Below are 230,686 nucleotides of genomic sequence, written 5' to 3' on the forward strand. Positions count from 1 at the left end.
ACCCAGCGCGGCGAGTTCGCGCACGGCGTTCGGCAGGAGGTTCACGCCCGCCCCCACCGGCCGCAGGACCGGTGTCACCTCCAGTGCCTCGACCCGGTCGAAGCCGCCGTCGTGCAGGCTGAGCGCCGCGGTCAGTCCCCCGACACCGGCGCCCGCGATCACAACGTGCATGGTCCGAGGTCGGTCCCCCACTGGAACACCGACCGCCCCCTTCCGCGCAGCACAGGACAACTGCGACAAGCATGCGGTGAGGGCCCGAAACAGGCAATTAACAATCAGCTCGGGTGGCTTAACGATCGTCCGGGGATTCGCCCGTCTGGCGGCTGTAGCGCTGTCGATATTCACCGGGAGTGACGCCGTGGTGCTTCCGGAAAGCCAGGTGGAAGCCGACGGTACTCTGGTAACCCACCTTTTCGGGTACTCCGTTCAAGGAGGTGTTCGTCTCCCTGAGGAGGCGCGCGGCTTCGGCCATTCGGCAGGTGGTGAGGTACATCGCCGGGCTCTCCCCCGCCAGCTCGCGGAAACAGGACGTGAACGCGGAGCGTGACATCCCGACCTCGCGGGCGAGCGAATCGACCTTCCACGCCTCGGCGAACCGGGTGTGCATGATCAGCAGGGCCTTGCTGATCTCCGGGTGGCGGTAGGCGGACAGCAGCTTGGGGCGGTTGAGCACCTCGTGCAGCAGCGGCCGGAGCATCAGCACGAACGCCATCTCGAACGTGCGCAGGGTGATCAGCTGCGAACCGGGTCCCTCGCCCTCGCGGTAGCCCAGCAGCAGGTCGATGACCTCGCGCAGCATCGGCTCGCGCTCGATCGTGGCCGCGTCCAGCACCAGCATCCAGGGCAGCGTCTCGTAGAGCGCGGAGGCCGCGCTCGGGTCGTAGTGCAGCCCGGCGCACAGGATGCGGCTCACGTCACCGCCGCCGCCGATGCTCAGGTCGTCCGACGTGCCCGGCCGGCGCGAGGCCAGCAGGGTGCGCAGCGGGACGCCGGGGCGGCCCGGTCGGTCCGACAGCCGGTGCGCCACCCCGGTGGGGAAGATCGCGAGGTCGCCCTGGAGCAGGTGGGCGGGCGGGCCAGCGGGGCCCTCGATCCAGCAGTCGCCCTCGGCCACGTAGTGCAGGACCGCGCACTTGCTCTCCGTGTCGCCCTCGATCGACCACGGGGAGCCCAACCGCCACCAGCTGTGGAACACCCCGGTGAGCCTGATCGGCCGCAGCAGCTCGCTCAGCAGGTCGTCGCCCGTCTCCACCTGTTCCGACAATTCGCACTTCCTCGTGTCCACACCCACACGCAATCATACCGACCGGGTGGGGTGCGGGCATTTGACCGGACCGCGCTTCGGTGCGGAGGAATTCGTGAACGATGAACATCGTACGCGGTTCCCGGATGGTGTAACGTAATAAGTTTTAGCCTTCGTCGGCGGGTTCCGCGTGCCGGACGAGGGTGTTCACCCGGCGGTCGCCGCTCGTTCACCCCCTGGACCGGCGGTGGTGGCGCGCGGCACCCCCTGCTGAACCGGTCGGCGGCGGCGCGCGACCGGCGGGCCGGCGGGGTCCCCGGTGCGGCCGCGCGAATGAGCGGCGGTCGATTTTCCCGGTGGGTGGATATCACCCCGGCCGCGCCGTTCCCTTTCCGGGGAAACGCCGCGCGCCACCTCCCCGGCCGCACACGCACGGTTACCGGGAACCCGCTCCGGGGTCCGCGAACGCGCGGAGGGCCGCCGGGAACGTCCCCGCGGCCCTCCGCCCCGCTCGCCCGGCTCAGCGGGCGGCGTGCTGCTCCGCCACCTCCGCGTCGGTCAGGGCGCGGTCCACGGCGCGGACCTCGTCGACCGAGCCGTGCCAGAAGTCGCCGCGCACGCCGGCGTACCGGGCGCGGCCGATGGCCAGCGGGCCGGTGCCGACCTCGTCCGGGCCGAGCGGGACGGCGGCGGCGCGCACGCCGTCGACGTACAGGCGCGTCTCGCCCGCCGCCTCGTCGCGCACGCCGACCAGGTGGTACCAGCGGCCGGGTTCCGGGGTCGCGGCGAGCGTGGCCCGCCTGCCGCCGGGCACGCTGAACGCCCACCTGCCCTGCCCGTACTGGAGGTAGAACGGGTTCTCCACGCGCCGGCCGTCCTGGCTGACGGCGGTGGCGTAGTTGCCGGGCAGCGAGTCCACCGTCACCCAGGCCGACACCGAGTACGAGCCGGTGGTGTCGAGGACCGGTCCGGCGGTCTGGGCGTAGTCGCCGTCCCCGTCGAACGCCAGCGCCCGACCGCGCACGCCCGTCGTCCACGCCGCGTCGCCGGTGGTGGTCACCGGGTCCGGCGCGCCGGCGGTGTCGGCGCCGTCGCCGTCCAGCGACCACGAGCCCTCACCGTCGTAGGTGCGCTCGGCCGCCGCGGCGCCGGCCGCGACGACCCTCCGGTTGATCTCGCGCACCGGCCCGGGGTCGACCTTGATCTCGCGCCGGTCGTAGGTCCACAGGCCGTTCAGCTCGGTCTCCACGTCGGTGATCTGCGTGTAGACCGAGCCGGACAGCTCCGCGCCGGCCGCGTCGAGGTAGTGGGTCTCCGTGTTCGACACGTACTTCGCGGTCAGCGCGGCCTTGTCGGCGACGCCGCTGTAGATCACGGCGGGCGCGCCGGGCCACTGGTGGCCGGGCGTGCGCAGGGTGAACCCGCCGTGCTCGCCGTCCATCGCGACGCGGGTGGCGTCGGGCCAGGCCGGGTCGGTGTTGTTGTAGTCGTGGTGGTCGATCACGTCACCCTTGCCGGAGTCGCCCTTCGACGCGCAGCAGTTGACGCCGCTGTGCGCGTTGACGACCCGCGACGGGTCCGCGGCCTTGACCGACTCGGCGATCCGGCCGGTCTCCTCGCGGTCCCACTCGCCCCAGCCCTCGTTGAACACCACCCAGCCGATGATCGACGGCGAGTCGTGCAGCTGCTCCACCGCGCGCCGCCCCTCGGTGAGGAACGCCTGTCGGCCGGTCTCGTTCGTGACGTTGACGTTCACGAAGTCCTGCCACACCAGCATCCCGAGCCTGTCGGCGTGGTGGTACCAGCGGGCGGGCTCGACCTTGATGTGCTTGCGCAGTGCGTTGAAGCCGAGGTCCTTCTGCGCCTTGATGTCCCACGCGAGCGCCTCGTCGCTGGGCGCGGTGTTCAGGCCGTCGGGCCAGAAGCCCTGGTCCAGCATGGCCAGCGAGAACACCGGCTCGCCGTTGAGGACGAGCTTCGGGAAGCCCGCGACCTGCCGCACGCCGATGGACCGCATGCCGAAGTAGCTCCGGACCTCGTCCCTGCTGCGGCCGTCTTCGAGGGTCACGTCGAGGTCGTAGAGGTACGGGTCGTCGGGGCTCCACAGGTGCGGGTTCGGCACGGGCAGGGTCAGGTCGGTGCCGGGCCGGCCGGTGACCGTGCCGACCTCCCGGCCCCGCTCGTCCCGGGCGGTGGCGGTGACCCGGGCGGTCGCGGAGGCCGTCGTGGAGGTCACCCGCACGGCGAGCGTGCCCCCGGTGATGTCCGGCGTGGTCTTCACGTCGTCGATCGACCGGTCCGGGACGGGTTCCAGCCACACGGTCTGCCAGATGCCCGAGGACGGGGTGTAGACGATGCCGCCGGGGTTGCGGGACTGCTTGCCGATCGGCTGGTCGTCGCCGGTGGTGTCGGTGACCGCCACGATCAGCTCGTGCCGGCCGCCGCCGCGCAGGGCGTCGGTGACGTCCGCGGTGAACGCGGTGTAGCCGCCGGTGTGCTCGGCGACGAGCGTGCCGTCGACCCAGGCGCGGGCGTGGTGGTCGACCGCGCCGAAGTTGAGCTTGAGCCGCTGGCCGCGCCCGATCCGCCAGTCGCGCGGGACCTCGAAGTGCCTGCGGTAGAACATGTGGTCCTCGTGGCGCTCCAGCCCGGACAGCTGGGACTCCACCGGGAACGGCACGGTGATCCTCTCGGGCAGCCTGCGGCCGAACGGGGGCTGCTGCCCCTCGGTGGCGGCGGAGAACTCCCACTGGCCGTTGAGGTTGAGCCAGTCGTCGCGCTCCTGCTGGGGGCGCGGGTACTCGGGCAGCGGGTTGTTCCTGTCCAGCTCCTCGCCCCACTCGGTCTTCAGCCGCCGGGTGGAGGTGTTGGTCGCGGTGCGGATGACCCGCGGCACGGTCTCCGCGCCGACGACCAGGCCGCCGCCGCCGTCGTAGGTGACGCGGACGCGCTGCGGCTCCTGGACGGTCGCGCCGAGCGCCACGACGACCTTGGTGCGGTCGCGGCGGTCGACGGCGGCGGACTCGACCGGGAACGGCACGGTGTCGACCTCGACCCTCAGGTGCGACTTCAGGTCGCCCAGGGCGGTCACCCGCTGGTCGAAGGCGGCTTCCAGCCGGCGGCCGTCCGGTGAGACGGTCAGGCCGACCGGGTAGACGGGGAAGTCGGCCGGCGGCAGGAACGCCGTCTCCGGGACCGGCTGCTTGGCCAGCGTCGGCGTGGACCAGCGCAGGCGCAGGTTCGCGCCGCCGACGTCCTGGAACAGCTCCATCCGGAAGTCGTGCCGCTCGCCCGCGACGAGGTGGACCGGCGCGCTGTGCTGCTCGACGTCCCAGTCGCCGACCCAGTGGTCGATGACCGGCGCGCCGTCGAGGAACAGCCGGAAGCCGTTGTCGCCGATGGCGTGGAACGCGTAGTCGCCGGTGGCGGGCGCGGTGAGGCTGCCGGTCCAGCGGGCCGTGGTGTGCTCGGTGCGGCCGGTGAGCTGCTGGAACGTGCCGGTCAGGTCGGCGAAGTCGACGTTCGGTTCCAGCGTGGTGCCGCCGGTGTCGGCGAAGTCGCGCGCGCCGGGCGCGGACATCCGGAAGTACTCGCCCTTGAGGCCGTGCGCGGGCGGCGCGGCGGTCACGGGCGCGGGCGGCGCGGCGGCGGTCGCGGGCAGGGGGAGGAACGGGAGGAGCAGCAGTGCCAGGAACAGGGCGACCGGCCGGCGGGCGGCAGGGGGCATGGAGTTCTCCTCGGGGCTCGGCTATGAGGCCCATCACATCGTCGCCCATCTATCCACAGACCTACGCAGAAGACAACAAGAAACTTCACAGATGGGAGCGCTCTCGCAGCTGAACCGCTCAACCTCCGACAGAGGTCTGGACCGTGCACCACGTCGTTACCTTCCAGGGAACTTGATTCCTGGTAATATTCTTCCCGGGCAACGAGTGGAGGCGACATGGGGTTCGACCGGGTCGACTGGGGCATCGGCCTCGTCCGGCTGGAGATCGCGCTGTGGGACCGCGTGGACGCGCTCCTGCGCGCGGAGCACGACCTGGCGCTGTCGGCGTTCGAGGCGCTGCACGTCGTGGCGAGGACGCCCGGCGGCGTGCGGGTGGGCGACCTGGCCGTCGCGCTGCGGGTCACCGTGGGCGGGACGAGCAAGCTCGTCGACCGGGCGGAGCGGGCCGGCCTGCTGGAGCGGCTGCCCGACCCGGACGACCGCCGCGCCGCCCGCGTCGCCCTCACCGACGCCGGGGCGACCGCCCTGGCCGCCGCCACCACCACCTACGACGCCGCCGTGGCCGACCTGCTCGACGGCGTCCTCACCGACGACGAGCAGCGGCGGTTCGGCGAGTTCGTCGCACGGCTGCTGGACCACCTGGGAGGAACCCGATGAGCGGGACCATGCGCGCCGTCGTGCTCGACGGCCCCGGCGACCCGGGCGCGCTGCGCGTCCGCACGCTCCCCGTGCCGACCCCGCGCCCCGGCTGGGTGCTGATCCGGGTGCGGGCGTTCGGGCTCAACCGCTCGGAGCTGCACACCCGGCTTGGCCTGGCGGAGGGCGTCGTGTTCCCGCGCGTCCCCGGCATCGAGGCCACCGGCGTCGTGGTCGAGGGCGACGGCTTCACGCCCGGTCAGCAGGTCGCGGCGATGATGGGCGGCATGGGCCGGGTGTTCGACGGCGGCTACGCCGAGTACACCCTCGTGCCCGCGGCGCAGGTGGTGCCGTTCGAGTCCGCCCTGGACTGGTCGGTGCTCGGCGCCGTCCCGGAGATGCTCCAGACCGCGCACGGCGCGCTGACCACCGGCCTGGACGCCCGCGCGGGCCAGACCCTGCTGATCCGCGGCGGCACGTCGTCGGTGGGCCTCGCGACCGCCGTGCTGGCCAAGGACCGCGGCCTGACCGTGCTGTCCACGACCCGCCGCCCGGAGCGCCTCGCCGACCTCGCGAGGACCGGTGTCGACCACCCCCTCCTGGACGACGGCGACGTGGCCGCGCGGGTCCGCGCGATCGTGCCGGACGGGGTGGACGCGGCGCTCGAACTCGTCGGCACGACGACGCTGCCCGACACGCTGCGCGCGGTGGCCGTGCACGGCGTCGCCTGCTTCGCCGGGATGCTCGCCGAGGAGTGGACGGTCCGCGACTTCTACCCGATCGGCTACCTGCCCCGGGGCGTGCGGCTGTCCGCGTACGGCGGCGACGCCTCCGACCTGCCGCCCGCCGTGCTCCAGGGCTTCCTCGACGCGGTCGCCGAGGGCCGGCTGACCGTGCCGGTGCACCGGGTGTACGCGCTGGACGAGATCGCCGCGGCGCACGCCGACATGGAGGCGGGCAACGCGGTGGGCAAGCTGGTGGTCGTGCCCTGAGCCGGCCGGCGGGCAGCGGCAGGCGGCAGCGGTCGGCGGCGGTCGGCGGCAGCAGCAGCGGCGGTCGGCGGCGGCAGCAGGCAGCGGGCGGCGGCGGCAGACGGCAGGCAGCAGGCGGCGGGCAGCAGGCGGCAGCGGCGATATCCGGGCGCTACGGGCGGCTCCTAGCGTGGGAGGTCGGTCGAGGTGCCGCCCGGACGACCGCTCCGCCCCCTGCCCGCCCGGAGGAGAACGATGCGCGTCGTCCTGCTGACCATCGGCTCGCGCGGCGACGTGCAGCCCTTCGCGGTGCTCGGGGCCGAGCTGCGCCGGCGCGGGCACGAGGCGGTGCTGGTCAGCGGCGTGGACTTCAAGGGCATGGCGGAGCAGGCGGGGATCGGGTTCCGGGCGCTGGACACCGTTCCCCCCGGCTACGCCACCACCCTGCTGACCGACCCGGGGGTGCGGGCCGCGCTGCGGCGGGGGCCGTCGCTGTACCGGATGGCGCTGGCCGCGCCGCGGCCGGACGCGGCGGGGCGGCGGGCCGTGACCGAGGAGCTGGTGGCCGCCGCCGAGGGCGCGGACCTGGTCGTGAACACCACCCTGACCCGGATCGGGGCGCTCGTGCGGCCGTCGGCGCCGTGGTGCTCGGTCGCCTCGTGGCCGACCACCGCGACCGCCGCCTGGCCCGCGCTCGGCGCGCCCGCCCTGCCGCTGGGCGGGTGGTACAACAGGGCGACCCACCGCGCGACCGGCGCGCTGGAGTGGCTGCTGTACCGGCACGAGGTCAACGCCGGCCGGACCTCCGCCGGGCTGCCGGGGCTGGGCCTCCGCTCGCCGTTCCGCGACGACGGGGTGGTCCGGCCGATCCTGTACCAGTTCAGCCCGCACGTGGTGCCGCGCCCCGCCGACTGGCCCGCGCACTGCCACGTCACCGGCTACTGGTCGGACGACGTCCGCTGGGAGCAGCCGGACGCACTGACCGGGTTCGTCGAGGGCGGCGACCCGCCGCTGGTGGCCGCGTTCGGCAGCTCGTGGCTGGTGGGCGGCTCGGCGCTGCTGGCGGCGAGCGTGACCGCCGCGGTCGAGACCGGGCGACGGCTGGTGGTCGTCGGCGGTCCGGACGAGGAGCTGCCCGGCCACGTCGACGCGATCCGCACCGACACCGCGGACTTCGCGTGGCTGCTCCCCCGGGCCGCCGCCGTGCTGCACCACGGTGGCGGGGGCACCACCGCGGCCGTGGTGGCGGCGGGCGTGCCGCAGGTCGTCGTGCCCTGCTACGCGGACCAGCCGGTGTGGGCGGGCCGGATGGCCGCGCTCGGGGTCGCCGCGCCACCGGTGCCCTACTCCCGGCTGACCGGGCGGGCGCTGGCCGCCGCCGTGCGCGCGGCGGTGGACGACCCGGCGGTCGCCCGGCGGGCCGCGGCCCTGGCACGCGCCGTGCGCGGTGACCGGGGCGTCCGCCACGCCGCGGACGTCGTCGAGGCGTACGCCGCCGGGCGGTGACGCCGCTCGGACGTCACCACCCGACCCCTGGAGGCACCGTGACCGCGTCACCGATCACGCCGGGCAGCCCGCTGCGGACCCCGGGACCGGGCCCGGCGCTGCGCATCGCGCGCTCGAACCTGTCCCGGCGGGGCGCGGTCGTGTCCACGCCCGGGTTCCGCGCCTGGTTCGCCGACCGGCTGGACCGCGCGCGGTCCACCGTCGTCACCGGCATCGACTTCGCCGACCTGGTCGGCTGGGGCTTCGCCCCGGGCACCGGCAACCTGGTGCACGACAGCGGCAGGTTCTTCTCCGTCGAGGGCCTGGCCGTGACCACCGCGCACGGCCCGGTGGCGAGCTGGTCGCAGCCGATCATCAACCAGCCGGAGACCGGCGTGCTCGGCATCCTGGTCAAGGAGTTCGACGGGGTGCTGCACTGCCTGATGCAGGCCAAGGCGGAGCCGGGCAACCGCGATGTGCTGGAGCTGTCCCCCACCGTGCAGGCCACCAGGAGCAACTACACGGCGGTGCACCGGGGCCGTGCCGTGCCGTACCTGGACCTGTTCCTGTCCGCGTCGCCGGACACCGTGCTCGCCGACGTGCTCCAGTCCGAGCAGGGCTCCTGGTTCTACCGCAAGCGCAACCGCAACATCGTGGTGGAGGCGCGCGGCGACGTCGAGGTGCGCGACGGGTTTTGCTGGCTGTCCCTGGGGCAGGTGCACGAGCTGCTGGCCGTGGACGTGCTGGTGAACATGAACACCCGCACGGTGCTGTCCTGCCTGCCGTTCACCGGGCCGGACCTGGTGGACGAGCTGGGCTGCGGCGGCGACGGGTTCCGGGCGGCGCTGGCCCGCTCGACCGGGTCGTCCTGGGGTGCGCTGCACACCGACGGCGCGATCCTGAGCTGGCTGACCGACCTGCGGTCGCGCCGGGAGGTCGAGGCGACGCCCGTGCCGCTGCTCGACGTGCGCGGCTGGCACCGGGGCGCGGACCGGATCGCGCACGAGACGGGCGCGTTCTTCGACATCCGGGCGGTCGCGGTGCACGGCGGCGACCGCGAGGTCGCCGACTGGACCCAGCCGATCATCGCCCCGCACGGGCTCGGCGTCGTGGCGTTCCTCGTGGCGCGGTTCAGCGGCGTGCTGCACCTGCTGGTCAACGCCCGGGTGGAACCCGGCTACCTGGACTTCGTCGAGCTGGCGCCGACCGTGCAGTGCACGCCGGAGTCCTACGTGCACCTGCCCGGCGACGCCCGGCCGCCGTTCCTGGACCTGGTGCTCGATGCGCCGCCCGACCGGGTGCGGTTCGACACCGTGCTGTCCGAGGAGGGCGGCCGGTTCTACCGGGCGCTCACCCGGTACCTGATCGTCGAGGTGGACCCGTCCGGGGTGTCCGAGGCCGCCGGGCGCGGCGACGGGCCGTCGCGCTACCGGTGGATGACCGCGGAGCAGGTCGTCGGGCTGCTGCGGCACAGCCACTACGTGAACGTGCAGGCGCGCAGCCTGGTCGCGTGCCTGCACGGCCTGCTGGGCGGGTCGCAGGACGACCCGGTCGCGTCGCGGGGAGGGAACCCCTGATGGCCGGGCGAACGGTGGGCGGGCAGCCGGTGGGCGGGCTGGTGCGGGTCGGGGTGGTGGGCGCGGCGTCCACCGCGTGGCGGCGGATGCTCCCGGCGTTCACCGCCGCGCCGGGGGTGGTGGTGACCGCGATCGCCAGCCGCGACCGCTCCCGGGCGGAGTCCTTCGCGCGCCGGTTCGGCGGCGAGGCGGTCGAGGGGTACGCGGCGCTGGTCGAGCGGGACGACGTGGACGCGGTGTACGTGCCGCTGCCCAACGCGCTGCACCGCGAGTGGGCCGGGGCCGCGCTGGCCGCCGGGAAGCACGTGCTGGCGGAGAAGCCGCTGACGACGAGCGCGGCGGACACCGCGGACCTGCTGCGCCTGGCCGGGGAGCGCGGCCTGGTGCTGCGGGAGAACTTCACCTTCCTGCACCACCCGGTGCACGAGGCGGTGCGGGGGCTGCGCGACGCGGGCCGGCTCGGCGAGCTGCGCGGTTTCACCGGCTCGTTCGGCTTCCCGCCGCCGCCCGACGACGACGTGCGCAACCGGCCGGAGCTGGGCGGCGGCGCGCTGCTGGACGCCGGGGTCTACCCCCTCCGGATGGCGCAGGTGCTGCTCGGCGACGACATCGAGCCGGTGGGCGCGGTGCTGCGGGTGGACCCGGGCACCGGCGTGGACGTGTCCGGCAGCGCGCTGCTGACCTCCGCCGAGGGCGTCGTCGTCACCGCCGAGTTCGGTTTCCGGCACAGCTACACGTGCCGCTACCAGCTGTGGGGTTCGACCGGCCGGTTGTCGCTCGACCGGGCGTTCACGCCGCCGGCGACGCACCGGCCGGTGCTGCGGATCGAGGAGCAGGACCACGTGGAGGAGGTCTCGCTGCCCGCGGCCGACCAGTTCGCGCGGGCGGCGGTGGCGTTCGCGGACGCGGTGCGGGCCGCCCGGGGCGGCGCGGTCCCGGAGCCCCGCGCCGCCTCGGCCGGCACCCGGCGGACCGCCGAGCTGGTCGACGCCGTCCGCGCCGTCGCGCGCACCGTCACCGCGCCCAGGGGTCGTTGATGCGCGTCGTCGGGCGCGGGTTCATCGCGGGCAACCTCGCCGGGATCGCCGACCGGCACCCGGACGCGTGCGTGCTGGCCGCCGGCGTGTCGAGCACGCACGTGACGGACCCGGCCGAGCTGGCGCGGGAACGCGAGCTGGCGGCCGAGGTGGCCCGCCGGTGCGCCCGGGAGGGCCTGACCCTGGTGGTGCTGTCCACCGCGTCGCACGCGATGTACGGCTCCACCGACCGGCCGGCGACCGAGGACGACCCGGTCGACCCGGCCTCGCCCTACGGGCGGCACAAGCTGGCGCTGGAGCGGCAGGTGGCCGACTCGGGCGTGCGGTGGCTGGCGCTGCGGCTGTCGCACGTGGTGGGCGCGGGCCAGCGACCGCACCAGCTGCTGCCCGCGTTCGTCGAGCAGGTCCGCTCGGGGGTGGTCCGGCTGCACCGGGGCGCCCACCGCGACCTGGTGGACGTGCGGGACGTGGTGTCCGCCGTGGACGGCCTGCTGGCGGCGGGTGTGCGCGACGAGGTGCTGAACGTCGCCTCGGGCACGCCGTACCCGGTGACCGGGATCGCCGCGGGGGTGCAGGCCCGGATGGGGCTGCCGGCCCGGCAGGAGGTCGTCGACGCGGTGCCCGTGCGGACCGTCGTGTCGACCGCCCGGCTGCGCGCGCTGCTGCCCGGGTCGGCCCCGGTCGGCGGCCCGGCCTACCTGGACCGGCTGCTGGACGCGTACGTGGCGCGCCACCCGGGTCGGGCGCCGGCGGGGTGAACCGCCGTTCACGGATTTCACCCGTCCGCCGCGCGGTTCGATTTCCGCATTGGCGCGGTCCACCGGAACCGGAAAGGGCGGTCCGGCCTATCGGCATACCTTCGCCCGGCCGAGCCGGTACCCGGGCTGGCGGCACTCGGCGGCACCGGTCGCACGATACCGAATTGCGCCGGCGCACACCGCATTGGCGGCCATCGGGCGTTCACGGTTGACCGGGGCGCGGATTTCCCTAGGAGTATGCGCAGCGGCGGTGGTGTAAGACGGAAGGACCACGGGTCCGCGAATGGCCATACCGGACGTCCCGGTACCGGGGTGTGCCGGGAACTGCCGGAAATTCCACGTCCCACCGACAGGAGGAGATCCGATTTTTGCGGTCCACCAGCGCATTTGCCCCCGCGCCCGCGCAGGTCCCCGTGTTGCGAACTCGTTACGACGAGCCGGGGAACGAATGACCGACGTCGAATGCCGCGTTCTGCACCGTCAAGCCCATTGATTTCCCGGCTATGGACGCAGCACGATGGGAACGCGTTCGCCGCGCCCGCACGGGGCGCGGCGGGATGGAGAGGCACTCTATGGGACGCGCACGGGACACCCGCTCACCGGAACCTCGTATCCGCTTCGGGGTGTTCGGCCCGACCGAGGCCGTGGTGGACGGCGTGGAACTGTCGATACCGGCCGCCCAACAACGCGTCATCCTCGCCGGACTGCTGCTCTACAGCAATCGGGTGGTGTCCATCGACCGGATCGCCTGGTTCCTGTGGGGCGAAGCGCTCCCGCCGAGCGCGGTGCCCACCATCCGGACGTACGTGATGCGCCTGCGCCGGACCCTCGGGCCGCTCGCGGCGGAGCGGATCACCACCAGGGCGCCGGGCTACATGGTCACCGTGCACGCCGGCGAGAGCGATCTCACGACGTTCTTCGAGCTGCACGGCCACGCGGCGGAGCTGGCCGCGGAGGCCCGGTACGCGGAGGCGTCGGCCGCGCTGTCCTCCGCCCTGGCGCTGTGGCGGGACGCGCCGCTGCTCGACGTGCCCTCCTCGGCGTTGCAGGACGTGGAGGTGCCGCCGCTGCTGGAGCTGCGGATGCAGACCCTGGAGTGGTGGATCGACCTGGAGCTCCAGCTCGGCCGGCACGCCCAGCTGGTGCCGGAGCTGTCGCACCTGGTGCGGGCGCACCCGCTGCGCGAGTCGCTGACCACGCGGCTGATGCTCGCGCTGCACGGCGCGGGCCGCCAGTCCGACGCGCTGGCCGCGTTCCTGCACACCCGGAACCTGCTGATCGAGCAGCTCGGCAGCGAGCCGGGGCAGGAGCTGCGCGACGTGCAGCGGCTGGTCCTGCGGACCGACGGCGGTCCCGAGCAGGCCCGGCCGCGGGTGCCGGCGGGCCGCCGCGCGTCCACGAAGGACGGTCACCTGGGCACCCGGTGGCGGCTCATCGGCTCGGCGGGGTTCGGTTGGTGAGCGCGGTCGCCGGGGATGTCGAGGGTGCCGGGGGTGTCGGGGGTGTCGGGGGTGTCGGGGGTGCCGCCTCCCCCGCCGCGCAGGCGGCGCGGCTGACCGGGCTGGTCGGCGACCGGGCCGCCGGGTGGGACCGGACCGGCGTGCTGCCGGTGGACCTGCTGCGCCGCCTCGGCGCGGACGGCCTGCTGTGCGCCGAGGTGCCCGTCGAGCACGGCGGCCTCGGCTGGACGAGCCTGGAGAACGGCGGGTTCACCGCGCACGCGGGCAGCCTCTGCGGTTCGCTGCGCAGCGTGCAGACCTCGCAGGGCATGGCGGCGTGGACCGTGCAGCGGCTCGGCGACCCGGCCCAGCGCGCGGCGTACCTGGCCAGGCTGACCGGCGGCGAGCTGGCCGCCGTGGGGTTCAGCGAGCCGCACGCCGGGAGCGACCTGGGCGCGATGTCCACGACCGTCCGCCCGGACGGCGACGCGGTCGTGGTCGACGGGCGGAAGGTGTGGGTCACCGCCGCGCACTACGCGGACCTGCTCGTGGTGTTCGGCCTGCACGCCGACGGCGGCGGCGCGGCCGTCGTGGTGCCCGCCGACGCGCCGGGGGTGACCGTCGAACGGGTCGCGGAGCCGCTGGGCTGCCGCGCGGCCGGGCACGCCTCGGTCTCCCTGGACGGCGTGCGCGTGCCGTCGTCCGCGGTGCTCGGGGCCGGTGCGGCACCGGGGTTCCTGGTGTCGCTGTCGCTGGCCTACGGGCGCAAGTCGGTGGCGTGGGGCTGCGTCGGCATCCTCCGCGCGTGCCGGGACGCGGCGGTGCGGCACGCGGCGACCCGCGAGCAGTTCGGCCGGCCGCTGGCCGCGCACCAGCTCGTGGCCCGGCACCTGGCGAACCTGGTCAGCGGCGAACGCGTCGCGACCCTGCTGTGCGAGCACGCCAGCCGCTGCTGGGACGAGGGGTCGCCGGAGTCGGTGATCGCCACCCTGCTGGCCAAGAACGAGAGCGCGCAGCGGGCGGTCGAGGGGGCCGCCGCCGCGGTCCAGGTGCTCGCCTCGGCCGGCGCGCGCGACGGGCACGTGGTGGCCCGCGCCCACCGCGACGCCAAGCTCATGGAGATCATCGAGGGCAGCACGGAGATGTGCCAGCTGCTGCTGGCCGAGCACGCGGTGCGGACAGCGGGCCACCCCGCGCCCTGAGCCCGTCCGGCCCCGCACCCGGCGGCCCCGCGCCGGACGGGGGCGGGGCCGGACGGGCACGGGACCGGACGCGCGGGATCGCACCGGTCAGACCCGGACGACGGTCTCCAGCACGGGCGGCCGGGCCGCGGCCAGCCGGTCCCGCTTGGCCCGGTCCTCCACGCCGAGCCCCGCCTCCGGCGCGAGGCACAGCACGCCGACCTTGCCGGTGTGGCCGTTGGTCTGCACCAAGCGGGCGGCCTCGCCGACCCCGGCCAGCGCGTGCACCTCCGACAGCACCGGCAGCACCAGCCCGAGGTCGAACAGCCGGTTGGACTCCCACTGCTCCTGGAGGTTCGCGCCGTGGCTGCCGATCAGCCGCTTGAGCTTCATCCACAGGTAGCGGTTGTCGTACTGGTGCTGGTAACCGGTGCTGGAACCGCAGGTGACCACCGCGCCGCCGCGCCGGGCGACGAACATCGACACGCCGAACGTGGCCCGGCCGACGTGGTCGAACACGACGTGCGGGTCGTCGCCCGTCTCCCGGCGGATGATCGCGCCGAGCCGCTTGCCCGCCTTGAGCACCGCGCCCGGGTCGTCCGGGTCGCCCAGGCCCAGCTCCGCGCGGTCGACCACCACGTCGCAGCCGAGCCGGCGGACCAGCCGCGCCTTCTCCTCCGAGCCCACGACGCCGACCGCGACGCCGCCCGCCTGCTTGACCAGCTGCACGCCGAACACGCCCAGCCCGCCGGCCGCGCCCCAGACGAGCACCACGTCGCCCAGCTTCATCCGGGCGCCGCGCTCGCCGATGAGCATCCGGTAGGCGGTGGCCGCGCAGACCGGCGTGCTCGCGGCCTCCTCCCAGGTGAGGTGGGCGGGTTTGGGCACCAGCTGGCTGGCCCGCACGACCGCGTAGTCGGCGAGCCCGCCGTAGTTGGTCTCGTAGCCCCACGCCCGCTGCGACGTGCCGACCATGCCGTCGCCGTGCACGGCCGGTTCCTGGTCGTCGACGTGCACCGGGGTGACGACCACGCGGTCGCCCACGGCCCAGCGGCGCACGCCCGCGCCGACGCGCACGACGACGCCGGAGGCGTCCGAGCCGAGCACGTGGAACGGCTGGTCGTGGCGCTCCGCCCAGCCGCCCTCGCGCCCGTAGTGCTTGAGGAACGCGAAGGTCGGCACGGGTTCGAAGGTCGCCGACCACACCGTGTTGTAGTTGACGGAGCTGGCCATCAGCGCGACCAGCACCTCGTCCGGCGCCAGTTCCGGCATCGGCACCTCGCCGACCCGGATGGACCGGCGGACGTCCTTGTCCTCGACGCCGTGGAACACGTCGGCGTCCTCGATCCGGGTGTGCGCGGCCCGGTACCGCTCGGGCACCGGGAGCCCCAGCAGTTCGTCGGCGCCGGCTCCGCGCACGGCGGCCGCCGCGAGAGCATCCATGGCTGTTCGCCTCTCCTCGGTGGGGACGGGTCGGAAGGGGTCGGGACGCGGGTCACGCGGGCAGCCGGCGGGCCACGCTGTGCAGGTAGCTCTCCACCGGCAGCGTCCACGCCGTCGGCACCCGGCCGGCCTTCTGCAACGCCCGCACGACCGCGCTGGGCCGCTGCCCGATGAACGTGCTGCCCATCGTGGTGGCCTGGAGGTGGAAGTGGACGTGCCGGCCGAACCTGCCGGTGCTGCGGCTCGCGACGGTGTGCGCGCGGAAGTGGCTGTCCGGCCGCATCCGCTTGCGGATGCCCGCCCGCACCTGTTCGGAGATGTCGTCCTGCGACAGCCACTCGAACCCGGGCACGTCCCGCTTGAGGGTGGTCAGCAGGTCGTAGCGGTGCTCGGTGTAGCCGTCGAGGTAGGAGAAGTACCCGCCGGGCTTGAGCACCCGGGCGACCTCGGCGAGGAACCGCCCGGGGTGCGGGTAGTTGTGCGAGCTCTCCACGCTGATCACGACGTCGGCCTCGCCGTCGCCCAGCGGCAGCGCCTCGGCGTCGCCCTGGACGTACCGCAGCTCGCCGCCGCGGGAGAGCAGGGCGTTGGCCCGGCGCACGGCCAGCGGGGACAGCTCGACGCCGAGGAACCGGCCGCCGGGGGCGGCGCGGGACAGGAAGTTCAGCCCCTCCCCCGCGCCGCTGCCGATCTCGACCACGGTCTTGCCCGCGTAGTCGCCCAGGGCGTGCGGCAGCACCCGCAGCGACCGGAAGTACAGCTGCTCGGACACGCCGTCGGTGCAGAAGTCGAGGCTGCCGGGGAGCACCTCGTCGATCTCCCGGGCCAGCACCGGGTCGTCCATGCCCCAGTTCCAGATCTCGCCGCGCGCGGCGATCATCGCCGCCACGTCGTAGAGCCAGATGGAGTGGTCCTTGAACTCGTCGCTGGCCTCGGCGTCGAGGACCGCGTCCTCGGCGGGGCCGTTGAACCGGCTGACGGTGTCCATGAAGGCGGTGATCGCCTCCGGACCGCCGGTGGATGCCATGCGATTTCCCCCGTTCGGCGACAACTCGGCTCGCGGATCGCCACGAGTCTCGCGGGGCCCCATAGCGCCCCGATATCCGCGCGATGGCCGCGCGCGGTCACCAGGTGACGGGCACGGAGTTCAACCCGTACGCGGCGGCCTCGTCCTTGAAGGACAGCTCCTCCACGGGCACCGCGAGCCGCAGGTCCGGCACGCGGCGGAAGAGGGTCTCGTAGACGACCTGGAGCTCGACCCGGGCCAGGTGCTGCCCGACGCACACGTGCGCGCCGTGCCCGAAGGCGAGGTGGCGGCCGGAGGTGCGGGTGACGTCGAGCCGGTCGGGGTCGGCGAACACCTCGGGGTCGCGGTTGACCGCGGTGCCCAGGGCGACCACGCCGTCGCCCCGGCGCACGGCCACGCCGGCGATGGTGACGTCGTCGGCGGCGACCCGGTAGGACACCGGGTTGAGGATGGAGCAGTAGCGCAGCAGCTCCTCGACGGCGGCGGGCCAGCGCTCCGGCTCGCGGCGGAGCAGGTCGAGCTGGTCGGGGTGGCGCAGCAGGGCGACCACGCCGAGGGAGATCTGGTTGGCGGTGCTCTCGAAGCCGGCGACGAGCAGCGTGAGCGCCAGTTCCACCAGCGCCTGGTGGTCGGTGCCGTCGTCGTCCTCGCGGGCCCTGCGGATGCGGCGGCCGACGAGGTCGTCGCCGGGGTCGGCCTCCTTGGCGGTGACGAGCTGGTCGATGTAGCCGAGCAGCGCGCCGATGGCGGCCATCCGCTCCTGCGGCGCGGTGAACAGGTCGATCATGGTGGCGGAGCGGACCCGGAACGCCTCACGGTCCTCCTCGGGCACGCCGAGCAGCTCGCAGATCAGGGTGGTCGGCAGCGGCAGCGCCAGGGCGGGCACCAGGTCGGCGGGCTTGGGACCGGCCAGCAGGGCGTCGACCAGGCCGTCCACCACCTCCTGCACGTCCGGGCGCATGGCCTCCACGCGGCGCTGGGTGAACTCGCCGTTGACCGCCCGGCGGGCGGCGCCGTGCTCGGGCGGGTCCATCTCGCCGATGGAGGCGCGGAACCCGACGTCGTGGGTGAACGGCACGAGGCTCGGGTAGTTCGGGTGCCTGCGGTCCACGCTGAACGCGTCGGAGAGCAGCAGCTCGCGGGCCGCCGCGTGCGACGACACCGCCCACGCCTCCCGGCCGGAGCCGAGGCGCACGCGGGTGACCGGGCCGGCCGCGCGCAGTTCGGCGTAGCCGTCGGGTTCGGCGAACGGGCAGCCGCGCCGGATCGCGAGGTCGGGCACGGGCGTCGTGTCGGTCATGCGGGCGCCTCTTCCTTGTCTGCGGCGGGGGTGAGGGTGCGGAGCCACTTCTCCACCGCCGCGGTGCAGTGCTCCAGGTGCTGCTCGGCGAGCGTGAAGTGGTTGCCGGGGACGTCCACGACGGTCTGCGCGGTGTCCCAGTGGGCGCGCCAGTCGTCGGACGCCGGGTCGTCGGTCATGCCGTCCATCGGTTCCGAGGCGCGCACCAGCAGCAGCGGCGCGGCGCACGGGCCGGGCGCCCAGTCCTCGAACAGGCCGCCGTACCAGGCCATCGCGGTGAGCCGGTCGCCGTCCAGGCGCACGTACCGGTCCTCGCGGTCGAGCATCCCGGCCATCAGGTGCTCCTGGACGCGGTCCCGCATGATCGCCGGGTCGCCGATCAGGTAGGTGTCCAGCAGGGCGACGCCGGTCGGGCGCGTGCCGCGGGCCTCCAGCGCGGTGGCGGTGGCGTGCGCGAGGTAGCCGCCGGAGGAGCTGCCCAGCAGCACGAACGGCCCGGCGACCCGCTCGGTGATGGCGTCGGCGTACGCGCCGACGAGGGTGTCGACGTCGGCCGCGAGCAGTTCGCCCGCGCCGAAGCCGGGCACGTCGAACGCCAGGCACGGGCGGGTGCCCCGGAACCGCCCGGCGAAGCGGGCGAACTGGTGGGCGCCGGCGATGGCCACGATGGACGAGAAGCAGACCAGCGCGGGCCGCTCGGGGCCGTCGGCGAGCAGCACCGGTTCCGGCGGGGCGGGCCAGTCGGCCGGTGAGGCGGCCATGGGCCTGAGCCGGGCGGCCTCGCGGGCCAGCCGCTGGGCGGTCTTGCGCTGCCCCAGGCGCAGGGCGTGGCGGAACAGGCCGTCGAGCGCGTCCATGGGGTTGGCGCGGGGTTCCGGGGCGGGGTCGGCGCGCGGTTCCGGGGCGGGTTCGGGGGCGACCCGGGCCAGTGCCCGCGCGAGCCGCCGCACCAGCTCGTCGGGGGTGCCGGCGTCGAAGGCGATCGTGGTGCGCAGGCGCAGTCCGGTGGCGCGGTCGAGGCCGTTGCGCAGCTCGACGGCGGTGAGCGAGTCGAGGCCGAGCTCCAGGAAACCCCGGTCGCCGACGACGGCCCGCGCGTCCGGGTAGCCGAGGACGGCGGCGACCTGGCCGAACACGGCGTCGCGCAGGGCGGCGTCACGGGCGGGTCCGGTGAGGGCGGCGAGCCGGCGGCGCGGGTCCGCGGCGGTGGTCCGGGACGCGCGACCGGGCACCAGCGCGCGCAGCAGCGGCGGCACCTCGGCCCCGACGGGCTCCTCCGGCCGGCCGGGCACTTCCAGCCGGCCGGGCACTTCCAGCCGGGCGGGCACTTCCAGCCGGGTGGGCACGAGCAGGGGCGCGCCGTCCGCCAGGGCGGCGTCGAACAGGGCCAGCGCCTCGGCGGGCGGCAGGGGGCGGCCCAGGCGGCGCAGGCGTTCCCGCTGGGCGGGGCCGAGGTCGCCGACGACACCGGTCCCGACGTCCCAGGTGCCCCAGGCGAGCGACTGGGCGGGCAGGCCGGTGGCGCGGCGGTGGTGGGCGAGCGCGTCGAGGAACGCGTTGGCCGCCGCGTAGGCGCCCTGACCGGGGCTGCCGAACACCCCGGCGGCCGAGGAGAACAGCACGAACGCGGCCAGGTCGGCGTCGCGGGTCGCCTCGTGCAGGTGCAGCGCGGCGTCGACCTTGGGCCGGAGCACGAGGTCGGCGCGGTCGTGGTCGGCGTCCTCGACGAGGCCGTCGGCCACCACGCCGGCGGCGTGCACGACGGCGGTCAGCGGGTGCGCGGCGGGGACGTCGGCGAGCAGCGCGGTGAGCGCGTCGCGGTCGGCCACGTCGCAGGCGGCGACGTCGACGTGCGCGCCCAGCCCGGTCAGCTCGGCGCGCAGCGCGTCCGCCCCGCCGCGCCGGCCGACGAGCAGGAGGCGGGTGACGCCGTGCGCGGTGACCAGGTGCCGGGCGACGTGCGCGCCGAGCGCCCCCGTGCCGCCGGTGACGAGCACGGTGCCGTGCGGGTCGAGGACGGGTGGCGGGCCGGTCGGGGCGGCGGCCCGGGTGAGCCGGGGGGCGCGCAGCACGCCGGCGCGGGCGGCGAGCTGCGGTTCGCCGGTGGCGAGGGCGGCGGCGACCGGCGGCCGGTGCGGGTCGTCCACGTCGAGGAGCACGAACCTGCCGGGGTGCTCGGACTGCGCGGCCCGCACGAGTCCCCACACCGCGGCGGCGGCCAGGTCCGGCACGTCCTCGTCGGGGTCGGCGGCGACGGCGCGGCGGGTGAGGACCACGAGGGTGGCCTGGTCGAGGCGTTCGTCGGCGAGCCAGTCGCGCAGGGCGTCCTGCGCGGCGTGCACGGTGCGGCGGGTGTCGTCCCCGGGCCGGTCGGTGGTTGACCGGTCCGGGGCCGGCCGGTCGACCAGGGACAGCAGCACGACGTCGGGCGCGGGTCCGTCCCGGTCGAGCGCGGCGAGGTCGACGTGCGGCCGGTCGGGGGCGGTGGGCGCGGGGACCGGCGGCCACGACAGGCGGAACAGCGAGTCCGGCGCGGGTGTCGCGGCGGCGCGGACCACCAGGGACTCGACGGTGAGCACCGGGTGGCCGGCGGGGTCGACGGCCTCGACCGCCACCTCGCCGGGCGTGCCGGTGGGGCGGGTGCGCACGCGCAGCGCGGTCGCGCCCGACCGGTGCACGGTGACGCCGCCGAACGCGAAGGGGAGCCCGCCCACCGGCACCGCGCCCGGCGGGAGCAGGCCGACTGTCTGCAGGGCGGCGTCGAGCAGGGCCGGGTGGACGCCGAACCCGGCGGCGTCGCCACCGGGCAGCACGACCTCCGCGAGCACGTCGTCGTCGACGCGCCACGCCGCGCGCAGGCCGCGGAAGGCGGTGCCGTAGTGCACGCCGAGGGCGGCGAAGTCCTCGTAGCGCCCGGTCAGGTCGATCGGCTCGGCCCCGGCGGGCGGCCACTCGCCCGTGCCGTCCGGGACGGGTCGGGGGTCGGCGGAGAGGGTGCCTGCGGAGAGGGTGCCTGCGGAGAGGGTGCCTGCGGAGAGGGTGCCGGCGGAGAGGGTGCCGGCGGAGAGGGTGCCGGCGGAGAGGGTGCCGGCGGAGAGGGTGCCGGCGGAGAGGGTGCCGGCGGAGAGGGTGCCGGCGGAGAGGGTGCCGGTGGCGTGCCGGGTCCACTCGGCCGCGGCGTGGCGGGAGTGGACCGAGACCTCGCGCAGGCCGTCGCCGTCCGGCGCGCCCACCCTGACCTGGACGGTCACCGCCGCGGACGGCGGGAGCACCAGCGGCGCGTGGACGGTCAGCTCCTCCAGGCCGCCGCCCGCGTGGAGGGCCAGGTCGACGAACGCCGCCCCGGGCAGCACGGCGGTGGTGCCCAGGACGTGCTCCGCCAGCCACGGCCGGGTGGCCGGGGACAGGACGCCGGTGAGCACGGTGCCGCCGCCGGCCAGCTCGACCAGCGCGCCGAGCAGCGGGTGCGGGGCGGGGCGCAGCCCGGCGGAGGCGAGGTCGGCGGGTCCGGTCGCGGCCGGTCCGAGCCAGTACCGCTCCCGCTGGAAGGCGTAGGTGGGCAGCGGGACGGGGCGGGCGCCCGCGAACACCGGCGCCCAGTCCACTGGCACGCCCCGCACGTGGGCCTCGGTCAGGGAGCGGGTCATGCGGTCCGCGCCGCCGTCGCCGCGGCGCAGCGAGCCGACCACCACGACGTCCTCGGCGGTGTGCTCGCCGGCGTTTCCGGCGGTGTCCTCAGTTGCGTTCTCGGCTGCGTCCTCGGCGGTGTCGAGCACGGCGGGCACCAGCAGCGGGTGCGGGCTGCACTCGACGAACACGCGGTGCCCGGAGCCGAGCAGGTCGCGCACCGCGCCCAGGAAGTCCACCGGGCGGCGGGCGTTGGCGAACCAGTAGGCGGGGGTCAGGTCGGCGTCGCGCACCCACCGCCCGGTCGCGGTGGAGCGCAACGGGACGCGCGGCGGGCGCGGCCGGATGCCGGCCAGGGCGTCCAGCAGCCGGTCCCGGGCCTGGTCCACCTGCGGCGAGTGCGAGGCGTAGCCGATCGGGACGCGGCGGGTGCGGACGCCGTCGGCGGTGAGCGCGGCGGCCAGCTCCTCCAGGTCGCCCAGCGGCCCGGAGACGGCGACGGCCCGGGGGCCGTTGAGGGCGGCGAGGGACAGCGCGGGCCGGTCGACCAGGCGGCGGCCCACCTCGTCCGGCGACGCGGACACCGAGAGCATCCCCTCCAACCCGGTCAGCGCGGCCAGCACGCGCCCGCGTCGGGCGACGACGAGCGCCGCGTCCTCCAGGGTCAGCGCCCCGGCGACGCAGGCGGCGGCGATCTCGCCCTGCGAGTGCCCGACCACGGCGGCCGGCCGCAGCCCGTGCGCGCGCCACACCTCGGCCAGCGACACCATGACGGCGAACAGGACGGGCTGGACGACGGCGTCGGTGTCGAGGGGGCGGGCGTCGCGCAGGGCCTCGGTCGGCGACCAGTCCAGGTGGGGTGCGAACGCGGCCTCGCACTCGGCCAGGCGGCGGGCGAACACGGGTGACGAGGCGAGCAGGTCGGCCCCCATGCCGGCCCACTGCGAGCCCTGGCCGGGGAAGACGAACACGGTGCGGCCGGCCCGACGCGCGCGGCCGGTGACGAGGCCGGCGGCACGGGTGCCGCGCGCCAGGGCGTCGAGCGCGCCGACCCGGTCGTCCCCGAACACGGCGGCACGGTGCTCGAAGTGGGTCCGGCGGAGGGCGAGGGTGTGCCCGACATCGGCGGGGTCGATGGCAGCAGGGTCGATGGCGGCGGGGTCGATGGCGGCGGCCGGATCGGCGGTGGTGGCGGCGGGGGCAGCCGGGGCAGGGGCAGCGAGGTAGGCGGTAGAGGTGGTGGCGGGATCGGCGGGGGCGGCGGCCGGGCCGGCGGTGGTGGCGAGAGCGGTGGTGGCGAGGGCGGCCGAGTTGGCGGGGGCGAGGTGGGCGGCGAGGTGGGCGGCTTGGGCGGCTAGACCGCGTTCGGTGCGGGAGGACAGCAGCCAGGGCACGGCGGTCGGGCGCGGGCCCGGCTCTGCGGCGGCTTCGGGCGGCGGCTCTTCCAGGACCACGTGGGCGTTGGTGCCGCTCGCCCCGAACGACGAGACCGCTCCCCGGCGCGGGCGGTCGCCCCTCGGCCACGGGCGGCTCGCGGTGAGCAGTTCGACCGCGCCCGCCGTCCAGTCGACCCGCGGCGTGGGCTCGTCCACGTGCAGGGTCGGCGGCACGGTCTCGTGCCGCAGCGCCAGCAGCAGCTTCAGCACGCCCGCCGCGCCCGCGGCGGCCTGGGTGTGGCCGATGTTGGACTTCAGCGAACCGAACCACAGCGGCGCGGCGCGGTCCTGGCCGTAGGCCGCCAGCACGGCCTGAGCCTCGATCGGATCGCCCAGCACGGTCCCCGTACCGTGCGCCTCCACGACGTCCACGTCGGACGGCCGGAGCCGGGCATCGGCCAGCGCGCCCGCGATGACCCGCTGCTGCGACGGGCCGTTGGGCGCGCTCAACCCGTTCGACGCGCCGTCGGAGTTGACCGCCGAACCGCGCACGACCGCCAGCACCGGGTGCCCGTTGCGCACGGCGTCGGCCAGCCGTTCGACCAGCAGCACCACCACACCCTCGCTGAACGCGGTGCCGTCCGCGCCCGCGGCGAACGACTTGCAGCGGCCGTCCGGGGCGAGCGCGCCCGCCGCCGACGCGGCCAGCAGGTACGCGGCCGGGTCGGGCAGCACGGTCGCGCCCGCGGCCAGCGCCAGGTCGCACTCCCCCGCTCGCAGGGCCCGGACGGCGAGGTGCAGCGCGACCAGCGACGACGAGCACGCCGTGTCCACCGTGACGGTCGGCCCCTCCAGGCCGAACACGTAGGCCAGGCGCCCGGACGCCACGTTGACCTGGGTGCCGGCGGTGACGAAGTTCGCCACGCCCTCGGGCAGGTCGTAGGCCGACGGGTGGGCGTAGTGGGTACCCATCACGCCCGCGTAGACGCCGGTGCGGCTGCCCTTGAGCGCGGGCAGGGTCAGGCCGGCCCGCTCGAACGCCTCCCACGACACCTCCAGCAGCAGCCGCTGCTGCGGGTCCATCGCCAGCGCCTCGCGCGGGGAGATGCCGAAGAACCCGGCGTCGAAGTGCCCGGCGTCGCGCAGGAACCCGCCCCGGAGGTGGTCGTGCACCGGGCGTCCGCGGTCGGTGGGCAGCGGCCCGGTGGTCTCGTCGCCCGCCGCCAGCAGCCGCCACAGCGCCTCGGGGCTGTCGATGCCGCCGGGCAGCCGGCACGCGGCGGCGACGACGGCCACCGGGGCGTGCGCGGCCTCGGTCAGCGCCCGGTTCTCCGCGCGGAGGTCCTCGTTGTCCTGCAACGACTTCCGCAGTGCCTCGACGATGACGTCGGTCGAGCCGGCCATGTGTCGCTCCGTCACTTGTCGTCGGTGGGCGAGCCGGGACCGCCCAGGGCCATCCGGACCAGTTCGTCGGCGTCGAGCCCGCTGAGGTCGCGCGGACCGCCGGGCACCGGTACGGACACGGGCACGGGTGCGGACGTGGTGGGCGCGGCGAGCCGCAGCAGGCGGTCCAGCAACCCGGACTCCCGCAGGCGGTCCACCGGCACCGCGCCGAGCAGGTCCCGGACGGCGCGGTCGCTCATCGCGCCGTCGCCGACGTCGGGCACTGGGGTGGGGGTGTCGGCCGGGGCGAGCCGGTCGGCGAGGTGCGCGGCCACCGCGGCGGGCGTCGGGTGGTCGAACACCAGCGTCGGTGGCAGCCGCAGCCCGGTCGCCGCACCGAGCCGGTTGCGCAGCTCCACGGCGGTGATCGAGTCGAACCCGGTCTCGCCGAACGCCCGGTCGGGGTCGACCGAGCCCGGTCCGGCGTGCCCGAGCACGGCCGCCACGTGCGTCCGCACCAGCTCGTCCAGCAGCGCCCCGGCACCCTCGGGGTCGAGCGCGGCGAGCCGGTGGCGGAGGTCGCCGTCCGCGACGGACCCGGCGGTCCGCCGGGTCCGCCGGGCGCGGACGAGCCCGCGCAGCAACGGCGGCTCCTCACCGGGCCGGACGCCGGCCAGGTCGATCCGCACGGGCAGCAGCAGTGCCCGGTCGGGTCGGGCGAGCACGGCGTCGAACAGGGCGAGCCCGTCCGCGTCGGACAGCTCGCCGACGCCGTCACGGCGACCGCGCGCCACCCGCGCCGCGTCGAGGCCGCCGGTCATCGCGCCGCGCCGCGCCCACAGGCCCCAGCCGAACGACTGCGCGGCGAGCCCCAGCGCACGCCGCCGCCGGGCGAGGGCGTCGAGGAACGCGTTGGCCGCCGTGTACCCGGCCTGCCCCGGCGAACCGGTGGTGCCGGACGCCGAGGAGAACAGCGCGAACAGCGGCACGTCGCCGACCAGCTCGTGCAGGTTCAGCGCGCCGTCCACCTTGGGCCGCAGCACCCGGTCGACCTGCGCGTCGGTGAGGGCGGTGACCGGCGCGTCGTCGATCACGCCCGCGCAGTGCACGACGCCCGTCAGGTGGCGGTCGCCGATGGCCTCGGCCAGCGCGCGCCGGTCGGCGACGTCGCACGCGGCGAACACCACCTCGACGCCCAGGGCGACGAGGTCGTCCACCAGCGCCCGGTTCTCCGGGCCGGCCGCGCCCTCCCGGCCGAGGAGCAGCAGGCTGCGCACGCCGTGCGCGGTCACCAGGTGCCGGCAGACCGCGCCGCCCAGCACCCCGCCCGCTCCCGTGACCAACACCGTGCCGTCCGGGGTCCACGGCGTGCCGGTGACCCCGCCCGCGCGGGCCAACCGGGGCACGCGGACCGTGCCGTCGCGCAGCACGACCTGGGGTTCCCCGGTGGCCGCCGCGGCGTCGAGGACGGCGTCCGATGCGGGCCGGTCGTCGGTGTCGACCAGCACGAACCGGCCGGGGTGCTCGGCCTGCGCGGTGCGGACGAGACCCCAGACGGCGGCTCCCGGCAGGTCGAGCACGTCCTCGTCGTCGACGCCGACGGCCCTCCCGGTCACCACGACGAGGGGCCGGTCGTCGGTCCCGTCCCGCTCCAACCGCGCCCGGACGGCCGCCAGCGCGCGCCGCACGGCCACCCGCACGGCGTCACCGCTCCCACCCCCGACCGGTTCGACGCGGAACACCACCGGTTCGACGGCGGACGGCGCGGGCGGCACCTCCGCCCAGTCGAGCACGAACAGGGCGTCGGCGACGCGGGCGGTCGCCTGGTCGGGCAGCGGCCGGGCCACCAGGGAGTCCACCGAGGCGACCGGTGCACCGCCCGGGTCGGCCAGCAGGACCCGCGTGCCGCCCGAGCCCGAGGGCGCGAGCCGCACCCGCACCGACGTCGCGGCGACCGAGTGCAGCCGCAGACCGGTCCAGGAGAACGGCATGGCCACCGCGCCGGTCCCGGCCGACTCCAGCCAGGACGCGTGCAGCGCGGCGTCCAGCAACGCCGGGTGGACGCCGAACGCGGCGGCCCGCGCGTGGTGCTCGGCGGGCAGGGCGACCTCGGCGAACACCTCGTCACCCCGCCGCCAGGCCGCCGTGAGGCCGCGGAACACCGGCCCGTAGTCGTACCCGGCGGCGGCGAAGTCCTCGTACAGCCGCCCGGTGTCCACCGCGACCGCCCCGGCCGGCGGCCACTCCCCCGCCAGCGCGCGGTACTCGTCCGGCAGCGGCGGTTCGTCCCGGGTCAGCACGCAGGTGGCGTGCGGTTGCCACGGCGCGTCGTCGCCGGTCCGCGAGTACAGCCGCGCCTGCCGGACGCCGTCCGGTCCGGGTCCGTCCACCCGGACCTGGAGGGTGAGCGCGCCGGACTCGGGGACGACCACGGGTGCTTCGAGGGTCAACTCCTCGACGTGGGGGCACCCGACCTCGTCGCCGACGCGGACCGCGATCTCCGCCAGCGCCGCACCGGGCACGACGACCCGGCCCAGCAGCCGGTGGTCGGCGAGCCACGGTTGAGCGGCCAGGGACAGCCGCCCGGTGAACAGGTGCGCGTCACCACCGGCCAGGGACACCGCCGCGCCGAGCAGCGGGTGTGCCACGTCGAGCAGCCCGGCACCGGTCACGTCACCCGTTCCGGTCGTCACGGGACCATCGGGCCAGTACCGCTCGTGCTGGAACGGGTAGGTGGGCAGCTCCACGCGGGTGCCGCCGGTCAGGGTCGCCCAGTCCACGGCCACACCGTTCACCCAGGCGCGGGCGAACGCGTCGAGCAGCCGGTCCGGGCCGCCGTCGTCGCGCCGCAACGTCCCGGTGACCACCACCTCCCGCCCCAACCCGAACGCCGTCTCCTCGATACCCGGCACCAACACCGGATGCGGACTCGGCTCGACGAACACCCCGAACCCGTCCTCGACCAACCCCGTGACCACCCGGTCGAGCTGAACCCGCTCCCGCAAATTCCGATACCAGTAATCGGCGTCCGCCACGGCCTCGTCCGCCACCGTCGAACGCCACGGGACCGCGGGCGTCAACGGCGTCACACCCCGCAGGAGTTCCGCCAACTCCTCACGGATCTCCTCCACCACCACCGAATGCGACGCGTAGTCCACCGCGATCCGGCGCACCCGCAACCCGCACCGCGCGACGAAGTCCTCCAACGCGGCGGACTCGCCCGACACGACCACCGATTCCGGCCCGTTCACCGCCGCGACCGACAACCCTTGACCGAGCAGCCCTTCGACCTCGGCCAGCGACGCCGCGACCGACACCATCCCGCCACGACCCGCCAACCGGCCGATCACCTTGCTCCGCAACGCGACAACCCGCGCACCGTCCTCAAGCGACAGGGCACCCGCCACCACCGCCGCCGCGATCTCCCCCTGCGAATGACCCACCACCACCGACGGCTCAACCCCGGCCGAACGCCACACATGCGCCAACGACACCATCACCGCCCACAACACCGGCTGCACCACATCGACCCGAGCCAACAAACCCTCATCGGACAGGGCCTCACCCAACGACCAATCCACGAACGGCGATAGAGCCCGCTCGCACTCGGCCATCCGCTCCGCGAACACCACCGACGAACCCAACAACTCCACACCCATCCCGACCCACTGCGAACCCTGACCCGGGAACACGAACACCACCCGACCGTCCGACTTCGCCACCCCGCTCACCACACCGGGGTCACCGGCGGCCACGGCGGCGAGACCGGCCAGCAGCTCGTCCCGCCCACGCCCGACCACCACCGCCCGGTGCGCGAACGCCGACCGACCCGCCAGCGACAGCCCGACGTCCGCCGGACGCGCGTCCCCGACGTCGGCCAGGCGGACGGCCTGCGCCCGCAGCGCCGGGGCGGTCCTGCCCGACAGCACCCACGGCACCACGCCGGGTTCCGGCACGGCGACGGGCTCCGCGACCGGTGCCCCCTCGACCGGTGCCTCCTCGATGATCAGGTGGGCGTTGGTGCCGCTGATGCCGAACGCGGAGACCCCGGCACGGCGGGGCCGGTCGGACCTCGGCCACGGCACCGGCTCGGTGAGCAGCGACACCGCACCCGACGACCAGTCCACCTCGGACGTCGGCTCGTCCACGTGCAACGTGCGCGGCAGCACCCCGTGCCGCAGCGCCAGCACCACCTTCAGCACACCGGCCACGCCGGCCGCCGTCTGGGCGTGGCCGATGTTCGACTTGACCGATCCCAGCCACAGCGGCCGTTCGCGGTCACGTCCGTAGGCGGCGAGGATCGCGTCCGCCTCGATCGGGTCGCCGAGCCGGGTGCCGGTGCCGTGCGCCTCGACCGCGTCCACGTCGTCGGCGGTGAGCCCGGCGGCGGCCAGCGCCTGACCGATCACCCGGCGCTGCGCGAGACCGTTGGGCGCGGTGAGCCCGTTGGACGCGCCGTCGGAGTTGACCGCCGAACCGCGCACGACGGCCAGCACGGGATGCCCGAGCCGCCGGGCTTCGGAGAGCCGTTCGAGCAGCACCACGCCGGCTCCCTCGGACATGCTCATGCCGTCCGCGGCCTGCGCGAACGGCTTGCACCGGCCGTCCGCGGCCAGGCCGCGCTGCTGGCTGAAGCCCACGAACCCGGCGAGGTTCGCCATGACCGTCACACCGCCGGCGAGCGCCATCGAGCACTCGCCGGACCGCAGCGCCTGCGCCGCCAGGTGCATCGCGACCAGCGACGACGAACACGCCGTGTCCACCGTCACCGCCGGGCCCTCCAACCCCAGCGCGTACGCGATGCGGCCGGACGCGACGCTGCCGGAGCCGCCGGTCACCGAGTGGCCGTCCACGACGCCGGACGTGTCGCCCGGTCGCGGGGTGTAGCCGTTGACCGCGCAGCCGACGAACACGCCGGTCCGCGTGCCCCGGTAGGTCACCGGGTCGATGCCCGCGTTCTCGAACGCCTCCCACGAGGTCTCCAGCAGCAACCGCTGCTGCGGGTCCATCGCCAACGCCTCGCGCGGCGAGATGCCGAAGAAGTCCGCGTCGAAGTCACCCGACCCGGTGAGGAACCCGCCGCGGCGCGCGTAGGACTTGCCGGGCACGGCGGGGTCGGGGTCGTAGAGCCCGTCGAGCGCCCACCCCCGGTCGTCGGGCCAGTCGGTGATGACGTCGCGCCCCTCGGCCAGCACGGTCCACAGGTCGTCGGGGGTGCGGATGCCGCCGGGGAACCGGCCGCTGACGCCGACGATGGCGATCGGTTCGTCCGGGTCGGCCCGGACCACCACCGGCGGGGTGGGCGCGGACGGGTCGCCGCGCAGCAGTTCGCGCAGGTGGCGGGCCAGGTCGGTCACCGTGGGGTGGTCGAACACCACGGCGGCGGGCAGCCGCAGCCCGGTGAGGGCGTTGAGCCGGTTGCGCAGGTCCACGGCGGTCAGCGACTCGAACCCGAGGTCGCGGAACGCGCGGGTGGGGTCGAGGTCGTCGTCGGCGTGGCCGAGCACCTCGGCGGCCTGGGCGCGCACGACGTCCCGCAGCGCCCGCTCGGCCCCGGCGGCGTCCAGCGCGGCCAGGCGGCGGACCAGGTCGGGGGTCTCCGCCGCCGGCTCGTCGGCGCGCCCGGCCGCCACCTCGGGGATCTCGGAGAACAGCGGGAACCAGCGGGCGGAGGTGAACACGTCCACGAACCGCGGCCAGTCCACGTCGGCGACGGCCACGGCGGTCTCGTCGTCGTCCAGGCACCGCCGCAGCGCGTCGACGGCCACGGCGGGGTCGAGGAACGGCAGGCCCCGGCGGCGCAGGCGCGCGAGGTCCAGGCCGCCGGGCAGCACGACGTCGTCGGTGAAGCCGGGCGAGTCCCACACGCCCCACGCGATGGAGGTCGCGACCTGCCCCCGGGCACGGCGGCGGTGCGCGAAGGCGTCCAGGTAGGCGTTGGCGGCGGCGTACGCGCCGTGGTCGCCGCTCCCCCACACGCCCGCGATGGAGGAGAACAGCACGAAGGCGTCCAGGTCGGTGTCGGCGAGGGCGTCCGCGAGGTGCTCGGCACCCCTGGCCTTGGCGTCGAAGACGCGCGCGAGGTCGCCGAGCGAGGTGTCGGCCAGCGACCCGAGTTCCATGGCGGCGGCGGCGTGCACGACGGCGCGGACCGGCGTGCCCGCGTCGGCCAGCCCCCGCACCAGCGCGGCGACCGCCACCGGGTCGGCGACGTCGCAGGCGACGGCGGTGACGCGCACGCCCGGCAGGTCGAGGTCGGGGACCGTGCCGCGCCGGCTGGGCAGCACGACGTGCTCCGCACCGGCCTCGGCGAGCAGGCGCACGACGTGCGGGCCGACCGCGCCCGTGCCGCCGGTGACGAGCACCGTGCCCGTGGGCCGCCACGTCCGCCGCTCCGGCGACGGCGCGGCCGACGCGCGCACCAGGCGGCGGACCAGCACGCCCGAGTCGCGCACGGCCAACTGGTCCTCGCCGCCGCCCGCGGTGAGCGCCTGGCCGAGGAACGCGGCCGTGCGGTCGTCGCACGTCCCGGGCAGCTCGACCAGGCCGCCCCAGTGGCGGGGGTGTTCGAGCGCGGCGACCCGACCGAGCCCCCAGACGGCGGCGGACGCCGGGTCGGTCTCGGCGTCCCCGGTGAGCGACCACACCGGGCCGTCGAGCCCGGCGTCCAGCACCGCTTGGAGCAGGACGGTGGTCAGCGCGAGCCCGGACGGCAGCGCCGGGTGCCCGGGGTGCCGCCCGCCGGCCAGGGCGAGCAGGGAGAGCACGCCGGTCACGGGGGTGTCGGCGGTCAGGAGGGCGGCGAGCCCGGCCCGGTCGACGTCGGCGGGCACCTCCACCGTGGCCGGGGTGGCCCCGATGCCGGTGAGGGCGACGTGCACGCCGTCCACCCACGGCTCCCGGCACCCGGCGGGCACGACGACCAGCCACGTGCCGGTGGCGCGCGCGGCCGGTCGCGCGGTCAGGGGCCGCCACGCCACGCGGTAGCGCCACCGGTCGATCACGGACCCGGTCCGGTCCCGGTGCTGCGGTGCCAGCCAGAAGTGCTCGCGCCGGAACGGGTAGGTCGGCAACTCGACCCGTTCACCGCCGCCGATCACGTTCGCCCAGTCGACGTGGACGCCGTTGACCCAGACCCGCGCGGCGGCCTCCAGCAACCGCTCCCGGCCGCCGTCGTCGCGCCGCAACGTCCCGGTGACCACCACCTCCCGCCCCAACCCGAACGCCGTCTCCTCGATACCCGGCACCAACACCGGATGCGGACTCGGCTCGACGAACACCCCGAACCCGTCCTCGACCAACCCCGTGACCACCCGGTCGAGCTGAACCCGCTCCCGCAGGTTGCGGTACCAGTAGTCAGCGTCCGCCACGACCTCGTCCGCCACCGTCGAACGCCACGGGACCGTGGGCGTCAACGGCGTCACACCGTCCAACAGCTCAGCCAATTCCTCGCGGATCTCCTCCACCACCACCGAGTGCGACGCGTAGTCCACCGCGATCCGCCGAACACTGAACCCACAACGGGCAACGAACTCATCCAAGGCGGCGGACTCACCCGACACCACCACCGACCCCGGCCCGTTCACCGCCGCAACCGACAACCCTTGACCGAGCAGCCCTTCGACCTCGACCAACGACGCCGCGACCGACACCATCCCGCCACGACCCGCCAACCGACCGATCACCCGACTCCGCAACGCGACAACCCGCGCACCGTCCTCAAGCGACAGGGCACCCGCCACCACCGCCGCCGCGATCTCACCCTGCGAATGCCCCACCACAACAGCAGGCTCAACCCCGGCCGAACGCCACACATGCGCCAACGACACCATCACGGCCCACAACACCGGCTGCACCACGTCAACCCGAGCCAACAAACCCTCATCGGACAGAGCCTCACGCAACGACCAATCCACGAACGGCTCCAAAGCCCGCCCGCACTCCGCCATTCGCTCCGCGAACACCACCGAAGACCCCAGCAGACCGAGCCCCATCCCGACCCACTGCGAACCCTGACCCGGGAACACGAACACCACCCGGCCATCGGGTTTCGCCACCCCCGCGCCGAACCCACCGGAGGCGATCGACGCGAGCCCGGCCACCAGTTCCTCCCGGTCGCGCCCGACGACCACCGCCCGGTGGGTGAACGTCGCGCGCCCGACCGCCAGCGAGTAGCCGACGTCCGCCGGGTTCAGGTCGTCGGAGCCCGTCACCCGGGCGGCCAGCAGCCGCGCCTGGTCGCGCAGCCCGTCCGCACTTCGGGCGGACAGCACCCACGGCACCGCCCCGGCCGCCGGCAGGGCGGGCTCGTCGGCGGCAGGCGGTTCCTCGATCACCACGTGCGCGTTGGTGCCGCTGATGCCGAACGACGACACGCCCGCGCGCCGGGGTCGCGCCGACCTCGGCCACGGCACCGGCTCGGCGAGCAGCGACACCGCACCCGACGACCAGTCCACCTCGGACGTCGGCTCGTCCACGTGCAACGTGCGCGGCAGCACCCCGTGCCGCAGCGCCAGCACCACCTTCAGCACGCCCGCGACGCCCGCGGCGGCCTGGGTGTGGCCGATGTTCGACTTGAGCGACCCCAGCCACAGCGGGCGTTCGCGGTCACGGCCGTAGGTGGCCAGCAGCGCGCCGGCCTCGATCGGGTCGCCCAGGCGGGTGCCGGTGCCGTGCGCCTCCACCGCGTCCACATCCGCCGGGTCGAGGCCGGCGACGGCCAGCGCCTGCCGGATCACGCGTTCCTGCGACGGCCCGTTGGGCGCGGTCAGGCCGTTGGACGCGCCGTCCTGGTTCACCGCCGAACCGCGCACGACGGCCAGCACGGGGTGCCCGAGCCGCCGGGCGTCGGAGAGCCGTTCGAGCAGCACCACGCCGACGCCCTCGGCGACGCCGAACCCGTCCGCGCGGTCGCTGAACGCCTTGCTCCGGCCGTCTGCGGCGAGGCCGCCCTGCCGGCCGAACTCCAGCAGCCCGTCGGGCGCGGCCAGCACGGTCGAGCCGCCGGCGATGGCCATCGAGCACTCGCCGGACCGCAGCGCCTGCGCCGCCAGGTGCATCGCGACCAGCGACGACGAGCACGCCGTGTCCACGGTCACCGCCGGGCCCTCCAACCCCAGGGCGTACGCGATGCGGCCGGACGCGACGCTGCCGGAGTTGCCGGTGGCGACGAACCCGGAGGCGGCCTCGTCCGAGCGGGCCACCAGCATCAGGTAGTCGTGGCTGCTCAGGCCGACGAACACGCCGGTGGCCGAGCCGCGCAGGCCGGTCGGGTCGATACCGGCGCGTTCCAGGGCCTCCCACGAGGTCTCCAGCAGCAACCGCTGCTGCGGGTCCATCACCAGCGCCTCGCGCGGCGAGATGCCGAAGAAGTCCGCGTCGAAGTCGCCCGCGCCGTGCAGGAACGCGCCCCCGGCGACCCGGTCCTCCGCCGCCAGGCCGGAGCCGGCGTAGAGGGCGGTGAGGTCCCAGCCCCGGTCGGGGGGCGGCGGGCCGACCGCGTCCGCGCCGGCGTGCAGCAGGTCCCACAGGTCGTCGGGGGTGCGCACGCCGCCGGGGAGGCGGCAGCCGGTGCCGACGATGACGACCGGGTCGTCGTCGGTGGCGGCGCGGACCAGCGGCGGGGCCGTGCGCCCGGACGCTCCCGGGGCGGCGGTGCCCAGGGCGGTGACGCGCAGGTGGGTGGCGAGCCGCTCGGCCGACGGGTGGTCGAACACCAGCGTCGCGGGCAGTCGCAGACCGGTCGCGGCGGCCAGCCGGTTGCGCAGCTCCACCGCCGTCAGCGAGTCGACGCCCAGGTCCCGGAAGGCCGTGTCGGCGGCCACGGCGTCGGCGGAGGCGTGCCCGAGCACGGCGGCGACGTTCGACCGGACCAGGTCGGTGAGCAGCCGGTCGGCCTCCGGCGTGGTCAGCGCGGCGAGCCCGCGCGCGAACGCGGGCAGGTCGGTGTCCGCGCCGCCGTCGCTGCGCCGGCGCTTCACCGCGACCAGCCCGCGCAGCAGGGGCGGCACGTCGGCGTCCGCGCGGGCGGAGGTGTCCAGCGAGGCGGCGACGACGAGCGCCTCGTCCAGGCAGTCGGCGGCGTCGAACAGGGCGAGACCGGCCGCGGTGGGCAGGGCGCGGACGCCGGAGCGGCGCATCCGCTCGATCGCGGTGTCGTCGAGGGCGGACCCCGCGCCGCTGTCCCGCCACGGGCCCCAGGCGATCGAGGACGCGGGCAGGCCGCGGGCCCGGCGGTGCTGGGCGAGGCCGTCGAGGAACGCGTTGGCCGCCGCGTAGCCGGCCTGCCCGGGGCTGCCGAACACCGACGCCCCGGAGGAGAACAGCACGAAAGCCGCCAGGTCCAGGTGCGCGGTGAGGTCGTGCAGGTGCCGCGCGCCGTCGACCTTGGCGCGCAGGACGACGTCCAGCCGCTCGGGGGTGAGGTCGGTGACGAGGGCGTCGTCGAGGACGGCGGCGGTGTGCACCACGGCGGTCAGCGGGTGCTCGGCGGGCACGTCGGCGAGCACGCGGGCCAGCGCGTCCCGGTCGGCCACGTCGCAGTCGGCGAGCACCACGTCCGCGCCGAGCGCGGTCAGCTCGTCGCGCAGGCCGGTGGCGGTGGACGCGGTGCGCGCGAGCAGCAGCAGGCGCCGCGCGCCGCGCCCGGCGACCAGGTGGCGGGCGACGTGCCCGGCGAGCGCGCCGGTCGCGCCGGTGATCAGCACCGTTCCGCCGGCGTCCCAGGGGCGGGGCAGCCGCACGGCGACCTTGCCGACGTGCCGGGCCTGCCCGATGTGCCGCAGCGCGTCGGGCAGGCGGGTGACGTGCCAGGCGCGCCGGGGCAGCGGTCGCAGCGCGCCCGCCGCGAACAGGGCGAGCAGTTCCCGCAGCACCTCCTGGGTCCGCTCGGGGCCCGCCTCGCCCAGCGCGAACCCCCGGTACCGGATGCCGGGGTGGGCGCGCGCCACCTCGGCGGGGTCGCGCACGTCGGTCATGCCCAGCTCGACGAACCGGCCGCCGCGCGGCAGCAGGCGCAGCGAGGCGTCCACGAAGTCGCCGGCCAGGGCGTTGAGCACGACGTCGACGCCGCGCCCGCCGGTGGCGGCCAGGAACCGCGGTGCGAAGTCCAGGGTGCGCGAGGACGCCAGGTGCGCGTCGTCCAGGCCGGTGGCGGGCCACTTCGCCGGGCTCGCCGTGCCGTGCACCTCGGCCCCGAGGTGCCGGGCCAGCTGCACGGCGGCCATGCCGACACCGCCCGCGGCGGCGTGCACGAGCACCGAGTCGCCCGCCCGCAGGCCGGCGACGTCCACCAGGCCGCAGTAGGCGGTGAGGAACACCGCGGGCACGGTCGCGGCCTCCTCGAACGACCAGTCGGCCGGCATCGGCGCGACCAGCCGCCGGTCCACCGAGGCGGTGGTGCCGAAGGCGTGGAAGACGCCGAACACCCGGTCGCCGGGCACGAGGTCGGTGACGCCGGGGCCGGTCGCCACGACCACGCCCGCGCCCTCCACGCCGAGCGGGCCGGCGGCCCCGGCGGGCATCATGCCGAGCGCGTTGAGGGCGTCGCGGAAGTTCACGCCCGCCGCACGCACCGAGATCCGCACCTCGCCGGCGGCCGGGGGCGCGTCGGGCAGGGCGGTCACGGCCAGGCCCTCCAGCGTGCCGCGGCCGGTGTGCCCGACCCGCCAGGGCAGGTGCCGGGCGGGCGGCACCAGGCGTCCGCCGGTCGCGGCGCGGACCAGGCGCGGCGCGAGCGGCACGCCGCCGCGCACCGCGAGCTGCGGTTCCGCCGGGCCCGGGACGGGCGCCTCGCCGCCGTCCACGTCGAGCAGCCCGAACCGGCCGGGGTGCTCGGACTGGGCCGACCTGACCAGGCCCCACACCGGGGTGCCGTCCACGTCCACGTCGTCGTCCACGTCGGTGGCCACGGCCCGGCGGGTCACCACGACCAGGCGGGAGGCGGTGGACCGCTCGTCGGCCAGCCACTCGCGGAGCGCGTCGAGGACGTGCGCCAACCGCGCGCGGACGTCCCCGGTGGTCGGGGCCAGCAGCACGACGTCGGCGTCCACCGCCTCGGCGAGGGAGGCGTGCCGGCGGGCGCCGGGCACGGTGAGGCCGTCGCCGACGACCGCGACGGCGGCCGTGGTCGCGGTGGTCGCGGTGGTCGCGGACCACTCGACGCGGAACAGCGCGTCGCGCAGCACGGCGTCGTGCGGGCTGAGCGGGCTGGTGAACGGCCGGGCCACCAGGGAGTCCACGGACACGACGGGCGCGCCGGAGGCGTCCACGGCGTGCAGCGAGACGGCCTCGGGCCCGGCGGCGCGGACCCGCACCCGCAGACCGGTCGCGCCCGCCGCGTGCAGGGACGCGCCGGACCAGGAGAACGGCAGCCGGAACCGGTCGTCGCCGGCGAAGAAGTCGCCGAACGCGGTGGCCTGCACGGCGGCGTCCAGCAGCGCGGGGTGCAGGCCGAACGCGCCCGCGTCCCCGGCCAGGTCGTCGGGCAGCGCGACCTCGGCGAACACCTCGTCGCCGGACCGCCACGCCGCGCGCAGCCCCCGGAACGCGGGGCCGTAGGCGTGGTCGGTGCCCTCGGCTCGCGCGTAGTGGGCGGCCACGTCCACCGGCTCGGCCCCTGGCGGGGGCCAGTCGCCGAGGTCGGTGGCGGGCGCGGGCGCGTCGGGCAGCAGGACGCCGGAGGCGTACCGGGTCCAGGGGGAGTCGGGCGCGTCGTCCGGGCGGGCGTGCACGTCGACGGTGCGCGCGCCCGTCCCGTCCGGCGCGCCGACGACGACCTGCACCGCCACGGCGCCGCGCTCGGGCAGCAGCAGCGGCGACTCCAGCACCAGCTCCTCCACCCGGCCGCAGCCGACCTGGTCGCCCGCGCGGACGGCCAGCTCCAGGAACGCGGTGCCGGGCAGCAGGGCGGTGCCGCCGAGGGCGTGGTCGGCCAGCCAGCCGTGGGTGGCGGTGGACAGCCGCCCGGTCAGCAGCAGGCCGTCCTGCCCGGCCAGGGCGACGACCGCGCCGAGCAGCGGGTGATCGGCCTCGGCCTGCCCTACCGACCGGACGTCGCCGGCGGCTCGGGCGGACTCCAGCCAGTACCGCCGCCGCTGGAAGGGGTAGGTCGGCAGCTCGACGCGGCGGGCGGCGGCGAGGTCGAGCACGCGCGCCCACTCGACCGGGCCGCGCCGCACGTGCAGCTCGGCCACGGAGGCGAGGAACCGGTCGAGGCCGCCCCGGTCGCGGCGCAGGGAGCCGACGGCGACGGCCTCGGCCCCGGCGTCCTCGGCGATCTCGACCACCGCCGAGACCAGCGCGGGGTGCGGGCTGCACTCGACGAACAGGTCGTGCCCGTCGGCGAGCAGCCGCCGGACCGCGCCGGCGAAGTCGACGGGCCGGCGGGCGTTCTCGAACCAGTACCCGGCGTCCAGGGCGGTGCCCGGGAGCGGTCCGGCGGTCACCGCGGAGCAGAAGGTGACGTCCCCGTCGGTGGGGCGCAGCCCGGACAGGGCGTCGAGCAGCGGTCCCCGCACCGGGTCGACCTGGGGGCTGTGCGTGGCGGCGCTGGCGGGCACGACGCGGGCCCGTTCCCCGGCGGCCCGCCAGGCGGCGACCAGGGCGGTGACGGCGTCGGTCTCCCCGGAGACCGAGGTCGCGCCCGGACCGTTGACCCCGGAGACGACGACCCGGTCGCCCCACGGCGCGAGGTCCTCGCGCACCCGGTCGGCGGGCAGCGCGACGACGGCGATGACGCCCTTGCCGACCAGTTCGCCGGCCAGCAGCTCGCTGCGCAGCACGAGCAGCCGGGCCGCGTCGGCCAGCGGCAGCGCGCCCGCCACGACGGCCGCGGCGACCTCGCCCTGCGAGTGGCCCACGACGGCGGCCGGTTCGACGCCGCAGGAGCGCCACAGCGCGGCCAGCGACACCATCACCGAGAACAGCACCGGCTGCACCACCGTGGTGTGGTCCAGCGCCGGCGCGCCGTCCGCCCCGTGCAGGACGTCGAGCACCGACCAGCCGGTGTGCGGGCGGAACGCCTCGTCGCACTCGCGCAGCCGCGCCGCGAACACCGGGTGCGCGGCGGCCAGCTCGCGGCCCATGCCGGCCCACTCGGAGCCCTGGCCGGGGAAGACGAACACCGGGCGGGTCCCGGAGCGGCCCGCGCGACCGGTCACGACGGCCGGGTCGGGCAGGTCGTCGGCGAGCGCGGCCAGGCCGCGCAGCAGGTCGTCCCGGTCGCCGACGACCACGGCCCGGTGGTCGAACGCGGCGCGCCCGGCGGCGAGCGTGAACGCGATGTCGGCCGGGGCCAGGTCGGGGTGCCCGTCGACGTGCGCGCGCAGGTCGGCCGCCCGTGCGCGCAGGGCGTCGGCGGTGCGGGCGGACAGCGGCCACGCGGCCGGGCCGCCGGCGGGGGTCGCGGGCCGCGCCGGTTCGGGGAACTCCTCGACGATGACGTGCGCGTTGGTGCCGCTCACGCCGAACGACGACACCGCGGCGCGGCGGGGCCGCCCGTCCCGCGCCCACTCGCGCGCCCCGGTCAGCAGTTCCACCGCGCCGGACGACCAGTCCACCTCCGGGGTGGGCGCGTCCACGTGCAGGGTGCGCGGCAGCGTCCCGTGCCGCAGGGCCAGCACCGCCTTGATCAGCCCGGCGACGCCGGCGGCGGCCTGGGCGTGCCCGATGTTGGACTTCACCGACCCCAGCCACAGCGGCCGGTCGCGGTCCTGCCCGTAGGTGGCGAGCAGAGCGTGGGCCTCGATCGGGTCGCCGAGCCGGGTGCCGGTGCCGTGCGCCTCCACGACGTCCACCTCGGACGGCCGCAGGCCCGCGTCGGCCAGCGCCCGCCGGATGACCCGGCGCTGCGCGGCCCCGTTCGGCGCGGCCAGCCCGTTGGACGCGCCGTCCTGGTTGACCGCGCTGCCGCGCAGCACCGCCAGCACCGGGTGGCCGCGCCGCAGCGCGTCGGACAGGCGCTCCAGCACCACCACGCCGGCGCCCTCGGACATGCCGACGCCGTCGGCCGCCGCCGCGAACGCCTTGCTCCGGCCGTCCGGGGACAGGCCGCGCTGGCGGCTGGAGTCCACGAACAGCAGCGGCGTGGACATCACCGTGACGCCGCCCGCCACGGCGAGCGAGCACTCGCCCTGGCGCAGGGACCGCGCCGCGAGGTGGACCGCCACCAGCGACGACGAGCACGCCGTGTCCACGGTGAGCGCGGGTCCCTGGAAGCCGAAGGTGTAGGAGACGCGGCCGGACAGGACGCTGGGCGAGTTGCCGATGCCGACGAAGTCCACCGCCTCCTCCGGGACGCGGTCCAGGCGCAGGGTGTAGTCGTTGGACATCACGCCGGCGAACACGCCGGTGTCGCTGCCGCGCAACTCCCCCGGGTCGATGCCGCCGCGTTCGAACGCCTCCCAGACGACCTCCAGCAGCAGCCGGTGCTGCGGGTCGGTGGCGACGGCCTCGCGCGGGGAGATGCCGAAGAACGCGGGGTCGAAGTCGGCGGGCGCGGTGAGGAACCCGCCCTCGCGCGTGTAGGTGGTGCCGGGGTGGTCGGGGTCGGGGTGGTAGAGCCCGTCGACGTCCCAGCCGCGGTCGCGCGGGAACCCCGACACAGCGTCGACCTCGTCGACCAGCAGCCGCCAGAACTCCTCGGGGCCGTCCGCGCCGCCGGGCAGGCGGCAGCCCATCGCCACCACGACCACCGGGTCGTCGTCCACGGGGCGCGGGGCGGTCGCGGGCGCGACCGGCGCGGCGGCGGGGGCGTCGGACAGCAGGGCGAGCAGGTGCGCGGCCAGCTCCGCCGGGGACGGGTGGTCGAACACCAGGGTCGCGGGCAGCCGCAGGCCGGTGGCGACGCCCAGCCGGTTGCGCAGCGACACCGCCGCCAGCGAGTCGAAGCCCAGGTCGCGGAACGCGCGGCGGGGGTCGACGTCGGCCGCCGAGCCGTGCCCGAGGACGGCGGCGACGTGCCCGCGCAGGGTGTCGGTGAGCAGCCGCACCCGCCGGTCGGGCGGCAGCGCCGCCAGCTCGCGCGCCAACCCCTCCTCGGCCCCGGCCAGGGCGGCGCGGGGACGGCGCACGGGCGCGCGGACCAGGTTCCGCAGCAGCGGCGCGACCGGCTGGTCGCGCAGCGCGGCGAGGTCCACCGGCAGCGCGGCCACGAACGCGGGTCCGGCGTCCGCGGCCGCGTCGAACAGCGCGAGGCCCAGGTCGGTGGGCAGCGGCGGCAGGCCGGACGCGGCGACCCGCCGCAGGTCGGCGTCGTCGAGGTGCGCGGTGAGGCCGGTGCGGGTCTCCCACAGCCCCCAGGCGATCGAGGACGCGGGCAGGCCGCGGGCCCGGCGGTGCTGCGCGAAGGCGTCGAGGAACGCGTTGGCCGCCGCGTAGGCGCCCTGCCCCAGGCCGCCGAGCAGACCGGCCCCCGAGGAGAACAGCACGAACGCGGACAGGTCGAGGTCGCGGGTCAGCTCGTCCAGGTGCACCAGGGCGTCCACCTTGGGCCGCAGCACCGGGCCGAGCCGGTCGGCGGTCAGCGAGGTGACCACGCCGTCGTCCAGCGCGCCGGCCGCGTGCACGACGGCGGTGACCGGGTGCTCGGCGAGCAGGGCGGCGAGCGCGGCCCGGTCGGCGACGTCGCAGGCCACGACGGTGGCGGTCGCGCCGAGGGCCGCCAGTTCGGCGACCAGGTCGGCGGCCCCGCCCCGACGACCGGCCAGCACGAGGCGGCGGACGCCGTGCGCGGTCACCAGGTGCCGGGCCACGAGCCCGCCGAGCACGCCGGTGCCACCGGTGATCAGGACCGCTCCCCCGGGCGTCCAGTCGGGGCGCGGTCCGGCGGGGGTCCGGGCCAGGCGCGGGACGAGGACCGCTCCCCCGCGCACGACGACCTGGTCCTCACCGGAGCCGAACGCGCCCAGCCCCGGCCCGGGGTCCCCGTCGGTGTCGAGCAGGCCGAACCGGTCGGGGTGCTCGGACTGCGCCGACCGGACGAGGCCGCGCGCGGCGGCGGCGGGCAGGTCGAGCACGTCCTCGTCGGGACCGGCCGCGACCGCGCGGTGGGTGACGAGGACGAGCCGGGAACCGCGGAAGCGGTCGTCGGCCAGCCAGCGCTTGAGCAGGTCGAGGGTGGAGCGCACAGCCTCGTGCGTGGCAGCCGCCACGTCGGTCGGGGCCGCCGGATCGGCGGGGTCGGCCAGGTCGGCGGGACCAGCGGGGTCGATCGGGCGCGGGAGCCGGGCGGCCATCGAGCCAGCCGGGGCCGCCGGGGCCGCGGGGGCGAGCGGGTCCGCCGGGGCGGGTAGGTCCACCGGGCCGATCCGGTGCGGGAGCCGGGCGACCACCAGGGGCGGCGGCACCGCGTCGGCCGCCACGTCCGGCAGCTCGGCCCAGTCGCCGGCCGGGGACGGGTCGGGCAGCGGCACCCAGTCCAGGCGGAACAACGCGTCGCGCAGCGGGTCGCGGCCGGTCCGCAGGCCACCGGCCGGGGCCGGTCGCAGCAGCAGCGCGTCGACGGTCAGCACGGGCGCGCCGGCGTCGTCCCGCGCCTCCAGCGCGAAGCCGTGCGGCCCGGCCGGGGTGAGCCGGACCCGCAGGGCGGTCGCCCCCGAGGCGTGCAGCACCGCGCCGGACCACGAGAACGGCAGCCAGCCCGCCGGGGCCGACCCGGCGCCCGAGGCGTGCAGGGCGGCGTCGAGCAGCAGCGGGTGCAGGCCGTAGGCGGCGGCCGTGCCGCGGTGCTCCTCGGGCAGCTCGACCTCGGCGAGCACGTCCCCGCCCAGCCGCCACGCCGCCCGCAGGCCGCGGAAGGCCGGTCCGTAGTGGAAGCCGACAGCCGCGAAATCGTCGTACAGGCCGGTCACGTCGAGCGGCTCGGCCCCGGCGGGCGGCCACGCCTCCTCGACGGGGGGCGGTGCGGCGGGTTCCGGGGCGAGGACGCCGCCGGCGTGGCGGGTCCAGTCGTCGTCGCCGGTGCGGCCGAACACCGACAGGGCGCGTCGTCCCCGCTCGTCGGGCGCGCCCACGGCCACCTGGATCGTCACCGGGCCGTCGTCGGGCAGCAGCAGCGGCGACTCCAGGGTCAGCTCCTCCACCCGGCCGCACCCGACCTGGTCACCGGCGCGGACGGCCAGCTCCAGCAGCGCCGCGCCGGGCAGCGGCACGGTGTCGCCGACGACGTGGTCGGCCAGCCAGGGGTGGGTGCGGCGGGCGAGCTGCCCGGTGAACAGCACGCCGTCGCCGTCGGCGACCGACACGACGGCCCCGAGCAGCGGGTGGTCCGGGCGGGCCAGGCCGGCGGCGCGCAGGTCACCGGTCGCGGGCGCGGTCTCCAGCCAGTAGCGGCGGCGCTGGAAGGCGTAGGTGGGCAGCTCGACCCGGCGGGGCGCGTGCGGGGCGTGCGCCGTCGCCCAGTCCACCGCCACGCCCGCCGCGTGCAGCTCGGCCAGCGTGGTGAGCACGCGGCGCGGGCCGCCGTCGTCGCGGCGCAGCGAGCCCAGGGCCACCACCTCGCCCGCGGTGTCCTGGACGGCCGAGGTGAGCACCGGGTGCGGCCCGACCTCCAGCACCACGCCGTGCCCGTCCGCCACCGCGGCGCGGGTCGCGGCCTCGAACTCCACCGTGCCGCGCAGGTTGCGGTACCAGTAGGCGGCGTCGAGGGCGGCGGTGTCGATCAGGCCGCCGGTCACCGAGGAGTAGAACGCGACGTCGGAGGAGGTCGGGGCCACGCCGTCCAGCGCGTCGAGCAGGTCGCGCTCGATCCGCTCGACGTGCGCGGAGTGCGAGGCGTAGTCCACCGGCAGCACGGTCGCCCGCACGCCCCGGCCGTGCAGCTCGTCGCGCAGCCCCGCCAGCGCCACCGGGTCGCCGGAGACCACGACCGACGAGGGTCCGTTCACCGCGGCCAGGGCGAGGCCGGCGGGCAGCGCGTCGCGCACCTCCGCGGCGGGCAGCGCCACGGACATCATGCCGCCCGCGCCGCTGAGCACGCGCAGCGCGCGGCTGCGCAGCGCGACCACCCGCGCGCCGTCCTCCAGGGACAGCGCGCCGGCGACGACGGCGGCGGCGATCTCGCCCTGCGAGTGCCCGAGGACGGCGGACGGCACGACGCCGAACGACTCCCACAGCGCGGCCAGCGACACCATGACGGCGAACAGGGCGGGCTGCACGACGTCCACCCGCTCCAGCGCGGCCGGGTCGCCCAGCACGTCGGTCAGCGACCAGTCCGCGTGCGGGGCGAGCGCGTCGGCGCAGGCCGTCAGGCGGTCGCGGAACACGGGGTGGGTGTCGAGCAGGTCGAGCGCCATGCCGGGCCACTGGGTGCCCTGCCCGGGGAAGGCGAACACGACGTCCGGCGGGTCACCGGCGACCACGCCGCGCACGGCGTCGGCGGACGGCGAGCCGGCCGCCAGGTCGGCCAGCGCGGTCCGGAGTTCGGCGAGCCCCGTGCCGACGAGCACGGCGCGGTGCTCCAGCGCGGCCCGGGTGGTGGCCAGCGAGTGCGCGACGTCGGCGGGCCGCGCGGGCCGGTCGGCGAGGAAGTCCGCCAGCCGCCCGGCCTGCGCGCGCAGCGCGGCCTCGGTGCGGCCGGACAGCACCCACGCCACCGGGGAGCCGGCCCCGTGGGCACCGGCGAGGTCGGTCTCCTCGGCGACATCTTCGGCGTCGTCCTCGGCGTCGTCCTCGGCGGGCGCCTGTTCGAGCACGACGTGGCTGTTGGTGCCGCTCACGCCGAACGACGACACGGCGGCCCGCCTCGGCCGGCCGGTGTCCGGCCACTCCTCGGCCGCCGTCACCAGCCGCACGTCACCCACCGACCAGTCCACCGCGGGCGTCGGCACGTCGGCGTGCAGGGTCGGCGGCACGACGCCCGCCCGCATCGCCTGCACCAACTTGATCACGCCGCCGACGCCGGCCGCGGCCTGGGTGTGCGCGATGTTCGACTTCAGCGAGCCCAGCAGCAGCGGCCGTTCCCGGTCGCGGCCGTAGGTGGCCAGCAGCGCCTGCGCCTCGATCGGGTCGCCCAGCGGGGTGCCGGTGCCGTGCGCCTCGACCACGTCCACCTCGGACGGCGCGAGGCCGGCGACGGCCAGGGCGGCGCGGATCAGCCGCTGCTGCGCGGGCCCGTTGGGCGCGGTGAGGCGGCTGCTGGCACCGTCCGAGTTCACCGCGGACCCGCGGATCACGGCCAGCACCGGGTGCCCGTTGCGGCGGGCGTCGGAGAGGCGTTCCAGCAGCAGCAGGCCGACGCCCTCACCCCAACCGGTGCCGTCGGCGGACGCGGAGAACGACTTGCAGCGGCCGTCGGCGGCCAGTCCGCCCTGGGTGGCCATCTCGGCGAACGCGGCGTCGGTCGACATCACCATGACGCCGCCGGCCAGGGCCAGGTCGCACTCGCGCGACCGCAGCGACTGCCCGGCCAGGTGGACGGCGACCAGCGACGACGAGCAGGCGGTGTCGATCGAGACGGCCGGCCCCTCCAGGCCGAACGCGTAGGCGACGCGCCCGGACGCGATGTTGTCCGAGTTGCCCTGGCCCAGGTAGGGCCGCACCTCATCGGGCACGGCCAGCGGGCGGGCCGAGTAGTCCTGGTACATCACGCCGGCGAACACGCCGGTCCGGCTGCCCCGCAGCGAGGTCGGGTCGATCCCGGCGCGTTCGAACGCCTCCCACGTGGTCTCCAGCAGCAGCCGCTGCTGCGGGTCCATCGCGAGCGCCTCGTGCGGCGAGATGCCGAACAGGTCCGCGTCGAACCCGGCGACGTCGTCCAGGAACCCGCCGCTGCCGCCGCCCGGCCAGCCGCGTTCGGCGGGGAACGGGGTGATCGCGTCCACCCCGTCGACGACCAGCCGCCACAGGTCCTCGGGGCTGCGCACGCCGCCGGGGTAGCGGCAGGCCATGGCGACGACCGCGAGCGGTTCCCCGGAGCCGGCACCGGCCTCGACCTCCCGCAGCCGCGCCTTCGCGCGCCGGAGGTCGGCCGTCACGCGCTTGAGGTAGTCGCGCAGCTTGTTCTCGTTCACCGGGTCCTCACCGTCGTCACCTCGCGGGCAGGCGTCACGCCGTGCCGAGTTCGTCGTCGATCAGCTCGAACAGCTCGTCGTCGGTGGCGACGTCCAGCACGTTGACGTCCAGCACGTCGACGGCCGGTGCCGACCCGGTCGCCGGCCCGGCGGGTGCCGGGTCGGGGGGCGCCAGCTCCTCGGCGAGGTGCCCGGCGATCGCGCCGGCCGTGGGGTGGTCGAACAGGAGCGTGGCGGGCAGCCGCAGGCCGGTGGCGGCGGCGAGCCGGTTGCGCAGCTCGACCGCGGTCAGCGAGTCGAACCCGAGGTCCAGCAGCCCCTTGGCGGCGGGGAACGCGGTGCCCGGCGTGCCCAGCACCGTGCCGACGTGCGTGCGCACCAGGTCGAGCAGCGCGCGGCGGCGGCGGTCGGGCGGCAGGGTGCGCAGCCGCGCCGGTCCGGCGGGGTCCCGGCCGGGTGCGGTGGCGGTCGGCCGGGTCGCGGCGGGCACGACGTCGCGCAGGAACGCCGGCACCTCCTGCCCGGCCAGGGCTGCGGTGTCCAGCCGCAGCGGCGCCACGACCGGCTGGTCGGCGGCCACCGCCCGGTCGAACAGGGCCAGGCCCTCGGCCGCGGTGAACGGCACGACGCCGCCCCAGGCGATGCGACGCCGGTCGGCGTCGGTGAGCCTGCCGCTCATGCCCCGCTCGGTGGCCCACAGGCCCCACTGGATCGACACGGCGGGCAGCCCGGCGGCGCGGCGGTGGTGGGCCAGGGCGTCGAGGAACGCGTTGCCGGCGGCGTAGTTGCCCTGCGCCGCGCCGCCGAACGCCGCCGCGATCGACGAGAACAGCACGAACCGGGCGGGCCGCAGGGGCGCGGTCAGCTCGTGCAGGTGGACGGCGGCGTCCACCTTGGGCCGCAGCGCGGCGGCGACCTGCTCGTCGGTGAGGGTCTCCAGCAGGCCGTCCGCGACGACGCCCGCGCAGTGCACGACCCCGGCCAGCGGGCGGTCCGCGGGCAGGGAGCCCACCAGGGCGGCCAGCGCGGCGCGGTCGGCGACGTCGCAGGCGACGAGGCGCACGTCGGCGTCCAGCCCGGCGGCCAGCTCGGCCGCGCCCTCGGCGTCGGGGCCGCTCCGGCTGACCAGCACGAGGTGCCGGACGCCGTGCGCGGTCACCAGGTGGCGGGCGACCTCGGCCCCGATGCCGCCGGTGCCGCCGGTGATCAGCACGGTGCCGTCGACGTCCCACGCCGGGTCCCCGGCGGTCGCCGCGGCGCGCGTCCAGCGGGCCGCGCGCACGACGCCCCCGCGCAGCGCGACCTGCGGTTCGCCGCCGGCGACGGCCGCGGCGAGGGCGGCGGCGGACGCGGGGTGGTCGTCGGTGTCGACCAGCGCGAACCGGCCGGGGTGCTCGGTCTGCGCGGTGCGCAGCAGGCCCCACAGGGCGGCGTGCACGAGGTCGGGCACGTCGTCGTCCGCCTCGACCGGGACCGCGCCGTGCGTGACGAGCACCAGCCGCGAGTCGGCCCGGCCCGGGTCGGCCAGCCAGTCCCGCAGCAGCGCCAGCGTCCGGGTGACGGCCTCGTGCACGGCGGCGGGCAGGTCGGCGGGCGCGGCGGTCCGGGGCACGTCCCGGACGACCACGCGGTCCCCGCCGCCACCACCGCCACCACCGCCGGCGACGCCGGCGGCCGGCTCCGGCCACACCATCCGGTACAGCGGGTCGCGCACGGCGGGCCGCACCCGGTCGGGCGACGCGGGCCGCAGCACGATGGAGTCGATGTCGGCGACGGGCAGGCCCGCGGTGTCCACGATCCGCACGGCCGCCGCGTCGGGCCCGGACGGCACGAGCCGCAGCCGCACCTCCCCCGCGCCGGAGGCGTGCACCTGGACGCCGGTCAGCGCGAACGGCAACCAGCCGCCGCCGCGCCCGGCCAGGACGCCGAAGGCGAGGGCGTGCAGCGCGCTGTCCAGCAGCGCCGGGTGCAGGGCGAACGCCGCCGCCTCCGGCAGCCGCTCGTCGGGCAGGCGGGCCTCGGCGAACACCTCGTCCCCGCGCCGCCACACCGCGCGCAGCCCCCGGAACGCGGGCCCGTAGGCGAAGCCGCCCGCGTCGAGCCGGTCGTAGAGGCCGGTGACGTCCACCGGCTCCGCGCCGGGCGGCGGCCACTGGGCCAGGTCGGGATCGGGACCGGGTGCCGGCAGCGGGCCGGTGAGCACGGCGGAGGCGTGCCGCGTCCAGGGGCCGCCGGGCTCGGTGCGGGCGTGCACGCCGAGGGACCGCCGGCCCGCCTCGTCGGGCGCGGACGCGGTCAGCCGCAGGTCCGCGCCGCCGGACGCGGGCAGGGTGAGCGGGGCCTCCAGGGTCAGCTCGGCCACGCGCGGGCAGCCGGTCCCGTCGCCGGCGCGGACGGCCAGCTCCAGGAACGCGGTCGCCGGGAACACGGCGGCGCCGAACACGGCGTGGTCGGCCAGCCACGGCTGCGCGTCGGTGCCGACGCGGGCGGAGAACAGGTGGCCGCCGGTGTCGGGCAGCTCGGTGGCCGCGCCGAGCAGCGGGTGCCCGACCGGGTCGAGCCCGACCGCCGCCGCCCCGCCCGACGCGCCGCGCCCGCCGGGCGGGGCGTCCAGCCAGAAGCGGCGGCGCTGGAAGGCGTAGGTGGGCAGGTCGACGCGGCGGCCGGGCGACGCCGCCGGGTCGACCCGGACGCCGCGGGCGTGGGCGTGGGCCAGCGCGGTCACCACGGAGCGCTCCTCCGGGTGGCGGCGGTCCAGCAGCGGGATGGCGGCGCGGTCCACGCCGTCGTCGGGCAGGCAGTCGGGCACCAGCGCGGACAGCGGGGCGCCGGGCCCGAGTTCGAGGAACGTGGTGACGCCCGCGCGGGCCAGCGCCGCGACGCCGTCGCCGAACCGGACGGCGCGGCGGGCGTGCTCGACCCAGTGGTCGGGGGTGGTGAGGGCGTCGTCGGCGACCTCGCCGGTGACGCCGGAGACGACCGGCAGCCGCGGCGGGCGCATCGCCACGCCCGCGGCGACCTCGCGGAACGCGGCGAGCACCCCGTCGAGGTGCGGCGAGTGGAACGCGTGGCTCGTGCGCAGCCGCTTCACCCGGCGGCCCAGCGCCCCGAAGTGGGCGGCGACGCGCAGCACCTCGTCCTCGTCGCCGGACACGACGGTGGAGGCGGGGCCGTTGACCGCGGCGATGGACGCCCCCGCGCCCAGTTCTGCGGCCACCTCGTCCTCGGTCGCCCGCAGCGACACCATCAGGCCGTCGGCGCGGGCCGACTGCATCAGCCGGCCCCGCGCGGCGACCAGGGTGGCCGCGTCGGCGAGGGAGAACACGCCGGCCACGTGCGCGGCGGACAGCTCGCCGACGGAGTGGCCGAGCAGGAGGTCCGGCGTGACGCCCCGGTGCTCCAGCAGCCGGAACAGGGCGACCTCGACGGCGAACAGCGCGGGCTGGGCGTACTCGGTGCGGTCCAGCGCCGCCGCGTCCGCCCCCAGCACGACGTCGCGCAGCGGCCGGTCCAGCAGCGGGTCGAACGCCGCGCACGCGCGGTCGAACGCCTCCGCGTAGGCCGGGAACGCCGCGTGCAGCCCGGCGCCCGTGCCGGGCCGCTGGCTGCCCTGGCCGGGGAACAGGAACGCGGTGCGGCCGGTGCGCGCGGCGACCGCCCGCACCCCGTCCCAGTCGTCGCCGCGCTCGGCGAGGGCGGTCAGCCCGGCGAGCAGCTCGGCGCGGTCGCCGCCGACGACCGCGGCGCGGTGGTCGAGGGCGGCGCGGGTGGTGGCCAGCGAGAAGCCGACGTCGACGGGGTCGAGGTCCCGGCCGGCCAGGGCGTCGCGCAGCCGGGCGGCCTGGGCGCGCAGCGCGGCCGGGTCGTGCGCGGACAGCGGCCACACCACCGTGCCGGGCGGGCCGGGCGTCGCCGGGACGGTCGCGGGCAGGTCGGGGGCCTGTTCGACGACGACGTGCGCGTTGGTGCCGCTGACGCCGAAGCCGGACACCCCGGCGCGGCGGGGCCGGTCGACGGCGGGCCACGGCGTCCGCTCGGTGACCACCCGCACCGACCCGGCCGTCCAGTCGACGTGCGGGCTGGGCGCGTCGAAGTGCAGCGTCGGGGGCAGCACGCCGTGCCGCAGCGCGAGCACCACCTTGATGATCCCGGCGACGCCGGCGGCGGCCTGGGTGTGGCCGATGTTGGACTTCACCGAACCGACCAGCAGCGGGTGGTCGCGGCGGCGGCCGTAGGCGGCGATCAGCGCCTGCGCCTCGATGGGGTCGCCGAGCCTCGTGCCGGTGCCGTGCGCCTCGACCACGTCCACGTCGCCCGCGTCGAGCCCGGCGTCGGCCAGGGCGGCGCGGATGACGCGCTGCTGCGACGGCCCGTTGGGCGCGGTCAGGCCGTTGGACGCGCCGTCCTGGTTGACGGCGGTGCCGCGCACCAGGGCCAGCACGGGGTGGCCGTTGCGGCGGGCGTCGGACAGCCGTTCCAGCAGCACCAGGCCGATGCCCTCGCCCCACGCGGTGCCGTCGGCGCTCGCCGAGAACGGCTTGCACCGGCTGTCCGCGGCGAGCCCGGCCTGCCTGCTGAACTCGACGAACGTGGTGGGCGTGGCCATCACGGTGGCCCCGCCGACGAGGGCGAGCGCCGATTCGCCGGACCGCAGGGAGCGGACCGCCGTGTGCAGCGCGACCAGCGACGACGAGCAGGCGGTGTCCACCGTGACGGCGGGGCCCTCCAAGCCGAGCACGTAGGAGATGCGGCCGGAGGCGACGCTGCCCGCGCTGCCGATGCCCAGGTAGCCCTCGTACTCCTCGGGCGGGTCGGTCAGGCGCGAGCCGTACTCGTGGTGGCTGGAGCCGATGTAGACGCCGGTGTCGCTGCCGCGCAGGGACGCCGGGTCGATGCCGGCGCGCTCCAGCGCCTCCCACGCGGCCTCCAGCAGCAGCCGCTGCTGCGGGTCCACGGTGAGCGCCTCGCGCGGCGAGATGCCGAAGAAGCCGGGGTCGAAGTCGGCGGCGTCGTGCAGGAACCCGCCCTGCCGCGCGGTCGTCTGGCCGGCGCGGTCGCCGAACAGGCGGGCCAGGTCCCAGCCGCGGTCGGCGGGGAAGTCGGAGATGGCGTCCGTGCCGCTGTCGAGCAGGTCCCAGAACCGCTCCGGGCTGTCCACGCCGCCGGGGAACCGGCAGCTCATCGACACGATCGCGACGGGGTCGTCGGCGACGGCCGCGGCGACGACGGCGGGGGCCGCGGGTCCGTCGTCGCCGGCCAGGCCGTCCCGCAGGTGCGCGACGAGGGCCTCGACGGACGGGTGGTCGAACACCAGGGTCACCGACAGCGCCAGGCCGGTGCGCTCGGCCAGGCGGTTGCGCAGCTCCACCGCGGTGACCGAGTCGAAGCCGAGGTCCTGGAAGGCGCGGTGCACGTCCACCGCGGCGGGGTCGGCGTGGCCGAGGACGTCGGCGACGGCGGTGCGGACCAGGTCCAGCAGCACCCGGCCCCGTTCGGCGGCGGCCACGGCGGTCAGCGCGGTCTCCCCCGCGCCGGCCGGGGCCGCCTCCGGCAGGTCGGCGAACACCCGGCTCGGGCGGGCCGTCGCGCGGACCTTCGCGTAGCGGGGCCAGTCGACGTCGCCGATCACCACGTGGGCGTCGCCGAGGGCGAGGGTGCGGCGCAGCGCGGCCAGCGCCCGCTCCGGGGGCATGGCGGGCAGGCCGTCGCGGGCGATCCGCTCCCCCACCGCGCCGCCGGCCGGGCCGTCGGCGTCCCACAGGCCCCAGCCGGCGGAGGTCGCGGGCAGCCCGGCCGCGCGGCGGTGCCGGGCGAGGCCGTCGAGGTAGGCGTTGGCCGCCGCGTAGACCGCCTGGCCGGGGCCGCCGAGGGTGGCGGCGAGGGAGGAGAACAGCACGAACGCGGACAGGTCGAGGTCGCGGGTCAGCTCGTGCAGGTTCCGGGCGCCGGCCACCTTGGGCCGCAGCACCCCCAGCGCCCGCTCGGGGGTGACCGCGCCGACGACCGAGTCGTCCAGGACGCCGGCGAGGTGGAACACGGCGGTGAGCGGCGCGTCGTCCGGGACGGCGGCCAGCACCTCGGCCAGCCGGTCGCGGTCGGCGGCGTCGCAGGCCACGACGGTGACCCGCGCGCCGAGCGCTTCGAGGTCGCGCGCGAGGTCGGCGGCGCCGGGCGCGTCGGGCCCGCGGCGGCCGGCCAGCAGCAGGTGCCGCGCGCCGAGCCCGGCCAGCCACCGGGCGACCAGGCCGCCGAGCGCCCCCGTGCCGCCGGTGACGAGCACGGTGCCGTCGGCGTGCCACGCCGGGCCGTCGGGGGCGGGCGGGACGCGGCGCAGGCGACGCCCGGACACCCCGGAGGCCCGCACGGCGACCTCGTCCTCGGCGGTCTGGGCGAGGACGTCCACGACCCGGTCGGCGATCGCGCCGTCCACGTCGGACGGCAGGTCGAGCAGGCCCGCCCACCGGCGGGGGTCCTCGACGCCGGCGACGACGCCGAACCCCCAGAGCGCGGTCTGCGCGGGGTCCACCGGGGACCCGACCGGCACCGCGTCGCGGGTGGCCCACCACAGCGGCGCGGTGACGCCGGCGTCGGCGAGCGCCCGCACGACGGCGACGGCGCGCAGGAGTCCGTCCTCGGGTCCGGCGTGGTCGAGCGAGCAGAGGGAGAGGACGCCGGCGGGGGCGTCGGCGGCGGCGCGGACGCGGTCGGCGGTGGTCGCGCGGTCGGGCCCGACCTCGACGGTGACCACGGACGCGCCCCGGTCGCGCAGGGCGCCCGGGATCGGCGTCGTGCCGCCCCCGGCGGGCAGGAGCACCAGCCAGGTGCCGGACAGGCGGCCCGCCGGCAGCTCCAGCGGCTGCCACTCGACCCGGTAGCGCCAGGGGTCGACCACCCGGTCCGCCCCCTCGGTGTCCCGGGCGGCGTGGCGAGGGGGCAGCCAGAAGCTCTGCCGCTGGAAGGGGTAGGTGGGCAGCGGCACCGGCCGGCCGGTCGGCAGGGCCGCCGGCCAGTCCACCGCCGCGCCGCGCACGTGCAGGCCGGCCAGGGAGGTGAGCAGCCGGTCCGCGCCGCCGTCGTCGCGGCGCAGCGACCCCACCGCGGTCACCGCCTCGTCGGACCGCCCGGCGATCTCCTCGACGTTCGTCACCAGCGCCGGGTGGGCGCTGCACTCGACGAACGACCGGTGCCCGTCGGCGAGCAGCGACCGCACCGCGCCGAGGAAGTCGACCGGACGGCGCAGGTTGTCGTACCAGTACCCGGCGTCCAGCACGGCGGTGTCGAGCCGCGCGCCGGTCACCGCGGAGTAGAACGGCACCTCGGCGGGGCGGGGCCGGATGCCGGCCAGCGCGGTCAGCAGCCCGTCGCGCAGGGGCTCGACCTGCGGCGAGTGCGCGGCGAACCCCACCCCGGGCACGACCCACCGCCACACGCCGTCGCGCGCCAGGGCCGCGCTGAACGCGTGCACCGCCGCGGCGTCGCCCGCGACGGTCACCGCGGCCTCCCCGTTGACCGCGGCCACCGACAGGCCCGGCCAGGGCGCGATCCGCTCGCGGACCTCGTCGTGCGGCCGGAGCACGAGGACCATGCCGCCGGTGCCGGTCGTGCTCCGCAGCGCCCGGCTGCGCAGCGCCACGACGGTCGCCGCGTCCTCCAGGGTCAGCGCGCCCGCGACGCAGGCCGCGGCGATCTCGCCCTGCGAGTGCCCCACGACCGCGTCCGGCCGCACGCCCCACGAGCGCCACAGCGCGGCCAGCGACACCATGACCGCGAACAGCGCCGGTTGCACGACGTCCACCCGCTCCAGCGCCACCGGGTCGCGCAGCACGTCGGCCAGCGACCAGTCCACGTGCGGTCGCAGCGCCCGCTCGCACTCGCGCAGCCGGTCCGCGAACACGGGGTGCGCGGCGGCCAGCTCCACCCCCATGGCGGGCCACTCGACGCCCTGCCCGGGGAACACGAACGCGGTCCGGCCGGGCCTGCCGGCGACACCGCGCACCACGCCCGCGGCCGGTTCGCCGGCGGCCACGGCGCGCAGCCCGGCGGTCAGCGTCCCGGGGTCCCCGCCGACCACGGCGGCGCAGTGCTCGAACGCGCTCCGGGTGGTCGCCAGGGACCAGGCGACGTCCACCGGGTCCAGGGAGCCGACCTCGGGCAGCAGCCGCGCGGCCTGCTCGCGCAGGGCCTCGGGGGTGCGCGCGGACAGCAGCCACGCCACCGGGCCGGCCTCCGGCTCGGGAGCGGCGACCGCGTCGGCGGCCTGTTCCAGGATCACGTGCGCGTTGGTGCCGCTCAGCCCGAACGCCGACACCCCGGCGCGGCGCGGCCGGCCGCCGGTCTCCCACGGGCGGGCCTCGGTGGCCAGCTCGACCGGCGCGGACGCCCAGTCCACGAACGGCGACGGCGTGCCCGCGTGCAGGGTGCGCGGCACCACGCCGCGGTCGAGCGCCAGGACCATCTTGATCACGCCGGCCAGGCCGGACGCGGCCTGGGTGTGGCCGATGTTCGACTTCACCGAGCCGAGCAGCAGGGGGCGGGTCCGGTCCCGGCCGTAGACGGCCTGCACGGCCCGCGCCTCGATCGGGTCGCCGAGCCGCGTGCCGGTGCCGTGCGCCTCGACCACGTCCACGTCGTCCGGGGCCAGGCCGGCGGCGGCCAGGGCGGCGCTGAGGACGCGTTGCTGCGCCAGGCCGTTCGGGGCGGTGAGGCCGTTGCTGGCGCCGTCGGAGTTGACCGCGGTGGACCGGAGCACGGCGAGCACGCGCCGGCCGGCCGCGCGGGCCGTCGACAGCCGTTCCAGCAGCACGAACCCGGCGCCCTCGCCGATGCCGAACCCGTCCGCCCCGGCCGCGAACGCCTTGGAGCGGCCGTCGACGGCCAGTGCCCGCTGCCGGCTGTAGGTGCCGAACGCCAGCGGCGCGCCCATCACCGTGACGCCGCCGGCGAGCGCGAGCGAGGACTCGCCGGACCGCACGGACCGCGCCGCCAGGTGCAGCGCCACCAGCCCGGAGGAGCAGGCGGTGTCGACGGTGATCGCCGGGCCCTCCAGCCCGAACGCGTAGGCCACCCGCCCGGACAGCACGCTGGTGGAGATGCCGGCGACGATGTGGGTCTCGACGGACGGGTCGGCCTGGGCCGGGTCGCCGCCGTAGCCCTGGTAGGCCGCGCCGACGAACACGCCGACCGGGGTGCCGCGCACGTCGTCGGCGGGGATGCCGGCGCGTTCGAAGGACTCCCAGGCCAGTTCCACGGCCAGCCGCTGCTGCGGGTCCATGGCCAGCGCCTCGCGCGGCGAGATGCCGAAGAACGCGGGGTCGAAGCGGTCGGCGTCGTGCAGGAAGTAGCCGCCGCGCAGGTAGGTGCGGCCGGGCCGGTCCGGGTCGGGGTCGTACCGGTCGGCGAGGTCCCAGCCGCGGTCCGCCGGCAGGTCGGTGTAGGCGTCGCGGCCGTCCGCGAGCAGCCGCCACAGGTCCTCGGGGCCGCGCACGTCGCCGGGGAAGCGGCACGCCATCGCCACGACCACCACCGGGTCGTCGTCGGCCGCCGACCCGACCGCGGTCGGCACCGGGTCGGGTGCCTCGCCGAACAGCCGCGCGTCGAGGTGCCGGGCGAGGGCGTCGACGCTGGAGTGGTCGAACACGACGGTGACCGGCAGCGGCAGGCCGGTGACGGCGGTGAGGCGGTCGCGCATGGACACCGCGGTCAGCGAGTCGAACCCGAGGTCGCGGAAGGCGCGGCCGTCGACGACCTCGTCGGGCGAGCCGTGCCCCAGCACGCCCGCGGTCTGCTCGCGGACGAGGTCGGTCAGCGCGGCGAGCCGGTCGGCGGCGGGCAGGCCGCGCAGCCGGTCCCGCAGCGGGGACGCGGTGTCGTCGGGCCCGTCGTCCGGTGCGCCCAGCGCGCGGCGCGCCTCGGGCAGGTCGGCGATCAGCGGGCTGGGTCGCGCGGAGGTGAACACCGGCGCAAAGCGGGTCCAGTCGACGGCGGCGCAGACCGTCAGCGGGTCGGCCCCGCCGAGGACGCGGCCGAGGGCGTCGAGCGCGGCGGCGGGGTCCATGAACGGGATGCCCTGGGCCAGCAGCCGGTCCTCGGCGAGGGCGGCGGCCATGCCACCGCCGCCGGCCGGGTCCCAGATGCCCCAGGCGATGGACGTCGCGCGCAGGCCGAGCCCGCGCCGGTGCTCGGCGAGGCCGTCGAGGAACGCGTTCGACGCGGCGTACGCGCCGTGCACGGCGCTGCCCCACACCCCGGAGATGGAGGAGAACAGCACGAGGTCGGTGGCCGCGTCGCCGAACTCGGCGTGCAGGTTGAGCGCCCCGGCCAGCTTGGCGCGGGCGGTGGCGGCGAACTCGTCCAGGTCGGTGTCGGCGAGGGCCACCAGCTCACCGGACGCGGCGGCGTGCAGCACGGTCCGGATGTCGTGGCCGGCGGCGCGCAGGGCGGCGACCGCCCCGTGCAGCGCGGCGGCGTCGGCGACGTCGCAGGCGAGGACCGTGACGTCGGTGCCGAGCGCGGCGGCCCGGTCGAGGAGGTCCGGCGGGGCGACGCCGCGCCGGCTCATCAGCACGACCCGTTGCGCGCCGCGCCCGGCCAGCCAGCCGGTGAGCTGCGTGCCGATGCCGCCGGTGCCGCCGGTGATCAGCGTGGTGCCCTCGGGCCGCCAGGCCAGGTCGGCGGGCGGTCCGGTCCGGACCAGGCGGCGGGCGTGCGTGCCGTCCCCCCGGAGCGCGACCTGGTCCTCGTCCCCGGTCAGGACGCCCGCCAGTGCGGTGAGGTCGAGGTCGGGCGGCAGGTCGACCAGGCCGCCCCAGCGGTCGGGGTGTTCGAGCGCGGCGACCCGGCCGAGCCCCCAGACCAGTTGTTGGGCGGGGCTGGTGACGGGGTCGTCGTCGCCGGTGGTGACCGCGCCCCGGGTGGCGCACCACAGCGGCGCGGTGACGCCGAGGTCGCCCAGGGCCTGGACGAGGTGGAGCGCGCCGGCGGTGCCGCGGGGCAGGAAGGGGTGGTCCGGGTGCGGGCGCTCGTCCAGTGCCAGCAGGGACAGCACGCCGGCCGCGCCGGGGCGCAGGTGGCCGGTGACCAGGTCGGCGAACGCCGCGCGGTCGGTGACGTCGTCGGGCACGGTCGCGGCGGTGCCGCCGGTCGCGCGGACGACGGCGTCGAGCAGGTCCCGGTCGAGGTCCGGCGGGGCGAGGACGAGCCAGGTGCCGTCGAGGCGGGCGGCCCGTGCCGCGAGGCGCGTCCAGGTGACGCCGTAGTGCCGGTCGTCCGGTTCGCCGTCGCGGGTCGTGGGCTTCAGCGGCAGCCAGTAGCGCTTGTGCTGGAACGCGTAGGTCGGCAGGTCGGCGGTCCGGGCGGCGCCGGCGGGCAGCACGGCGTCCCAGTCCACGGCCGCGCCGGCGGTCCACGCGTGGCCGAGGGCGAGCGCCCAGGCGTCGGGCCCGTCGTGGTCGCGGCGCAGGGTGGGGACGACGGCGACGTCCGCGCCGGCCCGTTCGGCGGTGTCGTGGACGGCGGGGACCAGCACGGGGTGGGCGCTGGGTTCGACGAACACCCGGAACCCGTCCTCGACCAGGCCGGCCACGACGTCCTGGAGCCGCACCCGGTCCCGCAGGTTGCGGTACCAGTAGTCGGCGTCCGCGACGGCTTCGTCCGCGACCGTCGAACGCCACGGGACCGTGGGCGTCAACGGCGTCACGCCCTGCAACAGCTCAGCCAGTTCCTCGCGGATCTCCTCCACCACCGCCGAGTGCGAGGCGTAGTCCACCGCGATCCGCCGAACGCCGAGCCCGCACCGCGCGACGAAGTCCTCCAGCGCCTCGGTCCCACCCGACACGACCACCGATCCGGGCCCGTTCACCGCCGCGACCGAGACGCCCTCGCCGAGCACCGCCTCGACCTCGGCCAGCGACGCCGCAACCGACACCATCCCGCCACGACCCGCCAACCGACCGATCACCTTGCTCCGCAACACGACAACCCGAGCACCGTCCTCAAGCGACAGGGCACCCGCCACCACCGCCGCCGCGATCTCCCCCTGTGAATGCCCCACCACCACCGACGGCTCGACCCCGGCCGAACGCCACAACGCGGCCAGCGACACCATCACCGCCCACAGCACCGGCTGCACCACATCGACCCGAGCCAACAAACCCTCATCGGACAGGGCCTCACGCAACGACCAGTCCACGAACGGCGACAAAGCCCGCTCACACTCGGCCATCCGCTCCGCGAACACCACCGACGACCCCAGCAGACCGAGCCCCATCCCGACCCACTGCGAACCCTGACCCGGGAACACGAACACCACCCGACCGTCCGACTTCGCCACCCCGCTCACCACACCGGGGTCGGGAGCGCCCTCGGCGAGGCGGTCCAGCCGGGCCGCGAACTCCGCCGCGTCGTGCCCGACCACGACGGCCCGGTGCTCCCACACCGACCGGTTCCCGGCCAGGGACGCGGCCACGTCGGCGGGGCGCGCGTCGCGTCCGGGCAGCCAGGCGGACAGCCGGGCGGCCTGGTCGCGCAGGGCCGCCGCGGACCGGGCCGACAGGACCCACGGCACGACCCCCGCGCCCACCGGCACGAGCCCGTCCCCCGCGACCGGTGCCCCTGCGACCGGTGTCTCCTCGACCGGCGCCTCCTCGATGATCACGTGCGCGTTGGTGCCGCTGATCCCGAACGCCGACACGCCGGCGCGGCGCGGCCGGTCCGACGCGGGCCAGTCGCGGGCCTCGGACAGCAGCCGGACCGCGCCGGACGACCAGTCCGCGAACGGGGTCGGCTCGTCGGCGTGCAGGGTGCGCGGCAGCACGCCGTGCCGCAGGGCCTGCACGACCTTGATCACGCCGCCGACGCCGGCCGCCGCGGAGGTGTGGCCGATGTTGGACTTGAGCGAGCCGAGCCACAGCGGGCGTCCCGGGTCGCGGTCGCGGCCGTACTCGGCCAGCAGCGCGGCGGCCTCGATGGGGTCGCCGAGCCTCGTGCCGGTGCCGTGCGCCTCGACGGCGTCCACGTCGGCGGGGGCGAGGTCGGCGGCGGCCAGGGCGTCGCGGACGACCTGGCGCTGCGCGGCGGCGTTGGGCGCGGACAGGCCGTTGCTCGCGCCGTCCTGGTTGACCGCGCTGGACCGCAGCACGGCCAGCACGCGGTGGCCGTTGCGCACGGCGCCGGAGAGCCGTTCCAGCAGCAGCACGCCGACGCCCTCGGACCAGCCGGTGCCGTCGGCGCCCGCGCCGAACGCCTTGCAGCGCCCGTCCGGGGCGAGGCCGCCCTGTTGGCTGAACGACACGAACGGGTCGGGCACCGGCATCACGGTGACGCCGCCGGCGAGGGCCAGCGAGCAGTCGCCGGCGCGCAGCGCGCGGGCCGCGAGGTGCAGGGCCACCAGGGAGGAGGAGCAGGCGGTGTTGACGGTGACGGCGGGGCCGCGCAGCCCGAGGGCGTAGGCGACCCGGCCGGACACGACGCTGGTGTGGCGGCCGGTGTCCAGGAACCCCTCCGCGCCGGGCGGCACGTCGAACGCCGCCGAGCCGTAGCCGTTGTCGATGGCGCCGAGGAACACGCCGGTCCGGCTGTCGCGCACCGAGGACGGCGCGACGCCGGCTCGTTCCACCGCCTCCCACGACGTCTCCAGCACCAGCCGCTGCTGGGGGTCCATGGCCAGGGCCTCGTTCGGGGAGACGCCGAAGAACCCGGCGTCGAAGTCGCCCGCGTCGTCGAGGAAACCGCCCTCGCGCGTGCTCGACCTGCCGGGGGTGGCGGGTCCGGGCCGGTACAGGCCGGCGACGTCCCAGCCGCGGTCGCCGGGCCACCGCCCGATCGCGTCGCGGCCGTCGGCCACCAGCCGCCACAGGTCTTCCGGGGTGCGCACGCCGCCGGGGTACCGGCAGGCCATGCCGATGATGGCGACGGGTTCGCCCGGCCTGGCCTCCAGGTCCCGCACGCGGGTGCGGGCGTCGGCCAGTTCGGCCGTGGCGCGGCGCAGGTAGTCGAGCAGCTTCGCGTCGTCGGCCATTCCCGCCATCCCGTCGTGGTCGTCCGCGCAGGACCCGCGGCCCTCCCGGCGCTCGCCAAGCTAAAGAGCGGGCATAGCGCCGGAATAGCGCCTCACCAGCGACGACGCGGTCGGGTCCGGCGCTATCGGGACGCTAGTGGCGATGCCCGACCATGGGGTCGAGGCCACCCGGGCGAGCGGGCCGCGCGGGCGACGCGCGGACGGTCCCGCCGACCGCCCCGGGGCCGACCGTCCCGGGAGGAAGCCCAGATGAGCACGCACGAGACGACGCCGCGGTACCCGGTCGGCGACACCAGCCGGTTGACCGCGGACCCGTGGTACCGCGCGGCCCGCGAGGACGCGCCGGTGGCGAGGGTGCGGATGCCGTTCGGCGGTGACGCGTGGGTGGCGCTGCGGCACGCGTCGGTCCGCACGGCCCAGTCCGACCCCCGGTTCAGCCGGGCCGCCTCGGCGGAGCTGGGCGGGGCCGCGCCGCGCATGGTGCCGGGCGCGCCGCCCGTGGGGTCGGTGCTGACCATGGACGGCGCCGCGCACACGAGGGTGCGGCGGTTCGTGGCGAAGGCGTTCACCGCGCGCCGCATCGAGCGGCTGCGCCCGCGCGTGCAGGAGATCGTGGACGGCCTGCTCGACGCGATGGCCGCGCACGGCTCCCCGGCGGACCTGAAGGCGTTCGTCGCGGAACCGCTGCCGGTGCTGGTGATCTGCGAGGTGCTGGGCGTCCCGCCCGCCGACCGCGCCGACTTCCGCGTGCTCACCGAGACGATCATGTCGGGGGTGTTCACCGAGGACGAGGCGCGGCAGTCGATGTCCCGGTTCCTGGACTACCTGAACGGGCTGGTGGCCGCCAAGCGCGCCCGGCCGGGCGAGGACGTGCTCAGCACGCTGGTCACCGCGGTGGACGGCGAGGACCGGCTCAGCGAGCTGGAGCTGGCGTCGCTGGCGGTGGCGCTGCTGGTCGGCGGGCACGAGACGATCCTCAACACGGTGCTGAACTTCACCTACACGCTGCTGACGACGCCGGACGAGCTGGCCGGGCTCCGGGCGCGCCCGGAGGGCGTGGACCGGGCGGTGGAGGAGCTGCTGCGCTACGTGCCGATCAACTCCGGCGGCGCGTTCGGCGCGGTCGCCGTGGAGGACGTGCGGTTCGGCGACGTGGTGGTGCGGGCGGGTGAGACGGTGGTGGCCGACATCGCCTCGGCCAACCACGACCCGGAGGTGTTCGCGGACCCGGACGTGCTGGACCTGCGGCGGGCGGACAACCCGCACGTGACGTTCGGCTTCGGGCCGCACCACTGCATCGGCGCGCAGCTGGCGCGGCTGGACCTCCAGGTGGCGCTGGGCACGCTGGTGCGCCGCTTCCCCGGCCTGCGGTTGGCGGTGCCGCCGGAGGAGGTCGTGTGGCGGCAGGGCGTGCTGATCCGCGGTGTGGAGGCGCTCCCCGTGGCCTGGTGAACACCCCGCCCCCGGCCCGGCGGGACCGGGCCGGGGGCGGGGTCACCAGGCGACGGGCAGGGCCGCGACGCTGCGCATGAACGTGCCGGCGCGCCACTCCAGCTCCTCCTCGGGCACGGCGATCCGCAGCCCGGGCAGGCGCGTGAGCAGCACCTCCAGCGCCACCTGCATCTCCATCCGCGCCATCGCCGCGCCCAGGCAGTGGTGCGGGCCGTGGCCGAACCCGACGTGCGGGGTCGGCGGCCGGGTCAGGTCCAGCTCGTCGGCGCGGTCGAACGCGTCGCCGTCGCGGTTGGCGGAGCCCAGCGACGCCACCACCGGTTCGCCCGCGCGCACCAGCACGCCGCCGACCTCGACGTCCTCCAGCGCGTAGCGCGCCAGCACGGGGCCGAGGCCCAGCGGCACGTACCGCATGAGCTCCTCGACGGCGCGGGGCACCAGCTCCGGTCGCGCCCGCAGCCCGGCGAGCTGCTCGGAGTTGCGCAGCAGGGTGTAGGTGAAGTTGGGGATCTGGCTGGTGATGTTCTCGTGCCCGGCGCCCAGCAGCACGATGGCGAGGCTGAGCACCTCGTGGTCGGTGAACCGGTCGTCGGCGTCGCGGGCCTGCACGAGCGCGCTGAGCAGGTCGTCGGCCGGTTCCTCCTTGCGCTGCCGCAGCAGGTCGGCCATGTAGGCGCCCAGCTCCCCCACGTACTCGGCCGTCCGCTCGGCGGTGAGCGTGGTGGCCGAGGCGAACACCTCCGACCAGACGAGGAAGTGGTGCCGGTCGGCGGACGGCACGCCGAGCAGGGAGCAGATCATGGTCACCGGCAGCGGGGACGCGAAGTGCTCGACCAGGTCGGCCGGCGCGCCGTGCCCGACCAGCCGGTCCACCAGGGCGTCGGCGACCCGGTGGGCCTCGGGGCGCAGGCGTTCGACGTTGCGCTGGGTGAACGCCTGGGCGGCGAGGCGGCGGATGCGGGTCTGCTCGGGCGGGTCCATCGACAGGATGACGTCGCCGCCGACGGTCTGCGGCGACGTGCGCGGCTCGTCGCGGCCGACCGCGGCGGCGCGGCTGAACCTCGGGTCGCCCAGCACGAGCCGGACGTCCTCGAAGCGGGTGGCGAGCCAGGACTCCTCGCCGTAGGGCATCGTGACGCGGACCAGGGTCCGGCCGGCGCGGGCCCGCGCGTAGCGCTCGTCGAGTTCGAGGTCCTCGGCGCGGTTGAAGGGGTAGTCGATCGGCTCGGCCCGAGTGGTGTCCACGGCGTCCTCTCCCAGTGCTCGCCGGGCCGGGCGGGCGACGCGCGGGTGACCCGGCCTGCCGGTCGGGGAGGTTATGCGGGCGGCATAGCGTCCCCGTAGCACCCGTGGCGGGGGCGGCGCCGCTATCGGGACGATAGCGGCGGTGCCCGACCATGGCGGCCGACCCGTTCCACCCGGCAGGGAGGTCCCGTGACGGCCGCAGCACGCGACACCGGTCCGCCGCTCGTCGTCGTCGGCGCCGGGGTGATGGGCACGGGCATCACCGCGCTCGCCCTGGCGCACGGCCTCGCGGTGGTCCTGGTGGACCCGGACCGCGCCGTGCTGGACCGCGCCGGGGCCGCCGTGGCCCGCCACCTGCGGACCGCGGCGCTGCTGGGCGCGTGCCCGCCGGACACCCCGGTGGGGCCGCTCACCGCGCTCACCTCCGTCGAGGACGCCCTGTCGGGGCCGCCGCCGGCGGCGGTGGTCGAGGCGGTCGTGGAGGACCCGGCGGTGAAGGCGGGCGTGCTGGGGCGGGTGTCGGCGGCCGTGCCGGGCGGCACGCCGCTGGTGTCGAACACCTCGTCGATCCCGGTGGACGAGCTGGCGGGCGCGGTGGCCCGGCCGGAGGACCTGCTGGGCGCGCACTTCATGAACCCGGCGTACCTGATCACCACCGTGGAGGTGGTGCCCGGGCCGCGCACGGCGGCGGCCGCGGTGGCGGCGGTGGCGGAGCTGCTGGGCGCGCTGCGGCGCACGCCCGTCGTGGTGCGCGACTCGCCGGGGTTCGTCACCAGCCGGCTGCTGCACCCGATGATCAACGACGCGGCGCGCCTGGTGCAGGAGGGCGTCGCGTCGGCCGAGGACGTGGACGCGCTGATGCGGGGCTGCCTGGGGCACCCCACCGGTCCGCTGCGCACCGCGGACCTCATCGGGATCGACAACCTCGTCGACTCCCTGGTCGTGCTGCACCGGCGCACGGGCGACGAGCGCAGCCGGCCGTGCGACCTGCTGCTGGCGAAGGTCCGCGACGGGCACCACGGCCGCAAGAGCGGTCGCGGTTTCTACGAGTACGAAGAGGCGCTGACATGACGGTCTCCTCCACGACACCCGACGTCATCGAGCGGGAGCTGATCGAGTTCCTGGAGAACCGGACGAAGGCGGGCTGGACGGCCACCCGCGACCTGTTCGCCGAGGGCGGCCTGTCCTCGTTGTTCGCCATGGAGCTGGTGGTGCACCTGGAGCAGCGCTACGGCGTCGCCATCGGCGGCACGGACCTGAGGCTGCCGAACTTCCGCACCGTGCGCGCCATGGTCGGGCTGGTCGTGCGGCTGCGCGACGCCTGACCTCAGGTCCTGCGCCGCACCAGGGTCATCCCGTCGGCGACGGTCAGCAGGGAGACGTCCACGGACGGGTCGTCGCGCACGAGGGCGTTGACCCGCCGCACGCCCTCGGTGTCCGGGTCGGTCGCCGAGGGGTCGACGACCCGGCCGAAGTACAGCGTGTTGTCCAGCACCACCAGCCCTCCCGGGCGCACCAGCCGCACGCACCGCTCGTAGTAGGCGGGGTAGCCGGCCTTGTCGGCGTCGATGAACGCCAGGTCGAACGCGTCCGCCGCGCCGTCGTCCAGCAGGGAGTCCAGTGTGGACAGCGCCGGGCCGACCCGCAGGTCGATCCGGTCGTCGACGCCCGCCCGCGCCCAGAACGGGCGGCCGACCGCGGCCCAGCGGGGGGTGATGTCGCAGGTGACCAGCCGGCCGCCGGCGGGCAGCGCCCTGGCCATGCACAGGGCGCTGTACCCGGTGTAGGTGCCCAGTTCCAGCACGGTCCGCGCGCCGACCAGGCCCACCAGCAGGCCGAGCAGCTGGCCCTCCTCGGGCATCACCTGCAACGACCGGCCGCCGGGCAGCTGCGCGGTCTCCTCCCGCAGCTCGCGCAGGACGTCGTCCTCGCGCAGGGACGTCGCGCGCGCGTAGTCGGCCAGCGCCGGGGTCAGCTCCAGCCGGTCAGCCACGGTGGCCCCCGGTGGCCGCGAGGTCGACGGCGTCGAGGGTCACGACCCGCGGCGCGGGACGGGGCGCGGGTCGCAGGTGCAGCCGCCGGACGTCGTCGCCGGCGGCGGGGCCGAGGCCGGCGAGGCAGGGGCAGTCCTCGTCGTCGAACCCGGCGAACCGGTAGGCGACGTCCATGATGCGGTTGCGGTCGGTGGGCCGGAAGTCGGCGGCCAGGTGCACGCCGGCGTGCGCGGCCCGGTCGGCGAGCCAGTCGAGCAGGGTGGCGCCCGCGCCGAACGACACCACCCGGCACGAGGTGGCGAGCAGCTTGAGGTGCCACGCGCCCGGTGACCGGCGCAGCAGCACGAGCCCGACCGCGCCGTGCGGGCCGAACCGGTCGGACATGCCGACCACCAGCACCTCGTGCGCCGGGTCGGTCATCAGCCGGCGCAGCGCCGCGTCGTCGTAGGGCACGCCGGTGGCGTTCATCTGGCTGGTGCGCAGGGTGAGCTCGGCCGCGCGGGCGAGTTCCCGCTCGGTGGCGCGGACGACGGTCATGCGCAGGTCCAGGGTGCGCAGGAACTCCTCGTCGGGGCCGGTGAACGCGGCGCGCTCGGCGTCGCGCCGGAACCCGTCCTGGTACATCCGCCTGCGGCGGGCGGAGTCCTCGGTGACCACCGGCGGGCTGAACTCGGCCAGCCCGGTCAGGTGCGCGGCCTGCTCGGCGGGGTAGCAGCGCACCTGCGGCAGGTGGAAGGCGACCTCGGCGCGTTCGGCGGGCTGGTCGTCGACGAACGCCACGGCGGACTCGGCGAAGCCCAGTTCCCGCGCGATGGCGCGCACCGAGGCGGACTTGGGTCCCCAGCCGATGCGCGGCAGCACGAAGTACTCGGCCAGGCCGAGCTGTTCGAGGCGGGCCCACGCGTGGTCGTGGTCGTTCTTGCTGGCGACGGACTGGAGCACGCCGCGCGCGTCCAGCTCGGTGATCACGCGCCGGACCCCGTCCGGCACGACGACGTCGTCGCCCTCGGCCAGGGTGCCCCGCCACAGCGTGCCGTCGAGGTCCCACACCAGGCATTTCACGGTCATGCCGTCCCCGTTCTCATCGGCCGTTGCCGAAGTCGGCGTCGAGCAGCGCGAACAGTTCGTCCGCGCTGGCGGTCCCCAGCCCGGCGGTGCGGGTGGGCGGGCCGTCGCGGCGTTCGTCCCAGCGGCGCAGCAGGGCGCGCAGGCGGGCCCCGACCTGCGCGTCGGCGGGCAGCCCGGCCAGCACGCGGTCGAGCCGGTCGAGGTCGGCGAGCACGGGCGCCACCGGGTCGGGCGGCGCGCACAGCCGCTCGTGCAGGTGGCGGGCCAGGGCGGCGGGGGTGGGCTGGTCGAACACCACCGTGGGCGCGACGGCCAGCCCGGTGGCCGCGGCGAGCCGGTTGCGGAACTGCACGGCCAGCAGCGAGTCGAACCCGGCCGCGGCGAACGGCGCGTCGGGGCGGACCTCCGCCGCCGTGCCGTGCCCGAGGGCGGCGGCGGCCTGGGCGGTGACCAGGCCCAGCAGGACGCGCAGCTGCTCGTCGCGGGGCAGCGCGGCCAGCCGGCCGGCCAGGTCGTCGCCCCCGGTGCTGTGGCGCGCCTCCCGCGCCTTCCGCGCCTCGCGCACGCCGGGCAGGTCGGCGAGGAGGGTGAGCTGGCGGGGCGAGGACACGGCGGAGACGACTGCGGCCCAGTCGACGTCGAGCACCGCGACGTCGGTCTCGCCGTGCTCCAGGGCCTGCCGGGCGGCGGTCATGACGTCGTCCACGCCGACCGGGCGCTGCTCGGGGGCCCACGGCTCCCAGCCGCCGACCGCCACCACCACGCCCCGGGGGAGGGCGCGCACCCGGGCCGCGGCCTCGGCGCACCGCGCGGTGGCGGCCCCCTGCCGCGCCGCGCCCCACAGGCCGCCGAGGGGGTGGAGCAGCACGACGGTGCCGGCGGCGGGCACCTCGGGGGTGTCGCCGGGCCCGGCGGGGTCCGCGTCGATGTCCACGTCGAGGTCCGCGTCCGGCAGCACGGCGGCGGGCGGTTCGGCCGGCAGGACCCGGACCACCGTGTCCGGTGGCCAGGGCGCCTCGCCGACGCGGACGTCCTCGGCCCCGTGCCGGTCGAGCCAGGCGACCAGCTCCGCGGCGAGCCCGGTGTCGGCGCCCAGCACGAGGACCCGGCCGGGGTGCCACGGCCGTCCGGTGCGGGCCGGCGGGTCGAACGGCACCAGCCGCCGGGCGTGGACGCCGTCGGCGCGCACGCGCACCTGGTCCTCGTCGCCGCCGAGCACCCCGGTCAGGCGGGTGAGCACCGCCTCGTCGACGTCGGCGGGCAGGTCGACCAGCCCGCCCCACCGGTCCGGCTGCTCCAGGCCGAGGACCTGGCCCAGCGCCCGGGTCCGGGCCTGGTCCGGGTCGTGCTCGGCGTCGGTGGTGACCAGCCACAGCGGGATCGCCGGGTCCAGCCGCCGGATCAGGTCCAGGGTCGCGGCCGGCGGCAGCGCGGACACCACGGCGGCGGCCCGCCCGACGTCGGCGACGTCGGTGACGACCCGTGCGCCGGGCAGGGCCGCGACGGGGTGGCCCTGCGGCGGGGTGACCACGACCCAGCCGTCGAGGGAACGCGGCGCGGGGTCGGGCAGCCGGCGCCACTCCGCGCGGTGGGTGAGCCGCCGGGTCGGTGCCGCGCCTGCCCGGCCCGGCGCGGGCAGCCAGTACCGCTCGGTCTGGAACGGGTACGGCGGCAGCGCGACGAGCCGGCCGGAGCCGGTGACGGTGCCCCAGTCCACCTCGGCACCCGCGACCCACGCCTCGGCCAGCGCGGTGCGCAGCCGGCGTCGTCCGGCGTCGTCGCGGCGCAGGGTGCCCAGGACGGCGACGGGCCGGTCGGCAATGGGCCGGTCCGTGCCGGGCCGGCTGGTGGCGGGGTGGTCGGCTGCGGGGCGGTCGGCGGCGGTGCTCTCGATCGCGGCGACCAGGACCGGGTGCGGGCCGACCTCCACGAACACGGTGTGGCCGAGGTCCAGGAGCCGGTCGGTGGCCGCCGCGAAGCGGACCGGTTCGCGCAGGTTGCGGTACCAGTAGGCGGCGTCGAGGGCGGTGCCGTCGACGGGTTCGCCGAGCACGCTGGACAGCAGGGGCACGCGCGCGGCGCGCGGCGCGATCCCGGCCAGGGCGGCGAGCAGCCCGTCGCGCAGCGGTCCGACCTGGGCGGAGTGGGCGGCGTAGTCGACGGGGAGGTACCGGGCCCGCACGCCGTCACGCGTGCAGCCGGCGACCAGGTCGGCCAGCGCGGCGGGGTCCCCGGCGACCACGACGGCGTCCGGTCCGTTGACCGCGGCGACCTCGACGCGGTCCGTCAGCCGGTCGCGCACGGCGGCCTCGCCGGCGGCGACGGCGACCATGCCGCCGCGCCCCGCGATGCCCAGGACGGCGCGGCTGCGCAGCGCCACCACCCGCGCACCGTCCTCCAACGACAGCGCGCCCGCCACCACGGCCGCCGCGATCTCGCCCTGCGAGTGGCCCACGACCGCGTCGGGCTCGACGCCGTGGGCACGCCACAGGGCGGCCAGCGACACCATCACCGCCCACAGCGCCGGCTGCACCACGTCCACCCGTTCCAGCGCCGCCGCGTCGCCCAGCACGTCGGTCAGCGACCAGTCCACGTGCGGGGCCAGCGCCCGCGCGCACTCGTCGAGCCGGGCCGCGAACACCGGTTCGACGGACGCCAGCTCCAGCGCCATGCCGGTCCACTGGCCGCCCTGCCCGGGGAAGACGAACACGACCCCGCCGCCGGTGGCGCGCCCGCGCACGACGTGCGGCGCGGTACCGGGGGCGGCGAGGCCGGCGAGGTGGTCGCCGACGACGACGGCCCGGTGCTCGAACCTCGGGCGCGCCACGAGGGTGCGGGCGACGTCGGCGGGCGCGAGCGGGCCGTGGTCGCGCAGGAAGGCGTGCAGGCGGGCGGCCTGGTCGTCGAGCGCGCGGGCTGTCCGCGCGGACAGCGGCAGCGGCAGGTCGTCGTGCGGGAGCAGCGGCAGGTCGTCGTGCGGCGGCACGGGCGGGGTGTCCTCGGCGGGGGCCTGTTCGAGGACGACGTGCGCGTTGGTGCCGCTCATGCCGAACGCGGACACCCCGGCGCGGCGCGGGCCGTCGGCCCACGGGCGGGGTTCGCGCAGCAGCCGGGCGTTCCCGGCGGACCAGTCCACCCGCGGGGACGGTTCGTCCACGTGCAGCGTGCGCGGCTGCACGCCGTGCCGCATGGCCATGACGACCTTGATGATCCCGGCGACGCCGGCCGCCGCCTGGGTGTGGCCGATGTTGGACTTCACCGATCCCAGGCCGAACGGGCGGTCGCGGTCCTGGCCGTAGGCGGCCAGCAGCGCGGTGGCCTCGACGGGGTCGCCGAGCGCGGTGCCGGTGCCGTGCGCCTCCACCAGGTCCACGTCGGACGGCGCGAGGCCCGCGTTGGCCAGGGCCTGCCGGATGACGCGCTGCTGGGCGAGCCCGTTGGGCGCGGTGAGGCCGTTGGACGCGCCGTCCTGGTTGACCGCGCTGCCGCGCACGAGCGCCAGCACGGGGTGGCCGAGCCGGCGGGCCTCCGACAGCCGTTCGACCACCAGGACGCCGACGCCCTCGGACCAGCCGGTGCCGTCCGCCCCGGCGCCGAAGGGCCGGCACCGGCCGTCGGCGGACAGCCCGCGCTGCCGGCTGAACCCCACGAACACGTCCGGGCTCGCCATCACGGCCGCGCCGCCGACGAGCGCGAACGAGCACTCCCCCGCGCGCAGCGACTGCCCGGCCAGGTGCAGGGCGACCAGCGACGACGAGCACGCCGTCTCCACGGTGACCGCCGGGCCCTCCAGGCCGAGGACGTAGGACAGCCGGCCGGACGCCACGCTGGTGACCGTCCCGGCGAGCAGGTGGCCCTCGACGTCCCCGGCCGGGCCGCTGCCGTAGCCCTGGGCGGCGACGCCGACGAACACGCCGCCCGCGCTGCCGCGCAGCGCCGACGGGTCGATGCCGGCGCGTTCCAGCGCCTCCCAGCCGGTGGTGAGCAGCAGCCGCTGCTGCGGGTCGGTGGCCAGCGCCTCGCGCGGCGAGATGCCGAAGAACGCGGCGTCGAAGTCCCCGGCGTCGGGCAGGAACCCGCCGCCGCGGGCGTAGAAGGTGCCCGCCCGGTCGGGGTCCTCGTGGTAGAGGCGCGCGAGGTCCCAGCCCCGGTCGTCGGGCAGGTCGCCGATGGCGTCGCGGCCCTCGTCGACCAGTCGCCACAGGTCCTCGGGGCCGGTCACGCCGCCGGGGAAGCGGCAGGCCATGGACACGATGGCGAGCGGTTCGGCGACCGGGGCCGTCGTCGCGGCCGGTGCCCGGTCCTCCCGTGCCCGCCCGGCCAGGGCGTCGGCGAGGGCGGCGATGGACGGGTGGTCGAACACGGCGGTGACCGGCAGCGCGCGTCCGGTGCGCGCCACGAGCCGGTTGCGCAGCTCCACGGCCATCAGCGAGTCGAACCCGAGGTCGCGGAACGAGCGGTCGGCGTCCAGGCCGGCCGGGTCGTGGTGGCCGAGCACGTCGGCGACCAGCTCCGCCAGCTCCCGCCGGGGGATCGCGGCGGTGACCGCACCGGCTGCGTCGGTCGCGCCGACCGCGTCGGTAGGGGTCGCGGCGCGGGCTTCGGGCAGGTCGCGGAACAGCGCGCTCGGGCGGGTCGCGGTGAACGCGGGCAGGAAGCGGGCCCAGTCGACGTCGGCGACCACGACGGTGGTCTCGTCGCCGTCCAGGGCGTGCCGCAGGGCGGCCAGCGCGACGTCCGGCGGCATCGCGGTCAGGCCGAGCCGGTGGAGGTGCCGCCCGCGTCCGCCGGCGGCCATGCCCTCCCCCGCCCACGGCCCCCAGGCCACGGAGGTGGCCTTCAGGCCGCGTCGCCTGCGGTCGGCGGCGAGGGCGTCGAGGGAGGCGTTGGCGGCGGCGTACCCGGCCTGCCCGCCGCTGCCCCAGGTCGCGGCGACCGAGGAGAACAGCACGAACGCGTCCACGTCGCCGACCAGCTCGTCGAGGTGCCGCGCGCCCAGCGCCTTGCCCGCGGCCTGCTCGGCGAGGTGCCCGGGACCGCAGTCGGCGAGGGGCCGGTCGGCGGCGACGCCGGCGGCGTGGAACACGGCGGTGAACGGGCCCAGCTCGGCGACCAGGCGGGCGACCTGGTCGCGGTCGGCGACGTCGCACGCCCGCACGGTGGTGGGCACGCCGAGGTCGGGTGCCTCGCCGCCGGTCCGGCCGACCAGCACCAACTCGTCGACGCCCTGCCCGGCCAGCCAGCGGGCGACGTGCCGGCCGAGGCCGCCGAGGCCGCCGGTGACCAGCACCCGGCCGTGCGGTCGCCTCCGGGTGGCGGGGCGGGTGCGGGCCGCGCGCACGAGCCGCCGCGCCCGCACGCCGTCCGGGCCGAGGGACACCTGGTCCTCGCCGTCGTGCCCGGACAGCACGGCGAGCAGGTCGGCGACGTCCGCCCCGGGGCGCCAGGCGACGAGCCCGCCCCAGCGGTCGGGGTGCTCCAGGGCGGCGACTCGGCCCAGGCCCCAGAGCGCGGCCTGCGCCGGGTCGTCGGGGTCGGCGAGCACCCACACCGGCGCCTCGGCCCCGGCGAGCACGTCGACCAGCGCGTCGGGCGTGCAGCCGGGCAGCACGAGCACCCCGGCGGGGGTGTCGCCGGCGGGGGTGTCGCCGGTGGGGAGGGCCGCGGCGATGTGGTCGGGCGCGTCGCCGACGACCCGCCAGCTCCCGGGCCGCGGGGTCCCGGTGGGGTGGACGGGCACCCACTCGACGCGGTAGCGCAGCCGGTCCACGGCGGCGGCGAACCCGTCCTCGGGCCAGAACCGCTCCCGCTGGAACGGGTAGAGCGGCAGGTCGACGTGCGGCCCGGCGGGCCAGCGCACGGGCACTCCGCGCAGGTGGGCGCGGGCGAGCGCGGTGACCACGGCCTCCGGTTCGGGGCGGTCGTCGCGCAGCAGCGGCAGCGCGCCGTCGACGAGGGCGGACAGCACGCCGGCCGGGCCCAGCTCGAACGAGGTGCGGGCGTCGAGGGCGAGGACGCCGTCGGCGAACCGCACGGTGGCGCGGACGTGGCGCACCCAGTGCTCCGGGGAGCGCAGCTGCTCGGCGGTGGCGGGCGCGCCGGTGAGGGTGGAGATCACCTCCAGGCGCGGCGGCCGGTAGGTCAGCCCCTCGGCGACCTCGCGGAACGCGTCCAGCACGGGCTCGACCCGGGCGGAGTGGAAGGCGTGGCTGACCGGCAGCGCCTTGGTGCGGCGGCCCCGGTCGCGGAGGGCGCGGGCGACGCGGGCGACCGCGTCGGCGTCACCGGAGAGCACGACGGCGTCCGGCCCGTTGACGGCGGCGACGTCCACGGTGCCGTCGGCGGCGGCGCGGGCCTCGTCCTCGGTGGCCTCGACGGCGGTCATCGCGCCGCCGGGCGGCAGCGCGTCCAGCAGCCTGCCCCGGGCGGTGACGAGGGCGACGGCGTCGGCGAGGTCGAGGACCCCGGCGAGGTGGGCGGCGGTCAGCTCGCCGACGGAGTGGCCCAGCAGCACGTCCGGCCGCACGCCGCGGTCGTCGAGCAGGCGGGCCAGCGCGACCCCGACGGCGAACAGGGCGGGCTGGGCGTAGCGGGTGCGGTCGAGCAGCGCGCCGTCGGCCATCGCCTCGCGCAGGGGCCGGTCGAGGTGCCGGTCGGCCAGGGCGCAGACCTCGTCCAGGGCGTCGGCGAACACGGGGTCGGCGGCGTGCAGGGCGGCTCCCATGCCGGGGCGCTGGCTGCCCTGGCCGGGGAGCAGGAACGCGATCCGGCCGACGTCGCCCGCGGTGCCCACGAGGGGGCGGACGGCGCGCGGGTCGGCGGCGGGGACCACGAGGGCCGCCCGGTGCGGCAGGTGGGCGCGCCGGGTGGCCAGGGCGGCGGCCAGCGCGGGCAGGTCCGCCCCGTCGAGGCGGGCGCGGACCAGCTCGACCTGGGCATCCAGCGCCTCCCGGGTCGCCGCCGACACCAGCAGCGGGGTGGGCAGCCCCGGCGCGTGCCGGGGCGGAGGAGCTTGGTCCGGGTGCTCCCGGTCCGGGGACGCCTGCTCCGGGGCGCTCTCCAGCACGACGTGCGCGTTGGTGCCGCTGATCCCGAACGCCGACACGCCCGCCCGGCGCGGCCCGTCGTGCTCCGGCCACGGTTCGCGCGCCGTCACCAGGCGCAGCACGGCCGGGTCCCAGTCGATCTCCGGGTTCGGCTCGCCGACGTGAGGGCTCGGCGGCAGCTCGCCGTGCCGCAGCGCCAGCACCGCCTTGATCACCCCGGCCACGCCGGCCGCCGCCTGGGTGTGGCCGAGCACCGCCTTGACCGCGCCGAGCAGCAGGGGCCGCCGCCGGTCCGCGCCGTAGGCGGCGCGCAGCGCGTTGCCCTCGACCGGGTCGCCGAGGCGGGTCCCGGTGCCGTGCGCCTCCACCACGTCCACCTCGTGCGGGGCGAGCCCGGCGTCGGCCAGCGCGGCGGCGATCACCCGCTGCTGCGCCAGGCCGTTGGGCGCGGTGAGGCCGTTGGACGCGCCGTCCTGGTTGATCGCGCTGCCGCGGACCACGGCGTGCACCCGGTGCCCGCGGGCGAGGGCGTCGGACAGCCGTTCCAGCACCAGCACGCCCACGCCCTCGCTCCAGCCGGTGCCGTCGGCGTCGGCGGAGAACGCCTTGCAGCGGCCGTCCGGGGCGAGGCCGCGCTGCCTGCTGAACTCGGTGAACAGCCACGGCGTGCTCATCACGGTCGCGCCGCCGGCCAGCGCCAGCGAGCAGTCGCCGCGGCGCAGCGCCTGCACGGCCAGGTGCAGCGCGACCAGCGACGCCGAGCACGCGGTGTCCACGGTCAGCGCCGGCCCGGCCAGGCCCAGCGCGTAGGCGACGCGCCCGGAGAGCACGCTGGCCAGCGCGCCGGTGAGGCGGTGCCCCTCGGGGACGTCGGTGCCGCCGGCGAGCGCGACCGGGTAGTCCTGGCCGTTGGTGCCGACGAACACGCCGACCGGCTCGCCGCGCAACGAGGTCGGCGCGATCCCGGCGTCCTCCACGGCGTGCCAGGTGGTCTCCAGCAGCAGCCGCTGCTGCGGGTCCATGGTCAGCGCCTCGCGCGGGGACACGCCGAAGAACGCGGCGTCGAAGTCGGCCGCGCCGGTGAGGAACCCGCCCTCGCGGCAGTAGCTGGTGCCGGGGTGGTCGGGGTCGGGGTGGTGCAGGGCGTCGAGGTCCCAGCCGCGGTCGGCGGGCCACGGCCCGATGGCGTCGCGCCCGGACAGCAGCAACCGCCACAGGTCGTCGGGGTCGTGCACGTCGCCGGGGAACCGGCAGCCCATGCCGACCACCGCGATCGGCTCGTGCCGCGCGAGGACGGCGGTCGGCGGGGCGGACTCGTGGGCACCGCCGTCGAGGTGCGCGGCGAGCGCCTCCGGCGTCGGGTGGTCGAACAGGGCGCTGGTGGGCAGGCTGCGCCCGAACGCGGCGTTGAGCCGGTTGCGCAGCTCCAGCACGGTCAGCGAGTCCAGGCCCGTCTCGGCGAACGCGGTCCGCGCGCCCACCGCGTCGGCGGAGGCGTGCCCGAGGACGGCGGCCAACTGGGTGCGCACCACCTCCAGCGTCGCCCCGCGCGCCGGGCCGGGCCGCGCCGTACCGGACGGGGTCGCGCCGGACGGGGTCGCGCCGGGCAGTTCGGCGACCAGCGCGGCGCGCACCCCGGCGGCGGTGGTGTAGCGGGCCCAGTCCACGTCGGCGACCACGGTGAGCGGTTCCGCGACCCGGCCGAGCAGCTCGACGGCCCGCGCCGGGTCCATGCCGGGCAGGCCGCGGGCGGCGAGCTTCGCGGCCAGGTCGTCCGGCAGCATCCCCGGCCCGTCCCACGCGCCCCAGGCGATCGACAGGCCGGGCTGCCCGGCGGCGCGGCGGCGGGCGACCAGCGCGTCCAGGGCGGCGTTCGCGGCGGCGTAGTTGGCCTGCCCGGCGTTGCCGACCACGCCCATGACGGAGGAGAACACGACGAACGCGTCGAGGTCGCCGGCCAGCTCGTGCAGGGTCACCGCGCCGGTGACCTTGGCCCGCAGCACCGACGCCAGCCGCGCCGGGGTGAGGTCGTCGAACGCCGCGTCGTCGCGCACGCCGGCCGCGTGCACCACCGCGTCCACGGGGTGCTCGGCCAGCAGCCGCGCGACCGCGTCCCGGTCGGCGACGTCGCAGGCCAGGGCGGTGACCGCCGGGCCGAGGTCGGCCAGGCCGGGCGTGTCCGGCCCGCGGCGGCCGACGAGCAGGACCCGGTCCGCGCCCGAGGCGAGCAGCCAGCGGGCGACGGCCGCGCCCAGCCCTCCCGTGCCGCCGGTCACCAGCACGGTGCCGCGCGGTCGCCAGCCGCCCCCGGAACGCGCCCCGGGCCGCAGCCGGCGACCGTGCAGACCGCCGCGCCGCACCGCGAGCTGCTCCTCCTCGCCGTGCGCGAGCGCGGCCACGACCAGCGCGGCGGCGCGGGCGTCGAGGTCGCGGGGCAGGTCCACCGCGCCGCCCCAGCGGTCGGGGTGCTCCAGGCCGAACGACTTGGCGAGCGCGACCACCGCGGCCTGGCCGGGCTCGACCGGTTCCCCGGCGCCGTCCACCACGGCCGCGCCCCGGGTGAGCACCCACAGCGGCCGGGTCGTCCGGCGCGCCAGCGCGGTGGTCGCCCACAGCGCGCGCGGCAGGTCCGGGTGGTCGGGGTGCGGTTCCCCCCGGTCGAGCGCGAGCAGGGACAGCACCCCGACGACGTCATCGGGCGGCACGTCGTCCGGTCCGCACGCGGTCACGTCCAGCCCGGCGTCCCGCAGGGCCGCGACGACCTCCCCGGCCTCGGGGACGCCCTCCGGCAGCACCGCCAGCCACCGCCCGCCGGGCGCGGGCCGGGGCGTCAGCCGCCGCCAGCCGACCCGGTGGCACCACGCGTCGCCCACCACGCCGCCCACCGCGCCGGCCGGGGGCGCGGGACGGCCGGGCGCCAACCAGAACCGCTCCCCCTCGAACGGGTAGGCCGGCAGGTCGACCCACCCGCGCACACCCCCGAAGAACGACTCCCAGTCCACCGCGACACCGCGCACGTGCAGCCGGCCCGCCGCGAGCAGGACGTGCCGCCACCCGTCCCCGCCGCGCCGCAGCGTCCCGGTGACCAGCGCGCCCGGCACCTCGATCCCCGGTGTCAGCACGGGGTGCGCGCTCACCTCGACGAACGCCCCGAACCCCGCCTCCGCCGCCACCCGCACCGCGTCGTCGAACCGCACCACCCGCCGCAGGTTGCGGTACCAGTACCCGGCGTCCAGCTCCCGCCCGTCGAGCCACCCGGCGGTGACCGACGACAGGAACGGCACCGCGCCGGGACGCGGCACGATCCCGGCCGACGCCGCCAGCACCCCGTCCTCGATCCGCTCCACCTGCGCCGAGTGCGACGCGTAGTCCACCGGCACGCGGCGCGCCCCCGGCACCGACGCCACCACCGCCTCGACCCCGGCGACCTCGCCCGACACCACCACCGACGACGGCCCGTTGACCGCCGCCACCGACACGCCCCCCGGCAGCAGGGCCCGCACCCGCTCCACCGGCAGCGGCACCGAGGCCATCGCGCCGCCGCCCGCGACGGCCAGGATCGCGCGGCTGCGCAGCGCCACCACCCGCGCACCGTCCTCCAACGACAGCGCGCCCGCCACCACCGCCGCCGCGATCTCGCCCTGCGAGTGCCCCAGCACCGCGTCCGGGACGACGCCGTGCGAACGCCACAGCGCGGCCAGCGACACCATCACCGCCCACAACGCCGGCTGCACCACGTCCACCCGCCCCAACGCCGCCGCGTCACCCAGCACGTCGGTCAGCGACCAGTCCACGTGCGGCGCCAACGCCCCCGCGCAGTCCGCCATCGACCGCGCGAACACCGGCGACCGCCCCAGCAGGTCGCGCGCCATCCCCACCCACTGCGCGCCCTGCCCCGGGAAGACGAACACGACCTTCCCGCCCGCGTCCCGCCGCCCCGCGACCACCCCGTCCGCGCCGCCGCCGGACGCGAGCGCGCGCAACCCGGACGCCAGCTCGGCGACGTCACCGCCCACCACCACCGCCCGGTGGTCGAACGACGACCGGGTCCGCACCAGCGCCGCACCCACAGCCGCCGCACCCACAGCCGCCGCACCCACCGGCGCCGACGCGCCGTCCCCGACCAGGGGCAGCAGCCGGGCGGCCTGCTCGCGCAACGCCGACGCCGTGCGCGCCGACAGCACCCACGGCCACGCGCCCCCCGCCGGCTCCGCGACCTCGTCGTCCTCCGGCGCCTCCTCCAGCACCACGTGCGCGTTCGTCCCCGACACCCCGAACGACGACACCCCCGCCAACCGGGCGCGCCCCGCCTCGCGCGGCCACGGCCGCGCCTGCGACACCACCTCCAGGTGCCCGCCCGACCAGTCCACCCGCGACGAGGGCACCTCCGCGTGCAACGTCCGCGGCACCAGGCCGTGCCGCAGCGCCAGCACCACCTTGATCACCCCGCACACCCCCGACGCGGCCTGCGCGTGCCCGGTGTTCGACTTCAGCGACCCCACCCACGCCGGGCGCGCCGCGTCCCGCCCCCGCCCGTAGGTCGCCAGCAGCGCCCCGGCCTCGATCGCGTCGCCCAGGACGGTGCCCGTGCCGTGCGCCTCGACCACGTCCACGTCACCCGCCGACACCCCCGCGTCCGCCAGCGCCGCCCGGATCACCCGCTCCTGCGACGGCCCGTTCGGCGCGGTCAACCCGTTGGACGCGCCGTCCGCGTTCACCGCCGACCCGCGCACCAGCGCCAGCACCCGCCGCCCCCGCGCCCGCGCCGCCGACAACCGCTGCACCACCACCACGCCCGCGCCCTCGGCCAGGCCGAACCCGTCGCCCGCCTCGCCGAACGCCCGGCACCGCCCGTCCGGCGACAACGCGCCCAGCTGCGAGAACTCCACGAACATGGTCAGGTCCGGCAGCACGGTCGCCCCGCCCGCCAGCGCCACGTCCGACTCACCCGACCGCACCGACCGCACCGCCAGGTGCAGCGCCACCAACGACGACGAGCACGCGGTGTCCACCGTCACCGCCGGCCCCTCCAGCCCCAGCGCGTACGCGACCCGACCCGACGCCACGCTGCCGGTGGACCCGGTGAACCCGTAGCCCTGCAACCCCGACGCCGGGTCCAGCGGCGACCCGTACCCCAGCGTGTAGAGGCCGGTGAACACGCCGGTGCGGCTGCCGCGCAACGACCCCGGCGGGATGCCCGCCGACTCCAGCGCCTCCCACGACGTCTCCAGCAGCAACCGCTGCTGCGGGTCCATCGCCAGCGCCTCGCGCGGCGAGATCCCGAAGAACCCGGCGTCGAACCGGTCCACGTCGCGCAGGAGCCCCGCCTCGCGCTGGTAGTGCCGCCCCGGCGTGCGCGGCCTCGGGTCGTACCCCGCCTCGTCCCACCCCCGGTCCGCCGGGAACGGCCCCACCGCGTCCACCCCGTCGACCAGCACCCGCCACAGGTCGTCCACACCGGACACACCACCGGGCAGCCGGCACGCCACGCCCACGATCGCCACCGGGTCGTCCTCGTCCACCACCACCACCGGCCGCGCGACCGCCCCCACGCCGGGACCGGGCCGCGCCACCAGGAAACCCGCCAACCGCACCGGCGTCGGGTGGTCGAACACCACCGTCGCGGGCAGCGGCGACCCCACCGCCGCCGCCAACCGCGCCCGCACCTCCACCGCCGTCGCCGAGTCCACCCCCAGGTCCAGGAACGACCGCTCCCGGTCACCCGCGCCCAACCGGTCCACGCCGAGGACCGACGCCGTCACCGAGCACACCAGCTCCAGCGCCGACCCCGCGTCGCCCATCACCTCGTCGGCCACCACCGCACCCTCGACCGCACCACCGCCGACCGCACCACCGCCGTCGTCGTCCAACGCCACCGGCGGCACCGACGCGTCCGCACCACCCGCGCCCACCGCCCAGTCCACCCGCGCCCCCGCCGCGAACAACTCCCCCCACGCCGCCGACACCGCACGCGGACCCCCCTGCCCGCGCCGCAGGGTCGCGCACACCCCGTCCGCGCGCCCCGCCTCCTCCACCAGGTCCAGCAACGCCCCCGTCAACACCGGGTGCGGCCCCACCTCCAGCAGCACGCGCCGACCACCACCCGCCGGCAACGACCGCACCGCCTCGGCGAACCGCACCCGGTCCCGCAGGTTGCGGCACCAGTACTCGGCGTCCATCGCCACCCCGCCCAGCGGACCACCGGTCACCGACGAGAAGTACGGCACCGACGGCACACCCGGCCGCACCGGCGCCAGGTCCGCCCGCATCCGCGGCACCACCGCGTCGAACTGCGGCGAGTGCGTCGCCAGGTCCACCGCCGCCCGCCGCGCCGACAACCCCGCCGCCCGCATCGCCGCCACCAGCTCCGCCGCCGCGGCCACCCCGCCCGACACCAGCACCGAGGTCGGCCCGTTCACCCCCGCCACCACCAGCTCGCCACCCCACCGGGCGACCCACTCCTCCACCACGCCCACCGGCGCCCGCACCGACACCACGTCACCGCGCCCCGCCAACGGCACCTGCGCGAGACCCCGCAACGCCGCCACCCGCGCCCCGTCGTCCAACGACAACGCGCCCGCCACCACCGCCCCGGCCACCTCGCCCAGGCTCTGCCCCACCACCGCCGCCGGCCGCACACCCAGCGACCCCCACACCGCCGCCAACGACACCTGCACCGCGAACGCCAGCACCTGCACCACGTCGACCCGGTCCAACATCGACCGCGTCGCCGGGTCCGCCACCACCTCCACCACCGGCCAGTCGACGAACGGCTCCAACGCCTGCGCGCACTCGTCCAACCGCGCCCGGAACACCGACGACGCCCCCACCAGGTCGGCCGCCATCCCCGGCCACTGCGCCCCGATCCCCGAGAACACGAACACCGGGTCGGCCCCCGCCGGACCCGACCCCACCGACACCGCACCCCCGCGCAGCCCGCGCGCCAACCCCTCCAGGCCCTCCAGCAACGCCGCCCGGTCCCGCCCCGACACCGAGGCCCGCCACGCGCCCGCCCCCACCGCACGGGCCATCAACCAACGACCCACCTCGTCCGCACCCACGTCCGGCCGCGCCCGCACCCCCGCCGCCACCCGGCGCGCCGCGTCCCGCAGCGCCGACCACCCGTCCGCCGACACCACCCAGGGCAGCGGGCCGAAGTCCCCGACCGGCGACACGTCCATCCGCTCTCCCCTCCGACCGCGCACACCCCGGCACCGCGCACACCCGCACCGCACACCCGGCGCACCGCACACCCGCACCCGGGACGCGCGCCCGGGACGCGCGCCGACAGCGGCCACCCGGTCCGCACCGCCATTGCACCGGTCCCCTCGCCGCGCGCCGATAGCGCCCGCATAGCACCCGTCGCCCACCGTCACCACGCACCACACCACCGGGGAATTGCCGATCACCCGACCCGCCGACGACGATGCGCCCGGCAAGACCACAACAGCCGGAGGCGACGCATGACCACCCAGGACGTGCTCGGCCCCGGCTCCGCCACCTGGGACCGCCTCGGCCAGTGGCGACTCCTGCTCGTCATCCACCGCACCCTGCTGCTCCAGGCGGCCCACCCCGCCATCGGCGCCGCCGTCGGCCGCTTCTCCGTCTACACCGCCCGCCCCTGGCGACGCTTCCTGCGCACCCTCGAAAGCCTCCAGAACTACGTCTACGGCACCGCCTCCGAACGGCAGCGCGAACTCGCCCGCCTCGACCGCCTCCACCGGCGCATGCACGGCACCGACGACCACGGCCGGCCCTTCACCGCCACCGACACCGAAGCCCGCGCCTGGGTGCACCTCACCCTCTTCGAAGCCGTCCTCACGCTGCACGACCTCGGCGGCGACCCCCTCGACCCGGCCGAAGCCCGGCGCTTCTACGACGAGTGGCGCCGGCTCGGCGCCCTCTTCGGCCTCACCGACGCCGACCAACCCGCCGACCTCGACGCCTTCCGCGCCTGGTTCGACCACATGACCACCGACGTCCTGGAGGACAACCCCACCGTCCGCGACCTGCTCTCCGGCAGCATCTTCCGCGTCCCGCCACCCGCCGGCCTGCCCGTGCCCGACCTGCTCTGGGCACCGCTGCGCCACCTGGTCGTCACCGCCGCCGTGCAGGCCACCGCCGCCACGCTGCCCGACGCCTACCGCCGACGCCTCCGGCTCACCACCGCGCCCGGCGCCGGGCTCCTCGTGCTCGGCGCCCACCACGCCGCCAGGGCGCTCACCGACCTGCTGCCCCTGCCCTGGCGCTACCTGCCCCACGCCTCCGCCGCCATCAGGGCCGGCCGCGCCGTCCGCACCCGCCCCGCCACCAGCCCGGACACCCTCTTCACCACCATCCTCGACCAGAGCGGCGACGGCGTCCTGCGCTGGGCCGACCTGCTCGGCATGGCCCGCGAGACCAGCACCCACCTCGACCTCGACGAGGCCGACGAGAACGACGTGCACGACGCCTTCGAGTCCTGGTGGCGACAACTCCTCGCGGCCACCGGCGCACCCGCCGACGGCGGCGTCACCCGCGCCGCCTACCTGACCGCCATCGCCGAGGGCCGCTACCCCGACGACCCCGACCCGCGCGACGGCTACGGCCGCGTCACCGACGTCGTCTGCCGCCTGGTCGACCGCAACGGCGACGGCGAGGTCTCCCAGGCCGAGTACTCCCGCCTGCTCGACCACAGCCCGCGCCGCCACGAGCTGATCGGGGCCCTGCGCTCCCTCGACAGCGACGGCAACGGCACCCTGCGCACCGAGGAGTTCCGCGCGGCCCTGAACGCCTTCCTCACCGGCCGCGAGGACCTGGCCGCCGCCCGCTACCTCCTGGGCCGGGCGTGAGCCGGTCGGGCGCGATCCCCTCGGGCGCGACCGCGTGACCGAGGGCTGACTTCAATCAACACTGAAGTAATAGTGACCAGCGGAGAGCACACGTCCGCCCCGTTGAACGGCAAAAGGGTCCCACCCGACCCCGGACGTACCGGAACCGGGTGGGACCCCGTTGGCGGGCCGTCCGGTCAGGACCGGCCGGTGCCGCCGTCGTACTGCGGTCCCGCCGCGCGGGACGAGGCGGACGTGCCCGCCGCCCCGTACGACCCCAGGTAGGCGTAGATGTCGCCCACCGGGTTGCGCCAGGTGAAGACCCAGCTGCCGTCGGCGCGGAGCACCCCGGACGGGTCGGTGGCCGCCTCGGTGACGTTGCGGATCTCCCACGGGCGGTAGGCCCCGCCGGACACGGCCTCCCCGGTGGTGTGCACCAGGCCCTGCGCGTCGCGCACCGCGAGCTCGATCAGGCCCGACCCGGTGCGCACGACCGCGGGCGACCCGGAGGCGACCAGGTCACCGACGCGCTGGTAGGTGCCGGGGAACCCGCCGCGGTCCTGCTCCAGCTGGGTGTGGACACCGCCGTCCGCGCGCCGGGTGAACACCTGGACCGCCGACCCGAAGCGCGTCTCGGCGGCCACGGCGACCGGCCTGCCCACCGCGTCGTCGCCGCCGAGCGAGCGCCACCCGTTGAGCAGCCGGGACGGGGGCAGCGGGTCGGACGACGCGGCGGCAGCGGTGCTGCTGGTGGTGGGCACCTGCACGGCGGCGTCCGGCATCATCGCGACGCGCACCGAGCCGTCGGTGAACCGCGCGACCACGTGCAGCCCGAAACCGCTGCGCACCACGCTGATGTCGGTCGACAGACCCGTCTCCAGGCTGTCGCGCCACGGCCCGAACGCGCCGTCGGCGGAGAACTGCTGACTGGTCCAGAGCCTGCCCCCGCCGTCGACGGCGAACGCGATCAGCGCGCCGCTGAGCCGCCGGACCAGGACGGGGTCGCCCAGCAGGTGCCCGCCGTGCTCGGTGAGCGCGGACGGCCACGTGCCGCCGACGGCCGACTGGGTCTTGCCGCGCACGTCGGCGTCGGAGTGGCTGTTGGCCAGCACCTCGTAGCGGCCGTCCTTGCGCAGCGCCGCACCCGGCTGACCGGTGAAGGCGCTGTACTCGCCGAAGGACTGGTGGTCGATCAGCAGGAAGTCGTCGTGGCGGCGCTGCTTGGCCACGGTCAGCCTGCCCTGCGCGTTCACGTAGAAGTAGCTCATCAGGCCGTCGCCGCCCTGGACGGGCGTGGTGGGCGCGGTGAAGACCGCCGGCACCGCCGGGCGGGTCGGGCCGGCCGGGCCGCCGACGACCTTGCAGGCGTCCGGGTGGCTCTCGGTCTGGATGCCGGTCACCCAGCCGCCCGGACCGACCACCTTGCCGGAGTCCGCGGCCCAGGCGCCGTCACCGAGGTAGCGGTACCACCGGAGGTTGCCCGTCGCGCCCTCGACCGCCCAGAACACCCCGCCGCCCGCCGCGGCGAAGTCGGTGTACTGGCCCCAGGTCGGCGGGGTGACCGTCCGGGCGTACTCGGTGAAGCGCCGGCTGGTCGCGTGGTACGCGAAGTGGCGCAGCTCGCCGAGCGTCGTGCGGGCGAACAGGCCGCCCTCGCCGGAGGTGAAGATCCGGTCGTAGCTCGTGCCGAAGTTCGGGGCCAGCTGCCGCTCCTCGACCGACCACTGGCCGTTGGGCTTGGTGAACCTGAACCAGCGCAGGGAGTTGTCCGCGGTGATCGCGTAGATGTCCCCGCGCGCGTCGACCACCATCCGGTCGGTCGTGGACCAGCCGGTCCAGCCGGTCCGGAGGGTCTCGGGGACGCCGTTGTTCTCCCAGCTCGACCCCAGCCACCGGTAGCGGTTGAGCAGGCCCTCCGGCGTGAGGTTGTAGACCACGCCGTCCGGGCCGCCCAGCACCAGGCCGTGCCAGCCCGCGCCGATGTTCCGCTGCTCCGTCCAGACCGGGTTCCCGTTCTCGGGCTCCTGGTTGTGCAGCAACCACAGCGACGCGTCCGCGCGCCGGCTGAAGATCGGCACCGCGGTCGTGCACTGCACCGTCGTGTCGGCAGCCTCGGCCACCTCCGCGGTCGGCGCCGCCAGCGCGCCGACCGCGGCCACGGCCGCGAGCACGAGCGCCACACCCCGCCTGTTTTTGAGCAAGCGGACAGAATTCACTCTCACGTGTTGTTCCCCCACGGGTCACGAACTGGGCCCGGTAACCGGTTCGGACGAGCGTCCACCCGTCGCGAACGGTAGCGAGCGATCCTCACCCGCTCAAGATCCGCGCGTCCGCGCACCGTCCGGCGGCCAGTGCGCGAGGAGGTGGTGCAGCGCGTCGAGGGCCCTGGACCAGGAGAGATCGGTGTCGCGCGGGTGGTGGCGGAACCCCCCGGCCGCCTCCAGGGCGGTGAAACCGTGGAGGGTCCCGTGCAGCAGCCGGACGGCGTCGGTCCGGGCCGGCTCGGGCAGGTCGTAGCCGCGCAGCACCGCCCGCGTCATGTCCGAGTGCCTGCGCGCGGCACTGGCGAGCGCCACGTCCGGGGGCAGCTCGAACCGCGTGGCGGCGTACCTGCCGGGGTGCTCCTTCGCGTAGCGCCGGTAGGTGTCGGCGAAGGCGACCAGGGCGTCCTTCCCCGCCCGCCCGGCCAGGGCCTCGGCCACCTCGTCGGCGAGCTCCGCCAGGGCCAGCACCGCCACCCGTTCCTTCAGCTCCCGCACGTTCGCGACGTGCGAGTACAGGCTCGCGTCCTTCACGCCGAACCGGCGGGCCAGCGCCGAGACGGTCACGTTGTCGAAGCCGACCTCGTCGGCCAGCTCCGCCGCCGCCAGGGTCAGGCGCTCGGCGGTCACCCCCGCGCGTGCCATGCCGCCTCCCACAACCTAGAGGGTCTAGGTTATCACCTAATCATTTGCTCCGTTCATCTAGTCGGCGTAGCTTTCGGGTCATGGAACCGCTGACCGAGGGCGCCATCCGCGCGTCGTTCGTCAACTGCACGAAGGGCGAGGCGAAGCGCGCGAACCTGCCCACCGACCTGTCCGAGCGCCCCTGGGAGGACCTGGACTTCCTGGGGTGGCGCGACCCCGCGTCACCCCAGCGGGCCTACCTGGTCGCCGGGTCCGGGGACGGCCCGGTGGGCGTGGCGCTGCGCCTGGCCTCGCCGCACACCGGGCAGCCCCGGCGCACCATGTGCTCGCTGTGCCTGACCACGCACCCCGGCGACGGCGTCACGCTGATGACCGCGCGCAAGGCGGGGCGCAGCGGCCAGCAGGGCAACTCCGTGGGCGGCTACTTCTGCGCCGACCTGGCCTGCTCGCTCTACCTGCGCGGGAAGAAGGACGCCGGGCCGGGCAGCAGGCTGCACGAGTCGCTCGCGCCGGAGGAGCTGGTCGCGCGGACCGCGGCCAAGCTCGCCGGGTTCCTGGGCCGCGTCACCGGGTAACCCGAGGTCGCCGGTCCACTGTGGCCGGCCGGGTAGGCTGGGAGACGATCTTCACCTGAAGGGGGCCGACGTGCCGGGAGTTCGACGGACCGCACCGCTCGGGACGCTGCTGGTCGGCGCGCTGGTGGCGCTCGCGGCGTGCACCTCCGCGCCGAGCGGGGACGCCCCCTTCACCGCCTCCTCCCCTCCGACGTCGTCCGCGGCGTCGTCGGAGGGCAGCGCCCCGCCCACCCCGTCCGGCGAACGCGTGTACGTGTCGCTGGGCGACTCGTACGCGACCGGCTACCGCCCGGCGGCCGACGGCGCCCCGGCGGGTTCCTCGGAGGACGGCTTCGCCCACCTCGTCGCCGACCGGGCGGACCTGCGGCTGGTCAACCTCGCGTGCAGCGGCGCCACGTCCGCGCAGCTGCGGGGCGAACCGGGCTGCTCCCCCGCCAACCGCGCCGCCGGCGCGCCGGACCCGGCGGGCACCCAGCTCGACGCGGCCGTGCGGGAGCTGCGCGAGAACCGGGGGCGGGTGGGCCTGGTGACGGTGGTGATCGGCGGCAACGACCTGGCGCCGTGCGCGCGGGCGTCGGACATCCTGACCTGCGCGTCCAAGGCCGTCGCCGACGTCCGCGCCAACCTGGCCGCCGTCCTGCCCGCGCTGCGCGACGCCGCCGGCGACGCCCCGATCGTGGGGTTGACCTACCCGGACGTGTTCCTCGGGGCGTGGGTGTCCCGCGAGTTCCCGAACGGGCAGGACCTCGCCCGCCTGTCGGTGTCGCTGTTCCGGGACTTCTTCAACAGCGCGCTCAAGGCCGAGTACGAGAAGGTCGGGGCGACGTTCGTCGACGTCACCGCCGAGACCGGCGGCTACGGGCCGTTGACCGAGACGACGCAGGACCCCACCTGGGGCGAGGTCCCGACGCCGGTGGCGAGGGTGTGCGAGCTGACGTACTTCTGCGACCTCACCGACGTGCACCCCACGCCCGAGGGTCACGAGGCCATCGCCGAGGCCGTGCTGGCCGCGACCGGCCGCTGACGGTCGTCCCGGCTGCGGTTGGCGGGAACCGATCGGGTGGCGCGTCCGACCTCTGGGCGACGGCAACCCTGCGGAGGTCAATCGTGGAACGACGTACTTTTCTGCGCGCCCCGGCGCTGCCGGTCGGCGTGACGGCCGGGGAGCGCTTCCTCGGCGCGCGGGTCGCCCAGCGCGCCGAGACGGTGCTGGAGCACGAGCGGCGCGGCACCACGTGGCGGGCCTGACCGTGACCACCCGGCCCGAGGTGGACGTCGCGCGCGGGCGCGCGACACCGGTCCACGAGCACATCACCGACGCGGTCAAGGCGCCCGCGCTCGTCCGGCTCTCCCCCGGCACCGTGCTGGTCCGCTTCGAGACGCTCAAGGTCTACGCCGCGCTCGGCGCGGTCCGCCACCTCCTGGACAGCGGCGTGGTCCGCCCCGGGCAGGCGGTGGTGGACAGCTCCAGCGGCATCTACGCGCTGGCGCTGGCCATGGCGTGCCACCGCTACGGGCTGCGCTGCCACGTCGTCGCCTCCACCACGGTCGACGACGGCCTGCACGCGCAGCTGGAGATCCTGGGCGTCACCGTGCACCGGATGCCGCCGTCGGACGACCTGCGGCTGGACCAGAACCGCCGGGTGGCCCGCGTGCGGGAGCTGCTGGCGGGCGACCCGGACCTGCACTGGATGCGGCAGTACCACGACCCGGTGCACCACCTCGGCTACGGCGAGCTGGCGGGCCTGCTGCGCTCGGCGCTGCCCGGCGAGGCGCTGACGGTGGTCGGCAGCGTCGGCACCGGGGCCTCCACCGGGGGGCTCACCCGCGCGCTGCGCGAGCACGACCCGGAGACCCGGCTGGTCGGCGTGCAGCCGTTCGGCAGCGTCACGTTCGGCAGCGACCGGTTCACCGACCCCGACGCGATCATCGCGGGGATCGGCAGCGCCATCCACTTCGGCAACGTCCACCACGAGCTGTACGACCGCGTGCACTGGCTGGACTTCCGGCACGCCATGGCGGGCACGATCGCCCTGATGCGCGAGCACGCCGTGTTCGCCGGCCTGTCCACGGGGGCGGCGCACCTGGTGGCGCGCCGGGAGGCCGCGAGCTGCCCGTCCCGCACGCACGTGGTCATCGGCGCGGACACCGGCCACCGCTACACCGAGCGGGTGTTCGCCCGGCACCGCGAGGCGCTCGACCCCGCGCTGCTGTCGCCCGTGGAGATCACCTCGCTCGACGAACTGACCCCGCCGTGGGCCGCGATGGAGTGGGCGCGGCGCCCCCGCGGCCCGCTGGTGCCCGCGCAGGAACGCCGGAAGGACCCCGTGCCGTGACCGTCGCCCTGCTGGAAGCCCTCACCTTCGGCCTCGGCCGCCTCGCCGACGCGGCCCGCTCCGCCGGCCACGACCTCGTGCTGCTGACCGGGGACCGGTCGATCTACGCCCACGAGCTGTCGCGGTGCGGCGACCGGGTGCGGGTGGTCGACGTCGACACCACCGACGTGGCGGCGTGCGAACGCGTGCTGCGCGACCTGCCCGACCTGGCCGGGCTGATCAGCTCCACCGACACGTGGGCGCTGCCCGGGGCGGAGCTGGCCGACCGGCTGGGGCTGCCGGGACCGGCGCCGGCCGCGGTGCGCGTGCTGCGCGACAAGGGCGCCGTGCGGGCGCTGCTGCACGAGCACGGCCTGAGCCGCGGCGGCCCGCTCGACCCCGCCGCGGCGGACACCTTCCCGTTGGTGCTCAAGGACTCGGCGGGCACGTCGTCGCGCGGGGTGTGGCTGTGCCGCACGCCCGCCGAGCGCGACGCCGCGCTGCGCGAGGCGGCCGGCACCCCGCTCAAGGGCCGCCTGGTCGCCGAACCGTACTTCGCCGGTCCCCTCTACAGCGCCGAGACGGTCACCTGGCGGGGCCGCACCAGGCTGCTCGGCGTGCTCAGCCGGCAGCTGTCGCCCGAACCCGTGCGGCGGGAGGAGGCCGCCGCGTTCCCGGTCGCCCTCCCGGCCGACGAACTGTCCGGTGTGGACTCGTGGATCGGCCGGGTGCTCGCGGTCGTGGGCCACGACAGGGGGTTCGCGCACACCGAGTTCGTGCTCACCGCGGACGGTCCGGAGGTGGTGGAGGTCAACGCGCGCATCGGCGGCGCGCTCGTCGGCGAGGCGCTGTGCCGGGCGCTGGGCGTGAACGCCTACACCGCGATGGTGTCGATGGCGCTCGGCGAGGAGCCCGTCCTGCCGGACGGGGCGGTGCGGACCGCGACCGGGTTCGTGCTGCTCTACCCGCACCGGGCCGGCGTGCTGGAGGGCTGGTCGGGGCTGGACCGCCTGGCGGAGCTGCCCGGCGCGCCGGAGTGGTACCCGACCGCGAGGCCCGGTGACGTCGTGGAGCACCTGACCGACCAGCGGTCGTGCACCGGCATCGTGCTCGCCGAGGGGCCGACCGCCGAACTGGCCCTGCACCGCGCGCTGGCGGCCGCGGGCGGCATCGCGCCCCTGGTCCGTTCGGCGCACGAGTTCCCGCCGGGACGTGGTTACGATCCGGAGTCGTGACAACACGTGACGACGAGGTTACGCGGTGGGCACTGCGCGCCCGAGCGGGCGACCGGGACGCGCTGGAGCGGTTCGTGCGCGCCACCCAGCGCGACGTGTGGCGCTTCGTCGCCCACCTGGCCGACGTCGGGGTGGCCGACGACCTCGCCCAGGAGACCTACGCCCGCGCGCTCACCACCCTGCGTCGGTTCGCCGGGCGCTCGTCCGCGCGCACCTGGCTGCTGGTGATCGCGCGCCGGGTGGTGGTGGACCAGGTGCGCATGGCGCGGTCGCGGCCCCGGCTGTCGCCCGGCGCGGACTGGGTGCGGGAGGCCGACCGCGCCGCGCCGCACAGCGGGTTCGAGGGTGTGGTGGAGCTGAACGTGCTGCTCGACGCCCTCGCGCCGGACCGGCGCGAGGCCCTGGTCCTCACCCAGGTGCTCGGCCTGCCCTACGCCGAGGCCGCCGACGTCGTGGGGTGCCCGATCGGCACGATCCGCTCGCGCGTCGCCCGCGCGCGCGAGGACCTGCTGCGCGCGGCGGGCCACGACGAGGCCACCGAGGTGGGCTGAGGGGCGCCGCGCGGGGTCTACGGTGGCGGTCGTGGACGAGAACGACTCCCCCTGGGAACCGCCCCTCGCCGGCACCGAGGCGGAACACCTCGTCGGCGCGCTCGACCGGCTGCGCACGACCTTCCGCTGGAAGGCGGACGACCTCGACGACGCCGGGCTCAAGACCCGCGTCGGCGCGTCCTCGCTGACCCTCGCGGGCCTGCTCAAGCACCTGGCGTTCGTGGAGGACCACGCGTCCACGGTCAGGCTGCGGGGCGGGTCGCCCGGCGCGCCGTGGGACGCCGTGGACCCGGACGAGGTGGACGGGTGGGCGTTCGCCTCCGCCGCCGACGACACCCCCGAGCGGCTCTACGCGCTGTGGGACGGCGCGGTGGCGCGGTCGCGGGCGCGGCTGGCCGAGGCGCTGGCCGACGGCGGGCTCGACCAGCCCTCCCACCTGGTCTGGCCCGACGGACGTCGCGCGAGCCTGCGCCGGGTCGTCTTCGACCTGGTCGAGGAGTACGGCAGGCACACCGGGCACGCGGACCTGATCCGGGAGGCCGTCGACGGGCGCGTCGGCGAGGACCCGCCCGCCGGGTGGCGGCCCCGGAGCGGAACGCCCTGACCGCCGGCGGGCGCGGGGTTCAGGAGGCCGCGCCGGACCCCGGTCGGGCGGCCAGGGACCACAGGTAGCCCAGGGTCTCGCCGTCCGGCTCGTCGCGCCCGGCGAACTCGACGAGCAGGGCCTGCACGCGTTCCTTCAGCTCCGCCTGCGACTCCGCGCCCAGCCGCAGCACGCCGCGCGCGGTCTCGCGGACGGCGTCCGGTCCCGCCTCCAGGACCTCGGCGCGGTGGGCGGCGAGCAGGGCGAGGTCGACCTGGTGCCCCAGCCCCTCGCCGGAGTCGTCGGCCAGGCCGAGCCGCCACGTGCGGCCGGTCGCGCGGTAGGGGCGTTCCAGCGCGCCGCGCGCGCCCGTGCGCACCGGTTCGGCGGCCAGGAAGTCGGTGCGCACCAGCGCCCGGACGTGCCGCAGCACGGTCGCCGGGGCCACGCCCAGCAGCTGGGACAACTCCTTGTTGGTCAGCGCCCGGTCCCAGCACAGCCGCAGGATGCGCCAGCGCAGGGAGTGCGCCAGCGCCTTCAACTCGGCGACCGTGGCGTCGCGGGGCGGCTGGTCGGGCACGGCGGGCACACGCAGAGGTTAACGCACCCCGCCTTGCCGCACCCGTGACCGATTTGCTTGACTGCTATCGATTGCAGGAAGTGAAATCACTTGGGGGTGGGCGTGGAGCCGAACGGGAGCCGAACGGCGGGCTGGACGGACTTCGAGTGGCTGTCCGGCGCGGAACCGAGCCCGGACGGCGAGGCCGTCGCCTACGTGAGCGACCGGTCCGGCAGGCCGCAGCCGTGGGTGCTGCCCCTGGCCGGCGGACCGGCGCGGCTCGTCGAGGTGCCCGGCTCGGTCGGCCGCTGCCTGTGGCGGCCGGACGGCGAGCGGCTGCTGGTGGTGACCGACCTCGACGGCGGCGAGGACCACCGGCTGGCCGAGGTCGACCCGGTCACCGGCGAGGTCGGGTGGCTGGCCGCCGAGGAGGGCGTGCGGTACGAGGTCGGCGTCCCGCACGGGCACACCGGGCGGCCCTACAGCGCGGACGGCGCGCTCCTGGCGTACGCGAGCAACGCCCGCGACCGCGAGGTGTTCGACGTGCGGGTGCGGGACCTGCGCACCGGCGAGGACCGGATCGTGCTGCGCGGCGACGACCGGTACGTGCCGATGGGCTTCTCCCCCGACTCCCGGCTGCTGCTCGTGCTGCGGCTGCACCAGAACACCGACCACGCCCTGTTCGTGTGCGACCTGGTGGACGGCACGACCCGGCGGGTCACCCCCGACGACGGCCCGGCGAAGCACGAGCCGGTCGCGTGGCTGCCCGACTCCTCGGGCTTCTACCTGTGCACCACGTGGGGCCGGGACTTCCTCGGGCTCGCGCTGCTGTCGCTGACCGGGGAGCTGACCCGGGTGGACGCGCCGGCGGCCGACGTGGAGGGCGCGGCGCTGTCGCCGGACGGCACGCGCCTGGCGTGGGGCCGCAACGAGGACGGGTTCACGCGGCTGCGGTGGGCCGAGGTCGGCGGCGAGGCGCGGGACGTCGAGGGGCTGCCGCCGGGGGTCGCGGTGACCGAGTTCGGGCTCGACGGGCACGTCCTCCGGTTCACGCCGACCGGGGAGCTGCTGGTGCAGCTCGGGCGGCCGGACGCGGCGACGGACCTGTACCTGGTCGACCTGCCGCGCGGCGCGGCCCGCCGGTTGACCGACGCGGGCGCCGGGCTGCCCGGCACGCCGGTGGTGCCGGAGGTCGTGCGGGTCACGAGCGCGGACGGCCTGACCGTGCCGTCCCTGCTGTACCGGCCGCCGGGGGCGGACGCCGGTCACCCCGTGCCGCTCGTGGTGACCGTGCACGGCGGTCCGGAGTGGCAGTCGCGCCCGGTGTTCGACCCGTACGTGCAGGAGCTGCTGGCGCGCGGCACCGCCGTGGTGGCGCCCAACGTCCGCGGCTCGTCCGGGTACGGGCTGCGCTACCAGCGGTCGGTCTACCGCGACTGGGGCGGCGGGGACCTCGCCGACCTGGAGGCGGTGGCGCGGCACGTCCGGGAGCTCGACTGGGTCGACGGCGACCGGCTCGGCGTGCACGGCGCGTCCTACGGCGGGTTCGCCGCGCTGGCCTGCCTGAGCGCACTGCCCGACCTGTGGCGCGCCGGGGTCAGCGAGTGCGGCTCGTCGGACCTGCTCACCGACATCCGCTCGTTCCCGCCGACGTGGCGCAAGCGGGCTGTCGAGTGGATCGGCGACCCGGACGACCCGGCGGACGTCGCGCTGCTCACCGCCCGCAGCCCGCTCGCGAACGCCCACCGGATCAGCGCGCCGGTGCTGATCATGCACGGCGAGAACGACGCGCGGGTGAGCCCCGAGGAGTCCGAGCAGATGTACCGGCGGTTGGTGGAGCTGGGCAAACCCGCGGAGCTGGTGCTGCACCCCGGCGTGGGGCACGGCATCGACCGGGCCGGGCTGGCGGCGACCGTGGACCTCGTCGCGTCCTGGTTCGCCCGGCACCTCCGGTAGGGCCGGCTAGAGGACCAGCAGCAGGTACAGGCCGACGAGCAGGCCGCACGTCACGGTGTGCGCGACCTTGTTCTGCACCAGCAGCGCGGCGAACTCGCGCAGGAAGGCGCTCGGCAGGAAGTACGCCGCCGTGGGCGCGCCGATGATCTGCATCCGCAGCCTGAGCCGGCGGGCGGTCACGGCGGCGCGGAAGACGTGGAAGTTGTTGGTGACGCCGACCGCGCGGCCGTGCCACCCGTGGTCGGCTAGCACCTTCGCGCTGTAGGCCAGGTTCTGCTCGGTGGTCGTGGAGCGGTCCTCCAGCAGGACGCGGTCGTCGGGGACGCCGCGGCGCAGCAGGTAGTCGCGCATCGCCGCCGCCTCGGACACGTCCTCGCCCGGCCCCTGCCCGCCCGAGACGACGACGAGCGGCGTCCGCCCGGAGCGGGTCTCCCGCTCGTAGACCCGGATCGCGCGGTCGAGCCTGCTCGCCAGCAGCGGCGGCACGCGGTCGCCGATGAGGCCCGCGCCGAGCACCACGACCGCGTCGTAGCCGCTGCGCCGGCCGAGACCGCCGTAGACGACCGAGTACAGCAGGAGGCTGACGAAGAGGAACGCCACGTAGGCCGCCACCACCAGCAGCGACCCGATGACCGCGTCCACCGCGGGGCCGGTGCGCCTGGTGAGGAAGCCGAACGCGGCCACCACGCCGAAGATCGCCAGACCGGCCAGCAGCGACAGCAGGTTGGCCAGGCCGAACCCCTCGCGGCGCAGCACCAGCACCCCGTTGGCGATCAGCGCGACCGGCAGCACGAAACCCAGCCCCAGCATCAGGACCACGAACGCGTACCCGAGCGCGACCTCCGGCCACCCCTCGGTCCGGGCGGCCCGGAACAGCACCCACAGCAGCAGGAGCAGCAGCGTGACGCCGAGCCACACCGCGTTGCTCACCCGCCTCCGGTCGCGCACGACGCCGACGACGAAGAACAGCGCCGGCACGACCGCGGCGATCCCGAAGATCATGCGGCCAATCTAGGCGGCGGCCCCCGCGGTCGCCGCACGGGCACCACCGCGGCGGCGGGCGTTCGCGACCCGGCGGCGCGGGACGGGGGTCTGCGTCCCCGTCCCGCGCCGCCGGGTGTGCGGGCCGTGCCGTCAGATGTGCGGGACGTCGACCTGGACGGTCCGGCCGTTGAGCGGCTGGGGCGCCCGGGAGTTGCCCTCGTAGAACATGTGCTGGAAGCGGGAGACGGTGGCCTGGGTGACCGTCTTCTCCTGCATCAGGAACCACTGCACGCCCTCGGTGAAGGGGGCGGTGGTCAGCGAGCCGGTGTAGCGGGCGGTGGCGCGGTTCGCCGGCAGCAGGGTGTTGAGGTCCACGTCGGCGATGTGCACCTCCTCGCCGCACTCGGGCGCGAGGTGCGCGAGCACCCGGTCCACGGTGGACGGGGCGCCGACGCGCAGCGGGACGCCGATGACGAGCAGCTTGCCCGCGGCGCTGCGGTGCACCAGGTGCATCTCCAGCGGGTCGGCGTGGCCGGCGAACCGGTGCTCCGACGGCGTGTGGAAGTGGAACTGGACGAGGTCGTAGCGGACCCCGGACAGCGTGACGTGACCCGCGCCGGGCTCGACCTCCGCCTCCTCGGTCTCCTCGTGGTCGCGCACCGAGCAGCCGCTGGCGGTGGCCTGGTCCTTCTGCACGTAGTGCAGGCCCAGGTCGGCGTGCCCGTAGGAGACCTGGAGGTGCGGCAGGCCCGGGTTGAACCGGATCGAGGAGGGCGAGATGTCGATGGGGCTCTGCAGCGGCACCTGCGACTCGGCCGGGGCGACCCCGGCGGTCAGGAGCGCGCTGAGGACGACGGGGATGGCGATGGCGACGACGCCTTTTCTAGCCACGATGGGTGCAGCCCTTCAGGACACATAACCCAGACGGGGATCGACCCGCCTGGCGGGACCGCATCATCTTTCACCCGGACGAGTGAAAGCGAAAAGGCAATAAATCACCGGTTTAGGTCAATCTAGACATATCACTTTGTGCTTTGCGTCACGAAGTTCGACTTCGACTGCATATTCGGGAAATTGCTTTAGCACGAATGGAGCAACGACCGGGAAAACCCGGGACGTCGTGCGACCGCACGACCGGATGACGACGTGACGGCCGGACGGTCGAGAGGCTTCACCCGGTCGCGTGTTTGAGACACCCGACCAGGGGATACCTGAGACCGACGCCTCGAAGTCGTCGAGGTGTTGGAGGTGTGCGTGTGATGAAGATGGCGGGGCCGCTGGACCAGGGCCTCGACCTGGTGCTCGACGAGGTGCCGACGCCGCCCGAGGTGGACGTGTGGGTCCGCCACGTGACGCGGGGCGTGGGCATCCGGCCGGTGGACGACTTCGTGCGGATCGCGGCGGAGCTGATCGACAACGCCCACCGCCACGCCGAGGGTCCCTACCGGGTGAGGCTGTGGCGCGTGGACGACTGCGGCGCGCTGCGGGTCCAGGTCGTCGACCGCAGCCCGAGCGACCTGCCCGTGCTGGGCAGACCCGACGTCCCGGCGCTGGGCAGCGGGCTGGTCATGGTCAACCGGTTGTCCTCGCACTGGGGCTTCGAGTGCGACCACGGCGACAAAACCGTCTGGGCCGAAGTCAGACCCTAGCTCCCCACCCTCCCCCACCCGAGAGTCCAACGCCCAGACCTCGAGAGTCCAACGCCCGGGACCCGAGAGTCCAACCTCCAGGAACCCTGAGTTCTTCATTCGGGCATACCGACCGGTCGGCTCGAACGAAGAACTCACCGGGCCTGGGCGTTGGACTCTCGCGGCTTGAGCGTTGGACTCTCGGGGCCTGAGCGTTGGACTCTCGGCACGGTCGGGGGGTTGGTGGTTGCCGGTCGGCGGGCCGGGGTAGCCGTGGGCCTACTCCGGAGGAGGTCGTGCGCATGGCGGTGGACGGGCGGCAGGCGGTCGTGGTCGGGGTGGACGGCTCCGCGCAGTCGCGGGCGGCCGCGTCGTGGGCCGCGCGGGAGGCGGCGAGCAGGAACCTGCGGCTGGTGGTCGTGGCCGCGGTGCACGGGCCGTTCCCCGAACTGGTGTTCACGGTCGGCGCCGCGCCGCTGCCCGAGGTGGTCACCGAGGAGTCGGTCCGCGAGTTCGCCGGGTCCCACCTGCGCGAGGTCGCCGAGGAGTGCCGCGCGATCACGCCCGACGTCGAGGCGCACCTCCTGCCCGGCCGCCCGGCCGAGGTGCTGCGGGAGGTCGGCGCGGACGCGGAACTGGTCGTGGTCGGCTGGTCGGGCCGCACGGGGCTGGCCAAGGCGCTGCTCGGCTCGACGGCCGCCGACCTCGTGCACCACGGCGACCGGCCGACGGTCGTGGTCCGCGACTCCGGCGTGCTGGGGCAGGCGGTCGTGGTCGGCGTGGACGGGTCGCCGTCGAGCGGCCGGGCCGCGGACTTCGCGTTCGACCACGCCGCGCGCCACGGCCACCGCGTGGTCGCCGTGCACGCGTGGGCCGACGCGGTGATGCCGGTGGCCGTGCCCGAGCTGGGCTGGAACCACGACTGGGACCGCGTGCGGGTCGCCGCCGAGGAGGTCGTCGAACGCGACCTGGCCGAGCGGCGGCGACGGTACCCGCAGGTCGAGGCCGAGCTGCTGCTGGCGTTCGACAACCCGGCGCACGTCCTGCTGGAGCAGGCGCACGGCGCGGCGCTGCTGGTCGTCGGCAGCCGCGGTCGCGGCGCGGTGCGGCGGGCGCTGCTGGGCTCGGTGAGCCACGCGGTCGTCTACCACGCGCCGTGCGCGGTGGCCGTCGTCCACGGGGAGTGAGGCCGTGACCGACGACCTGCCCCCGCCGGCGCCGCCGCGCAGCGCCCTCACCCTGCGCCTGTGGCTGGCCGGGTTCGGCATCGTGTTCGACGGCGTGGCGGCCTGGTTGTGCTTCCGCGCCGGCCTCACGTGGGCGGGCGTCGCCCTCGCCGTGCTGGCCGTCGTGCTGGTAATCGACTTCGGCTGGGTGGTCCACCGCAAGCGGCGCGGTGATCAGGGCTAGCCTGTCCGGCCATGCGCCTGATCCTCGTGCGCCACGGCGAGTCGCTGCACCACGTCCGCGGTATCGCGTCCGCCGAACGCGGGTGCCCCGGCCTGTCCGACCTCGGCCGGCTCCAGGTGTCGGCGCTGCGGGACCGGTTCGCCGCCGAGCGCCTGCACGCCGACGTGCTGCTCACCAGCCCCGCCGTCCGCGCCCGCCAGACCGCGGACCTGCTGCGCCACGCGCTCGGCGAGCCGCCGGTCGTGGAGGAGCGCGGCCTGACCGAGCTGCGGCTGGGTGAGGGCGACGGCCTGAGCGGCGACGAGTTCCGCGCCCGGTACGAGCCGTTCGACCTGGTCGCCGAACCGGACCGGCCGATCTGCCCCGGCGGCGAGACGTGGCACGGTTTCAGCTCCCGCGTGCGGGACACGCTCGACGGCCTGGCCGCCGAGCACCGGGGCCGGACCGTGGTGGCCGCCACGCACGCCGGTTTCGTGGTGCTCGCGTTCCTGGTGCTGTTCGGCGTGCCCCGCCCCGGCACGGGTGCCCGGCTGGACCCGGACTTCGCGTCCGCCACCGAGTGGGAGCACGACGGCGCGTCGTGGCGGCTGGTCCGCCTCAACGACACCGCGCACCTCGGTTAGCCGCGCCCCACCGTGCTGCGCCTCGGGACGAGCCGGTGGGCGGCGCGCACCTCCACCCCCGGCAGGGGTTCGGCGCTGCCGATGCGCTCCAGGACGCGGTCCACGGCGGTCGCGGCGATGGCCGCCTTGTCGGGTGAGACGGTGCTGATCGGCGGGTTGGAGTAGCGGCCCTCCTCGATGTCGTCGTACCCGATGAGCGCCAGGTCCTCGGGCACGCGCAGGCCGCGCTCCAGCGCCGCGTGCAGTGCGCCAAGGGCGACCAGGTCGCTGTAGCAGAACACGGCGTCCGGCGGGTCGGGGCGGTCGAGCAGCAGGTGCATCGCGCCGGAGCCGTCGGCGCGGTTGAACCTCGGGGTGGGGACGATGAGCGACTCGTCGACCGGGAGCCCGGCGTCGGCGTGCGCCTGCCGGTAGCCCCGGGTGCGCAGCTGCGCCGCCTCCCCCGTCGGGTACGGCTGGTCGCCGATGGCCGCGACGCGCCGCCTGCCCAGGCCGATCAGGTGCGCGGTCGCCTCGCGGGACGCGGTCACGTCGTCGATGCCGACGTGGTCGAACACGCCGTTCGACACGCGTTCGCCGAGCACCACCAGCGGCAGCGACGGGTCCACCGCGGCCAGGTCCTCCTGGGACAGGCCGAGCGGGCTGAAGATCATCCCGTCGAACAGCAGGGCGCGGCCGGCGCGGCGCACCAGGTCGCGCTCGTGCCCCGGGTCGCCGTCGGTCTGGTCGACCAGCACGGTGTACCCGCGGTCGCGGGCGCGCGGGATGATCGCCTGGAGCAGTTCGGCGAAGTACGGCGTGTCCAGGTAGGGCACGACGACCGCGAGCTGCCCGGACCGGCCGTAGACGAGGTTGCGGGCCAGCACGTTGGGCCGGTAGCCCAGTTCGGCGATGGCGCGCTCGACCTTCTCGCGGGTGCGGTCGGTGACCCGGGCGTACCCGTTGACCACGTTCGACACCGTGCGCGGGGACACGCCCGCGAGCAGGGCCACGTCACGCAGCGTGGCGTCGCGCATGGTCCTCCTCCGCCCGACCGGGACGGGTGCCGGGTGCTGGCGGGAAGTGTGCACGCCACCGACGCGCACGACAAACAGGGCGCGCGGTTGGTTCGAATGGCGCACCGATCGGGTCTTGCAGCGCGGTAACACGGGGTGGATAGTGCTTTGCAGCGCAGCAAAACCCGGTGCCACGGCGGCATCCCGGGTCGGTGCCCACCGAGCCCGGCGGTCGTGGTGCAACGCCTGATCGGTTCCGCGGCCCTCGCGCGGGATCGCCGCCGCACCCCCCACTTCCCGTCGCGGTCACCCACCGCGACGACAGCCGCGCGCCCGTCCGCGGCGGAGAGGCGCTGTCCATGATCAAGCGGTTGGGAAGGCTCGCGCACGTGCTCGCCGCGGGCGCCCTGCTCGCGGTCGCCGGCTGCGGCGGCGCGGCGGACGACGACGGCCCGGTGCGCGTGTCCGTGTGGGCCTGGTACCCGGAGTTCAAGAGCGTGGTGGAGGCGTTCAACGCCTCCCACCCCGGCATCCGGGTGGAGTGGACCAACGCCGGCACCGGGGCGGACCACTACGCCAAGCTGAAGACCGCGTTCACGGCGGGCAGGGGCGCGCCGGACGTGGCGATGGTGGAGTTCCAGCAGATCCCGACGTTCGTCATCCTCGACGCCCTGGTCGACATGGGGCAGCACGGCGCCAACGACGACGAGGCCCTGTACGCCGAGTGGGCGTGGGACCAGGCCACCGACGGGGACCGGGTGTACGCGATCCCGGTGGACGGCGGCCCGATGGCGCTGATGTACCGCCGGGACCTGTTCGAGCAGCACGGCATCCCGGTACCGGCCACCTGGGACGAGTACCGCGCCGCCGCCGAGCGCATCAAGGCCGTCGCCCCGGACTCGTTCGTCGCGAGCTTCGGCAGCGACGGCGGCTGGCTCAACGGCCTGATGTGGCAGGCCGGGTGCCGCCCCTACGGCTACTCGTGGACGGGGGCGCGCGACCGGGTGCGGCTCGCGCTGACCGCGCCGGAGTGCCGCAAGGTGGTCGACTTCCACGGCGACCTGGTCTCCCGGGGGCTCATGGCCGGCGACCCGTTCTTCACCGCCGACGCCACCGCCGCGCTCGACTCCGGCAAGTACTGGACGTGGGCCGCCGCGGGCTGGACGCCCGGCTACGTGGCCGGGTCGCTGAAGAACACGGCGGGCAAGTGGGCGGTCGCGCCGATGCCGCAGTGGACGGCGGGCGCGGACGAGCAGGGCGACTGGGGCGGCTCGACGTTCGCCGTCACCAAGCAGGCGAAGGACCCCGGGGCGGCCACGACGGTGGCGCGCGAGCTGTTCGGGAGGTCCGCCGAGGCGTGGGACGTCGGGCTGAACAAGGCGTTCCTCTACCCGCTGGTCAAGGAGGTGGCGGCCGACCCGGCGTTCACCGGCAAGCCTTACGAGTTCTTCGCGGGCCAGAAGGTGAACGAGATCTTCGTGCCGGTGTCGGAGAAGCTCGACGAGTTCGAGTACACGCCGTTCCAGGACTTCGTGTACGGCGAGCTGGAGGACCGGACCGCCGAGGCGGTGGCGGGCAGCAGGCCGTGGGGCACGGTGCTGGAGGCGGCGCAGGACAACGTCGTCGCCCACGCCGAGCAGCAGGGCTTCAAGGTCGACCGGTGACGGGGACCGGGGGGACGTCGAGGAGGCGCGTCACCGCGCACCCCGTCGCCGGGGCGTTGTTCGTCCTGCCGTTCTTCCTCGTGGTCGTGGCGTTCCTGGTGGTGCCGCTGGGGTACGCGTTCTGGCTGAGCCTGTCCAGCCGCAGCCTCGCGCTGGGCACCCGGTTCACCGGCCTGGAGAACTACGCCCGCGCGTTCACCGACCCCGTGCTGCTCGACGGGCTGCTGCGGGTGGTGCTGTTCGGCGCGGTGCAGATCCCGGTCATGCTGGGCGTCGCCCTGGCGGGCGCGCTCGCGCTGGACGCCGTGACGACGCGGTTCGCGGTGGTGTTCCGGCTGGTGGCGTTCATGCCGTACGCGGTGCCCGCGGTGATCGGCGCGCTCATGTGGGGTTTCCTCTACAGCCGCACGTTCGGGCCGTTCGGCGACGTGCCGACGTGGTTCGGCGGCGAGCCGATCGACTTCTTCGGCACGCCGTGGCTGCTGGTGTCGCTGGGCAACATCGTCACCTGGGCGTGGACCGGCTACAACATGATCGTCCTGTACTCGGCGTTGCGGGGCGTGCCGCGCGAGACGTACGAGGCGGCCGTGGTCGACGGCGCGTCGCAGGTGCAGCTCGCGCTGCGGGTGAAGGTGCCCGCGATCCGGTCGGCGATCGGGCTGGCCGCGATCTTCACCGTCATCGGGACCATGCAGTTCTTCACCGAACCGCAGGTGATGGCCCGGTTCGCGCCGCAGATCTCCAGCGGGTACACGCCGAACCTGTACGCCTACAACCAGGCGTTCGCCTACTCGGACTTCCACTACTCGGCGGCCATCTCGTTCGCGCTCGGGTTCGTGGTGTTCGTGGTGGCCTACGCCGTGGTCTTCGTCCGGCGGAGGGGGACCCGGTCGTGACCGTACGCACGAGGCTGCCGCACCTGCTGATGTTCGCGGGGGTCGTGTACTTCCTGGTCCCGCTGCTGTGGGTGCTGATCGCGGCCACCAAGAGCCAGCAGGGGCTGCTGTCCAGCCCGGCGCTGTGGTTCGCCGACGAGTTCAGCCTGGTGGACAACATCAGGCAACTGTTCCGCGAGGACGACGGCGCGTACGGCCGCTGGGCCGCCAACACCGCCCTGTACTCCGGGGTGAGCGCGGTGGGCGCGACCTCGCTGGCCGCGCTGGCGGGCTACGGGCTGGCGCGGTTCTCGTTCCCGGGCAAGCGCCTGTTCGAGACCGCGCTGCTGGGCATGATCATGGTGCCGGCGACGGCGCTCGTGCTGCCCACCTACCTGATCCTGTCCGAACTGGGTCTCGTGGACACGGTGTGGGCGGTCGTCCTGCCCTCGCTGCTCAGCCCGTTCGGCACCTACCTGATCCGGGTGTACGTCGCGGAGAGCGTGCCGGTGGACCTGCTGGAGGCGGCGCGCATCGACCGCGCGGGCGAGCTGCGGATCTTCTGGCGGATCGCGCTGCCGATGATGCGCCCAGCCCTCGTCACCGTCTTCCTGTTCACCCTGGTGGCGACCTGGAACAACTACTTCCTGCCGCTGGTCATGCTCAGCGACGCCGACCTGTACCCGCTGACCGTGGGGCTGACCACCTGGTTCAACACCGCGCAGCAGGAGGCGGGCACGCGCGTGCTGTTCAACCTGGTCGTCACCGGCTCGCTGCTCGCGATCGTCCCGCTCGTCGTCGCGTTCGTCCTGCTCCAGCGCTTCTGGCGCAGCGGCGCGAGCGCGGGCACCTTCAAGTAGGAGGACCATGCTCACCGCTTCCCTCGCCCTGAGCCCCGACCACGTGGTCGCGCCCGTGCGCCGCCGGCTGTTCGGGTCGTTCGTCGAGCACCTGGGCCGGTGCGTCCGCACGGGCATCCACGAACCCGACCACCCGACCGCCGACGAGGACGGCTTCCGCCGCGACGTGCTGGAGCTGACCCGCGAGCTGGGCGTCACCGTGGTCCGCTACCCGGGCGGCAACTTCGTGTCCGGCTACCGCTGGGAGGACGGCGTCGGCCCGGTCGCCTCCCGGCCGACGCGGCGCGACCTGGCGTGGCGGAGCATCGAGGACAACGCGGTGGGCCTGGACGAGTTCGCGCGCTGGGCCCGCAAGGCGGACGTGGAGGTCATGTACGCGGTGAACCTCGGCACGCGCGGCGTGGCCGAGGCCCTCGACGTGCACGAGTACGCCAACCACGAGGGCGGCACGCACCTGTCGGACCTGCGGCGCGCCAACGGCTCCCCGTCGCCGCACCGGATCGGGCTGTGGTGCCTGGGCAACGAGATGGACGGCCCGTGGCAGACCGGGCACAAGACCGCGCACGAGTACGGCCGGCTGGCGGCGGAGACGGCGCGGGCGCTGCGCCAGGCCGAACCGGGCCTGGAGCTGGTCGCGTGCGGCAGCTCCGGCTCGTCGATGCCGACGTTCGGCGCGTGGGAGGACACCGTCCTGGAGCTGACCTACGACCAGGTCGACCACATCTCCCTGCACGCCTACTACGAGCCGCTGGACGGCGACGTGGCCAGCTTCCTCGCCTCCGCCGCGGACATGGACCGCTTCATCGAGCGGGTGGTGGCGACCGCCGACGCGGTGGGCGCGCGGCTCAAGAGCGACAAGCGGATCACGCTGTCGTTCGACGAGTGGAACGTCTGGTACCTGAGCCGGTTCCAGGCCGACCCGCCCACCGAGTGGCGGGTCGCGCCGCCGCTGCTGGAGGACGTCTACGACGTGACCGACGCGGTGGTCGTGGGCAGCCTGCTGATCTCGCTGCTGCGGCACAGCGACCGGGTGGCGGTCGCCTGCCAGGCCCAGCTGGTCAACGTGATCGCGCCGATCCGCACCGAACCCGGCGGGCCCGCGTGGCGGCAGACGACGTTCCACCCGTTCGCGCTGACGTCGCGGCTGGCGCGCGGCGACGTGCTGCGGGTGGTCGTGGACTCCCCCACCACGCCCACCGCGCGCCACGGCGACGTGCCCGCGGTGGACGCGGTCGCCACGCGGTCCGACGACGGCGGCACGGTGCTGTTCGTGGTCAACCGGCACCTGACCGAGCCGGTCTCGCTGACCGTGCCGCTGGCCGCGCTGGGTCCGCTGGAGGTGGCCGAGGCGTGGAGCCTGCACGACGAGGACCCGTCGGCGAGCAACACGCGCGACGCGCCCGACCGCGTCACCCCGACGGCGCTGTCGGTCGACGTCGGGGACGGCGTGCTGCGGACGACCCTGCCGCCGGTGTCGTGGCACGTCATCCGGTTGGCCCAGCGGGGCTGAGACCGCCGTCGTGCGTTGTGCCCGCGGGTACGGTGGACCGCATGGGCGGACCGCTGTGGACGTTCCTGATGGGGTTCGGCCCGATCCGCCGTGAGGTCGAGCACGCGATCGCCCTCGCCGTGGACGAGCGGTCGCGCGCCGACCGGCAGGTCGTCGAGGAGGTGCGCGAACGGCTGGTCCGCGAGTGCGACGAACGCCTTGAGGGCCTGGTCGTGGCCAACGCCGCGCTGGAGACCGAGACCGCCGACGCGAAGCGCCGCGCGGCCGGGCTCCGGGCCGCGGTCACCGAGTTGGAACGCCGGTTGGCCGAGTGCGAGGCGGCGGGGCCGGAGCGGGGCGGCGGGACCGGGTAGGACGCGGTGCGCGGGTCCCCGGGCGGTCCCGTCCCGTCAGGGCCGCCAGCGCCCGTCGTCCTCGTCCCGGTCGTCGTCCACGAGGTGGGCCAGGGCGGCGCGGGCGGCGATGAGGGCGGCCCTCGTGGCGTCCGGGTCGCCGCCGGCGGCGTGCGTGAAGGCGTTGCCCAGGTAGCCCTGGACCAGGGTGAGCGGGTCGGACGGCGATCTGACCACCAGTCCCGCCTGGACCGGGGCCACCGCCGCGGTGAACGCGGTCAGCATGGATTCGAGCACCGGACCGGCCTCCGCGTCGCGCAGGGCGCGCGGGGACAGGGCGGCGATGGCGGCGTCCACGGCGGTCGCCAGCACGACGACCGGCTCGGGCGCGGGCCCCCGGTCGTGGGCGGTGGCCGACCCGGCGCGCGTCTGCCGCGGCACTGCGAGGGGCGACGGCTCGCTGTTCACGTGACGAGGGTAAGGCCGGCGCGGGGAGCCGATTGCCGTGCATCTGCACGTGCACCCGCACGGAGCAGTCGGGATATTCCACGGCAGCCCGCCCACCTGCGGGAACAGCCCTGCCGGCCGCCCGGTCGGGGGACTGCGGGGATGCCTTCGGGGTCGGGCGCGTCCCCGCCCCCGTCCCCGCCCCCGTTGTCGTGACCGGAGGTCCGGTGGGCCAGAATCGCGTCCTGGTCACCGATGCCCGAGGGGGATGACATGTGGGAGGAAGGGGCACCGGGGGTGCTGCGCCTGCCGTCCGGGCGGCTCGTGCGGGGGCGAGGTTTGCGACGCCCGCTGCCGGAAGGGCCGGAGCCGCGGTTCGGCCTCTACCTGCTGGGCTCGGAACCGCCCGCGACGGCGTGGGAGCGGCGGTGGGTGCGGTGGCCGGACTTCTGGCTGCCGTCCGACCGCGCCGACTTCGGCGAGGCCCTGCGCGACCTGCTGGCGCGTGCCGACGGGGAACGCGTGGAGGTCGCCTGCGGGGGTGGCGTGGGCCGCACGGGCACCGCACTGGCCTGCCTGGCGGTCCTGGACGGCGTGCCCGCCGGCGAGGCCGTCGCCTACGTGCGCACCCACTACTCGCACCGCGCGGTGGAGACGCCCTGGCAGAAGCGCTTCGTCGCCCGCTTCGGCTGAACGCCGTCAACCGGTCCGCGCGCCCGCGAGGGCGGCGGCGGTCCAGTGCGGGGCGCCCGCTCGGCGGGCCACGGCCTCGGCCCGGCGGTAGTGGGCGGCGGCCTGCTCGTGGTCGCCCAGGGCCCTGGCCAGGTCGCCGAGGTGGTGGGCGACCGGGCCGAGGGTGAGCAGGCCGCTGCCCGCGCCCGCCAGTTCGTCGCGGGCCGGCAGCAGGGCGTCGTGCAGGCGGGCCGCGGCGGCGCGGTCGCCGGCGGCGAGGGCGGCCCGGGCGTGCAGGCAGAGCCTGACCTCCAGCAGCAGGTCGTGCGGCGGGTCGGGGATGTCGGCGGCCGGTCGGGTCCACGGCTCGTGCGGTCCGGGGTCCGCGTCCGGCTGCGGGAGGTCGAGGGTGAGCAGGGCCAGGGGCAGCAGGCCCGCGGACAGGCCGGGCATGCCGGTGGACGGCAGGCGCGCGGCGGCGGCGCGGTAGGCGGAGGCGGCCTCGTCGCGGAGGCCGGTGATCGCCAGGCGCAGGGCGGCGTACCAGTCCGTGAAGACGGAGACCAGCGGGAGGTCGTGGCGGTCGGCCAGCGCGTCGGCCTCGGCGGCGTGGTGGTCGGCGGTGGCCAGGTCGGCCAGCGCGGCGTGCGCCTGGAGCTGGATCAGGTGGGCCAGCACCTCGAACGCGACGAGGTGGTGGCGGGCGGCGAGGGCGTGCAGCTCCGCGCCGATCCGGGCGCGTTCCGGCGCCAGGCCCGTGCGGTGGAACTCGTGGAGGAAGCGGCCGTTGAGGGCCAGGGCGAGGAGGAGCGGGTCGTCCAGCCGGCGGGCGAGCGCCTCGGCCTCGCGGGCGGCCCCGGCGCCGCGCGGACCGGTGTCGGCGCGGCGTTCCAGGGCGATGGTGACGAGCAGTCGGGCGCGTTCCCGGTCGTACCCGGCGGGCAGGGCGGCGAGGGTGCGCTCGGCGGCCGTGACCAGGCGGGCGGACAGGGCCTCGTCGTCGTTGGTGGTCCAGATCGCGGGCACGTCGGACGACCCGATGACGGCGGCCGTGCGCACCGGGTCGCCCAGCGCCTCGGCCGCGGTGACGGCGTCGGCGCGGTACCGCCGGGCGGCGGGCAGGTCACCGGTGACGGACAGGGTCCGGACCAGGCCCATGAGGGCGTCGAGGCGGTCCGGGCCGTCGAGGCGGTTCGGGCCGTCGAGGCGGTTCGGGGCGTCGCGGCGGTCCGGGGCATGGCGGCGGTCCGGGGCGTCGGTGCCGGTGAGGTCCAGGACCGCGCGCCACAGGCGGGCGGCCTCGTGTGGCGCGAAGCGGTGCTCGGCGCGTTCGGCGGCGGCGCGGGCGTGGTGGGCGGTGCGGCCCGGGTCGGCCCGACCGCCCGCGCGCAGCAGGTGGTGGGCGACGGCCTCGACCTCGTCCGGCCGGATCGCTTCGAGGACGTCGGCGACCGCGAGGTGCCACCGGGCGCGGCGGGCGCGGGCGGTGTCCTCGTACAGGGCTTCCTGGACGAGGGCGTGGGCGAACCGCAGGTGGTCGGCGTCCCGTTCGACCAGGAAGCCCGCCGCCAGCGCGGACTCCACCGACGTCAGCACGCCCTCCTCGTCGCCCGCGAGCCGCACCAGCACGTCCAGGTCGACGTCCTGGCCGAGGACGGCGGCCTGCCTCAGGTGCGTGCGGGTCCCCTCGGGGAACGCGGCCAGGCGGTGCCGGATCACGTCGCGGACGCCGGTCGGGACCGCGTGCGGCACGGCGTCGCCCCCGGCCCGCCACAGCCGGGTCAGCTCGCGCACGAAGAACGAGTTGCCGCCGCTGCGCCGGTGGATCATGCGGACCTCGGCGGGTGTCGGCCGCCGCCCCGGGGTGGCCCGCACCAGCTCCCCCACCTGCGGTTCGGTCAGCCCGCCCAGGTAGGCGCGGACGGGTTCGGCGCGGGCGGCCCGGGCCAGCGCGCCGGCCAGCGCCGGTGAGATCTCGGTGGACCGGTACGTGCCGACGACCAGCACCCGCTCGGCGGCCGGGTCGGTGACCAGCGAGATCAGCAGGGCCAGGGTCTCCTCGTCGGCCCAGTGCAGGTCGTCGAGCACCAGCAGCACGCGCCCGAGCCCGCCCACGGCGACCGCGACGGCCCGGTGGCGCTCGAACCGCGACCCGGAGGGGACGTCGGGCAGCCCCAGCGCCTCGCGCACCTGCGTCCACGGCCAGTCGGCGGGCGCGCCGGGCGGTTCGGGGCACGCGCCCCACGCGACGCGCCACCCCGCACCGTCGAGGCGACCGGCGAACGCCCTGGCCAACGCGGTCTTCCCGGCACCGGCCGCGCCGGAGAGCAGCACCAACCGCCGCCCCTCCCCCGCCGCCCGGTCCAGCTCGGCCAACTCGTCCGCCCGTCCGACGAACGGGTATCCGGAGCCGGCCGAGGTCGCGCCCGCCCGGTCGGCCGGCGGCACGTCCGATGCAGGGTCCGACACGGCCTGCGGCGGGGTGCCCGGCGCACTGTGCGGCGCAGGGTCCAGCGAGGTGCCCGCCTCGGCGACCGGTGACAGGTCGAGGTGCGGTGCCTGGGCCAGCACGTCGTGCTCCAGCCGCCGCAGCCCGGCTCCCGGGTCGACGCCCAGCTCGGCCCGCAGCACCTCGCGCGCCGACCGCAGCTCGGCCAGCGCCTCGCCCTGCCGCCCGGTCCGGTAGAGGGCCAGGGCCAGCAGCGCGCGCCCGTCCTCGCGCAGCGGGTTCGCCGCGACGTGCGCCCGCAGGTCCGGCACCGACTCGGCCGCCAGGCCCAGCGCCAACGCCGCCTCCGCCCGCCGTTCCAGGGCGAGCAGCCGCAGCTCGTCCAGCCGGTCCGCCTCGCCGCGCGCCCAGCCGTGCCCGGCGAACTCGGCGTACGCCGGTCCCCGCCACAGCGCCAGCACCTCGTCGAGCAGCGCGCGGGCCTCCGCCGGCCGGTCCGCCAGCAGGCGCGTCGCCCCCGCGACCCCCTCCTCGAACCGCCAGGCGTCCACCTCCGACGCCCTCAGCGCGTACCCCGGCGCGGCGGTGACGAGCAGCCGCGCGGGTGTCCTGGGTGGACGGTCCGGCTCCAGCGCCTTGCGCAGCGCGCCGACGAACGTCTGCACCGCCCCGACCGCGCCGTCCGGTGCGCCGTCCTCCCACAGGTCGTCGACCAGGCGCTCGACCGGCACGACCCGCCCCCGCGCGACCAGCAGGCGCGCCAGCACGGCGCGGTGCCGGGGCCCACCCAGGCCGACCGGCCCGCGCGCGTCCTCGGCCACCACCGGCCCCAGCACCCGGAACTCCACCATCGCGGGGACCAACCCTACGCGGCACCCGCGGTGGTGCCGGCCAAGCGCGGACCGGGTGCTGATCGGGCGCTGACCGGGTGCTGACCGGGTGCTGATCGGCGGGCCGCAGCCTGGTGGCACACCACGAAGGAGTCACCATGCCCCCCAGGATCACCGGGTTCACCGAGCAGCGCGTCACCGTCGCCGACGGCGTGTCGCTGCACGTCGCCGTCGGCGGCTCGGGCAGCCCCGTCGTGCTGCTGCACGGCTTCCCGCAGACCCACCTGATGTGGCGGCACGTCGCCGCCGACCTGGCCGCCGACCACACCGTGATCGTCCCCGACCTGCGCGGCTACGGCGCGAGCGACAAGCCCGCCGACACCGACGGCCGCACCTACTCCAAGCGGGTCATGGGCGACGACGTGGTGGCCCTGGCCCGCGCGCTCGGCCACGAGCGGTTCGCCCTGGCCGGGCACGACCGGGGCGCGCTGGTCGCGGTCCGCGCCGGCCTCGACCACCCCGGGGCGGTGACCCACCTGGCGTCGCTGGACGTGCTGCCGACGCTCGACACGTGGGACGTGATGCACGGCACGAGCGCCGCGGTCGGCTTCCACCTCTACCTGATGGCGCAGCCGCCCGGCCTGCCGGAGGCGATGATCGCGGGCGCGGCGGACGAGTTCTTCGGCCACTTCCTGGACGTCTGGGCCACCGACCCGGCCGCGATCCCGGCCGACGTGCGCGCCGAGTACCTGAGGGCGTCGCGCGAGGCGGTGCCGTCGATCGTCGCGGACTACCGGGCCTCCGCCGGCGTCGACGTCGAGGACGACCGCGCGGACCTGGCGAACGGCGTCGTGCTGCGGATGCCGGTCACCGTGCTCCAGCAGGACTGGGGCGCGGCCCTCGGCTTCGACGCCGCCGCGCGGTGGCGGGCGTGGGCCCCGGACCTCGACCACCGGACGGTGACGTGCGGGCACTTCATGGCCGAGGAGGCGCCGGCGGAGGTCGTGAAGGCGCTGCGGGACCTGCTCACCCGCTAGCGCGGTGCACCACCGCGCCCAGGCCGGCGCGGTTGGTCAGGCCCAGCTTCCGGAACACCCGCTCGACGTGCTTGTGGACGGTGCGCACGCTGATGCCGAGGCCCCTGGCGACCTCGGCGTCGGTCGCGCCCTCGGCGATCCAGTGCGCGACCTCGCGCTCCCGCGCGGTCAGGTCGGCCAGCGCGGTGGGCGAGCGGAGGTGCTGGGCGTCGAGCAGCGCGCCGGTGCGGGTCGCGGCGCCCAGGGCCGCCAGCCGGGCCCGCTGCCGCCTGGCCTGGCCGAGGTGCGGGACGAGCAGGTCGAGCACCGCCCGGTCGCGGCCGGTGAAGCCGGGGCGCGACCGGTTGAGCACCGCGGTCAGGCCGATCCTGCCGGTGAGGCGGATGATGCCGAGCAGTTGGTCCGCTGTGCCCTGCGGGCGGTAGAAGTCCGCGTAGAGCGGCAGGCGGCGCAGTTCGCGCGGCGTGACCAGGTCGGTCAGCGCCACCGACTCGCCCACCGCCAGGCGGCCCGAGCGGTAGGCGGCGAAGCCGGGGTGCCCGGACACGGCGTCCGCGAAGCCGGGCCTGCCGGTCAGGTCGCGGTCGGGGTGGGTCAGCGTGACGGCGGCGAGCCTGCGCGACACGTGGTCGCTGTCGATCACGCTGACCTGGTCGCACCCCACCAGGCGACCGAGCAGGACGAGGCCGGTGTCCTCGGCGTCGTCCTCGTGCAGCGCGTGCACGACGTCCAGGGCACCCCGCAGGTCGCGTGCGTGGAGTTCGGCCATGTGGGTTGAGGAGGCGGCACGCCCCGCGCAGATACGGACGCCAGGAGCCCCCAGTGCCCCTGGCGTCCGCGCGCCGGCCCCCGCGGGCGGCTCACGTCCATGAGAGCAGTCGGGGACGCCGGTCCGGCATGGGGAGAACTGCGTACGCCCGGCCGGGCCGCGACGCCGTTCCCGGGCCGCAGCACGTCCCGCCGAACCGACCTCCCGGCGGTGGTCGCGGCGGCACGACCGGGCACCACCCCCGCGTCACGACGTCGGCAGCGTCACGAACCCCTCGCGCACCAGCCAGTCGCGGGCGACGAGGGCCGGGTCGCGGCCGTCCACGTCCACCTCGGCGTTGAGCGCCAGGACCGTCTCGTTGTCGAGCTTCGCCACGATCGGCGCCATCACCCGCTCGACCTGCGGGTGCGCCCGGTGGAACTCCTCGCGCAGCACGATCGCCGCGTTGTACCGGGGGAAGAACCCGCGGTCGTCCTCCAGCGCCAGCAGGTCCAGCGCCAGGATGCGGCCGTCGGTGGTGAACACCTCGCCGACGGTGCACAGGCCGGTCGCCGTGGCGGTGTAGATCGTGCCGATGCCGAACGTCTTGACCTCCACCGCGGCCGGGTCGATGCCGTAGGCCGCCGCCGCGCCCGGGAACCCGTCGCCCCGGCTGAGGAACTCGGTCTCCAGGCAGAACACGCCCTTGTCGGGTTCGCGGGCGACGAGCGCGGCCAGGTCGGAGGTGGTGCGCAGCCCGTGGGCGCGGGCGAACTCCCCGGTGACGGCGAACGCGTAGGTGTTGTTGACCCGCGAGTACTCCAGCCAGCGCAGGCCGTTGCGCTCCAGGTCGGCGTCGCGGACCGCCTCGTACTGCGCCCGTTCGTCGGGGATCGGCTCGGTGTTGCCCAGGTAGCTGATCCAGCCGGTGCCGGTGTAGTCCCACGACAGGTCGACGTCGCCGGTGATCAGCGCCTGGCGGGAGCTGTTGGAGCCCTGGATGTTGGTCATGTCCCGCACCTCGGCCCCGGCGGCGACCAGGGCCACCTCGGCGAGGTAGCCGAGGACCTGGTTCTCGGTGAAGTCCTTGGACCCCACCGCCACCTCGACCCCGGCCAGCTCCGGTACGGGCCGGATCGACCCGGGCGCCACCTCGAACGGCAGCGCGAACGACGACTCCAGGCCGCAGCCCGACGCCAGCAGGGTGGTCGCGACGAGCGCGACGCGGGCGAACCGCGCCTTCACCGCAGCCCCTTCGGTCCCAGGTACGCCTCGGCGACCGCGCCCAGCCAGTCCACCAGCAGCGCGAGCCCCACGGCCAGCACCGCGCCGGTGACCAGGACGGTCACCCGCGAGAGCTTGTAGCCGGTGTCGATCAGCAGGCCCAGGCCGCCGCCGTTGACGAACACCGCGAGCGTGGCCACGCCGACCGCGTGCACCAGCGCGGTGCGCAGGCCGGCCAGGATCAGCGGCACGGCCAGCGGCAGCTCGACCCGGCGCAGCACCGCGCCGGCGGACATGCCGATGCCGCGCCCTGCGTCCACCAGCGCCGGGTCGACGCCCTGGAGGCCGACCACCGTGTTCCGCAGCACGGGCAGCAACGTGTAGAAGGCGATCGGCAGCACCGCCGCCCACAGCCCTTCCAGGCCGGAGACCAGGAAGAACAGCACCAGGATGCCGATGGCGGGCGACGCCTGGCCGATCGTGGCGACGCCCAGGAACACCGGGGCGGCCCGCCGCGCCCACCGCCGGGTGAGCACGACGCCCAGCGGCACGGCCACCACCAGCACCAGCGCGGTCACCACGACGCTGATCACCAGGTGGTCCCAGGTCGCGGACGCCAGCGTGGGCACGTTGATGCTGCCCCGCTCGATCGAGTCGAGGTCGCGGGTGAACGCCCAGGTCAGCACACCGCCGACGAGCACGAGCACGGCCAGCGGCTGGACCAGCAGGCGCAGCCGCTCGGCCCGCTGCCGCGAGGCGGCCACACCCGCCACACCCGCCACGCCCGCCACGCCGGCCACACCGGTCATGCCTGGGCCTCCGCCCGGTCGTCGGCGGCGTGGTCGTCGCGCAGCTTCTGCACGGTGCCGATGACGGCGTCCACCTCCACCAGGCCGACGTACTCGCCGCGCGCGCCCGTGACGACCGCCGCGCCGCCCTCGGTCAGGATCGCCTCCAGCGCGTCCTGCAACGTCGACTGGAGCGTCACGGGGTCGCCGACCGGCCGCGCGGTGCCCGCGTGCACCCAGCTGACCGGCCGGTCGCGCCCGTCGAGCAGCAGCGCGTACCGGTGCGGCGAGCCGGCCAGCCTGCGGCCGACCTCGGCGGGCGAGTCGTGCACCGAGGCCGTCAGCGCCCGGCTCAGCGCGACCTCGCGGACCCGGCGCAGCCGCAGCTGCTTGAGCGACGCGCCGGCGCCGACGAACCCGGCGACCGTGTCGTCGGCGGGGTTGGCCAGGATCGCCTCCGGCGTGTCGTACTGGAGCACCGACGAACGCGGGCCGAGCACCGCGATCCGGTCCCCGAGCTTCACCGCCTCGTCGAAGTCGTGGGTGACGAACACGATCGTCTTGCGCAGCTCCGCCTGGAGCCTCATCAGCTCGTCCTGGAGGTTGCCGCGGGTGATCGGGTCCACCGCGCCGAACGGCTCGTCCATCAGCAGCACCGGCGGGTCGGCGGCCAGCGCGCGGGCCACCCCGACGCGCTGCTGCTGGCCGCCGGAGAGCTGCCGCGGGTAGCGGTCGCGGTACTCGGCCGGGTCGAGCCCGACCAGGTCGAGCATCTCGTCCACCCGGTCGGCCACCCGCGCGCGGCCCCAGCGCAGCAGGCCCGGCACCGTGCCGACGTTCTGGCCGACGGTCAGGTGCGGGAACAGCCCGGCCTGCTGGATGGCGTACCCGATGCCGCGGCGCAGCTCGTCCGGGTCGAGCGACAGCGTGTCCCGCCCGTCGATGGTGATGCGGCCGGACGTCGGCTCGATCAACCGGTTGACCATCCGCATCGTGGTGGTCTTGCCGCACCCCGACGGCCCGACGAGCACCACCGTCTCCCCCGCCGGCACGGTCAGGCTGAACGACTCCACGGCGGGCTCCCGCACGCCGGGGTAGCGCTTGGTCACGTCGACGAGTTCGATCTCACTGGCCACGGATCCCCCTGGAGACGGTGCAGCGGCCGATCAGCGCGAAGATCCCGTCCAGGACCAGCGCGAGGACGACGATGCCGAGCGTCCCGGCGATCGCCTGGTTGGTCGCGTTCGCGCTGCCCGCCCTGGTCAGGCCGGCGAAGATCTCCACGCCCAGCCCCGGGCCGCGCGCGTAGGCGGCGATCGCGGCGATGCCCATCAGCATCTGCGCGGCGACCCGGACGCCGGTCAGGATCGCGGGCCACGCCAACCGCAGCTCGACCCTGGTCAGCACGGTCACCCGGCTCATCCCGACGCCGCGCGCCGCGTCGCGCACCGCGTGGTCCACACCGCCCAGGCCCACGATCGTGTTCCGCACCACCGGCAGCAGGCCGTACAGCACGAGCGCCACCACGGTCGGTTCCACCCCGAGGCCCAGCACCGGGATCAGCAGGCCCAGCAGGGCGAACGACGGGATGGTCAGGACCGCGCTGGTCAACGCCGTCGCCAGGGCCGACCCGACCGGGCTGCGGTACACCGCCACGCCGATCGACACCCCGATCACCGCGGCCAGCAGCGCGCACTGCACCACCGCGCTGACGTGCAGCAGGGCCTCGACCAGCAACCGGTTCCACCGGTCGACCACGAACTCCCAGAAACTCAACGAGGCCCCCCGGTCCGCGCGGGGCGGTCGCCGTGACCGGTGGTCCCCCGACCCGACCATAGCCCGGCGGTGTCCGTTCCGCCCGCCGTTCGGCGGGTCCGCCCGTCGGGCCGGTCGCTCACCCGGCCGGTCTCGGCACGATCAACCCGGTCTCGTAGGCGACCACGACGGCCTGCGCGCGGCTGGACAGGGCGAGCTTGCCCATCATGCGCTTGACGTGCGTCTTCACCGTCGCTTCGCTGAGCACGAGCCGCTGCGCGATCTGGGCGTTGGTCAGGCCGTTGCCGACCAGGCGCAGCACCTCGGTCTCCCGCGCGGTGAGGGTCGCGAGCTGCGGCGCGCCGATCGACGTGGCCCGGTGGTGCTGGGCGTAGGTCTCGATGAGGCGGTGCGTGATGTGCGGGGCGATGAGGATGTCGCCCGCCGCGATGGTGCGGACCGCGGAGATGATCCGCTCCGGCGGGGTGTCCTTGACGAGGAAGCCCGACGCGCCCTCGCCGAGCGCGGTGTAGACGTACTCGGGCAGGTCGAACGTGGTCAGCACCACCACGCGCGGCGGGTCCTCCCCCGCCTCGGCCAGGATCTCGCGGGTGGCGGCGATGCCGTCCAGCACCGGCATCCGGATGTCCATCAGCACCACGTCCGGCGCGGTGGTCGCGGCCAGCGCCACGGCCTGCGCGCCGTCCGCCGCCTCCCCCACGACCTCGAACCCGGGCGCGGCGGTGAACAGCGCGACCAGGCCGGCGCGGATCAGCGCCTGGTCGTCGGCGACGAGCACGCGGACGGTCACCGGTCACCCCCCGTCGACGAGTCCCCCAGCGGCAGGCGCAGGACCACGCCGAACCCTCCCCCGGCACGCGGTCCGGCGGTGAGCACGCCACCGTACAGCTCGGCGCGCTCGCGCATCCCGCGGATGCCGTGCGAGGTCACCGGCAGCCGGAGCGGGACGTGCGCGGCGGACGTGCCGTCGTCGGTCACCGCCAGCGTCAGGGTCTGCGGCCCGTAGTCCACCTCCACCTCGGCACGCGCCGCGGCGGCGTGCTTGAGGACGTTGGTCAGCGACTCCTGCGCGACGCGGTACGCGCACAGGTCCGGTCCCGGCGGCAGGTCCCGGACCTCGCCGGTGACCCGCACCACGACGGTCAGCCCGGCGCCCCGGGCCCGGGCCACCAGGTCGTCCAGGTCGGCCAGCCCCGGCTGGGGCCGGTAGTCCTCGTCGGGGTCGACCCGCAGCACGTCGAGCAGCCTGCGCATCTCGGTGAGCGCCTCGCGGCTGGTCTCGCCGACCGTGCCGATGGCCTGGCGCGCCGTCGCCAGGTCGGTGTCCAGCACGTAGGAGGCGAGACCGGCCTGCAACGAGATCACCGACATGTGGTGGGCGACCACGTCGTGCAGCTCGCGCGCGATCCGCACCCGTTCCGCGGCCACCGCCCGCGTCGCCTCCTCGGCGGCCCGCTCGGCCCGCTCGGACCACCGGCGCGTGCCCTCGCCCAGCACCCACGCGCCGACCACCACCACCGCGGACTGCACGATCTCCGACCACGCGGCCTCGGCGTCGACCCGCAGCACCACGACCGCCAGCACGCACAGCGCCACCGCGACGACCGCCGCCGCCACCGCCCGCGGCCGGAGCACGGCCACGGTGAACACGCCGACCAGCAGACCCACCCCCGCGTTGGGGATCAGGCCGGTGGCCAGCCCGCTGTACGCGGCGACCGCGGCGATGACCACCGCCACGGTCGCCACGGGCGCGCGCTGGCGCAGCGCGATGGGCGCCACCGTGAGGGCCGCCAGCACGCACTCGTGGAACGGCACCGGTCCGTCCGCGCGGCTGATCACCGTGTCCAGGGTGAGCCAGGTCAGCACCAGGGCGAGCAGGACGTCGAGCCGGGCCGGGGTCAGCTGGAAACGCACGGCGCAAACCTAGTCGCGGCCCCGACCACCGTCGCCCACCCGCGGGGTGAGATCGCGCTACCCCCGTGGGGGTAGGGCCCGGTCACGCGCCCAGGTCGGTCAGGCCGGACTCCCAGCGCCGCCTGCGCTCCTCGTCGGACTGCTCCCACCACGGCGTGCCGCGCTCGCCCAGCGCCACCTTGGCCAGCTGGACGCGGTCGCGGGCGCGGCGCTCGGCGTCCGGGTCGCCGGCCCGCAGCGCCCGGCCCACGTCCCGGCGGGACGCCATCAGGGCGCCGCGCAGGCGGGCCGCGGCGTCGTCGGGCACGGTCGGGTCCGTCGCCCGCCACCGCCTGCCGTCGATCACGACGTACCGGCCGTCGGGCGTGCGGGGCGGGGGTTCGTCGCGCGGCACCCGGTCACCGTCGCACGGGAGCGGGCGGCGCGCAGCGCGGCCGGCCGCGGTCCACGGGGCGTGCGCCGGGACCGCGGCCGGCCGCCTCACCCGCGGAACACCCTCGCACCGGCCCTCGCGCCGGACCCGGCGCCGTCCGCCCCCGCGCCGTCCGACCCGGCGCCGTCCGACCCGGCGCCGTCCGCTCCCGTGTCCGCGGGCACCACGTCGTCGAGGAAACCGCCGGACTGGTGGCGCCACAGCCTCGCGTACGCCCCGTCCGCGGCGAGCAGCTCGGCGTGCGTGCCCTGCTCCGCGATCCGGCCCCGGTCGAGCACGACCAGCCGGTGCGCTACGACCAGCGCCGTCCGCCCCTCCATGAGCCGCCACAGCGCCTCCTGGACCAGCACCTCGCTCTCCGAGTCCAGCGCGCTGGTCGCCTCGTCGAGCAGCAGGATCGGCGCGTCGCGCAGGATCGCGCGGGCCAGCGCGACCCGCTGCCGCTGGCCGCCGGACAGCTTGACGCCGCGTTCGCCGACCATCGTGTCGAACCCGAGGGGCAGCGCGTCGGCGAACTCCGTCACGTGCGCGGCCTCCGCGGCGCGGCGGATCTCGGCCTCGGTCGCGCCCGGCCGGGCGAACGCGATGTTCTCGCGCAGCGTCCGGTGGAACATGGCCGGGTCCTGCGGCACGTACGCGATGAGGCCGCGCAGGTCGGCCTGCCGCAGGCGGGCGATGTCCTGGCCGCCGACGAGGATGCGCCCGTCGTCGAGGTCCATCAGCCGCAGCAGCAGCCGGCTCACCGTCGTCTTGCCGCCGCCGGAGCGGCCGACGAGACCGATCCGCGTGCCCGCCGGGATGTCCAGTTCCAGCCCGGTGAACAGCGGCGCGGCACCCTCGTAGCCGAACACGACGCGCTCGAACCTCACCCCGGAGTCCTTGGCCCGCAGCGGTTCCGGGTGCTTCGGGTCGAGCACGGTGGGCGGGTCGAGCAGCAGCTCGGTGAACTGGGCGGCCTCGGTCAGCGCGCTCTCGAACCGCCGGTAGATCTGGTTGAACTCGAACATGATCCGCGTGGCGTTGGTGTAGTAGGCGAACGTCACCACGATCGCCTCCACGCCCAGCCCGCCGCTGACGCCCACCGCGACGGCGAGGCCCAGCGCGTTGGTGAGCACGGACAGCGGCGCGACGACGGTGTCGATGCGCAGGTTGCCGTAGTCCCACGAGCGCAGCGCCAGCGCCCGGTGCTCGGCGGCGCGGTCGCGGTGCTCGGCGCCCTCGCGGTGCTCGGCGGCGAACGCCCGCACCGTCTCCATGTTCATGAGCGTGTCCGCGACGTGGCCGGACACCTGGGCGAACGCGGCCTCGCGCTCGGCGACGAGCCGCTGGCGGCGGCGGATGAGCGGGGTGACCACGAAGCCCGTGAACAGGATCAGCCCGAGCAGCACGACGACCAGCAGCGGGTCGTAGCTCCACAGCACGACGCACGCGAAGGTCAGCGGCACCAGGCTGGCGACGATCTTGAACGCCACCGTGTCCACGAACTCCTCGAAGCGGGACGCGAAGCTCAGCACCCGCTTGGTGAGCGACCCGGCGAAGTTGTCGTGGAAGAACGCCGCGTCCTTGGCGAGCAGCGCGTTCATCGCGTACACCGACAGGTTCTCGATGCCGCGCCCGTCCGTGCGGTTGAGGCAGTGCACGCCGACGCGCCACAGCAGCTCGGCGAACAACATCAGGCCGCCGAACGCCAGCACGTACGGCAGCACGGTGGCGAGGCCGATGTCGCCGCCGCCCGCGAGGCGACCGGCGAGCGCGCCGACCACCAGCGGCGCGAGGTAGAGCAGGCAGGTGTTGCCCAGCGCGGGCAGCACGAGCGCGCCCAGGCCGGTGACGCGGTGGCTGCGCAGCTCCCGGCCGTAGAGGCGCAGGGCGAGCAGGACCGCCTTCTTGCGGTTGTCGTTGGGGGGTTTTCCGGATTTCGGTTCTGGCGGGACCGATCCTCGTAGGGTCGCTCCCGTGGGGCCCGGCGAGACCATCCGACTCCTTCCGGGGGTCACCTCGGCCTCCTCATGCTGCCGCAGTGGACCGGTCGCGGGCGATCGAATATCACCCGCCCGGTGGTCCACCGTGGTAGTCCTGCGGCGTGCACCCAGCTTCACGGGCGATCACCGCCCTGGCCGTCGTGGTCGCCTACGTCACCGCGCACCTGCTGCTCACCGCCGGCCTGGACCTGCGGGAACGGACGCGCTTCGGCGAGGCGCCGGCCCGGGTGGCGGCGTTGGCCGACGACGTGCGCGGGTGCCTCGCGGGCACGCCCGCGTCGTGCGACGGGGTCCGGGCCGCCGCCGCGTGGTTCCGGGACAACGGCCCCCCTTCGGGCAGCCGCACCCTCGTGTCCCTGGCCGCGGGCTTCGCCGAGGACGGCAGCCCGAACGCCGCCGCGCACTACCTCGGCGAGCTGCCCGGGGAGGTCGCGGCGGACCTGGCCGCGCTGGACGCCGAGGCGGACCGGTCGACGGGGCGGGCGCTGTGGTGGGTGGTGGCCTCGGTGCCGCTCGTCGGCGCGGCGCTGTGGCTGCGGCGGCGTCGGCGGGCGGCCGTCGCGGACGTGGTGGAGCTGGTGAGCCGGTACGCGCCGCCCCGCCCGCGGTGGCGGCGGCCGGTGTTCCTGCTGCTCACCGGGGTCGGGTACGTGCTGCTGGTGGGCGGTTTCCTGGGCATCGTCCTGTCGCTGCGCGTCGGCAGGTTGCCGTGGAACGCGTGGGTGTGGGTGTTGCTCGGTGCCGTGGTGGCCACCGCGTCGGCCAGGCTGCTGCTGCGCCACTCGCGCCGGCGCTCGGCGCGCGACGCGGTGCGGGTGCTGGAGGCCGACGGCAGGCGGCCCGTGCTGTACCTGCGCGCGTTCTCCGACGACCCGGCCTCGGCGGCGGTCGACCAGGTGCTCGCCGGTGTGGCCAACCCCCTGCCGATCGTCCACTCACGAGAGGAGCAGCTGGCCTCGGTGCTGCGGGCGTTCGGGCCGGTGATCGCGGTGGGCCGACCGGGCGAGGCGCTGCCGTTCCTGGGCGCGGCCCGCTTCTACCTGCCGCCCGACGACTGGCAGTCGGGGGTGCTGCGGCTGATGGAGCTGAGCGGCCTGATCGTGCTGCGGCTCGGCCCGGGTGACGGCCTGTGGTGGGAGGTGGAGCAGGCGCGCGCCACCCAGCCGCCGGACAAGCTCGTGCTGCTCGTCCCCGGCGACCGCGACGACCTGCACCACCGGCTCGACGGGCACCTGCCGACCCCGGCGCGGCTGGACCTGCTCGTGCCCGCTTCCGCCGACCGCTGGACCGCCGCCGTGATCGCGTTCGACGCCGGTTGGGGCCCGCACGTGGCCCCGGTCCTGCCCGCGGGACCGAAGCCGGGGTCGCCCGCGCACCACGTGGCCCGCGCGCTGGGGTCGGCGCTGGAGTCGGTCGGGGTGCGCCGGCGCGGCCTGGTGGTCCGGGTGAACACCCGGATGCTCGCCGCGATGGGCAAGGTGCTGCTGGTCCTCCCGGCGGCGGCACTGGTGCTGCGCGTGCTCCAACTGGCCGCACCCTGACCGGATCGGTCCACAGTGGACATCCAGAACCGGCCCCGTGCGCCGGCCACCCCGCGCCCACCAGACTTGGGCGGTGATCGCCTTCCGCCCGCCCGAACCGCACCACCGCGAGCACGTGATCCTCGTCGTCGAACGGCTGGTGAGCCGGTGGGCGGCCCGCGACACGGCCGGGGCCAGCCGGCTGTTCGCCGAACGGGTCCGCTGGTGGACCACGCCCCTGCCGGTCGCGCCCTGGCCGCACCGGGTCCGCGACCGGCGCGAGGTCGAGTCGTTCTTCCTCTCCTTCCACTCCGCGCTGGAGCTGAGCGCCATCACCACCCGCGACCTCGTGGTGGACCGGTCGGACGCGGTGCTGACGGGTCGGCTGCACCTGCGCGTGCCGGGCGGCGGCACGGCGGTGTCGCAGGAGTTCGCGCTGGCGGTCACCGTGCGGGACGGCCTGGTCGTCGAGTTCCGGCTGTACCTGGACACGCTCGCGCTGAACACCCTGCTGGCACCGTGACCGGGCGCCTCACCGGGGTGCCTCGTCGGGAGCGCCGGGCGCGCGGTCGGGCACGTCGTCGGGCGTGGCCACCCGCACCCACCCCTTCGCGGCGGCCCGCAGCCCCGCCTGGAAGCGGGTCTGCGCGCCCAGCGCGTGCATCAGGTCGTGCAGGCGCCGCTGGAACGTGCGGTAGCTCAACCCCAGCTGCCTGGCGATGCCGCGGTCCGGCATCCCGGTGGTGAGCAGCGCGAGCAGCCGGGCGTCCTCGGCGGACAGCGGCTCGCGGTCGTGCACGGCCGGCGGCAGCGCCTGCGACCACAGCCCCTCGAACAGCGCGCCCAGCGCGTCGAGCAGCGCGCAGGGGCGCACGACGAGCGCCGTGACCGGCTCGGCCGCCGAGTCCAGGGGGACGAGGCCGAACCGGCGGTCGACCAGCACCATCTTCAGCGGCGCGCCGACCACGACCCGCACCTCCCCGCCCGGCGGCGGACCGGCGTCCGGGTCCCCGTCGAACGCGTCCCGCTCCAAACCGTCCCGCTCCAGGCCGGCCCGCTCCAGGCCGGCGCGGTCGTGGACGCCGCGGACGACCACGCCGCGCTCCAGCAGCTCCCGTGCCGCGGCGTGCGGCACTCGGGGCGGCTGCGCGCGGGGCGGCTTGTCGACGAACCGCACCTCGTGGCGCGCCGCGCGCACCAGCCGGCCCACCCGGCGGGCGATCGCGTCCGCGCCGCGCACCACCTCCAGCAGCTGCTCGGGGTCACCGCCGCGAGCCGCGAGCCGGTGCCGCTCCCGCAACTCCGCGCGCAGCCCGCGCACCTCCTCCAGCTCGCGCTGCTTGCGCACGAGCAGCCCGCCGAACGCGACCTCGGGGGCTACCGCGTCGAACCGCGCGGGACGCCCCGCGTCCCGGGTGGCCAGTTCCAGGTCGACGAGCCTGCGCAGCACCGCGGCGACCCGCCGGCCGCCGACGCCGAGCCGGTGCCCCAGTTCGGCCGCGGTGCCCGGGCCGTCGAGCAGCGCCCGGTAGGCGTCGAGGTCCACCGGCCTCAGGCCGGCGTGCGTCCCGTCGGTGCGGGCCGGGGCGGTGTCGTGCGGAACCATGGCGCTCACCCGTGTTCTCGGAGTGGTCGGTTGTCCCGCGCGGTCGGGCGCGGGACAATGCGTCGACGTGGCTGGGACGAGGGACGAGCTGGTGACCGCGGCGGCGGTCGTGTTCGACCGGGACGGTTACGGTCGCGCGACCGTCGACCGGGTGTGCGACCTCGCGGGCGTCACCAAGGGCGCGCTGTACGGCCACTTCTCGTCCAAGGCGGAGCTGGCCGCCGCGGTGGTCGACCAGGACGCGCTGGAGTTCTCCCGCACCCGGGAACGCCTCCAGCGCCTGCTCCGCGACCCCCTCCAGGTGCTCGTCGACCTCGGTCACCTGGTGCCCGCCGGCCGCGACGTCGCGGGGCGGCTGCTGTTCAGCTCCCCCGTGTGCGACGCGGTCGCGGGGCGGCAGTTCGAGCGGTGGAGGACCGCGGTGCACGACCTGCTGCGCGCCGCGTCGTACCGGGGCGAGCTGCTGCCCGGCGTCGACCTCGACGGCACCGCGCGGGGCGTGGTGACCTCGCTGGTCGGCGCGCGACTGCTGTCCATGGCGCTCGCCGGACCGGCGGACGGGCGGGTCACCGCGCTGTGGCGGGGCCGGCTGCCCTCCGTCGTGCGCGCCGAGGTGCTCGCGCGGCTGCGGCTCGGCCCGCCGCCCGACCCCGCGCCCTGAGCACCCCATGACGTGCGCGCCTCACGCCCTGAGCACGGCCCAGATCAGCGTGCCGTCGGTCCACGTGGTGGACCAGCCGCAGCGCTCGGCCCGACCCGGCGCGGCGGCGACCGCGCGGCGCAGGTCCCACGAGTCGCAGCGCACCGGCGCGTCGTCGCCCACCGCGATCACGAACAGGTCGTGCCACCACTCGAACGCGATGGTCGGCCGCTGCGGCAGCCCCCGGTCCACCAGGTCGACCAGCCTCGACGCGACGCCGGTCACCGGTCCGCCGAGCCGTTCCAGGCTCCACACGCGGCACGCCTCCTCCGCGGCGAGCCGCGCGAACACCGACGCGCCCACGCGGGGCAGCGGCATCCGCACCACCCAGCGCCGCGGCGGCGGGCCGACGGTGGCCACCGCCTCCTCGACGGTGCCGTAGGACGGCAGGTCCCAGGTGGTGCCCGGCTCCGCGCCGGCGAGCAGGATCGGCACGCCCGGCCACTCCGCGACCTGGTCGCGCACCACCCGGAACACGGTGGCCGCGAGCGGCGGCGTGACGCGCAGCTCGGCCAGGTCGACCACGATGGCGGCGGGCTCGGCGAGGGCGGTCATCACCAGCACGTCGCGCAGCGCCGAGTAGTTGCCCGGCACCAGCAAACCGGACAGGTGCAGGATGGACACGCCGTCCTGCCCGAACACCTGCACGTGCAGCAGGTCGTCGTCCACCGCAACCCTCCAGCCGGTTGACCGCGCCCCGGGCGCTCACTACCCTCGGTGACGGAGGTGGGAACCTTGAGTCACCTCGACCACCCGTGCCACACCAGGGACCGCCTCGTCGCGGCCGGTATCGACCTGTTCGACCGGGACGGGTACGAGAACACCTCGCTCGACGCGCTGTGCCACCGCGTGTCGGTGACGAAAGGCGCGCTGTACCGGCACTTCCCGTCCAAGCAGGCACTGGCGGTGGCCGTGGTGGAGGAGCACTTCCGGCGCTGGCACGACGTGCGCGCCGAGGTGGAGGCCACCGGCGTCGGTCCGCTGCGCACCCTGGTCGAGCTGACCTGCCGGATGTGCTCGCTGACCGACCGGCTGCCCGCGGTGCGGGTGGGCGTGCGCCTGCTGCTGACCAGCGAGCTGTTCGACCTGCTGGCGGGCGTGCACTTCGTGAGCCTGCTGGTGGTGGTCCGCGACCTGCTGGGCCAGGCCGTCGCGGCGGGCGAGGTCGTGGCCACCGCGGACGTGCGGGAGGAGGCCGAGGGCATCGCGGGCGCGGTGATCGGCGCCCAGGCGCTGGCCGCGGTCACCACGGGACTGGACGACGCCGGCGAGCGGATGCGCGCGGAGTGGGCGCACCGGTTGGCGAGGTTGAGCACCTCGGGTCACCTGGGCGAGGCGCGCACGTCGACGGGCTGAGGCGGGGCGGGCTAAGGCGGGGCGGGCTAAGGCGGGGCGGTCGCACCCGGTCGGCGGGCACCCGTTCGCGCGGTACCGGCGGTCTGCGCCCCGCGCGGCGGCCGTCGGGGAGGCGCCGCCGCGGCACGACGGGCGGACCGGGCGCCGCACGGTGGTGGGGTGGGACTCCCGCAGCAGGGACAACCGCGCCGTCTCCCTCCAGCCGCACGCCACCGCGCGGCGACGGCCCATTGTGCGCACCGGCCCTCGGCGGCCGGCAAGGGGCCGCTTCCACGGTCACACCGCCGCGGTGAACGCGTCGATCCGGGACGCCAGCTCGCGCGCCGAGGTGTCCTTCGGGTGGCGGTCGGCGAGCGCGCGCAGCTCGGCCAGCCGGTCCGACAGCCGCGCGGAGTGCACGGTCGGCGCGGAGGCCAGCGCCTGCTCGCCCACCCGGGCCGCCTGGTCGGCGTCGCCGTCGAGCAGGTGGTTGGTGCTCAACGCGATCAGGCAGAACACCCGGCTGCGCACCATGCCCTCGGAGTAGCCGAAGACGGCGTTGGTCAGCGCCGGGACGGCGGTCCCGGTGTGCGCGAGGTCGACCGTCCGGGCGAGTTCGGTGTGCACCATCCCGGTCATCGCCGACAGGTCCACGTCGTCGAAGAAGCGCGCCCAGCCGGGCGGCGCGGCCGGACCGCTGCGGGCGAACCGGTCGTGCGCCTGGTGCAGGTCGGCCAGGGCGGCGGGCCGGTCGCCGAGGCCCGCGTGCGCCCACGCCATGTTGACGTGCAGCACGGAGGCCGCGTGCGGCGAGCAGCCGGTGGCGAGGCCGAGGGCGAAGCGGCCCAGCGCCTCCCGGTGCTCCCCCAGGTGCAGGTGCACCCGGCCCAGCCGGTAGTGCACGTTCGCCGCGAGGTCCTGGTGCCCGGCGTCCCGCGCGAACTCCAGCGCCACCCGCCAGTGGAGTCGGGCGGCGCGCGTCAGGCCGGTGTCGAAGCACATCCACGCGGCGAGGTTGTGCAGGTCGCCCAGCGAGGCCAGCAGCTGGGTGCGCACCAGCGCCGTGCAGTGCGCTTCGAGCAGCTGGTCGTTGTTCGCCGCGCGCACGAGGGCCGCGTCGCGGCACACCCCGCCCCCGAACCGGTAGTCCAGGTCGCGCAGCTGGTGGACCTCCGCCTCCAGCCGCGCCACGTCCGCCAGCCCGATCCGCCCCGGAACGCCGCGCTCAGCCATGGCCGCACCTCCCACCGGCAGCATGACGCGCCCGCGGGCGCGCGGCGGCGCGGACGCCCGGTACCACGCCACCGGACGCGTGCCGGGGGTCGGGCATCGCGGTCAGCCCAGGCCCCACCCGCGGCGCCCGGAGCGGGTCTCCGCCTCCGGCGCGAACAGCAGCCGCCAGGCCGCGACGTCCTCCGCGACCTCGCCGAGCCCGCGCTCGCTGCTGTAGGCGTGCGCCCGCAGCCGCACCAGCGCGGTGGCCGTGTCGCACCCCAGCTGCACGGCGATCGCGTCGGCCGCCTGCCGCACCGTCGACCACCTGGTCGACACGGGGTCGGTGCCGGGCTCGTGGGGCGCGCCGTGCAGCATCAGCGCCAGGGCCGCGTCGGCGAGCAGCAGCCCGTCCACCACCTGGTCGTCACCCAGGTCCACCGGCGCGCGGTGGTGCACCTCCAGGCACCCGACCACAGCCGCGCCCATCACCACCGGGAACGCCGCCAGCGCGCGCACGCCCCCGTCCACCGCGTGCGGCAGGAACACCGGCCAGCGCACCTGGCGGTCCACCACGCCCGCGTCCGGCACCAGCACCGGGTACTCCTCGGCCAGGGCGTCCAGCGCGGGCCCCTCGCCGACCGTGATCTGGGCCTCGGCGAGCCGCGCCGCGCCGTCGCCCACCACGGCCACCGGCTCGGTCAGCACCGGGTCCACCGCCTCGTAGAGCACCACGCCGTCGGCGGCCAACGCGCTCATCGCCACCTCGCACACGTGCCGCACGCCGGCCTCCACCTCCTCCCCGTCAGCCCGGCGGAGGATCTCGTCCCACAGCAGCGACCGTCTCGCGTCGTCCGACCGGCTACCCATGACAGCAACGATGCTGCCCGGTCACGGCGTCCGCGCGCTGGGGGCCGATGTTTCCGCGCCACCCGGCATACCGGTGCCCCGGTACCGGTACCGGGAGCCGCCCGTAGGGTGGGCGCCGTGGGATTGTTCACCGTGCCCGAGGCGCGCGAGGAGCTGGCCCGGCTGCGGCCGGTGCTCGACGAGATCGTCGCCGTCCGGGCGGACGCCGCCGAACTGGCCGCCGCCGTCCACGCGGGTGACCGCACCGGGCTCGGCGGGCTGCCGGAGCTGAAGGCCGCCCAGGCCAGGCTCGACGACCTGATGACCGCGGTGCAGCGCACCGGCGCCGAGCTGAAGGGCTTCGCGCCGCTGCTGGTCGACTTCCCGGCCGACCTCGACGGCGTGCCCGTGCTGCTGTGCTGGCTGGAGGGGGACGAGGGCCTGGACTGGTACCACCGGGCCGACCTGGGGTTCGCCGGCCGTCGCCGCCTCCCCTGACCGAACTGCGGAACGGCGGGAACCACGTAGGCTCGCACCGTGAGCGAGATCAACGAGCACCCCGAGCACAGCAAGGGCGGGACGTACTCGGTCAAGGGCAAGGAGTTCACCCGCGACAGCCGGTACATCACGACCCGGATCACCACCGACGGGCGCGACGGGTTCGCGGTCGAACCCGGCCGGTACCGCCTGGTCGCCGCGCGGGCCTGCCCGTGGGCGAACCGGGCGATCATCGTGCGGCGGCTGCTCGGCCTGGAGGACGCGATCTCGCTCGGCCTGCCCGGCCCGACGCACGACGCCCGCTCGTGGACGTTCGACCTCGACCCCGGCGGCCGCGACCCGGTGCTCGGCATCGAACGCCTCCAGGAGGCGTACTTCAAGCGCGACCCCGACTACCCGCGCGGCATCACCGTGCCCGCCCTCGTGGACACCACGACCGGCGCGGTGGTCACCAACGACTTCGCGCAGATCACCCTCGACCTGTCCACCGAGTGGCGCGCGCACCACCGCGAGGGCGCGCCCGACCTGCTGCCCGCCGAGCACCGCGAGGAGCTGGACGCGGTGGTGGAGCGGGTGTTCACCGAGGTGAACAACGGCGTGTACCGGTGCGGTTTCGCGGGCAGCCAGGAAGCCTACGACGAGGCGTACGACCGGCTGTGGACGGCGCTGGACTGGCTGGAGGAGCGGCTGGCGGACCGGCGCTACCTGGTCGGCGACACCATCACCGAGGCCGACGTGCGGCTGTTCACCACGCTCGTCCGCTTCGACCCGGTCTACCACGGGCACTTCAAGTGCAACCGGAACAAGCTCGCCGAGATGCCGAACCTGTGGGGCTACGCGCGAGACCTCTTCCAGACGCCCGGCTTCGGCGACACCGTCGACTTCGTGCAGATCAAGCGGCACTACTACGTCGTGCACACCGACATCAACCCCAGCGGGATCGTGCCGCAGGGCCCGGACCTGTCGGGCTGGACCACGCCGCACGGCCGGGAGGCGCTGGGCGGCAGGCCGTTCGGCGACGGCACCCCGCCGGGCCCGGTCCGCGAGGGCGAGCGCGTCGACCCGGCCCACACGCCGCCGGCCGCCTGATCGGCTACCCGGTCGGGTCGGCGGTGGCGGCGAGGGTGCGCAGGGCCTCGTAGGAGCGCTGGACGAAGGTGGCGCGCGGGGTCGGGCCCGCGTTGGTCAGGGTCACCAGTGCCGTGCGGCGCTGGGGGCTGAACCCGGCGAACGCGGTGAACCCGCGCGTCCCGCCCGAGTGGAACACCAGGTCGTGGCCGGGCCGGTGGCGGAGGTTCCACACCAGGCACAGGTGCTCGGTCGCCGACCGGGCCACCCTGGGCGTGCTGACGTCGACCGCGGCCGGGGTGCGCCGCTCCAGCAGCGCGGTCAGGTAGGCGAGCAGGTCGCGCGCGGACGAGCGCAGGCCACCCGCGGCGGGCATCCCGGGCATCTCCCACGGCGGGCGCGGCCGGCCGCGCAGGTGGCCGGTGGCCTGCGGCGCGGCGGCGAAGCCCGTGTCCGGCAGGCCGAGGGGGCGGCAGATCCGCTCGACGACCAGGTCCTCGTACCGGCGACCCGCGGCGGCGGCCAGCGCCTCGCCGAGCACGGCCCCGCCGAAGTTCGAGTAGCGCACGCGGTGGTCGCGCCGGACGCGGGTGCGCCGCAGCGCCGCCGCCATCGCCGCCGGCCCGAAATCGCGGTACGGGTTGGTCCGCCACGCGGGCAGGGCCGCCCGCAGCAGCCCCGGTGGCAGCCTCGGCAGGCCCGACGTGTGGGTGGCGAGCCGCTCCAGGGTGACGCCCTGCCCCAGCCGGGTCGACAGGTGGCGGTCCACCGGGTCGTCGTGCCGGACCTCGCCGCGGACCACGGCGTCGGCCAGCAGCAGCGCGGTGAACGTCTTGGTCAGCGACCCGATCTCGAACCGGGTGCCCGCCGTCGCCGGGTCGCCCGGCGCCGCGTCGCCCGCGACGAGCAGCACCTCCTGGTCGCCCCGCCGGGCGGCGACGGCCACCGCCGAGGTCGCCGGGGCCAGCAGCGGCGCCAGCACGTCGGCCCCGACGGCCGTCACGGCGTGAGGTCGAGCAGGCGCGACAGGGCGATGGTGCCCGCCACGACGGCGACCACCGCGGTGTGCTGGTGGTCCGCGAACCGCTGGTGCGGGTCGTCGGTCACCGGCTCGCCGTTGCGGGGCACGAGGCCGTCGTCGTGCTGCACGGCGGCGAACGCCTCCCACTCGGCGGCGTCGACGCGCGGCCGGGGCAGGCAGGCGCCGACGATCAGCAGCTCGCCCACCAGGTCCCACTCCCGCGCCTCCACCCACACCTCGACCCAGACCGGCAGCCACGCCTCCAGGTAGCCGACCACGTCGTCGGGCAGGCCGTGCGGCAGCGCGCCCCAGTCGGTGAGGTGGAAGACCGTGTGCGTGGCGCAGTAGGCGGTGAACCAGTCGATCGCCCACGGTTCCGGTGTGCGGCCCAGCCACGTCGCGCGGGTCAGGGCGTCCCAGTCGTCGGCGCGCGGGATGCCAGCCACGCGGTGCGCGTTGGCGACGGCGAGCCGCCGGTTGGGCAGCAGCTCGGTCATCGAGTCGGTCGTCGAGGTGTGCGCCAGCACCCGCTCCAGCCCGGGGTGCCGGTGGCCGCCGCGCTGGAAGTGGGCGTACGCCTCCAGCGGGTCGGTGATCAGCGAGTGCCGGAGCTGGCGCTCGTAGAGCAGGTCGCCGCGGCGGAGCTGGTCCCAGCCGAAGTCGAGCAGCTCCCGCGCGTGCTCCAGTCGGCGCGACCCGGCCACGCCCTCCCGCAGCACGAGGGAGGCGGCCAGCGCCGACTCGCACAGCGGCTTGTAGACGGTGTCGAGGTCGCCGAGGCCCATCAGGTCCCGGTCGGGGAACGCGCCCAGCTCGCGGTTGCGGTGCAGCCAGTCGAACGCCCGGGTGGCGACCTCGTGCGCGGTGCGGGTCGTGGTCACGGGCGCCCCCGGTCGAGGAGGAGGTCGGCGATCGCCAGGTCCAGCAGCAGTCGGGGTTCGCCGGCCGCGTGCAGGCGCAGGTGCTCCAGCAGGGGCGCCGGGTCGAGCGGCACGTCGTCGGCCAGCAGCGCGACCCACCGGGCCAGCCGGGCCGCCGTCGGGTAGTCGCGGCGCAGCACCGCGCGGGTGGCGCCCCGGGACAGCGCCAGCGGCTCGCGGGCCACCGCCTCGACCACCGGGCCGCCCGCGCCGGGCAGCGCCAGGGACGACAGCTGCGCGACCGCGACCGCCCAGCGCGACCAGTCGTCCGCCGGGCCGAGCACGTCGACCGCCTCGCCGGGCGGCGTGGCCGCGTGCACGGCGACGAGCCGGGTGGTGGCCCAGTCGCGCCACGCCTCGGCGGACCCGGGCTCCGGGAGGTTCTCCCCCACGAGGGAGGAGAGCAGCCGCGCCGTGGCCCAGTCCCGCCAGGCCATCACGTGCTGCTCGTGCGTCGCCGGCCGCCGGACGGGCGGGAACGCGCCGAAGGCGTCGGCGACGACACCCGCGTCCCGGGCGTCCAGGGGGCGGTCCGGCAGCAGGTGCGGCGCGAACAGGTCCGCACCCACCAACCGGACCGCCCCCAGGCCGGCCACGACGTCGGCGCACGAGTCCAGGAAGTCGGCGATGCCCGCCGTGCTGCTTCCGTGGAGCGCGCCGAGCACGCGACCGGCCAGTGCGGTGGCCGCGTCCGCGTAGGACGAGCGGCTCACCCTCCCTTCGGCGGTCACTACTCCTCGGGCTCCTTCGGCGTGCTGGGCGAGGCGAGCAGGAGCGCGAGCAGCACTCCGGCCGCCTGCGGCGCGAAGCGCGGCGGGTCGGCGTAGACCGCCTCCGGCTCGGCCATGAGCGCACCCAGCTCGGACAGGTCCTCCGGTGTCCCGACCGGCCGGACCTCTGTTCGTAGAGCCATCACAACCTCCTTGTGGGGCAACAGGTACACCTCCGAGTGGAGCACACGAAAGCTCATCCGTCCGAGGGGGAAAGCACATCGGCGACCAATCCACCCGGGCGAGTGATGCACCACGCTCGGTAACCCCGAAGCCGCGGCGCGCCCGGCCGTAGCGGTGCGGGGACGAGGGACGATCACGTTCGGGGAGGACATCCCCACCAAGCCCGAAGGAGGGCGCATGCCCCGCTCATCCAGGCTGCTCGCGGCGGTCGTCGCGGCAACGCTGGTCGTGTCCGGCACGGCGGTCGCGCAGGTCGCGGACGCCGACGTCGTGTTCTTCAGCCCCACCACCCGGGCCGGGGTGGCGGTCGGCGTGCCCGTCCTCGTCACCGGGGCCTCGGTCACCCCGGACACCGGCGCGGTGGTCGCCACCGAACTGACCTTCGACGGTGGCGCGACCTGGGTCCAGGCCACGCCGGTGCGGGTGCTGAGCGGTTTCCGCGTCGACTGGACGTACCTGTGGACGCCGACCGCCGCCACCGACGCGGTGGTCGCCGGGCGCGCCGTCACCGCGTCCGGTCCCGGCGCGGCCGGCGAGACGCTGGTCCTGCACGTGGGCGGCGGGACGGTGCCGCAGCCGGTGAACTGCGCCGTGCGGTGCGAGATGTACACGCCGTACGCGGAGGAGGTCCAGGACACCGACACCCTGCCGGTCGAGGTGGGCCTGAAGGTCCGCGTGGACCGGCCCGGGCTGATCCTGGGCGCGTCGCTGGGCCGGGGCGCCTACCGGGGGCCGATCCTGCTGCGCCTGTGGTCGGACGGCGTGCTGCTGGCCGAGCAGCCGTGGGACCACCCGGGCCGGATGGCCGAGATCGACTTCGCGACCCCGGTGCCGGTGGAGCCGGGCCGCGACTACGTGGTGTCGTACTACACGCCGCAGGGCGGGTACCTGGTGGCGGAGCACGCCCTCACCGGCACGGTCGTCGACGCGCCGTTCACCGCGCCGCACGACGGCGTGCGCGGCGCGGGCGTCTACCGCTACGGCGTCGGCGGCGGGTTCCCGACCGACGGCTACCGCGACAGCCACTACTTCGTGCAGCCCGAGTTCCGGGGCTGACGGCCCGGGGGGCGGGACCGCGCGCGGTCCCGCCCGCCCGCTCAGCCCTCGAGCACCTCCCGCAGCCGGGCGGCGAAGCGCTCCGGCTCCCCGGCGAACCCGACGTGGTCGCCGGGGAACGCGGTCGGTTCCACGCCGATCGCGGCGGCCAGCGCCCTGGACGTGCGGTCGCACAGCTGGCCCGCCGACTCCTCGCCGATGCCGACCACCACCCGGGACGGCGAGGCGCGCAGCACGTCCAGGTCGGGCGCCCAGAACGCGGTGGGCACGAGCATGGCCGAGTGCTGGTAGTCGGCGTCGGCGACGTCCTGCGGCGACCGCTCGCCGCCGGCCATGTGCTGCACGACCTCCTCGGGCAGGTCGATCGCCGCGAGCGCGAGGAACTTGCGGAACGCGCCCACGTGGTCGCCGCCGAGGTGGGTGGCCGCGATGTCCTCGGTGCGCGCCCGCAGCTCGGCGCGGTCGTCCAGCAGCCCGCTCAGCGGCGGTTCGTGCGCGACGGCGGTGCGCACGAGGTCGGGGCGGGCCTGCACGAGGGCCAGGGCGCTGACCGCGCCGCCGCTGGAGCCCAGCACGGCGGCGGGGCCGGCGTCGACGTGCTCGATCAGCCGGGCGAGGTCGTCGGCGCGCAGTTCCGGCGTCGAGTCGCGCTCCCGGTCGTCCACCGGGCTGCGGTTGATGCCGCGCGGGTCGGTGGTGAGCACGGTGTGGTCGGTGGCCAGCAGGTCGGCCAGCTGTTCGAACGGGCGTGCGTCCATCGGCGCGCCGACGAGCACGACGAGCGGCCCCGTGCCGCGCAGCTCGTAGTGCAGGGACGCGTCCGGGACGCGCAGGGTGCCGGTGGTGGCGGTCATCGGGTTCCTCCTGGTGGCGGGGTCGGTGTTGGGCGTTCGGGGTACTGGACTCCCGCCGTCGGGCAGAATCGTCGGTCGTGAGCGAAGTTTTTCCGGCACCCGTCCCGGAGGACCCCGACGTGGACCGCGCGCGGGCCGGCGACACCGCCGCGTTCACCCGTCTGGTGCAACCGCTGCGGCGGGAGCTGCACGCGCACTGCTACCGGGTGCTCGGCTCCGCCCACGACGCCGACGACGCCCTCCAGGACGCGCTGCTGCGCGCGTGGCGCGGCTTCGCCCGGTTCGAGGGGCGCGGTTCGCTGCGCGGGTGGCTCTACACCGTCGCCACCCACGCCTGCCTGGACGCGGTGGCGAGCCGGGCGCGGCGCGCGCTGCCCGTCGACCTCGGCCCGTCGAGCGAGCGCGCCCGGCCGGACGACGCGCCGCGCACGGACGTGGCGTGGCTCGGCCCCTACCCGGACGTGGTCGGGCCGGACGGCGCGGTCGCCCGGCGCGAGGCCGTGGAGCTGGCGTTCGTGGCGGCGCTCCAGCACCTGCCGGGCAACCAGCGGGCGGCGCTGCTGCTGTTCGACGTGCTGGGGTTCTCGGCGGCCGAGATCGCCGAGACCCTGGGCACGACCACGACGTCGGTGAACTCGGCGCTGGCCCGCGCCCGCCGGGTGGTGGCCGAGAAGGCGCCCTCGGTGGGCGGGCAGCGGTCGCTGCACCGCGTCGGCGACGTGCGGCTGCGCGAGGTCGTGGCCGGGTTCTGCGCGGCGCTGGAGCGCGGTGACGCGGACGCGATGGTCGCGCTGCTCACCGAGGACGTCACCTGGTCGATGCCGCCGCTGCCGCACTGGTACCGGGGCGTGGACGCGGTGATGGACTTCGTGGTGCGGGTCCCGATGACGGGGTGCGGTTCGTGGCGGCACCTGCCGACGAGCGCGAACGGGCAGCCCGCGGTGGGCTGCTACCTGCGGCGGCCGGGATCGGCCGGGCCCCACGAGGCGTGGGCGGTCACCGTGCTCGGGCTGCGCGGCGACCGGGTCGCCGAGGTGGTGTCGTTCATCGGGGCCGAGCACTTCGCGCTGCTCGGCCTGCCCTCGTCACTGCCCTGACCCGGCCGGTCCCGACGTCGCCGCAGCACCCGCGCGGTGCTACTGGTCGGCGGTGGGGTCCCCGCGCAGCAGCGGCGTCAGGGCGAGACCGGCGAGGTTGGCGGCGGCGGCGCTGGACAGGGCGATGGTCCAGCCGACCGGCCCCAGCGGGGTGCAGCCGAAGAAACCGCTCACGCCCGGCGTCTGGACCACCCCGGCCAGCGCGGCGGCCGATCCCAGGCTCGCGGCCAGCACCGCGCGGTCCGCGCCGCCGGTCAGCAGGGTCTGGCCCAGCTGGGTGCCGACGAGCGCCACCAGCGCCACGGTGCTCGCCCGGCGCGCCCGGCCGGTGACCCTCGCCGCCGCCCACGCGGCGGTCGCGCCGAGGGTCGTCGTCACCGCCCGCGCGGTCACGTCCCGGGTCAGCGCCGACCCCAGCGACGACGTCGGCCCCTCGCGCAGCAGCTCCGGCACCGACTCGCCGTCCGGCCTGCTCAGCGCGATGGCCATGGCGGGCGCCAGGTCGGTCAGCAGGTTGACCAGCAGCAGCTGCCGGGCGGTCAGCGGCGAGCGGCCGGTCAGCGCCGACCCGAGCACGCTGAACGCGATCTCGCCGAGGTTGCCGCCCAGCAGGATCGCCAGCGCCTCCCGCACCGACGCCCACATCGCGCGGCCCTCGACCAGGGCGGCCACGATCGTCTCCAACCGGTCGTCGGTGACGACCAGGTCGGCCGCGGCGCGGGCGGCCGGGGTGCCGCGACCGCCCAGGGCGATGCCCACGTCGGCCAGCCGGATCGCGGGGGCGTCGTTCGCGCCGTCACCGGTCATCGCGACCACGCGGCCCAGCCGCTGGTACCCCTCGATGATGCGGACCTTCTGCGCGGGCGTGCAGCGGGCGACGACGTCGGCGGTGTCCAGCAGCGCGTCCAGCGACTCGTCGTCGAGGGCGTCGACCTGCGCGCCGGTGACGACGGTGACCGGGCCGTCGCCGTTGACCTCGGTCGCGATGGCCTCGCCGGTCGCCGGGTGGTCGCCGGTGATCATGACGATCCGCACGCCCGCCGCGCGCAGGGCCGCCGCGGCGGGCGGCGCGCCCTCGCGGACCGGGTCGGCGAGCGCGACGAATCCGACCAGCCGCAGCCCGCGCACGTCGTCGTCGGTGACGCGGTCGCGCCGGAACCCGGTGCGCTCGGCGACGGCGAGCACGCGGTGGCCGCGCGCGGCGAGCCGGTGCACGCGGGCGTCGAGCCGCCTGCGGGTGCGGGCGTCGAGGTCGCAGCGCGGCAGGACGACCTCGGGCGCGCCCTTCGCGCTCAGCACCCCGGACGCGCCGAGCACCGCGTGGTACCCGCGCGACGGTTCGAACGGCAGCGCGTCGACCGGCACCCACCCCTCCCCCGGTCCCACCCGGACCGAGCGCGCGCCCTCCAGCACGGCCCGGTCGGTCTGGTGGGCGAGGTCGGCCGGGTCGTCGGCGCACGGCGTGGCGCGCACGGCGGCGGCCAGCACCTCGCGCAACCCGTCGTCCAGGACGCCGGGGGCGGCGGTGCGGCGGCCGTCGTCGACGAGGCCGACGGCGAGCCTGCCCTCGGTCAGCGTGCCGGTCTTGTCGAAGCACAGCACGTCCACCCGCCCCAGCGCCTCGATGGTGCGCGGGTTGCGGACCAGCGCGCCGTGCTCGGCGAGCCTGCGCGCGGCGGCCAGTTGGGCGGCGTTGACCAGGAACGGCAGGCCCTCGGGCACCGAGGCGACGGCGAGGTTCACCGCCGCGCCCATGCTCTGCCGCAGCGGCACGCCGCGCAGCAGGCCCAGCCCGGTCACCGCGGCGGCCGACCCGAGCGCGACCGGCATGGTGCGGCGGGTCAGCTCGGCCAGCCGCGCCTCGACCCCGGTGGTCGGCCTGGCCCGTCGTGCCGCCGCCATGCCGCGGCCGACCTCGGTGGCGTCGCCGGTGGCCACGACGACGGCCAGGGCCTCGCCGGCGGCGACCGTGGTGCCCTCGTAGAGCATCGACGAGCGGTCGGCGAGGTCGGCCGCCACCACCGGCGCGACGCCCTTGGGCACCGGGAGGGACTCGCCGGTCACGGACGACTCGTCGGCCTCCACGCCGTCGCCCCCCAGCAGCCGGCAGTCGGCGGGCACCACGTCGCCGGCGACCAGCCGCACCACGTCGCCCACCACGAGGTCGTCCGAGGTCAGCTCCTGGTCCCGGCCGTCGCGCACCACCGTCGCCCGCACCGCCGACCGCGCGAGCAGACCGGCCAGCGCGCGGTCCGTCACGACCTGCTGCACGCCGCCGATCAGCGCGGACACCCCGACGACGCCCGCCACGAGCGCCGCGTCGACCGGTGACCCCACGGCCGCGGAGAGCGCCGCGCCACCCGCCAGCACGGGTGTGAGCGGGTTGGCCAGCTCGGCGAGGAACGCGGCGCCGAGGCTCGTGCCGACCGACCCCGTGCCGGAGGACGTGCGCAGCCTGCGCTGCGCCTCCCGCCCGGTGAGCCCGCCGGGCCGCGACCCGACCCGCTCCAGGACCGCGGACACCGGCATCAGGTGCCACGGCTCGGTGCCCGGCATGCACGGGACGTCCCGCCCCTCCAGCGCGCGTGCCCGCCACACGCCGTCCGCGAACGCCAGCGCGGACGCGCCGTCGACGGCCCGCGAGGCGCGCTGGGCGGGCACGCCCTCCCGGCTGCCGAGCGCGCCGACCGCGCCGATGCCGGTGGCCGCCTTCGCCAGCAGGAGCCCGTCGCGGTCGACCCGGCGCGCGGCGGGCACCGCCTCGACCAGCAGGACGGCCACGTCGGGGTCGCGGACCACGACGTGCGCGCCCCACGGCGGCGGCGAACCGTTCCGGTGCACGCCGACGCCGCAGTCCGCCGACCCGAGGGCCCGGCGGTCGTCGGACACGACGAGGACCACGTGCCCGTCGGCCTGGAGCCCGCGCACCGCGCCCACCAGGCCGTGCCCGGACGGCACCACGTCGTCGGCGAACCGGACCGGGCAGCGGTCCCGGTCGGTGGCGACCACGACGCGCAGCCCGGCGTCCCGGGCGGCGGCGGCGAGCGCGTCGACGGCGGGGGTGCACTCGGCGTCGACCCCCAGCAGGGCGCGCAGGGCGGTGCCCTCGACCAGGCCGAGCACGGCGGCGTGCCCGGCGAGCGCGCGCCGCTCGGCGTCGTGGCCGGTCACGCCGAGCCGGTCGAGCGGGCCGAGTGCCCAGTCGCCGTCACGCCGCACCGCCGCGGGGTCGGTCGGGTCGAACAGCGCGAACGCCCGCTCGGCGAGTTCGCCGGTGGTGGGGGTGGATGCCTCGGCGGCGGCAGGGCCGGGTGCCGCGTCGGGGGCGAGGTCGAGTGCCGTGCCAGCGGCAGGGCCGGGTGCCTCGGCGGCGGCAAGGTCGGGCGCCGCATCGGCGGCAAGGGCGGAGGTCTCGTCGTCCGCGTCGGGGGCGGAGTCGGCGGCGCGGCCGGCTGCACCGGCGGCGGTCGCGAGGTCGGCCGGACCGGCGGCGATCGCAGAGCCGGCCGCATCGGCGGCGGTCGCAGGACCGACGGCGGCCCGGCTGACGGCAGCGTCGGCGGCGGTCGCGAAGTAAGCGGCGGCGGGATGGGTGGCGGCGGGGTAAGTGGTGGGGTCGGCGGCGGTGGTGATGTCAGCGGCGGCAGCGGCACCGGCGGGGTCCGCGGTGGGCTGCTCGGGGGTGGAGATGGGGATCAGGTCGGTGAGGGTGGAGCGGCCCGAGCCGAGGGCCGCGTCGTCGAGCAGCAGCACGTCGACCCCGGCCAGCCGGCGCAGCACGGAGCGGTCCATCACCAGGGCTCCCCGGCGGGCCAGCACGCGGCCCAGGCCGGCGGCGAACGCGGCACGCCCCACCGACGGGGCCTTGGGCAGGCTCGCCACCGCCAGGGCCGCCGCCCGGCGCGGGCCCGTGAACGGCACGGCCGCCGCCCCCGCCGCGACGCCGGCGGCGATCGCCCGGCGCGCGTACCGCTCGACCGGCCCCTCCGGGAACGGCGCCGGCCGCTCCGCGACGACCGGTTCGGCCTCGGCGTCCTCGGGCCCCTTGATCAGGTCCGCCTCGGCGGCGCACCACGCCCGTTCGTGCGCGCGGACCTCGCGCCACTGCTGCACGCGCTGCGCCACGTCGAGGAGGGTGCCCTCGCTGCGCGACGCCAGGCCGTGCACGAGCGCGGCGACCACCGACCTCGCCGTGTCCGCGCGCTCACGCCCCTGGAGGCGGTCCGCGACCAGGTCGCGCAGGTCGGGGTGCAGGTCGATCGCCGAGGTCAGGGCGGTCAGCTCGGCGGGCAGCGGTGCCCACGGCGCGACCTTGGCGACGGCGGCGAGGGCGAGTCCCGCGGCGTCGGCGGCCAGCGCGGACAGCAGCCGGGTGCCCTTGAGGCCGTCGGCCGGGTGGTGCAGCTCGTCCTCGACCAGGCGCTCGTCCTCGGTGGCGGGTTCGGCCTCGGCCCGCTGGACGAGCGCGACCAGTTCGGCGGTGGCGGGCGGCGGGTCGGCCACCGCCACGACCACGCGCGCGGACGGCGCGTTGACCCGGGCCCAGCGGACGCCGGGGTGCTCTTCGAGGGCGCGTTCGACCCGGCGCGCCACCCGCTGCCCGCGCGGGCCGCGCACGCCGTGCGCCTCGATGTGCAGCCGCCCGGGGCACGACCACACGTTGCGCCGCTCCCGCCGCGTCACCTGCTCCAACGGGGTCAGCGCCCACCCGAGCAGGCCCTTGGTCACGCGTGCGGGGTCGATGCCCAGGAGTTCCACCGTGCCTGTTTTCCCGCGCTGACCTGCGACTACGCCCCACGATCGGGTGACCCGATGATCATCGGATTGGGCCGTCCGAGCGAACTTTGTGTACCGGTCGTGGAAAAGGGCAACCGGATCGCGTGGTTCTCGACCTCAAGGGGGCGGTCGTGCGCGGACACCTGGTCATCCTCACCGCGGTCCTGGGCCTGGTGGCCGCCGGGTGCGGCGGGGTGGGCGCCTCCCCGGGCGACGCGCCCAACGCCCTGGTCACCATGGGCTTCGGGCTGCCCGACGAGCACGCGACGGCGCGCGTGGCCGTGTTCCGCGAGGCCAACCCCGGGGTGGACCTGAGGATCGTCGAGGGCGCGTTCGACGAGCAGCAGTTCCTGTCCGCGGTGGCCGCCGGCGAGCCGCCCGACCTGGTCTACGCCGAACGCCGCAAGCTCGGCGGGTACGCGGCGCGCGGCGCGGTGCAGAGCCTGGAGGACTGCGTCCGGGAGCAGGGCGTGGACGTGGGCCGGTTCCGCGAGGCGGCGGTCCGCCAGGTCACCTACCGGGGGCAGGTCCACGGGCTGCCCGACTTCGCGGGCGTCCGCCTGCTGATGCTCAACAACACCGTGCTGCGCGAGGCCGGCGTGGACCCCGCCTCGGTGTCCACGACGGACTGGGGCGCGCTGACCGCGCTGACCGACCGGCTCGCGCGCCGCGACGGGAACAGGCTCCAGCGCATCGGTTTCGACCCGAAGGTGCCCGAGTTCCTGCCGATGTGGGCCGCCGCCAACGGTGCGCGGCTCGTCGGCGACGACGGCCTCGACGTGCGGCTGGACGACCCGCGCGTGGTGGAGGCGGTCCGGTTCGCCGCCGACCTGGTCGAGCGGCAGGGCGGCTGGGCGTCGTTCAAGGCGTTCCGCGACACCTTCGACCAGTTCGGCGCGGCGAACCAGTACGCGACCGGTCAGCTCGCCGCGATGCCGATGGACTCCTGGTACCTCAGCACGCTCGCCGCGAACTCGCCCGAGGCGGACGTCGGCGTCGCGCCGTTCACCGACCGGGAGGGCCGCCCGGTGACCGAGCTGGGAGGGCAGGCGTGGGCGATCCCCAAGGGGTCGCGGCACCCGGACGCGGCGTGCCGCTTCATCGCCACGATGACGGCGACCGACACGTGGGTGACCGCGGCGACCGCCCGCCGGGACGCCCTGGCGAAGGCGGGCAAGCCCTACGGCGGCACGTTCACCGCCAACCGCGAGGCCGACGAGCGGATCTTCGGCGAGGTGTTCGACCCGAAGGGCAACCGCATCCTCGAACGGGGCGTGCCCGCCGTCCTGGCGTTGCAGGACGCGGCGTTCGCGATGCCGCCGAGCCCGGCGGCGAGCGAGCTGGTGCGCGCCTGGGAGGGCGCGGTGAACCGGGTGCTCACCGGCGGCCAGGAGCCCGGCGAGGCGATGGCCCAGGCGCAGCGGGAAGCCGAACGCGCCCTCCGGCGCGCGGGCGGGAGGTGACGCGGTGGCCGCGAGGACGGTGACCGCGCGCGAGGCGCGGGCCGGGTGGCTGTTCCTGCTGCCCTGGGTGATCGGGTTCCTGGCGTTCACCGCGGGGCCGATGCTCTACAGCCTCTGGCTGTCGCTGACGCACTACGACATGCTCAAGCCGCCCACCTACGTCGGGTTGGAGAACTACCGCGAGGCGGTCGCCGACGAACGGGTCGGCACGGCGCTGTGGAACACGGTGTTCTTCACCGCCCTGCACGTGCCCGCGCAGGTCGCGCTCGCCCTGGGCCTCGCGTCGCTGCTGCGCCGGGCGGGGCGGTCGGCGGGTTTCTTCCGCACGATCGTGTACCTGCCGGTGATGACGCCCCCGGTGGCGCTGGCCGCGCTGTTCCTGCTGCTGCTCAACGGGCAGAACGGCGCGGTCAACGAGTTCCTGTCCTGGTTCGGGTTCACCGGGCCGAACTGGACGACCGACCCCGCGTGGATCAAGCCCGGCCTGGTGGTGATGAGCCTGTGGACGGTCGGCAGCACGGCGGTGCTCTACCTCGCCGCGCTGACCCGCGTTCCCCTGGAGCGCTACGAGGCGGCCCGCCTGGACGGCGCGTCGCCGTGGCGGCAGTTCTGGCACGTGACGCTGCCCGGCATCAGCGGCACGGTCTACTTCACGGTGGTGGTGAACACGATCGCCTCGCTCCAGGTGTTCACCGAGGCGTACGCGATGTACTTCGGCGCGCGGGCCAAGCAGTCCGCCGAGGGCGACGCGGCGCTGTTCTACGTCATCCACCTGTTCCAGGAGGCGTTCGGGTCGCTGCGGATGGGCTACGCCTCCGCGCTGGCCTGGTTCCTGTTCGTCGTGATCGCGGTGGTGACGTTCGTGCAGGTGCGGGTGTCGAGGCGGTACGTCCACAACGAGGGTGAGCGCCCGTGAAGCGCGCAGGGGTCGTCTCGGGGCTGCTGGTCGTCACGCTGGCGTTCGGCTACCCGTTCTGGTGGCTGGTCAGCGCGTCGCTGAAGGACCGGGCGCACGTGTTCGACAACGCGCTGCTGCCCCGGCCGTTCTCGCCGCGGAACTACGTCGAGGTGTGGCAGGCGGTGCCGCTGACGACGTGGATCGGCAACAGCGTCGCGATCGGACTGGCCGCCGCCGCGTCGGCCACGGTGGCGAGCGCGCTCGTCGCGTTCGGCTTCGCGATGTTCCGCTTCCCCGGCCGCGACGCGCTGTTCGGCGTCGTGCTGGCGACGATGATGCTGCCCGGCGCGGTCACCATGGTGCCGGTGTACCTGGAGTGGCACGCGCTCGGCCTGGCCACCACCCAGGTCCCGCTGTGGGCGCAGAACCTGTTCGGCTCGGCGTTCTACATCTTCCTGCTGCGCCAGTTCTTCCTCGGCCTGCCGCGCGAGGTGTTCGACGCGGCCAAGGTCGACGGCGCGGGCGCGTGGCGGCTGTTCACCGGCATGGCCCTGCCGCTGGCCAGGCCCGGTCTGGTCGTGGTGTTCGTGTTCGAGCTGAAGGCCGCGTGGACCGACCTGGTCAAGCCGCTGATCTACCTGCGCGAGACCGAGCTGTACACGGTGCCGCGCGGCCTGAAGGCCGTGCTGGACCGCTTCGGCGAGGGCGGTGAGGAGCAGTGGGAGCTGGTGCTGGCGGCGAGCACGATCGCGACCGTGCCGATGGTCCTGCTGTTCCTCGTGGCGCAGCGGTACTTCGTGCGCGGAACGGTGACGCAGCACGTCGAGCAGTGAGCCGCCCGTGCCGCGGCGGTCACGATCTGTGCCGGTCAGGCCGTTCGCCGACCTCGTTCCGGTGAAAACGAGATGTTGATTACACCTCGTCAATGCGTTGTCCGGACCACCCGGTCGGAGAGGATGACGGGGTGACCAAGGCACAGAAGATCGCAGCGGCGTGGTCGGGCCTGTCCGCTGCCGACCTGACAGACGAGGTGAGGCACCTCGTGCAGACGCGCGACGCCGGCGCGCGGGCCATCTGGGTCGCGGTGCGCGAGAACGCCGTGCTCGCCGCGCGCGTGCGCGGGTCGCTGGCGGGCCTCAAGGCCGAGTACCGCGGTCACCGCGACGAGGCCATGTGGCTGCTGTGGGTGAACCAGGTGCAGCAGCAGCTGGCCGTGCCCGCCGCCGCGCCCGCGCCGGCGCCCGCCCCCGTCCAGGACGAGGTCGCGGACGACGACGCCGTCGTGGAGATCTCGCTGCCCGCGCCCGCCGCGCCCCGCCGGGCGGGCGCCGCGCCCGCCCTGCTGTTCCAGGAGCCGCTCTCCTCCTGACGGCCTGACGGCCGCACGACGCCCCATCGGCGTCTGTGGCCGGGCCGGGACGCCCCCTAGGCTCGTCGGTGTTCCCGTTCGGGGGGAGGACCCGTGACCCAGGAGGCGGCGCGCAAGGTCGACCGCGGCGAGCCGGTGGTCGGCTGCCCCGTCCGGCTCGACCCCGACGGGGTCTGGCGCATCACCGGCTACGAGGAGGGCCGCGCGTTCCTGCGCGCGGGCGGCACCGTGCAGGCGGGGCTGGGGATCGAGACCGTCGAGAAGATGCCGTCGCACATCCGTCGCCCCGTGCTCTACCGCGACGGCCCGGAGCACCGCGAGGACCGCAGGCAGACCGCGCGGTTCTTCACGCCCCGCCGGGTCGACGAGACCTACCGGCCGATCATGGAGCGGGTCGCGGACGAGCAGGTCGCGCGACTGCGCGCCGAGGGCGTCCTCGACCTCGCCGACCTGGCCTTCCGGGTGGCGATCGACGTCACCTCGGCGGTCCTCGGCCTCACCGAGAGCAGGCCGGGCATCCAGGCCCGGCTGGAGCGGTTCTTCCCGGAGAAGTTCGGCCGGCCCGGGTTCACCAGCCTGGCCGGCCTGCGCACGATCACCCGGCAGACCGTCGGCTGGCTCGCGGTGTACTTCGCCGACGTGCTCCCGGCGGTGCGCGCCCGCCGCGCCGCCCGGCGCGACGACCTGGTGTCCCACCTGCTCGACGAGGGCTGCTCGACCGGCGACGTCCTCGGCGAGTGCCTGACCTTCGCCGCGGCGGGCATGGTCACCACCCGCGAGTTCATCGTCGTGGCGGCCTGGCACCTGTTCACCGACGACGCGCTGCGCGCGGGGTACCTGGCCGCCGACGAACCCGGCCGCCTCGCCGTGCTGCACGAGGTGCTGCGCCTGGAGCCGGTGATCGGCCACGTGCGCCGCCGCACCACGGCCCCGGTCACCGTGGGCGGCACGACCGTGCCCGAGGACGCGCTGGTGCACGTCCACCTCGACACCGCCAACGTCGACCCGGCGGCGGTGGGCGACGCGCCGTTGACCCTGCGCCCGGGCCGGGCCGTGTCCGGCGGCGGCGCGCCGACCGGCCTGACCTTCGGCGACGGTCCGCACCGGTGCCCCGGCTCGCACATCGCGGTGCTGGAGGCGGACGTCTTCCTGCACCGCCTGCTCTCGGTCGACGGCGTCCGCGCGCTCGGCACGCCGACCGTGTCGTTCAAGGAGGACATCGCGGGCTACGAGCTGCGCGGGCTGCGGGTCGCCGTCGGGTGAACGGCTTCAGCGCTGCACGACGGTGGTCAGCTCGGTCAGCCCGCAGATGCGCAGGACCGGCAGCAGCAGGCGGCCGGCGATGAGGCGGATGTCCTCCGCGTGCGCGAACAGGGCGTTGAGGGCCGCGCTGTCGAGGTAGTCGACCCCGGTCAGGTCGACCGTCAGCGGTGTGCCCGCGGTGAGCCCCTCGGTCAGCGCGTCGGCGAACTCGGCGACGTTGGACAGGTCGATCTCGCCGGTCGCGGTCAGCGTCGGCGAGCCGTCGACCCCTCGGGAGTGGGTCACGGTCAGATCGGTCATGTGATCCTCGTGTGCATCTCGACGGTGGTGCCGGCGGCACCGTGGTGGACGGCGACGTCCCGCATCAACGCCCGGATGAGCGGGATACCCCGTCCCCGGTAGGTGTTCACCCGCGGCGCCCTCCACCGGCCGCCGTCCGCCACGGTGAGGCGCAGCTCGTCACCGTCGAGGGACACCCGCAGCCGGACCGTGCCGTCCGCGCCGCCCCGGTAGGCGTGCTCCACGGCGTTCGCGCACGCCTCGCCGGCGGCGAGCAGCACGGTGTGCTCCTGGTCCTCGGTCAGCTCGCAGCTGCGCAGCCAGGCGCGCAGGGCGTGCCGGACGGGGGCGAGCTGCGCGGTGTGGGCGGCGAAGTCCACGGTCAGCGGCGCGGGGTGCCGGTAGACGAGCAGGGCCACGTCGTCCTCGAACCCGCCGGGCGGGGCGAGGTCGGTCATCAGGCGGGTGGCGAGGGCGTCCACCGAGGCGGCCCGGCCGTCCCGCACGACGGCGCCCACGTCGGCGATGCCGTCGTCCAGCGCGCGGCGGCGGCGCTCCACCAGGCCGTCGGTGTAGAGCACGAGGGTCGAGCGCCCGGGGACGGCGGTCCGCGCCTCGGTGCGCGCCCGGTCGGGGCGCACGGCCAGCGGGATGGACCGGCCGCCGTCGAGGAGGCGGGTGGTGCCGTCGTGGTGCACGAGCACGCCGGGCGGGTGGCCGGCCGCCGAGTGCACCAGTTCGCCCGTGGCCGGGTCGAGCACCGCGCAGAACACGGTCGTGGACAGGGCGCCCGGCAGCGTCGCGGCGAACCGGTCCAGCGCGCCGAGCGCCTGGGCCGGCGACGGGTCGCGCAGCAGCAGCGCCCGGCACGCGCTGCGCAGCTGCCCCATCACGGTGGCCGCCTCCAGCCCGTGGCCCACGCAGTCGCCGACGACGATGCCGATCCGCCCGTCGGGCAGCCCGATCGTGTCGTACCAGTCGCCGCCGACCTTCAGCGGGCGCGTCGCGGGCTCGTAGCGCACCGCGAAGCCGTCGGGCAGGTGCGACGGGCCGAGGATCGCCCGCTGGAGGGCCAGCGCCGTCTCGCGCTGCTGGTCCATCTGGTGCACCCGGTGCAGGCCCTGCCCGAGGTGGCCGGCCAGCAGCGCCAGCAGGGTCCGGTCCTCGGCGGAGCACGGCCGGTGCTCGCCCAGGTCGATCCACAGCACGAGCGCGCCGCGCGGGTGGTCCAGCGCGATGCCGGCCGCGCCCGTGCCGTCGACGCGGGTGGTCAGCGCGGGTCCGGCGCCCAGGGCGAGGGTGGCGTCGCGCAGCGCGGCGGGCAGGTCCTCCCAGCGGGCGGGGCCGTCGGAGGCCACCACCTCGGGCGGGTCGGCGGCCACCGCGACGGCCAGGACGCGCCGGGCGTCCCACAGCGACCGCAGCTCGTCCACCGCGCCCCGGACCGCCTCGCCCAGGCTGTCCGCCCGCGACAGGCGCACGCTGAGCGCCGCCAGCGCCAGGTCGCGCTGCACGGCGTAGTGCTGGGCGGTGACGTCGCGGAACGTGCCGACGATCACCTGCCGGCCGGTGTCCGGGTCCTTGACCCGGCTGAACGCGGCGGCCACCCACAGCCGGTGGCCGTCGCGGTGGGTCACCGGGATGGTCGCGGCCCCCCGGCCCTCCTCCAGCATCCGGGAGACGGCCCGGTCGGCGCGGGCCAGCGCCTCGGGCTCCGCGCCGGGCGCCAACCACCACGGGTGGCGCGGCGCGTACGGCAGCCCCTCGGGGCCGTAGCCGAGGATGTCGGTGAACGCGGCGTTGACCTCGACGACCGCGCCGTGCTCGTCGCAGACGAAGAAGCCCTCCTGCAACGAGTCGATCAGCGCCGAGCGCCACGCCGCGTGGCGGTTGCGCAGCCGCGCCAGCCGCACGGTGGTCCGCACGCGGGCCAGCAGCTCGGCCGCCGAGAACGGCTTGACGAGGTAGTCGTCCGCGCCTGCGTCCAGGCCCTCGATGGACGCCTCCTGCCCGGCGCGCGCGGACAGCAGGAGCACCGGCACGCCGGCCGTGCGCGGGTCGGCGCGCAGCGCGGCGACCAGCTCCAGCCCGTCCAGCCGGGGCATCATCACGTCGCTGACCACCAGGTCCGGCGGGGACGCGCGCGCCGCGTCCAGCGCCGCCCGGCCGTCGACGGCGGTGGTGACGCGGTAGCCGGGCGCGAGGAGTCGCCGCAGGTAGTCGCGCATGTCGGCGTTGTCGTCGGCGACCAGGACGCGGGCGGGTCCCTCGTCGCCCGCCGCCGGGACGTGCCGCGGCAGCGGGCCGTCCACCTCGGCCGCGGCGTCGTCGGCGGGCAGCAGGCGCAGGGCCTCCCGCACGAACGGCTCGGCGGCGGCCGACACGGTGACGGGACCGGCGAGGTGCACGACGTCGTCGGCGGGCAGGTGCGCGGAGCCGAACGGCAGGCGGACGGTGAACGCCGTGCCCCGCCCCTCGGTGCTGGTCGCGGTGACCACCCCGCCGTGCAGGCCGACCAGCTCGCGGACCAGCGCGAGGCCGATGCCGCTGCCCTCGTGGGAGCGGGCGCGGGTGTTGCCGACGCGGTGGAAGCGCTCGAACAGCCGCGGCACCTCCGCCTCGGGCACGCCCACCCCGGTGTCGGCGACGGTCAGCACGGCGTGGTCGCCGTCCTGGCGCAGCACGACCCGCACCGAGCCGTCGAACGTGAACTTGAGGGCGTTGCTGAGCAGGTTCAGCACCACCTTCTCCCACAGCTCGCGGTCCACGTGCACCGGCCGGTCCAGGGGTGGGCAGTCCACCTCGAAGGCCAGGCCCGCGCGCTCCACGGCGGAGCGGAAAACGGCGGCCAGCTCGGTGGTGAACGCGGCCAGGTCGAGCGGCTCGTAGCGGGCCCGGAGCCGACCGGCCTCGATGCGGGAGAAGTCGAGCAGGGTGTTGACGAGCTTGCCCAGCCGCAGCCCGTTGCGGTGCACGGCCTCCAGCTCCTCGCGGGCCGGGTCGTCGGCGGGCAGCCGGTCGCGCAGCTCCGCCACCGGCCCCATGATCAGGGTGAGGGGGGTGCGGAACTCGTGGCTGATGTTGGAGAAGAACGCGGTCTTGGCGCGGTCCAGCTCGGCCAGCTCCTCGGCCCGCCGCTGCTGGGCCTCGTAGGCGAGCGCGCCGTTGACCAGGGACGCGGTCTGCCGGGCCACGAGCTGGAGGAACGACTCGTACGCCTCGTCCAGCGCCCGCGCGGCCCCCGCCGCCAGCACGATCGCGCCGACCGGCGCGCCGCCCGCGTCACCGGGCAGCGGCAGCACGACGGCCTCGGTGGGCCGGGTCCGCCAGTCGCCGGCCGGCACCTCGCCCGCCAGGTCGCGCAGCACGACCGGCCGGCCGGTGCGCAGCACCTCGCGGACCGGCCACGGCTGGTCGACCCGCGCCCCGGCGGGGGTCGTGGCCACCGGCTCGTCCTCGCGGTCGTCGCCGGTCGCGAGGTGGATCGCGGCGAACGGCACGTCGCGGCTCGACCGCTCCAGCACCCGCGCCACCAGCTCGCACGCCTCGACGGCGCCGCGCGCCCCGCCGGCCAGCGCGCCGAGGTCCTGGAGCACGGCGAGCCGCCGTTCGCCGACGACCCGCTCGGTGGTCTCGCTGACGGCGGTGAACACGCCGCGCACCACGCCGTCGTCGTCGTGCAGGGGGCTGTAGGAGTAGGTCCAGTAGGTCTCCTCCCAGTAGCCGTGGCGCGCCATCGGCAGCAGGAGGTCCTCGGACCAGGTGGCCTCGCCGGAGTCCATGACGGACCGCAGCATCGGTCCGATGGTGGGCCAGATCTCGCTCCACACCCGCTCCCCCGGCTTGCCCAGGGCGGGGTGCTTGCCGCCGAGCAGCGGGAGGTAGGCGTCGTTGTAGAGGAACGTGAGCTCCTCGCCCCACCAGACGATCATCGGGAACCGCGAGGTCAGGCAGATGCGCACGGCGGTGCGCAGGGTCGCCGGCCACGTGTCGGGTCCCGCGCCCCCCGGCCAGGGGTGGGCGCGCATCCGCCCCGCCATCTCGCTGCCGCCGGGGAACAGCAGCTCGGCCCGTGGTCGACTCTCCGGCACCCCGGCATCTTGCCCGGTACCGGGGAGATCCACATGATGAGCGACGCCGCGCCCGCCCGGTGGGTGGTGACCGGGAGGAGCATGGTGACCGTGCGTATTCGTGACGACACGTCGACGGCCCCGCGGTGACCCCCGTCGTGCCCGGCGGGTGGCCCGGTGACGCGGAGGTGCGCACGGCGCGCCTGCGCCTCGAACCGGTGCGCGCGGCGCACGCCGCGGCGATGGCCGCGGTGCTGGCCGACCCCGCGCTGTACGAGGTGACCGGCGGCGACCCGCCCGACGTGGCCGACCTGGAGCGCCGGTACCGGCGGTGGGAGCGGCCGGTGTCCGACGACGGTCGGGAGGGGTGGCTGAACTGGGTGGTGCTGGCCGGCGGGGAGGCGGTGGGCACCGTGCAGGCGACCACGTGGTCCACCGGGGCCGGGCCGGCCGCCGAACTGGCGTGGGTGGTGGGCGTGCCGTTCCAGCGGCGCGGGTACGCGACCGAGGCCGTGGGCGGGGTGCTGGCGTGGCTGCGGGAGCGCGGGGTGCGGGAGGTGCTGGCGCACGTGGCGCCGGGGCACGCGGCGAGCGAGGGCGTCGCGCGGCGGGTGGGGCTGCGGCCCACCGGCGAGTTCCGCGACGACGGCGAACAGCTCTGGCACCAGGTCCAACACGTGGATGCGGGATTCCTCCCACCACGGCCGGCGGTGTGACCGGCCCGTCCACACCCACCGCCGCGTGCACCCCACGCTCCTCCGTGGTGGGACCGATCCCCAGGAGGAGGTCACCGTGGGTGAGCGCATGGTGCCGAGCCTCGCGGCGGACCGGGACTGCGACTCGCTTGTGAACCGTGGACGGAAGGAGCTTCGCGACAAGTTCCGCGACTTGCTTGAGCAGGCCGGCGGGACCGGACGGCGGCCTCCCGGTGTTATCGCCCTGGCGAGGGCAACCGGTGTGTCCAGGTGGCGGGTGGAAATCACGCTTGCCGAACTGCGCGGCATCGCCAGGCGTCCTGCTGCGTGAAGTGGAGACGGGGTGGCGATGGCCGACTGGCGATCGTGTCGCCTTGCAGGGCATCGCGGGCGCCGTCGTCAGAGGTGGCGATCGGCGGGGTTGGACGGGAACAGAGGTTGAGGTGAGCCCAAGTCTGGGCCAGTCAGGTCTTGCCAATCCCGCAGGTCCCGCCAATCGCGGAGATTACCGCCCTACCACCGGTCCTCGGCTGCCGTCATCCGCGGAGGAATCTCGGTGAGGGCGTGGTCAAGTGCGGCCAACTGATCAACGCGGCCGACGAACCCCGCCGGTCGGGACCGAGCTGCCGTGGGGTGGGCGCGGGGTCGGAGTGGGGGTGGACCGCGCAGGTTACTGTCGAAAGCGGGATCGGCGATCACCCGCCGGAACACCGTATCGCCGGTCCGTCGCCTCAACATGCTGACTTCGCAGGGAACGACGCGAGAGGACCGACGTCAGCCGCATCACCCGACCACCGATATTCGACACTGGAACGAACCGAATAAAAAAGGACACCATGGCCTGTAAAGTCGCTGGTCATGAAGTGTCTTCCCCGCGCGAGCGGGGGTGGTCCTTCCTCCCGGGAAACCACCAGGGCGGGGAGGGGGTCTTCCCCGCGCGAGCGGGGGTGGTCCCATCGACCCGAGGACGTGGCCGTGATGGCACCCGTCTTCCCCGCGCGAGCGGGGGTGGTCCCAGCGGCGACGACGAGGACGGTACGCCCAACGTGTCTTCCCCGCGCGAGCGGGGGTGGTCCGTTGGTGTGCCCGTAGTAGCCGCCACCGGGCAGGTCTTCCCCGCGCGAGCGGGGGTGGTCCGGAGCTGATCGACAGGCACTGGCTGCGCCCGGTGTCTTCCCCGCGCGAGCGGGGGTGGTCCTGGACAGTCCGTCCGCGGTAACCGCGCCGGGCAGTCTTCCCCGCGCGAGCGGGGGTGGTCCGGCGCCCACGCCGTCACCCTCACCGCGAACACCGTCTTCCCCGCGCGAGCGGGGGTGGTCCCCGGCTCGCCGTGTCCGGCGCGGCCCTCAACCTGTCTTCCCGCGCGAGCGGGGGTGGTCCCGGGCGCACCGCGTTCGCCCGCGGCGAGCGTGAGTCTTCCCCGCGCGAGCGGGGGTGGTCCAGACACCCTTGGCTGCCCCGCCTGCGGACTTCGTCTTCCCTGCGCGAGCGGGGGTGGTCCGGCGGAGACCACGTCGGCCCCGCTCAGGGCTCGGGTTCGCGATACCGTCGTGCTTCCTGGCGGCGGTCCGTCCGCTGTAGCTACTGGCGCTGCTGCTGTCGGGCCTGTTGGTCGCGCCGATCTTCATCAACACCTTTCTACTGGTGGACAAGAAGATTGCCGTCGATTCCCGCAACGAGGCCGACAACTGGATTTCGGCCAGCACCAATCTTTTCAACGCCGTCATCACGGTGATCGTCGGTACCTACGTCGCAGGAGGTCAATGGATCGCAGCACTCGGCGTGCTCAGCGGGTGCGCAGCAGTGGGTCTGGTGGCCGCCTTGCTGACCCGCGTCCGGTCCGATCGGGCGATCGGACCGCCACCCGCCCTCACCGGCTCGGACGGCGAAACCCGCCTGGCCGTCGCCTACCCTTCACCCGTGTTCGATGACGCTCGCAGCTGGCAGGCGGTGTTCGCGCAGATCGTCAACCGGTCGCACCTGGCGACCGCGGGCGGCCTGCCGGGCATCCTGGACGAGGCGACCGCGTCGGTCGGGATGTCGGCGGAGCTGTACCTGGTCGACCTGGGGCAGCGGGACCTGCGCCCGGTCCGGCCGCGGGGCGGGACGTCGATGTCGATCGAGGCGACGCTGGCGGGGCGGGCGTTCGCGAAGCTGGAGATCGCGGCCTCGACGGCCGAGGACGGGGCGGCGCACCTGTGGGTGCCGGTGCTCGACGGCACCGAGCGCCTCGGCGTGCTGCGGATCGACCTGCCCGCGGGTGCCGATCCGCACGACCGCGTACTGCGCGAACGCTGCTGGGCGCTGGCCGGGCAGGTCGCGCACCTGGTGCTGAGCAAGCAGCTCTACAGCGACCTGTTCCACCGCGTCCGGCGCACCCGCCCGTTGTCGGTGGCCTCCGAGCTGCTGTGGCAGCTGCTGCCGCCGAAGGTGTTCGCCTGCGAACAGGTGGTCATCGCCGCGGCGATGGAGCCCTACGACCAGGTCGGCGGCGACGGCTACGACTACGCCGTGGACGAGGGCCGCGCCTACGTGGCGATCTTCGACGCGATGGGCCACGACCTGCACGCCGGCCTGACCACCTCGATCGCCCTGGCCGCGACCCGCAACGCCCGCCGCGCGGGCGCGGACCTGGTCGGCGCCGCCGAGCTGGCCGACGACACCATCGCCGCGCACCGCCCGTCCGACTCGTACTCCTACGCCACGGCCTTCCTGGCGCACCTGGAACTCGACAGCGGCGAACTGCACTACCTCAACGCCGGGCACCCGCCGCCCGCGGTGCTGCGCGACGGACGGGTGGTGCGGCTGCTCGACGCCCCCGGCCGCACCCCGCTGGGCCTGGGCGAGATGAACACCACCAAGCCCGTCGTGCTGCGCGAGCAGCTCGAACCCGGCGACCGGGTGCTGTTCTACAGCGACGGCGTGGTCGAAGCCCGCAACCCGCGAGGCCAACAGTTCGGCCTGGACCGGCTCGTGGACCTCACCGAACGCCACGAGGCAGCCGGCCTGCCCGCCCCGGAGACACTGCGCCGCGTCGTGCGCGCCGTGCTCGACCACCAGGGCGGACAGCTCCAGGACGACGCCACCCTGCTGATGCTGGAGTGGACCACCACCGACCAGGCCACCCTCCTGCCCGCTCTGTAACCCGCCCCGCCGGTACCGACGCCTCGGCGCGGCACTCCGCCGAGGCGAGCTGCTCGAACCCGGCCACCACACAGCCGCTTCAACCATCCGCCGCGTGATCAACGCCTGTACGTACCGCCCGCGCCCGGACGTGACACCGGTACCTCGTGGCGGCGGTTCCCCTGACTTCGCCTGGCCGGTCCGCCAACGCGGTGAGCGCCTCGCGGTCGTCCGGACTCAGCGCGCCGCAGGTACCGGCCAGCACCGTGCGCAGATCTGCGGCGCGCTCGCCGAGGTCCAGCGCGTCCAGCGGCGCGGCGCGCAGCTCCTCGACCAACTCCTCCACCGGGTGGTCCTCCGCCCGGGCGGCGACGATGCCCAGCGCCAGTGGCAGGCCCGCGCAGTGCCGGATCAGTTCGTCCACCGGGCCGGGCAACCGGGCAGGTGGCTTTCGGCGGCGGCAGCCGGAGTGGCCATCCTCCCAACCGAAGCCGCCGCCGTCGCCGCCGCTGCCAGTGCCGTGCGAATCGTTGAATCCGCAGGTCAGCACGGCCGTACCCCGACCATGTCCGGCCCCGCAGGTGGCGCCGAGCGGGCGGTGAAGGTACCGACGGGGTTCCGATGAAGCCGAGAACGTCGTCCCCGCCGATGGCGACGTTGGTGTCGACGCAAGTTTTCACGTGAACGCACTTCTGACCGATGTCGAACGACGCGGTGCGGGGCGGGCCCAGGTGGTGGCCCGGACCGTGTTGTCACCACGCGGTCCACGGCCTGCTGGACCAGGGCGTCGAGCTGTTGGAATGCGCGCGACGCCTGGGCGTGTCGCTCAACACGGTCAAGCGCTACGCCCGCGTCCCCTCTGATGGTGGACAAGCAAACGAAGCTTCCGGCGATGGCCTCGCCCTTGGTAGGAAGTCGTCCACCAGGAGCTTCGTTACGCTTGCGGCCCGCACCACCCGGTTGGAAACGACTTGGTCATGGAGGCATCTCAGTGGTGGCCGTGGCTGACGAGGGCATCGCCGGTCTCCTGCCGGGCACCGGTTCTCGTCGAAACCGCTCCGGAAGTCCAAGCGGTGTTTCCGGCGTACCGACTGGCACGACGGCATCGGTCGAGGTCGTGCGATCCCTTCCGCCCGCTCCGCGGCGCGGGGGTTCTGGACAGCCGACGCGCCGGCGCCTCCCGGTCGGGGGCTACACCCCTGTGGCAGCCGTCTCGGCGGCCTCGATCGCCGACTTGAAGTCGGGGGCGGCTCCGATCTGGGCGAGCATCACGCTCGTCGCGTTGTAGCAGTTGAACCTAGCGATCTTCCCCTCACGGAGGTACCAGAGGTCCGCCGCCGGCATGTCGATGCGCCTACCGGTCGGGCGGATGTCGCCGATCGGGGTCGGGAACCCGCCGAGGTGCGTTCCCTGGATCCGCAGTTCGACGGCAACGACATCGCCGAGCGCGCGGACTTCGAGCAGTTCGCGGTGGATGTCGGGAAAAATGCCGGCGAGGCCCGTCAACGCCTGAGGGATCTGGTCCCCGCGGAAGGTCTGGGAATTCGGCACGTCGTTGAACGTCCCGTCCTCGGTGAACAAGGCGTGAAAACCGGCTCCGTCGAGGACGTTCCCTTCCGCCAGTCGGTACGCCTCGCGGACGATCTCTTCGTTGCTCTTCACTTCTACTCTCCTGTGATTCTTCGCATCGCTGTAGGGAACAAGTCGCCGCCGCCCGGGCGGCGGCGCGGGCCCAGGGGCTCGCGGGCGGCCCGGGGTCGGGTGACGACGCTGTCCGCCAGGGCGACGACGCCTCCGACGTGGTCTTTCCGATGCGCGCCCAGTCAAGCTAGCAAGTTTTTGACCATATGGTCAATAACGTAAGCTGGCTCACGTGCCTCGTCCCCGCAAGTTCCGCGAGAGTGATGTCATCAGCAACGCCAGCGAGGTGTTCGCCGTGCGCGGCCTCGCCGCTGCGACACTGGATGACCTGGTGCGGGCGACCGGCCTGGGGAAGCAGAGCCTGTACAACGCGTTCGGCGGGAAGCGGGAGTTGTTCTTCCGGGCGCTCTCCGAGGATCGGGAGGAGGCGACGCGCGCCGTCTCGGAAGCGCTCGGGCACGATGGCGCTTCGCCACTAGAACGAATTCGGGGTCACCTGCTCACGATGGCGATCGAGTTCAGCAGCAGTGATCGGCGGGTCTCGCTCACCACGCGTGCGCTGGTCGAATCGACCGGTGAGGAGGATCCGCTCTCGACGGCCACGAAGGCCGGCATCGAACAGCTCGCCGGGATCTACGCCCGATGCCTGGAACACGCTCGGGAGAACGGGGATCTCGCGGAGGACGTGAACGTGCAGTCGCTGGCGCTCTACTTCGTCGCCGTCACCCGGGGGATGGAGTTGCTCGGCCGCGCCGGTGTCGGCCGCGGCGTTCTCACCGCGGTCGCACTCGACGCGCTTCGCGCGCTCCGCGGTCAGCGCATGGAAGAGGCCGGTGATCGCCCGTCCGTGCGGGAGTGACCGCCGACGTCCGGCCGCTGCCGAGGTGAACCCCCTTCGGCAGGTCCGCACACCCTCCGCCGGGTCGGTTGTCACCGGTCGTGGAAGTCGCTGTGATCCGGCTGGACATCGAGCACCTGCCCGGTACGGCGACACCGAAACCGTTGTGGCTCTGGTGCTCGACGACCGGTCGGGAAGCCACACCCACCGCGGCCCGGATGGATCGGTTGTGGCAGACGTTCCTGCTTCGGTTCGATCTGGAACACGGGACTTGGGACTTCACCCAATGCCGGGTAGTTAAGGATTTCCGTTCTCCTGCAAGGAAGTCGGCGACCAGGTCGTGGCGGCATAGAGACCGGGGTCGATCTTGTGGATGAATCGGCTGTCGGCCCATCGGGAGAGCTGTCTGTACATGGTGTCGAGGGTGGTGTCGCCGAAGTGGAGCGCGATGTCGCGGGGTCGCCAGAGACGGGTGGGATCTTCCTGCAGCAGGATCAGAATCCGGTGCCTGCGACGCTCGGCGGGGGTGATGTTGCGGTCGTCCCGGGAAGCGGTGGGCAGCGCGGGCTGCGGGTGCTCACCCGTGGCCGTCGGGACGGGAGGAGCGCGGCCAGGACCCGACGCGCGATGACCCCGGCGTGTCCGGTGTCGTCGGAGACGATGCCGGCTGCCTGGACGACCTGGTCGCGGGCGGCGTGCAAGGCGATGGTGAACCCGCAGCGGTCCGGGTCGGTGCCGGGCCGGGACTCAGCGGCGTCGACCATGACGGTGCGCAGGAGTTGGTGGAGCGTGAGCAGGGACCACATCTCCTGCTCGAGCCCGGCCGGGTCGCCCGAGCGCAGGACGCGTCCGCCGGTGATCGTGTGGCGCAGGGCGTAGTACGCCGATTCGTGTTCCCACCGCTGGTGGTAGAGGGCGACCAGGACGGCGGCCGGGTAGCGGCGGGCGTCGGTCAGGGTCGTGACCAGCCGATAGGTGCCGGTGAACGTGGTCCCGCCTGCCATGGTCACGGTGATCCGCGCGTCGACGACCCGCACCCGCACGGCGCCGATCGTGGACAGGTAGGAGCCGTCGACGAGACGGGCCAGGACGGGGATGCGCCGGTTGTCGCGCAGCCGTCCCAGGATCTTCGCGCCGGTGGCGTGCACGTCGGCGAGGAAGGCGTTGCTGTCGAAACCCTTGGCCCACAACACCACCATGTCCGGGGTGAGAAGGTGCGGCAGGCGTCTGGCGTAGTCGGTCTCGCCCTCGCGGGTGGGGCCGAACACCGCGCCGATCAGCGCTCTCGTGCCGGTCTCGACCAGTGTCATCAGCTCCACCAGGGGGTAGCCGCCGTTGCCCGGGGAATCGAGCCAGGCCCGGTTACGGGCGGTGTCGGGGACCCTGATCGAGCTGCAGCCGTCGAAGGAGACCATGCGGTAGGTCCCGAACCGGACACCGGGCGTGCAAGGTTGGGCCAGCGGCCCGGACAGCACCTTGAACAGGCGGCGCATCGGCGCGCCGCCGAGTCTGCGACGCAGATCCCGCAAGGCTTTCGCCGACGGCTCGGCCACCGCGAGACCGGCCAGTCCTCCGATCAGCTTCTGCCAGACCAGCCGGTAGCCGACCTCCGGGAACAGGCACATCGCCAACAGGAAGTAGATGGGGCTTGACCCGTCTTGACGGACATCCTGATCCTCACCCCGTCCGTCAGGACGGGTCGACCCCAGACCCGTTCGCTTCGACCTTGGGTCGTGGTACGCAGACACGAGCAACCGATGAGACCTGCCCGAACGCCACGGGCCGCGGAAGACGGTCCACGACCGGTTCCGGCGCCGGTCGCGCGACGGCACCCTCACCGCACTCGTGACGAAGGTCCGCGTCATCGCCGAGGCGATCGACGAACTCGACCGCGAGGTCGCCAGAGCCCGCCGCACGACCACCACCGCATCCCGCACAGGGGTGGTCGGGGCGTGCGGCGGGCACGGCGAGCCAGGTGATCGCGCCATCGGCCGCTCCCGCGGCGGACCCACCACCAGGACCACCTGACCTGCGACGGCCGCGGCCGAACCGGGTGATCGCGGACAAGGGCTGCTCCAGCCGCGCCATCCGCTCCCACCTGCGCCGGCGCCGCATCCCGGCCACCGTGCTCATCCGGCTTCGAGGGCAGGTACTAGATGAGGCCGGAGCGGACCGCGGCGGCTACGGCGTGGGCTCGGTTGCGGGCGTTGAGGCGGGTCATCAGCTCGTAGATGACGTTCTTGACGGTGTGGGCCGAGCAGGACAGCGAGTGGGCGATGGTGGCGTTGTCCAAGCCGTCGGCCATGAGGTGGAGCACGACGACCTGGCGGTCGGTGAGGGCGGGCAGGTGTCGTGGTTTCGTGAGCATGCCCCGACCGACGACCCGGACCAGGAGGTCGTGGGGCAGGCGACCGTCGCCGTCGTGGAGGGAGTGCAGGGTGTTGAGCAGGCGGGTGGGGGTGGCGTGGGCGGAGCGGAGGAGGGCGTCCGCGCCTGCCCGCACCGCCCGGGCGGCTTCGGCCGGGGAGAAGGTCTCGGCGATGACCAGTACCCGGCGGGTGGTGGGGCGGCCCGAGGCGTCGAGGGCTTCGTCGACCGTGCGGGCGGCGGCCAGGACCACCGGGGCGGAGGCGTGCTCGGGGGTGGGGGCGATGGCTATGCCGGCCTGTCGCAGCGTGGCGAGCAGGCGGTCGCGGGAGGTCGGGTCCGGGGTCCGGAGGCACACGCACAGGAGGTCGACGGCGGTCATAACAGGCCCGTCCGCAGGGCGTAGGCCACCGCGTGGGCGCGGTTGCGGAGGCGGAAGCGGTTGGTGATGTCGTGGACCACGCTCACCACGGTGCGCGCCGAGTAGGACAGTTCACGGGCGATCTCCTCGGTTTCGCGGCCTTCGGCGACCAGGCGCAGGACGCTGCGCTCGCGGTCGCTGAGAGCCGACGCCTTCCGGTCGGTCGTGGTGGAGGCGGTCGTCACCAGCCTGCCCAGCATGTCCGGCGGAACCGTGGAGTCGCCGCTCGCGGCGGCGAGCACGGTACGCGCCAGCCTGCCCGCGGTGGCCTCGGAGCGACGGAGCAGCCCGCGGGCGCCCGCGGCGATCGCGTGCAGCGCCTCGTGCGGCGCCACGTCGGTCGCCACCAGCACCACCTCGGGCCGGTGGTCCGCGCCGCGCACGGCGCGCACGAGGTCCAGGCCCTGTTCGCCGATGTCGTCGACGATGACCACGGTGACCGCGGCCGGCCGGCCGGGCAGCACGACGACGAGGTCGGGACAGCTGTGCAGCGCCGCTATCGCCCCGGCTTCCAGCATCGGGTCGAGCGCCACCGCGTTGACCGGCACCGGTTCACCCATCGATTCCTCCTCAACCGTCCATCAAAACCCCCGGCTACAGGATCGGCGGTCGGCGGTCGACCACGCATCGGTCCCGTTCCCGTACTTTCGCGTGGACCGGCTGAGCTGGGCGGACATCCGCCGTTGCGCCATCCGTGGCGACGGCGCGCCGCATGCGGGAGCGGGCCGGCGCAAGAGTGTGGGGGTCGGACACGCATGACCGCGCAACACACCGGTGGCAGGCTCTTCGGCATGCCGAAGCCTGTCCACCCGACCACCGCGGCCGTCCTTCCCGAGGCGTGGTGGTTGCCGGGTCTGGCCCCTCATGAACGCGGCGGGCACGCCACCTCCGGGTCCGCCGCTCGACAGGACGACCGCCGAATCGCGCTCCCCCGCGGCTGCACCGAGCCCGGACCGGGTCCCGGGACCGCGTGTGACGAGCTGCTCGGTGGTCCTCCCACCGGGGTGCGCCGCCCGGACTGGGCGGCCACGGTGGAGCGGGTCGTGCGCCGGGCGGCACCGGTGAGGACGGCGGTCGAGCTGGGCGGGACCTGGCGCGCGGCGTTCACCCGCGTGTTGCGGCCGTTCACCGACGACGCCGTCGCCCGGATCACCGAGGGCTCCGGCGCAGCGGCCCCGCCGGGGGTGCTGGCAAGTACCGGCACCGCCCTCGGCGATCGCCTCGTCGACATCGCCGCTCGCACGCTCGTCACCGAACTGCGGCGGTCGCGGGCCGGGGACGAGAGGAGCGCCCGCCCCTGGACGGGGCTCCCCGGCTTCACCCGCCACCTCAGCTCCCCCGCCGGGCTGGCCGAACTGGTGACCACCTACCCGGTGCTGGCCCGACTGCTCGCGCAGGCGTGCGACCGCACCGCCGTGGCGACGCTGGACCTGCTCGACCGCCTCGCCGCCGACCGCGCGCTCGTGGTCGACTCCCTGCTCGGCGGCACGGACCCCGGCCCGGTCGCCGCGCTCGTCCCCGGGGACCGGCACGGCGGTGCCCCACCACCGGTGCTGGTGCGGTTCGCCGACGGCAACCGCGTCGTCTACCACTCGCACGACGTGCTGGCGCAGGTTCGCGTGGGGGAGTTCGTGGGCCTGCTCGCCGGGGTGGTCCCCGACTTCCGCGTCCGCGCCGCGCGGGCCCTGCCCCGACCGGGGTACGGCTGGTCGGAGTTCGTGGCCGGGAACGGCGTTCCCGACGCTTCGGCAGCCGGCCGCTTCCACCGCGGACAAGGCGCGCTCCTGGCGCTGCTGCACCTGTTGCGGGCGACCGGCCTGCACCACACCAACGTGGTCGCCGACGGTGACACACCGGTGCTCGTCGACGTCCAGGCGCTGTTCGACCCCGACGTGGCCCCGTCGCCCGACCACGACCCGGCCGAGGAGGCGCTGCGGGCCTCGGTGCACCGCATCGGTCTGCTCACCGGCCCGGCCGGTCGGCCCTCGACCCCCGGCGACCACCGATCCGCGCTGCTGACCGGTTTCCGGCAGGCCTACGACGCCATCACGGCCTACCGCGGCACTTTCGCCGAGGCCATCGCGGCCTGCGCCGACATCGACGTGCGGGTGCTCGCCAGACCGGTCGCGCACTACCGCGCGGTGCTGGACGAGACCACGCGCCCGGAGGTGCTGCGCGACGCGCTCGACCGGGACCGGGTGCTGTCCGCGCTGGTGGCGGACCGGACCGGGATCCCGGCCCAGCTCGCCGACCACGAGGTCACCGCCCTGCGGAACGGCGAGGTGCCGGTGTTCACCGCGTCCGCCGGTCGCGGTCGGCTGCGCGCGCCCTCGGGCGCGCCGCTGCCCGTTCCTCTCCCCCGGTCCGGCGTCGCCGCGTCGATCGACACGTTGTCCGGGCTGGACGAGGTGGACCGCGCGAACCAGGAGTGGATCATCTCGGCGGCGCTGGCCACCCGCCACCGCGTGACAGCGCACCCGACCGCCGCGCCGATCGCCGCGCCGCGCGTCGGGCCGGTGGTCCACCCCGACCAGCTCATCGCGGCGACCTGCGCCGTCGCCGACCGGCTCGTCGTGCGCGCCTTCGGCGGGGACCGGGTGAACTGGCTCGGTGTCGAAGCGGTCGCGGACCGCCGGTGGTCGCTGTCGCCGCTGGGCGTCAGCCTCGGCAACGGCAGCCTCGGCGTCGCCGTGTTCCTGGCCCAGCTCGCCGCCGTCACCGGCGTCGCCCGCTACGCCGACCAGGCCGTGCGCGCCGTCGCGGGCACCACGGGGATGGTCGACGCGTTCGCCGGCAGGCCGGACCTCGTCGACGCCGTCGGCTGGGGCGGGCTGGCCGGTCTGGGCGGCGTCGCCTACGGCCTGGGGCGGCTGAGCCTGCTGCTCGACGACCGCGCCCTGCGGCACCGCGCGGCGCGCCTGGTGGCGCTCGCCGACGGGTCGGTGCCCGCGGTGACCGAGCCGGGCTGGGTCGGCGGGCTCGCCGGGTGCCTCGCCGCGATGACCGCCGTGCAGGTCGACCTCGGGCTCGACGGGGCGGGCGAGGTCGCGCGCGGCTGCGCCGATCGGCTCACCCGCCTCGTCGACCGCCCCGACCGGGACCGGGCACGGTTGCCGGTGGCGTTCGCCGACGGGCTCGCCGGGATCGGCTGGGCGCTGGCCACCCTCGGCCCCGAGACCGCGCACCGCGATGCGGGGTCGCGCCTCGGGGCCAGGGTCGCCGAGGACGTGGCCGCGCGCGGCGCCCCGGTGCCGGACGCGTGGTGCCGCGGCGGCGCGGGCGTCGCGCTGGTGGGCGCGGGGACGGCGTTCGCCGACGGTCCGGTGCGCCGGGACCTCTCCCTGTGCCACGGCGAGATGGGGGTGCTGGAGGTGCTGGGCCTGCTCTCGGGGTCGCGGGCGCGCCACGACCCGACGGCCGATGCGCTGCGGCGCCGCACCGGCCAGGTGCTCGACGTCCTGCGCAGGTACGGGCCGGCGTGCGGGGTCCCGGGCACGACGACGACCCCCGGCCTGCTGACCGGGCTCGCCGGCATCGGGTACGGGCTGCTGCGGCTGGCCGCGCCCCGGCGGGTGCCGTCGATCCTGCTGCTGAGCCCCGCGGCGATCACCGCAACGGGATAGCCGACTGCGGCGAAGCGTGAATGTCGCGGACGCGAGCCGGGGCCGGGTCCACGGGTGTTTCCGGTGCGCCGGTCGGTGGTAGTGAATTGCTGCCTGCGGACGCCCCGGAATCGCTTTCAGCCCAACGGATCCACATCCTTCATCGGTTAACAGTTTTCCATGTGGATTCACACTCGGGTGCTAATATCCGATTGTGGCTCATCGTTCGACGGAACTGGTCGGTCGTGAACGGGAACTGCACGTGATCGCCGACGCGATCGCCGACGCGGGCAACGGGCGCGGCCGGACCGTCTTCGTCACCGGTGAGCCCGGTATCGGCAAGTCGCGGCTGCTCTCGGCCGCCACCGAACTGGGGCACGCGGCGGGCATGGGCCTGCTGCGGGGGCGCGCCAGCAGCATCGGCCCGACCGCACCGTTCCGCCCGCTGACCGAAGCGATCCTCTACCTGCTCCGCGCGGAACCGGTGGACCCCGCCGAGCTGGGACCGTACGGGCCGATCCTCGGCCGGATCGTGCCCGGGTGGGGCGAGCCGCCCGCGGGGTACGACGGCGACTCCCTGGTCGTGCTCGCCGAGTCGATCCTGCAGCTGACCGGCCTGGTCGGTCGCGGTCGCGGCTGCCTGATCGCCCTCGACGACCTGCACGACGCCGACGCCGAGACGCTCTCCGCGCTCGAGTACCTGGTGGACAACATCGACCGGCAGCCCGTCCTGCTGGTGGTCGCCCTCCGCGACGAGGAGTGCGCCGCGCGCGTACTGGCCGCCACGGCGGCGCAGCGGGGGCGCTGCACGCCGATCGAACTGGACCGGCTGACCCGGGCCGATCTGCACCCGCTCGCCGGTTCCTGCCTGGAGGTCGACCCCGACCGCGTCCCGGACGACATCGTGGACCTGTTGTGGGCGGGCAGCGCGGGCAACCCGTTCACGGCCGAGGAACTGGTCACGATCATGGCCGACGACGGCGTGATCACCAGCGACGGGGACTCGTGGTCGCTCGCGCCGGACCTGGCCCCGACGCTGACCGCCGGGCTGTCGCGCCCGCTCGCGCGGCGGGTGGCGGGCGTCGGCCCGCGGACCCGCGAGGTGCTGGCGGTCGCGGCGACGTTCGGCTCGCGGTTCCCGCTGCCGGTGGTGCGGCTGGTCACCGGGCTGACCGACCACGCCCTGCTGAGCCTGCTCCAGGACGACCTGGCCGGTCACCTGGTGGCGCCGGACGAGCAGTCGCCCGACTGGTACGCCTTCCACCACCAGCTCAGCCGGGAGGCGGTCCTGGCGCAGCTCGGCGACGGCGAGCAGGCCCGGCTGGCGGCCTCGGTCGCCGACGCCGTCGACACCCTCCACCCCGACCACCCCGGCGAGTGGTGCGAGGTGGCGGCGCGGCTCCGGCTGGACGCGGGCGACCGGCAGGCGGCGGGCAGGCATTTCGCCGAGGCGGGCTGCCGCGCCTTGGCGCTCGGCGCGGCGAAGTCGGCCGCAACCCTGCTGACCAGGGCGTGGGAACTGCTGGCCGAGGAGCCGTCGACCCGGGCCACCGTGCTGGGCGAGCTGGTGCCCGCGCTGGCCGAGGCGGGGCTGGTGGAGCAGGCGCTGGCCTCGGTCGGCGACGCGCAGCGCGTGCACGACCTGATCCCGCGGCAGCGCGCCGCCCTGCACACCCAGCTGGCCTGGGCGGCCACCGTCGCCGGGCTGGCGGACCGGGCGCAGTCGCAGGTGGAGGCGGCGCGGGCGCTGCTGGCGCCGGACGCGGCGGCCGAGGACACCGCGCCGCTGGACGTGGTCGACGCGCACCTGGCCCTCGACCGGGTCGGGACCGGCCAACTGGGCGCCGCGGAGCGGATCGCGCGCAAGGCGGTGGCCGTCGCCGACTCCGCGCCGCTGCCGGTCGTGGCCTGTCAGGCGTGGCAGCTGCTCGGCTCGATCGTCCGGCACCGCGACCCCGACGAGGCCACGGTGTGCCTGGAACGCGCCCATTCCCTCGCGATGCGGCACGGCCTGCCGATCTGGCAGATCCACGCGCTGATCCGGCTCGGTGACGACGACGCGCTGCGCCACGGCGACGTGGCCCGGCTGGAGCGCGCCCGCGACCGGGCCCACCGGGCGGGCGCGGTCACCGCACGCCACCAGGCCGACGCGGGCATCGCCCTGCACCTGATCCTGCGGGGCGAGTACGCCGCCGCCCGCGCGCTCATCGACGAGGTGCACGCGTCCACGAGCCGATTACACCTGCTGGACACCACCAGGCGCATGACCCTGCTGCGCGCGGTGCTCGCCGCGCACGAGTGCGACCGCGCCGGGGTGGACGACTCGATGGCCGAGTTCGTGCGCCGCGGGGGCAACACGACGTCGCACGCCGCGCACGTGCACGGGCTCTCCGGCGCGTTCTGCTCGCTGCTGGAGGAGGACCGCCCGCGCGCCCTCGCCGACACCACCCGCGCGGTGTCCGGCGTGCACGACGGGTCGAGCATCCACCACCTCTCCGGCCGCCACGGCCTGCACGTGCTGCTGCGAGTGCTCTCCGGTGACGCGGACCGGGCCGAGCACGGCACGGTGACCTCCGACCCGGCCAGCGCGCTGCGCTGGGACCGGCAGTTCACGGCGTTCGCCGACGCGGTCCTGCTGGGCCGCTCGGGCCGCACCGCCGACGCCGCGCGCGCGGTCGCCGCGGCCGAGGACGTGGGCGAGCCCTACCCGATGGCCCGCAACCTGGGTCTGCGGCTGGTCGGCGAAGCGGCGCTGAAGGACGGCTGGGGCGACCCGGCCGCGTGGCTGCGGACCGCCGAGACCTACTTCTACGGCCGCGGGGTGACCACGGTGGCGGACGCTTGCCGCGCGCTGCTGCGCCGCGCGGGTGCGCGGGTGCCGCAGCGGCGCACCGGGGTCGACCGGATCCCACCCGCCCTGCGCTCGGCCGGGATCACGCCGCGCGAGTACGAGGTGCTGGGCTGGCTGGTCGGGCGACTGGGCAACCACGAGATCGCGGCGCGGCTGCACCTGTCCCCGCGCACGGTCGAGCGGCACGTCTGCAACATCATGACCAAGACCGGGCAGCCCAACCGGATCGCGCTCGGGGCGTACGCGGCGGCGTTCGTCGGCCGGGACGCGGCCGAGCGGGACTGACCCGCGCCGGCTCGGCGCGCCGCGGGAAGGGCGCGCAGACGGACCGGCCGCGGTGGCGCGGGTCACCGATCGGGCCGGTCGACCGCGACGAAGCGCAGCTCCGAGGTGTACCGCGCGCCCGCGTCGTCGACCAGCCACGCCTGCTCCGGGGTCGGCAGCATCTCCGTCACCACCACCCGGCCCGCGGGGGCGCGGCGGGCGAGCCTGCGCACCGCCTTGGCCAGCACGTTCACGTACACCGGCGCGTCGAAGTCCACGTAGAACGGTCGTGGCTCGCCGGGCAGCACCGCGAACGCGAACCGCGGCAGGCCCAGCGACCTCGCCCACGCCCTCGCCAGCACGAACCGCCGCGCCTCCGACTTCTGCTCGGCGAAGGTCAGCGCGCCCACGTCCACCGACCAGGACTCCCGGGCCACCACCAGCCGGTCGACCGCCACCCGGGGCGTGTGGTCGGCGTCGGCGGGCAGGACCTGGAACAGGTCCATGGCCAGCGTGGTGAGCACGTGGCCGAACACGTCGAGCACGGGGAACTCGGCGCCGTCGGGCAGCACGGCCACCAGGTCGCCGCCGCGCTCGCGCACGCGGGCGTCGGCGCTGAGCACCGCGCGGTCGCGCCGGAGGTCGGCCGTGTTGTCGACCAGGGCGACGCGGTAGTCCTCCGGGCGCGCCAGCGAGTAGTGGATGCGGGTCGACAGCCGTGACCGGTGCTCTTTGGGCAGCACCGGCAGCAGGCGCGGACCGGGGAAGTCGGTCGTCGTCTCGGCCACCAGCTCCCCCGGCGCGGGGTGCTGGTTGACGAACAGGGACGCGCCGAGGGTGTTGGCCGCGACGTGCAGCTCGCCGAGCACCAGGTCGACATCCCCTCGGCGCAGGTGCTCGTCGTCGGCGGCGACGACGAAGACGTCCGGGCTGGCGTAACGGGCCGCGCCCCAGCGGGCGCCGGGCTCGCCGAACGCCTCCCGCACCCGGTCGGCGATGTCGGTGCCGCGGACCCGGACCCGCCGGGCGCCCGGCGCGATGTCGAGGACCCGCGCCCACCTGGTGGACAGCGCGCGGCGCAGCGACTCCGCCTCGGCCGCCGCGGTGCCGTGCAGGACCGGCATGCACGCGAACCAGAACGCGGCCAGGTCGACCGACCCGGCGGCGGCGAGGTCCGCGTGGACCCGCCGGACGCCGTCCAGCACCGCGTCGGCCAGCCGCGCGGTCAACCAGGACGCGGCGGTCAGCAGGAGGTCGAGCGGGGCGAGGGCGGTCAGCACCCCGGCCCCGACGCGGGTGCTGCCCGCGCGGACGCAGTCCGCGTACACCAGTCCGCGGCCGGGCGCGGTGCCCGCGCCCTTGGTGCGGGTGGTGGCCGCGCCGGTCACCGCGGTGAACTCGCAGGCCAGGGCGTCGAGCGCGGCGGGCAGGTCCGCGTGCGCCGCCGTGCGCACCTGGTCGCGGGCGCGTTCGAGCCCGTCGAGCACCGCGAGGCCGCGGTGGCGCAGATCGGCGTCCCCGACGCCGGTCAGCCACGCACGCAGGTGCCGCTCCGGACGGGCCCCCGCGGGCAGGTCCAGCCGCTGGACGACCCAGCGGCGGCGGCACAGCTCCGCCAGCGCGGCGGCGACGTCGACCCCGTCCCCCAGCTCCCGTTGGATCGCCTGCTCGGTGCGGACGCCGTCGCAGAGGTCGAGGACGCCGCGCAGCTCCGCCGGGATGGTCGTGGGGGGCAGGCCCGGCAGCACGACCGCGCCCCCGTCGACGTCCTCGTCGACGCGGACGAACGGGACCCGGCGCGGCGCGATCCACCGCCGCGCGGCCGGGTCCGCGCTCAGCACGCCCGCGAGCGCGTCGACCGACCAGCTGGAGAAGTACACGGTGGACCGGGCGACCAGGCCGCGACCGGCGTCGACCTCCAGCCCGGGGATCGTTCCGTCCCACCGGCCCCACCCCACCGGGCCGAAGAAGCCGATCGTGTCGTTCTTCACGCAGAACCGCTGCCAGTAGTGCGCCACCAACTCCTCGCGCTGCCGGGGCTTGCTGGTGCGGCCCGCCGCGGAGGGGCGCCACGCGGTGAACGGGTCGACACCGGTCCGCAGCGCGGCGGGGTTCTGCCACTGGACCGCTGCCCGGAACGCGGGCAGGGCGGCCACCGCTTGCAGCTCGACGGCGGTTTCCACGGCCGACTCGGCGAACCGCTCCTCGAACAGCTCCCACGTCGGCCCGGAGAGAACCGGACCCAGCTCGTCGGCGGCCGCGGCGAGCCCGTCCGGGGCCAGCCTGAGCACGCCGTCGGCGGGGAACCCCGCACCGCGCACCGCGAACTGGTCCCACAGCCGCCACCGCTCGCTCAACCACACCATGCCGGTAGCACTCCTCACGTCGTCGGGGTCGGGCGGCGCGCGGGCTGCCGGGGCGTGTTCCCGCCGGAGACGATGACGGCGACCCGCCCGCGCGGCCGGGCGAGCAGCGCACCCGCGAGGGCGGCGCTGCCGCTGGGCTCCGCCGCCACGCCGTTGCGGTGCAGCAGGTCCATCGCGTCGAGGATGGCCTCGTCGGTGACCGAGAGCATCGCGTCGACCCGGTGCTGGACGATCGGGAACGGGATCTCGCCGGGGCGCTGGCCGCGCAGCCCGTCGGCGACGGTGTCCGAGGGCGGGACCTCGACCGGGCGGCCCGCGGCGATCGACCGGGCGTAGCGCGGCGCACCGGCGGGCTCCACACCGGTGATGCGCGTCCGCGCGCGCAGCCCGTCGGCAGCCAGGCACACCCCGGCCAGCAGGCCGCCACCCCCGGTCGGCACGAAGATCTCGTCCAGGTCCGGGACGTCCTCGAACACCTCGAGCCCCACGGTCCCCGCGCCCGCGACCACCAAGCGGTGGTCGGAGGACGGCACGAACACGGCCCCGGAGTCGAGCGCGAGCTCGCGCGCGCACCGGTCCCGCTCGGCCACGCCGCCGGGCACCTCGACGACCGCGGCGCCGAGCCCGCGGACGACGTCCAGCTTGTCCGCGCGGGCGCCCGCCGCGACGACCACCGTCACCTCGACGCCCAGCGCGGCGCCCAGCCGGGCGACCGCGATGCCGTGGTTGCCCGACGAGCCGGTCACGACCCGGGTGGCGGCCACGTCGAGCATCGCGTTGGCCGCGCCGCGCGTCTTGAACGAACCGCCGAACTGCAGGTGCTCGGCTTTGAGCAGGAACCCCGGCACGCCGTCCGGCGACAGCAGGGGCGTGCGGCGGACCCGGCCCGCGATCCGCCGCGCCGCGGCGAGCACGCCCGCGGCGCCGGAGCGGTGCACGTCGACGGTCATCGGCCGGACTGGTCGACCGCGACGAACCGCAGCTCCGAGGTGTAGCGCTCCCCCGCGTCGTCGACCAGCCACGCCTGCTCGGGGGACGGCAGCATCTCGGTCACCACCACCCGGCCGTCGGCGTCGCGGCGGGCCAGGCGGCGCACCGCCTTGGCGAAGACGTTCACGTACACCGGGGCGTCGAAGTCCACGTAGAACGGTCGCGGTTCCCCGGCCAGCACCACGAACGCGTACCGCGGCAGACCCAGCGACCTCGCCCACCGCCGCGCCGCGACGAACCGGCGCGCCTCGGTCTTCTCCTCGGCGAAGACCGCGTCGGCCACGGGCACCGACCACGACTCCCGCGCCACCACCAGCCGGTCCACCGACACCCGCGGCGAGTGGTCGGCGTCGGCACGCAGGGAGAACCGGTCCATGACCCGGTTGGTCATCGCGTTGCTGAAGACGTCGAGCAGGTCGAACTCCGCGCCGTCGGGCAGCACGGCCACCAGGTCGTCGCCGCGCTCGAGGACCTGGACGTCGGCGCTGAGCACCGTGCGCTCCCGCCGCGGGTCCACGGTGTGGTCGACCAGTGCCACGTAGTAGTCCTCCGGCCGGTCCAGGGCGATGCGGCTGCGTGCCGACCACCGCGGCGGCTGCTCCTTGGGCAGCATCGGCAGCAACCGCGGGCCGGGGAAGTCGGTCGCGGTCTCGGCGAGCAGCCGGTCGGCGTCCGGGTGCTGCATCACCCACAGCGACGTGCTGGTGGTGTTCATCGCGATGTGCAGCTCGCCCAGCACCAGCTCGAAGTTCCCGCGCGCCACCTCGGCGGCGTCCTCGGCGACGACGAACACGTCCGGGCTGACGTAGCGGGCCTGCGGCCAGGTCGGTCCCGGCTCCCCGAACTCCTCGCGCACCCGGTCGGCGATGTCCTCGGTGGACCGCTGGACCCTGCGGGCTCCGTCGGGGACGGCCAGAACCCGCGCCCAGCGCGCGCGCAGCTCGGCCTGGATCAGGTCGAGGTCGGCGATCGACTCCCCGTGCGGTGCGGGCAGGCACTCCATCCACAGCGAGGCGAGGTCCACGGTGCCGCCCCGGCCGCGCAGGCGCTCGTAGACCTGCCGGACGCGGGCGCCGACGGCCTCGGCGAACCGGGCCGTCATCCAGCGGGCGGCGGTCAGGCACAGGGTGAGCGGCGTCAGCGCATCGCGGACGTCGGTGCCGAGGCGAACGGTGGCCGATCTGCGGCAGTCGGAGTAGATCAGCGCGCGGCACGGCGCGGTGCGGGTGCCCTTGGTGCGCTGCGCGGCGACCTGGGTCAGCTCCTCGAACTCGGTCTCCAGCGCGGTGAACGCCGCCGACAGGGCGTCGGCGTCGGTGCCGGCCGCCCGGATGCGCTCCGCGCCGCGTTCGAGCACGGCCACCTTGGTCAGCGCGTCCCGCCGCGCGGCGGGGTCGGCCACCCGGTCCAGCAGGTCCCGCAGGTGCCGCTCGGGGTGCGCGCACGTCGGCACTTCCAGCCGCCACACGAGCAGGCGCCGGCGCACCAGCCCGTCGAGCACGCCCACGACGGCGTCCTCGGTCACCTCCTCGCCGAGGTTGTCGGACACGTCCGCCGCGAGCTGCCCGGGCAGCCGGGTGCCGTCGCAGCGGACGAGCAGTTCCCGTTCCAGCGGCTCCAGCCACCGCGGCGGCACGCCGGGCATGCGCGCCTCGCCCCCGCCGACGTGCCCGCCGACGTGCCCGTCAACGCGGACGAACGGCACGCGGCGCGGCGCGATCCACGCGCGCATCCGCGGGTCTGCGCCGATCACGCGTGCCACCGCGTCGACGGCCCAGCTGGAGAAGTAGACGGTCGATCCGGCGACCAGGCCCGTTCCCGGGTCGACGTGCACGCCGCTGACCGACTCGTCCCACCGGCCCCAGCCCACCGGGCCGAAGAAGCCGATCGTGTCGTTCTTCACGCAGAACCGCTGCCAGTAGTGCGCCACCAGCTCCTCGCGCTCGCGCCGCTTGCTGGTCCGGCCGTCGACCGACGGGTCCCACGCCAGGAACAGCCCGATCGCCCTGTCGAGCACCGCCGGGTTCTGCCAGGCCACCGCAGCCCGGAACGCCGGTGTCGCGGCGATCCGCTGCAGTTCACGCACGTTGTTCACCATCGCCTCGGAGAGCAGGTCCTCGAAGGCCGTCCACTCCGGGCCGGTGAGCGGGGAGTCGTCGTCGAACTTGTCCGCGGCCTCGGCGAGACCGGAGGGCGCCAGTCGCAGCACGCCCGAGGCGGGGAACCCGGGGCCGCGCAGGGCGAACTCCGTCCAGAGTCGCCACTGCCCGCCCGGCAGGAACACGTCGTCAGTCATGGCTCGGCCGCTCCCCCTGGATGTCGGCGCCCGCGCACCACTCCGGTACGGCGCGGGCGCTGTGGTACTTGTTCTGGGCCTGCGCGAAGGCGCGGCCGGCCGGTCCGTCGAGCACGTCGGCGGCGACCTCCTCGCCGCGGTGGGCGGGCAGGTCGTGCCGCTGCGCCACCACGGCGCCGCTGTGCTGGGCGTTGACCTCCGCCCGGTCGGGGAACCGCTGGTCCGGTCCGTGGCCCAGGGGCGTGCGCAGGCGCAGTTCCGCGCCCGGGAACCGGGAGGGCGCCGGCGCCGACGCGGTGTTGTCGCCCTCGCCGACGTGGAGGACGCGCACCCCTTTCACCCGGCCGAACAGCTGCGCGCCCAGCCGCAGCGCCCCGGCCGAGAAGGCGGTCCGCGTCCTGGTCGAGGTCTTGCGGAACAGCACACCGACGACCGGGTCGCGCAGCGTGCGCCCGCCCGCCCGCTCGCCGAGGGCGTGCTCGACCCCGCGGTGCGCGATCCAGCGCAGGTCGGCGTCGTCGAGGTCGTCGGTGGAGATCAGGTGACGACGTGCGGGGTCGGGCATGGCAACCTCCGTGGTGTGCTCGCCCCAGCGTGCTGCCCGCGGCGGTCGGGCCGGCAGGGAAGGAACGGCAGCATCGGGTGCGTCTGTGTGGCCGGGAACGGGGTGGCCGGGAACGGGGTTGGCCGGGAACGGCATGGGCAAGCCCGCGGGGGTGGACGTGGACGCCGCCGTCGCGCACGCGGTCCGCGCCGGGTCGCTCCGACGGCCCGGCGCTCAGCAGGTCGGCAGGAACCCCGGTGGCCTGCGAGCACGCGCGACCTGCTCGAACGCGTAGGCCAGCGCCAGCACCGCGGGCTCGCCGTAGCGGCCCGCCATGATCGACAAGCCGACCGGCAGCGCGCCGACGAACCCCATCGGGACGGTGGCGTTGGCGTAACCGGACACCGCGGCGGGCGTGGACGAGCCGAACAGGTACCGGTCGCCCTGGCCCAGGGTGGTCCGCCACGCCGGGGCGTTCGTCGGCGCCGCGACCGCGTCCAGCCCGTGCGCGCGGAGGGTGTCGTCCAGCCCCCGGCGGGCGGCGCCGCTCGCCGCCGCGCGCAGGCGCAGGTACTCCGGGTCGCCCGGGTTACCCGAGGTGGCCTGCGCCTCCTCGAACAGCTCCTGCCCGAAGTGGCCCATCTCGGCCTCCGCGTTGGCCTCGTTGAAGGCGATCAGCCCGGCCAGGTCCGGCGGGTGGTCGCCGGGAGTCGCCGCCAGGTACCGGTTGATGCCGTGCTTGAACTCGTGCGTCATCGCGGGCAGCTCGGCGCGGCCCACCGCGTCCAGCTCCGGGATCGCCACCTCGACCGCGGTCGCACCCGCCGACTCCAGCAGCGCCACGGCGCGGGCGAAGGCCACCATGGTCTCCGGGCTGGTGCCGCGGGTCGGGTCCCACACACCGATCCTCTTGTCGCGCAACGCGTTCGGGTCCAGGAACCCCGTGTAATCCGGGCGCTCGGGGGCGTGCGCGGTGGCCGGGTCCGCGCCGTCGCGGCCGCTGAGCACGCCCAGCAGGATCGCCGCGTCGGTGACGGTGCGGGCCATGGGCCCGGCGGTGTCCTGCACCCCCGAGATCGGCACCAGGCCGTGGCGGCTGACCAGCCCGGTGCTCGGCTTGACGCCGACGACGCCGGTGGCGCCCGCCGCGGTGACGATCGACCCGTTGGTCTCCGTGCCGACCGCGACCGGGGCCAGGTGCGCCGCGACCGCCGCCGCCGAACCGCTCGACGAGCCGCAGGTGTTGCGGTCGAGCGCGTACGGGTTGGCGGTCTGCCCGCCGACCGCGCTCCACCCGCTGGAGGAGCGCCGGTCGCGGAAGTTCGCCCACTCCGACAGGTTGGCCTTCCCGAGGACCACCGCCCCGGCGGCGCGCAGCCGCCGCACCAGGTGGGCGTCCGCGGCCGGCCGCGCCCCGAGCAGGGCGAGGGAGCCCGCGGTGGTCGGCTGCCGGTCCGCGGTGTCGATGTTGTCCTTGAGCAGCACCGGGATGCCGTCCAGCGGCCCGAGCCGCCCGCCCGCGCGCCTGCGGCGGTCGCTCTCCTCCGCCAGGCGCCGGGCGTCCGGGTTGGTCGCGACCACCGCGTGCAGGCGGGGGTTGAGCGCGCGGATGCGGTCCAGGTAGAACGCGGTCAGCTCGGCCGAGGTCAGCCGACCCGCGTCCATCGCGCGGTGCAGGTCCGGGATGGTGGCCTGCTCCAGGTCCACCCCGGCCACCTCGGGGCCGTGGACGGCGGCGGTACCGGAGGTCACGGGCCGACCTCCTCGGTCGCCTCCATGAGCGTCGTCAGCAGCCCGGCGAGGTTCGCCACGTGCGGCGGGCGCAGCACGCCCATGTGGTCGCCGCCGACCCGGTGGATCTTGAGACCGCCCGGGGCCAGCTTGACCCAGCGGTCCTGGTACTGCGCGTAGGTCTGCCCCTGGTTGGTGCTGTGCAGGCCGTCGGCCAGCTCGTCGCCCACGAGCAGGTGGGTGCGCCCGGGGTAGGGGCGCTGGCGGTAGCCGAGCATCGCCTGGGTCAGCTCGCGCCACACCCGGATGCGGCGCGGCCAGAACGTGTCCCCGGGGTTGGGCGGCTCCTTGGTGCCCTCGTCGATGATGTAGTCGAGCACCTCGGCGAACTGGCGCCGCACCTCGGCGACCTCCTCGGCGCTGGTCGCGACGTCGAGCTGTTGGAGCAGGTTCTCGCCGCGCAGGAAGACGGCGGTCTCCTCCCACATGCTCTCCCGCTTGTAGAAGTCCTGGGCGGGGTCGAGCAGCATCAGCGTGACCTGGTCGCCGTCGCGCTGCATCACGCGGGCCATCTCGCCGGTGACCAGGCCACCGGCGCACCAACCGAGCAGGTGGTACGGGCCGTGCGGGCGCAGCGCGCGGACCTGCTCGACGAACAGCGCGGCCACGCTCGCGATGCCCTGCGGCGGCGGGGTGTCGCGGTGCAGGCCGGGCCACTCCAGCGCGGCCACCGGCCGGTCGACGCCGATCCGGTCGGCCAGCCCCCTGTACCACAGGCCGCCACCGGGGTACATGCAGAACAGAGGGGGCTTGTCCCCGGTGCGGCGCAGCCACACCACGGCCTCGCCCGCCCACGACGCCGCCGACTCCACCGACGCGGCCAAGGTGGGCGGGAAGCCGCCCTGGATGGCCGGGTCCACCGCCGTGGCCAGGTCCATCACCGTGCGGTTGGCGTAGAAGTCGCGCAGCTCCACCGGGAGGCCGTGCTCTTCGCGCAGCTCCACCAGCACTCGGATCACCAGCAGCGAGTGCACACCGAGGTCGCTGAAGGGCACGTCGACGCCCACCTGGTCGACGCCGAGCGCCTTGGCGAGCACGGTGGCGAGGATGTTCTCCACCGCCGTGCGGGGGGCGAGCGCGGCGCGGGCCGTCGCCGCCGGCTCCGGCAGCGCCTTGGTGTCGAGCTTGCCGCTGGGGGTGGTGGGGAGCTCGTCGAGCACGACCCACGCCGACGGGACCAGGTATTCGGGCACGACGCCCGCGAGCAGGTCGGGCAACCCGGCGGGGTCCGGTCCGCCCTCGTCCGCGGGCACCAGGTAGGCCACCAGCTCCTGGTCGCCGTGGGCGGTGCGGCGGGCGCGGACGGCGACCTCGCGCAGCGCGGCGCAGGCGCGCAGCACCGACTCCACCTCGCCGAGCTCGACCCGGTAACCGCGGATCTTGACCTGGTCGTCGGCGCGGCCCGCGAACTCCAGCACGCCGTCGGGCCGGTACCGGACCAGGTCGCCGGTGCGGTAGAGCCGCTCGCCGACCGCGTACGGGTCCGGCACGAACCGGTCCGCCGTGAGGTCGGGGCGGCCGCGGTAGCCGCGGGCCAGCTGGGCCCCGCCGATGTGCAGCTCACCGAGCACGCCGATCGGCACCGGCCGCAGGTCGGCGTCCAGCACGCGCAACACGGTGTTCGCGGCCGGGCGGCCGATCGGCACCGGCCCGGCGTCGAGGTCACCGGCCGGGCGCACGTGCGCGGCGCAGCCCACGGTCGCCTCGGTCGGACCGTACTCGTTCTCCACCAGCGTGTCCGGGGCGTGCCGGGTCCAGGCGGCCAGCACGTCCCTGGTCAGTTCCTCGCCGCCGACGACGAGCCGGTCGGTGGCCGCGGCCAGGGCCTCGGCGGGCAGCAGCCGGGCGAGTGCCGCCAGGTGCGACGGGGTGACCTTGACCAGCCCGAACCCGCCGCCGCGCAGGGCGTCGACGAGCCCTTCGATCGCGGGGGCGCCGTCGTCGGGGGTCAGGGTCACCGGCCTGCCCGCCAGCAGCGCCGGGAACAGCGAGGTGACCGGCAGGTCGAAGGCCATCGACGAGTACAGCGGTGAGCTCCCGGCGGAGTCCGCGCGCCAGCACAGGTAGTTGACCAGGTTGCGGTGCTCGACCTGGACGCCCTTGGGGGTGCCGGTCGAGCCGGAGGTGTAGATGACGTAGGCCAGCGAGCGCGGCGCGGCGGTCCGGCCGAGGTCGTCGGCGGGCTCCGCGGCGATGGCCGGGTCGGCGACCAGGACCGCCGCGCGGTCGGGCACCCGGTCGGCGAGGGCGTCCTCGGTGACCACGGTGGTCGCGCCGGCCTCGGTGAGCACGGCGGCCAGCCGCTTCGCCGGGTGGCCGGGGTCGAGCGGCAGGTAGGCCGCGCCCGCCTTGAGGACGGCCAGCAGCGCGGTCACCAGGTCCGGGCCGCGCCGCAGCAGCACGCCGACGAGGTCCTCCGGTCCGGCTCCCCGGCGGCGCAGGTGGCGGGCCAGGCGGTTGGCGCGGGCGTTGAGGTCGGCGAAGGTGACCTCGGTCCCGTCCGCGCACCGCAGCGCGGTCGCCCTCGGGGTCGCGGCGACCCGGCGCTCGAACAGCTCGTGCACGCAGGCGTCCGGGTACTCGGCGACCGGGCCCGCCGCGAACGACAGCAGCCGCTCGACCTCGGCGTGCGCGAGTGCGGCGCCGCGGACGTCGCCGTCGGGATCGGCGGCCATGGCTTCGAGGACCCGCCGGTACATCGCGGCGAGCGCGGGCGCGTGCGCCGGGGCGATCCGGTCGGCCTGGGCCCGGAAGTGCAGGACGCCGGGGAAGCTCCACACGTCGACGCCGAACCCGTTGTAGCTCTCGTCGACGATCTTGGCCGTCTCCACCCGGCGGGTGTCGAACACGTGGAAGTCGAGGTAGGCGAAGGAGATGTCGACCAGGGGCCGCTCACCGCCCCAGCGGCGCTGGAGCTCGCCGAGCGGGAACCTGCGGTGCGGCCAGACCGCCACCTCCTCGGCGAAGACCTGCCGGACGAGCCCGGACCAGGTCGTGGCGGTCAGGTCGACGCACACCGGCAGCGGGTTGAGGTGCATGCCCCTGGCCAGCTCGCCACCGGGTTCCTCCAGCCTGCCGTTGTGCACCAGCCCGGTGTGGAACCGGCGCGTGCCGCCGATCGTGCTCAGCACCGTCAGGTGCGCGGCGAACAGCACCGACTTCAGGGAGGAGCCCGCCGCGGCGGCCAGCGCGCGCAACCCGGGCTCCAGGTCGGAGTACCGCACGCTGACCTGGTGCGGCAGGCCGTCGCGGCTCGCCGGCGCCGCCCAGCCGGGCGGCAGCTCGACGCGGCCGAAGCGGTCCAGCCGGTCGCGCCAGAACTCCTGGTCGGCTTCGTCGGCGATGGCGCGCTTCTCCAGCGCGATGAAGTCGGCGAAGCGCACCGGCACCCGGGACGGGACGCGGGGCGCCACGCCGTCCCGGCAGGCGCGGTAGGTGTCCAGCAGCTCTTCGAGCAGCGAGTGGTGGCTCCAGCCGTCCAGGACGGCGTGGCACTCGACGAACGCCAGCGTCCAGCGGCGCTCGGCGGTCTGGTGGGCGTGGAAGCGCACCATGGGCGCCTCGGTCACGTCCAGCGGGTGGCGGCGGGCCTCGGCGACGAACTCGGCCAGGGCGGCGTCGGCCCGGTCCTCGGCGAGGCCGCGCAGGTCGTCGTACCCGACGTGCATGGGGGCGTCGCGGTGCACGAGCTGCATGGGCTCGCGGAAGGTGGTCAGGTCGAAGCTGGTGCGCAGGATCTCGTGCCGCCGCACCAGCAGCGCCGCCGCCTCGCGCAGCGCGGGCAGCGCGAACGGGGCGTCGTCGACGACCGGGAACAGCGTGACGTTGTGGTAGAGCCCGACGTCCTTGTCCGCGACCATCTCGTAGACCATCGCGGTCTGGCCCATGGACATCGGGTAGGCGTCGGCCAGGCCCTCCGGCAGCGCAGCCCGGTCGGCCTCGCCGACCAGTTCGAAGGGGGCGACCCGGTGGTCGTCGACCGGGCCGACTGCCGCTCCGGCGACCCGGGTGAGACCTTCGACGGTCTGGTGCAGCATCAGGTCCTGCACCGTGACCGGCAGGCCGCGTTCGCGCAGCGCGCCCACCACCTGGATGGCCCGGATGGAGTCGCCGCCGAGGGCGAAGAAGTTGTCGTCCACGCCGACCGGCCCGACGCCGAGCGCGGTGCCCCACAGTTCGGCCATGGCCTGCTCGGCCGGGTCGCGGGGGGCGACCCGCTCCGCGCGCGGGGCCCGGCCCGTCGCGGGGTCGGGCAGCGCCGCCCGGTCGACCTTCCCGTTGGCGGTCACGGGGAACCGTTCCAGCAGCACGAAGGCCGCCGGGACCATGTAGGCGGGCAGGACCGCGCCGAGGTGGTCGCGCAGGTCCGCGGCGTCGACCCGCCGATCGGCGACCGGCACGGCGTAGGCGACGAGCTGCTGCTCCCCCGAGCCGGGCGCGCGGCGTGCGAGCACCACGGCGCGGGCGACCGCGGGGTGGCCGGTGAGCGCGGCCTCGACCTCGCCGGGCTCGATGCGGTGGCCCCGGATCTTGACCTGCTCGTCGGCGCGGCCGACGAACTCCAGGTCGCCGTCGGGGGTGCGGCGGGCCAGGTCGCCGGTGCGGTACATCCGGGCACCGGGGCGCGGGGCGTACGGGTCGGGCCCGAACCGGTCGGCGGTGAACACGGTGCGGCCGAGGTAGCCGAGGGCCAGGCCCGGCCCGGACACGTACAGCTGGCCGACCACGCCGACCGGCACCGGGTCGAGGTCGCGGTCGAGCAGGTAGAGGCGCAGGTCGGGCAGAGGCACGCCGATGGGGCTGCGCGCCCCGGCGGCGACGTCGGCCGCCCGCAGCCTGCGGCGGGTCACGTGCACGGTCGTCTCGGTGATCCCGTACATGTTGACCACGGCGGGTCGTTCGTCGCCGAAGTGGTCGAACCACGGCGCCACCTCGGTGGTGTCGACGGCCTCGGCGCCGAGCACGACGGTCCGCAGCGCCAGCGAACTCGGCGGTGTGCGCGCCTCGACGACCGCGTCGACCAGCCCGCGGAACGCCGACGGGGTCTGGTTGAGCACGGTGACGCCCTCGGTGACGAGCAGGTTGAGGAAGTCCCACGGCGAACGGGACACCGCGAACGGCACGACGACGACGCGCCCGCCGTGCAGCAGCGCGCCCCACAGCTCCCAGACGGAGAAGTCGAAGGCGTAGGAGTGGAACAGGGTCCACACGTCGTCCGGGCCGAAGCCGAAGTCGGCGGCGCTGGACCGCAGCAGCCGCAGCACGTTCGCGTGCGTGACCGGGACGCCCTTCGGCCTGCCGGTCGACCCGGAGGTGTAGATCACGTACGCGACGTCGCCCGGCCCGGCCAGGGGCTCGGGGGCGGTGTCGGGCCAGTCGGTGTCCACCTGGTCGAGCAGCACGGCGGTGACCCGCTCGCCCGCCGGCCACTCGACGAGCCCGCCGCGGCTGATCACCACGTCCACCCGGGCGTCGGCGCGCATCACGGCCAGTCGGTCGACGGGCTGCTCGGGGTCCAGCGGCACGTAGCCCGCCCCGGACTTGAGCACCCCGAGCAGCGCCACGACGAGGTCCGCGCCCCGGTCGAGGCTGACGCCGACCAGCCGCCCGGGGCGGGCGCCGAGGGAGCGCAGCCGGTGGGCCAGCCGGTTGGCGCGGGCGTCGAGCTGGGCGTAGGTGAGGTGCTCGCCCGCGGCGGTCACCGCGACGGCGTGCGGGGCGCGGGCGACCTGCGCGGCGAACACCTCGCCCAAGCCCTCCTCGACGGGGAGGACCAGCTCGGGACCGTTGCCCGCGGCCAGCAGCCGGGCGCGCTCGGCGTCGGGGAGCATGGTCAGCCCGGTGGCGCGGCCGTGCGGGTCGGCGACGATGCTCTCCAGCAGCCGGACGAAGTGGTCGGCCACCCGGCGGGCGGTCGCGGCGTCGAAGAGGGCCGTCGCGTACCCGAGCAGGCCGGTGATCGAGCCGTCCGCGCGGGTGGCCAGGGTGAGGTCGAGGTCGAACTTGGCCACCTCCCACCCCACGGGCTCGGGCTCGGCGCCGAGGCCGGGGAGCGACCGCGGCCCGCTGTCGTCGACGAGCTGGAACACCACCTGGAACAGCGGCGTGCTGGACGGGTCGCGTACCCCGGCCAGCTCGTCGACCACCAGGTCGAAGGGCACGTCCTGGTGGGTGTAGGCATCCAGGGCGGTGTCGCGCACCCGGGCGAGGAAGTCGGTGAAGGACAGGCGGTCCGACAACCGGGCGCGCTGCGCGATCATGTTGACGAACATGCCGACCAGGCCCTCGGTGGCGGCCTCGCCACGCCCGGCGACCGGGCTGCCCACGACCACGTCGTCCTGCCCGCAGTAGCGGGCGAGCAGGAGCTGGAACGCGGCGAGCAGAACCATGTGGGGCGTGGCGCCCTGCGCCCGGCCCAGCCGGGTGAGCGCGTCGGCCAGCGGGGCGGGCACGGTGACCGGCTCGGCGGCACCCGCGCTGTCCCGGACGGGCCCGCGGGGCCGGTCGGTCGGCAGTTCCAGCGGGGTGGTCGAGGCGAGCTGCTCGCGCCAGTGGTCGAGCTTCCCGGCGAGTTGCCCGGCCGCCAGGAGGTCGCGTTGCCAGGCGGCGAAGTCCGCGTACTGGACCGGCATCGGTGGCAGCGTGGACGGTGAACCCGTGACGAGCGCCGAGTACAGGCTGTCCAGTTCGGACAGGAGGATGGTCTCGGAGGCTCCGTCGGAGGCGATGTGGTGCACGGACAGGAGGAGCACGTGGTCGTCGTCGGAGAGCCGGACCAGCAGCGCCCGCAGCGGCCAGTCGGCGGCCAGGTCGAGCGGCCGGGTGCCCGCCTCGACGAGGACGCCGGTGAGCGAGTCCGGCTGGGCGGCGATGTCGACCAGCTCGAAGGGCACCGGTCCGGGCGGGTCGATCACCTGTGCCGGCTCGCCACCGGTATCGCCGACGGTGTAGCGGGTGCGCAGCACCTCGTGCCGGGCGACCAGCGCGTCCAGGGCACCGCGCAGCGCGGGCACGTCCACCGCGCCGAGGCGCAGCCGCACCGGGATCAGGTAGTCGGCGCCGCCCGGCCGCATCTGCTCCAGCAGCCACAGCCCGCGCTGCGCGCACGACAGCGGCAGCGGCCGGTCGCGGGGTGCGGGGGTGATCCCGCTCGCCGCCGCGGACCCGAGACCTCGCAGCCGTCGCCGCAGCAGCTCGTCACGGGGATCGCGCCGGGTGTCCGATCGGGTGTCCATTGGTCCGCCCTTTCCTGTCCGGCCACCGAAGACCCGGAGCCAGGGGTGATCAGGGCGAGGATGTCGCGCCGCCGCGGTCGCGCGGCAGGGTGAGGGCGGTGCGCGTACGCGCACCCGGCGCGACGCAGGTGTGCCGATCCTTCTCTGGGCACGGGCGCGCGTGCCCGCGAGCATCTGGCCCATGGGCAACCAGGCGCCGCCGCTGCACCGCAACCGCGACTTCGTCCTGCTCTGGACCGGGTCGGCGGTGTCGATCCTGGGTTCCAGCGTGTCGAGCATGGCCTACCCGCTGCTGGTGCTCGCGCTGACCGGGTCGGCCGCCGACGCCGGTCTCGCCGGGTTCGTGGCACTGCTGCCGCAGCTGCTGTTCCAGGTGCCCGCGGGCGCGGTGGTCGACCGGTACGACCGCAGGCGCATGATGATCTGGTGCGACGTGGTGTGCGCGGTGGTGCTGGGCACGCTGGTGGTGGCCCTGCTGCTCGACCGGCTGACCATGCCGCACATCCTCGTCGTCGGCTTCCTCGAAGGCACGTTCGCGGTGTGCCACCGGCTGGCCGCAGCGGCCGGCGTGCCCGCGATCGTGCACCCGTCCCAGCTGGCGCGGGCGCTGGCGCACAACGAGGCGCGCCGCCGGGGTGCGGCGATGCTGGGCAGGCCGTTGGGCGGGGTGCTGTTCGGCTTCGGGCGCGCGGCGCCGTTCGTGTTCGACATCGCCAGCTACGCCGTCTCGGTGGTGACCCTCGGGCTGATCCGCAGGGACCTGCAGGCTGAGCGGGGCGCCGTCGCCCGCCGCCCGCGGCTCGCGGAGTTCACCGAGGGCGCGGTGTGGTTGTGGCGGCACCCGTTCCTGCGGACCACCACGCTGCTGATCGCGGGCAGCAACCTGCTGTTCCAGGCCCTCTTCCTGGTGGTGATCGTGATCGCCACCGAGGGCGGCGCACCGCCGTCGGCCGTCGGGGTGATGCTGGGCGTCCTCGCCGTCGGCGGGGTGCTGGGCTCGCTGGCCGCACCCGCGGTGTCCCGCCGGCTGTCGCTGCGCGCTGTGGTGGTCGGGGCGAACGCGGCGTGGCTGCTGCTGCTGCCGGTGCTGGCGCTGGTGCGGGACCCGCTCGCGCTGGGCGCGGTGTTCGCGGCGATGGCGTTCGTGGGGCCGCTGTGGAACGTGTCGGTCTCGGCCTACCAGCTCTCCGTCACCCCGGACCGCATCCGGGGCCGGGTGCTCGGCGCCGCGGGCATGATCTCCTTCGGGACCGTCCCGCTCGGCTCGCTGGCGGGCGGGCTCCTGATGGGCTGGGTGGGGGCCGCGGCGACGGTGTGGGTGCTCACGGGGTGGATGGCGGTGCTGGTGCTGACCGCGGTGCTCAGCCCGGCTGTGCGCACGGCCCCGGCCCCGGCCGACGCGGGGTCGCCCGCTCCGGCGGTGCCGTAGCGGGCGACCCGGTCGTGCGCGGCGGGACGCGGGAGGGTCAGGTCCGGGCGAGCTCGTCCAGCGGGACCTCGCCGAAGTGCTCGGCGACCCAGGCGTCGTTGTAGATGGTGTCCAGGTACCGCTCGCCGCGGTCGGGGAGGACCAGGACGCAGTTGGCCCCCGGCGGCACGTGGTCGCGCACGCGGTCGACGGCGGCGACCACGGCTCCGGAGGAGCCGCCCGCGAGCAGCGCCTCCCGGGCGGCGAGCCTGCGGCAGCCCCGCACGCTGTCCACGTCCGGGACGTGCACGACGAGGTCGGCCAGGTCGTCGCCGTGGTGGTGCGGGCGGACCGCGGCGCCGTGGCCGGGGATCAGCCGCGGACCGGGGGCGTCACCGAAGATCGCGCTGCCCGCGGCGTCCACCGCCACGATCGTCACCGACAGCTCGTTGGCCCGCGCGTACTCGGCGCAGCAGCGCAGCGTGCCGCAGGAGCTGGTGGCGCAGAACAGGAAGTCCAGCCGGCCGGGGACCTGCTCGACGATCTCGCGCATCGTGGTGCGGTGGGCCGCCGGGTTGGCCGGGTTGGAGTACTGGTCCGGCCAGTAGGCGTGCTCCAGGCTCGCGACCAGCTCGCGGATGCGGCGGATGCGAACCGGCAGGTAGTCGCCGGTGACCGGGTCGACGTGCTCGACCACTTCCACCTCGGCGCCCGGGGCGCGCATCACCGCGGGGTTCTGCCCGTTGACGCGGGGGTCGACCACGCAGACATCGACAGCGCGGCGCGGTCCTTGCTGCTACCGCCGGGGTTGTGGCCTTCGAGCTTGGCGAAGAGCCGGAACCCCGCCGACGGGTGGAGCTTGGTCAGCTCGACCAGCGGTGTCGCGCCGACGGCGCCGAGCACCCCCGCCGGCGCGGGCCCTGCCAGGTCCGCGGTTCCCGCCGGGTTCACGGGGCGGTCGCGTCCAGCTGCCTGCGCAGGCTCAGCGGCCGCATGTCGGTCCACACCTCGCCGATGTGGGCGAGGCACTCCTCGCGGTCGCCGCGCGTGCCCTCCGCTCGCCAGCCTGCGGGCAGGTCCCGGTCGGCGAGCCAGACCGAGTACTGCTCCTCGTCGTTGACCACGACCAGGTACGTGCGCTGGTCGGTCCGCTCCTCGGGCATGTCATTCTCCTGGAAGTCACCGACGCGCCCGGGTGTCGGGCCGCCGCGGGCCGATCCTGCCCGCGGCGGCGAACGCGGTTGCAGAGAAGAACGCGCAGAACGGCGGGCACGCCCGGTGCGCGCCGTGCTACCCGTCATTCTCTTCTGGGCGCACCGGGCGGGCGGACACGATGGCGGACATGTCTGCACCGTCCGCATCCGCGGCACACCAGCCCACCGGGCCGGAGAGGCCCCTGCCCTTCGTGATCACCCCGGCCGCGGGCGAGGTGGGCGATGCGGCCGCCGTCGCGGCCCTGCGGCCCGCCGTCCGGGAGCGACTGCTCGAACACGGCGCCGTGCTGCTGCGCGGGTTCTCCGTCGACGACGTGGACGGGTTCGACGCCACCGTCCGCGCGCTGGCCGGCCCACCGCTGACCTACCACGAGCGGTCCTCGCCCCGCAGCACGATCAAGGGGCAGGTGTACACCTCGACCGACTACCCGGAGGCCGAGGAGATCTTCCTGCACAACGAGAACTCCTACCAGGCCGCCTGGCCGATGAACCTGTTCTTCTACTGCGTGCGGCCGCCGACGACGCTCGGCGCCACCCCGCTGGCCGACACCCGGCGTGTCCTCGCCTCGATCGACCCCGCGGTGCGCGAGGAGTTCGCGGCGCGCGGCTGGACCGTGGTGCGCAACTACACCAACGCGTTCGGCCTGCCGTGGGACCAGGTCTTCAACACCGACGACCGCGCCGAGGTCACCGCCTACTGCGCCCGCAACGGCGTGGAGGCGGAGTGGCTCGACGGAGGCGGCCTGCGCACCACCGCCCGGCGCCGGGCCGTGCACCACCACCCGACCACCGGCGAGGCGGTGTGGTTCAACCACCTCACGTTCTTCCACGTGACCACGCTGGCCGAGGACGTCTGCGCGGGGCTGCGGGCGATGCTCGCCGACGAGGACCTGCCGACGAACACCTACTACGGCGACGGCGGCACCATCCCCGACGACGTGGTCGCCCACCTGCGCGAGTGCTACCGCGCCGCGACGCGGCGCTTCGACTGGGAGCGCGGCGACGTGCTGATGGTCGACAACATGCTCTCCTCGCACGGCCGCGAGCCGTTCACCGGGCCCCGGAAGATCGCCGTGGCGATGGCCGGGCCGGTGACCGGCGAGAACGCTTGAGCGTCCCGACCACGAAAGGCAGGACCAGGTGGGAAGCGGTGAGGTGCACCCGCTGTCGTCGGCGCAGGAGCAGCTGTGGTTCATCGAGCAGTTGCGCTCCGGCGCGACTGTCGAGTACCTGCTGCCCGCGGCGCTGCGCCTGCGCGGCCCGCTCGACGTCGAGGCGCTGGCCGCCGCGCTGACGCGGATCGCCACGCGGCACGCGGTCCTGCGTTCCCGGTTCGACGTGGTGGACGGCGTAGCGGTGCAGGTCGTCACCGACCCCGCACCGGTCGAGCTGTCCGAGGTGGACCTCCGGGCCCGGCCGGCCGCCGAGCGGGAGGGGCTGCTGCGGGAGGTCCGGCTGCGGGACCTGCGCACCGGGATGGACCTGCGCGCGCGGCCCCCGTGGCGGACCACCCTGGTCCGCATGGACGACGACGACGCCGCCCTGCTCGTCACCGTGCACCACATCGCCTTCGACGGCGTGTCGTGGAGCGTGCTGGCCCGGGAGCTGCACGCCTTCTACGGCGCACCGGAGGACCCCGCGCCGCTGCCGCCCCTGCCGTTCCAGCATCACGACGCCATGCGCCGCCGGGACGCGGGGGTCGACGTGGACGGGCTCGCCCACTGGACCGAGCGGCTGGCCGGGCTCCGTCCGCTGGAGCTGCCCACCGACCACGCCCGGCCCGCGCACTGGGTGGCCGACGGCGACGCGGTCACCTTCACCGTGCCCGCCGACCTCGCCGACCGGCTGCGCTCGCTGGGCCGCGCGCACCGCGCCACGCCGTTCATGGTGCACCTGGCCGCCTTCCAGTTGCTGCTCGCCCGCTACGCACGCCAGGACGACGTCGCGGTCGGGGTCTCGGTCTCCACCCGGCGCCCGGACGAGCTGCCGCTGATCGGCATGTTCCTCAACACGCTGGTGATGCGCGGCGACCTGTCCGGCGACCCCTCGTTCGCCGAGCTCGTCGAGCGGGCCAGGGCGACGGCGCTGGCCGCCTACGCCCACCAGGACGTGCCGTTCGACCAGGTCATCGCCCGCTTGGCACCGACGAGGGACCCGGCGCGCAACCCGCTGTTCCAGGCGGGCATCGCCTGGTACGACACGCGCCGCCGGCCGTACGCGCTGTCCGGCCTCGACGTCGAGCTGTGCCCGCCGCTGTGGGCGGGCTCGGCCTTCGACCTGTCGCTGCACCTCGCCCGGTTCGCCGACGGCTCCGTGCAGGGCCAGCTGATCTACCCCAGGGCCCTGTTCGACCGCGCCCGCGTCGAGCGGATGGCCGCCAACCACCTCCGGCTGCTGAGCGAGGTCGCCGACGCGCCGCAGGCACCGGTGCACGCGCTCGACCTGCTCGCCGACGGCGAACGGGATCGGCTGCGGTCCGCCGGGACGGGCGCCGTCGCCACCGACCGGCGCTCCCTGCCGGAGCTGTTCTTCGCCCGAGCGGCGCAGACCCCCGAGGCCGTCGCCGTCGTGTCCGACGCGGACGAGCTCGGCTACGGCGAACTCGCGGCCCGCGTCGACGCCCTCGCCCGCCACCTGCGCGCGCTCGGGGTCACCCGCGAGACGCCGGTCGGCGTGGCGATGGAGCGCGGCACGGACCTGGCCGTCGCGCTCCTGGCGATCCTCACCGCGGGCGGCACCTACGTCCCGCTGCCGCCGGAGCACCCCGCCGAGCGGCTCCGCCACGTCGTCGTCGACACCGGCATCGCCCTGGTGCTGTCGAACACCGCGGTCGACACCGGGCTCCCGGAGTCCCTCACCCGCCTGGACCTCGACGAGCACCGCGACACCGGCGACCTCGCGGGCGCACCGGGCGACCACCCGGTGATCCACGGCGCGCAGACCGCCTACGTCGTGCACACCTCCGGGTCCACGGGCACGCCCAAGGGCGTCGCGGTCACCCACGACGGCATCCGCAACCGCGTCCTGTGGTCGGTGCGCACGCAGCTCACCGCGGCCGACCGCGTCCTGCACAAGACCACGACCGGGTTCGACGCCTCGGTGTGGGAGCTGCTGGCACCGCTGGTCGCGGGCGCCACCGTGGTCATGGCCCCACCGCAGGCGCACCGCGACCCCGCCGCCATGGCCGCGTCGATCACCCGTCACGGCGCCACGGTCCTGCAGCTGGTCCCCTCGGTGCTGCGCCTGCTGCTCGACGAGCCCACCTTCGGCGGGTGCGCGTCGCTGCGACTGGTCTGCTCGGCGGGCGAGGCCCTCCCGGTGTCGCTGTGCGAGCGCCTGACCGCGCTGCTGGACGTCGAGGTCGACAACACCTACGGCCCCACTGAGTGCTCCATCGACGCGACCGCCTGGCGCTACCGGCCCGGCGGCACGGGCACGGTGCCCATCGGCACGCCGCTGAGCAACACGCGGGTGTTCGTCGTCGACGACGCGGACCGGCTCGTGCCGATCGGGGTGCCAGGTGAGCTGTGCGTCAGCGGCGACGGCCTGGCCCGCGGCTACCTCGGCAAGCCCGGCCAGACCGCCCGCCAGTTCACCCCGCACCCGTACCCGCTGGTCCCGGGCGAGCGCTGGTATCGCACCGGCGACCTGGCCCGCTGGCTGGACGACGGCACGGCGCTGGAGTTCCTGGGGCGCGTCGACCACCAGGTCAAGATCAACGGCGTGCGGATCGAACCCGCCGAGGTCGAGGCCGCGCTGTGCGCACACCCGGACGTCACCGCCGCGGCCGTGGTCCCCCGGCGCACACCGGCCGGCGACACCACCCTCGTCGCCTACGCGGTGCCGACCGGCGGCGCCACCCCGGCCGCCCTGCTCGACCACCTGGCCGGGCGGCTGCCCGCACCGATGCTCCCGTCGGCCGTCGTCGTCATCGACGCGCTCCCGCTCGGCCCGACCGGCAAGCTCGACCGCGCCGCGCTGCCCGCGCCGAACGCCGCGGCCGAGCCGGCCCCGCACGACCGGACCGCACCGACCACACCGGCGGAGCAGGCCGTCGCCCGCGCGTTCGAGGAAGTGCTCGGTGTCGAGCACGTCGGCGCCCGGGACGACTTCTTCGCCCTCGGCGGGCACTCGCTGATGGCCATCCGGCTCATCCTGCGGCTGCGGCGCGAGTTCGGCGGCGAGCTGACCATCGGCGAGCTGTTCGACGACCGCACCATCGAGCGCATCGCCGCCCGGCTCGACGCGGCCCCCGCCCCTGGCGCGGCCACCCAGCCGATCCAGCCGGTCCCCCGCGACGGCGACCTGCCGCTGTCGTTCGCCCAGCGGCGGATCTGGTTCCTCGACCAGCTCGACCCGGGCAGCGTCGAGTACCTCGTCCCGCTGGCGCTGCGCCTGTCCGGCCCCCTGTCGATCGAGGGGTTCCAACGCGCGCTGGACCGGGTCGCCACCCGGCACGAGGTCCTGCGCACCCGCTACGTCGACCAGGGCGGCGAGCCCACCCAGGTCGTCGACCCGCCCGGACCGGTGGCGGTACGCGTGCTCGACCTCACCGGCAGGCCGGACGAAGCGCTCGAAGCGCTCCGGCACGCCTCCGGGCTGCCGTTCCGGCTCGACCGCGAGCACCCGCTGCGGGCCACGGTGATCCGCGTCGCCGACGACGAGCACCTGGTCGCCCTGACCATGCACCACATCGCCGTGGACGCGTGGTCGACGGCCGTGCTGTTCCGCGACCTCGACGACGAGCACGGCGCGCCGCTGCCCCTCCAGTACGCGGACTTCGCCGCCTGGCAGCGCCGCACCCAGGACCGGAGCCGCCAGCTGGCGTACTGGACGGACCGGCTGGCGGGTCTCACGCCGGTGGAGCTGACCACCGACCGGCCGCGTCCGGCGCAGCGCGACCCGCGCGGCGACGTGGTGTCGGTGACGGTCCCGGCGGGGGTGGCCGCAGCCGTGACCGACCTGGCCGCCCGCCGCGGCGCCACACCGTTCATGACCCTGCTCGCGGCGTTCCAGGCGCTGCTCGGCCGCCACACCGGCCGCACCGACGTCTCGGTCGGCACCCCGGTCGCGGGCCGCACCCGCCAGGAGACCGAAAACCTCGTGGGGCTCTTCACCAACACCCTGGTCCTGCGGACCGACCTGGCGGGCGCACCGACGTTCACCGCGCTGCTCGACCGGGTGCGCCGCGACTGCACCGACGCGTTCGCCAACCAGGACGTGCCGTTCGAGCACCTGGTCGACGCGCTGCAGCCCGACCGCGACCTCTCCCGCAACCCGCTGTTCCAGATCATGTTCGAGCTGGAGGACCTGGAGCGCCGTCCGGGCACGCTGCACGGCACCGCCGTCGAGCGGGTCCAGGCGGGCGCCTCGGTGGCCAAGTTCGACCTCACCGTGTCCGTGCAGCAGCGCGACGGCGGCGAGCTGCGGTGCGTGTTCGAGTACGCGACCAGCCTGTTCGACCGGGTGACCGTCGAGCGGATGGCGGGGCACTACCTGCGGCTGCTCGCCGCCGCCACCGCCGCCCCGGACCGGGAGCTGGCCGGGATCGACGTGCTCGGCGACGACGAGCGGCGGCTGCTGCTGCACGAGTGGCCCGACCCGGACGCCGACCGGCTGGCCGAGCTGGACCCCGCCGGGGAGCACGACTCGTGCGTGCCCGAGCTGGTCGGGCGGCAGGCGCGGCTGCGCCCCGACGCGGTGGCCGCGGTGTGCGGCGACCGCGAACTCACCTACGCCGAGCTGGACGCGCGGGCCACCCGCCTCGCCCGGCTGCTGCGCGAGCGCGGGATCGGCCCGGAGACCGTCGTCGGGGTCTGCCTCGAGCGGTCGCTGGACGCCGTGGTGGTGTGGCTGGCCGTGCTCAGGTCCGGCGGCGCGTACGCCCCGTTCGACCCCCGGCACCCCGCCGAGCGACTGGGCTTCGTGCTCGCCGACGCGGGCGCCCGGCTCGTGGTCACCACCCGCGAGTTCGCCGACCGGTTCGCCGGCTACGAGGTCGTGGTGGTCGACGGCGACCTGGCGGACCCCTCCGACGCGGACGAGCCGCTGCCCGCGCCCCACCCGCGCGGCCTGGCCTACGTCATCTACACCTCCGGCTCGACCGGGCGCCCCAAGGGCGTGATGACCGAGCACCGGTCCTACGCCCACCACTGCCGCGTGATCGCCGACGCCTACACCATCGGCCCGGACGACCGGGTGGTCCTGCTCTCCGCGCTCACCTTCGACGTGTCCATGGACCAGATGGGCGCGACCATGCTCGCGGGCGCGACGATCGTGGTGGGCGACCCGGTGCTCTGGTCGCCGGCGGAGCTGCCCGCCCGCCTGGCCGAGCACGAGGTGACGATCATCGACACCACGCCCGCGTACTACCGCGAGGCGATGCGCTACGACCCGCACCTGCTGGCGGGCCTGCGCCTGATGAACGTCGGCGCCGACGTGGTGACGGTCGACGACGCGCGGCGGTGGGCGGCGACCGGGCTGCCCGGGCGGTTCCTGTGCAGCTACGGACCCACCGAGGCGACCATCTGCTCCCTGCTGCACCCGGTGGCGGACGACCTGGCCGGGCAGCCCGCGGGGGCGGCCATGCCGCTGGGCCGCGCAGTGGCGGGCACCCGCGCCCACGTCGTGGACGCCGACCTGCGGCTGGTGCCGATCGGGGTGCCCGGCGAGCTGTGCCTCGGCGGGGTCCGGCTGGCCCGCGGGTACCACGACCGCCCCTCCCTCACCGCGGAGCGGTTCGTCCCCGACCCGTTCGGCCCGCCCGGGACCCGGCTGTACCGCACCGGTGACCTGGTCCGCCACCGCCCGGACGGCACGATCGAGTTCCTGGGGCGGATCGACCAGCAGGTGAAGGTGCGCGGGCTGCGCATCGAGCCGGGAGAGGTCGAAGCCGCCCTGCTGCGGCACGACGAGGTGGAGGCGGTCGCGGTGGTCACGGCGACCGGACCGTCCGGCGACCCGCTGCTGGCCGCCTACGTCGTCGGCGGGCCGGGACCGGACGCCCTGCGGGAGCACCTGCGCGCGCTGGTGCCGGAGTACATGGTCCCGACCCGGTGGGCGCGGCTCGACGCCCTGCCGATGACGGCGAGCGCGAAGGTGGACCGCAAGGCCCTGCCCGCCACCGCGCTGTCCGCACCCGACGTCGGGGGGCACGAGGAGCCGCGCAACCCGACCGAGCGGATCATCGCCGACATCTGGTGCCGGGTCCTCGACGTGGACCGGGTCGGGGTCACCGACGACTTCTTCGCGCTGGGCGGGCACTCGCTGCTGGCCACCCGGGTGCTCGCCCAGGTGCGCCAGGCGTTCGCCGTGGACCTGCCGCTGCGCCGGGTGTTCGAGTCCGCCACGGTCGCCGGTCTGGCGGAGTCGGTGGCGCGGGCGATCGAGGACGAGATCGCGGGCCTGTCCGACGCCGAGGTGGCGCGGCTGCTGCCGAGCGAGGCGCCGTGACCTTCGTCGACGACGTCCTCGCCCAGGCCGGGCGCGCTCCGGCGGCGGTCGCGGTCCGCACACCCGACGGCGACCTGACCTACGCCGAGCTGGCGGGCGGGATCGAGCGGCTGGCGCAGGTCCTCGCCGGTGACGGGCTGGCGCCCGAGCAGGTCTGCGCCATCGCCGTCGAGCGCACCGTCGACGCCGTCGTCGCCATGGCGGCGGTCGCGCGGGCCGGCGGCGCGTTCCTCGCCCTGGACGCCGACCTGCCGCCCGCCCGGCTCGACGCCATGTGCCGCTCCGCGGGTGCGCGGCACCTGGTGACGACGGCGGCGCTCGCCGGGCGGCTGGCGCTGCCGGTCCCCGGACCGGCCGTCCTGATCGACCGCCGCACGCCGCCCGTGCCCGCGGTGCGGTTGCCGCCGGTGGGGCCGGGCGGGCTCGCGTACGTCAGCCACACCTCCGGGTCGACCGGCATCCCGAACGCGGTGCTGGTCGAGCACCGCGGGCTGCGGTCCTACCTGCGCGCGTTCGCCGCCGACAACGGGTTGGGCCCGGCGACGACCGCGCTGCAGGTCGCCCCGATCGGCTACGACGCGTCGATCCGCGACGTGTTCGCCCCGCTCGTCGCCGGCGGCACCGTGGTACTCGTGCCGCGCTCCCGGCTGCTGCGGCCGGAGGAGTTCGCGGAGGTGGTGCTCGGTTTCGGCGTCACCGCCCTGCTGAGCGTGACCCCCTCGTTCCTCACCCACCTGATCGGCAGCGCGACCGCTGCGGACGCGCTGCGCGGGGTCGAGCTGGTCGTCTCCAGCGGGGAGTCGCTGCTGCCGTTCCTGGCATCCGGGGGCCGGGCCGCGCTGCCGGGCAGGCTGGTGAACCAGTACGGCCCGACCGAGTGCACCATGACCTCGACCCGCCACCCGGTACCCGCCGAACCGCCGTCCGACGTGGACGCCATCGGAGTGGCCATCGACGGGGTGTCGGTCCGGCTGCTCGACGCGGACCTGCGGCCGGTGGGCGACGGCGCGGTCGGCGAGGTCCACATCGGCGGCGTCGGGGTCGCCCGCGGCTACGGCGGTCGACCGGACCTGACCGCGGACCGGTTCGTCCCGGACCCGTTCGGCCCGCCGGGCGCGCGGATGTACCGCACGGGGGACCTGGCCCGCTGCGCCGAGGGCGCTCTGGTGTACCTCGGCCGCATCGACCGCCAGCTCAAGATCCGCGGTCACCGGGTGGACCCCGCCGAGATCGAGGGCGCGCTGCTGGCCCACCCGGCGGTCACCGGCGCCGCCCTCACCGCCGCGGGCGACGACCGCGGGCGCACCGCCCTCACCGCCCACGTCGTGGGCGACCTGGCCGAGGTGACCGACGCCGCGCTGCGCGCCCACCTGGCCGCGTCGCTCCCGCCGCACATGATGCCGCGCCGCTTCGTCCGCATGGACCGCCTGCCCACCACGCACAGCGGCAAGATCGACCGGAAAAAACTGGCCCGAGGCAACGAGAACGGAACACGATGATCTCGACCCACGATGTCCCCGACCTGATCGCCGACCTCTACCGGAACGCCCTCGGCGATGCCGCGCTGGACGCCGACAGCGACTTCTTCGAAGCGGGCGGCGACTCCCTGGCCGCCTTCCAGATCACCGCCGGGCTGCAGACCGCCCTCGGTGTCGAGGTCCCGGTGGCCCTCGTCTTCGCCTACCCCTCCCCCAGGGACCTCGCCTCCGTCCTCGCCGCGGACGACCAGTCCCCCGCGCCCGGGGTTCGTTGACGGACCGGGCCGCACTCCGCCCCGGCACGACCCCGCACAGATCCCGGAGCCCGGGTCGTCTTCCGAGAACCGGCCACCGGGTTCCGTGCCGCGGTGGTGGGGGCTTGATCGGGTCGAGCGGCTGATGAGCCAGGCCGGTGCCCGATCGGGTGGAACGGAGGATCTCGCTCAGGACAACGGGCCGAGCAAGGCCAGGTCCGGTGGTACGAGGCTGGTGGACAGCACCAGTTCGCGCAGCAGGTCGTCGTTGAGCGTGTTGCCGACGGGTTCCCCGACCTCCTCGCGGAGCAGGCCGTGGACACCACCGGCCGACAACCGCGCGCGGACGTCGGCGATCATGTGCTCGACGCGCTTGGCGCTCCAGCCGGCGTCCGGCTGGGGGACTGTAAAACGAGTGGCTCTGACCCGTAGTCGGTGGTGACGCTGTGTATCTGTCAGGGTAGGAGGATGCGGTGGCGGAGGAGGTCGAATCCGGCGCGTCCGTGCATCTGTCTCATGATCCTTTTGGTGCGGGTGTTGACGCCTTCGGTGCGGCCGTTGTGGTAGGGCAGGGTAAGGGCAGCGTCCACGGCGGACCGGTCGATCTCCAGACCGTTGGTGAGACTGCGCAAGTACGGTAAGTCGACGGCGCGGGCCGCTGTGATCCACTCGGTGAGTTTCGCGTCGTTGCCCGCGGCCGGTGTCAGCAGGGCGGCGAAGCCACGTACCAGGCCGGCGAGCGCGGTCATCTCCGGGCAGGCCGCGGTGATCTTTTCCAATAACTCCGTGTCCTTCGGACGCAGGTTGTCGGATTTGGTAAGCAGGAGGCTGCTTGCATGGCGGGAGGTGGTGACGGGGCGCTCGCCTTCGGCGCGGCCCTGGTTGAGGTAGCGGACCAGCAGGTTGGCGCTGCCGGTATAACCCAGCTTCCGGATCTTGGCGAGCAGGCCGGTGACCGGGACCGCGGGATCGGCCGCGCGGCGGGCGCGCAGATGCTCGCGGTAGGGGTCGACCAGCGTCGGACGGTAGGTCGGGGCGATACGCAGAGTGTGGGGTTCGGGCATGCGGACGTAGCGTTTGACGGTGTTCAGGCCCACGCCCAGGCGCCGCGAGCAGTCGAGCAGACCGACACCTTGATCGAGCAGCTCGTGGACCTTGTTCCAGCGCTCGCGGACGGTCTGCTCGTGAACCCCGCCCGGGCGTGGCGGGTTGAGGGTGGCCCAACATCCGGCGTGCGCACGGACCTCGACCAGGACCTTGTCGCAGAGATTGCGCCACAAATGCCATCGGTCGCTGACCTGCACCGCGTTGGGCAGGGCACGTCGGACGGCCTCGGCGTAGGTGGCCGAGCCGTCCCTGCACACGACCTCGACACCGGGATGCCCGCGCAGCCAGGACTCCAGGGTGGTGGCGTCGCGGCCGGGCAGGACCGCGACACGGCGACCGGTCTCGGCGTCGATGACGATCGTGGCGTAGCGGTGCCGGCGGCGCAGGGCGAAGTCGTCCACGCCGATCACCCGCGGAACCACCAGTTCTGGCAGCGGCAGGCGCCACAGGTGGCGCAACGCCGTGCTGCGGGACACCGGCACGGCCAACAGGCCGGTCAAGCGCGCGGCCGCCCTACCGCACAACTCCCGCGCCACCTGGGATGTCTGCCGGACAAGCCGCACCGTGCGGCGTTGGTGGCGCTCCACCAGGCCGGGAACCTGTTCCCGGAAGGTCTGCCGCGGGCAACCCCGAGCCGCGCAGACCAGCCGCCGGACCCGCAGGTGCACGACCACCTGACGGCTGTCGACCGGCACGTCCTTGAGCGTCCGATGGTGGTAGCCGTGCACCTTCGCCGTCGCGGTCCCGCACCCGGGACACGGCACGGCCGCATCCTGGGTACGGGCCGTGACCACCACCATTCCGCCACCGTCCGCCACGTCCTGGACGATCAGCGCCGACAGCCCGGAAAACACCGTCCCCACAAGGGAACCGACATCCATCACAAGATCATGATTGCGGATGGTTACTCCACGTCACCACCGACTACGGGTCAGAGCCGCTCGTTTGACAGACCCCCGGAGTTCGTCGATCGAGCAAGCGCCTCTTGTTCGATCGCCTCTCTTGCGACGGAGAAGGGTCGCCCAGAGGCCGTACGGGGGTTCGTTCGGCCCGTTGCGTCAGAGCGAAATGACGGGGCTGTAGATCTGCGGAATCTCGGTGATGGTGTTGTCGGGCCAGAGGACGGCGGCGATGGCGCCACTCTCGTAGGTCGCCGACACGTGCGGCGACGCGGAGGGAAATGCGTTGGCGAACGCCGCGGAAACCCTGTGGCTCTCGGTGGCGGCGACCAGGTTGCCGTTGCGGTAGAGGCCGACCGCGATGTAGATCTCGGGCATGACGTGGGTGCAGTTCAGATTGCCGAATGCCTGTTCGCCACCGCCCGAGCCGCCGTACCACCGGTTGGGGAGGGTCGCGCTCAACGTGCAGGACCAGACGCCTCTGGACACCGTGGCCGTGGTCTGGACGGAGACGTTCGAGGTGTGCGTGGACAGCGCGGGTGTGCCGAGCCTGGAGGCTTCGGTGTCGGCGTGTGCGCCGGGACCGGCCGCCACCAGCGCGGCGGTCGCGATCACGACGGCGGCGAGTCGGCCCAACTGGGAGCGCGGCTGCCTTTTACGTGTTTCCATGTGCGTCCTCAACGTCGGGGGCGATTGACTCGGGTTCTGGGAGCACTCAAGCTATCCGCCTCCCGATCGGATCGTAAATGCGCTTGCCGGGTGACGACCATTCGGCTCGCAGCCACCGGGAACCGGCACTCCGCCATGCGGCGAAATGGGAATACGACAAATACAGTCCGAGCTGTCCGCATAAATCGCGCGTGAAAATATTGCAGGACCGGACTACGCCATTTGGCGCGCCAACGACCGCTCCTTGTCGACGGGCGACTCAAGGGACATCAGCCCGACCGGCACGATCATTCGCGTGCGCCACCACCGCATTCCGATGACAAGGCGAGTGCGGGTGTCGCTGTCTTATGGGGCGGGTGCAGGCGGTGCCGTGTCGTCGAAGGCCGGGCCGGAGGTCATGGCATTCCTGTCGGGCGGCACCGTCGCAAGCGTGCCCTCCCATCGATGTGAGAGGCCGACCGCAGGTACGGGATGTCTACACCGGCATCCGGATTTCCCCCGCCAAGGCTTCGATCTTCAAGGCGCATGGGCGAGGGGGCCTGTGCGACTTGCAGTGGCGGCTGTCCGGACAGGCATGTCGAGCCTCACGGCACCCATGGGGGCGGGCACCGTGCATCGCTGTTGTTGCGGGGGGTGCGGGTACACGACGCCCGTTCTCGGTCGGCGGCGTTGGCGGAAGGGACGTCGGCAGCTGCTTGGCGTTCGGTGACCTCGAAGAGGTCACCGAAGGTGGCCGGTACGAGCGCGGCCAGCGTCGGCGATGAACTCCGGTCTCGATTTGAGTTGTCTGGTCGTGCCCCTGCTGACGGTGGATCGGTTGACGCCCATGCGGTCGGCGAGGGCGTAGTTGAAGCGGATGTCGGCCGATCTCATGGTGCGGGTGAACCGCGGGAGGCGGAGCTTGATGACGAAGGCCGTGGTCGACGAGCCAGCCGCGCCCCGCGGCTGCCGGCGCGCCGCTGGTGGGCAATGTGGAGGCGTATCCCTTGAGCGCACCGGGGGTCGTAGCGGTGCTGGTTCTGTGTTGCGACCGGTGACCGAGTTCGTCGCGGCAGGCGGGATCGGGGTCGTTGCGGCCCTTGTCGTACGGCGGTTCATGTTGGCGCGGCCGGTGCGGTGGCTCGGGATCGCACCGGCCGCAGGGTTTGCCGTGCCCTATTCGTCGTGGGTCGTCGGGTGGTCGATGTTCTTGGCCGGGCCGGTGATGATCTCGAAGAGGTCTTCGAAGTTCGCCGGTGACAGCAGGGTCAGGGCTGCGGCGATGAAGGCCGGTCCGGGTATGAGTTGGCCGGAGACGACGCGGGAGATGGTGGAGCGGTGGACGTGCATGGCGTGGGCGAGTGCGTAGTCGGAGCGGTATCCGGCTGCTTTCGCGGCGGCGGTGAAGGCGAAGACACGTAGCTTGACCGTGGGACGCATGGGAGCGGTCATCCTCGCGCGGAGTGGCTGATGACGGCGAGCATGCGGGCGGGTCCTGGGCCACCGGTGGTGTGGCGTTGTTGCGAGGGCAGGGGGATGCCTTCGGCGAGGCGCCACGCGGCGTCGCAGTCGGTGCAGGTGGGCCAGCACCACTGCTGTTTGCTCGCGCGTCCGGTGGGAATCGTCAATTCCGCTCCGCAGAGCGTGGCGGTGTGCTGGGTGGGGAAGGCGTCGTGGTGCACGGCGTGGCGTCGGCCGTCGTGGGGTTGCCAGCGGAACGGGCGCGGCGTGGTCATCACCGGTTCCTCTTGTCGTAGGCGTAGGCCCAGTGGGCGATGACCTCCCGGGACTGGGCTTCGGGCAGGGCGCGGGCGTGGAGTTCGCGGATCCTGCGCTGGTGGTGCTCGACCTCGGCGGGGTGGTCGTGGAAGACGACGGCGGTGCCGTTGTCGCCGTAGGCGAGGGGGCGGGTGGGCGGGTCGAAGGTGAGCAGCGCGGCGTGGTGGGCCAGGGCGGGGTGTGCTCGTGCGGTGAGGGGGATGACGTGGGCGGTGACGTCGGGGCGGCCGGTCATCAGGGTCAGGTGCAGCAGTTGGTCGCGCATGGTGGCGCGATCGCCGACGACCAGGCGCAGGGCGACCTCGTGGATGTGGAGGACGGTGATCGGTCCGCCGTCGGGCTTGAACACCTTCTGCCGTGCGATGCGGGCGTCGACCAGGTCCTTGTCGCCGGTCAGGGCGTGGGCGTAGGCGGGGGTCTGGGCGAGGGCGGGGATGGTGAGGGGGTCGTAGGTGGTGATGGTGGTGGCGGCGCGTTCGTGCAGGGTCAGGGCGGTGAGGCTGTCGGGGTGGCCCGCGTGGGTGCGGGTGAAGGTCCCGGTGTCGGGTTCGTGCGCGATGGCCATGACCCGGTCGCGGGTGGGCTTGTCCGCGGCACAGCGGCCGACGAGGGTGGCGATCTCCCACGGGCTGGTGCCGCGGCTGCCGGTTTCGAGTTTGCTCAGCTTGCCCAGTGACCAGCCCAGGCTCTCGGCGACGACGGCGGAGGACAGGCGGGCACGGTGGCGGATGCGGCGCAGTTCCTCACCCAGCTCCCGGCTGCGGGCGGTGCTCAGCCTCGTCGGTGCGGTCTTCTCGTCGGTGTCCATGGTGGTTCCTCGATGTGCTCGGATGCCGCGGCGGGCGGCGGTGCTCGGGGCGGGTTCAGTCCCACTGGGGTGCGGGCCAGGCGGGTAAGCCGAACTCGGCGGGCACCGGCACGTCCGGCCCGGTCCCGGAGCATGCGGTGGTCGTGGCATCGACGAGGCGTCGGGCGGCGTCGTCGCGGGGGACGGCCCCGTTGAGCAGGGAGCGGGCGCGGGTGAAGTGGGAGTGTGCCGTGACCGGCTGGTCCAGTGCCCGGTGCGCCTGACCCAGCAGGGCTTGGCAGGCAGCCCGGTGCACCGTGGTCAGGGTGGTGTCGCCGAGGCGGCGGTAGACGGCGTCGGCGGGCTGGAGGTAGGCGTCGACGGCGTGCCCTGCCCGGCCGCCGGCGAGCATGACCGCGCCGAGTTCGCGCAGCGTCCACGCCCGGTGCACGTCTTCGGCGAGGCGGTGCCGGACCTGGAGTTCCAGGAACTCGTCGAGCGCGTCGGCCACCTCGTGCAGGCGCCCCAGGGCACGGTCGATGCGGGCCAGTGAGCCCAACGCCGTCAGGTAGCCGGTGAACGTCGTGGTCGACAACGCCGACTCGACGTCCGACCTCGCGCGCCACACCGCCAGCTCGTGCACGCCCATCGCGTAGGCCGGTCGGTAGTGCCCGCCTCGGGCGTAGAACCGGGCGGCGCACCGCAGCAGCTCGGCCACCGCGACCGAGGTAGGCTCACGCGCCGCCAGGTCCAGGCTCACCGCCGCCAGTCGTTCGACTTGTCCCGCCGCGGTGTCGACCGAAGTGGAGACCCACTGCCGGGCCAGGTCACGGGCGAGGTGGTCGTACTTGCCTTGTTCCGCGCGGCCCCAGGGCGGGCTCGGCTCGCGGTGCGGTGCGGTCGTCACGATCGTCCGTCCCGAGGACTGTCGAGCCGGTCGAGGACGAAGCCGAGGGTGTCTTCGAGGGCGTGGTCGTGGCCGTCGGCGGGCAGCAGCCGGTGCGGCAGGCCGAGGTCCCGGAGGACTTCGCCGACGTGGTGGTCGGCCAGGCGGCGGAAGTCGGCGTCCGGGTCGCGGGGCTTGTCCGTGCCGAGCGGGATGCCGGGATCGAGGGTGGTGCGGTAGAGCAGGTCGTAGTGCACGCTGTGGTCGCGGACCACGCTTTCCAGGCGGGCGTACACCGCCGGGTCCGGTCGCTCGTCGCGGTCGGCCAGCGCGGCGCGGTAGTAGCCCAGCGCGTCGGGGACGGCGCGGTCGACCAGGACGACGTCGCCGTGCGGCCACGCCTCCAGCTCGTCGCTGACGCCCCGGGTGATGATCCACAGGGTGGAGGCCCAGGTGTGGTTGCGCAGGATCGGCAACCCGACCCGCTGCGCCCGCTCCCCCAGGTCCGCCACCGTGCAGACCTGCAGGTGCTCGCGCCGCAGCTCGTGGGCCAGCCGGGCCAGGAAGGTGGACTTGCCGGTGGAGTGCGTACCCGTCACCGCCACCACCAGCGGCTTCTCCACCTCCGGCGTCACCACAACCCCTCCCCCTGCTCCTCGACGGGCAGGAAGTCCCTCAGCGCCGCGACCCGCACCAGGCCGTCCCAGCCGAGATCGCTGTCTGCGAGCAGTGCCCGGAAGAGTTGCCAGACGCACCAGGTGTCGTAGCCGGCGCGGTGCGGGCGCTGCCCGGCGACGTCGGCGGTGTCCAGGTCGGCGTGGGCGACGAGCTTGTCCAAGCCGTAGCCGGGCAGACCCGGCCAGACGTGGCGGGCCAAGCGCAGCGTGTCGAGCACCATCGGCGGCCGCCACGCGGGCAGGTGCGCGCCGAGGACCCGGTACTCGGTGGTGGCGTTGTGCGCGACCAGCGTCCGACCGGCCAGGGCGGGTTCCACCTCGCGGGCCACGCCGTGCCACGGCGGCGCGTGCTCGACGTCGTCGTCGTCGATGCCGTGCACGCGCCGGGCCATCGGCGAGATCGGCGCGGCGGGCCGCACCAGCCAGGTGCGCAGGTCGCGTCCACCGACCGGGCCGTCGTCGACGGCGAGGACGGCGATCTCGACGATCTGCGGCGGCTGCCCGCCGTTGCCCTCCAGGTCGACCACCACCAGCGGACGACCGCGCAGCACGGCGGGCAGGGCGGGGCGCGGGGTGGTCATGACGCCTCCGTGACGGTGGGCCAGCCGAGGTCGGCGCGGCCGTGGCGGTGCGGGTGGTGGGGCTTGGTCACGTCGTGCACCTGGTAACCGAGGCTGTGCTGCATCAGGTAGCGGCGCTGCTCGTCCAGACCCTCCACCACGACGGCACGATCGGTGACCGCCAGCAGCCTGCCGCCCAACCCCTGCGCCATCACGGACACCACGCCGGGCTCCGGCCGTACCCGTGCCGCCTCGCACCGCACCAACTGCCCGACGGGGCAGATGTCGCACAACTCGCGGACGCCGACGTGCCCGTTGTAGTCCGGCACACCGTGGGCGTAGGCCACCGCGCAGGAGGTCTTGCGGAACAACACCGCGTCCCCCGCCGGTCGTCCGGCTGCGGCCAGCAGGATGCGGGCCTCCAGGTGCTCCGGGAGGATCTTGCGCCGCGCCTGGTCCTCGTAGGGTTCGGGCAGGCCGTGGGAACGGTAGTAGTCGCGGATCTCGTCGCGGTAGAACAGGCCGGTGAACACCGCCGCGTGCGCGTGCCGGCTCAGCTCCAGGCCGCGTGCGATGTGGGCGTCGGAGTCGTTGAGGCCAGGCACGATCGGCCGCCAGTACAACACCACCCGAAACCGCTCCGCGTGCGTGAACGCCGTCTTCAACGACTGTGCCGCGATGCTTGAGTCCACCGGCTCGACCCGCTCGTCGTCGATCCCCGAATGGGTGACCAACAAGGTCACCTTCAGGTTGCGCAACGCGTTGAGCGCCGCGCAGTCCTCCGGCTCCACCCGCCACCGGGTGATCACCAGCACATGATTGGTCAACCCTCGCTCGTCCAGCATCCGCAACACCCGCAGCAGGTGCGGCTTCACCGCGGGCAGCATCGGGTCGGTCGCCCGGTTGAGCAACTGCACCGGCGTCACGTGCGGCCGGAAGAACCGGTGCCCGGTCAGCACCTCGACCGCCGCCTCGTCCGACATCAGCGCACGGGGCACCTTCATGCCGAAGTTGCCGAACAGGTGCCGCACGCAGTACCCGCAGTCCAACGGACACCCGACGATCCAGTTCAGGCTCAACCCCGACTTCCGGTACTCCACCACCTCCCGCAACTCCGGCCGCAACCCCGCCGCTTCCGCGTCACCGAGCAACCGCACACCCGACCTGGTCCGCACCCCGACATGGTCGGCGTCCATCACCCACCCCTTTCGAAACACCGGAATCCGTACGCACACATTTCAACCAGGACCGGTACAGTCAGGGAACAACGCAAACCACGACACGCGGTATTTGCCCCCTATTTGCCCCCTAGCGCAGGCGGAGGCGACATGAGCGACGACGAACACCCCGACCCGACCGAACCCGCCGGTGTCCGACTCGCCCACGAGATCCGCCGACGACGCACCGCAGCTGGCCTCAGCCAACCCCAACTGGCCCAGCGCATCGGCTATACCAGGCAATACGTCTCCCTAGCCGAACGTCCGGACCACAACCTCCCCTCCGCCGAGATCGTCAAGGCCATCGACGGCGCACTGGGTACCGATGGCGCGCTGATCGCACTTCGCGAGCAAGGGAAACACGAACAGAACCAGCGGCGGCTGCACTCGACCGCAGGCTCGACGACAAATGACGGACCCCCGGCCGTCGACGTTGCGAATAAGCAACGCCCCCTTCCGAGCGGGATATCCGTCGCGAGATCCGGTCCTGGCGTGTCGCGTTATGCTGAAGCGCTAGTGGACAGGTTGCACCGCACCTACCAAGCCGCCCGCTACGACGAGGTCGTCGACGCGCTGCCCGGCACGCTGCAGACCGTCGACTCGATCGTCGCCGACAGCAGCGGCAGCCAACGGCGCCAAGCCCTGAGCCTGCGGTGCCAAGCCTCGATCGCAGCGGCCAAGGTCGCCACGAAGGTCGGCGACGGCATCGCCGCCTACGAGGCCGCCGAACAAGCGCGCACCGCCGCGGAAGCCGCCGACGACGTCTTCGGGCAGGCGTCCGCCGCCTACCAACTGACCTGTGCCCTGCTGCGCCTGGACGCCGCGGACGAAGCGGAGCACCACGCGGTGGAAGTCGCCGGGAGCATCCGCGGACAAGATCCGCACAGCTGCACGTGGCGCGGTGCGCTGGTGCTCATCAGCGCCGTCATCGCCGCCCGCAGGGGCGACACCGGCGAAGCCGATCAACGACTGGAGCACGCCGGACGACTCGCGGCCCTGCTGGGACACGACGGCAACATCGGCTTCAGCGCGTTCGGGCCGACCAACGTCCGCATCCACCGCGTGTCCGCGGCGGTGGCGGCAGGCGATCCGCACCGGGTGCTCACCGAGGCCGAGCACGTCGACGTCACTTCCCTCCCACCGGGCCTGCACGGCCGACAGGGACGGTTCCACCTGGACAACGCGTGGGCGCAGGCGCAACTCGGCGAGGACCCGCCGGCGGTGATCCACCTGCTGGAGACCGAACGCGTCGCCCCGCAACTGCTGCGCACGCACCGGACCGGACGAATGCTCGTACGGGAACTCATGGCACGCGAGCAGCACCGGAAGACACCCGGCCTGCGCAGCCTGGCCCAGCGCATCGGCGTACTCGCATGAACGACACCGCCCGCACGGTCTACCTGGTCGTCACAGCAGCACCACCGGTACTCCGCATCGACCGGCTGATCGAGTCCCTCCACGCCACCGACTGGCAGGTGTGCGTGATCGCCACCCCGACGGCAGCCTCGTGGCTGGACCTCGACGACCTGGCCCACCGGACGGGGGCACTGATCAGAACCCATGCCGGCCTACCCGGACAGCACGACCCGCTCCCCCGCGCCGACGCACTGCTCGTCGTCCCGGCAACCTTCAACACCATCAACAAGTGGGCACACGGCATCAGCGACAACCTCGCCCTCGGCCTGCTCAACGAACTGCTGGCCACCGACGTACCGATCCTGGTGGCCCCCTGCGTCAAGCAACTGCTTCGCGACCACCCGGCCTACGCCACCAGCGTGACCACACTGACCGCCATGCGCGCGGTGTTCATGGACGCCGATCTGGTGACAACCCGATCTTCCGATGGCCTCGCCACCTTCCACTGGGAGCAGATCGCCACCACGTTCGACGAACTCACCGGCGCTTCGGGCGAAACTGCCCGCTGTTCAGCACAGCGGGAGGCGATGTGACCGACAACGAGCACTTCTCAGCACCTGAACCCGCCGGTGTCCGGCTCGCCCACGAAATCCGTCGACGCCGTACCCAGGCCGGGCTCAGCCAACCCCAACTGGCTCGCAAGATCGGCTATACCAGGCAGTACGTCTCCCTCGCAGAACGCCCCGACCACAACCTCCCCTCCGCCGAACTCGTCAGGGCGCTCGATGACGCCCTCGGTTCAGGCGGAGCTTTGACCACGATGCGAGAGCAAGGAAAACGCGAGCAGGAGAGTGTGCGCAGGAAATCAGCAGTCAGCCAAGCGAAATGGCAGCACCCGCCATTCGCGACAACAACGCATGAACCGGCCGCGGAGATCACAACGGACTTTCGCGCGATCGAATCGCTCGACAGGTTGAAGTTGGACGTACCGCTTCGACGACGAGCAGGTCAGGCAGAGGTTGAACAGGTAAAGCTGATGAGCGGTGCACTGGCCTCCAGTGAGAACCTCTACGGCGGCGGTATGGCGGTCGAGGCGGGTATCGCCCACCTGCGTTGGGCGTGCCGGACGCTGGAAGCGCAGTCCCACCCCGCGGTCACGTCGTCCCTGTTCGAGGCTGTCGGGAACCTGGCCGGCGTGGTGGCCTTCTCCGCGTTCGACATCGGTGACCACACGAGCGCGTCGCGGTGCTTCCGGATCGCCTTGTCGTGCGCCGAGCAGGGTGGTTCGTGGGAACTGCGCGCGGCCACTCTGACCGACATGGCACGCCAGGCCATCTACCTGCGCGACTTGGACGAGGCCCTGTCACTGATCGAGTTCGCCCAGGTCCGCGCCGACCGGTTGACGACCACGGCCAGGGCTGTGACCGCAGTGGTCCGCGCCCGCGTGCTGGCCATGTTGGGCCGTCACGACGAAGCCAGGGCGGAGATCGACCGCGCCGACGCGTACTTCGCCGAACACCGAGCAGCCACCGCTCCGCCGTGGCTCGTCTACTACGACGATGCCGAACACGCCGGCAGCAGTGCCCGGGCACTGATTCCCGTCGCTGTAGCCCGCAAACAGCCCGCAGAGGCCGCCGAACGCCTGACCACGGCGATCCGCCTGCACAGCGACGCCTACCCGCGTTCACGCGCGTTCTCCACAACGCGGCTCGCCACCCTGCACATGGCGGCAGGAGACCCACACGAGGCCGTCGCACTCGGGCAACAGGCGGTCGCGGGTGCCGCGAGGTTCCACTCCCGGCGGATGAACGAGGAGCTGCGCGTCCTGATGCACACCGCCCGACGGCACCTGTCGATCACCGGCGTAGCGGACCTGTCGCACTCACTGGCATTGGCCACCGGTGATGCCTGACCTCGGCACTGGAGCACCTCTTCCCGCGTATGACGTGCTCAGCAAAGCGGGCGTCGAAGCGGGTGTACCCACCATCGGGGCGGAGCTGATCCGTGACGGCACCAACGTCCTCTACCGCTTGCCGGACGGGATCGTCGCCCGTATCGGCCCCGCGGGCTCGTACCGCACCGCCGCACACTCGGTCCGCATCTCGCGCTGGTTGGCCACCACCGCTGTACCGGCAGTCCGTGTCGCGGACCATGGCCAACAGCCCGTCTTGGTCGAGGACCGGCCCGTCACCTGGTGGGCGCAACTTCCCGAACACCGGCACGCCACCCCCACCGAACTCGGAGCAGCGCTCAAGGAAGTCCACGCACTGGCAGTACCCGCCCTCCCGCCATTGCCCGCGTTCGACCCCTTCCACGAGCTGGACCAGGTGATCGCCGCTTCCGCCGCAGTCACCGACCGAGACCGGGCCTGGCTCACGGACCTCATAGCCGCGCTACGTCACGAGTACTCGGAACTGCTCTCCGAACTGCTCCGCTGCACCATCCACGGTGACGCCTGGCAGGGCAACCTGGCTGTCCCCGAGAACCATGCCCCCACGCTGATGGACCTCGACCACTTCGGACTTGGTCCCCGTGAGTGGGACCTGATCCCGCTGGCCGTCGACCGCACTGACTTCGCCCGCATCACTCCTGCGGAGTACGAAGCGTTCGTCGACGCCTACGGCGGCTATGACGTGACCGGCCATCCCGGCTATCGCACACTGGCCACCATCACAGAACTTCGTTGGATCGCCTTCGCCATCCGCAAGGCCAAGACCAGCCCGAAGGCAAGGGGTGAAGCCGAGTACCGCCTGGCATGCCTGCGCGGTGACATCGAGCGCCCTTGGCGGTGGACCGCATTGTGAACACCGACATCACCGCACCAAATCAGCTGCACAACGCATCTCAACAGACGGGGGCGACATGAGCGATGAACACCCCGACGCGACCAAACCCGCTGGTGTCCGACTCGCTCACGAGATCCGCCGACGCCGCACCGAAGCCGGGCTCAGCCAACCCCAACTGGCCCGGAAGATCGGCTACACCAGGCAATACGTCTCACTGGCCGAACGTCCGGACCACAACCTCCCCTCCGCTGAACTCGTCAAAGCCCTCGACCAAGCCTTGAACGGCAAGGGTGCTTTGACAGCGCTGCGCGAACTGGGCAAACGAGAGCAGGAACGACAGCGACGCCAGTCAGTGCGCAAAGATCCTGACGTCCCGGAAACGCGCACGTCGACTCAACCCGCGTTGAGCCGTTTCACGGAAACACATGTCGACGACGCCATCCGACATCTTCGCGAACAATGGCACCTGCTCGTCAAAACGGACAACCTGTTCGGTCCGCGCTTCGCCATCACGTCGGTGCGGGAGCACATCGACCTGATCAACGAGATTGCGGCGACGGTCCGGGGAGTTCCTCGACGTGAGGTGGTGGGTCTGGCCGCCCGGTACGCCGAGTCGGCGGCGTGGTTGTACGAGGACGCCGGGGAGGCTGCCCTGGCGTTGCACTGGACGGACCGGGCGATGGAGTGGTCCTACGAATCAGGGCAGCGGACGATGCCGGCGTGGACGCTGTTCCGCCGTAGTCAGCAGGCCACCACCGACGCGGACCCGGCGCGGGTGATCGGCATGGCCGAGGCGGCCGGCCGGGACGCGGCGGTGCTGTCGAGCCCCATGCGCGCGGCCATCACCCAGCAGGAGGCGCACGGGTACGCGCTCGACGGGGACGAGCGCACCGCCCACCGCAAGCTGGACCAAGCTCACGAGTGGGCCGCGCGCGACGATCAAGGCGACGCGCGTGACGGGCACGGGTCCTTCTGCACCGGTGACTACCTGGAACTGCAACGCGCCCACTGCTGGTCGGTCCTCGGCAGGCCCGACAAGGCGATCGCGCTCTACGAGAAGGTGCTTCCCGCGCTCCCGGCGGCCTACCGCCGGGATCGGGGGACGGCGTTGAGTCGCTTCGCGGCGGCCGCGGCCGCTGTCTGCGAGCCGGAACGGGCCGCGCGGCTCGCGGACGAGGCCCTGGACATCGCACGCAGCTCCGGCTCGCGGCGCACAGAACGCGAAGTGCGGGACGTGGCCGTCAGGCTGTCCGTGCACGGCCACTTGCCGACGGTGAACGCGTTCCGCGCCAAGGCGCTGTCCGGGGATGCGCGGTGACGGCGTCGGAGGCCGAGGTCGCGGCGATGCGGAGGGCGATCGTGCTCTCGGCGTTCGGTCTGGGCACCACCAGCCCCAACCCGCCCGTGGGGTGCGTGATCCTGGACCGGCACGGCCACGCGGTCGGCGAGGGCCACCACGTCCGCAAAGGTGAGGCGCACGCCGAGGTCCACGCCCTGCGGGCGGCCGGAGAACGCGCCCGTGGCGGTACCGCGGTGGTCACCCTCGAACCGTGCAACCACCACGGCCGCACCCCACCCTGCCGCCAGGCGCTCCTCGACGCCGGGATAGCCCGAACGGTCATCGCCCTGATCGACCCCACCTCGCGGGAAGAAGGCGGCGCCGCCCGCTTGGGTGCGGCCGGGGTAGACGTGGAAATCGGGCTGCTCGCCGACTCCGCGCGCGTCGTCCTGCGGCCGTGGCTGCACAGCCTGACCACGGGACGTCCTCACGTCACCTGGCTGTACGAAGTCGATTCCCAGGGGCGGGTGCGCACCGCCGGTGAAGCACTGCGGACGTTGCACCGCACGACCTTCGACGTGGTCCTGGACGATGCGGGTGGCCTCTCCGAAGGCGTGCCGAACGGTCACGGCGGAAGCGCCTTCGCCCTTCCGGTGACGACCGCGGACGAGCCCGCACGACTCCTGGCGGCGCTGCACGAAGGAGGCGCGCGATCGCTGCTGCTCGCGACCGCCCCCCGAACGGCACACCGGTTCCTGGAAGCCGGTCTGGTCGACGCGACGACCTTCTACGCACCGTCCTCAACTAGACCTGTGACGAAGGCGACCGAAGCAGCACGGGTGCACAACGGCTTCAAGCTCGAAAGAGTCGAACGGCACGGCGACCACCTGCGCTTCGACACCACATAGGTCCTGCCCGGGCCCAGTGGATCGGTGTCCTGACGTGGACCACACCCCACGGTCGCGTCCTGGATCGACCTCGACGAGACAGCCACCGCGGCAGGAACCGCAGTCAGGGTCGCCACGAGACCACCGGGAAACCAGAACCCGCTTCCTCGACCCGACGCCGTGCTCGTCGTGCCCGCCACTTTCAACACCATCAACAAATGGGCGAGCGGTATCAGCGACAACCTCGCCCTCGGCGTGCTCGACGAACTCCTGTCCACCGGCGTACCGGTCCTCGTCGTGCCCTGCGCCAAACAGCCGCTCCGCGAACATCCCGCCTACCGGCCCAGCACCCAGCGGTTGATCGACGCCCACGCAACGTTCATGAACCCCGACCAGGTGACCACCCGCGCACCGGACGGACTCACGACCTTCCACTGGAACCCGATCCTCGACGCGTTCACGCGGCTCACCGCATGAGCCAGGTCGGCGCAACCGACGGACGCGCCGACCACAACCTGCCCTCACCCGAGATCGTCAGGGCCATCGACCGCGCCCTGGACGCGGGAGGGGTTCTGGTCTCGCTGCGGGAGCAGGGTAAACGCGAGCAGGAACGCCTGCGTCGGGAATCGGCACCACGAGAGGCGGAAGACCGAAGTCGGGCATCAGTCGAGAGGGGCCAGGACGTGCTGCCGTTTCCCACTGCGGCGGACATCGATCCCCGGGTACTCGCGGATGCCTTGACGCACTCCCGCATCGACGGCACGGCATTCGATCACATGGAACGCGCCGCAACCACAACGGTTGCGTTGTCGCGTGGCGGTCCTGTCGGGGTGCTGGCGGGGATCGCCGGTCACCTCGACCTCGACCGCCACAGTGACGCCGATCGGTACTTCGACCTGGCCGGGTTGGCGGCACTCGAAGCGGAATCCCCCGATCTCGCGGCCTGGGTGCTCGCGGTCCACTCGCTCGGCCCCTTCTTCAGGGGAATCACCGGAACGGACTTCTTCGACGCGGCGCGACTGGACGGCATGGCGGGCACCACCCACCTCCTGCTGCGCTGGACGGACCACGCCGCACCGCTGTTGCGCTCCGCGCTCGAACGACGCGCCCACACCGACGTCGAAGGACGGGCGCTGCTCGCCCTGGACCTGGCGGAATGCCACCTCCACGACGACGAACCGGACGAAGCGGCACGAGTGGCCACCACCGCGCTGGAGTGGGCCGGAAACACCATGGTCGACCCCATCCTCACCCGGGCGGAGAGCATCCGGGCCCGTGTGGTTCGCTCGATCGGCCCCGCGGGCGCGCGGAGCCTCGACGCCCGACTGCGGGAGGCAGTGCGTGACTGAGGACCCGGCGCGGTGGACGGTCCGGGGCACCCGCAGGGTCTACGCCTCCGAGTGGGTCAACGTCGACCTCGACGACGTCGAGATCCCCGGCGGCCCCCGCTTCGAGCACCACGTCCTGCGCTTCCCCCGCGCCTCCGTCGGAGCCGTCGTGGTCGACCACGACTGCGTCCTGCTGCTGTGGCGACACCGCTTCACCACCGACACCTGGGGATGGGAGATCCCCGCGGGCTGGTCCGACGACGGCGAAGACCCCGCCACCGCCGTCGTCCGCGAAGTCCGCGAGGAAACCGGCTACCAGCCCGGCGAGGTCACGCCCCTGGTCACCTACAGCCCCATGACCGGCATCAGCACCCAGCGGTACCGCGTCTACCTCGCCACATCCGCAACCCCGGTAGGCACACCCGACGCCACCGAGGCCAGTCGGATCGAATGGGTCCCGACGGCCGAACTCCCCCGTCTCATCACCGCGGGACACATCACCGACGGCCCGTCACTGACCGCTCTCGCCGTCTACCTCGCCACCGGGCTCGATCACGGAAGGAACGTTGCCCGATAGCGGCATTCCCGCCCAGGCCGCTGGTACCACGTCCCACTTGCTACCGAGCCCACAGGACGACACTGCCTGCCACGAACGCACCGGGTTGCGGCCGGTGGCCGACGGTGTTCGAAGAAGTCGGCCGGGGACGTCGTGATGCCGAGGCAAAGCCCCCGTCGGGTACCGGCGTAGATCGCGCTTACCCGGCGCGCTGCGCACCCGTCACGGCGGAGGTGCCGAGGTCGGACTTGGGCAGCGAACGTCCGGCGGCAGCGGCTTCGGCCCAGGTCGTGGTGTCGGCGACGGCGGCGAAGTTCGAGTGGAACAGTGCCATCAGCGTGGTGTGGACCGTTTTGGCGTCGACGAAGCCGGCGTCGTTGGCGATGTTGATCGCGCCGGTGGCGTCGGAGAGGACCTCGGCGGCCAGTCCGTGCGTCTCGGCTTCGGCGGCGGAGGCGAGCACGCAGTTGTTGGTCATGTAGCCGACGAGGGTGACGGTGTCGATCCCGTGTTTCCGCAGCCAGGCGAGGAGGTCGGTGCCGGCGAACACGGTGCCGTACTGCTTGACGACCGACTTCCACTCGTCCGTGCGGCGACTCGCGACTTCCGGGTGCAGTTGGAAGCCCGGCCGGGTGGGGTTGAACACGGGTGCGTCGTCGCCCGCCGAGTGCTGGACCGCGACGACGGGGATGCCGGCGGCGGTGGCCGCGTCGATCGCCCGCGTGATCCGGGGCAGTGAGTCGGCGTGCGGCGGGTACTGGATCTCCAGCGGCCCGCCGAAGTACTCCTGCTGCACGTCGACGACGACGAGGGCGCGGCGCGGGGTGGTCATGACCGGTGTGCTCCTTGCTGTCGGTGCCGCCGCTCGTACGGGCGGCACGTCGAGTCTGCGGGCCGGGACCTTCGCCGACCATTGACACGTGTGCGTCGTTACGATGGAATCGTGCCAACCTCCGGAGGTGCTCTGCGCGTCGCCGTCTACGCCTTCGACGGCGTCACGATGTTCCACCTCTCCGTGCCGCAGCTCGTCTTCGACGAGGTCAGGCGGCAGGGGTTGGGCGACTGGACGACGGTGCTGTTCTCCGACCGCGCCGGGTCGATCCGCACCGCCGAGGGGTACCCGATCGGCGACGTGGCCGGTCCCGCGGCGGCCGAGGACGCCGACGTCGTGGTCGTCCCCTCCTGGTTCGAGGACGGGCGCGCCACCGGCCCGGTACTGCGGCGGACCCTGGCGGAAGCCCACGGCCGCGGCGCCACGATCGCCGGGCTGTGCCTGGGGGCCGTCGCCGTCGCGGACGCGGGCCTGCTGTCACGGCGTACCGCGGTGACGCACTGGCAGGCCGTCGACATGCTCGCCGCACGCCACCGCGACGTCGACGTCGACGCCTCCGTGCTCTACGTCGACCACGGCGACGTGCTGACCTCCGCGGGCACGGCCTCGGCGATCGACGCCTGCCTGCACCTGGTGCGGGGCAGGCTCGGCGCCGCCGCGGCCAACCGGGTCGCCCGCAGCCTCGTGGTGGCCCCGCACCGCGAGGGCGGACAGGCGCAGTACATCGAACGGCCACTGCCGGCGCAGTCGGCGAACGACCCGATCGCCGCCGTGCTCGACTGGGCCCTGCGACACCTGGCCGAGCCCTTGCCGGTCGAGCGCCTGGCCGGTGTCGCACACCTGAGCCGACGCACCTTCATCCGCGCGTTCCAGGCCTCCACCGGGACCACCCCGGCGGCGTGGGTCCGGCTCCGGCGCCTCGACGAGGCACGCCGACTGCTGGAGTCCACCGACCTGCCGATCGACCAGGTCGCCGCCGCCTGCGGCTTCGGCAGCACGGTCACCCTGCGGCAGAGCTTCGCCACCGCCTTCCACACCTCGCCGTCGGAGTACCGTCGACGCTTCGACACCCGCACCGCGGACAACAACAGCGCCGATCAGGTACACGGTTGATCAGCAGCTCACCGGCGGGCGTGAGCCATCCGTCCACCCCGGCGAGGCAGCGCACCACTGAGCGGGACAGGGGAAGAGCCTCCGGTCGACCACCCGGTGATATCGGCGTCGTAGGTGACCAACTCGTGGGCGGGGTTCCGTGGCCCGAGAAGGTGATCACCACGACGTCATCGGAATGACAGGTCGTGCGAGCCCCTCGAGTTCACGTACGAGGCGATCGCGAGTGGCGAACTCGTCACGCAGGTGGACGTTCGCCCCACCGAGGTTGTCGCCGAAGAGGGCGTGCAGGGCAGCAGTTTGCGATGATCCATCCGTCACGGGCGCACCACTTCAGTCGGTCTTGCAGGCCAGGACACCTCGTCCTCGATCAGGTCGTAGGGCGGCTGGCCCACTCGTGCAGGTGTTTGCAGAAGTCCGCTACGGCCACGCTGTCGGCGAACTCGGCGTCGTGGTCACCGCCTTGCCCCAGGTTCTTCTGCGGGCTGTCGATCACGAGGAAGCCGGGGTGGGCGCTGCCGGTCTCCCAGGCGATTTCGAAGAGGGACAGGGCCCAGGCCAGGGAGATCAGGGTTCGTCCGCCTGATTTCGACAGCGTCTTCCAAGCCGACGATCTTCACGTGATCAAGAGCGAGCCGCAGGCGCCCCGGATGAACGCCCACTGCGAACGGGTCATCGGCACCATCCGACGCGAACTCCTCGACCACATCCTGATCCTGGGTGAGAACCGTGCACGCCAGGTCCCCGAGATCTACGAAGACCACTACAACCGACACCTCCCCCACCAGGCTCGAGACCGGCTACCGCCCGAGGCTCAGCAGAACCCTCCCGCGGTATACAACGCGGCGTGCGCCTCGGCGTCGGCGTCGGTGACATCGGTGGGCGCGAACGGGGAGCCGGTCAACTCGGTGGGGACGACCTGGCGGGCGTCGGGGAACGCTCCCAGCACGGCTCGCCCGGTCACGGGGCGCGGGCCGCGCTCGATCATCGACAGTCGTCGCCAGGAGCGCACCTCGCGGAGCCGACGGCCGATGTGGTTGTCCGACGTGCGCATCTCCGGAGCCGGTTCCGGGGTAGCGGGGTCCGGTCGGCACACCGGTCGGGTGACTGCGCTCGGCTCGGGAGGCGTCCCACCACCCGGGCTCCCGAAGTGGTGCTCGCTTCCACGGCCGTCGAATGCGAAGATCTTCCGCCTATGCGGCAGATCACCGGCGGGGTCCGGGCGGGGTACGCGACCGGGTCCTTCGTGACCGGCGCGTTCGGCACCGTGCCCGGGTTGCTCCTGCTGCCCTACCTGACCGACGGCCTCGCCGTGCCCGCCGCCGTCGCGGGGCTGCTCGTCCTCGTGCCGAAGGCGTGGGACGTGCTGTTCAACCCGGTCGCCGGCCGGATCAGCGACGCGGCGGGCGTGCGGCGGCCGTTCCTGCTGCGCGGCGGGCTGGCCACGGCGGTGCTGTTCGCGCTGCTGTTCGCCGGGCCGTTCACCGGCGCGGGCGCGGCGGTGTACGTGGCGCTGGTGTTCCTGCTGTGCGCGACGGCGTACGCGTTCTTCCAGGTGCCGTACGTGGCGATGGCCGTCGAGATCACCGAGGACTACGACGAGCGCACCCGGCTGATGGCGTGGCGGATGGCGTTCCTGGCGCTGGCGATCCTGGTCAGCGGCGCGGGCGCGCCCGCCGTGCGCGACCTGTTCGGCTACCCCGCGATGGGCGTGGCGGTGGCGGCGCTGATGGTGGCGGGTACGGTCGCCACCCACGTCGGGACGCGCGGGGTGCCGGCGTCGCGGCGGGTGGCGTCCTCGGCGTCGTTCGGGGAGCTGGTGGCGGCGGTGCGCGGGTCGCGGGCGTTCCGGCTGCTGCTGGCCGCGTTCGTGGTGCAGGCCGTCGGGCTGGGCACGATGCTCGCGGGCGTCGACTACTTCGCGCGGCTCGTGCTGGGCGACCGGTCCCTGCAGACACTGCTGTTCGTCGGGTTCGTCGGCCCCGCGCTGCTGGTCATGCCGCTGTGGCAGCGGGTGGGCGCGCGGTGGGGCAAGCGGGCCGGGCTGGTCGCCGCGTCGCTGCTGTTCGCGGTCGCCGTGCTCGGCCTGCTGGCCGCCCCGGTGCTGCCGGTCGGCGCGGTGCTCGGCCTGATGGCCGTGGTCGGCGTCGGGTACGCGGGCATGCAGGTGTTCCCGCTGGCCATGCTGCCGGACGTGATCACCGCCGAGGAGCGGCGCGTCGGCGTGACCAGGGCCGGCCTGTTCTCCGGCGTCTGGACGGCCGGCGAGACCCTGGGCCTGGCGCTCGGCCCCGGCGTGTACGGCCTGGTCCTGGCCCTCGGCGGGTACGTCGCGAGCACCGGCGGTTCGGCCGCGCAGCCCTCCGGCGCGGTGACCGCCGCGCTGCTCGGATTCACCGCGATCCCCGCCGTGCTGGCGGTCGCGGCCCTGCCCCTGCTGCGTGAGGAGAGGTCCGGATGACGTCGCCGGAGTCCGTCCTGGCCGAGCTGCGCGCCCTGCGGGAGGGCGACCTGCCCACCCACGGCGGTCGCACGCTGGCCTACGTCTACGACAGCGCGGTGCCCGGCCTGGACGAGCTGGCGGCCTCGGCGCACGCGCTGGCGTCGTCGGTGAACGGGCTCGACCCCACGGCGTTCCCGAGCCTGCTGCGGCTGGAGAACGACGTGGTGCGCACCGCGGCCCGGTTGCTCGGCGGCACCGACGCGACGGTCGGCACGGTGACGTCCGGCGGCACCGAGTCGTGCCTGCTGGCGGTGGTCGCGGCCCGCGACGCTCGGCCCGACGCGCGCGAACCGTCGATCGTGCTGCCGGAGACGGCGCACGCGGCGTTCCACAAGGCGGCGCACTACTTCGGGCTGCGGGTCGTGCCGGTGCCGGTGGACCCGGTGACCTACCGGGCGGTGCCGTCGGCGATGGCGGCGGCGATCGACGACTCGACCGTGCTGGTCGTGGCGAGCGCGCCGTCCTACGCGCACGGCGTGCTGGACCCGGTGGCGGAGATCGCCGGCATCGCCTCGGCCGCCGGTGTCCGCTGCCACGTGGACGCGTGCATCGGCGGGTGGGTGCTGCCGTTCGCGGCGGGCGTCGAGCCGTTCGACCTGTCCGTGCCGGGGGTGACGAGCCTGTCGGTGGACCTGCACAAGTACGCGTACGCGCCGAAGGGGACGTCCGTGCTGCTGCACGCGTCGGCCGACCTGCGGCGGTCGCAGTACTTCGCGAGCGCGGCGTGGCCCGGTTACACGATGCTGAACCCGACCACGCAGTCCACCCGTTCCGGTGGTCCGCTGGCGGCGGCGTGGGCCGTGCTGCGGCACGTCGGTGAGGACGGGTACCGCTCCCTGGCGGAAACCGCCCTGTCGAGCGCCCGCACCCTCCGCGAGGGCGTGGGGAAGGTCGACGGCCTGCGCGTGCTGGGCGACCCGGTGTCCACCCTGCTGGCGGTCACCGCGACCGACGACGACTTCGACGTGTTCACCGTGGCCGACGAGATGAAGGCGCGGAACTGGTACGTGCAGCCGCAGTTCGCGTTCGGCGCCTCCCCGGCGAACCTGCACCTCACCGTGACGGCGGCCAACGCGGGCCACGAGGAGGAGCTGCTGACCGACCTGCGCGACTCCGTGGCCGCGGCGGTGGCCGCCGGACCGGTGCGGGTCGCGCCGGAGGTCGTCGCGTTCATCGGCTCCCTCGACCCCGACGCCCTGACCCCGGAGGAGTTCGGCGGCCTGCTGGCCGCGGCGGGCATGACCGGCGGCGCCGGGCTGCCCGACCGGATGGCGGCGGTGAACACCCTGCTCGCCGCCGCCCCTCTCCGCCTGCGCGAACGCCTCCTCGTCGAGTTCCTGGGCGGCCTGTACTCGTAGGGTCACCGGCACCGCGGCCCGGAACTGCCGCGGCGCGACCGCTACGCGGCGGTTCCGGCGGCCTCCGGGGCGGCCCGCACGGGACGCCGGTCCCGCCCGGCGTGGCCGAACCGGCGCATCACCGGCCGTTCGACGAGGTGGAACAGCAGCGCACCCACGAACAGCGTCGCGACGAACAGCACGAGCACGACCAGGGCGGCCGTGAGGTCGTCGTGCGCACCGCGCAGCAGCCAGCCGCCGTAGATGACCACGAAGCCCTGGCAGAGGTAGAAGCCGAAGGAGATGTCACCCAGCCACTGGGCGGTCCGGCCGCGCAGGGCGCTGCGGGTGCCCTTCACGTCGGCCGTGGCGGCGGCGCAGATGAGCGCGCCGAGCGGGATGGCGGTGGCCACGTTGAAATCCCACACCACCGGCGCGTGCAGCGCGGCGACGTACCCGACGACGGTCAGCAGCGCCGCGGGCAGGACGCCGATCGAGGGCCACCGGCCGGTCACCACGATCCGCGCCAGCACCATGCCCAGCACGAACTCGAACAGGCGCGAGGGCGGGAAGACGTAACCGAACCAGAACTGGAGGTCCGAGAGCGGCGCGCCGGCGGTGCGGGCGCCCGGGACGACGTACTGGGTCACGAGCTGGAGGGCGACCATGCCGGCGACCACGAGGCCGGCCCAGGTCCACAGGCGGCTGTCGGCGATGCGCTTGATGCCGCGCAGCAACGCCGGGAACAGCAGGTAGAAGAGCAGTTCGCAGCACAGCGTCCAGGCCGGCACGTTGATGCTGCGGTGGATCTCGACCTGCGGGAAGAACGCGTGCACCAGCAGCAGGTTCGGCAGGTAGGCGATCCACGGCGTGATCGCCGAGGCGAACAGCAGGAGCGTCGCGGCCCACGTGACCACGTGGTTGGGGAAGATCTTCAGCACCCGACGGCGCCAGAACGGTCGGGCCGCCTCACCGTCGCGGGCCGACCAGGTCAGCACGAACCCGCTGAGGATGAAGAAGAAGGAAACGCCGACGTAGCCCGCTTTGCCGAACAGCCACGCCAGGTCCTGGGCGGTGCCGGGATCGCCGAACGGGGAGAGCATCGCGTGCGGCGCGATCGGCGAGGGCATCATCACCGTGACGTGGAAGAGGAACACCAGCAGCGCCGCGACGAACCGCAGCCCGGTCAGCGACGGCAGTCGCGCCGCTCCCGGCACGAGGTGGACGGGCGACCCGGACGGCACCGGTTCGGTCGAGGCCATGCTTTTTCCTTGCTTTCCCCGCTCGGCGAAGCGGCAACAACACGACGTGAGAAAAGGACCACCGGAAACCCGGCGCTAATATATGTCCACTCCCGTCGACGGACAAGAACTTCGACGAAGCGAATTAAATGACCTTTTCATGTCCCCTGCGGAGACCGCCGGTAACGCGCGGGTTTCACCGGTGAAGAGCGGGGATCATCGGTGACGACGTCCGGCGACGCTGTCGTCGACATCACGACCGCATCAGCCGAGTGACCCTCGACCGGGTGGTTGTCACACGGTCGACGGCGCAGCCGAGCCGCACGGGCGGGATTCCCGGCAGGTACGACGGCGGTATCGCGCCACCTGCGCGATCATGGACCCATGCACCTCGATCTGAGCGGGAAGACGGCACTGGTCACGGGTTCGACGCAGGGCATCGGCGAGGCCATCGCGACGGGCCTCGCCCGGGCGGGCGCGCGGGTCGCGGTCAACGGCCGCAAGCCGGGCGCCGTGGACGAGGCCGTGGCGCGCATCCGCTCCGCCGTGCCCGGCGCCGAGCTGGTGGCCGCCCCCGCCGACGTGGCCGCGGCCGAGGGGGCCGAGGCGCTGGCGTCCGCGCTGCCCGAGGTGGACGTGCTGGTCAACAACGTAGGCATCTTCGGCGCCACGCCCGCCCTGGAGATCACCGACGACGAGTGGCGGCGCTACTTCGAGGTCAACGTCCTGGCCGCCGTCCGCCTGACCCGCGCGTTCCTGCCCGGCATGCGCGACCGGGGCTGGGGCCGCGTCCAGTACATCGCCAGCGACTCGGCCGTCGTCATCCCGGCGGAGATGATCCACTACGGCATGTCGAAGACCGCCCTGCTGGCCGTCTCCCGGGGTTTCGCCAAGGAGGCGGCGGGCAGCGGCGTGACGGTGAACTGCGTCCTGGCCGGCCCCACCCACACCGGCGGCGTGGAGGACTTCGTCTACCAGCTGGTGGACGGGGCCCTGCCGTGGGAGGAGGCGCAGCGCGAGTTCATGCGCCTGCACCGCCCGCAGTCCCTGCTGGGCAGGCTGATCGAGCCGGAGGAGATCGCGAACCTGTGCGCGTACCTGGCCTCGCCGCTGGCCTCCGCGACGACCGGCGCGGCCGTGCGCGTGGACGGCGGGTACGTGGACTCGATCCTGCCCTGAGCCGCCGTCACCACTCGGTGTTGATGATCGCCTCGACCAGCACCTCCCCGTCCCGGGTGAGCGCGACGGTGCGCGCGGCCTCGTCCAACCGGACCAGGCCGCGCGCCTCCAGCGAGCGGAAGCGGCCCAGCCACGGGTCCGCGAACAGCGAGCGCCCCGGGAAGCGCCGCCCGTGCACGGCGTCGTCGAGCGGTTGGAGGGTGGACAGGGCCATCTTCACCGCGCGCGACTCCTGCCCCTCGGGCGTGAAGCGGGTCGCGGAGCCCAGCGGGATGCGGCCCGCGGCGACGGTCTCCGCGTACCGCTTCGAGTTCACGTCCGTGATGGCCTCCGAGGCGCGGCAGCTCGAACTGCCGCCCAGCCCGATCGCCACCTCCGGCTCCTGGCGGTCCTGGTCGACCATGATGGACTTCCACTTCTCCGGCCCGAGGCCGTCGCGGGCGAAGTACATGGTGGGGTGCTCGGTGTAGCCGCAGCCGCGCAGGCCGTCGGTCAGCACCTCCCGCATCTGGTACTGCTCGCCCAGCGTCGGCCAGCGGTGCCCCTTGTCGACCAGGCGGTCGCGGTACTCGGGGAGCTGCCACGCGGCGGGCTTCTCCCCCGTCACGCCGGTGCGCGAGTCCGCGTAGGAGGCCAGGTGCAGCTTGGTGCACACCACGGCGGGCACCTCGTTCTCCAGCACCACGTCGAGGTCGCGGCGGACGCTGTCCAGGGTCTGGTCCAGCAGGCCGTACATCAGGTCGACGCTCACCCACTCGAACCCGGTCGCCTTCGCGTTGCGCACGAAGTCCAGGCACATGTCGGCCGTGTGCTCGCGACCGCTCTCGCGCAGCACGTGGTCGTCGAACGACTGCACGCCGCTGGACAGCTTGGTGCAGCCCAGCTCGCGCAGCAGCTCCAGCTTCGAGGGGGTGAACGTGCTCGGGTCGCCCTCGAAGCGGACCGTGGTGCCGCCGGTGAAGCCGAAGTTCTCGCGGTAGAAGTCCAGCAGGCGGCGGATCTCCGGTTCGGGCAGCAGCGAGGGCGTGCCGCCGAAGACGTTGAACTCGCCGACCTCGGCGCGGGCCAGGTTCGGCACGGCGGCCAGCCACAGCCGGGCCTCGGCGATGTTGAGGTCCACCCAGTGCGCGGCCCGCTCCCGGGTGACCTCCGCGGGGCCCTTCACCACGACCACCGGGTACTGGCAGAAGCGGCACCGGTAGGCGCAGGTCGGGATGTAGGACCACAGGTGGATCGGGCCGGCGGACGGCAGCTGCGCGTCCAGGTCGGCCAGGAACTCCTCGGGTGCGAGGCCGGGCACGTCGCCGGGGAAGACGTGCGCCCCGAACGGGTCCTCCTTGACGTAGTCCAGCAGGTGCTGGTTCTCCGGCGCCTGCAGGGCGTCCAGCACCGCCGGGCGCGGCCACGCCGGGTCGAGCACGTGCAGCGAGTCGACGGCCTGCTCGTAGGTCAACGTCATCAGAACACCCCTCCGTTGCCGAAGTAGTTGTGCGCCTCGCCCGACTCCCGGTCCTCGCAGTAGTAGCGGACGAACTCGGCGAACCGCTCGGGCGGCACGTCCCGGAAGCAGGGCGGCAGCGGCGGCGGGTAGCCGATGTCCTCGCCGACGTGCAGCCGCAGCCGGGCGAAGATCTCGTCCGCGAACTCCAGGTACAGCCGGTAGGACGGCGTCTTGTAGGAGTGGATCGGCGCGAAGTCGGTCACGCGCATCTCGTCGCGGATCTCGGCGATCCGCCGCCCCAGGCGCTCGGCCAGGTCGGCGCCGAAGAACTCGACGACCGGCTCGTCCTCCAGCAGCGACGGCGTGAGCAGTACCGGCAGGATCGTGTTCTTGGGCGTGAAGTCCTTGATGGAGAACTCCCACGCCAGCCGCGCCTGCTCCTCGGTGAGGTCACCGGCGGCGGTGGCGGGCGGTTCGGGGCGGATGTCGCGCATGACGATGATGCCGTCCGACCCGTAGGCGCGGCCGGTGACGACCTCGTCGATCGCGTGGTCGATGCGCCGCGGGTTGATCTCCACCCGGGAGCGCGGCGCGTAGGTGATGGGACCGCCCGCGTTCGCCACCTTGATCCCGAAGTCCCAGTCGTCGGACAGGTGGTTGACGAACTCCCCGTCCTGGAGCTGGTAGAACACCTCGATGCCACCGACCCGCTCGTAGGCGTCGCGCTCGACGGCGAAGCCCTTGCCGTCCGGGAAGCCGCCGAACAGCGAGAACGTCACGGCGCGGCACCGCAGGGTGCGCTGGATCGCGTCCCACAGCCGGGGGCGTCCGGTGAAGTGGTCCGGGTTGTAGTAGTAGTCGCAGACCGCGATGGCGGCCTTGGACGTCTCCACCGCCGCGAGCAGCTCGGACAGCCAGTGGGGGTCCACGCGGCAGTCGGCGTCGGCGGAGACCAGGTAGAAGCGCTCGCCGACGTCGGTGCCGGGCCGGTTGCGGCTGCGCGCGGCCGCGAACTCCATGCCGGCGCGGCGGGCGCACGACACGCCCTGCTCGGGTTCGTGGATGACGTGCACGGCCAGGTCGGGGTGCGCGGCGGCGAACGCGCGGGCGATGGCGACGGTGTCGTCGGTCGAGTTGTTGTCGACCAGCACCACCTCGTAGAGGTCCTTGTCCAGCGGGCCGTCGCCGTCGCGCTGGTCGTGCAGCGTGCGCAGCACCTCGTCCAGGTTGGCGGCCTCGTTGTAGACCGGCAGCACGACGCTCATCCGCGCGCGGGGCTTCATCGGCGGCGGGTAGAGCCGGTCCAGCAGCCCGGCCGCGACCCCCTCGCCGAACAGCGCCTCCCCCGCTTCCCGGTTGTGCTCGACCACTTCCGCTCGCTTCCCCTCGTCCGTGATCAGCTCCGCCACCTCGTCGGCGAACGCGCGCGTCGGCAGGTCGTGGACGCGGACGTCCAGCACCGGCGCCCGGAACCCCCTGTCGCCGTACACCGCGTCGTACAGCTCGTAGCGGCTGGTGGCGTAGGGCGTGCCGGAGGCGACGGCCTCGCTGATCGGGTTTCCGTAGCTCTCGTAGTCGTAGGAGGTCAGGAAGGTCACCAGGTCGGCGTGCGCGAGCAGGTCGCGGACCGAGTAGCGGCCCTCCAGCCGGGTGTCGTACGGCGTCAGCCACCCGCCGAACACCACCCGGTCGCGCACCCCGAGCCGGGTCGCCAGGTCGACCAGTCGCGCGTGCTCCCCCGGCGCCTCGGCCACGTCGCCCGCGACGAACAGGTGGGCGTCGAGCCGCTCGGCGAGCGCCGCCAGCAGGTGGACGTCCCGGTCCACGCGCTTCTGCGGGATGATCCGCGTGACGCGGGCCAGCAGCGCGGCGTGCTCGGGGATGCCGTGGTCGCGGCGGAACGCGGCGTTGCGCCCGTCCACCTCGGCGGTGCGGCAGGTGAACGTGTTCGGCAGCACGTCGATGTTCACCAGGTCGGGCACCCAGTCGAGCGTCCGCGCCCGCGCCTGCTCGTGCAGCGCGAAGTAGTGGACGTGCGGCGAGTTCCGCGGCGCGGGCGTCGTCGGGTACGGGAACCGGCCGTACTTGGCCGCGCCGGGCTCGCTCTGCCACATCAGGTCGTGGTCGCGCCACAGCACGAACCGGCCGAGCCGGTGGCGCGCGCCGTAGCGCTCGATCGCCCGGTAGAGCGCCCTGGTGTAGGTGATGTTCTCCGGCAGCGTGCCGTTCTCGACCACGACGAGGGTCACGCCGAGGCGTTCCCAGGTCTCCTCGATGCGGTGGGCCACCTGCTCCGCGATCCGCTCGACCTCGCCGAGCAGCCCCGGGTCGCCCCTCTGCACCACCTCGGTCAGCACCCGTTCGACGAAGTCCCGGTCGTAACCGGGAACGTCCTCCAGGTGCTCGACCCGGTCGAGCGTCACCCAGTCCGGCAAGAGCGCGGCCTCGTCGCGGTAGGGGCGGAAGAACGCGTTCTTGTCGGCCTTGATGTCGTAGCCGAGGTCGAGGTGGACGCGGTAACGGTTGTCGCCCCTCAGGAGGCGGGCGGTCTTCAGGAATTCGACGACCACGCCGGACAGCGGGGTCGCGTCGAACGAGACACCCCAGAGCACCGTCATCGGCAAGGACTCCAGTGTCGGCTGCGCGAGTGCTTCCCACGCTACCCGGGGTGGGACCAGTAGAATTCCCAGCGAAACCGCGCCATACATGAGGACCGGTCACCTCGCCACCGCACCCGGTGGCGGCGCGGTCGGCGCAGGTGAGCGGTCAGTTCCCGGCGTGATCGGCCCCCGGACGACCACCGGGACGGGACTTCGGCAACGCGCAGGCGGTCACAGCCCCCCGAGGTCGAGGTCGCGCATTCCCGGCAGCTCGTACCCCTTTTCCTCGTCCCACTCCACGTCGAGGTCGTCCAGGTGCACGCGCCACTCGGCGTCCGGCAGCGCGCGGCGCAGTGCGGTGACGGAGTCGAGCACGTGCACGACGACCGGCCCCAGGTGGGCCGGGTCGAACGGCATCTTCGTGGACCCGGCCAGCACCTCGCCGTCGCCGTTGTCAGGCCGGTCGTAGAGGTACAGGCCCTCCTCGTCGTCGAACGGGAAGCCCTCGTGGTGGGCGGCGACGACCCGCCCCACCTCGGCCGCCTCGTCCTCGGTCAACGGCACGGCCCGGCGTGCGGAGTAGTACAGGGAGACGCTCACCCGTTGAGCCTAGGCGAGCGGCACGCGCGCCATGGCGTTCCGGATCGTGACGGCGGGGTCGGGCGAGTTCATCCCCAGCTCGCGGAGGCGATCGGCCACCTCGGTGATGGTCGTCGACAACGTTGCCGCTGCTTCGACCAAGTGCACGAGGGGCACTGGTTCTTCCCCCCGCAACCACGTGTCGGCCCCGTTGAGCGAACTCGACAGGAGGACCACGTCCTGAGCGGAGAACCTGGCGGGCAAGTGCGTCGTGTCGACGTCGAAGCCGTACTCCACCAAGCGGGCTACGACGTTGTCGTCAGGCGAGACGGACAACCGCAGGTAGCGCGCGATGTGGTGCGGTTTGATCGGCTCATCGGTGGTCAGCCACGGCGCGACCCCGTCGACGTCCGACGACAACAGCACCTCGTCTTCTTTCACCGGGCGGGCCACCAAGCGCTCCGGGCACCGGAACCCGTGAGTCGTCAGTCGTTCGGCCACAGCCGCCACGGGCGTCCCGGTCACCGAAGCGGCCTTCACCACGTGTCCGGGCGGGACCGGAACCGATCGGTCCAGCCACGGCGGCGATCCGGCGATCCCATTGCTCAACACGACGGGGTCGTACCGATGGTCGAAATGTGCCCCGTTGCTGCTCGACTCGACCTCGAAGCCGTACTGCGCCAGTCTGCGACCGACCTCGTCCACGTGCATGCCGAGCTTGTCCGCGACCCACCACAGGTGCACGAAGGGGATGGACGACCCCAAGGCCAGCCATGGCCGCACACCCGAACAATACGAGGACACGAGGTGCACGTCCTCCCGCTTGGGGGACGAGGGAAGGAGGTCGAGCACGGTCAGGTCGAACCCGTGGTGCTGAAGACGACGAGCGATCTCCTCCAGGCTCAGTCCCAGACCGAAGAGCCCGTTCAGCACCTGCCCCGGCGACGCCACGCCGGAGTGTTCGTCATAAGCGCAGACTTCGCCCACGCTGTTGAACAGGAGCCCGAGGTCCACGCGATCGGGTACCGACTCTGCCGAGAACCGCTCGACGACCAGGTCGGTGAAGCCCAACGCGGAAGCGCGGTGCGCGACTTCACGTGGTGTGCTGCCGGTCCGCTGTGCGATCGTCACGATGTCGTGCGGCGAAAGACGCTCGTCAGCGGAGCGCCATGAACGGGCGCTTTCGAAGATGTGCGAGACGACCGCGAGGTCCGACGGACGTGCCCGCAGCAGCCGGTCCACCTCGATCAACTCGGGCACGATCTCCAGCAAGCCGCTCAAGGCCGCGTTGGGGCTGTTCACGAGCAGGCGCCAGAGGTACACGTGGTCTGCCAGTCGGGTGAACGGCACCACTTCGAGCAGTCGATCCGGAGGGGTGACCCCCTGGACGGACCTGCGGTCCGGATCGAGCACCACGTGCAGGTCCTGCGGGAACGAAACAGCTTCACGCGGAACTGCCCAACCCCGGCGTTCCGCGCGCGGGTGGGACGTCCGGGGCTCGCGAGAACTGGCGATGTCCGCCAGCCTCGGTATCCACCACCCGACCTCGCTCATCCACTGCAGGGTCGGCATCGGGGTGGCCGAGTCCGTCATCTCGTCCACCCCTCGGACGAGGAGGTCCTCCACCGCCGCCGCCACGTCGTCCACGACCTTCGTGCGGTCGACGGAAAGGCGCGGAGCCGCCTTGCCGGTCAGGTTCACGACGCAGCCGGTGAACGGGCTGTCGTCGTCCGGTCCCGCCAGTACGCCGTGCCGGAGGTCCGGATGGGCCAGTAGGCCGTCCACGAGCAGCGCGCCGCCCCATTCACACCACACGACCTGACCACCGACAGCCGGTATGAGGATGCCGTGGGCGTTGATGCCGTGTTGTTCCCAGGGCTGACGTCGCCGTCCCTTGAACACCCCCGGTTCCCACCGCTCGTGCTCGGCGTCGTGCGATGCGACGGTGTCGAACTCGGCGATGCCGAGGACTTGGCGCAACACCTGCACGCAGGAGGTTCTCCCCGCGTTCCGCAGGTACAGCCGGATGGTGGTCCCCGGCTCCGCCCGGTCGGCGACCGGCTGGATCTGGAACAGGTGGCCGGGACCGGAGATGGTGGCCCGCAGGGTCCGACCAGGTCGGCCGCCGGTGCGGGCCGCGCGGCACGTGGTCACGGTGATCTCGTCGGCCAGCATGAAATAACTCAGAACGCCGATGCCGAAACGGCTGTTCGGGAACAGCTCGACGGGCGGGTCGAGGCTGTTCCAGTCGGCTTGCTCGTCGCGGAACTCGGCGAGATCGGCGAAACGGGCGCCGGCTCGGGCGAAAACGCCCTTCAGCTCGGGTTCGCCCATGCCGATGCCGTTGTCGGCGCACTCCAGGTAGGCGCGGCCGTTCTCCTCCACACCCTGGGTGAACAGGATGCGCCCTTCCCACGTCGTGGCCCGGCACGCGGTGCGGTGCAGGTACTGCTCGCGGGCACGGCGGTAGCGGCAGGCGTCGAGGGCGTTCTGGTACAGCTCACGGACGGCGAGGTTCCGGTCGCGGTAGAGTTGTTCGCCCATGAGCAGCTCGCGGACGCGGTCGTCGTCCAGGCTGAAGCGGCTCCAGCCGCTGAACTCGGGACGGCCGTCTGCGTCACGCGCGGCATCGACCCCGCTCGCCGAGGCCCTGGCGGGCAGTTGGCCGAGGACGGTCAGGGTGCTGTGCACCTCGGCGGCACGGCGGACGGCGTCGAGCAGGGAGTCCACCCGCACGGTGTGCTCGCGGAGGGCTTCGATCACGGCACCGTGCTGGCAGTCCGCTTTGAGGACCAGGTTGTCGGCCTCCGGAACCCACACGGCCTTCGCGACCGCCCGGTGCAGGCGGTCGACGTCGACCGGGGCAGGGATGCCCAGGTGCCACGGGATGGTGTCCGACAGGTCGGTGATCGGGACCGAGGTGGTGTGCGCAACGGCGAGCAGCAGACCGAGCAGGGGCACTCGGACGTGCTCTTCATCGGGTTCACCGCCGTAGAGGGTGTCCTGGTGCGTGATGCGGTTGAGGCGGTCCGTGCCGCAGAGCGCCTGTGGTTCCAGCCGCAGGCCGTGGAGGAGTTCCCGGACCCGATCGGTGCTCAGCACCTCGCCCAAACCCGCCTCGACCACCCCGACCTCGGCGAGCAGCGCTCCGACCGCACGCGGTTTGACGAGTTCCGCACGTTGCCGAACCCACCGGTTGAACAACCACCAGCCGATCTCGCGCCGGGCGTTCGGCCGGTCGGGCAGCGCGGGCAGCAGCGCGCGGTCGACCAGGCGGGAGTTCTCCGCCAGGTGGTCCTGGTAGTCGGCGCGGTCGCCTTCCGCGCGGTGGCGAGCGAGGTCGACGGGGTCGATGGCGCTCAGCTTCGCGGCGGCGGCGCACCACAGGGTGTCGTTCAGCAGCGGGACGACCGCGAGCAGCGCGGCCTCCGCCGGGTCGAGGAGCAGGGACGTCGTGCCGAGTTTCTGCTTGAGCAGCCAGCCGATCCGCTTGGCGAACCGCTCGGCCTGGGAGGTGTCCAGCCACGGGTCGTCGCCCAGGACGTCGACAGCACGGCGCCGGACCTCGCCGAGACCACCGGCCACGAACGCGATCCGGTCGCGCAGGTCTGCTGTGTCCCGCTCGGCTTTGACGTGCGCCCACGCCTCGGCGCGCACCGCGAGGTCCACCCAGGGGTCAGCGGGTGACGCGGGTTCGGGTGGGCGGGAGCCGTAGTAGTTGTTGTTGACGGTGTCGATCTTGTTGGCCTGGACCACCGGTGCGTTGACGGTGCCGCTGATGTCGTTCCTGGTGTCGTCGCCACCACCGGTGATCGCCAATTCCGCTACCCCCTCGCATCGCTCGGAGGCTAGCGCGCGCAGGGAGGTGAGAGGGCCTCACGTGAGAGGGCTGCCGCGGGCGCGGCGGGCCGCCGCTCTGCCGCGCCCGCGGCCCCGGTCGGGTCAGTACCCGACCTGGAAGGTGGCGTCGGCGCGGTCCGACGCGGTGGTGACGGGGTCGATGCGGAGGAGGTGGTTCGCGTGGCGGAGGTGGCGGTCCGGGTAGTTGTGCGAGCGGAACGAGGTCCAGGTCGGGTCCGCCAGGCCGGCGACCTGGGTGAAGGTGGCGTCGGCGGCGAAGCCGGCGCTGCCGTCGTTCGCGGCCAGGCCGACCACGTGGTTCGAGTGCCTCAGGTAGCGGTCGGGGTAGTTCACCGAGCGGAACGAGACACCGGTGCCCGCCAGGCCCGAGACCAGTCGCCACTGGGAGTCCTGGTACGGGTCGAACGGGTACGGGTCGATGCGGGCCGCGTTGTTCCGGTGGCGGACCAGGTGGTCGGGGTGGCTGTACGACTTGATCCTGTTCCAGGTGGGCGCGCCCCAGCGGGTGACCAGGTTGTCGTACTCGGTGGTGGTGATGCCGCAGATGGTGGGGTGCTTGGCGTTGAGGGGCTGGGTGTACCGGGCCTTGGTCAGCGGCGTCCAGGAATCGGTGCCGATGTTGCCGGAGCGCCAGGCGTACAGCTCGCCGTTGACCGGGGAGAACGAGTCGCCCCACAGCCACCACTCGTTGCGGTCGTGCGCCTTCACCACGACCGGGGCCTCGATGCCGCCCGTGACGACGCCCGCCGTGTAGGTGGTGAAGCTGCCGGGATTCAGGGTGGACGAGCGCGCGCCGTAGAGGCGGCCGTCGACGAAGCTCTTGTAGTACAGGTAGTTCATCCCGTTCCCGACGTGCACGGTGGCGTCGAGGACGTTGAAGCCCGGGTCGAAGAAGAGCTGTGGCGACGACACCGTGACGAAGTCGGTCGTGTAGTTGACGTAGAACGCGTCGCGGCCGCCGCTGTTGGCGGAGCAGAGGATGCCGTACCGGTTGCGGGAGGCGTCCCAGAACGCCTCGGGCGCCCAGGTGTGGGTGGGCATGGAGTGCAGCTTCAGGCGGCGGTAGCCGGTGAACGTCCGCAGGTCGGCCGAGTCCCAGGCGTGGACGTACTGGTTCTGCCGGGTGAAGTCGGTGCCGGTGAGGTCGGTGGCCAGGACGACGAACCCGCCGTTCTGCTTGCGCATGATGAACGGGTCGCGCAGGCCGCCGGTGCCCGCGGTCGGGGTGGCGACCGGGTTGCCCTGGTTGAGCGGCATCCAGTGGAGGCCGTCGGTGCTCACCGCGAGGTGCAGGGCGTACCGGTCGGCGAGCTTGTCCGGCGACTCGGTGAAGTAGCCCATGACGTAGGCGGCGTCGCCGGGGGCGGCGGACGCGGTGTGGCGCAGGACCGAGGACAGGGCGACGGCGGACGCGCCCCCCGCCAGGAACGTGCGTCGGTGCAGCATGGCAGGTGCTCCAGGGGTGGGTGGTGGCCGGCGGTGGGAGAGGACCGCCGGCCACCTGGTCGGGGGCGGGGTCAGGCCGCGGGTTCGCCGGACGGCACGGGGAGCTGCGCGCCGAGGCGGACCGGGGTGCCGAAGTTCGGCGTGCCGTCGGCGTTCCAGGTGAACTTCTGGGCGCGCGTCGAGCGGTTCATGTCGCAGCCGCCGGAGGCGCTGTCGTTGGCGTGGTAGACGATCCAGTCCTCGGTGCCGTCGGGCGACTTGAAGAAGCCGTTGTGGCCCGGGGCGTAGACGCCGTTGCCGTCGTTGCGCTGGAACACCGGGTTGGGCGACTTGCTCCAGTGCGCCCGGTTGAGCGGGTCGGTGCCGGTGAGCGTGAGCAGGCCCAGCTTGTAGTCCGGTCCCCAGCACGCGCTGGCCGAGTACACGATCATCGTGCGGCCGTTGCGGTACAGCGGTTCCCCACCCTCGTTGACCGGGTGGGTCTGCCGCTCCCACGACAGCGTCGGCTGGCTGATCGTGCGCCGTGAGCCGCTGATCGTGTACGGGTTCGACAGCGGGGTGATGGTCAGCGACTGGGTGCCGTCGGTCGCGCTGCCCAACAGGTACAGCTTCCCGTTGTGCTGCAGGACGCTCGGGTCGAGCTCCCAGGTGTTGCCCAGGTCGGCCTTGAAGCTGTACGGGCCCATCGGGTCGGTGCCCGCCGACTCCAGCACGTGCAGCCGCTGCGTCGGGTTGAAGTCCTGGACGTTCTGCCCGGCCACGTAGTACAGGTACCAGCGGCCGTTGAGCAGGTGGAACTCCGGCGCCCACATGTTGCAGCACCCGTTCGGGCGAGTGAGGTTGAAGATCACCTGGTCGGACGCGGTCGACAACCCGGCCAGGGTGCGCGAGCGGCGCATGGTGACGGTGGAGTTCCACGTCGTCGTGGCCAGGTAGTAGTACCCGTTGTGGTGCTGGAGCCACGGGTCGGGGCCGTTGCGCTTGATCGGGTTGGCGAACGTGCCCGCGGCGCTCAGCTTGACCGCCTGCCACTGCTGGTTGGCGGCGCCGGTGTCGGGCCACTGGATGACCTGCGCGCCGTCGGCGGTGGAGAAGTCGAGCACGTCGACGGCCTTGCCGCCGGCCCGGTTGAGCAGGCGCACGTGGCCGTTGTCGGAGTCGGCGAGGCGGAACTGCTGGCCGGTGCGGTCGGCGTCGGCGTTCTGCACCAGGCCGGTGCGGTCGGCGGTGGACGGGAAGTCCAGCACCTTGCCGCTGTGGCGCGACCTCAGCCGGTAGTAGCCGCCGCCGGAGTCGACGAACCGCCACTGCTGCCACGCCCCGTCGTTGCGGGCGTACTGAGAGATCCGGGCGCCGTCGTTCGTGGCGAGGTCGTAGACGTCGAGCGCTTTGCCGCTGTTGCGGTTGACCAGGACGTACCAGGCGGTGGTGTCCACGGTGGCGGCGGCGGCCGGGGGCACGGCGACGACCGTCCCGGCCAGCAGGACCGCCGTGGTGGCGAGGACGAGTGACGATCTCATGGCTCAGCTCCCTGCGACGCTGCACGGGTGAACGCGATCGGGTCACGTCCGGAGAACGGACGCGGGGTCTCGTGGTCGGGCGGCGCGGCGGCGGTGCTCGCGCACCGGCACTCGGGATCTCCGTCAGCCGGGTCGTACTGCTGTTAACGCTAACAGCATCAGTGCGCCGCGCTCAATACCCGGTTCCCTCCCGCACGTCGCCAGGCCCTTGGCGTCGAACGGGTTCGACGAACGTCGACGCGATGGCCTTACCCGATCCGTGTTAGCGATAACAGGGCCGAACTGCGGTAAATCGATTCCGCAGCCGCACCGCGCACGGATACACGCTGTTCTTGACCGTTGCCACGAGCCGGGGAATTTCTGCCACCGACACTCTTCAATCGTGACGGGTGATCGGGTGGACACGCGCAGCGACGTTCCATAGCCAAATTAAATAGTTCGCGCCCCAAGTCATAAATGGCCGGTTCGACCGTTCAGTGGCTTCCAGTTCACGAGAACCACCGCGTAACGTTGCGTCCCGGCAAACCCGCCCACATCCGCCAAGGGCTGGAGATCACCGCACCATGAACGTCGAGAACGCGGATTACCGCGAATTCCTGGTCGTCCTCAACGACGAGGAGCAGTACTCGGTCTGGTTCGCCGATCGGGATCTCCCGCCCGGTTGGCGCGCCGAAGGCACGCGCGGGACCAGGGAAGAGTGCCTGAGCCACATCGACTCGGTCTGGACCGACATGCGCCCGCGCAGCGTTCGCGAGCACCTCGCGGCGCACCGCGGCTGACGCGGCACGCCCGACCCCTCAATCACCTCGCGCCCGTCACCGACGGGCGCCTGAAGTCGACCGCGGAATCGGTCTCCGGTAATCACCGGCGGCCGGTTCGGTCGCGCGTGCCAGAAAATATTCTCCGGGGAGGCCAGTGGTGCACGAGGATTCGGTACCGCGGCTCGCGCCCGCCCTTCCGCTGCAGAGCGGAATGATCGCGGCCGGGTTGCGGGACCCGTCCGCCGGGACGGACGTCATCCAGTGCGTCCAGCATTGGCCGCACGGCCTGGACACCACCGCCCACCTCGCCGCGTGGCGCGCGGCGATCGAGCGGCACCCGCTGCTGCGCACCCGGTTCACCTGGCGCGCCGACGGCGTCCTGGAGCAGTGGGCGGGCCCGGCCGAGGACGTCCCGGTGCTGGTGGACGACTCGGTGACCGACCTGGACGCGTTCCTCGCGGCCGACCGCCGGGCCGGGGTGGACCCGGTGTCGGCGGCCCCGCTGCGCGTGGTCGCGCTGCCCGGTGACGTGGTCGTCGCGACCTTCCACCACGCGATCCTCGACGGCCGCTCGCTGGCCGCGTTGCTGGGCGAGGTCGACGACGACTACGCGGCACGCCTGGCGGGCGGCGCGCTGGAGTTCCCGCCCCGCCCCGACTTCGCCGACTACGCCCGCTGGTACGACGCGCGGACCGCGCCCGACCACCCCGGGCACCTCGCCGACCAGCGGTTCTGGGCCGCCGAACTGGCCGGGACGCCGGAGCCCGGACCGCTGCCGCTGGAGCACGCCGGCCCCGGCACGCCGGTGATGGCCACCGCCTCGCTCGCCCTGTCCGACGCCGAGACCGGGGCGGTGACCGCGCTGGCCGCCGAGGTCGGGGTCACCGTGAACACGGTCGTGCTCGCCGCGTGGGGACTGGTCCTCACCGCGCACGCACGCGGCGGCGAGGCCGTGTTCGGCGTGACGCGGGCGGCCCGGCACGGCACCGTCGAGGGCGCGCGGGACATGCTGGGCCTGCTGCTGGCGACCGTGCCGCTGAGGCTGCCGGTGGACCGGGACGCCCCGGTCGCCGACTGGCTGCGCGACGTGCGGGAGCGGTCGGTCCGCGCCCGCGACCACCAGCTGTGCCCGCTGCCCGACATCCAGCGGGCGTCCGGCCACGAGACGCCGCTGACGCGCAGCCTGGTCCTGTTCGAGCGCAGCGAGATCAACACCGTGCTGGCCGCGCGGCCCTCGTCGCCGCCCGGCAGGCGGGTGCGCATCCTGCGGACCCCCGGCTACGCCCTGACCCTGTACGCGTTCGCCGAGCCGCGCCTGAGCTTCCAGCTGATCCACGACACGGGCCGGTTCCCGGCGTGGGCGCCGGACGCGCTGCTCGGGCAGGTCCGCTCGCTGCTCGCGGGCATGGCCGAGGCTCCCGGCAGGCCGGTGCGGGACCTGGTCGAGCCGCGCGGGGCGGAACGGGCGCGGCTGCTGGAGCGGTGGAACGGGACCGACGTGGAGCTGCCCGCCGACGCGACCGTGCCGGGCCTGTTCGCCGAGCAGGTGTGGCAGCGGCCCGACGCGGACGCCGTGTTCGACGGCGAGCGGTGGCTGAGCTACGCCGAGCTGGACGAGCGGTCGAACCGGCTGGCGCACGTGCTGGTCGAGCGGGGCGCGGTCGCGGACCGGCCGGTGGGGCTGGCGCTGCCGCGCGGCGCGGACCTGGTGACGGCGATGCTGGCCGTGCTCAAGACCGGCGCGGCCTACCTGCCGCTGGACCCGGCGAACCCGGCGGCGCGCGACGCGGCGGCCCTGCTCGGGTCCGGCGCGCCGCTGGTGGTCACCGACCGGCCGCGCCCGCTGCCGGACGGCGTGGCCGCCGTGGTGCTGCCCGAGGTCGACCTCGACGCGCGACCGGCCTCGTTCGACGTCGTGCCGGTGCACCCGGCGGGCGTGGCCTACGTCAACCACACCTCCGGCTCGACCGGGCGCCCCAAGGGCGTCGCCGTGCCGCACCTGGGCGTGGTGCGGCTGGTGACCCGGCCGAACTTCGCCCGCTTCGGGCCGGGGCGGACGTTCCTGCACCTGTCGGCGACCGCGTTCGACCTGACCACGCTGGAGGTCTGGGGCGCGCTGCTGACCGGCGGCCGGGTGGTGGCCGCGCCGGAGTGCCCGGTCGAGCCGGCGGTGCTGGCGGCGCTGCTGCGCGAGCACCGGGTGAGCGTGCTGTGGCTGACCGCCGGGCTGTTCCACGCCCTCGACCCCGCGCTGACCGCCGACGTCGAGCAGCTGCTGGCCGGTGGCGACGTGCTCGCGCCGGACGCGGTGCGCGCGGCCCTCGCGGCACGCGGCGGCAAGCCGGTGGTCAACGGCTACGGGCCCACCGAGAACACCACGTTCACCTCGTGCCACGTGATGACCTCGCCCGACGAGGTGGGCGCGACCGTGCCCATCGGCACGCCGGTGCAGCGCGGCTCGGTGTACGTGCTGGACGAGCTGATGCGGCCGGTGCCGGTGGGCGTCCCGGGCGAGCTGTACGCCGGCGGTGACGGGCTGGCGCGCGGCTACTGGGCCGCGCCCGCGCTGACCGCCGCGAAGTTCGTGCCCGACCCGTTCGCGGCCGAACGGCCCGGTGGGCGGCCGGGCGGGCGGCTGTACCGGACCGGCGACCTGGCGCGGTGGCGGCCCGACGGGGTGCTGGAGTTCCTGGGGCGCGCGGACCGGCAGGTCAAGGTGCGCGGGTTCCTGGTGGAGCCCGCCGAGGTCGAGGCGGTCCTGCGCGAGCACCCGTCCGTCGGGTCGGTCGCCGTGCTGCCGGTCGGCGACGGGGAGGCGCGGCACCTCGTGGCGTTCGTCGTGCCCTCGGGCGCGTTCGACGTCGACGCGGTGCGCGGGCACGTCGCCGAGCGGCTGCCCGCCTACCTGTGCCCCGCCCGGTACGTCCCGCTGCCCGAGCTGCCGCTGAACCGCAGCGGCAAGGTCGATCGGGCGGCCCTGAACCTGGTCCGCGCCCCGGGCGCGCGGGGCGCGGACCGGACCCCTCCCGCCACCGGCGCGCAGCGCCGGCTGGCCGGGCTGTGGCGGCGGTTGCTGGACGTGCCCGAGGTGTTCGCCGAGGACGACTTCTTCGCGGTGGGCGGCAACTCGCTGCTGGCGGTGCGGCTGGCGTTCCGGGTGCGCGAGGAGTTCGGCGTGGAGGTCCCGGTGGCCGAGCTGCACCGGGCCCGCACGCTCGCGGGCTGCGCCGCCGTGCTGGACGCGGCGCTGGACCGCCCACAGCCCGACTCCCCCGCACCGGGCGCCTCCGGGGCGGGCGCCTCCGGGGCGACCACTTCCGGGGCGGGGCGGGCGGCGGGCATCACGCGCCGCGACCGGTCCGCCTACCGGGTGCCCCCGCCCCGGACCGCCGCCGAGGACGTGCCCGACCACCTGGTGGTCCCGGGCGGCACGGGCGACTGGGCGGCGTGGCGGTGGGTCGGGCTGCGCGGCACCGGGTTCGGCGTCGAACCGCTGCTGGCGGTGGCGAGCCCGGACGCGGCCCGCGCGGCGGAGGACGTGCTGGCCGCCGAGGACGCGCTGGGCGAGGCGCGGTGGACGGCGTTCCGGGTCCTGCGGGAGGTCGAGGACCGGGCCACCGGCGAGCAGCGCTCCGCCCTGCGGCGGATCGGCCGGCTGGTCCGCAAGGGCCGGTTCGCCGAGGCGCGGGCGGCGCTGGACGGCGTGCGCGCGGTCACCGTCACCGCGCCCGTGCCCGACCCGGCGGGGGCCGTGGTCGGCGACGCGGCGGTCGAGGCGGTGGCGACCGAGGCCCGACCGGCGGCCGAGGTGCAGCTCGTGGTGCCGCACGCGGGCATCGCCGAGGTGGACGGCGCGCTCGCGGTGGCCGCCGCGACCGCCGCCCGCCACGAGGCGCTGATGGCCGACTACGCGGTCCGGTTCGAGGAGGGCCGCCGGGCGGCGACGGACGTGCTCCGCGTGGTCAGCGGCGACCCGAAGTTCCGCGAGGCGGTGGCGTGGCAGAACCCGCGCGCGCTGCGGACCGCCGTCGACGCGCTGCACCGCGCCCTGGGCGGCGACCGGCCCCCGACGCGCAACGTCGACTACCGGCGCTGGGAGCACACCGTCGTCAGCTACCTCCAGCGGTACTGCGCGAAGAACGACACGATCGGGTTCTTCGGCCCGGTCGGCTGGGCCCGGGTCGAGGACGACGCGCCCGCCGCGCTCACCGCCCGCCCGGGACCCCGGCTGGTCGACTCGCGCACGACCTACCTGGAGAACTGGGCCGTGCAGCAGCTCGCCGAGGCGCTGACCACCGACGCCGTGCGGCCCTGGGCGGTGCCGAGGCGGATGCCGTTCGTGGACGTCGTCGGCGACACGGTGCACGTGCCGATGACCGGGCCGGTGCGGCTGCCCCCGCCGGACGCCGCCGTGCTCGCCGCGTGCGACGGGGTGACCGGCGCGCACGCGATCGCCGCCCGGCTCGGCAGGCCCGAGCGGGACGTCCTCGACACCCTCGAACGGCTGCGCCGCGCCAAGCGGATCGCGTGGACCCTGGAGGTGCCGCCGGAGGCGCTCGTGCCGCAGGACTCCCTGCGGGAGCAGGTCGCGGCGATCGGGGACGACGCGGCGCGGGCGACGGCCGAGGCCGCGCTGGCCGAGGTCGAGCGCGGCCGGGCGGAGGTCGCGGCGTCCGTCGGCGACCCGGACCGGCTGGTGGACGCGATCACCGCGCTCCAGGAGACGTTCACCGGCATCACCGGCGCGGCGGCCGTGCGCCGGCCCGGCCTGTTCTACGCGGGGCGGACCGTGGTGCACGAGGAGTGCCGGCGCGACCTGGACGTCACCCTCTCCCCCGCGCTGCTGGAGACGCTGTGGTCGCCGCTGTCGCTGGTGCTGGAGGCGGCGCGCTGGTTCACCGGCGCGGGCGCGGCGCTCTACGGCAAGGCGCTGCGCGAGGTCTACCGGGAGCGGGTGGCCGCCACCGGCTCGGACCGGGTGCCGCTCGCGGACTTCTGGCTGTGGGCCAACGACACGATCTTCCGCCTCGACGAACGGCTGGTCGAACGGCTCGTGCGGGCGTTGCAGCAGCGCTGGGCCAGGGCGCTGGGCGGGCCCGCGGGCGGTCGCGAGGTCCACCACCGCGCGGACGACGTGCGGGACGCCGTGCTGGCCGCGTTCGCCGCGCCCCGACCGGGG

Annotated in this window: 143 protein-coding genes, 5 pseudogenes and 1 CRISPR repeat array (2 of these 149 running past the window's edge); of the genes and pseudogenes, 73 read left to right on the forward strand and 75 right to left on the reverse strand. The window is 75.0% G+C overall.

Annotation, left to right across the window (positions count from 1 at the left end):
• From ACRAKJ_RS21800 to ACRAKJ_RS21810, 3 genes are all read right to left on the reverse strand, one after another.
• Positions 1–171, reverse strand: partial view of an FAD-dependent monooxygenase gene (locus ACRAKJ_RS21800; protein WP_438925257.1) — the 5' end (the start) only. The gene continues 1,095 nt to the left of window position 1, outside the view; the window shows 171 of its 1,266 coding nt (coding positions 1–171); its start codon is at positions 169–171; its stop codon lies off the left edge, out of view.
• A gap of 118 nt (positions 172–289) precedes the next feature.
• Positions 290–1,264, reverse strand: a complete 975-nt coding sequence (locus ACRAKJ_RS21805; RefSeq protein WP_438925256.1) for a cupin domain-containing protein — start codon at positions 1,262–1,264, stop codon at positions 290–292.
• A gap of 499 nt (positions 1,265–1,763) precedes the next feature.
• The gene (locus tag ACRAKJ_RS21810; protein WP_438926425.1) at positions 1,764–4,970 is read right to left on the reverse strand and encodes a LamG-like jellyroll fold domain-containing protein; all 3,207 of its coding nucleotides are present in this window, start codon (positions 4,968–4,970) and stop codon (positions 1,764–1,766) included.
• A 216-nt stretch (positions 4,971–5,186) separates the two neighbouring features.
• On the opposite strand from ACRAKJ_RS21810, the gene ACRAKJ_RS21815 reads away from it, so the two are divergent.
• The 9 genes and pseudogenes from ACRAKJ_RS21815 (at position 5,187) to ACRAKJ_RS21855 (ending at position 14,075) form a co-directional block, all read left to right on the forward strand.
• Positions 5,187–5,627 (forward strand): MarR family transcriptional regulator, encoded by a 441-nt coding sequence (locus ACRAKJ_RS21815; protein ID WP_438926426.1) that lies wholly within the window; start codon positions 5,187–5,189, stop codon positions 5,625–5,627.
• A gap of 8 nt (positions 5,628–5,635) precedes the next feature.
• Positions 5,636–6,598 (forward strand): zinc-binding alcohol dehydrogenase family protein, encoded by a 963-nt coding sequence (locus ACRAKJ_RS21820; protein ID WP_438926431.1) that lies wholly within the window; start codon positions 5,636–5,638, stop codon positions 6,596–6,598.
• A 234-nt stretch (positions 6,599–6,832) separates the two neighbouring features.
• Positions 6,833–7,003 (forward strand): annotated as a pseudogene (locus ACRAKJ_RS21825) (glycosyltransferase); the annotation flags it as partial.
• 75 nt (positions 7,004–7,078) lie between these two features.
• Positions 7,079–8,083 (forward strand): nucleotide disphospho-sugar-binding domain-containing protein, encoded by a 1,005-nt coding sequence (locus ACRAKJ_RS21830; protein WP_438926432.1) that lies wholly within the window; start codon positions 7,079–7,081, stop codon positions 8,081–8,083.
• Between the two features lie 38 nt (positions 8,084–8,121).
• Positions 8,122–9,639, forward strand: coding sequence for an NDP-hexose 2,3-dehydratase family protein (locus ACRAKJ_RS21835; RefSeq protein WP_438926427.1), 1,518 nt, complete (start codon positions 8,122–8,124; stop codon positions 9,637–9,639).
• The gene (locus tag ACRAKJ_RS21840) at positions 9,639–10,676 is read left to right on the forward strand and encodes a Gfo/Idh/MocA family oxidoreductase (protein WP_438926428.1); all 1,038 of its coding nucleotides are present in this window, start codon (positions 9,639–9,641) and stop codon (positions 10,674–10,676) included. Before ACRAKJ_RS21835 ends, ACRAKJ_RS21840 begins: the two co-directional genes overlap by 1 nt.
• Positions 10,676–11,434, forward strand: a complete 759-nt coding sequence (locus ACRAKJ_RS21845; RefSeq protein WP_438926429.1) for an NAD-dependent epimerase/dehydratase family protein — start codon at positions 10,676–10,678, stop codon at positions 11,432–11,434. Before ACRAKJ_RS21840 ends, ACRAKJ_RS21845 begins: the two co-directional genes overlap by 1 nt.
• Positions 11,435–12,057: 623 nt before the next feature.
• Complete coding sequence (locus tag ACRAKJ_RS21850; RefSeq protein ID WP_438926430.1) at positions 12,058–12,894, forward strand: BTAD domain-containing putative transcriptional regulator; 837 nt, start codon at positions 12,058–12,060, stop codon at positions 12,892–12,894.
• A gap of 92 nt (positions 12,895–12,986) precedes the next feature.
• Positions 12,987–14,075 carry an acyl-CoA dehydrogenase family protein gene (locus ACRAKJ_RS21855; RefSeq protein WP_447009105.1) on the forward strand — a complete coding sequence of 363 codons (1,089 nt, stop codon included), beginning with the start codon at positions 12,987–12,989 and terminating at the stop codon, positions 14,073–14,075.
• Positions 14,076–14,162: 87 nt separating this feature from the next.
• Here the strand turns inward: ACRAKJ_RS21855 and ccrA are convergent, their stop codons facing one another.
• From ccrA to ACRAKJ_RS21890, 7 genes and pseudogenes are all read right to left on the reverse strand, one after another.
• The gene (ccrA, locus tag ACRAKJ_RS21860) at positions 14,163–15,497 is read right to left on the reverse strand and encodes a crotonyl-CoA carboxylase/reductase (protein ID WP_438923752.1); all 1,335 of its coding nucleotides are present in this window, start codon (positions 15,495–15,497) and stop codon (positions 14,163–14,165) included.
• A 52-nt stretch (positions 15,498–15,549) separates the two neighbouring features.
• Positions 15,550–16,524, reverse strand: a complete 975-nt coding sequence (locus ACRAKJ_RS21865) for a methyltransferase domain-containing protein (protein ID WP_438923753.1) — start codon at positions 16,522–16,524, stop codon at positions 15,550–15,552.
• Between the two features lie 97 nt (positions 16,525–16,621).
• Complete coding sequence (locus ACRAKJ_RS21870; RefSeq protein ID WP_438923754.1) at positions 16,622–17,824, reverse strand: cytochrome P450; 1,203 nt, start codon at positions 17,822–17,824, stop codon at positions 16,622–16,624.
• Positions 17,821–19,170: a thioesterase domain-containing protein gene (locus tag ACRAKJ_RS21875; protein ID WP_438923757.1), complete on the reverse strand. Its 1,350-nt coding sequence runs from the start codon at positions 19,168–19,170 to the stop codon at positions 17,821–17,823. Before ACRAKJ_RS21875 ends, ACRAKJ_RS21870 begins: the two co-directional genes overlap by 4 nt.
• A 135-nt stretch (positions 19,171–19,305) precedes the next feature.
• Positions 19,306–24,246, reverse strand: a pseudogene (locus ACRAKJ_RS21880) (type I polyketide synthase); the annotation flags it as partial.
• The gene (locus ACRAKJ_RS21885) at positions 24,243–45,218 is read right to left on the reverse strand and encodes an SDR family NAD(P)-dependent oxidoreductase (protein ID WP_438923755.1); all 20,976 of its coding nucleotides are present in this window, start codon (positions 45,216–45,218) and stop codon (positions 24,243–24,245) included. The pseudogene ACRAKJ_RS21880 and the gene ACRAKJ_RS21885, both read right to left, overlap by 4 nt.
• Before the next feature lie 34 nt (positions 45,219–45,252).
• Positions 45,253–59,217, reverse strand: a pseudogene (locus ACRAKJ_RS21890) (SDR family NAD(P)-dependent oxidoreductase); the annotation flags it as partial.
• Between the two features lie 264 nt (positions 59,218–59,481).
• Here ACRAKJ_RS21890 and ACRAKJ_RS21895 point away from each other — a divergent pair.
• A complete protein-coding gene (locus ACRAKJ_RS21895; RefSeq protein ID WP_447008640.1) occupies positions 59,482–60,684 on the forward strand; it encodes a cytochrome P450 in 1,203 nt (400 codons plus the stop codon).
• A 42-nt stretch (positions 60,685–60,726) separates the two neighbouring features.
• On the opposite strand, the gene ACRAKJ_RS21900 is transcribed toward ACRAKJ_RS21895, so the two are convergent.
• Positions 60,727–61,929, reverse strand: a complete 1,203-nt coding sequence (locus ACRAKJ_RS21900) for a cytochrome P450 (RefSeq protein WP_447008641.1) — start codon at positions 61,927–61,929, stop codon at positions 60,727–60,729.
• A 189-nt stretch (positions 61,930–62,118) separates the two neighbouring features.
• Between ACRAKJ_RS21900 and ACRAKJ_RS21905 the strand changes: the two genes are divergently transcribed.
• On the forward strand, positions 62,119–63,000 hold the full coding sequence (locus tag ACRAKJ_RS21905; RefSeq protein WP_438922647.1) for a 3-hydroxyacyl-CoA dehydrogenase NAD-binding domain-containing protein: 882 nt from the start codon (positions 62,119–62,121) through the stop codon (positions 62,998–63,000).
• Positions 62,997–63,254 (forward strand): phosphopantetheine-binding protein, encoded by a 258-nt coding sequence (locus ACRAKJ_RS21910; protein ID WP_438922648.1) that lies wholly within the window; start codon positions 62,997–62,999, stop codon positions 63,252–63,254. Before ACRAKJ_RS21905 ends, ACRAKJ_RS21910 begins: the two co-directional genes overlap by 4 nt.
• Positions 63,255–63,256: 2 nt before the next feature.
• Here ACRAKJ_RS21910 and ACRAKJ_RS21915 read toward each other — a convergent pair whose 3' ends face one another.
• From ACRAKJ_RS21915 to ACRAKJ_RS21925, 3 genes are read right to left on the reverse strand one after another with little or no spacing between them, the layout of a single operon-like run.
• Positions 63,257–63,922: a class I SAM-dependent methyltransferase gene (locus ACRAKJ_RS21915; protein ID WP_438922649.1), complete on the reverse strand. Its 666-nt coding sequence runs from the start codon at positions 63,920–63,922 to the stop codon at positions 63,257–63,259.
• Positions 63,915–64,991: an HAD-IIIC family phosphatase gene (locus tag ACRAKJ_RS21920; protein WP_438922650.1), complete on the reverse strand. Its 1,077-nt coding sequence runs from the start codon at positions 64,989–64,991 to the stop codon at positions 63,915–63,917. The genes ACRAKJ_RS21915 and ACRAKJ_RS21920 overlap by 8 nt, the downstream gene beginning before the upstream one ends.
• Before the next feature lie 13 nt (positions 64,992–65,004).
• Positions 65,005–79,218: an SDR family NAD(P)-dependent oxidoreductase gene (locus ACRAKJ_RS21925; RefSeq protein ID WP_438922651.1), complete on the reverse strand. Its 14,214-nt coding sequence runs from the start codon at positions 79,216–79,218 to the stop codon at positions 65,005–65,007.
• A 282-nt stretch (positions 79,219–79,500) separates the two neighbouring features.
• Here ACRAKJ_RS21925 and ACRAKJ_RS21930 point away from each other — a divergent pair, with 282 nt between their 5' ends.
• Positions 79,501–80,868, forward strand: a complete 1,368-nt coding sequence (locus ACRAKJ_RS21930) for an oxygenase MpaB family protein (protein ID WP_438922652.1) — start codon at positions 79,501–79,503, stop codon at positions 80,866–80,868.
• Between the two features lie 176 nt (positions 80,869–81,044).
• Here the strand turns inward: ACRAKJ_RS21930 and ACRAKJ_RS21935 are convergent, their stop codons facing one another.
• Together ACRAKJ_RS21935 and ACRAKJ_RS21940 are read right to left on the reverse strand one after the other, a co-directional pair.
• Positions 81,045–83,027: a tachylectin-related carbohydrate-binding protein gene (locus tag ACRAKJ_RS21935; RefSeq protein ID WP_438922653.1), complete on the reverse strand. Its 1,983-nt coding sequence runs from the start codon at positions 83,025–83,027 to the stop codon at positions 81,045–81,047.
• A gap of 135 nt (positions 83,028–83,162) precedes the next feature.
• The gene (locus ACRAKJ_RS21940) at positions 83,163–83,753 is read right to left on the reverse strand and encodes a WHG domain-containing protein (RefSeq protein WP_438922654.1); all 591 of its coding nucleotides are present in this window, start codon (positions 83,751–83,753) and stop codon (positions 83,163–83,165) included.
• 80 nt (positions 83,754–83,833) lie between these two features.
• On the opposite strand from ACRAKJ_RS21940, the gene ACRAKJ_RS21945 reads away from it, so the two are divergent.
• The 7 genes from ACRAKJ_RS21945 to ACRAKJ_RS21975 all read left to right on the forward strand — a co-directional run bounded on the left by ACRAKJ_RS21945 (position 83,834) and on the right by ACRAKJ_RS21975 (position 89,033).
• Positions 83,834–84,328: an FBP domain-containing protein gene (locus ACRAKJ_RS21945; RefSeq protein WP_438922655.1), complete on the forward strand. Its 495-nt coding sequence runs from the start codon at positions 83,834–83,836 to the stop codon at positions 84,326–84,328.
• Between the two features lie 70 nt (positions 84,329–84,398).
• A complete protein-coding gene (locus ACRAKJ_RS21950) occupies positions 84,399–85,352 on the forward strand; it encodes a GDSL-type esterase/lipase family protein (protein ID WP_438922656.1) in 954 nt (317 codons plus the stop codon).
• Between the two features lie 83 nt (positions 85,353–85,435).
• Complete coding sequence (locus ACRAKJ_RS21955; RefSeq protein ID WP_438922657.1) at positions 85,436–85,576, forward strand: hypothetical protein; 141 nt, start codon at positions 85,436–85,438, stop codon at positions 85,574–85,576.
• 2 nt (positions 85,577–85,578) lie between these two features.
• Positions 85,579–86,664, forward strand: coding sequence for a pyridoxal-phosphate dependent enzyme (locus ACRAKJ_RS21960; RefSeq protein WP_438922658.1), 1,086 nt, complete (start codon positions 85,579–85,581; stop codon positions 86,662–86,664).
• A complete protein-coding gene (locus ACRAKJ_RS21965) occupies positions 86,661–87,878 on the forward strand; it encodes an ATP-grasp domain-containing protein (protein WP_438922659.1) in 1,218 nt (405 codons plus the stop codon). Before ACRAKJ_RS21960 ends, ACRAKJ_RS21965 begins: the two co-directional genes overlap by 4 nt.
• Entirely contained in the window at positions 87,875–88,429 is a 555-nt protein-coding gene (locus ACRAKJ_RS21970; protein WP_438922660.1) for a sigma-70 family RNA polymerase sigma factor, read from the forward strand. Before ACRAKJ_RS21965 ends, ACRAKJ_RS21970 begins: the two co-directional genes overlap by 4 nt.
• Before the next feature lie 31 nt (positions 88,430–88,460).
• Positions 88,461–89,033: a mycothiol transferase gene (locus ACRAKJ_RS21975; RefSeq protein ID WP_438922661.1), complete on the forward strand. Its 573-nt coding sequence runs from the start codon at positions 88,461–88,463 to the stop codon at positions 89,031–89,033.
• A gap of 19 nt (positions 89,034–89,052) precedes the next feature.
• Here ACRAKJ_RS21975 and ACRAKJ_RS21980 read toward each other — a convergent pair whose 3' ends face one another.
• Positions 89,053–89,601, reverse strand: coding sequence for a helix-turn-helix domain-containing protein (locus ACRAKJ_RS21980; protein WP_438922662.1), 549 nt, complete (start codon positions 89,599–89,601; stop codon positions 89,053–89,055).
• 93 nt (positions 89,602–89,694) lie between these two features.
• On the opposite strand from ACRAKJ_RS21980, the gene ACRAKJ_RS21985 reads away from it, so the two are divergent.
• Positions 89,695–91,527, forward strand: a complete 1,833-nt coding sequence (locus ACRAKJ_RS21985) for a prolyl oligopeptidase family serine peptidase (protein WP_438922663.1) — start codon at positions 89,695–89,697, stop codon at positions 91,525–91,527.
• Positions 91,528–91,533: 6 nt separating this feature from the next.
• On the opposite strand, the gene ACRAKJ_RS21990 is transcribed toward ACRAKJ_RS21985, so the two are convergent.
• Together ACRAKJ_RS21990 and ACRAKJ_RS21995 are read right to left on the reverse strand one after the other, a co-directional pair.
• Positions 91,534–92,529: a YdcF family protein gene (locus ACRAKJ_RS21990; RefSeq protein WP_438922664.1), complete on the reverse strand. Its 996-nt coding sequence runs from the start codon at positions 92,527–92,529 to the stop codon at positions 91,534–91,536.
• Between the two features lie 132 nt (positions 92,530–92,661).
• Entirely contained in the window at positions 92,662–93,402 is a 741-nt protein-coding gene (locus ACRAKJ_RS21995) for a carbonic anhydrase family protein (protein ID WP_438922665.1), read from the reverse strand.
• Positions 93,403–93,761: 359 nt separating this feature from the next.
• On the opposite strand from ACRAKJ_RS21995, the gene ACRAKJ_RS22000 reads away from it, so the two are divergent.
• From ACRAKJ_RS22000 to ACRAKJ_RS22015, 4 genes are all read left to right on the forward strand, one after another.
• On the forward strand, positions 93,762–94,160 hold the full coding sequence (locus tag ACRAKJ_RS22000; protein ID WP_438922666.1) for an ATP-binding protein: 399 nt from the start codon (positions 93,762–93,764) through the stop codon (positions 94,158–94,160).
• A gap of 281 nt (positions 94,161–94,441) precedes the next feature.
• Entirely contained in the window at positions 94,442–95,326 is an 885-nt protein-coding gene (locus ACRAKJ_RS22005) for a universal stress protein (protein ID WP_438922667.1), read from the forward strand.
• A 4-nt stretch (positions 95,327–95,330) separates the two neighbouring features.
• A complete protein-coding gene (locus tag ACRAKJ_RS22010) occupies positions 95,331–95,549 on the forward strand; it encodes a DUF6343 family protein (protein WP_438922668.1) in 219 nt (72 codons plus the stop codon).
• Positions 95,550–95,560: 11 nt separating this feature from the next.
• A complete protein-coding gene (locus ACRAKJ_RS22015) occupies positions 95,561–96,172 on the forward strand; it encodes a histidine phosphatase family protein (RefSeq protein ID WP_438922669.1) in 612 nt (203 codons plus the stop codon).
• On the opposite strand, the gene ACRAKJ_RS22020 is transcribed toward ACRAKJ_RS22015, so the two are convergent.
• Entirely contained in the window at positions 96,169–97,188 is a 1,020-nt protein-coding gene (locus ACRAKJ_RS22020) for a substrate-binding domain-containing protein (protein WP_438922670.1), read from the reverse strand. The two genes, ACRAKJ_RS22015 and ACRAKJ_RS22020, sit on opposite strands and share 4 nt — an antisense overlap.
• A 338-nt stretch (positions 97,189–97,526) precedes the next feature.
• Between ACRAKJ_RS22020 and ACRAKJ_RS22025 the strand changes: the two genes are divergently transcribed.
• Genes ACRAKJ_RS22025 through ACRAKJ_RS22045 form a run of 5 tightly spaced genes read left to right on the forward strand, consistent with a single transcriptional unit; the run spans position 97,527 to position 102,429 of the window.
• A complete protein-coding gene (locus ACRAKJ_RS22025) occupies positions 97,527–98,831 on the forward strand; it encodes an extracellular solute-binding protein (RefSeq protein WP_438922671.1) in 1,305 nt (434 codons plus the stop codon).
• On the forward strand, positions 98,828–99,727 hold the full coding sequence (locus ACRAKJ_RS22030) for an ABC transporter permease subunit (protein WP_438922672.1): 900 nt from the start codon (positions 98,828–98,830) through the stop codon (positions 99,725–99,727). The genes ACRAKJ_RS22025 and ACRAKJ_RS22030 overlap by 4 nt, the downstream gene beginning before the upstream one ends.
• A complete protein-coding gene (locus tag ACRAKJ_RS22035; RefSeq protein WP_438922673.1) occupies positions 99,724–100,566 on the forward strand; it encodes an ABC transporter permease subunit in 843 nt (280 codons plus the stop codon). Before ACRAKJ_RS22030 ends, ACRAKJ_RS22035 begins: the two co-directional genes overlap by 4 nt.
• A 7-nt stretch (positions 100,567–100,573) precedes the next feature.
• Positions 100,574–102,076: an arabinosylfuranosidase ArfA gene (gene arfA / locus ACRAKJ_RS22040; RefSeq protein ID WP_438922674.1), complete on the forward strand. Its 1,503-nt coding sequence runs from the start codon at positions 100,574–100,576 to the stop codon at positions 102,074–102,076.
• Positions 102,077–102,117: 41 nt separating this feature from the next.
• The gene (locus ACRAKJ_RS22045; protein ID WP_438922675.1) at positions 102,118–102,429 is read left to right on the forward strand and encodes a hypothetical protein; all 312 of its coding nucleotides are present in this window, start codon (positions 102,118–102,120) and stop codon (positions 102,427–102,429) included.
• A 36-nt stretch (positions 102,430–102,465) separates the two neighbouring features.
• Here the strand turns inward: ACRAKJ_RS22045 and ACRAKJ_RS22050 are convergent, their stop codons facing one another.
• Positions 102,466–102,876, reverse strand: coding sequence for a hypothetical protein (locus tag ACRAKJ_RS22050; RefSeq protein ID WP_438922676.1), 411 nt, complete (start codon positions 102,874–102,876; stop codon positions 102,466–102,468).
• 252 nt (positions 102,877–103,128) lie between these two features.
• Between ACRAKJ_RS22050 and ACRAKJ_RS22055 the strand changes: the two genes are divergently transcribed.
• Positions 103,129–103,548: a phosphatase domain-containing protein gene (locus ACRAKJ_RS22055; protein ID WP_438922677.1), complete on the forward strand. Its 420-nt coding sequence runs from the start codon at positions 103,129–103,131 to the stop codon at positions 103,546–103,548.
• A gap of 6 nt (positions 103,549–103,554) precedes the next feature.
• Here the strand turns inward: ACRAKJ_RS22055 and ACRAKJ_RS22060 are convergent, their stop codons facing one another.
• Entirely contained in the window at positions 103,555–106,827 is a 3,273-nt protein-coding gene (locus tag ACRAKJ_RS22060; RefSeq protein WP_438922678.1) for a BTAD domain-containing putative transcriptional regulator, read from the reverse strand.
• Positions 106,828–106,964: 137 nt separating this feature from the next.
• On the opposite strand from ACRAKJ_RS22060, the gene ACRAKJ_RS22065 reads away from it, so the two are divergent.
• A complete protein-coding gene (locus tag ACRAKJ_RS22065; protein ID WP_438922679.1) occupies positions 106,965–107,843 on the forward strand; it encodes an alpha/beta fold hydrolase in 879 nt (292 codons plus the stop codon).
• Here ACRAKJ_RS22065 and ACRAKJ_RS22070 read toward each other — a convergent pair.
• From ACRAKJ_RS22070 to ACRAKJ_RS22110, 9 genes are all read right to left on the reverse strand, one after another.
• Positions 107,833–108,612 carry a LuxR C-terminal-related transcriptional regulator gene (locus tag ACRAKJ_RS22070; RefSeq protein ID WP_438922680.1) on the reverse strand — a complete coding sequence of 260 codons (780 nt, stop codon included), beginning with the start codon at positions 108,610–108,612 and terminating at the stop codon, positions 107,833–107,835. The two genes, ACRAKJ_RS22065 and ACRAKJ_RS22070, sit on opposite strands and share 11 nt — an antisense overlap.
• A gap of 246 nt (positions 108,613–108,858) precedes the next feature.
• Positions 108,859–109,836, reverse strand: coding sequence for a glycine betaine ABC transporter substrate-binding protein (locus ACRAKJ_RS22075; RefSeq protein ID WP_438922681.1), 978 nt, complete (start codon positions 109,834–109,836; stop codon positions 108,859–108,861).
• On the reverse strand, positions 109,833–110,624 hold the full coding sequence (locus tag ACRAKJ_RS22080) for an ABC transporter permease subunit (protein ID WP_438922682.1): 792 nt from the start codon (positions 110,622–110,624) through the stop codon (positions 109,833–109,835). Before ACRAKJ_RS22080 ends, ACRAKJ_RS22075 begins: the two co-directional genes overlap by 4 nt.
• Entirely contained in the window at positions 110,621–111,739 is a 1,119-nt protein-coding gene (locus ACRAKJ_RS22085; protein WP_438922683.1) for an ATP-binding cassette domain-containing protein, read from the reverse strand. Before ACRAKJ_RS22085 ends, ACRAKJ_RS22080 begins: the two co-directional genes overlap by 4 nt.
• Positions 111,729–112,379: an ABC transporter permease subunit gene (locus ACRAKJ_RS22090; RefSeq protein WP_438922684.1), complete on the reverse strand. Its 651-nt coding sequence runs from the start codon at positions 112,377–112,379 to the stop codon at positions 111,729–111,731. The genes ACRAKJ_RS22085 and ACRAKJ_RS22090 overlap by 11 nt, the downstream gene beginning before the upstream one ends.
• Before the next feature lie 118 nt (positions 112,380–112,497).
• Positions 112,498–113,169 carry a response regulator gene (locus ACRAKJ_RS22095; protein WP_438922685.1) on the reverse strand — a complete coding sequence of 224 codons (672 nt, stop codon included), beginning with the start codon at positions 113,167–113,169 and terminating at the stop codon, positions 112,498–112,500.
• Positions 113,166–114,293 carry a histidine kinase gene (locus ACRAKJ_RS22100; RefSeq protein WP_438922686.1) on the reverse strand — a complete coding sequence of 376 codons (1,128 nt, stop codon included), beginning with the start codon at positions 114,291–114,293 and terminating at the stop codon, positions 113,166–113,168. Before ACRAKJ_RS22100 ends, ACRAKJ_RS22095 begins: the two co-directional genes overlap by 4 nt.
• Positions 114,294–114,375: 82 nt before the next feature.
• Positions 114,376–114,687, reverse strand: a complete 312-nt coding sequence (locus ACRAKJ_RS22105) for a hypothetical protein (RefSeq protein ID WP_447008642.1) — start codon at positions 114,685–114,687, stop codon at positions 114,376–114,378.
• 86 nt (positions 114,688–114,773) lie between these two features.
• Positions 114,774–116,702, reverse strand: coding sequence for an ABC transporter ATP-binding protein (locus tag ACRAKJ_RS22110; protein ID WP_447008643.1), 1,929 nt, complete (start codon positions 116,700–116,702; stop codon positions 114,774–114,776).
• A gap of 107 nt (positions 116,703–116,809) precedes the next feature.
• Between ACRAKJ_RS22110 and ACRAKJ_RS22115 the strand changes: the two genes are divergently transcribed.
• Positions 116,810–118,249, forward strand: coding sequence for a hypothetical protein (locus ACRAKJ_RS22115; RefSeq protein ID WP_438926153.1), 1,440 nt, complete (start codon positions 116,810–116,812; stop codon positions 118,247–118,249).
• Positions 118,250–118,322: 73 nt separating this feature from the next.
• Positions 118,323–118,751, forward strand: coding sequence for a nuclear transport factor 2 family protein (locus ACRAKJ_RS22120; protein ID WP_438926152.1), 429 nt, complete (start codon positions 118,323–118,325; stop codon positions 118,749–118,751).
• A gap of 9 nt (positions 118,752–118,760) precedes the next feature.
• On the opposite strand, the gene ACRAKJ_RS22125 is transcribed toward ACRAKJ_RS22120, so the two are convergent.
• The gene (locus ACRAKJ_RS22125) at positions 118,761–119,834 is read right to left on the reverse strand and encodes a helix-turn-helix domain-containing protein (RefSeq protein ID WP_438926151.1); all 1,074 of its coding nucleotides are present in this window, start codon (positions 119,832–119,834) and stop codon (positions 118,761–118,763) included.
• 67 nt (positions 119,835–119,901) lie between these two features.
• Between ACRAKJ_RS22125 and ACRAKJ_RS22130 the strand changes: the two genes are divergently transcribed.
• The gene (locus ACRAKJ_RS22130; RefSeq protein ID WP_438926150.1) at positions 119,902–120,495 is read left to right on the forward strand and encodes a TetR family transcriptional regulator; all 594 of its coding nucleotides are present in this window, start codon (positions 119,902–119,904) and stop codon (positions 120,493–120,495) included.
• Positions 120,496–120,516: 21 nt separating this feature from the next.
• On the opposite strand, the gene ACRAKJ_RS22135 is transcribed toward ACRAKJ_RS22130, so the two are convergent.
• A complete protein-coding gene (locus tag ACRAKJ_RS22135) occupies positions 120,517–121,203 on the reverse strand; it encodes a hypothetical protein (RefSeq protein WP_438926149.1) in 687 nt (228 codons plus the stop codon).
• Positions 121,204–121,269: 66 nt separating this feature from the next.
• Here ACRAKJ_RS22135 and ACRAKJ_RS22140 point away from each other — a divergent pair, with 66 nt between their 5' ends.
• Complete coding sequence (locus tag ACRAKJ_RS22140) at positions 121,270–121,890, forward strand: TetR family transcriptional regulator (RefSeq protein WP_438926148.1); 621 nt, start codon at positions 121,270–121,272, stop codon at positions 121,888–121,890.
• A 276-nt stretch (positions 121,891–122,166) separates the two neighbouring features.
• On the opposite strand, the gene ACRAKJ_RS22145 is transcribed toward ACRAKJ_RS22140, so the two are convergent.
• Together ACRAKJ_RS22145 and ACRAKJ_RS22150 are read right to left on the reverse strand one after the other, a co-directional pair.
• Entirely contained in the window at positions 122,167–123,102 is a 936-nt protein-coding gene (locus ACRAKJ_RS22145) for a tetratricopeptide repeat protein (RefSeq protein ID WP_438926147.1), read from the reverse strand.
• A 102-nt stretch (positions 123,103–123,204) separates the two neighbouring features.
• On the reverse strand, positions 123,205–123,951 hold the full coding sequence (locus tag ACRAKJ_RS22150; protein ID WP_438926146.1) for a GAF domain-containing protein: 747 nt from the start codon (positions 123,949–123,951) through the stop codon (positions 123,205–123,207).
• 117 nt (positions 123,952–124,068) lie between these two features.
• Between ACRAKJ_RS22150 and ACRAKJ_RS22155 the strand changes: the two genes are divergently transcribed.
• Positions 124,069–124,428, forward strand: coding sequence for a DUF2203 domain-containing protein (locus ACRAKJ_RS22155; protein WP_438926145.1), 360 nt, complete (start codon positions 124,069–124,071; stop codon positions 124,426–124,428).
• A 48-nt stretch (positions 124,429–124,476) separates the two neighbouring features.
• The gene (locus tag ACRAKJ_RS22160; protein WP_438926155.1) at positions 124,477–125,517 is read left to right on the forward strand and encodes a glutathione S-transferase C-terminal domain-containing protein; all 1,041 of its coding nucleotides are present in this window, start codon (positions 124,477–124,479) and stop codon (positions 125,515–125,517) included.
• 4 nt (positions 125,518–125,521) lie between these two features.
• On the opposite strand, the gene ACRAKJ_RS22165 is transcribed toward ACRAKJ_RS22160, so the two are convergent.
• From ACRAKJ_RS22165 to ACRAKJ_RS22180, 4 genes are read right to left on the reverse strand one after another with little or no spacing between them, the layout of a single operon-like run.
• Positions 125,522–126,499, reverse strand: coding sequence for a serine hydrolase (locus ACRAKJ_RS22165; RefSeq protein WP_438926144.1), 978 nt, complete (start codon positions 126,497–126,499; stop codon positions 125,522–125,524).
• A complete protein-coding gene (locus ACRAKJ_RS22170) occupies positions 126,496–127,398 on the reverse strand; it encodes a DUF6895 family protein (protein WP_438926143.1) in 903 nt (300 codons plus the stop codon). The genes ACRAKJ_RS22165 and ACRAKJ_RS22170 overlap by 4 nt, the downstream gene beginning before the upstream one ends.
• The gene (locus ACRAKJ_RS22175; protein ID WP_438926142.1) at positions 127,395–128,168 is read right to left on the reverse strand and encodes a hypothetical protein; all 774 of its coding nucleotides are present in this window, start codon (positions 128,166–128,168) and stop codon (positions 127,395–127,397) included. The genes ACRAKJ_RS22170 and ACRAKJ_RS22175 overlap by 4 nt, the downstream gene beginning before the upstream one ends.
• Positions 128,168–128,350 (reverse strand): hypothetical protein, encoded by a 183-nt coding sequence (locus tag ACRAKJ_RS22180; RefSeq protein ID WP_438926141.1) that lies wholly within the window; start codon positions 128,348–128,350, stop codon positions 128,168–128,170. Before ACRAKJ_RS22180 ends, ACRAKJ_RS22175 begins: the two co-directional genes overlap by 1 nt.
• 217 nt (positions 128,351–128,567) lie before the next feature.
• On the opposite strand from ACRAKJ_RS22180, the gene ACRAKJ_RS22185 reads away from it, so the two are divergent.
• Entirely contained in the window at positions 128,568–129,446 is an 879-nt protein-coding gene (locus ACRAKJ_RS22185; protein ID WP_438926140.1) for a DUF4082 domain-containing protein, read from the forward strand.
• Between the two features lie 41 nt (positions 129,447–129,487).
• Here ACRAKJ_RS22185 and ACRAKJ_RS22190 read toward each other — a convergent pair whose 3' ends face one another.
• On the reverse strand, positions 129,488–130,300 hold the full coding sequence (locus ACRAKJ_RS22190; protein ID WP_447008644.1) for an alpha/beta fold hydrolase: 813 nt from the start codon (positions 130,298–130,300) through the stop codon (positions 129,488–129,490).
• A 77-nt stretch (positions 130,301–130,377) separates the two neighbouring features.
• Here ACRAKJ_RS22190 and ACRAKJ_RS22195 point away from each other — a divergent pair, with 77 nt between their 5' ends.
• On the forward strand, positions 130,378–131,397 hold the full coding sequence (locus ACRAKJ_RS22195; protein WP_438919902.1) for a sigma-70 family RNA polymerase sigma factor: 1,020 nt from the start codon (positions 130,378–130,380) through the stop codon (positions 131,395–131,397).
• Positions 131,398–131,436: 39 nt separating this feature from the next.
• Here the strand turns inward: ACRAKJ_RS22195 and ACRAKJ_RS22200 are convergent, their stop codons facing one another.
• Entirely contained in the window at positions 131,437–136,155 is a 4,719-nt protein-coding gene (locus ACRAKJ_RS22200; protein ID WP_438919901.1) for an HAD-IC family P-type ATPase, read from the reverse strand.
• A 149-nt stretch (positions 136,156–136,304) separates the two neighbouring features.
• Here ACRAKJ_RS22200 and ACRAKJ_RS22205 point away from each other — a divergent pair, with 149 nt between their 5' ends.
• From ACRAKJ_RS22205 to ACRAKJ_RS22225, 5 genes are all read left to right on the forward strand, one after another.
• Positions 136,305–137,636 carry an extracellular solute-binding protein gene (locus tag ACRAKJ_RS22205; protein ID WP_438919900.1) on the forward strand — a complete coding sequence of 444 codons (1,332 nt, stop codon included), beginning with the start codon at positions 136,305–136,307 and terminating at the stop codon, positions 137,634–137,636.
• Between the two features lie 4 nt (positions 137,637–137,640).
• Positions 137,641–138,552 (forward strand): ABC transporter permease subunit, encoded by a 912-nt coding sequence (locus ACRAKJ_RS22210; RefSeq protein WP_438919899.1) that lies wholly within the window; start codon positions 137,641–137,643, stop codon positions 138,550–138,552.
• On the forward strand, positions 138,549–139,367 hold the full coding sequence (locus tag ACRAKJ_RS22215; RefSeq protein ID WP_438919898.1) for an ABC transporter permease subunit: 819 nt from the start codon (positions 138,549–138,551) through the stop codon (positions 139,365–139,367). Before ACRAKJ_RS22210 ends, ACRAKJ_RS22215 begins: the two co-directional genes overlap by 4 nt.
• A gap of 131 nt (positions 139,368–139,498) precedes the next feature.
• Positions 139,499–139,903 carry a hypothetical protein gene (locus ACRAKJ_RS22220; RefSeq protein WP_438919897.1) on the forward strand — a complete coding sequence of 135 codons (405 nt, stop codon included), beginning with the start codon at positions 139,499–139,501 and terminating at the stop codon, positions 139,901–139,903.
• A 93-nt stretch (positions 139,904–139,996) separates the two neighbouring features.
• The gene (locus tag ACRAKJ_RS22225) at positions 139,997–141,166 is read left to right on the forward strand and encodes a cytochrome P450 (RefSeq protein WP_438919896.1); all 1,170 of its coding nucleotides are present in this window, start codon (positions 139,997–139,999) and stop codon (positions 141,164–141,166) included.
• Positions 141,167–141,172: 6 nt separating this feature from the next.
• On the opposite strand, the gene ACRAKJ_RS22230 is transcribed toward ACRAKJ_RS22225, so the two are convergent.
• Positions 141,173–141,466, reverse strand: a complete 294-nt coding sequence (locus ACRAKJ_RS22230; protein ID WP_438919895.1) for an STAS domain-containing protein — start codon at positions 141,464–141,466, stop codon at positions 141,173–141,175.
• Positions 141,463–145,536 (reverse strand): SpoIIE family protein phosphatase, encoded by a 4,074-nt coding sequence (locus ACRAKJ_RS22235; RefSeq protein WP_438919894.1) that lies wholly within the window; start codon positions 145,534–145,536, stop codon positions 141,463–141,465. The genes ACRAKJ_RS22230 and ACRAKJ_RS22235 overlap by 4 nt, the downstream gene beginning before the upstream one ends.
• Before the next feature lie 125 nt (positions 145,537–145,661).
• Between ACRAKJ_RS22235 and ACRAKJ_RS22240 the strand changes: the two genes are divergently transcribed.
• The 3 genes from ACRAKJ_RS22240 to ACRAKJ_RS22250 all read left to right on the forward strand — a co-directional run bounded on the left by ACRAKJ_RS22240 (position 145,662) and on the right by ACRAKJ_RS22250 (position 149,354).
• Positions 145,662–146,231 (forward strand): GNAT family N-acetyltransferase, encoded by a 570-nt coding sequence (locus ACRAKJ_RS22240; RefSeq protein ID WP_438919893.1) that lies wholly within the window; start codon positions 145,662–145,664, stop codon positions 146,229–146,231.
• Between the two features lie 76 nt (positions 146,232–146,307).
• On the forward strand, positions 146,308–146,541 hold the full coding sequence (locus ACRAKJ_RS22245) for a hypothetical protein (protein WP_438919892.1): 234 nt from the start codon (positions 146,308–146,310) through the stop codon (positions 146,539–146,541).
• 534 nt (positions 146,542–147,075) lie between these two features.
• A CRISPR array of direct repeats spans positions 147,076–147,711; the repeat unit is 28 nt; unit sequence GTCTTCCCCGCGCGAGCGGGGGTGGTCC.
• Between the two features lie 419 nt (positions 147,712–148,130).
• On the forward strand, positions 148,131–149,354 hold the full coding sequence (locus tag ACRAKJ_RS22250; RefSeq protein WP_438919891.1) for a SpoIIE family protein phosphatase: 1,224 nt from the start codon (positions 148,131–148,133) through the stop codon (positions 149,352–149,354).
• A gap of 79 nt (positions 149,355–149,433) precedes the next feature.
• On the opposite strand, the gene ACRAKJ_RS22255 is transcribed toward ACRAKJ_RS22250, so the two are convergent.
• Both ACRAKJ_RS22255 and ACRAKJ_RS22260 read right to left on the reverse strand, forming a co-directional pair.
• A complete protein-coding gene (locus ACRAKJ_RS22255) occupies positions 149,434–149,883 on the reverse strand; it encodes a hypothetical protein (RefSeq protein ID WP_438919890.1) in 450 nt (149 codons plus the stop codon).
• Between the two features lie 641 nt (positions 149,884–150,524).
• Complete coding sequence (locus ACRAKJ_RS22260; protein WP_438919889.1) at positions 150,525–150,995, reverse strand: nuclear transport factor 2 family protein; 471 nt, start codon at positions 150,993–150,995, stop codon at positions 150,525–150,527.
• A 211-nt stretch (positions 150,996–151,206) separates the two neighbouring features.
• Between ACRAKJ_RS22260 and ACRAKJ_RS22265 the strand changes: the two genes are divergently transcribed.
• Positions 151,207–151,833, forward strand: a complete 627-nt coding sequence (locus ACRAKJ_RS22265) for a TetR family transcriptional regulator (RefSeq protein WP_438919888.1) — start codon at positions 151,207–151,209, stop codon at positions 151,831–151,833.
• A 473-nt stretch (positions 151,834–152,306) separates the two neighbouring features.
• Here the strand turns inward: ACRAKJ_RS22265 and ACRAKJ_RS22270 are convergent, their stop codons facing one another.
• Positions 152,307–153,677, reverse strand: a complete 1,371-nt coding sequence (locus tag ACRAKJ_RS22270) for a transposase domain-containing protein (protein WP_438919887.1) — start codon at positions 153,675–153,677, stop codon at positions 152,307–152,309.
• Between ACRAKJ_RS22270 and ACRAKJ_RS22275 the strand changes: the two genes are divergently transcribed.
• Complete coding sequence (locus ACRAKJ_RS22275) at positions 153,658–153,840, forward strand: hypothetical protein (RefSeq protein ID WP_438919886.1); 183 nt, start codon at positions 153,658–153,660, stop codon at positions 153,838–153,840. The genes ACRAKJ_RS22270 and ACRAKJ_RS22275 overlap by 20 nt on opposite strands.
• A 124-nt stretch (positions 153,841–153,964) precedes the next feature.
• Here the strand turns inward: ACRAKJ_RS22275 and ACRAKJ_RS22280 are convergent, their stop codons facing one another.
• Both ACRAKJ_RS22280 and ACRAKJ_RS22285 read right to left on the reverse strand, forming a co-directional pair.
• The gene (locus ACRAKJ_RS22280) at positions 153,965–154,561 is read right to left on the reverse strand and encodes a LuxR C-terminal-related transcriptional regulator (protein ID WP_438919885.1); all 597 of its coding nucleotides are present in this window, start codon (positions 154,559–154,561) and stop codon (positions 153,965–153,967) included.
• A complete protein-coding gene (locus ACRAKJ_RS22285) occupies positions 154,558–155,160 on the reverse strand; it encodes a LuxR C-terminal-related transcriptional regulator (protein ID WP_438919884.1) in 603 nt (200 codons plus the stop codon). Before ACRAKJ_RS22285 ends, ACRAKJ_RS22280 begins: the two co-directional genes overlap by 4 nt.
• A gap of 231 nt (positions 155,161–155,391) precedes the next feature.
• Between ACRAKJ_RS22285 and ACRAKJ_RS22290 the strand changes: the two genes are divergently transcribed.
• Both ACRAKJ_RS22290 and ACRAKJ_RS22295 read left to right on the forward strand, forming a co-directional pair.
• Positions 155,392–158,223, forward strand: coding sequence for a type 2 lanthipeptide synthetase LanM family protein (locus tag ACRAKJ_RS22290; protein ID WP_438919883.1), 2,832 nt, complete (start codon positions 155,392–155,394; stop codon positions 158,221–158,223).
• 193 nt (positions 158,224–158,416) lie between these two features.
• Positions 158,417–161,338, forward strand: a complete 2,922-nt coding sequence (locus ACRAKJ_RS22295) for an AAA family ATPase (RefSeq protein ID WP_438919882.1) — start codon at positions 158,417–158,419, stop codon at positions 161,336–161,338.
• Positions 161,339–161,400: 62 nt separating this feature from the next.
• Here ACRAKJ_RS22295 and ACRAKJ_RS22300 read toward each other — a convergent pair whose 3' ends face one another.
• From ACRAKJ_RS22300 to ACRAKJ_RS22325, 6 genes are all read right to left on the reverse strand, one after another.
• Positions 161,401–163,683, reverse strand: coding sequence for a lantibiotic dehydratase (locus tag ACRAKJ_RS22300; RefSeq protein WP_438919881.1), 2,283 nt, complete (start codon positions 163,681–163,683; stop codon positions 161,401–161,403).
• A 14-nt stretch (positions 163,684–163,697) separates the two neighbouring features.
• Positions 163,698–164,633 (reverse strand): pyridoxal-phosphate dependent enzyme, encoded by a 936-nt coding sequence (locus ACRAKJ_RS22305; RefSeq protein ID WP_438919880.1) that lies wholly within the window; start codon positions 164,631–164,633, stop codon positions 163,698–163,700.
• Entirely contained in the window at positions 164,630–166,969 is a 2,340-nt protein-coding gene (locus tag ACRAKJ_RS22310; RefSeq protein ID WP_438919879.1) for a lantibiotic dehydratase, read from the reverse strand. The genes ACRAKJ_RS22305 and ACRAKJ_RS22310 overlap by 4 nt, the downstream gene beginning before the upstream one ends.
• The gene (locus ACRAKJ_RS22315) at positions 166,962–167,534 is read right to left on the reverse strand and encodes a hypothetical protein (protein ID WP_438919878.1); all 573 of its coding nucleotides are present in this window, start codon (positions 167,532–167,534) and stop codon (positions 166,962–166,964) included. Before ACRAKJ_RS22315 ends, ACRAKJ_RS22310 begins: the two co-directional genes overlap by 8 nt.
• Positions 167,535–167,747: 213 nt before the next feature.
• On the reverse strand, positions 167,748–169,265 hold the full coding sequence (locus ACRAKJ_RS22320; protein ID WP_438919877.1) for an amidase: 1,518 nt from the start codon (positions 169,263–169,265) through the stop codon (positions 167,748–167,750).
• Positions 169,262–176,539: an amino acid adenylation domain-containing protein gene (locus ACRAKJ_RS22325; RefSeq protein ID WP_438919876.1), complete on the reverse strand. Its 7,278-nt coding sequence runs from the start codon at positions 176,537–176,539 to the stop codon at positions 169,262–169,264. Before ACRAKJ_RS22325 ends, ACRAKJ_RS22320 begins: the two co-directional genes overlap by 4 nt.
• Positions 176,540–176,720: 181 nt before the next feature.
• Between ACRAKJ_RS22325 and ACRAKJ_RS22330 the strand changes: the two genes are divergently transcribed.
• Positions 176,721–177,968, forward strand: a complete 1,248-nt coding sequence (locus tag ACRAKJ_RS22330) for an MFS transporter (RefSeq protein ID WP_438919875.1) — start codon at positions 176,721–176,723, stop codon at positions 177,966–177,968.
• 37 nt (positions 177,969–178,005) lie between these two features.
• Here the strand turns inward: ACRAKJ_RS22330 and ACRAKJ_RS22335 are convergent.
• Together ACRAKJ_RS22335 and ACRAKJ_RS22340 are read right to left on the reverse strand one after the other, a co-directional pair.
• Positions 178,006–178,976: pseudogene (locus ACRAKJ_RS22335) on the reverse strand (pyridoxal-phosphate dependent enzyme).
• Positions 178,895–179,110 carry an MbtH family protein gene (locus ACRAKJ_RS22340; protein WP_438919874.1) on the reverse strand — a complete coding sequence of 72 codons (216 nt, stop codon included), beginning with the start codon at positions 179,108–179,110 and terminating at the stop codon, positions 178,895–178,897. Before ACRAKJ_RS22340 ends, ACRAKJ_RS22335 begins: the two are co-directional and overlap by 82 nt.
• 179 nt (positions 179,111–179,289) lie before the next feature.
• Here ACRAKJ_RS22340 and ACRAKJ_RS22345 point away from each other — a divergent pair, with 179 nt between their 5' ends.
• Genes ACRAKJ_RS22345 through ACRAKJ_RS22360 form a run of 4 tightly spaced genes read left to right on the forward strand, consistent with a single transcriptional unit; the run spans position 179,290 to position 188,366 of the window.
• A complete protein-coding gene (locus ACRAKJ_RS22345; RefSeq protein ID WP_438919873.1) occupies positions 179,290–180,273 on the forward strand; it encodes a TauD/TfdA family dioxygenase in 984 nt (327 codons plus the stop codon).
• Positions 180,274–180,301: 28 nt separating this feature from the next.
• Positions 180,302–186,613 (forward strand): amino acid adenylation domain-containing protein, encoded by a 6,312-nt coding sequence (locus tag ACRAKJ_RS22350; protein WP_438919872.1) that lies wholly within the window; start codon positions 180,302–180,304, stop codon positions 186,611–186,613.
• Positions 186,610–188,112 carry an amino acid adenylation domain-containing protein gene (locus tag ACRAKJ_RS22355; RefSeq protein WP_438919871.1) on the forward strand — a complete coding sequence of 501 codons (1,503 nt, stop codon included), beginning with the start codon at positions 186,610–186,612 and terminating at the stop codon, positions 188,110–188,112. The genes ACRAKJ_RS22350 and ACRAKJ_RS22355 overlap by 4 nt, the downstream gene beginning before the upstream one ends.
• The gene (locus tag ACRAKJ_RS22360; RefSeq protein ID WP_438919870.1) at positions 188,109–188,366 is read left to right on the forward strand and encodes a phosphopantetheine-binding protein; all 258 of its coding nucleotides are present in this window, start codon (positions 188,109–188,111) and stop codon (positions 188,364–188,366) included. The genes ACRAKJ_RS22355 and ACRAKJ_RS22360 overlap by 4 nt, the downstream gene beginning before the upstream one ends.
• A gap of 168 nt (positions 188,367–188,534) precedes the next feature.
• On the opposite strand, the gene ACRAKJ_RS22365 is transcribed toward ACRAKJ_RS22360, so the two are convergent.
• The 10 genes from ACRAKJ_RS22365 to ACRAKJ_RS22410 all read right to left on the reverse strand — a co-directional run bounded on the left by ACRAKJ_RS22365 (position 188,535) and on the right by ACRAKJ_RS22410 (position 196,884).
• Positions 188,535–188,705 carry a hypothetical protein gene (locus tag ACRAKJ_RS22365; protein WP_438919869.1) on the reverse strand — a complete coding sequence of 57 codons (171 nt, stop codon included), beginning with the start codon at positions 188,703–188,705 and terminating at the stop codon, positions 188,535–188,537.
• A gap of 95 nt (positions 188,706–188,800) precedes the next feature.
• Positions 188,801–190,333 (reverse strand): ISL3 family transposase, encoded by a 1,533-nt coding sequence (locus tag ACRAKJ_RS22370; RefSeq protein WP_438919868.1) that lies wholly within the window; start codon positions 190,331–190,333, stop codon positions 188,801–188,803.
• Between the two features lie 177 nt (positions 190,334–190,510).
• Positions 190,511–191,020 (reverse strand): hypothetical protein, encoded by a 510-nt coding sequence (locus ACRAKJ_RS22375; RefSeq protein WP_438919867.1) that lies wholly within the window; start codon positions 191,018–191,020, stop codon positions 190,511–190,513.
• Between the two features lie 1,155 nt (positions 191,021–192,175).
• Positions 192,176–192,439, reverse strand: coding sequence for a transcriptional regulator (locus ACRAKJ_RS22380; protein ID WP_438919866.1), 264 nt, complete (start codon positions 192,437–192,439; stop codon positions 192,176–192,178).
• A gap of 8 nt (positions 192,440–192,447) precedes the next feature.
• Complete coding sequence (locus ACRAKJ_RS22385) at positions 192,448–192,735, reverse strand: zinc finger protein (protein ID WP_438919865.1); 288 nt, start codon at positions 192,733–192,735, stop codon at positions 192,448–192,450.
• Positions 192,735–193,586, reverse strand: a complete 852-nt coding sequence (locus ACRAKJ_RS22390; protein WP_438919864.1) for a Scr1 family TA system antitoxin-like transcriptional regulator — start codon at positions 193,584–193,586, stop codon at positions 192,735–192,737. The genes ACRAKJ_RS22385 and ACRAKJ_RS22390 overlap by 1 nt, the downstream gene beginning before the upstream one ends.
• Positions 193,587–193,641: 55 nt before the next feature.
• Positions 193,642–194,472 (reverse strand): hypothetical protein, encoded by an 831-nt coding sequence (locus tag ACRAKJ_RS22395; protein WP_438919863.1) that lies wholly within the window; start codon positions 194,470–194,472, stop codon positions 193,642–193,644.
• The gene (locus ACRAKJ_RS22400) at positions 194,469–195,089 is read right to left on the reverse strand and encodes an AAA family ATPase (protein ID WP_438919862.1); all 621 of its coding nucleotides are present in this window, start codon (positions 195,087–195,089) and stop codon (positions 194,469–194,471) included. The genes ACRAKJ_RS22395 and ACRAKJ_RS22400 overlap by 4 nt, the downstream gene beginning before the upstream one ends.
• The gene (locus ACRAKJ_RS22405) at positions 195,083–195,709 is read right to left on the reverse strand and encodes an exonuclease domain-containing protein (RefSeq protein WP_438919861.1); all 627 of its coding nucleotides are present in this window, start codon (positions 195,707–195,709) and stop codon (positions 195,083–195,085) included. Before ACRAKJ_RS22405 ends, ACRAKJ_RS22400 begins: the two co-directional genes overlap by 7 nt.
• Positions 195,706–196,884: a radical SAM protein gene (locus ACRAKJ_RS22410; protein ID WP_438919860.1), complete on the reverse strand. Its 1,179-nt coding sequence runs from the start codon at positions 196,882–196,884 to the stop codon at positions 195,706–195,708. The genes ACRAKJ_RS22405 and ACRAKJ_RS22410 overlap by 4 nt, the downstream gene beginning before the upstream one ends.
• 132 nt (positions 196,885–197,016) lie before the next feature.
• Here ACRAKJ_RS22410 and ACRAKJ_RS22415 point away from each other — a divergent pair, with 132 nt between their 5' ends.
• The 9 genes from ACRAKJ_RS22415 (at position 197,017) to ACRAKJ_RS22455 (ending at position 205,118) form a co-directional block, all read left to right on the forward strand.
• Positions 197,017–198,282 (forward strand): helix-turn-helix domain-containing protein, encoded by a 1,266-nt coding sequence (locus tag ACRAKJ_RS22415; RefSeq protein ID WP_438919859.1) that lies wholly within the window; start codon positions 197,017–197,019, stop codon positions 198,280–198,282.
• Positions 198,279–198,854 carry a flavoprotein gene (locus ACRAKJ_RS22420; protein WP_438919858.1) on the forward strand — a complete coding sequence of 192 codons (576 nt, stop codon included), beginning with the start codon at positions 198,279–198,281 and terminating at the stop codon, positions 198,852–198,854. Before ACRAKJ_RS22415 ends, ACRAKJ_RS22420 begins: the two co-directional genes overlap by 4 nt.
• Positions 198,851–200,173 carry a helix-turn-helix domain-containing protein gene (locus tag ACRAKJ_RS22425; protein ID WP_438919857.1) on the forward strand — a complete coding sequence of 441 codons (1,323 nt, stop codon included), beginning with the start codon at positions 198,851–198,853 and terminating at the stop codon, positions 200,171–200,173. Before ACRAKJ_RS22420 ends, ACRAKJ_RS22425 begins: the two co-directional genes overlap by 4 nt.
• A 34-nt stretch (positions 200,174–200,207) precedes the next feature.
• The gene (locus ACRAKJ_RS22430; RefSeq protein WP_438919856.1) at positions 200,208–201,065 is read left to right on the forward strand and encodes a phosphotransferase; all 858 of its coding nucleotides are present in this window, start codon (positions 200,208–200,210) and stop codon (positions 201,063–201,065) included.
• A 58-nt stretch (positions 201,066–201,123) separates the two neighbouring features.
• Entirely contained in the window at positions 201,124–202,365 is a 1,242-nt protein-coding gene (locus tag ACRAKJ_RS22435) for a helix-turn-helix domain-containing protein (protein ID WP_438919855.1), read from the forward strand.
• Positions 202,362–203,234 (forward strand): bifunctional diaminohydroxyphosphoribosylaminopyrimidine deaminase/5-amino-6-(5-phosphoribosylamino)uracil reductase RibD, encoded by an 873-nt coding sequence (gene ribD, locus ACRAKJ_RS22440; RefSeq protein WP_438919854.1) that lies wholly within the window; start codon positions 202,362–202,364, stop codon positions 203,232–203,234. The genes ACRAKJ_RS22435 and ribD overlap by 4 nt, the downstream gene beginning before the upstream one ends.
• A gap of 159 nt (positions 203,235–203,393) precedes the next feature.
• Positions 203,394–203,690, forward strand: a complete 297-nt coding sequence (locus tag ACRAKJ_RS22445; protein WP_438919853.1) for a flavoprotein — start codon at positions 203,394–203,396, stop codon at positions 203,688–203,690.
• Positions 203,687–204,562 (forward strand): hypothetical protein, encoded by an 876-nt coding sequence (locus ACRAKJ_RS22450; RefSeq protein ID WP_438919852.1) that lies wholly within the window; start codon positions 203,687–203,689, stop codon positions 204,560–204,562. The genes ACRAKJ_RS22445 and ACRAKJ_RS22450 overlap by 4 nt, the downstream gene beginning before the upstream one ends.
• On the forward strand, positions 204,555–205,118 hold the full coding sequence (locus ACRAKJ_RS22455; RefSeq protein ID WP_438919851.1) for an NUDIX domain-containing protein: 564 nt from the start codon (positions 204,555–204,557) through the stop codon (positions 205,116–205,118). The genes ACRAKJ_RS22450 and ACRAKJ_RS22455 overlap by 8 nt, the downstream gene beginning before the upstream one ends.
• A gap of 178 nt (positions 205,119–205,296) precedes the next feature.
• Here ACRAKJ_RS22455 and ACRAKJ_RS22460 read toward each other — a convergent pair whose 3' ends face one another.
• Positions 205,297–205,929: an isochorismatase family protein gene (locus tag ACRAKJ_RS22460; RefSeq protein ID WP_438919850.1), complete on the reverse strand. Its 633-nt coding sequence runs from the start codon at positions 205,927–205,929 to the stop codon at positions 205,297–205,299.
• Positions 205,930–206,040: 111 nt separating this feature from the next.
• On the opposite strand from ACRAKJ_RS22460, the gene ACRAKJ_RS22465 reads away from it, so the two are divergent.
• Both ACRAKJ_RS22465 and ACRAKJ_RS22470 read left to right on the forward strand, forming a co-directional pair.
• Complete coding sequence (locus ACRAKJ_RS22465; protein WP_438919849.1) at positions 206,041–207,042, forward strand: helix-turn-helix domain-containing protein; 1,002 nt, start codon at positions 206,041–206,043, stop codon at positions 207,040–207,042.
• A gap of 302 nt (positions 207,043–207,344) precedes the next feature.
• Positions 207,345–207,836: pseudogene (locus ACRAKJ_RS22470) on the forward strand (integrase core domain-containing protein); the annotation flags it as partial.
• Between the two features lie 17 nt (positions 207,837–207,853).
• Here ACRAKJ_RS22470 and ACRAKJ_RS22475 read toward each other — a convergent pair.
• On the reverse strand, positions 207,854–208,093 hold the full coding sequence (locus ACRAKJ_RS22475) for a hypothetical protein (RefSeq protein ID WP_438919904.1): 240 nt from the start codon (positions 208,091–208,093) through the stop codon (positions 207,854–207,856).
• A 141-nt stretch (positions 208,094–208,234) separates the two neighbouring features.
• Between ACRAKJ_RS22475 and ACRAKJ_RS22480 the strand changes: the two genes are divergently transcribed.
• Together ACRAKJ_RS22480 and ACRAKJ_RS22485 are read left to right on the forward strand one after the other, a co-directional pair.
• Positions 208,235–209,500 carry an MFS transporter gene (locus ACRAKJ_RS22480; RefSeq protein WP_438919847.1) on the forward strand — a complete coding sequence of 422 codons (1,266 nt, stop codon included), beginning with the start codon at positions 208,235–208,237 and terminating at the stop codon, positions 209,498–209,500.
• Entirely contained in the window at positions 209,497–210,900 is a 1,404-nt protein-coding gene (locus tag ACRAKJ_RS22485; RefSeq protein ID WP_438919846.1) for an aminotransferase class V-fold PLP-dependent enzyme, read from the forward strand. The genes ACRAKJ_RS22480 and ACRAKJ_RS22485 overlap by 4 nt, the downstream gene beginning before the upstream one ends.
• A 41-nt stretch (positions 210,901–210,941) precedes the next feature.
• On the opposite strand, the gene ACRAKJ_RS22490 is transcribed toward ACRAKJ_RS22485, so the two are convergent.
• Positions 210,942–212,141 (reverse strand): acyltransferase family protein, encoded by a 1,200-nt coding sequence (locus ACRAKJ_RS22490; protein WP_438919845.1) that lies wholly within the window; start codon positions 212,139–212,141, stop codon positions 210,942–210,944.
• Between the two features lie 363 nt (positions 212,142–212,504).
• Between ACRAKJ_RS22490 and ACRAKJ_RS22495 the strand changes: the two genes are divergently transcribed.
• On the forward strand, positions 212,505–213,299 hold the full coding sequence (locus tag ACRAKJ_RS22495) for an SDR family oxidoreductase (RefSeq protein ID WP_438919844.1): 795 nt from the start codon (positions 212,505–212,507) through the stop codon (positions 213,297–213,299).
• 7 nt (positions 213,300–213,306) lie between these two features.
• Here the strand turns inward: ACRAKJ_RS22495 and ACRAKJ_RS22500 are convergent, their stop codons facing one another.
• The 6 genes from ACRAKJ_RS22500 to ACRAKJ_RS22525 all read right to left on the reverse strand — a co-directional run bounded on the left by ACRAKJ_RS22500 (position 213,307) and on the right by ACRAKJ_RS22525 (position 224,746).
• Entirely contained in the window at positions 213,307–214,758 is a 1,452-nt protein-coding gene (locus tag ACRAKJ_RS22500) for a radical SAM protein (RefSeq protein WP_438919843.1), read from the reverse strand.
• Entirely contained in the window at positions 214,758–217,358 is a 2,601-nt protein-coding gene (locus ACRAKJ_RS22505) for a glycosyltransferase (RefSeq protein ID WP_438919842.1), read from the reverse strand. The genes ACRAKJ_RS22500 and ACRAKJ_RS22505 overlap by 1 nt, the downstream gene beginning before the upstream one ends.
• A 213-nt stretch (positions 217,359–217,571) precedes the next feature.
• On the reverse strand, positions 217,572–217,940 hold the full coding sequence (locus tag ACRAKJ_RS22510; RefSeq protein ID WP_438919841.1) for a hypothetical protein: 369 nt from the start codon (positions 217,938–217,940) through the stop codon (positions 217,572–217,574).
• A 9-nt stretch (positions 217,941–217,949) separates the two neighbouring features.
• A complete protein-coding gene (locus ACRAKJ_RS22515; protein WP_438919840.1) occupies positions 217,950–221,738 on the reverse strand; it encodes a wHTH domain-containing protein in 3,789 nt (1,262 codons plus the stop codon).
• Between the two features lie 123 nt (positions 221,739–221,861).
• Entirely contained in the window at positions 221,862–223,226 is a 1,365-nt protein-coding gene (locus tag ACRAKJ_RS22520; RefSeq protein ID WP_438919839.1) for an AbfB domain-containing protein, read from the reverse strand.
• Between the two features lie 71 nt (positions 223,227–223,297).
• The gene (locus tag ACRAKJ_RS22525; protein WP_438919838.1) at positions 223,298–224,746 is read right to left on the reverse strand and encodes a family 43 glycosylhydrolase; all 1,449 of its coding nucleotides are present in this window, start codon (positions 224,744–224,746) and stop codon (positions 223,298–223,300) included.
• Positions 224,747–225,309: 563 nt separating this feature from the next.
• On the opposite strand from ACRAKJ_RS22525, the gene ACRAKJ_RS22530 reads away from it, so the two are divergent.
• Both ACRAKJ_RS22530 and ACRAKJ_RS22535 read left to right on the forward strand, forming a co-directional pair.
• Positions 225,310–225,525, forward strand: coding sequence for an MbtH family protein (locus tag ACRAKJ_RS22530; protein ID WP_438919837.1), 216 nt, complete (start codon positions 225,310–225,312; stop codon positions 225,523–225,525).
• Between the two features lie 139 nt (positions 225,526–225,664).
• Positions 225,665–230,686: the 5' portion of an amino acid adenylation domain-containing protein gene (locus ACRAKJ_RS22535; RefSeq protein WP_438919836.1), read on the forward strand. It continues 891 nt past the right edge of the window; the window shows 5,022 of its 5,913 coding nt (coding positions 1–5,022); it begins with the start codon at positions 225,665–225,667; its stop codon lies off the right edge, out of view.

The sequence above is a fragment of the Saccharothrix sp. DSM 118769 genome (assembly GCF_052936295.1).

Bases quoted from the DNA above. Each gene is read 5' to 3' on its own strand.
- ACRAKJ_RS21810 (WP_438926425.1), bottom strand. From the start codon at position 4,970: ATGCCCCCTGCCGCCCGCCGGCCGGTCGCCCTGTTCCTGGCACTGCTG.
- ACRAKJ_RS21815 (WP_438926426.1), top strand. From the start codon at position 5,187: ATGGGGTTCGACCGGGTCGACTGGGGCATCGGCCTCGTCCGGCTGGAG.
- ACRAKJ_RS21820 (WP_438926431.1), top strand. From the start codon at position 5,636: ATGCGCGCCGTCGTGCTCGACGGCCCCGGCGACCCGGGCGCGCTGCGC.
- ACRAKJ_RS21830 (WP_438926432.1), top strand. From the start codon at position 7,079: ATGGCGCTGGCCGCGCCGCGGCCGGACGCGGCGGGGCGGCGGGCCGTG.
- ACRAKJ_RS21840 (WP_438926428.1), top strand. From the start codon at position 9,639: ATGGCCGGGCGAACGGTGGGCGGGCAGCCGGTGGGCGGGCTGGTGCGG.
- ACRAKJ_RS21845 (WP_438926429.1), top strand. From the start codon at position 10,676: ATGCGCGTCGTCGGGCGCGGGTTCATCGCGGGCAACCTCGCCGGGATC.
- ccrA (WP_438923752.1), bottom strand. From the start codon at position 15,497: ATGGATGCTCTCGCGGCGGCCGCCGTGCGCGGAGCCGGCGCCGACGAA.
- ACRAKJ_RS21865 (WP_438923753.1), bottom strand. From the start codon at position 16,524: ATGGCATCCACCGGCGGTCCGGAGGCGATCACCGCCTTCATGGACACC.
- ACRAKJ_RS21870 (WP_438923754.1), bottom strand. From the start codon at position 17,824: ATGACCGACACGACGCCCGTGCCCGACCTCGCGATCCGGCGCGGCTGC.
- ACRAKJ_RS21895 (WP_447008640.1), top strand. From the start codon at position 59,482: ATGAGCACGCACGAGACGACGCCGCGGTACCCGGTCGGCGACACCAGC.
- ACRAKJ_RS21910 (WP_438922648.1), top strand. From the start codon at position 62,997: ATGACGGTCTCCTCCACGACACCCGACGTCATCGAGCGGGAGCTGATC.
- ACRAKJ_RS21920 (WP_438922650.1), bottom strand. From the start codon at position 64,991: ATGACCGTGAAATGCCTGGTGTGGGACCTCGACGGCACGCTGTGGCGG.
- ACRAKJ_RS21925 (WP_438922651.1), bottom strand. From the start codon at position 79,218: ATGGACGTGTCGCCGGTCGGGGACTTCGGCCCGCTGCCCTGGGTGGTG.
- ACRAKJ_RS21930 (WP_438922652.1), top strand. From the start codon at position 79,501: ATGACCACCCAGGACGTGCTCGGCCCCGGCTCCGCCACCTGGGACCGC.
- ACRAKJ_RS21940 (WP_438922654.1), bottom strand. From the start codon at position 83,753: ATGGCACGCGCGGGGGTGACCGCCGAGCGCCTGACCCTGGCGGCGGCG.
- ACRAKJ_RS21945 (WP_438922655.1), top strand. From the start codon at position 83,834: ATGGAACCGCTGACCGAGGGCGCCATCCGCGCGTCGTTCGTCAACTGC.
- ACRAKJ_RS21990 (WP_438922664.1), bottom strand. From the start codon at position 92,529: ATGATCTTCGGGATCGCCGCGGTCGTGCCGGCGCTGTTCTTCGTCGTC.
- ACRAKJ_RS22005 (WP_438922667.1), top strand. From the start codon at position 94,442: ATGGCGGTGGACGGGCGGCAGGCGGTCGTGGTCGGGGTGGACGGCTCC.
- ACRAKJ_RS22015 (WP_438922669.1), top strand. From the start codon at position 95,561: ATGCGCCTGATCCTCGTGCGCCACGGCGAGTCGCTGCACCACGTCCGC.
- ACRAKJ_RS22020 (WP_438922670.1), bottom strand. From the start codon at position 97,188: ATGCGCGACGCCACGCTGCGTGACGTGGCCCTGCTCGCGGGCGTGTCC.
- ACRAKJ_RS22025 (WP_438922671.1), top strand. From the start codon at position 97,527: ATGATCAAGCGGTTGGGAAGGCTCGCGCACGTGCTCGCCGCGGGCGCC.
- arfA (WP_438922674.1), top strand. From the start codon at position 100,574: ATGCTCACCGCTTCCCTCGCCCTGAGCCCCGACCACGTGGTCGCGCCC.
- ACRAKJ_RS22045 (WP_438922675.1), top strand. From the start codon at position 102,118: ATGGGCGGACCGCTGTGGACGTTCCTGATGGGGTTCGGCCCGATCCGC.
- ACRAKJ_RS22055 (WP_438922677.1), top strand. From the start codon at position 103,129: ATGTGGGAGGAAGGGGCACCGGGGGTGCTGCGCCTGCCGTCCGGGCGG.
- ACRAKJ_RS22060 (WP_438922678.1), bottom strand. From the start codon at position 106,827: ATGGTGGAGTTCCGGGTGCTGGGGCCGGTGGTGGCCGAGGACGCGCGC.
- ACRAKJ_RS22065 (WP_438922679.1), top strand. From the start codon at position 106,965: ATGCCCCCCAGGATCACCGGGTTCACCGAGCAGCGCGTCACCGTCGCC.
- ACRAKJ_RS22070 (WP_438922680.1), bottom strand. From the start codon at position 108,612: ATGGCCGAACTCCACGCACGCGACCTGCGGGGTGCCCTGGACGTCGTG.
- ACRAKJ_RS22080 (WP_438922682.1), bottom strand. From the start codon at position 110,624: ATGACCGGTGTGGCCGGCGTGGCGGGCGTGGCGGGTGTGGCGGGTGTG.
- ACRAKJ_RS22110 (WP_447008643.1), bottom strand. From the start codon at position 116,702: ATGGTCTCGCCGGGCCCCACGGGAGCGACCCTACGAGGATCGGTCCCG.
- ACRAKJ_RS22125 (WP_438926151.1), bottom strand. From the start codon at position 119,834: ATGGTTCCGCACGACACCGCCCCGGCCCGCACCGACGGGACGCACGCC.
- ACRAKJ_RS22145 (WP_438926147.1), bottom strand. From the start codon at position 123,102: ATGGCTGAGCGCGGCGTTCCGGGGCGGATCGGGCTGGCGGACGTGGCG.
- ACRAKJ_RS22150 (WP_438926146.1), bottom strand. From the start codon at position 123,951: ATGGGTAGCCGGTCGGACGACGCGAGACGGTCGCTGCTGTGGGACGAG.
- ACRAKJ_RS22180 (WP_438926141.1), bottom strand. From the start codon at position 128,350: ATGGCTCTACGAACAGAGGTCCGGCCGGTCGGGACACCGGAGGACCTG.
- ACRAKJ_RS22185 (WP_438926140.1), top strand. From the start codon at position 128,568: ATGCCCCGCTCATCCAGGCTGCTCGCGGCGGTCGTCGCGGCAACGCTG.
- ACRAKJ_RS22190 (WP_447008644.1), bottom strand. From the start codon at position 130,300: ATGACCGCCACCACCGGCACCCTGCGCGTCCCGGACGCGTCCCTGCAC.
- ACRAKJ_RS22230 (WP_438919895.1), bottom strand. From the start codon at position 141,466: ATGACCGATCTGACCGTGACCCACTCCCGAGGGGTCGACGGCTCGCCG.
- ACRAKJ_RS22270 (WP_438919887.1), bottom strand. From the start codon at position 153,677: ATGACGCGGACCTTCGTCACGAGTGCGGTGAGGGTGCCGTCGCGCGAC.
- ACRAKJ_RS22280 (WP_438919885.1), bottom strand. From the start codon at position 154,561: ATGACCGCCGTCGACCTCCTGTGCGTGTGCCTCCGGACCCCGGACCCG.
- ACRAKJ_RS22285 (WP_438919884.1), bottom strand. From the start codon at position 155,160: ATGGGTGAACCGGTGCCGGTCAACGCGGTGGCGCTCGACCCGATGCTG.
- ACRAKJ_RS22290 (WP_438919883.1), top strand. From the start codon at position 155,392: ATGCCGAAGCCTGTCCACCCGACCACCGCGGCCGTCCTTCCCGAGGCG.
- ACRAKJ_RS22300 (WP_438919881.1), bottom strand. From the start codon at position 163,683: ATGGTGTGGTTGAGCGAGCGGTGGCGGCTGTGGGACCAGTTCGCGGTG.
- ACRAKJ_RS22305 (WP_438919880.1), bottom strand. From the start codon at position 164,633: ATGACCGTCGACGTGCACCGCTCCGGCGCCGCGGGCGTGCTCGCCGCG.
- ACRAKJ_RS22310 (WP_438919879.1), bottom strand. From the start codon at position 166,969: ATGACTGACGACGTGTTCCTGCCGGGCGGGCAGTGGCGACTCTGGACG.
- ACRAKJ_RS22315 (WP_438919878.1), bottom strand. From the start codon at position 167,534: ATGCCCGACCCCGCACGTCGTCACCTGATCTCCACCGACGACCTCGAC.
- ACRAKJ_RS22325 (WP_438919876.1), bottom strand. From the start codon at position 176,539: ATGGACACCCGATCGGACACCCGGCGCGATCCCCGTGACGAGCTGCTG.
- ACRAKJ_RS22330 (WP_438919875.1), top strand. From the start codon at position 176,721: ATGGGCAACCAGGCGCCGCCGCTGCACCGCAACCGCGACTTCGTCCTG.
- ACRAKJ_RS22340 (WP_438919874.1), bottom strand. From the start codon at position 179,110: ATGCCCGAGGAGCGGACCGACCAGCGCACGTACCTGGTCGTGGTCAAC.
- ACRAKJ_RS22345 (WP_438919873.1), top strand. From the start codon at position 179,290: ATGTCTGCACCGTCCGCATCCGCGGCACACCAGCCCACCGGGCCGGAG.
- ACRAKJ_RS22360 (WP_438919870.1), top strand. From the start codon at position 188,109: ATGATCTCGACCCACGATGTCCCCGACCTGATCGCCGACCTCTACCGG.
- ACRAKJ_RS22365 (WP_438919869.1), bottom strand. From the start codon at position 188,705: ATGATCGCCGACGTCCGCGCGCGGTTGTCGGCCGGTGGTGTCCACGGC.
- ACRAKJ_RS22370 (WP_438919868.1), bottom strand. From the start codon at position 190,333: ATGGATGTCGGTTCCCTTGTGGGGACGGTGTTTTCCGGGCTGTCGGCG.
- ACRAKJ_RS22375 (WP_438919867.1), bottom strand. From the start codon at position 191,020: ATGGAAACACGTAAAAGGCAGCCGCGCTCCCAGTTGGGCCGACTCGCC.
- ACRAKJ_RS22380 (WP_438919866.1), bottom strand. From the start codon at position 192,439: ATGCGTCCCACGGTCAAGCTACGTGTCTTCGCCTTCACCGCCGCCGCG.
- ACRAKJ_RS22385 (WP_438919865.1), bottom strand. From the start codon at position 192,735: ATGACCACGCCGCGCCCGTTCCGCTGGCAACCCCACGACGGCCGACGC.
- ACRAKJ_RS22390 (WP_438919864.1), bottom strand. From the start codon at position 193,586: ATGGACACCGACGAGAAGACCGCACCGACGAGGCTGAGCACCGCCCGC.
- ACRAKJ_RS22405 (WP_438919861.1), bottom strand. From the start codon at position 195,709: ATGACCACCCCGCGCCCCGCCCTGCCCGCCGTGCTGCGCGGTCGTCCG.
- ACRAKJ_RS22410 (WP_438919860.1), bottom strand. From the start codon at position 196,884: ATGGACGCCGACCATGTCGGGGTGCGGACCAGGTCGGGTGTGCGGTTG.
- ACRAKJ_RS22415 (WP_438919859.1), top strand. From the start codon at position 197,017: ATGAGCGACGACGAACACCCCGACCCGACCGAACCCGCCGGTGTCCGA.
- ACRAKJ_RS22420 (WP_438919858.1), top strand. From the start codon at position 198,279: ATGAACGACACCGCCCGCACGGTCTACCTGGTCGTCACAGCAGCACCA.
- ACRAKJ_RS22435 (WP_438919855.1), top strand. From the start codon at position 201,124: ATGAGCGATGAACACCCCGACGCGACCAAACCCGCTGGTGTCCGACTC.
- ACRAKJ_RS22450 (WP_438919852.1), top strand. From the start codon at position 203,687: ATGAGCCAGGTCGGCGCAACCGACGGACGCGCCGACCACAACCTGCCC.
- ACRAKJ_RS22460 (WP_438919850.1), bottom strand. From the start codon at position 205,929: ATGACCACCCCGCGCCGCGCCCTCGTCGTCGTCGACGTGCAGCAGGAG.
- ACRAKJ_RS22475 (WP_438919904.1), bottom strand. From the start codon at position 208,093: ATGCGCACGTCGGACAACCACATCGGCCGTCGGCTCCGCGAGGTGCGC.
- ACRAKJ_RS22480 (WP_438919847.1), top strand. From the start codon at position 208,235: ATGCGGCAGATCACCGGCGGGGTCCGGGCGGGGTACGCGACCGGGTCC.
- ACRAKJ_RS22485 (WP_438919846.1), top strand. From the start codon at position 209,497: ATGACGTCGCCGGAGTCCGTCCTGGCCGAGCTGCGCGCCCTGCGGGAG.
- ACRAKJ_RS22490 (WP_438919845.1), bottom strand. From the start codon at position 212,141: ATGGCCTCGACCGAACCGGTGCCGTCCGGGTCGCCCGTCCACCTCGTG.
- ACRAKJ_RS22495 (WP_438919844.1), top strand. From the start codon at position 212,505: ATGCACCTCGATCTGAGCGGGAAGACGGCACTGGTCACGGGTTCGACG.
- ACRAKJ_RS22500 (WP_438919843.1), bottom strand. From the start codon at position 214,758: ATGACGTTGACCTACGAGCAGGCCGTCGACTCGCTGCACGTGCTCGAC.
- ACRAKJ_RS22505 (WP_438919842.1), bottom strand. From the start codon at position 217,358: ATGACGGTGCTCTGGGGTGTCTCGTTCGACGCGACCCCGCTGTCCGGC.
- ACRAKJ_RS22520 (WP_438919839.1), bottom strand. From the start codon at position 223,226: ATGCTGCACCGACGCACGTTCCTGGCGGGGGGCGCGTCCGCCGTCGCC.
- ACRAKJ_RS22525 (WP_438919838.1), bottom strand. From the start codon at position 224,746: ATGAGATCGTCACTCGTCCTCGCCACCACGGCGGTCCTGCTGGCCGGG.
- ACRAKJ_RS22530 (WP_438919837.1), top strand. From the start codon at position 225,310: ATGAACGTCGAGAACGCGGATTACCGCGAATTCCTGGTCGTCCTCAAC.